The sequence below is a fragment of the Streptomyces asiaticus genome, assembly GCF_018138715.1.
In the GTDB taxonomy this organism is placed as follows: Bacteria; Actinomycetota; Actinomycetes; order Streptomycetales; family Streptomycetaceae; genus Streptomyces; species Streptomyces asiaticus.
The window spans coordinates 9,262,523-9,493,208 of the sequence record NZ_JAGSHX010000006.1; the positions used below are offsets into that span (position 1 = coordinate 9,262,523).

The following is a 230,686-nucleotide window of genomic DNA, read 5'->3' on the forward strand; positions in this document are numbered from 1 at the left end:
GGACTTGTTGGCCCAGCCGCCCGCCTTCAGGGACTGGCTCACGAAGTTGGTGCAGTCCCCGCCGGCCTCGTTGAACTTCCGGTAGGCGGGGTTGTAGTTCTGCCAGTACTTCTCCGCGTACGAGGCCATCGCCGCGTAGTTGTAGCTTCCGGCGGGCTTCGTCTGCGGCTGGGACGGCTTGGAGATGGCGGCGGGCGTGGCCTCGGGCAGGACCGTCGTCCGGGCCGTCGCCACCCGCGCCGTGGCGGGCTCGTTGACCGCCAGCGGGCCGTCGTCGGTCGAGGTGAGGCCGGTCAGCTGCCACTTCCCGTCCGCAGTGGCGGCGAAGCTCAGCCGGTGGTGCGCCTGGAAGCCGGTGGTGGCGGGCTCGTCGCCGCGTATCTTCTTGTAGGTCAGCGTCGTGGTCTCGGTGGCCTGGACCGTGACGTGTCCGGCCTCGACCCGTATCCGGTCCACCGCCACCCGGGTGTCGGCGGAGGTGTACGCCTCGCCCAGGGCCGCGAGCCGCGCCTTGCGGGTGCGCAGCGTGGACAGCGCGGTGTCCTCGGTCCGGGTCTGCCCGGCCGACAGGCGGACGTTCTTCTCGGCGAGCGGGGCCGCGCGCCGCACCGACTGCTTGTTGTTGTCCAGCAGAGCCGCCGTGCGCTGGGTCAGCACCGCGTCGGCCAGCCGTCCGAAGGACTGAGCGGTCGCGGTGTCCACGGTGCCGGCCGCCGCCGGGCTCTCCGCCGCGCTCGCGGCGGAGGCGGGCAGGACCACGGCGGACAGGGCCGCCGTCAGCACGGCCCCCACGGCGGATCTGAAGGTCGTTGACTTCACGTGTATTTATCCCTCCACACCCCCGGCCCGGACGGGCCGGGGTCACCGAATCATCACATGAACTCCGCGTCTGTGGAGCTCATGTGACGATTTCTGTCGTATGGAGGGCGGGCCTGGTCAGGGCCCGGCGCCGTCACCAGGTGACGGGCAGTTCATGCGCTCCGTAGATGACCATGTCGCTGCGCATCCGGACCTGCTCCGGGGGCACGGCGAGCCGCAGCCCCGGGAACCGGCGGAGCAGTCCGCGGTAGCCCGCCACCAGCTCGATCCTGGCCAGATGCTGCCCCAGACACTGATGGATGCCGTAGCCGAAGGCGAGGTGGCTGCTGCGGGGGCGTCCCACGTCGAGCCTGTCCGGGTCGTCCACCAGCGCCGGGTCCCGGTTCGCCGCCGGGACCGAGACGGCCACGGACTGGCCCGCGGTGACGGTGACACCGCCGACGACGACATCCTCCAGCGCGATGCGGACGGGGAAGGCGTTGACGATGCTGAGGTAGCGCAGCAGCTCCTCGACGGCCTGGGGGAGGAGCGACTCGTCGGCCCGCAGCCGCTCCAGCTGCTCGGGGTCGCGCAGCAGGGCGAAGGTGCCGAGGCTGAGCATGTTGGTGGTGGTCTCGTGACCGGCGATCAGCAGCAGCCCCGCGATACCGCCGATCTCCTCGTCGTCGAGCTCGTCGACGGCGGTCAGCAGGGAGATCAGATCGTCCCGCGGATCCTTGCGCTTGGCCTCGACCAGAGTGCGCAGGAAGGTGTCGAGCTCGGTCTTCCCGGCGACGAACTCCGCGTCGGTGCGGTCCTGGCGGAGCAGCCGCGCCGCGACGGACTGGAAGAGCTCCCGCTCCTCGTACGGCACGCCGAGCATCTCGCAGATCACCAGCGAGGGGATGGGCAGGGCGAAGTGCCGCACCAGGTCGGCCGGTTTGCCCGCCGCCTCCAGCGCGTCCAGCTGGTCGGCCACGATGTCCTCGATGCGGGCCTCCAGCTCCCGCATCCGCCTCACCGTGAAGTACCGCGTGAGCTGGCCCCGGTAGTGGCCGTGCTGCGGCGCGTCCATGGCCAGGAACGACCCCGCCCCGCTGCTCCGGTCCCTGCGGACCGACTCGGGGACCGGCCGCATCGCGTCGTCACCCCGCCAGCGCTCGGCGCTGAACCGGGGGTCCCTCAGCACCTCCCGCGCCTCGTGATACCCGGTCACCAGCCAGCCGGTGCTGCCGCCCGCGAACCTCAGCGGGCTGATCGGCGGCCCGGTGAGCAGCGCGCGTGCCGGGTTGATGTAGTCGTCCCGCTCTTTCGGATACGAAGGGAGGTCGTGGAGGTCTCGTAGGTCGTCATGGGTCGTGGGCATCGGAGCGTTCACGATGGCTCTCCTTCGTGATCCTCGAACTGTCCCGGGTCGAACGTCCCGGAGTCGTCGGCCGCGGTCTTCGATAGGGAACGCTACCGATAGGGTTCCCTACTGAACAGGGGGACAGATCGGCTACCGTACGGATCTGGCCAGGTTTCCGAACAGCTGGGGGAGAGGGGCACACCGATGCCGCCGCAGCGGTCAAAGACCGTGGAAGCACTGATCGTCGGGGCGGAGCGGGCGTTTGCCGAACGCGGCTTCCACGGGGCGTCGATCGGCTACATCTGCCAGTGCGCGGGCAGGACCACCGGGGCCTTCTACTCCAACTACGACAGCAAGCTGAAGCTCTTCCTCGATGTCTTCCGGCGGCACAGCGACCGCACCGCCGACTACATCGGGGAGCGGATCGACGAGATGGACACCGAGCGGGATCTGGCCCCCCAGCTCGCCCGGACCTTCGCCGAGATCTTCAACGGCGAGTACCTGGACACCCGCTCGGTCTTCATCCACCTGGAATTCCGGCTGATGGCGCTCCGGGACGGCGATGCCGCCGCCGCGCTGGTGGACCACGAGAAGCGGTTCAGCCGCCGGATCGGCACCATGCTGGACGGGCTGTTCGACCGGGCCGGCCACCGGCCCGCCCTGCGGGGCACCGAACTGGCCGCGCTGCTCGGCGCGATGACGCGCGGCATCAAGCTGGACCGGGGTATCTACGCGGCGGGCGGTGTCGCCGACCCGCTCTCCACCGACCAGGTGGCGATGGCGCTGGAAGGCCTGTTCCGCTCGGTGGCCTGAAGGCCGGCCCCGATCCGTTCGGCGTGGTGCTTCGTCAGACGGCTGAACCTTGATGTGTTCTGAGGCCCCTCAGGACCTTGAGGCCCCTGAGGACCCTGAGGGTCAGCGAGGCCCCTGAGGACCCTGAGGGTCAGCCCGCCCTGCGGAAGCTGTCGATGGGGCCGCCGAAGCCGCCCTCGGGGCCCTTCCAGTTGATCGCCAGGGCGTCGTCGCCCTTCATCCCGACGGTGCCCTGGCCCCGCCCGCCGTCGCTGCCGCCCTTGCACGACAGGGTCAGGGAGGGCTCGTCCTCGCCGCCCTTCTGGCCGGGCTTGAGCGTGCCGGTGCAGTCGAGCTTCGGGCCCTTCGCCGTGACCTTGCCGTCCGCGACGGTGAGGGTCTCCAGGTCGTCGGCGGACTTCGCCGCCACGATGGACTTCCAGGAGCCCGCCGAACGCTCGATGACCGTGCCCCGGGCGGACGGGCCCGAACTCGGCGACTGCTGGGCGGCCTGGGTGGCCTTGGTGGCTCCACCGCTCGGCTTCGATTCCTTCTTCCCGCCGTCGCCGCCTCCGCAGCCGCTGACGACAAGGCCGACGATGACCGAAGTGACCGCCATGTGCACTGCCTTGCGCACGTGAACCCCTTTCCCCGTTACAACTGAGCACGTCAACCTAACAGGCCCCGCCACGGCCCCACGCGGGGCCCTGGCCTGCGTGGACACCCCCAGGCGACAGACCCGCCCCGCGGGACCGGCCTGATGCGTACGGCACCGGCCGAGGCCCCGTGTACCGGTCGATAAAGGTCCGGTGTCGGGGGCGGGTCCGGCGTCGCCGGCGACCCGGAGACGGCCCACGGCCGGAGCGCGGTGCTGCGCCGCCTGGTGCGGGACAACTGGCACTACGCGCTGGGCATCAGCAGTCCGTATTCGCTCGGCGCGACGGCCGAGGCGTACGGGCAGGCCCTGCACGCCCTGGCCGCCGCGCGCCATACGCCCGAGCGGATGGCCGCGTACCTCGGCCGGACACCGCTGGTGCCCCTGCTGCCCCACACGGAGGCGGGCGCCTGGGCCCGCGCCCTGCTGCGGCCACTGGGATCCACCCCGAGAGTCACCCTGGACATCACCCGGCTCGCCGTCACCTTCCCCCGGTCCGCGGTGGCCCGGCTGCTGGACATCAGCCGCAACACCGTCTCCCACCACCTCGGCCGGGTGGACGCCACCCTCGGCCTGGACCTGGGTGACGTACGCACCCGGACCGCCCTCGACCTGGCCTTCTGCCTGACCGGAGGGCAGCCGGACGGCGGCTTCGGCGCCCGGGACGGGCGGCCGGTGCCCACCCTGGACGAGCTGTTCCGCACCGAGCCCGCCCACGCCTGGGCGCGGGAGTTCCTCCCCCGCTCCAGGACACCCGCGGCCGCGATCTGCACACCACCCTGCGCGCCTGGATCGACGCGAACACCGATGCCCAGCGGACCGCCCGCCACCTCGGTCTCAGCCGGAACACCGTCAGGGCCCATCTGCGGGCCGCCGAACACCTGCTCAGCCGGGATCTGCTCACCACCGGCTCCGGGATCCACGACCTGGTGCACGCCCTGCACATCACCGGGCTCCCCCCGGGGGACTGACTGCGCACCCGGCGCCGTACGGTGCTCACAGCTCCGAGGGCTTCTTTCCCGCGGTGGGCGCGGTTCGCGCCCGGGGACGTGCCGGTACACGTCCCCGAGTGACGGCGAGCACCGCGCCCGACAGCAGCACCAGGGCGCCCAGCGCCTGGAGAGCGCCGAAGGACTCGCCCAGGAAGACCATGGAGCACACGGTGTTCACCACCGGGACCATGAACATCATCAAGGACGCGGAAGCCGGGCCCACCGCCCCCACTCCCCGGTAGTACAGGAGATTGGCCACGGCGGCCGGGCCGATCGCGAGGAACACCACGTTCAGCCAGAGGCCGGCCGGCAGCCCGTCCCAGTGCACCTCGCCGAGATCGGGTGCGGCGAGCGCGCCCAGCAGCACCGCCCCCGCACACGTGGCGTACGTCGTGGCGCGCAGCGGGTCGATCCCGGCCAGCACCCGGGGTCCGATGAGCGTGTACGCGGCCCAGCACACCGCGCTGAGCAGATACAGCAGATCGCCTGTGAGCCGGGTGGTGCCGCCGTGTGCGCTGCCGCCCGCGCCGAAGAAGAACACCACCGCTCCGGCGAGCCCGAGGGCGAGCCCCGCCAGCCGCCCCCCGGAGGCCCGCTCACGGCCGGTGACCAGGAGGAAGGCGCTGGTCAGCACCGGGCTGAGGACGGGGATGACGATGCCCGCGTCGAGCGAGGGCGCCAGCGACAGCCCCCAGAAGAAGAAACCGTTGTAGGCGAAGACCCCCAGGACGCCCGCGAGCGCCGCGCGCCGCCCGCCGCCACGCGCGGAACCCGGGGCGGCCGCGGCCGGGGTGGCCGCCGGTTTGCCGAAGACCGCCACCGCCGCCAGCAGGGCGACCGCACCGCCGCCGAAGCGCAGCAGCGCCGCCACGGTGTGCGGCAGCTGGGCCACCACCGACTTGGAGCTGGAGAAGGCGCTGCCCCACAGCAGCATGGTGACCGTGAGCAGGAGGTACGGGCTCTTCCATCCCTTGTCTTCAGGCATGCCCCGACCCTGACCCCCGCCCTGCCCTCCGGTCTTGAACGCTGGTGCGCCGCTCCGGCGCCACCCGCTCCGTATCGCCACCCAGCCACCCAGCCACCCAGCCACCCAGCCACCCTGTCCGTTCCGTGAGGAATACCCCTTCCCGAGATGTGGAACCGGGTAGATGTCACCCGTGGCACTTCGGAAGGTGGTAGGTGGTCCCGTTGAACACCGCTGACCAGGAGACACCCCGCGAACGCAAGGAGTTCCGCCGCTCCGCGCCGCACTTCGCCGACCGGATCACCGCCGACGGCCGGGACGGCTGGCCGGTGGAGGCCGGGCGCTATCGGCTGGTGGTCAGCCGGGCCTGCCCCTGGGCGAGCCGAGCGCTGGTCTCACGGCGGCTGCTCGGCCTGGAGCCGGCCCTCTCGCTGGCCATCACCGACCCCATCCAGGACGAGCGCAGCTGGCGCTTCACCCTGGACCCGGGGGCCCGGGACCCGGTACTGGGTATCGGGTTCCTCAGCGAGGCGTACGACGCCCGCGAGACGGGATATCCGGGCGGGGTGAGCGTGCCCGCGGTGGTGGACGTGCCCAGTGGCCAACTGGTCACCAACGACTACCACCGGATCACTCTGGACCTCGCCACCGAGTGGACCGCCCTCCATCGCGAGGGCGCCCCGGATCTGTACCCCGAGGAGCACCGGGCCGAGATCGACGAGGTGGCGGAGGGGATCTACCGCGATGTGAACAACGGTGTGTACCGGGCGGGCTTCGCCGAGCACCAGCACAGCTACGACGACGCGTACCGGCGGCTCTTCGCCCGCCTCGACGAGCTGTCCGAGCGGCTGGCCACGCGGCGCTATCTGGTCGGCGACACCATCACCGAGGCCGACATCCGGCTGTTCACCACGCTGGTCCGGTTCGACGCCGTGTACCACGGCCACTTCAAGTGCAACCGCAACAAGCTCAGCGAGGACCCGGTGCTGTGGGGGTATGTCCGTGATCTCTTCCAGACGCCGGGTTTCGGGGACACCGTCGACTTCGACCACATCAAGCGCCATTACTACCAGGTGCACACCAACATCAACCCCCGTCGCATCGTTCCGCTCGGCCCCGACCTCTCCGGGTGGCTGACGCCGCATCACCGCGAGGAGCTGGGCGGGCGCCCGTTCGGCGACGGCACCGCACCCGGACCGGTGCCGGACGGCGAGGCGGTGCCGGAGGTGGGCCGGGTGGCTTGAAGTCGCACATGTCGCATTCCCGTGCCGCCCAGCGCCGCATGTCGCTTCGTTCGCCCGGTCTTCAAGTGATCGGCACACCTGTTACACACATTCCATGTGTGCGCCCCGCCCGTGTGTCACCTCGGCTCCGGCCGTGGCGGGCAGGCCCGACATGATGCGCGTCACCTCACACAAGGGGCGCACCGCCCGGTGAGGTCTGTGACCTTTCTGTGAGGGAACAGCGCCGATGAGGTGCGCGCTTGTGCCCGCCGTGTGATCGGAAAGTGGCGGAATGCCCGGTTCCGGACTTGGCTGATTCGCAGCGTGGCGAGCCCCGTGATTACATCCGTTTCCGCGCTAAGGCATCCACGGATCCCCGGTTCCCACCGGAACCCCGTGACCATGCCGCGGGTGCCGATTCCCCTTGGCACCCATGCGCTGCTTGCAAGCTCAACGAGACAGTCACCCAAGGGAGACGCAACAATGAACAACGCGCCCAAGGTCGCGACCCAGGAGATCTCCGACGCCGAGCTGGACAACGTGGCCGGCGGGATCGGCAACCCGGTGGGCGACGTCCTCGGCACCGTCGACTCCGTCACCGCCCCGGTGACCGGCGCCCTCGGCACCGTTACCGGCACGGTTGACGGCGTCACCGGCCTGAACACCACCGGCATCGTCGGTGGGGTCGTCGGCAGCCTCTGAGGCTGACAGACCGCCTTCCCTGTGCCCCGGGCCCGCCTGGTCCGGGGCACTCGGCGGTCCACGGCGCCCTCTTCGATCACTCCCTTCCCGGTTTTCGATCACTCCCTTAGCGGTTGAGGAAACACTCTCGTGCAGTTCCGCCAGCAGGCCCTCTCCAAGGCGCAGTCGGCAGAGGACATCGACCTGCCGGTGCGCTACGCCCGTCCCCAGGGGTGGCTGGCGCTGGCAGTCACGGTGGTGGTCATGGCCGGGGCCGCCGTATGGGCCGTCACGGGCACCGTGTCCAACACCCTCGACGCCACCGGGATCCTCACCCACGGCCAGGGCAGCTATGTGCTACAGAGCCCGATCGCGGGCCAGGTGACCTCCGTCCTGGCGCAGGAGGGCAGCACCCTTCCGGCGGGCGCGCCGCTGCTGAAGGTCCGCACCACTCGTGGCACCACCGTCGTGCGCACCATCGCCGCCGGCCGGCTCACCACCCTCTCCGCCTCGATCGGCTCGGTGCTCAACACCGGCGCGAACGTGGCCTCCGTGGAGCGGGTCCGCCACTCCGACGACCCCCTGGTCGCGACCCTGTTCGTCCCTGCGGACCGGGCGGCCTCGGTGCGGGTGGGCGCCTCGGTCGACCTCAGTGTGCAGTCCGCGCCGACGCAGACCTACGGTGCGCTCCGCGGTGAGGTGCGGGCCGTCGGCCGGACCGCCCAGTCCAGTCAGCAGATCGGCTCCTACCTCGGCAGTGAGCAACTCGGCGAGGAGTTCTCCAAGCACGGCCCGCCGGTCGCCGTCCAGGTACGCCTCGACCGCGAGCGAAGCACCCGCTCCGGCTACCGCTGGTCGTCCCCCGAAGGCCCGCCGTTCGCCCTCGGCTCCATGACCCTGACCGACGGCACCGTCCACCTGGACGCCCAGCACCCCATCGATTGGCTGCTCCCGTGACCGCGACGAATGAGGCCGGACCGCCCCGGCCCGCACCCGCCGGAAGCAGTGGGGCCCGCCGCCCCCAGCCGGCCCGCGGACGGCGCCGCGCCCCGCGTGGGGGGGCCGGGCCGAGGAAGCCCCGCCGCCGTACCGTACGCACCCCCACCGTGCTCCAGATGGAGGCCCTGGAGTGCGGTGCGGCGTCGCTCGCCATGGTGCTCGGACACTACGGGCGCCATGTTCCGCTGGAGGAGCTGCGGATCGCCTGCGGTGTCTCCCGGGACGGCTCGCGCGCCAGCAACCTGCTCAAGGCCGCCCGGAGCTACGGCCTGCGCGCCAAGGGCATGCAGATGGAGCCCGAGGCCCTCGCGGAGGTTCAGGCCCCGGCCATCCTGTTCTGGGAGTTCAATCACTACGTCGTCTTCGACGGCATGGGGCGGCGGTTCGGCAAGCGCGGCGTCCACATCAACGACCCCGACAAGGGGCGCCGCTTCGTCCCCATCGAGGAGTTCGACACCAGCTTCACCGGTGTGGTCCTGGTCTTCGAACCCGAGGACTCCTTCCGCCGGGGCGGACGCCGCCCCGGGGTGCTGGGCGCCCTGCCCGCGCGCATGCGCGGCACCACCGGCACCCTGCTCGCATCGCTGCTGGCCAGCCTGCTGCTGGTGGCGGTGGGCGCCGCGGTCCCGGCGCTCAGCCGCACCTTCATCGACACCTTCCTGATCGCCGGCCAGGACTCGACGCTTCAGCCGCTGTTCGCGTCCATGGCCGTGGCGGTGGTCCTCACCGCCGTGCTGACCGGCGTCCAGCAGGCGAACCTGCTGCGCGGGCGCATCATCTCCTCCACCCTCAGCAGCGCGCGGTTCCTGCGCCATCTGCTGCGGCTGCCCGTCACCTTCTTCGCCCAGCGCAGCCCGGCCGACCTGGTCCAGCGGCTGCGCTCCAACGACACCGTGGCCGAGACGCTCGCCCGCGATCTGGCCGCCGCGGCCGTCGACGGGGTCGTCGTGGTGCTCTACGCCGTGCTGCTGTGGACCTACGACCCCCAACTCACCGGCGTCGGCGTCGGGTTGGCGCTGCTCAACGTGGTGGCGATACGGGTGGTGGTGCGGCTGCGGGCCACCAGGACCCAGAAGCTACGGGCCGACACCGCGCGGCTGACCACCACCTCGTACACCGGTCTCCAGCTCATCGAGACGGTGAAGGCCACCGGTGGCGAGGCGGGCTACTTCCGCCGCTGGGCCGGTCAGCACGCCATCACCCTGGAGGAGCAGCAGCGCCTCGGCGTGCCGAGCTCCGTACTGGCCGTGGTCGCGCCCACCCTGGCCACGCTCAACAGCGCCCTCATCCTCTGGATCGGCGGGCTGCGGGCCGTGGAGGGCCATATCTCCATCGGTCTGCTGGTGGCCTTCCAGGCACTGGTGACCCGCTTCACCGCGCCCATCACCCGGCTCAACGGAGTGGCCGGGCGCATCCAGGACTTCTCCGCCGACGTGGCCCGGCTCAAGGACGTGGAGAACTTCCCGGTGGACTCCCTCTACACCCGCGACGAGCCGCGCGAGGACACTCGTCGGCTGACCGGGCAGGTGACCCTGGAGAGCATCACCTTCGGCTACAACCCGCTGGACGAGCCGCTGCTGCGCGACTTCTCGCTGTCCGTGGGCCCCGGCCGGCAGGTGGCGCTGGTCGGCGCCTCCGGCAGCGGCAAGTCCACCGTCTCCCGGCTCGTCTCCGGCCTCTACACCCCCTGGGAGGGGGTCATCCGCATCGACGGACAGCGCCTGGAGGACATTCCCCGCGGCGCCCTGGCCGCCTCCGTCTCCTTCGTCGACCAGGAGATCTTCCTCTTCGAGGGGACGGTGCGGGACAACGTGGCGCTGTGGGACCCGTCGATCTCGGACGAGGCGGTGGTGGAGGCCCTGCGGGACGCCGCGCTCTACGATGTGATCGCGCGGCGCCCGGAGGGGATCCACTGCCGGGTGGAGCAGGACGGCCGCAACTTCTCCGGCGGCCAGCGGCAGCGGCTGGAGATCGCCCGCGCCCTGGTGCGCCGCCCCAGCGTGCTGGTGCTGGACGAGGTCACCAGCGCCCTGGACGCGCGGACCGAGCAGCTCGTCATGGACAACCTGCGCCGCCGCGGCTGTGCGTGTGTGGTGATCGCCCACCGGCTCAGCACCGTGCGGGACAGCGACGAGATCCTCGTCCTGAACCGCGGCACGGTGGTCGAACGCGGCCGGCACGAGGATCTCGCGGCCGCCGGAGGCCCGTACGCCGAGCTGATGAAGGAGCACTGACATGGCGTCCGTTCACCCGGCCGCGGCGGTGGCCGCGGACGGCGGCGACGCGGTGGTCCAGGCGCTGGGCGCCCTCGGTACGCCCGTCGACTGCGCCGGGCTGCGCAGCCTTCCGCTGGAGGGCCCGCAGGTGCTCTGGCTCGTCGTCGGCGGCGCCCTGGACCTGTTCGCGGTGGACGCCGCCGAAGAGGGGCAGTGGCACTTCCTCGGCCGCCTGGAGACGGGCGCGGCGCTCCCCGGCCCGGTCGAGGGGCCGCGCCACACCCTGCTGGGGAGGCCCTCGCAGGACTGCCAGGTGCGCCGCATCCCGCTGCGCGAGCTGTACCGCCCGGAGGCCCACGACGCGTACGGCACGGGCCGGCCCGGCGATCCGTACGCCACGTACGGCGGTGGCTTCCAGGACACCCCGCCCACCCCGCTGGAGCACGCCGTGGCGCTCGGGGTGAGCCGCAGCCTCGGCGTCCTCTTCCAGGCCCCGCTGGACGGCGGGGCCGCGTCCGAGGCGGAGGCGGACGACGAGGACCTGCTCTGGCTTCCGGTGCCGTCCGGCAGTGTGCGATACGGCGCCGAGTACAGCGCCCAGGCCGCCGGTGACCTGCTGATCGACGGCGCGCTGTGGCAGCGGATGGTCAACCAGCAGTACCGCCTCGGCACCGCCGTGGACCGCTGGATCGAGACCATGGAGCGGGCCCACGCCGACCGTACGGCGGCCGGTATCCGGGCCGGCGAGGCCGTGCGCACCCGCGCCGACCAGGCGCTGATCGCCTCCATCGGAGGGCCCCGCCGGGACCGGCGGCCGTCGGAGGAGAGCACCGACGACGCCGTGCACGCGGTGTGCCGCGCGGTGGCGGAGGCCGCCGGGATCACCCTGCCCGATCCGCAGCGGGGCCGCGCCACCGACGACCGTACGGACCCGGTGGAGCGCATCGCCGCCCACGCCAGGATCCGCACCCGGGCCGTCCGGCTGGAGGGCCAGTGGTGGCGGGAGGACGCCGGACCGCTGGTGGGCTACCGCGCCAAGTCCGGGGCCCCGGTGGCGCTGCTGTGGCGGCGCGGCCGGTACGAGGCGGTCAACCCCGCCTCCGGGCTGCGGATCCGTGTGGGGGGCGGCAACGCGGAGGAGTTCGAGCCGCGGGGCGTGATGTTCTACCGTCCGCTGCCCGACCGGCCGATGACGGTGTGGCGGCTGATGCGCTTCAGCGTGCGCGGCGCCGCCGGGGACTTCCGCAATCTCCTGATCGGCGGGCTGGTGACGGTGGCGCTCGGCGCGCTGGTGCCGCTCGCCACCGGCCAGGTGCTGGGCGGCTTCGTGCCCCGCGCCGAGAAGAGCCCCATCGTCCAGATCTCCCTGGCCCTGATCGTCGCCGGCGTCGTGGCGGCCGCCTTCATGCTGCTTCAGAACCTGACCCTGCTGCGGCTCGAGGGGCGGCTGGAGTCCACCCTCCAGCCCGCGGTGTGGGACCGGCTGCTGCGGCTGCCCACCACCTTCTTCGCCCAGCGCTCCACCGGAGAGCTGGCCAGCGCGGCAATGGGCATCAGCACCATGCGCCGGGTGATGTCCGGGGTCGCCCCGACGGTCCTCCAGGCCGGGACCGTGGGCGTGATGAACCTCGCTCTGCTGCTGTACTACAGCGCCTCGCTGGCGCTCGCGGTGATCGCCGTACTGCTGGTGGTCTCCGGGGTCTTCCTCGGCATGGGGCTGTGGCAGGTGCGCTGGCAGCGACGGCTGGTGGAGAGCGAGAACAAGCTCAACAACCAGGCGTTCCAGACCCTGCGCGGTCTGCCCAAGCTGCGGGTCGCCGCGGCCGAGAACTTCGCCTACGCGGCCTGGGCCCGTGGCTTCGCCCACTCCCGCGATCTGCATCAGCGCACCGGGCGCATCAAGAACCTCACCCAGGTGCTGGACTCCGTCTACCTCCCGCTGGTCTCCCTCGCCGTGTTCATGCTGCTGGCCGGTCCGGCGCGGGGGAGCATGTCGGCGGGCGCCTTCCTGACCTTCAACACCTCGGTGACCATGCTGCTCACCTCCCTCACGCAGCTCACCAACTCCCTGGTCTCCGTGGTCGCCGTCCTGCCCATGTTCGAGCAGGTCAAGCCAATCCTGGACGAGCCGCCGGAGGTGCGCGGCGGCAGCGCCCAGCCGGGGCGGCTCTCCGGTGACCTCCGGGCCAGAAACCTCACCTTCCGCTACGGCGACGACGGGCCGCTGGTGCTCGACGATGTCTCGCTGGAGATCCGGCCGGGCGAGTTCGTGGCCGTCGTCGGCCCGAGCGGCTGCGGCAAGTCGACCCTGCTGCGGTTGCTCATAGGCTTCGAACGGCCGGTGTCCGGCAGTGTGCTCTACGACGGCCAGGACCTCGCCGCCCTCGACCAGGCGGCCGTGCGCCGCCAGTGCGGGGTGGTCCTCCAGAACGCCCAGCCACTCGGCGGCACGATCCTCGACTGCATCCGCGGCGCCGAGCCGTACACCCCCGAGGAGGCCATGGAGGCCGCCGAACTGGCGGGTCTGGCCGAGGACATCCGGCAGATGCCCATGGGGCTCCAGACCATGATCTCCGGCAGCGGCGCCATCTCCGGCGGCCAGCGGCAGCGGCTGATGATCGCTCAGGCCCTCATCCGCCGTCCGCGCATCCTCTTCTTCGACGAGGCCACCAGCGCCCTGGACAACGAGACCCAGCGCATCGTCATCGACAGCACCCGGCGGCTCAACGCCAGCCGGCTGGTGATCGCCCACCGGCTGTCCACCGTCATGGACGCCGACCGGGTGCTGGTCATGGAGGACGGCCGGATCGTGGAGCAGGGGGCCCCGGCCGAGCTGATGGCCATCGCGGGCGGCAAGCTGCATGAGCTGGTGCGGCGCCAGACGCTCTAGGAGCGTCATCCCGGCGGTCAGCCGTGGTGGGCCGCCCAGGCGTCGATCCGGTCCCGCATCCGGCCCGCGAGATCCGGCCCGGCGGCCGAGAAGCGGAGCGAGTCCGCGGCGATGCGGGCGAGGTCGGTGGCGCTCAGGCCGTAGCGGCTGTGTGCCGTGGCGTACTCGTCGAGGATGCCGACGCCGTACAGATACGGCGCGTCGCTGTTCAGCGTCACCGGGACGCCCGCGCGGACCAGGGCGGGCAGGGGATGGGCCGTGGCCGACTCGACGGCCTTCAGCATGACGTTGCCGGTGATCGCGATGTCCAGGCAGATGCGCCGCTCGGCCAGCTCACGGATGAGCCCGGGGTCCTCGACGGCGCGTACGCCGTGGCACACCCGGTCGGGGGAGAGCAGCTCCACGGTGTTGCGCACGCTCGAGGCGGGGCCGCTCTCCCCGGCGTGCGGGACCACCGCGAGGCCTCCCTCGCGCGCGACGCGGAACGCCTCGGCGAAGTCGTCGGCGGGACGGCCCGCCTCGTCTCCGGTCAGGCCCATCGCCACGACGCCGCGTTCGCGGTGGCGGACCGCGAAGGCGGCCGCCTCGGCCGCCTCCACCGGGCTCCGGTCGCGCCCGATCCCCACGATGATGCCGCCGTCGCCGCTTGCCGCGGCCAGGCCGTCCAGCGCGGCCTCCACCAGGGCCTCGGGCGGGCCCAGCCGATCCCGGTAGAGATGTGGGCCCAGATGGAGTTCCGTCCAGACGACACCCGCGTCCGGGGCCGCGTCGAATACCTCCTCGACCACCCGTCGCAGATCCTCGAGCGACCCCACCAGCGCGCGGCAGCTCTCATAGGCATGGTTGAACACCGGCCACGTCGGATACGCGTCGCCCAGCGGCGGCATCGGCAGCCCGTACCGCTCGCTGAACTCCCGCGCGGTGTCCGGGCGTATCGCGGCCTCGGTGTGCAGATGCAGTTCGGCCTTCGGCAGGGTCAGGAAGTCGGCCGCGGCCAGTGGTTTCCGCTCCATCAGGGGGCCTTGGCCTCCCAACGCACGATCAGCCGCTCCGCCGTGCCGACCAGTGCGTAGAAGACGATCGCGATGGCGGAGGCGATGACCATCACGGCGTACAGCTGTGGAGTGTTGAAGTTGTAGGTGGTCTGGATGATGAGATAGCCGAGCCCCTGCTGGGAACCGATCCACTCGGCCACGATCGCCCCGATCACACAGTTGCCCGTGGCGATCTTCAGGGAGGAGAAGAGATACGGCAGCGAGGCGTATATCCGCACCTTGAAAAGGATCTCCCAGGGGGAGGCGGACAGCACCCGCAGCAGCTCCAGCGACTGCTTGTCCACCGCCTGGAGCCCGCGCACCATGTTGACCAGGGTGGGGAAGAACGAGATCAGCGCGCCGATGGCCACCTTCGGGGCATAGCCGTTGCCCATCATGATGACGAGGACGGGCGCGATGGCCACGATGGGGATGGTGCGGATGAACAGCGCGACGGGCATCAACGCCCGCTCCACCGGCCGGTAGTGGACGAAGACGACGGCCAGCAGCACCGCCACCGCGTTGCCCACCGCGAAGCCCAGGGCGGATTCGATGACGGTGGGCCAGGCGTTGTCCATCAGCAGGGCCGAGTCGTCGTTCAGGGAACGCCAGATGTCCGAGGGCATCGGCAGCACATACTGGGGCACCGAGAAGAGGCGGCAGCCGAGCTCCCACAGGGCGAGCAGGACGAGCGCCACGGACACCGGCAGCAGCGCGCGGAGCGGGCGGGCGCGGCCGCGCCCGGAACCTCGCCCGCGTCCGGCGGGCTTCACGTCGGGATCGGCGGCCGCCGATGGCGTCGAGGCGGTGGCGGTCGGCATCAGCGATCCTCCAGCAGGCGGCGCAGGCGGGCGGCGAGCGCGGTGAACTCGGGGGTCTCACGGACGTCGAGGGTGCGTGGATAGGGCAGGTCCACCGGGACCAGCTCACGGACCCGCCCCGGATGAGAGGAGAGCACCAGGATCCGCTGCGACATGAACACGGCTTCGGCGATGCTGTGGGTGACGAAGAGGATGGTGGTCCCGGTCGCCTCCCAGATGCGCAGCAGCTCCTCGTTGAGCCGGTCACGGGTGATCTCGTCCAGGGCGCCGAACGGCTCGTCCATCAGCAGCACCCGCGGCCGGCACACCAGCGCGCGGGCGATCGAGACGCGCTGGCGCATTCCGCCGGACAGCTCATGCGGATAGGCGTTCTCCCGCCCCGCGAGGCCCACCAGCGTCAGCAGTTCCTCGGGGGACGGAGCGTCCGCCGCGTCCGGTACGGCTTTGGTGCCGCCGCCGACCTGGAGCGGCAGCCGGACGTTCTCCAGCGCGGTGCGCCAGGGCAGCAGCGCCGAGTCCTGGAAGACGAACCCCAGCCGACGGGAGGTGCGCGCCTGGTGTGCCGAGGTGCCGAGCACCGCGACCGTGCCCGCTGTGGGGGAGAGCAGATCCGCCACCACGCGCAGCAGAGTGGACTTGCCACATCCGGACGGGCCCAGGAGCGAGACGAATCCGCCGTTCTCGACGGTGAGGCTGATGTCGCGCAGCGCGGTCACCTCCCCGCGTTCGGTGGCGAAGGTGACCGTGATGTTTTCCAGTTCGACGCTGTTCCTGGGCCTGGCCCCGCCCGGCGTCGCCGTCGTGGAGTCCGGGGTGTCCGCGGCGGTCGTTGATCCGGCTGCCATGGCTGTTTTGGCTGTCACGGGAGTTCCTCCCTCGGGGGCGGTCAGCCGAGCTTGGGTCGGGATGCCGCCGTGGCCCGCAGAACGTCGGTCGTCATGACCTTGTCCACGGTCGGCGGCTTGGAGGTGAACTGCTTGAGCCGTGTGTACTGGCTGATCTGCTGCTGCCAGACGTCCCTGCTCATGGCGCCCCATCCGCTCTTGGCGGTGGCCTCAGTGAAGATCAGCTTCAGCAACACCTCGCTGGCCTTGAACTGGGATTCCTTCTTCAGGCTGGGATACTTCTTCACCAGCATCTCGACGGCCTCGTCGAGATGCGCATGGGCGTATTCATAGCCGCGGGCGGTCGCCTCCACGAATCCCTGGAGCATTTTCGGGCGCTTCTCTATCGTCGCGTCAGTGGCGAAGTAGACATTGCCGTAGAGATGGACGCCCGAGTCCCACACCCGCAGTGTCTCGTATTCGTCCAGGATGGAGAACGCCTCGAGGTTGGTGATCCAGCCCGCCATGGCATCGACCTTTCCGCGCTTGAGCGGGGTGAAGTCGGATCCGACCACCTGGACCTTGACCTTGGATTTGTCGATGTTGTTCGCCGCGAGCACCGCGTCCAGGACCACATCGCCGCCCGCCTGTATGCCGACGGTCTTGCCTATGAGGTCCTTCGGCTTTCTGACCGGATTGCCGGGCAGGGAGATGTATGCGAGCGGATGCTGCTGCACGCCCACGGCGAACGCCCGCACGGGCTGCCCTTGGGAGCGCGCCATCATGACGGCGGGGCTGGACGCGTTCTGGCCGAAGGCCGCGGCGCCGCCGGACACCAGGGTCACACCGTTCACATTGGGGCCGCCGGGCTGGAAGGTGAGGTTGACCCCGGCCTCCTTGTACCAGCCCTTCGCGTCGGCGACGACCTCGCCGAGAACGCCGTTGTCACCCGTCCAGGCGATCTGGTACTTGGCGGTGCCGCCGGCGCCGCCCGCCCCGCCGGGCCCACCGCCGCAGGCCGTGACGAAACCGCCCACGGCGAGACCGCCGCCGACGGCGAGGAATCTCCGCCGGGAAACCTTGTCGCTCATGACTACCTCAATTCCGGAGGCGGAAACAGTGAAACGGAACTGCTGCTTCCGATGGCTTCCTTCACTACATCAGCATTTCTTCGAACCAGCAATGGTGGAGCGTTGTCGAATGCCATTGTTTACGGCGGTGAAACTCACCAGCCGAGATAGACAGATTTCGACCAGGTGAAGAACTCCACCGCGGTCGGCCCCTGTTCGCGGAAGGTATTGGTGGAGGAGTCCTTGACCCCGCCGAACGGGACGTTCAAATCGAGCCCGGTCGTGGGACGATTGACCTTGACAACTCCTGCTTGCGCCCTTGCCACGAAATGCTGGGCGGCCGTCAGATCCCGGGTGCAGATACTTGCCGCGAGGCCGTACACCGAATCGTTGACCAGGCTGATGGCCTCGTCCAGGCCCTCGGCCGGGAGCACCGCCACCACCGGGCCGAAGATCTCGTCCCGGGCCGAGGAGTGGCCGGGGCCGACTCCCGCGAGCACCGTCGGTGCCAGGAACAGCCCGTCCGGCGCCACTCCGCCCGTGACGACGGTGGCGCCCTCGGCCCGTGCCCGCTCCACCGCCGCCACATCCGTCTCCAGTTGAGAGGCGCTGACCACGGGGCCCATCGCCGTCCCTGCCACGAGCCCGTCGGCCGGCCGGTAGCGGTCGGCCTGTGCGGCCAGCGCCTCGACGAACGCGTCATGCACCCCCGGGGTGCAGATGATCCGCGAAGAGGCCGTGCACGCCTGCCCGGTGAGACCGAAGCCCCCCGCCGCCGCCAGCGCGGCGGCCTGCTCCACATCGGCGTCGTCCAGCACCACCACGGCGTTCTTACCGCCCATCTCCAGCTGGACCCGGCCGTGACGGCGCTCGACCGTCTCACGGATCCGGTTGCCCACACCGGTGGAACCGGTGAAGGAGACCGCCGCCACCCGCGGGTCGGCGACCAGCGCCTCACCCACCACCGACCCCTTGCCGTGCACCACGTTCAGCACTCCGGGCGGCAGACCCGCCTCCGTCAGCGCCGTCGTGAGATGGCGCACCGACACCGGTGTCAGCTCGGCGGGCTTGATGACCACGCTGTTCCCGCTCACCAGGGCGGGCGCCATCTTCCAGGCCGGGATGGCGATGGGGAAGTTCCACGGGGTGATCAGCCCGGCCACCCCCATCGGTTCCAGCCGGGTGTGCACCGTCGTATCGGGCGTGGCGCTGGGGAACGTCCGCCCGCCCAGCCGCCAGCCCGCGGAGCCGAAGTAGCGCAGGACGTCGATGGCGCGCCGCACCTCGCCGCGCGCCTCGGCCAGGGTCTTGCCCTCCTCCCGGGTCAGATCGCGGGCCGCTGCCTCATGCCGGCCGCGCAGGATCTCCGCCGCGTCCATCAGGACGGTGCCCCGCGCCGGGGCCGGCAGCGCCGCCCAGCCGGGCTGCGCACCCTCGGCGGCGGTGACCGCCTCGGTCACCGCGGCCGCGTCGGAGGCGGGGGTCACGGCCACGAGATCAGTGGGATCCGCGGGGTTGCGGCGCTCGACCGTGGGTTCCCCCGCCGCCGAACCGGCGAGGTGGTTGGCTATCCGCACAGTGCCGGACTCGGTCATCGGTGGGCCTCTCGGTTCATCACGCCGCGGATCACAGACTGCGCACCAGACCGCCGTCGCAGCGCACGGCGGTACCGGTCAGATACGAGGCGGGCGCCCCGCACAGGAATGCGGCCACGGCGCCGAACTCGGCGGTGGTGCCGTACCGTCCGGCCGGGATCGTGGCTCGTGAGGCGGCCGCCACCGCCTCGGTGGTGCGCCCCTCCCGCTCGGCCTTGGCCGCGTCCAACCGGGCGACCCGGTCGGTGGCGATCCGGCCCGGCAGCAGCAGGTTGACGGTCACCCCGTCCGCGGCGGTCTCCGCGGCCAGCGTCTTGAGATACCCGGCCAGCGCCGCCCGGCCCGCGTTGGACAGGGCGAGGCCCGGCAGCGGCGCGGTGACACCGCTGGAACCGATCGCCAGAATCCTGCCCCAGCGGCGTTCGCGCATCGCGGGCAGCGCCGCCGTGACCAGGCGCGCCTGCGCGAGCAGCAGACTCTCCGCCGCCCGGGCCAGATCGGTGTCGTCGACCCCGGCCGCCGGGCCCGGTTTAGGACCGGGGCCGTTGAGGACGAGGATGTCCACGTGCCCGTATGCCGCATACGCCGCGTCCATGAGGGCGCGCGGGCCGTTCGGCGTGGTGAGGTCCGCCTCGACACCGATCGCCTCGGGCAGCCCGGCGGCCACCTTCTCGGCGACTTCCCCGCGCCTGCCGGAGACCACCACCCGTGCCCCCTCATCGGCCAGTGCCTCCGCCACCGCGCGGCCGAGCCCTCCGGTGGACGCGGCGACGACGGCCGTACGTCCCGTCAGCCCCAGATCCATCAGCGCGCCCCTTCCAGCACGCGCTCCGCCGGGGGCAGCGCGGTGAGATGGCGAAGGAGCTGAGGGACGAGGCTCTCGGGGAGCGCACGGGCGGGCGGCCGGACCTCGGCCTCCATGATCAGACCGCGCTGCCGGAGCGCCTCCTTGCGCAGCGCGAGCCCGATCCCGACCTGCGCCTCGAAGTTGACCAGCGGCAGATAGGGCAGATACGCCTCGCGCGCCGCCTCGTACCCACCGGATCGGTAGGCTTCGACGCAGGCGATGAGCCCTTCGGGTGCCGAGAAACCGGTCATCGCCCCGGCGGCCCCCGCGGCCAGTTCGTCCAGCAGACCGAGCCCGCCGAGCCCGCCGAAGACGGGGATGTCGGTCTGTTCCGCCAGGACGCCGATGACGGCGGGCGTCGGTGGCGCCTCCGCCTTCACCCCGACCGCCGACGGCACCCGGCGCACCACGGCCGCCAGGTCCCCGGGGCGGATGGAGACTCCGCTGGCCGCCGGATAGTCCTGGATGACGAGCCCGAGGCCGGTGGCCTCGTGCACGGCGTTGAAATGGGCCGTGACCGTCTGTGGAAGCGGGGAGTTGACCTGGGCCATCAGCCCGGCGACCCGGTCGCCCGCCACCTCGCCGATCAGCTCGGCCTCCTCGACGACCGGCGCTGTGGACAGACCGGTGGCCCCGACCACCAGCGGCAGATCGACGGTGTCGCGGACGACCTCCAGGACGGCACGGCGCTCGGCACGTGAGAGCTGGGCGGCCTCGCCGAAGACGCCGAGCACGGTCAGCCCGGTGACACCGAGCTCCGCATAACGCTCGACCAGGCGGGCCAGGGCCGATTCATCGACATCGAGGGTCGAGCCGGCGAAGGGTGTCGCCACGACGCCCCAGACGCCGGGCGGCAGTGGCCGCGGTGGGATGGACATGAGTTCTCTCCTCGCTGTTCGGCCCGTTCCGGTGGCCGTGGCATTCGATCGGGGGCGGGTTCAGCGGCCGGGCCAGGCGGGCGGACGCTTCTCCTGGAAGGCGCGTACGCCCTCCGCCGCGTCCTCGCTGTCCACCGCGTCCATCAGCGCGGGCAGCCGCAGCGCGTGCGCCTGACGGGCGGTGAGCCCGGCCCCGGCGCGCGCCATCTGTTTGATCGCGCGCAGCGACACCGGCGAGCAGGCGAGCACCTCGGCGAGCCAGCGATCCACCGCCTCGTCGAGCCGCTCCCCGGGCACGACCTCGTTCACCAGGCCCATCCGGTACAGCTCCGCGGCCGGGACTTTGCGGCCGGTGAGCAGCAGCCCCATGGCCTGGGTGTGCGGAATCCGCTCCATGAGCCGGAACACCCCTCCGTCGAGGGGGATGCGCCCGACCCTGGGCTCGGTGAGGCCGAACCGCGCATGTTCGGCGGCGACCACGATGTCGCAGCCCAGCACCATCTCCATGCCACCGCCCAGGGCATAGCCGTTGACCCTCGCGATGACCGGGACATCGAGGGTCTCGCGCAGGCTCAGGGCCCCGAAGCCATCGGGGTCCAGCCCGGCCCAGTACTCCAGACCGCTCTTGGCGGTCGCGCCCGCCGACATGTCGGCCCCGGTGGAGAACGCCCGCTCGCCCGCCCCGGTGACGACGACCGCGCGGATGCCGCGGTCGGCCTCGATCTCGGCCCAGATCTCCTTCAGCCGCTCGGTGGTGGCCCGGTCCACGGCGTTGAGGACCCGGGGGCGGTCGATGACGACCCGCGCCACCCGCCCGTCGTGCTCCCGTACGCAGCGCACCTCGTCGCGCACCGCCTCGTCGCCGCTCATCGCAGCACCCCCGCCTCGCGCAGCGCACGCAGCCGGGCCGCGTCGTAACCGGCCTCGCCCAGCACCTCGTCACCGTGGACCCCGAGCCCTGGAGGCACCCTGCGCACCTCGGCCGGGGTGGCGGACAGATGCACCGGATTGCCCAGGACCCGCACCGAGCCCTCGGTGGGGTGTTCCATCTCGACGATCATGCCGTTGACGATGGTCTGTTCATCGCGGAGCGCCTCCTCCATGGTGCGCACGGGCGCGCAGAGCAGGTCCTGTGCCTCCAGCCGCTTCATCCAGTGGGCGGTGCTCCCGGTGGCGAACCGCTCGGCGAACAGCCGCCGCAGCTCGGGGCGGTGCTGCTGCTGTCCCTCCGCGGTGGCGTACTCCGGGCGGAGCGAAAGGTCCTCGCCGATCTCCAGGGCGGCGCAGATGTCCCGAAGCGGGTTCTGTTTGAACGCTCCGACCATGACCACGGCGCCATCGGTGGTCTGATACGCCCCGGTGAGCGGCATCGCGGCCCAGTTGATCTCCGCGTCCCGGTTCATCCGGGTGGCCGCCTCCTGCATCTGCATATGGAGGATGGAGTCGTACATGGCGATCTCCACCTTCTGCCCCTCCCCGGTGTGTTCCCGGTGGAGCAGCGCCAGGAGGATGCCCTGCACCATGTGCATGCCCGTGGTGTAGTCGCACAGGCTGGTCGGATAGATGCTGACCGGAGTGTCGTCGGAGGCCCTGCGCCACATGACGCCGGTGTACGCCTGCGTCAGGATGTCCTGGCCGCCCTTGTGGGCGTACGGGCCCTTCTCCCCGAATCCGGTCGCGGAGGCCCAGATGACGCGGGGGTTGACGGCACGCAGCGCCTCGTAGCCGAAGCCGATCCGGTCCATGACGCCGGCCCGGAAGTTGGAGGTCACGACGTCGGCGCGGGCGACGAGGTCGAGAACCGCCCGCTTGCCCTCCTCGGTCCTGGTGTCGATGCTGACGCTGCGCTTGTTGCGGTTGATGCTCCAGAAGACGGGGTTGTCGAGGCCCGCCTCGTCGGGAAAGGAGGTGCGGGACAGATCGCCGGTGCCGGGGCGCTCGATCTTGATCACGTCCGCGCCGAAGTCGCCGAGCATCTGGGTGCAGGACGGTCCGGCGTACACCTGGGTGAAGTCGACGACGACCACACCGTCGAGCGGGAGCCGTCGGGTGCTCATGCGGCCGCCTCACTGTTCGTCTCGTCGATCGTGGCGTTCTCCGAGGGGACGTCGCCCGGGTCGGCACCCTGGTCGCGCATCAGCTTCCGGATGTCCCGCGTCGGCACGTCGCGGACGAGGATGCCGCGATCGGCCGCGATGCTCGCGGCGATACCCGTGGCCTGGCCCATCGCCATGCAGGGCGGAATCTCCCGGGACATCCGCTGGGCGTCCGGGGTGGCCGAGTAGTGCCGCCCGGCGACGAGGAGCTGGTCGACGCTCCGCGGAACGAACGACCGATAGGGGTAGTAGTAGTCACGGCCGCGGGCGACGGTGTCGGGAAAGTGGCGGCGCGAGACGATGTCGTCCTTGGTGACGACGTACTCCCCGTCGAGCAGCCGGGTCTGCCGGACGCCCATCTGCTCGGCGACGTCGAGCAGATAGCAGCTCTCGAAGCCGGGGAGGTATTGCCTGGCGTACTCCACCACGGCTCCCATCCGTGCCCTGGCGTCGAACTCCGCCTCGGTCAGGGAGGTCGGGTCGGCGCCGTCGTAGCCGGTCAGATGCGGGCAGTTGCACCACACGACGCCCGGGACGGGGGTCTTGAGCCACCACAGGTCCCAGGCGCCGCCGAGCATGCGCTTGATCTTGCGGTTGACGGCCCGGAACTCAACGGGATTCTCCGTCTCGAAACGCTGCGCCGCGTCGGTGTCCACACCTCCGAGGCGGGAGACGAGGGTGACGATGTACCGGCCTTCGGTGTACGGGGCTCCGGCGCGCGAGGCCACGTCGATGTCCCCGCTGGTGTCGATGACGACATCACCGAGGACGGCCTGTGGGCCCGCCTTGGTCTCGCACACCACGCCCTTGATCGCGCCGTCCTGGATCACCGGCCGGGAGAACCAGCTGTGCAGCCGCAGGTGGACACCGCTCTCGCGCACCAGGTCGTTGGAGACCCGCTTCCAGCCGTCCGGGTCGAAGGCGACGGCGTAGCAGATGGGCTTGGGGCTGGCGTGGGAGTGGAAGTCGAAGGCGCCCCAGCGGCTCCACTTGGCCCATGCCTCGGGCGAGGAGACCCGCTCCTCCGGGGGCGGGTAGACGGCCAGGTCCATGGCGGCCATGCGCTCGACGTACTCATCCACCACACCGCTCACGGTGATCTCATCGGCGTTGCACATGTCGTCGAGCACCAGGACCATACCGCCGGAGGCGAGGCCGCCGAGCGCCGCATAGCGCTCCAGGAGTGTCACCTCGGCACCGGCCCGTGCGGCGGCGACCGCGGCGCTGACCCCCGCCGGGCCTCCGCCCACCACCACGACGTCACTGCGGCGCACGATCGGTGCGTCGATGGCCTCCAGGGTCACGGACCCATTGAGGTCGGCCACGTTGTCTCCTTTCGAATACGGCGTCGCGTCACCGGACGTCCGTGTACCTCGGGGAGGGGAGGACGGCGCACGGCGCCCGGAGGGAACGCCGGACACATGGCCGTACCGCGAGGTGAGCCGGGGAACGCCGCCGCCCTGATGGCCGGGCGGAAAGCGGGAAGAGAGGGGAAGCACGAGTGGCGTGGGCGACGCTGCCCTGACCCGTACCGGATCGGGAGATGGGGTGGAACGGCCCGACGGCCTGGCTCTACCAGGTGGGCGGGGTGATCACCCAGATCGCGGTCGACGGCTCATCGCCGACCGCGACGTACCAGTGCGGAATGCTCGACGAGTAGGTGATGGAGTCGCCCGCCTCGAGCCGGTGCCGGACACCGTCGAGGAAGACGTCCTTCACCCCGGACAGAACGATGCCGAACTCCTCGCCGTTGTGCCGGAAGGGAGTACCGCTGGTGTCATGGCCGGGCTCCGTTTCCACCCAGACCACTTCGAGCGCCCCTTTCAGCGACGGAGTGAGGAGCTGGTAACGGGCACCGTCGAGCTTTTCATTTCCATGCCATTCCAGAGTGCGGCGCTCTTTTGCGCGCACCACGGGACTGGCCGGGGTTTCACCATGGAAAAGCCGACCGATCGGCACATCGAGCCCATGGGCCAATTGGATCAGACTTGCGAAGGAAGGATTTCCCTTTCCTCGCTCCAGCAGACTGATGAGGCCCGTGCTCACATTCGATCGACTGCTCAGCTCCTCCAGGGTGAGTCCGAGATGCTTGCGGAGGGATCGGATCTGTTCGCCCAACGAGGCGATGGACGCATCGGCGTCGGGACGGTTGTCCTTGTCGCCCGCGTTGCTGCTGCTCATGCGTCGCTCCTCGTCCGGCCACCATGGAACGGTGACTTCACCATAATGAAGTTCTTCAACATGTCAAGGGGTGGCGTCCCGGTCCCCGGCGCCGGTCCCCGCCGCCCGGCCCATGACTGACGGCCTGTCGGATTTTTACCGACGGGAAACGCAAAAGAAACTCGCAGAATATTGCGGTGGCCATTTACGGACTCGTACTTTCGGCTTACGGTCTTGCCGCAGCCGTTTATCCCTGTCCCAGCCCGCGACCCGTCGCGGTTTCATGAGGGAAGTTCATAATGGCCAATATCGTGCGCGCTGCCCTGGTCCAGACGAAGTGGACGGGCGACGGCGAATCAATGATCGAACTCCATGAGAAGTATGCCCGTACCGCCGCGGAACAGGGCGCCAAGGTGATCGGCTTCCAGGAGGTGTTCAACGCGCCGTACTTCTGCCAGGTGCAGGAGGCGGAACACTACCGGTGGGCGGAGGCGGTGCCGGACGGGCCGACCGTGCGGCGGATGCGGGCGCTCGCCCGGGAGACCGGGATGGTGATCGTCGTCCCCGTCTTCGAGCTCGAGCAGTCCGGCTTCTACTACAACACCGCCGCCGTGATCGACGCGGACGGCAGCTACCTGGGCAAGTACCGCAAGCACCACATCCCGCAGGTCAAGGGGTTCTGGGAGAAGTACTACTTCAAGCCGGGGAACCTGGGCTGGCCGGTGTTCGACACCGCCGTGGGCAAGGTCGGGGTATACATCTGCTATGACCGCCACTTCCCCGAGGGCTGGCGCGAGCTGGGTCTGGCGGGGGCGCAGCTGGTCTACAACCCCTCGGCCACCTCCCGGGGCCTGTCGGCCTACCTCTGGCAGCTGGAGCAGCCCGCCGCGGCCGTCGCCAACGAGTACTTCATCGCCGCGATCAACCGCGTCGGCACCGAGGAGTACGGCGACAACGACTTCTACGGCACCAGCTACTTCGTCGATCCGCGCGGTCAGTTCGTCGGCGATGTGGCCAGTGACAAGGAGGAAGAGCTGATCGTCCGCGACCTCGACTTCGGCCTGATCGACGAGGTGCGCCAGCAGTGGGCGTTCTACCGCGACCGGCGGCCCGACGCCTACGAGGGGCTGGTGCGGCCGTGACCCGCACGCTGATCCAGGGTGGGCTGGTCATCACCGCCGGCGAAGAGCTGTCCGCCGACGTCCTCGTGGACGGTGAGCGCGTGGCCGCCGTCGCCGCCTCGGGCACCGAGGTCACCGAGAGCTGGGCACGCGGAGCGGACCGGGTCATCGACGCCGCCGGGCTGTATGTCATTCCGGGCGGGGTGGACGCCCACACCCATATGGAGATGCCGTTCGGCGGCACGTTCGCCTCCGACACCTTCGAGACCGGCACCCGGGCGGCGGCCTGGGGCGGCACTACCACCATCGTGGACTTCGCCATCCAGTCCGTCGGCGCCACGCTGCGCGAGGGACTGGACGCGTGGCATGCCAAGGCCGAGGGCCAGTGCGCGATCGACTACGCGTTCCACATGATCCTCGCCGACGTCGACGAGAGATCGCTCAAGGAGATGGACACCCTCGTGGGCGAGGGCGTGACCAGCTTCAAGCTGTTCATGGCCTACCCCGGTGTCTTCTACAGCGACGACGGCAAGATCCTGCGGGCCATGCAACGCGGCGCTGCCAACGGCGGACTGGTCATGATGCACGCCGAGAACGGCATCGCCATCGACGTCCTGGTGGAGCAGGCGCTGGCCGAGGGCAGGACCGACCCCCGCTACCACGGTGAGGTCCGCCGGGAGCTGCTGGAGTCGGAGGCGACCCACCGCGCCATCCAGCTCGCCCGGGTGGCCGGTGCCCCGCTCTACATCGTCCATGTCTCCGCCGAGCAGGCCGTCCAGGAGATCACGGGAGCCCGTGACCTGGGTCTGCCCGTGTTCGCCGAGACGTGTCCGCAGTATCTGTTCCTGTCCACGGACAACCTCGCAGAGCCGGACTTCGAGGGCGCCAAGTACGTCTGCTCCACCCCGCTGCGGCCCGCCGCGCACCAGGCCGCGCTCTGGCGGGGGCTGCGGACCAACGATCTGTCCGTGGTCTCCACCGACCACTGCCCGTTCTGCTTCACCGGGCAGAAGGAGCTGGGCCGGGGCGACTTCTCCAAGATTCCCAATGGCATGCCGGGCGTGGAGCACCGGGTGGACCTGCTCCACCAGGCCGTGGTGGACGGCCATATCTCCCGCCGCCGCTGGATCGAGATCGCCTGCGCCACCCCGGCCAGGATGTTCGGCCTCTACCCGCGCAAGGGCACCATCGCGCCCGGGGCCGACGCCGACATCGTTCTCTATGACCCGGAGGCGCGGCAGACCCTGTCCGCCGAGACCCACCATATGAACGTCGACTACTCGGCGTACGAGGGCAGGCAGATCACCGGACGGGTGCGCACGGTCCTGTCGCGGGGACACGTCGTCGTCGACGGCGACGCGTACCTCGGCCGGACGGGTCACGGCCGGTATCTGCCCCGCGCCACCTGCCAGTACCTCTAGCGCCCAGCACACGGAGCATGCGATGGACTTCGGAATCGTCCTACAGACCGATCCCCCCGCCTCCGCGGTCGTCGACCGGATGCGGCGCGCGGAAGACGCGGGATTCACCTATGGCTGGACGTTCGACTCGGCTGTGCTGTGGCAGGAGCCGTTCGTCATCTACAGCCGCGTCCTCGAACACACCGAGCGGCTGATCGTCGGGCCGATGGTCACCAATCCCGGCACCCGCACCTGGGAGGTGACCGCCTCCACCTTCGCCACCCTCAACGACATGTACGGAAACCGCACCGTCTGCGGGATCGGCCGCGGCGACTCCGCGATGCGGGTGGCCGGCCGCAAGCCCAACACCCTGGCCCGTCTCGGCGAGGCCATGCACAGCATCAAGGAGCTGGCCGAGGGCCGTGAGGCCACGGTGGACGGCAACACCCTGCGTCTGCCCTGGGTGAGAGGTGGCAGCCTGCCGGTGTGGACGGCGGCGTACGGCCCCAAAGCCCTCGCGCTGACCGGCCGTCAGGCCGACGGCTTCATCCTGCAACTCGCCGACCCTTATCTGACGGAGTGGATGGTCAAGGCGGTACGGGATGCCGCCGCCGAGGCCGGACGCGACCCGGACGCGGTCACCATCTGCGTCGCCGCCCCCGCGTATGTGGGCGACGATCTGGCCCACGCGCGGGAGCAGTGCCGCTGGTTCGGTGGCATGGTCGGCAACCATGTCGCCGACCTGGTGACGCGGTACGGTCAGGGTTCCGGTCTGGTGCCGCCCGAACTGACCGAGTACATCAAGGCCCGTGAGGGTTACGACTACGCCCACCACGGCCGGACCGGAAACCCGGACACCGCCTTCGTGCCCGACGAGATCGTCGACCGCTTCTGCCTCCTCGGCCCGGCCGGCGCCCAGATCGAGAAGCTCAAGCAGTTGCGTGACCTGGGCGTGGACCAGTTCGCCCTCTACGCGATGCACGACGGTGTGGAGTCCACGATCGAAGCCTACGAGAAGGAGGTCATCCCCGCCCTGAGCTGACGGCACCGCGGTACTACGGGGCGGCCGGGGCGGCGGCCTCCTCGGCCTCCTCGGCCTTGTCCGGCTGGGCCGCCGGGCCCGGCCTGCCGCGCAGCGGGACCTCCTGGACGCACAGGGCGGCGATGAAGGCCACGGTGCACACGACGGCCGCGGTCAGGAAGATCCGCTGAGTGCCGGTGGCCACCGCGTGGAGGTAGCCGTCCCTGACGGACTCCGGCAGCCGGGCCAGCGCCGCCGGATCGGGCCGGGCCTCGCCCGTCTCCGCCCCGGCGGGCGCGTGGCCCCGCACGGCGCCGGTGAAGAGCGAACCGAAGACCGCCACACCCAGCGAGCCGCCGATGGTGCGGAAGAGGGTGACCGACGCGGAGGCGGCCCCCATGTCACGCATCTCCACACTGTTCTGCGCGATCGTGGTGACCATCTGCATCTGGCAGCCCATGCCCGTACCCACCAGGGCCATGAAACACCCGGTGGCCGCGCGGGAGGTCGTGGTGTCCATGGTGGCCAGCAGGAACAGTCCGACGGCCATGCAGACGGTGCCCACGATGGGGAAGATCTTGTACCGCCCGGTGGCGGACATGACCTTGCCGCCGACCTGAGACATGATCACCACAGGGATCATCAGGGGGAGCAGCAGCAGACCGGAGCGGGAGGCGGAGACGCCCTGGACGGTCTGCTGATACAGCGGCAGATACAGCGAGCAGCCGAACATCACCACCCCGCCCACCAGGATCAGCGAGGACGCCAGGGAGAAGTTGCGGTGTCCGGTGAAGATGCGCAGCGGCATGAGCGGTTCCGCCGCGCGCCGCTGCCGCGCCACGAAGGCCGCCACGCCCACCGCGGCCAGGGCGAACAGACCGAGGATCTGCCATGAGGTCCACGCGTAGGTGGAGCCGGCCCAGGTGGCGGCGAGGGTCAGGGCGCATACGGTCGTCGTCATCACGGTGATGCCCGGCCAGTCGATCCGGGCCTTGGCGCGGGTGGCGGGCAGCCGCAGCATCAGCTGGCACCAGACCAGGGTGAGCACGCCGAGCGGCAGATTGATGAAGAAGGCCCAGCGCCAGCCGAGATGGCCGGTGACGAAGCCGCCGAGCAGCGGGCCGCCGATGGTGCCGATGGCCATGATGGAGGCGGTCATGCCCTGGTAGCGGCCCCGCTCCCGGGGCGGTGCCAGCGAGGCGATCAGGGCGAAGGCACCGGCGCCGATACCGCCCGCGCCCAGGCCCTGGAGCGCCCGGAAGACGATCAGCTGGGTCATCGTATGGGCCGCGCCGGACAGCGCCGAGCCGAGCACGAAGACGACGACGGCGATCAGATACATGTGCTTGCGGCCGTACAGATCGCCGAACTTGCCCCAGACGGGGGTGGAGGCGGCGGTGGCCAGGGTGTAGGCGGTCACCACCCAGGAGATGTGCTCCAGGCCGCCGAGATCGCCGACGATCGTCGGCATCGCGGTGCCGACGATCGTGGAGTCGAGCATCGACAGCAGCATCGCGAGCAGCACACCGAGCAGGGCCAATCGGACGCTTTTCGGGGTGGTCTCCGGCGGGGCGTGACTGCCGGACGGCGGTGCGTCGGATACGGACATGACTGATCACTTCCTTCTCAGCGCGCTCGGCGCGGGGTTCCGAAAGACGGGAGCCGAAAGACGGGAGCCGAAGAGGCGGGGCCCCGCCCCGAACAGAAGAGCACACCGACTAAAAAAGTGCAACGACTCAACTTTTCCATTCGGTCCACCTACGGGTAGGGTGGATCCCGTGAGCGAGACGATGGGGCGCCGTGAGCGCAAGAAGGCCGCCACCCGCCAGGCGCTGGCGGACGCGGCCCTGAGGCTGTTCCTCGACCGTGGCTTCGACCAGGTGAGCGTGCGGGACATCGCGGAGGCCGCCGACGTCTCCACCACCACGGTCTTCAAGCACTTCGCCAGCAAGGAGGCCCTGCTCTTCGACCTGGACTCCGACCGGGAGGCCGCGCTCATAGCCGTCGTGCGCGACCGGCCGGAGGGGATGTCCGTCCCCGGGGCTCTGCGCGAGCACACGCTGCGGATGCATTCCGACAGCGCGGCCGACCCCGAGATGGCGCGGTTCGTCGAGCTGACGGAGAGCACCCCGGCGCTGCGGGAGTACGGCCGCCGCATGTGGATGCGCCACGAAGCCGCTCTCGCGGCCGCCATCGCCGAGGCCACCGGCGCCCCCGAGGACGACCCCGGATGTGCGGCGCTCGCCCACTTCGCGCTGGAGACCGTCGGCTTCGCCCGGGGCCGGGCCGACGCCCGGCAGGCCATCGAGGCCGCCTTCGCCCTCCTCGAACACGGCTGGCCCGCGGCCGGTTAGGCGAGGCCCGCCGCAGCGTCCGACCCCGTTTGCGGACTTGGCGCAAGTTTCGGGCGGATGCCGGGTGCGGGGCCGCGAGGGCGTTAGCGTCTGTCGCTATGCGGTGGGCGGGTGTGATCGACAGCGTGACCAGGACCGTCGGCGGGCCGAAGGGCCGGTGGCCGGCGGCGCCGGCGCGGCATCGGCGGTGGCTGGTGGTGGCCGCCGTCGTGGCGCTCCTCGTCCAGATGGCCGTCGCGATGGTGACCACGGCGGTGGAGCAGACGCCGACCATCGACGAGCCCGTGTACGTCGGCGCGGCGGTGGACTCCCTGCACCATCACCGGGTGCGGTACAACCCCGAGCACCCACCGCTGGGCAAGCTCATCATCGCGACGGGGGTGGCGTTCGCCCGGCCGCACCTCGACGCCGGTTTCACCGGTGACCAGACGGCGCTCGGGCGGCATGTGCTGTACGAGGCGGGCAACGACCCCTGGCGGCTGATGCTGTGCGCACGGCTGCCGATGATCGCGCTGACGCTGCTGTTCGGGCTGGTGGTGTTCGCGTTCGCCCGCGAACTGACCGGCCCGGTGGGCGGGGCGGTGGCGCTCGCCCTGTACGCCTTCTCGCCGGACGTCATCGCGCACGGCTCGCTCGCCACGCTCGACGTACCGGCGGCCGGTTTCCTGCTGACGTCGGTCTGGCTGCTGTGGCGGGCGCGGCGGCGGCCGCGATGGCACCTTCCACTCGCGGGGGTGGCGCTCGGCGCCGCCCTCGCCACGAAGATGAGCATGCTGGCCGCGGTCCCGGTGCTGCTGCTCCTGGCCGTGCTCTCGGTCTGGTACGCCCGCCGTACGCACCACCGCACACCGCGCGACCACATGCGGTCGCTCGGGATCGGCGTGGCGGCGGCGGTGGCCATGGCGCTGATCGCGGTGGCCGTGGTGTGGGCCACCTACCTCCTGGTCGACCCCCGGCTGCGCTGGACGCCCACCGGGCCCGTGCCCACCGTCCAGGGCTTGCGCGGGCTCGCCGTCCACTGGCTGCCGCTCCCGGAGGCGTACCGCGACGGGATGCGCATCCAGTTCGGCTTCGAGCAGGACACCTGGCGTGGCTTTCTGCTCGGCCGCCGCTATCTCGGGTCGCTGTGGTACTACCTGCCCGTCGCGCTGCTGGTGAAGACGCCCTTGGGCATGCTCGCGCTCTGGTCGGCCGGGACGGTCGCGATGCTGCTGGTGCCCCGGCTGCGGCCCGCCGCGCCGTATGTGCTGGTTCCCGCGGCCGTGCTGCTGCTCGCCGCCCTGGACGGGGCCCGCAACCTCGGTGTCCGGTACGCCATCTTCCTGCCGATGTTCCTGGCGGTGGCGGCGGCCGGGCTGATGGCCGTGCGGCGGCGATGGGCGTACGGGGCCACGCTGGCGCTGGTGCTGTTCGTCGCGGTCAGCTCGCTGCGGACGTATCCGTACTACCTGCCGTACTCCAACGAGGCGTTCGGCGGCCCGTCCCGAACCCATCTGCGGCTGCACGACTCGAACGTGGACTGGGGGCAGGACCTGGGGCGGCTGGCCGACCGTCTCCGGGAGCGCTACCGGGGTGAGCGGATCTGGCTCGTCTACAAGGGCAGCGGTGTGCCGTCCGCCTACGGCATCCATGCCTCCGACCCGCGCCGGGCCGCCCCGGACGAGGTGCGCGGGCTGCTGGTGGTCTCGGACTCCTCGATCGCCCAGGCCACCGGACGGCTGGCGGCGCTGATCGACGGCAGCGAGCCGATCGACGAGGTCGGCCACTCGATCACCATCTACCGCCGCTGACCGACCCCCGGCCATGTCATGACATCTCTCACATCGAGTGCCGGAGTAAAGGGGGCGTAGGGGTGCATATCGACTAGGCGGCATAGTGGTTTTTGTCTGCCCTGTCGGACATGGTGGATTCTCCATGGCGTCCACCCCCGGCGCTTCGGGCGCGCCACCCACTCGCCTGGTTGCCGCGACGTGTGATGGCGCGTCGGGCCGCCGTGGCCTCCCCCGGAACCCGCTCAGCATGACTCGCCGCTGAGCGCAAGTTCCGCCCTCACTACGAACTCGTGTCGTACGAACACGTGTGTTGCCCATGTGGCGGACGGCTCCAAGAATGACGGGCCTCAACCGAGTGTGAGGTCCCGAATGAGCAAGCACCGCAGCAGCACGACGCACCGCCGCAAGATAGCCATCGCCACGCTCGCCGTGGCCGCCGTGGGCGTTCCCTCGGCCGCGATGGCGTCGCAGTCCACCGCCCCCGCGCGCTCCCATTCCGCCACCCCCACGGGCTCGCCCTCCGCCACCACCGCGGCCGCCACGGACCAGCAGGAAGTGGTGGATCTCGTCAACAGCGAGCGCAGCAAGGCCGGTTGTGAGCCGCTGACCGTGAACGAGAAGCTGACCAAGGCCGCCCAGGACCACAGCGAGGACATGGCGGCCCACCGCAACATGTCGCACACCGGCTCCGACGGCTCCTCCCCGGGCGACCGGATCGAGCGCGCGGGCTACTCCTGGAGGGCCTACGGCGAGAACGTGGCCTTCGGCTATGACTCGCCCAAGAGCGTCATGGAGGGCTGGATGAACAGCTCCGGCCACAAGGCCAACATCCTGAACTGCGACTTCAAGGAGATCGGCGTCGGCCTGGCGCAGCCCGGCAACTACTGGACGCAGGACTTCGGCACCGCCCGATAGCTCATCCCCCGGCTGTCCGGGGCAACCGGCCCAGTCCCAGCGGGGCGGGTGGCGGAAGGGGGCGGGCCGGTTCGGCCCGCCCCGCCTCGAAGGACCGCAGGAGGTGGGCGACCAGCCGCCGGGACGCGGCCGGTGCCGTTGCCGGGTCGCCGATGACACCTCTGTTGGCCAGGAAGACGAGGCTCAGGTCGGACACGTCGAAGTCCTCGCGCAGCCGCCCCGCGGCCTTGGCACGCCGGACCACCTCGGCGAAGCCCTCTTCGATCCGCAGCCGCTCCCGCTCGAAGCCGACCACATCGGGCAGCGTCGACAGCAGGGCGTCGTTGAACTCCCGGTCCCGCGTCTGTGAAGCACACACCGTCTCGATGGTCCGGCGGAAGGCCCGCCACGCGTCGTCGTCGGCCAGGGCGTCGTCGACGATCGCCGCACAGGTGGTGAACTCGTCCGAGAACACCTCCGTGACCAGCGCCTCCCGGGTGGGGAAACGCCGGTAGAGCGTGGCCACCCCGACCCCGGCATGACGGGCGATGGTGGCCATCGGCACATCGAGCCCACGCGACACGAACAGCGCCCGGGCCGCCTCGAGGACGCGCCGGCGGTTGGACGCCGCGTCGGACCGCAACCCCGGACTTCCGGCGTCCCGAACACCGGTGGCGGGCGCTATCTGAGAGACGTGAGCAGGCATGTTTCTCACCTTACGCCGACCGGGCGGTTTCCCCCTCTGCGCGCATTAGCTTGGCGACAACCCCGATGTGCGAAAGGGACGATGAGGGCGATGAGCGAGATGCGCGCGGCGCGGTTCGACCGGTACGGACCCCCCGAGGTGCTGTACGAGGGCACACTGCCGAAGCCGGTGGCCGGTCCGGGCGAGGTGCTGGTGCGGGTGCACGCCACGAGTGTGAACGGCGGTGAGCTCTCGGGCCGGGCGGGCAAGCTGAAGCTGGTGACCGGGTGGAAGTTCCCCCAGGGCACCGGCGTCGACATCGCCGGGGAGATCGCCGAGGTGGGCTCCTCCGTGCGCCACCTCGCGGTGGGCGACCGGGTGTGGGGCGCGATGCCGCACCTGAGGTTCGGGGCGGCCGCCGAGTACGTGGCCGTCCGGCCCCGTCAGCTCTCCTACGCCCCCGAAAGCCTCGACCTCGTCCGGGCCGCGGCCCTGCCCGGCGTCGGCACCACGGCCATCACGGCGCTGCGCGACAAGATCGGCCTGATGCATGGCGAGCGGCTGCTGGTGCGGGGCGCGGCCGGCGGTGTCGGCAGTGTCGCCGTCCAGCTCGGACACGCGCTCGGCGCCCATGTCACCGCGCTCGCCGGGGCGAAGACGCTCGACCTCGTCCGGGAGCTCGGCGCCGATGAGGCGCATGACTACCGGACCACCGGCCCGGCCGCCCTCGGGCCGTTCGACGCCGTGCTGGACACGGTGGGCACCGAGCTCGGCGCCTATCGCCGGCTGCTGGCGCCCGGTGGGCGGATGGTGGGCATCGCCTTCGACACCGACCGTCCGGTGTCCTCGCTGGGCGCCGTGCTCCTCTCCGCCGTGCACGGCGCCCGGCGGGTGCGGTTCTTCACGGGAAACCCCCTGCACCAGCTCTTCGCGGACCTCGCCGCGTATGTGGAGAACGGGGCGATCCGGCCGGTCGTCGACACCGTCCATCCGCTCTCCGATATCGCACAGGCCCATCGCGCCATGGAGGCCGGCGGTGTCCGCGGAAAGCACGTCATTCAGGTGAAATGAGGCCATAAAACAGAGAAACGCCCCGGCTGCCTTGACGGCCGGGGCGTTTCTCGGCGTATATTGGGGATTTCCTTGTGCCATTGAATTCACGGCATGGGGAAACCTGATGAAGTCATCGTATCCCGGCGGGAGTCGAATTGTCAAACGAGGAATGGGACCGTGAGCAAGAATTCCTTGATCTGCTCAACGGGCGCCTCGCCGAGCTCAGGGCACGAGCCGAGGAGTCGGTGACCGAGGCCCTGTCCTTGGAGGGCACCACCTTCCAGGCGCGGCTGGAGCGCGATGTGCTGGTGGCCGAGCGGTCCGGGCTGCTCGCCGCGTTCGAGGCGGGGGAGCGGGGGCTGTGCTTCGGCCGGCTGCTGTTCCGCGACGGCCACGACTACCACATCGGCCGCATCGGCATCCGCCGCGATGACGCGGACCGCACCCCGTTGGTCATCGACTGGCGGGCGGATGTGGCCCGTCCGTTCTACCTCGCCACCGGGCACACCCCCATGGGGCTGCGCCGCAGGCGTCACATCACCACCGAGGGACCCAAGGTCACCGGGTTGCACGACGAGATCCTGGACCTCTCGGACACCATACGGACCGGGCATGAGGGATCCGACGCGGACGCCGTGCTGCTCGCCGCGCTCGACGCCGCCCGCACCGGCCGGATGCATGACATCGTGCAGACCATCCAGGCCGAACAGGACCAGATCATCCGCGCCCCGCACCACGGCGTCCACGTCGTGGAGGGCGGCCCCGGCACCGGCAAGACCGTCGTGGCGCTGCACCGCGCCGCGTATCTGCTCTACGCGCACCGGGAGTCGCTGGCCCGCCGCGCGGTGCTGATCGTCGGACCCAACCCCGCGTTCCTCGGCTACATCGGCGAGGTGTTGCCCTCGCTCGGTGAGACCGGTGTGCTCCTGGCCACGCTCGGCGAGCTCTTCCCCGGTGTGACGGCCACCGGCACCGACACCCCCGAGGCCGCCGAGGTCAAGGGCCGCGCGGCGATGGCGGACGCGCTGGCCCGCTTCGTACGGGACCGGCAGACGGTGCCCGACCCCGCGATCGTCATCGAGCACGACGACGGCGATCTGGTGCTGGACAAGGACATCGCGTCCGAGGCCGGCCACAAGGCCCGGGAGACCGGGCTGCCGCACAACCTCGCCCGTCCGCACTTCGCCTTCCGCGTCATCGACGCCCTCACCGACCAGCTCGTGGACCGGATCGGCGCGGACCCCTTCGGCGGGCCCAACCTCCTCGGCGCGGACGACGTCGCCCAGCTCGGCAAGGCGATCGCGGTCAACCCCGAGGTGCACGCGGCCATCGCGGAGCTGTGGCCGACCCTCACCCCGCAGCAGCTCGTGGCCGACTTCCTCGGCGACCCCGTCCACCTCTCCGAGGCCGACGCCGCCGCGATCCGCCGCACCGACGGCGAATGGACCCCCGCCGACGTCCCGTTGCTGGACGAGGCGGCCGAACTGCTCGGCCACGACGACGCGGCGGCCCGCGCCGCCGCCGAGGCCGAGCGCCAGGAGCGCATCGAGTACGCACAGGGTGTGCTCGACCTCTCCTACGGCTCCCGCACCCTGGAGTTCGAGGACCGCGAGGACGAGGAGTCGGAGGTGCTGGCCGCCCACGACCTCATCGACGCCGAACGGCTGGCCGACCGCGCCGAGGAGCGCGACCACCGCAGCGCCGCCGAACGCGCCGCCGCCGACCGCACCTGGGCCTTCGGCCACATCATCGTGGACGAGGCCCAGGAGCTGTCCGCGATGGCGTGGCGGCTGCTGATGCGGCGCAGCCCGACCCGTTCGATGACGCTGGTCGGCGACCCCGCGCAGACCGCGGAGCCGGGGGGCTGCGGCTCCTGGTCCTCGATCCTGGAGCCGTACGTCGGCGACCGCTGGGAGCACAGCCGGCTCGGCGTCAACTACCGCACCCCGACCGAGATCATGGACGTCGCGGCGCGGGTGGCCCGTACCGTCGACCCCGCCTTCCAGCCGCCGCGCTCGGTGCGCGCCACCGGGGTGCGGCCGTGGGCGGAGCACACCGGCGATCTGCCCGGCGCGGTGGCCGCGGCCGTGGCGCGGGAGACCCGCACCGAGGGCCGTCTCGCGGTGATCGCCCCGAAGGACCGCCATGACGCGCTGTCAGCCGCCCTCCCGCAGGCGTCCACCGGCCGGTCCCCGGACCTGACCAGCGCGGTGGTGCTGCTCGACCCCCGGCAGGCCAAGGGGTTGGAGTTCGACACCGTGATCGTGGCCGAGCCCGCGGAGTTCGGCACCAGCGACCTCTATGTGGCGCTCACCCGGGCCACCCAGCGGCTGGGCGTGGTGCACACCGGGCCGCTTCCGGAGGGCCTGCGTGACCTGGCCGACAGGGCGGATCCGGCCGACCTGCCCGACGTGGCCGGTCACGAGGCGGCCGACGGCTCCGAGCGGCGCGGCTGACCGCCGTCGGCGGCCGGCCGTGGTGTGCCACGGCCGGCCCGTCGTGGGTCACGAGGAGCAGTTCTCGCTGGATCCGCTGGCGCTCACCCGCAGCGCTCCGCCGGAGGTGCTGGCGCTGTCGGCGAGGCAGTAGCCGGACACGTTCTGGACGACGACGTCCGCGGGGCTGTCACTGCCGCGCTGTGCGGTGAAGTGGTTGAACCGCAGCGCGCTCCCGGAGTTGGCGATGACCGCCGGACGTCCGTCGTTCTTGGCGAACCGCACCGAGCTGTCGTTGAAGGTGATGTGATCCGCGTTGTGCAGATACCAGCCGAAGGCGGGACGGGTGCCGATGCTCTTCGGGTTGTAGTCGCCGGCGTCATTGCTGGGAACACCGGTGGACATGGTGCCGTTGCCGCCGGGCACGGTCAGATTGACGTTGTTGAAGGTCACACCGCTGATGTGGTTGCCACCGGACTCGCCCCACAGCGTCGGGCTGAAGGAGGGGGTGTTCCCGGTCCCGGTGATGTTGTCGTAGGTGATGTCGCTGATGTGGCCGACTCCCGGATTTCCACCACACCGTTTTCTCGTCCCGATCTTCTGCATGATGGGGGAGTGCACATTGGTCATGGTGATGTCGCGGTAGTGCACATCGGAGATGTTGGCACCGTCCATCGAGACCATGCCGAGCCCGGATTTGTCCGCACCGGTGATGGTGATGCCCTGGAAGTTGTAGTCCGAGAAGTCACCGCAGGTCTCGGAGCCGAACATCAGGGCGTTGCAACACTTCGCGGAGAGTTGTGAATCGGTCACCTTCACATGGCCGTTGGACAGTTTGGCGCCCAGGGCGTAGTCGCTCTTGAAGGCGAGCGCGTCGTCGTTGGCGGCGATATCGGCATGGGTGATGGTCACATTGGTGGTGCTGATGATGTTCCAGCCGTCGCGGTCGCTCGCCGTGTCGATGGTGAGATGGTCCGAGGTCACGTTCTTGCAGCCGTTGATGAGGGCCGCGAAGTGGCCACCGCGCCGCAGGGTGATCCCGCCGAGGGTCAGCCCGTCGCAGCGGGTCAGCGAAATGATCTTGTCCGCCTCGCCGGAGTCGGGGTTGCCGGTGATGAGGTTGCCCGCGCCGTCGATGGTGCCCGAACCGGTGAACCCGATGTTGGTGAGCTTGTCGCCGTAGAACATCGCGTTGTGGAAGTGGCTGTGGCCGTAGTCCTGGTAGTCGTCGTTCGGATTGGACTCGGGCTTGTCGTAGGTGTCCGCGCTCGAACCGAGGATGGTGGCCCCGGAGTCCAGCTGGAGGGTCACCTCGCTCTTGAGATGGACGGTGTTCTTGGACTTGTACTGTCCGGACGGGAAGCGGACGATTCCGCCCCCGGCGGCGTTGGCCGCCGTGATGGCCTTGTCGATGGCGGCGGAGTCGTTGGACGAACCGTCGGCCTTCGCGCCGTAGTCCATCACGCTGAACACCGGTGCCGCGGTGGTGGCCGTGTCCCGCGCGGGAGCGGCGGCCGCCTGCGGCACCTGCGATAACCCGAAGACGGCGGCGAGGGCGAGCGCCGCGCCTGCGGCGAGTCTCTTCATCTCTCGTTCTCCTTCTCCTGTGGAGCCGTGGAGATCCGACGTGTTGGAAGGTCTGGACCTGCTTGAGCTGCGAGAATCCCTCTGGTGGGGCGACTTCCGTCTGCGCCGGACCAGAAAGGTAGGACCTCTCTCCTTTCTGTGGAAGGTAACAGGCGGATCCGAGCTGTCAATGGCCTCAGCCGCCACGACCGCCTCCCCGGTCGTCGATCGCCTACGATCCCGCTGTGGCCCCCTTCCGCATCGAGCGCCGCTCCGCACTGCCCGTCGACGAGACCTGGCGACGGCTCACCGACTGGCCGCGCCACGGCGCCCATGTGCCGCTGAGCGGCGTCACCGTCCGCCCGGCGGGGCCGACCCGGGTGGGCACCGTGGTCGTGGTGCGCACGGGCGTCGGTCGCGCCGGATTCGACGACCCCATGGAGGTCGTGCGCTGGGACCCGCCCACCGGGGACACTCCCGGCAGTTGCAGGCTGGAGAAGCGCGGCTCGGTGGTCCTCGGATGGGCCGAGATCGAGGTGCGCCCCCGGGACGGTGGATCCGAGGTGGTGTGGCGCGAGGAGGCGCGACTGCGGGGACTGCCCCGCCTGTTCGACCCGCCGACGGTCTGGTCCGGCCGTCTGTTCTTCGGCCGAGTGGTCGACGCGTTGCTCGAGGCCTGACAGCCGCCCCGCCCCGCCGGTAGTGCGGTGCCGACCGGAACGGATGTTCTGATACTCGGCCATAACCCAGCCGTCGTGGAGTGATTGAGATGCAGTTGAGGTACAGCTTCCGCCTGTACCCGAACGGTCCTCGGCGCTCAGCGCCGGCCAGGGCGTTCGGGTGTGCGCGGGTGGTCTACAACGATGCGCTCCGCGCCCGTGAGACCGCCCGCGCCGCAGGTGAGGCTACGACGCCACCCGCACCTGGGAGGCGGCCGCCCGCCACCTCGCCGGGGACGGCCCCGGCACGCACCCGGGCCGTACGGACGGGACCGTTCGCTCGCTGCTGGCCTTCTTCGACACCCAGCACCTCGCGCCCACCTTCGGCGCCGAACCCTGGCAGCCGCAGGCCCCCGAACTCGCCGCCCGGCTCGACCGGTTCCACACCGCCTGGGAGGCGGGGCACGAGCGAGCGGCCCTGCGGGAGCTGCGCCCGTACGCCCGGCTGCTCGCCGCCGCCCCCGAGCGCATCAGAGCCGGTGTCGCGGACCGGGGCTTCGTGGCGGACAGCGCGCCCTGGCTGGACGCGCCGTCGCTGTGGGGGCGCGCCTTCGAGCGCACCCTGGACGCGCTGGGCGCCCGTCTCGTGCGCATCGCCGACGGAGTCCTCGACACCTTCATCGCCGAGTCGGCCGAAGGCGCCGGGGTCACCAAGACCGCCTGAAACCGTTGAATCGATTGCCTTTGCCACCCTTGTGGGTGGTGACGCTCGGATGATTCTGCACTACGCTCCGTAGCATGGGGGTACCGGGGGAAGGTACGGAACAAGGGACCGCGGTAGTGATCGGCGGAGGTCTCGCCGGGCTGCTGGCCGCATGGGCGCTGCGGGGATATGCCGAGCGCATTGTCATAGTCGAGCGTGACCGCTATCCCGACGGGCCGGCGTTCCGCTCGGGCGTTCCGCAGGCGCGTCACGCGCATCTGCTGCTCGAGGCCGGGCATCGGGCGCTGGAGGAGCTGATGCCCGGCGCGCGCGAGGAGTTGCTGGCCGCCGGCGCGGTGCGGGTGCCGATGTCGGGCGTGCGCTGGCTCAGCGCGGCCGGATGGCTCGCGAAGTACGAGAGTGAGGTCGCGTTCCTCTCATGCACCAGACCGCTGCTCGACCATACGGTGCTGCGCCGGGTGCGCGCCGAGCCCACGGTGCGATGGCTGGAGAACACCGACGTCGTCGGACTCCTCGGCACCCCGGGCGAGCTGACGGGTGTCCAGGTCCGGGCGCGGGGCGACGCCCGCGCCCGGGTGCGCGAGCTGCGCGCGGAGATGGTGGTCGACGCCTCCGGGCGCACCTCCTCGGTCCCCGCCTGGCTGACCCGGCTGGGCTGTCCGCCCACCCCCGAGGAGCGTGTCGACGCGGGGGTGTCGTACGCCAGCCGGATGTACCACCGCCCCGCCGGGGCGGATCCGGGCTTCGACGTGCTCTATCTCCAGACCAAGGCCCCCGACGCGCCCAGGCTCGGCGTGGTGCTGCCCGTGGAGGGCGGCCGGTGGATCGCCAGCGTCGGCAGTATGCGGGGAGCGCAGGCCGAGCCGGGTGCGGCCGGTTTCGACCGGCAGCTGCGTCTGCTGCGGGACCCTAGCCTGCGCGAGCTGCTGGCCGCGGCCGAGCCCGCCGGTGCGGTCCGCGGCTTCTGGCCCGGCCCGGGTGTGCGGCGTCACTACGAGCGCCGGGCGCCGCGAGGGCTGGTCGTCATCGGCGACGCCGTATGCACCTTCAACCCGGTCTACGGCCAGGGCATCACCGTGTCCGCGCTCGGCGCCCGCGCCCTGCGGGCCGCCGCCGAGCGCCACGGCGGCATCGGCCACCGTACGGCGCACACCGCCCGTAAGAGCATCGCGGCCGCCGCGGACACCGCGTGGATGCTGTCCTCCAGCGAGGACGTGCGCTTCCCCACCACCACGGGCGGCCCCGCCGGACTGGGGGTGCGGGCCCAGCACCGCTATCTGGACCGGGTCATCCGGCGCGCCACCGTCGACCCGGAGGTCTGCAAGGTCCTGCACGAGGTGATGTCCATGGTCGCCGCGCCCACCGCGCTGATGCGCCCCGCCGTCCTCGGGGCCGTGCTGCGCGGCGGAGGGAGCGGCCGACCCGCATCCCCCTAGAGATCGTCGCGGATCACGGACGGTACCGGTCGGCCGCCCTAGCATCGGCAGCATCCGGGTGTTGTGAGGCCACCCGCACCCATGCCCCGACGACATGTCAATGGACCAGACGGCCCCATCAGGAGCACAGCGTGCGAGCGACTTTTGCGGATTTCACCATCGATCCGCCTCGATTCGGCAATGGCACGGCCCGGTACATACGGTGCCATCCCGACCGGGACCGTCTCGCGATCGGCGCGGGCGGACGTGTCGAGCTCGACTTCGCGCTGGACGGCGGCGAACTGCCGGAGCAGCTGACGCTCACCCTGATCGCGCGGGTCTCACCGCTGGGGGAGTCCCTGGGATGGGCGCCCATCGACATCACCGTCAACGGACATGCGGTGATCTCGCGGTTCACCGTGCCCGGTGGCGCCCGCCCACGGGAGGCGGCCTTCGCGGTCCCCGGTGAGGCACTGGTGGCGGGCCTGAACACGCTGTGCGTCCGGGGCTGTGCCGAGGCGCGTGGGCTGCTCTGGCTGTACCGGATCAGCGTCGAGCCGTCCCGCATCTGCGCCCGTACGCACCTCATGGCGGAGGAGCGCCCGGCCGAGGCGGCGGTGTGCGCCTACCGCACCGAGTGGCGCGCCCCGGGCTCCGCCGAATGGCGGCCCGCCCCACGGCTGCTGGTCCATCTCGACCGGGGCGAGGGCTCGCTGCCGGTCCGGCTCGCCTGGCGCGCACAGGACGGGCGGGAGGCGTCGATCGGCTTCCAGCCGGCGATGACGGAGTTCTACGGGCACCGCAGGGCCGCCGACGGCACGCTCACCGAGTACCGGGGGGTGCTGGAGGGCCGCTCACCGCTGCGGGACAGCGCGCTCGAAGAGGTGATGCACCGCTTCCGCACGGTGGAGGGCTGCGGGTCCGGGGGCCCGGGCCTCCGCCAGGAGCTGCGGCTGCTGATCGAGGACGGGGGACCGCCCGTCGAGCGGGTCATCTGGGGCGATCCGTCGGGCCACTCGGGCACGGTGTCGCTGCTGGCCGCCGAGCCCGGTCCGGAGGCCGAGGTGACCGACCTGGTCACCAAGGTCCGGGCGCACAGCGAGTTCGCCGAGGCGGGTGAGGTCGCGGAGAACCTGCTGCACGACTCATGGCACAAGTGGCTGGGCCATGGCGACCGCGCCTGGCTGGAGTTCACCCTGCGGCGGTCGGTGGCCGTCGGCCACTACGTCCTGACCTCGGCCGACGACGTGCCGGGACGCGACCCGAAGGACTGGACCCTCAAGGGCTCGAACGACGGGGAGCACTGGGCGGACCTGGACTCCCGCGTCGAGGAGAGCTTCGCGCACCGCCATCAGCCCCGGGGATTCACCTTCGCCGCCACCACCGCCTACCGTCACTACCGCCTGGAGATCACCCGGAACGCGGGGGAGGACCAGATCCAGCTCTCCCAGGTCCGCCTCTTCACCTCGGCCCCGCAGCCGAAGGGCTTCATCGGCCACTACCAGCGGGCGGGCGAGGCACCCACCGGATACCGCGGCACATCGGTGTCGGCCGCCCCGGAGCCGGGGTCCGTGACGGGGCCGCCGCGGACCGTCGAGCAGTGGCGGTCCTATCTGGCGGAGTACAGCGCGACCATCCTGCGGGTGGCCGACGAGGACGAGCTGAGCGAGGTCGACGACGAGCAACGTGCCGCCGGGTGGCTCGGGTTCGAGGGCGCGGACGAGGAGAGCGTCCTGGCCCTGGAGGAGCGGCTCGGCACCCGGCTCCCGCCGAGCTACCGCACCTTCCTGGGCGCCTCCGACGGCTGGCTGAACATCAGCCCGTTCATGTGGCGGATGCGCCCGGCCAAGACCGTCGGCTGGCTGCGCGAGGCCGACCCCGAGACCTGGAGCGTCATCCGGGGCGGCGAGGGCGAGGACTGGGACGACACCGCGTTCATGGACCGGGCGCTGCTGGTCTCGGAGGAGGGCGACGCCCAGCACTGGCTGCTGGACCCCGCCGATGTGTCCGAGGACGGGGAGTGGGCCGCGTACATCTGGGCGAGCTGGTATCCCGCTCTGGGCGACCGGCACGCCTCGTTCGCCGAGCTGGTCGTCGAGGAGCGCAAGGGCTTCGAGGGCCGGGCGGCCCATGAGGCGCGCATGGGGCGTCCCGGGACCGCCGAGGATCTGGTGGCCGAGGGCAGGGCGCAGGCCCTGCGCGGCGAGGTGCGCAAGGCGATGGCCACCTTCGAGCAGGCCGCGGTCAAGGGCTCGGGCGCCGGTGCGTATCTGGGCATCATCCTGGGGGCGTTCCTCGACATCAGCGCCGCCCACCACTGGATACGCACCGGCATCCTCGGGGACCCGCGCGTCCTCGAGGCGATCGGCATGGAGCAGTTACGGGCCGAGGCCGCCCCGCTCTATCTGCGCTGCGCGGCCGAGGAGTGGACCGGCGCCCCCGGCGGCTATCTCTCGGCCCTCGGCGACATCCTGCCGCGGCTCCCCGACGGCGTGGACGGCGTCGTGGGCGCGGGCGGTGTGGCCGCGAGCGGCGCCGCCACCGAGGGCGACGACACCGCCGCCTGGATGGCCAGGGCCGCCGCCTTCGCCCCGCCCGTCCTGCCCGAGTCCCGCACCTTCCAGCAGGCCCTGGACCTGGCCAGGGCGCTGGCCGACCGCGGTGCCACCGATCAGTCCTGGGCCGTGCTCGAGGCCGCCCTGCCGCACTGGCACTGCGACTCCCCGCACCGCATCGCCCCGGTCGTGCTGCTCACCGATCCGGCCTTCCGCGAGGTGGTCACTCCGGCCCGGGCCCGTCGCGTCGTCACCACACCCCGCGGGGAGTTCCGCGAGTAGCGCCCCGGCCCGCACGGCCGCCTACGGCCTGCCGCCTGCCGCCGGAAGGCCGTCCAGGAGGGTGCCGAGCGCGGCCGTGACCAGCGCGCACACCTCGTCCGGATCCGCGTCCGTCAGCGGCTCCTTGCCCACCAGCACCCGCATCATCCCTATGCCGAGCAGCCAGGACAGCGCCAGATCCGCCCGCAGCTCGTGGTTGTCGGCGCTGGACAGGGAGGCCAGCACCCGCGCGTAGTCGTCGCTGATGGCACGCACCGCCGTACCGATCTCGTCGCCGCTGTCGACCGAGCGCAGCAGCGTGGCCAGCGCGCGGCTGCCCGGTTCCCTGCCGCCGTGGCCCAGCAGCCCGCGCAGGGCGGCCTCCAGCAGCTCATCGGGTGGGGTGGTGCGCAGCTGCTCCTCCCCGTTGTGCGCGATCACCTCGCCGAACAGCGCTCTTTTCGAGCCGAAGTAGCGGAACAGCAGCGCCTGGTTGACCCCCGCGCGATCGGCGATGTCCCGGACCGTCGCCCGTTCATAGCCCCGCTCGGCGAACAGCGCCGCCGCGGCCTCCAGCAGCCGCCGACGTGTGTTCCGCGCGTCCCGGCGCTGCCCCTCGGACACGGTCGTCCCCATCACGACACCCCTCTCGTCTGCCTCCGGCGATTTCCCTCCGGCCCGTCAGATCGACGGCGCAAAGGGGCCGTTGACCGTACCAGCCGCCGCCTCCTAGCTTTGTAAGCACGTGCTTACGCAAGGGAGGTCACGATGACCACAGCGGATACGACACCCATCGCCTATCCCTTCAACTCCGCCGAGGGGCTCGCGCTCAGCGAGGCGTACGACCAGGCCAGGAACCGCACCGGATTACTCCGGGTGCGCATGCCCTACGGTGAGCCCGCCTGGCTGGCCACGCGGTACGCCGACGCCCGGCTGGTGCTCGGGGACCGGCGCTTCAGCCGGGCCGCGGCGCTCCACCACGATGTGCCACGGCAGTCCGAGGCCCGGCGCGACAGCGGCATCCTGACCATGGACCCGCCCGACCACACCCGGCTGCGCACCCTCGTGGCCAAGGCGTTCACCGTCCACCAGGTGGAGAAACTCCGCCCGTGGGTAAGGCAGTTGACCCATGACCTGCTCGACGAGCTCGAGGCCGCGGGGCCACCCGTCGATCTCGTGGACCGCTACGCCCTGCCCATTCCGGTCGGGGTCATCTGCGCCCTGCTCGGCGTCCCGGAGGAGGATCGCCCCAAGTTCCGCACCTGGAGCGACGCCGTGCTGTCCACCAGCTCCCTGAGCGCCGAGGAGTTCGACCGGAACCGCGATGAGCTGCGCGCCTATATGGCCGGGCTGATCGAGGAGCATCGCATCCGCCCGCGGGACGACATCATGACGTCGCTGATCGAGGCGAGGGACGCGGGCGACCGGCTGTCCGAGCTCGAGCTCGTCGATCTGTGCGTGGGCATCCTGGTGGCCGGGCACGAGACCACGGCCACCCAGATCCCCAACTTCGTGCTGACGCTCCTGGACCACCCGGACGAACTGCGCCGGTTGCGCGAGGAGCCCGCACTGCTGCACGGCGCCGTCGAGGAGCTGCTGCGCTTCGTCCCGCTGGGCATGGCGGCGTCCTTCCCCCGCTACGCCACCGAGGACGTCGAGGTGGGCGGCACTCTGGTGCGCGCCGGGGAGCCCGTGCTCGTCGCCGTCGGCTCGGCCAACCGCGACGCGCTGCGCTTCGACGAGCCGGGCACCCTGAATGTCGCCCGCCCCGCCACCCAGCACCTGGGCTTCGGCCACGGTGTGCACCACTGCCTGGGCGCGCCCCTGGCCCGGCTGGAGCTCCAGGAGGCGCTCGGCGCGCTGATCACCCGCTTCCCCGGTCTGCGGCTGGCCGGGGATGTGGAGTGGAAGGGCCAGATGCTGGTCCGTGGGCCTCGCGTCATGCCCATCGGGTGGTGAGCCGGATGACCTGGAAGGCGGAGGTCGACGGCGGCCGGTGCATGGCGTCCGGCATGTGCGCCGGTATCGCCCCCGACCTGTTCGCCCTCGACGAGGAGCACGCCCGGCCGCGACGCGAGGAGGTCCCGGAGGAGGAGCGGGTGCTGGACGCGGCGGACTCCTGTCCCGCGCTGGCGATCACCATTCGCGACGGCACCACGACCGTCGGACCGCGTCCCTGAACCCCGTCCGTCCCTGAACCCCGTCCGGAAGACCCCGGGTCAGGACTTCTGCGCGACGCCCGCCCAGAAGGACACCTCTTCGTCGGTCACATCGCCGGTCTCCACATGGGAGTCCCTTTCGGCCAGGTCGGCGCGCCAGCGGTGCGGCACCTCCAGGCCCGGTTCGACCAGCTCCAGACCGGTGAAGAAGCGCTCCACCTCGTCCCTGGTGCGGATTTTCCCCTGGATGCCACCGCTGTGGTAGACCTGCACGGTCTTCTGGGTGGCCTCGGGGTCGAAGTCCGGGGTGATGTGGCTCAGCACCAGGAAGGAGCCGGGGACGAGCGCGTCGACCAGCCGCTGGACGAGGTCGTACGGGCCCCACTCGTCGGGGACGAAGTGCAGGAGCGAGACGAGGCTCAGCGCGACCGGCTGGGAGAGGTCCAGCACCTCGGTGAGGTCGGGCGAGGCGAGGATGGCCTCGGGCTCGGTGACGTCCCCGTGCACATAGGCGGTGCGGCCCTCGGGGTGGCTCTTGAGCAGGGCCTGGGCATGGGCGAGGACGATGGGGTCGTTGTCCACGTAGACGACCCGGGACTCCGGGGCGATGCCCTGGGCGACCTCGTGCAGATTCGGCCGGGTGGGAATGCCGGTGCCGATGTCGAGGAACTGGCGGATGCCCCGATCGGCGGCGAGGAACCGGATCGCGCGGTGCATCCAGGCCCGGTTGGTCCGGGCGGCGATCATGACACCCGGCCACAGGGTGAGCACCTTGGCCGCGGCCTCACGGTCGGCGACGTAGTTGTCCTTGCCGCCCAGGAAGTAGTCGTACATCCGGGCGCTGTGCGGTCGCCCCTGGTTGAGGGGGGAGTTGGGGGGCTCCGGCCCGCTTCCGGTCTGGGATGCCACCCCTTGCGCGGTCACGTGGTGTTCTCCTCCGTATCCGGGCGCGATCCCTCACGCCGCGGCCGACTGTCCCAAGGATGGTAACCGCGTGATCGCATGGGGAAGTTGAGGGGCCCGGTGCGGCCGGCGCCATCACGCGCCGGCCGCGCCGCGTCACCAGGCCCCGGTCAGGAGGCCGCGTTGTCCATGCGTTCGCGCAGGCTGCGCGGCCGCATGTCGGTCCACACCTCGTCGACGTAGGCGGAGCACTCGTCCTTGGTGCCCTCCTTGCCGACGGTGTGCCAGCCCTCGGGCACCTCGAGGTCGGCGGGCCACAGCGAGTACTGGTCCTCGTCGTTGCGCAGCACCTGGTAGCGGGCGTTGTCGTCCATGGTCGTTCTCTCCTGTCGATGATCGGTCGGATCGGAAATGGCCGGTGAGGTGTCGGATGAGGGTCAGTCGGCCGGCCGCCCGGCCTCATGGCGGCGGGACAGCGTGCGCAGGGTCGGGCTGACGGTGGCCAGGACGGCCGCGGCGGCCATCCCCGCCGAGCAGAGCAGGATCGCCCGGTCGCCCGGCAGGGCCTGGGCGAGCGATCCGCCCAGCGCGGGACCCGCCGCGCCCGCGGCACCGCAGGCCAGGACGAGTGTGCTGGTGAGCCTGCCGCGCAGCTCGTCGGGGGTGCGCAGCAGCTGGTCGGTCATGATGGCGGTGTTCGCCGTGGGCGGGAACAGCGCCATCAGCGCGAACAGCACCCCGATGAGATAGCCGCTGTCCATCAGCACGGTGACCGGGGCGAGCACGGCCAGCGCCCAGAACACCGCGATGATGCCGCCGTACGGGCCCAGCCGACGGTGCAGTACGGGCGCCAGCAGCGCGCCCGCCACCCCGCCCACCCCGAGCATGGCGGCCATCACGCCGACCTCCCCGGAGGGCACGCCCCGGGACTCGGCGAGCACGATGACGACGAGGTAGAAGGCGCTGAAGAACAGGTTGAGCACCACCGCGCACACCACCGTGACCCGGATCCGGCGCTCCCGCCACACCCACCGCAGCCCGGCCAGCGCCTCCCGGCCCAGGGGGCCCACCCCAGCGGCGGACCGCTCGCGCCGGGGCAGCCGGACGAAGAGCAGCGCGACGAAGGAGAGCGTATGTGTCACGGCGTCCACCAGGAAGGGCACGAACCGCCCCACGGCGAACAGGAACCCGCCGGTCGCGGTGCCCGCCAGCTGCCCCATCGAGGCCCGTGCCGTGTTCATCGCCACCGCCGTGGGCAGATGCTCGTCCGCCACCAGTGCGGGCAGCGAAGCGCTCTCCGCCGGTTCGAAGAGCGCCGCGCTCGCCCCGGACACCGCCGCCACGACGACCATGTGCCAGACGGTGGCCGCACCGGCCCACACGGCGGCCACCAGACTGATGGCGGAGACCGCCTGGGCCGCCTCACAGCCCAGCATGATGGCCTTGCGGTCGTAGCGGTCCACCAGGACACCCGCCGGGAGCCCGGCCACCATCTGCGCGGCGGCGATGGTGCCCATGACCAGACCGGAGGCGGCACCCGAGCCGGTGAGCGCGAGGACCAGCAGCGGAAACGCGATCAGCGCCGTGTGGAAGCCGAACTCCGAGAGCGCCTGACTGCCCCACAGCAGCCGGTAGTCCCGGTTGCGCGAGAGCGGAACCGGCGGCGACACCGGCGGGGCCGCGGTCATACGGTGCCCCGGCAGTCCCCGGCGATCCGGCGCAGCGCCTCCGCGAAGTCCCCGGCCACCGCCTCCACGGTCGCCCTCTCGTGCACATCGGGGCGGTAGCGCCAGGTGAAGCCGAGCCGGCCGTCCTGCACCGCGCCCACCACCTCCAGCAGATGGGAACCGCCCTCGCGCGGATCGTGGTCCTGGCCGAACGAGCCGTGCTCGGCGTGGACCAGACCGCCCTGGGACTCGGCCGACCGGGCGTCCCACTGGCCCAGGTAGTTGAACACGATCTGCGGCCCGTCGCCGTGCCGGGACAGCCGCTCGCGCAGCCCGGGTGGGCCGAAGGCGCGCAGCGCACCGAAGCCGAAGCCGTTGCCGGGGACGGTCCGCAGCCGCCGCCGCACCGACTTGACCAGCCCCCGCCAGTCGGCCGGCCCGCCGTCGGGGAGGTCCGGCAGCTCGAAGGAGACCGGATACATGGTGGTGAACCAGCCCACCGTACGGGAGAGATCGACACCGTCCAGGACGTCCTCGCGGCCATGGCCCTCGAGCTCCACCGACACCCGCTCCTGGCCCGTCCAGCGGGACAGCGCCAGCGCGAGGGCGGCGAGCAGCACATCGTTGATGCGGGTGCGATAGGCCGTGGGCGCCGAGCGCAGCAGCGCCTCGGTGTCCCGCTCGTCGAGCTCGACCGGCACCGTACCGATCTCGGGCCCGGGCGTGGCCACCTGATGGTCGACCGGCAGCGGCCGGGCGTCGAGGGCCTCGCACCAGTGGTCGGCCTCGTGGTCCAGGCCGCCCTCGGCGACATGCTCCGCGAGCCGCCGCGCCCAGTCGCGGAAGGCGGTGGTCTTGGTGCCGAGGTCCACCGGTTCGCCCCGCACGCCCTGCTGATAGGCGATGTCCAGGTCGTCCAGCAGGATCCGCCAGGACACCCCGTCGATGACCAGGTGGTGCGCGGTCAGGAAGAGGAACGGCCGCCGGGCCTCGCCGAAGCGGAACAGCGCGGCCCGCAGCAGCGGCCCCCGGCCCAGGTCGAAGCCCGCGTGGAGCGCGTCGGCCGCCTTCTCCATCGCCGCGTCCGCCTCCCGGGCCGGCAGACCGGACAGGTCGTGGCGGTCCAGGACGGCGCCGTCGCCATCCGGCTCCGGGACGTGGCCGTGCCACTCGCCGCCGTGCTCGGTGAACCGGGTGCGCAGCGCGTCATGGTGGACCAGGAGCGCGGCCAGCGCCCCCTCCAGCGCCTTCTCGTCCGGCTCCTGGTGCAGCTCCAGCAGCGTGGACTGGTTGAAGTGGCGCGGATTCACGGTGTGGGTGGCGAAGAACCAGCGCTGGATCGGGGTGAGCGGAAGCGCCCCGGTCACCGGCTCCGCACGGCCCTCGTCCCGCTCGGTCGTGGCCACGGTGGCGAGCCCCGCCACCGTCTGATGGGTGAACAGGTCCTTGGTGGTCAGCCGCAGCCCGGCCTGCCGGACGCGGGAGACCACCTGGATGCTGAGGATGGAGTCCCCGCCGAGCTCGAAGAAGTTGTCCTCCACGCCCACCCGTTCCAGGCCGAGCACATCGGCCCAGATGTCCGCGATCCGGCGCTCCATCGGGGTGCGCGGGGCCACATGGCCCGCACCGGAGGTGACGGGCGCCGGGTCCGGGTCGGGCAGAGCCCGGCGGTCCACCTTGCCGTTGGCCGTGAGCGGAAGGGCATCCAGGGTGGCGAACGCCGACGGCACCATATGGGACGGAAGGGTCCGCCCCAGGACGTCGCGCAGCGAGGCGGCGGTCGGCGAGGTGCCCGGCGCCGGGACCACATAGCCCACCAGGCGCTTCCCACCGGAGGGCTGCTCCGGTGTCGGGGCGGTCTCCCGTACGGCGACCACCGCTTCCCGCACCTCAGGGCTGCGCCGCAGCGCGCTCTCCACCTCGCCGAGCTCGATCCGGAAGCCCCGCACCTTGACCTGGTCGTCGGCCCGGCCCAGGAATACGAGCTCACCGTCGCCGGTCCACCGCACCACATCGCCGGTGCGGTACATCCGGCCGCCCGCCGGGCCGAACGGATCGGCCACGAACCGCGCGGCGGTCAGCCCCGGACGGCCGAGGTACCCCCGCGCCAGACCCGTGCCCGCCACATACAGCTCCCCGGCCACGCCCACCGGCACCGGGCGCAGCGCCTCGTCCAGTACGTAGACCCGGGTGTTCGGGATCGGCCGGCCGATCGGCGGCACCCCCGACCCGGCGGTCAGCGGCCCGGACCAGGTGCTCACCACCGTGGCCTCGGTCGGGCCGTAGGAGTTGACCATCCGGCGCCCCGGCGCCCAGCGGTCCACCAGCTCCGCGGAGCAGGCGTCGGCGCCGACGATCAGGGTCCGCAGATCCGGCAGCCCCGTCCGCCGGTCCGCCTCCTCCATGGTGGCCAGCGCGGCCGGGGGGATCAGCGCATGGGTGATCCGCTGCCCGCCGAGCACCTCGGCCAGCCGCTCGCCCAGCAGCGGGCCCTCGTCGCCGATCACCAGCGCCGCGCCACGGGGCAGCGAGACACACAGCTCCAGGACGGAGGCGTCGAAGCTGGGCGAGGAGAACTGGAGCACCCGGTCCCCGGCCCGCACGTCGTAGTGCGCGGCCGCGGCGGCCGAGAAACCGGCCAGCCCGGCATGGGTGACCACGACCGCCTTGGGCACACCGGTGGAGCCGGAGGTGTAGATGACATACGCCGGATGGTCCGGCGTCAGGCCACGGCGGGGCGGTGGCCCGGCGGGGCCCTCCTCGGCCCACACCGAGGCCGCCTCGTCGAGCACCACCGAGGGCGCGGCGTCCCGCAGCATGAACGCCACCCGCTCCTTCGGATAGCCGGGGTCGACCGGCAGGAACGCACCACCCGCCTTCGCCACGGCCAGCTGCGCCACCAGCATCTCCACCGAACGCGGCAGCACCAGCGCCACCAGCCGCTCCGGCCCCACGCCCCGGCCGATCAGCCGGTGTGCCAGCCGGTTCGCGGCCACCTCCAGCTCGGCGAAGGTGAGATCGCCCTTCCCGTACCGCACGGCGGTGGCGTCCGGCGAGACGGCCACCTGCCGTTCGAACAGCTCGCGCAGCGTGGCCGGCTCCACCTCCAGACGGGTGTCGTTCCACTCGACCAGGGTGCGCCGCAGCTCGGCCGGGGTGGTCAGCGGCAGCGCGCCCACCGGCCGCTCCGGATCCTCGGCGATCCCGGCGAGCAGCGTCCGCAGGGCCGTGCCCATCCGCTCCACCGTCGAGGCGTCGAACAGATCGGTGCTGTAGCCGATCAGCCCGCGCAGCAGACCCTCCTCGGCCTCGGCGAACTCGAAGGTGAGGTCGAAGGCGGCGGTCCGGGTGTCGAGTTCCACGTCCGCCAGCTCCAGACCGGGTAGCTCCAGCGCCTGCCCCGGGGCGTTCTGGAGCACCACCATCGCCTGGAACAGCGGTGTCCGGCTGGTGTCACGCACCGGCCGCACCTCGTCCACCACCCGCTCGAACGGCACTGCCTGATGGGCGAAGGCGTCCAGGACGGTGCCGCGCACCTCGGCCAGGAAGTCGCCGAAGCGGGCGTGCGGATCGACGGTGGAGCGCAGCACCAGGGTGTTGACGAAGAAGCCGATCAGCCGCTCCACCTCGGGGCGCTCCCGCCCCGAGGTGACGGTGCCCACCGCGATGTCCCGCCCGCCCGACAGCCGCGCCAGCAGGATCTGGGCCGCCGCCACCAGCGTCATGAACAGGGTGGTGCCCCGCGCCTGCCCGAACTCCTTCAGGCGCGAGCTCACCCCGGCGGGCACCGCGAACTCCACGGCGGCGCCGCTCTTCGTCCGCACCGCCGGGCGGGGCCGGTCGGTGGGCACCTCCAGCGCCGGCACATCGGCCAACTGCCGTGTCCAGTAGGCCAGTTCCTCATCCGCGCGCGGGGCGGTGAGTTCGGTCCGCTGCCAGGCGGCGAAGTCCGCGTAACTCACCGGGAGCGGGGGCAGCGCCGCGGGCTCACCGCTCAGCGCCGCCCGGTACAGCTCCCGCAGATCGCCGGTGAGCACACCGGTGGACCAGCCGTCCGTGATGATGTGGTGCAGCGTCAGGCTCAGCATGTGCTCCTGGGCGCCGAGCCGGATCAGCCCGGTGCGCAGCAGCGGGCCGCGCCGCAGATCGAATGGGCGCGCCCGTTCGTACGCCAGCAGCTCCCGCAGTTCCACCTCCCGCTCGGCGGCGGGGAGATGGGACAGATCGTACGGATCGAGCCGGATCTCCCGGGGGTCGTGCACGATCTGCACCCCGCGGCCGTCCACCGCGTCGAAGGTGGTCCGCAGCGACTCGTGCCGGGCCACCAGCGCGGTCAGCGCCGCGCTGAGCGCGTCCACATCGAGGGCTCCCCGCATCCGCAGCGCCAGCGGGGTGATGTACTCGGCGCTGTCGGGGGCGAAGGAGTCCAGGAACCACAGCCGCTGCTGCGGATAGGACAGCGGCAGCTCGCCGTCCCGGGCCACCGGTGTGATCGGGGCGGGCCGGTCCGTACCGCGGCCCTCCGCGCCGCCGAGCGCCTCGGCCAGGGCGGCGACGGTCGGATGGGTGAACACCAGGCGGGGCGACGGCTCCACCCCGAGCACCTCCCGCAGCCGTGAGGTGAGCCGGATGGAGAGGATCGAGTCGCCGCCGAGCTCGAAGAAGTTGTCCCCGGCGCCGACGCGTTCGACCTCCAGCACCTCGGCCCAGACCGCCGCCACGGCCTGCTCGAACCCCTCGCGCGGCGCCCGGTAGGGCGTGCGGCGGGTGTCCGGGGCGGGTGCGGGCAGCGCCGCGCGGTCCAGCTTCCCGGTGGGGCCGAGCGGCAGCGCGTCCAGCGGGACGACGGCGGACGGCACCATGTAGTCCGGCAGCCGCTCGGCCGCGTACGCCCGCAGCAGGTCGCCCTCCACCGGGGTGTCGCAGGCGGCCACCACATAGGCCACCAGCCGCTTGCCACCGGGACCGTCCGCGCGGGCCACCACCGCGACATCCGCCACCTCGGGATGCCCGGCCAGCACCCCCTCCACCTCGCCCGGCTCGATCCGGAAGCCACGGACCTTGACCTGGTCATCGGCGCGGCCGAGGAACTCCACCGTGCCGTCCGGGCGTCGCCGCGCCAGATCGCCGGTGCGGTACATCCGCTCCCCGGCCGGCCCATACGGATCGGGGAGGAACGCCGCGGCGGTCGGTCCTGGCCGGCCGAGGTAGCCACGCGCCACCCCCTCACCGGCGACGAAGAGCTCGCCGACCACACCCGGCGGCACGATTCGCATCCTGGGGTCCAGGACATGGACCCGCATGTTGTCCAGCGGCCGGCCGATCGGCACCACCTCGGGCACCTCCTCGGCGCGGGACATCGGGAAGTACGTGGCGAAGGTCGTGGTCTCGGTCGGCCCGTAGCCGTCCACCACGGTCAGCCCGGGGCAGCGCTCCAGCACCCGGCGCACCGAGGCCGCGGGCACCACATCGCCGCCGGTCCACACCTCGCGCAGGCCGGTGAAGCAGTCCGGCGCGTCATGCGCCAGCAGCCGGAACAGCCCGGCGGTCAGCCAGAGCCCGGTCACCGCGTGCTCGGCCACCAGGCGGCGCACCGCGGCGGCGTCCAGCTCGCCCGATGTCACCACCACCCGGCCACCGTTCAGCAGCGGCACCCACATCTCGTAGGTGGCGGCGTCGAACGCCACCGGCGAGTGCAGCGGCACCCGCTCATGCCCGCCACCGCCGAAGGCACGGTCCAGGGCGAGCGCCACCACATCGCGATGGCGCACCCCCACGGCCTTCGGCACACCGGTCGACCCGGAGGTGAACATCACATACGCCAGCTGGTCCCGGTGCACCGGCACCGCGGGCGCCGCCGGCTCGCCCTCCCGGGCGGCGGCCACCTCCTCCGGTGTCAGCACGACCGCGGCGCCCGCCTGGTCCAGCAGCGTCCGCCGCCGGTCGCGCGGGGCGCGGGCGTCCACCGGTACGTACACCCCACCGGCCCTGACCACCGCCAGCTGGGCCACGACCAGCTCAACCGACCGGTCCATGAGCAGCGCCACCCGGTCCTCGGGACGCACCCCGGACCGCAGCAGATGCCCCGCCAACCGCCCTGCCCACTCGTCGAGTCGGGCATAGCTGAGCGCGGTGGCGCCGTCGGTGACGGCGACGGCGTCCGGGTCCCGGCGGACCCGCTCGGCGAACAGCTCCGCGAGCGAACCCTCCGGCAGCGGCCGGGCGGTGGCATTCCACTCACCGGCCGCCTTCAGGCGCTCCGCCTCCGTCAGCAGCGGCAGCTCGTCCAGCGACCGCCCGGCGCCGTCCGCGATCCCGGTCAGCAGCGTCTCCAGATGGGCCGCCGCCCGCTCCACCGTGGCCGCGTCGAACAGCGCCGGATCGTAGGCGAGGTCGAAGCCCAGCCGGTCGCCGAGGTAGGCGCGCAGACACAGCGGGAAACTGGTGGAGTCCTCGGCCCGCACCTCCCGCACCCGGATCCCGGCACCGGCCGCCGACGCCTCGTCGAAGGGGTAGTTCTCGAACACCACCATGCTGTCGAAGAGCGCCTCACCGGCCGGGACCGCGCTGAGGGCCTGGATCCGGGGAAGGGCGACGAAGTCGAAGCGGCGGGACTCGCTCTGCTGTTCCTGGAGCTCCCGCAGCCACGCCACGACCTCACGGCCGCCCTCGGCCACCGCCCGGGTGGGGACCGTGTTGATGAACATGCCGACCATCGTCTCCACGCCCGGCAGCCCCTCGGGACGGCCCGAGACGGTGGTACCGAACACCACGTCGCGCACACCGCCGTACCGCGACAGCAGCAGCGCCCACGCGCCCTGCACCACCGTGTTGACCGTCAGCCCGCCGCCGCGCGCGGTCTTCCGCAGCCGGGCGGACACCTCCTCGGTCAGCTCCAGCCGGGTCAGCGCGGTCGAGGTGGTGCGATGCGCCTCCCGCGGCGGCCGGTCGTACGGCAGCGGTGTGCGGGTGCCGAACCCCGCCAGCACCTCGCGCCAATGCCGCTCCGCACGCTCCTGGTCCTGCTCACGCAGCCAGCGCAGGAAGTCCCGGAAGGCCCGGCGGGCGGGCGGCCGGGGTGAGCGCCCGGCCACGAGGGCCGCGTAGGTCTCGCACACCTCGGCGAAGACCTGGCCGGTGCTCCAGCCGTCGAGCATCAGATGGTGCGAGGTCCACACCAGTATGACCTCGTCATCGGGCAGCCAGGCCACCGCGATCCGGCTCAGCGGGGCCGAGGTCAGCTCCATCCCGGCGGCGCGGTCCTCGGCCAGCAGCCGCCGCAGCGCCTCCTCCCGCGCGGACGGCGTCAACTCCCGCCAGTCCAGCCGGACGGTGGGCAGGTCGGCCCGGCGGTGGACGACCTGGACCGGCTCGGCCAGACCCTCCCAGCGGACGGAGCTGCGCAACACCGGCGTACGGTCCACCACCCGCTGCCAGGCGGCCGCGAACGCGTCCGGGTCGGCGATCCCGCCGATCCGGAGGGCGATCTGGTCGAAGTAGGCGCCACCGGTGGCACCGCTGTCCACGAGGCCGTGGAAGAGCATGCCCGCCTGGAGCGGGGTCAGCGGATACACGTCCTCCACCGCGCCGCCGTCACCGGCGATCAGATCCACCTGCCGCCGGCCGAGTCGGGCGAGCGGGAAGTCGGACGGGGTGCGCCCGCCCGCGCCGGGCTCGGCGCAGTGCGCGACGATCTCCTTCAGCGCGGCCAGGCAGTCCTCCGCGACCCGGCGCACGGTGGCCTCGTCGTACATCCGGGCCGGATAGCTCCAGCCCAGCTCAAGACGGCCGTCCTGGACCGCGCCTGTGACCTCCAGCAGACATGGGCGGGTCTCCCCGGGCGCGGCGTCCCGGCCGGTCACGGGGAGGGCCGCGCGGTACAGGCCCGGGGTGCTTTCGCCGGCCGCGGCCACGTCCCACTGGCCGTGGTAGTTGAAGACGATCTGCGGCGACGGACCGCCCCGCAGTTCCCCGGCCGGGGAGCCCTCGGCGGCCAGATGGCGCAGCGCTCCGTGGCCGAGCCCGTGATGCGGAACGGCCCGCAGCTGCTCCTTGACGGACCGTAGGGTCTCGCGCCATCCCGCCCCGGCGTCGACGGCCAGCGCGAGCGGGTACTCGGCGGTGAACCAGCCGACCGTACGGGAGAGATCCAGGTCCTCGAAGAGATCCTCGCGGCCGTGCCCCTCCACGCCGATCAGCACCGTGTCCCCGCCGGTCCAGCGCGCCAGGCTCCGGCCGAGCGCGGCGAGCAGCACGTCGTTGATCCGCGTCCGGTAGACACCGGGGACCTGGCGCAGCAGCGCCTCGGTCTCGGCACGCCCGAGGACCGTGGTCACCGTGGCCGCCGTCTCATGGGTGTTGGGGCCCTCGCGGTCGACGGGGAGCGCGGCGGGCGCGGAGCGCGCCACGCCCGTCCAGTACTCCAGGTCGCCGTCGAGCCCGCCGGAGCGCACATGGTCCGCCAGCCGGGCGGCCCACTGGGTGAAGGCGCTGCTCGCCGGGGGCAGGGTGGGCGCGCCACCGGCGGCGGCGCCGCGGTAGGCGGTCTCCAGATCGCCGAGCAGGACCCGCCAGGAGACGCCGTCCACCACCAGATGGTGGGCGGTGAGCAGCAACTCGGGCGGCTGCCCGGGGTCGAAGGTGAACAGCAGCGCCCGCAGTACGGCCCCCTCGGCGATGTCCAGCCCCGTCTGGGCCGCGACCGTGGCGTTCCGTACGGCTTCGGCGCGTGCCGCGTCGTCCAGACCGGACAGGTCGTGCCGCTCCAGGACACCGCCGGGGGCGGTGGACAGGACCTCCTGCCGCCACTGCCCGTCGACCACCAGGAAGCGGGTGCGCAGCGCGGCGTGGTGTGCCACCAGGGCGTCCACCGCCTGCCGCAGGGCGGCCTCGTCGAGGTCGCCGGTGAGCTCCAGCCGGTGGCTCATGGTGAAGTGGTGCCGGTCGCCGGGCCGCCGCCCGTCCAGGTACCAGTGCTGGATGGGCGTCAGCGGCGCCGGTCCGGCCACCGCCCCGGCCGGTTCGGCGAGCGGCCCCCGCCGGGCCGTCTCGACGCTCAGCGCGAGCTCCGCGATGGTCTGGTGGCGGAAGACATCCTTGGAGGTGAGCGTCAGCCCGGCCTGGCGGGCGCGGGAGACGATCTGGATGCTGAGGATGGAATCGCCGCCCAGGGCGAAGAAGTTGTCCTCCACCCCCACCTCCGGGACGCCCAGCACCTCGGCCCACACGCCCGCCAGGACCCTCTCGGCCGGGGTCCGGGGCGCCACATACGGCGAGCCCTGCTCCGGGCGGTCCGGGGGAGCGGGCAGCGCGCGCCGGTCCACCTTGCCGCTGTCGGTGCGGGGCATCCGGTCCAGTGTCACGAAGGCGGCCGGGACCATGTAGTCGGGCAGGGTGCGCTTGAGCAGGGCGCGCAGCTCCACCGGATCGGGGGCGTCGGCCGAGTCGTCGGAACAGGTCACCAGATAGGCCACCAGCCGCCGGTGGCCGGTGTCCTCGCGGGCCACCACCACCGCCTCCTGGACCGCCGGATGGTCCAGCAGCGCGGCTTCGATCTCGCCGGGCTCGATCCGGAACCCACGGATCTTGAGCTGTTCGTCGGCGCGGCCCAGGAACTCCAGCGTCCCGTCCGCCGTCCAGCGCGCCCGGTCGCCGGTGCGGTACATCCGGCTGCCGGGCGGGCCGTACGGATCGACGACGAAATGCGCCGAGGTGAGCCCGGGTCGGCGCAGATAGCCGCGGGCGACCTGGGCCCCGGCCAGATGGAGCTCACCGGGGACGCCGGGCGGCACCGGCCGCAGCGCGCCGTTCAGGACGTACGCCCGCAGATTGCGGCCGGGGCGTCCGATGAGCGGACGGTCACCGAGACCGGCCAGGTCGCCGTAGACCGCGTCCACGGCGCATTCGGTGGGCCCGTAGAAGTTGTACGCCGCCACGCCCGGCACCGCGCGCAGCTCCCGCCACAGCCCCGCCCCCAGGGCCTCGCCGCCCACCATGACGATCCGGGGGCGGTGCCGGTCCCCGGCGAACAGCCCGGCCGCCATCAGCTCATGGAGATACGACGGGGTGACGTCGAGGAAGTCCAGGCCACGGTCCTCGACCAGGGCCACGAGCGCGGCCGGGTCCAGCCGTACCGCGTCGTCCACCAGGTGCACCTCCTGGCCCGAGGCCAGGAACACCGCGCCCTCCCAGGAGGTGTCGAAGGAGAACGCGGCGGTCAGCGCCGAGCGCAGCGGACGGCCCGCCTCGGCCTGGTGCGGCGCGATGAGCCCGGCCCGGTGGTCGAGGCAGAGGTTGACCAGCTGACGGTGTTCGACGGCGACACCCTTGGGGCGGCCGGTGGATCCCGAGGTGTAGGTGATGTACGCGGTGTGCCCGGGCAGCAGCGGGGTCGTCCGGTCCGCGTCGGTGGGATCGGTGTCCGGCAGTCCGTCGAGGCGCGCGTCGCGCAGGACCTCCGGGGTGAGGACGACCTCGGGCGCCGCGTCCTCCAGCAGGAACCGGGCGCGTTCGGCGGGCAGCCCCGGGTCCACGTACAGCTGCGTACCGCCCGCCTTGAGGACCGCGAGCAGGGCCACCATCAGCTCGGCGGTGCGCGGAAGCCTGACCGCGACCACCCTCTCCGGGCCCACGCCCTGGGCGATCAGATGGTGGGCCAGCCGGTTGGCGGCCGCGTTCAGCCCCGCGAAGTCATAGGTGGCGTCCGAGGCCACCAGCGCGGTGGCGCCCGGGGCACCGGCGGCCTGCTCCTCGAAGAGCCGGGGGAAGGTGGTGTCCGGCACCGCGAACGCGGTGTCGTTCCACTCCTCCAGCACCGTCCGCCGCTCCCCGGCGGTCAGCAGCGGCAGTGCGCCCACCCGGAGCCCGGGGTCCTCCGCCACCGCTTCCAGCAGCAGCCGCAGCTGACGGGCCATCCGCTCCACGGTGGTCGCGTCGAACAGATCGGTGTTGTACTCCACGAAGCCGGTCAGACCGCCGGGGCCCGCCACGAAGTCGAAGCCCAGGTCGAAACCGGCGGTCCGGCCCGGCACCCGTACCGCCTCCACGGTGAGACCGGGCAGGTCGGGCACCTCGGCGCCCAGGTTGTGCAGCGCCACCATGACCTGGAAGAGCGGGGTGCGGCTGGTGTCCCGCTCCGGCTGGAGCGCGTCCACGATCCGCTCGAACGGCACGTCCTGATGGGCGAAGGCGTCCAGCACGGTGCCCCGTACCCGGGTGAGCAGCTCCTCGAACGACTCGTCGGCCGCCACGCCGGTGCGCAGCACCAGAGTGTTCACGAACATCCCGACCAGGTGCTCCAGCTCGGGCCGCTCCCGTCCCGAGGTCACGGTGCCCACCGCGATGTCCTCCTGCCCCGACCAGCGGGCCAGCAGCACCTGGCAGGTGGCGAGGAGCGTCATGAAGAGGGTGGAGTCGCGCCGCCGCCCGGCCGCGCGCAGCCGCTCCACCAGCGCGGCGGGCAGGGTGAACTCCAGCAGCGCCCCATTCTTGGTCTGCACGGCCGGCCGCGGACGGTCGGTCGGCAGCTCCAGCGGCGCCAGATCCGCCAGCCGCGTCCGCCAGTACTCCAGCTGCGGCTCCATCCGCGCCGCGCCGCCGAGCGGATCACGCTGCCACGCCGCGTAGTCGGCGTAGCCCAGCGGCAGCGGGGCGAGCGCGGGCCGCCGCGCCAGGACCGCCGCGCCGTACAGCTCGCTCAGATCCGCGCTGATGACGGCCGTGGACCAGCCGTCCGTGACGATGTGGTGCATCGTCAGGGTGAGCACGTGCTCCTCGTCGTCCAGCCGGATCAGGGACGCCCGCAGCAGCGGCCCGGTGCGCAGATCGAAGGGGGTGGCACCCTCCCGCTCCAGCAGCCGCTCCAGCTCCCGCTCGCGCTCGGCCACGGGACGGGCGGTGAGGTCGTGCACCGGCAGCGCCACCGGGTACGGGTCGTGCACCCGCTGCACCCCGCGGCCGTCCACCTCGGCGAAGGTGGTGCGCAGCGGCTCGTGCCGGGCCACCAGGGCGTCCAGGGCGGTGCGCAGCGCGGCGGTGTCCAGACGGCCGCGCAGCCGCAGCGCGAACGGCGTCACATACTCCGTGCCGCCGCCGTCGAAGGAGTCCAGGAACCACAGCCGCGCCTGCGGATACGACAGCGGCAGCTCCCCGTCCCGTGGTACGGCCGGGATGATGTCGCCCGCCCGGCTCTCCTTCGCCGCCCCGTCGCCCTTCGGCGCGCCCAGCGCGGCGGCGAGTTCGGCCACGGTGGTGTGGGTGAACAGCGCGCGCGGCGTGACCTCGGTGCCGAAGGCCGTCCGCAGCCGGGAGGCCACCCGGATGGCCAGGATCGAATCGCCGCCCAGGGCGAAGAAGTCGTCCGTCGCCCCGGCCTCCTCGACCGGGAGCACCTCGGCCCACACCCGCGCCACCGTGCGCTCGGCCTCGGTGCGCGGGGCGATCCGCTCGGCGCTCGCCGCGAAGCCGTCGAGGCCGGGCGCGGGCAGTGCGCGCCGGTCCAGCTTGCCGTTGGCGGTCAGCGGCAGCGCGGCCAGCGCCACGAACGCCGCCGGGATCATCTGCGCGGGCAGCGAGCGCTGGAGGAACTCCCGGAACTCACCGGCCTGTGGTGGCGCGGCCGAACCGGCGGCCACCACATAGGCCACCAGCCGCCGCACCCCGGGCTGGTCCTCCCGTACGGTCACCACCGCGTCGCCGACCCCCGAATGGGCGGCCAGCGCGGCCTCGATCTCCCCTGGCTCGATCCGGAAACCGCGGATCTTCACCTGGTCGTCGGCGCGGCCCAGGTACTCCAGCTCGCCGTCCGCGCTCCACCGGGCCCGGTCGCCGGTGCGGTACATCCGGCTCCCGGCGGGCCCGTACGGATCGGCCACGAAGCGGGACGCGGTCAGGCCCGGGCGGCGCAGATAGCCCCGGGCGAGCCCGGCCCCCGCCACATACAGTTCGCCGACCGCACCCGGCGGCACCGGCTCCAGCGCCTCGTCCAGCACATACACCCGCAGATCGGGGATGCCGGTGCCGATGGCGCTCGCCGCGACGGACGTTGCCGCGCGGTCGAGCGGGGCGTAGGTGACATGGACGGTGGTCTCGGTGATCCCGTACATGTTGACCAGCACCGGCGCGGTGTCCGGATGCCGCGCGTACCAGCCCGCCAGCCGCCGCGCGTCGAGCGTCTCACCGCCGAACACCACCCGGCGCAGGGCGAGTTGAGCACCCGGGTGCTCCTCGTCGGCGCGTATCAGCCCCTGGAAGGCGGACGGCGTCTGGCTGAGCACCGTCACCCCCTCGTCCGCCAGCAGCCGCAGGAACTCCTCGGGGGAGCGGGAGACGGCGTACGGGACCACCACGAGCCGGCCGCCGTGCAGCAGCGGCCCCCAGATCTCCCAGACCGAGAAGTCGAAGGCGTAGCTGTGGAACAGCGTCCACACATCGCTCGCGTCGTACGAGAACCACTCCCGGGTCCGGGAGAACAGCCGGACCACATTGGAGTGCGGGGTCACCACTCCCTTGGGCAGGCCCGTGGACCCGGAGGTGTAGATGGCGTAGGCGGGGCTCTCCGGCAGCGGCCCGGAACCGGCCGGGAGGGCGGCGGGCCGGCCCTCCAGATCGGCGATCAGGGCCGGGTCGTCCAGGCACAGCCGGGTCACACAGGTGTCCGCGTCGTCGTCCCCGCCCAGCCGTGCCGCGAAGGCCGCGGTGGTCAGCAGGGCCACCGGTTCGGCGTCGGCGAGCATCCGGGCGATCCGGCCGGACGGCTGGTCGGGGTCGAGGGGCAGATAGGCCGCCCCCGTCTTCAGCACCGCCACGATCGCCACGATCATCTCCGGCGAACGGGGCAGCGCCAGCGCCACATACCGCTCCCGCCCGGCCCCCTCGGCCATCAGCCGATGTGCCAACCGGCCCGCCCGCGCGTCGAGTTCGGCGTACGACAGCGAATCCCCGGCGCAGGAGACGGCCGTGGCCCCGGGGGTGCGGGCGGCCTGCTCCTCGAACAGGTCCACCAGCGTCCGCTCCGACGCCTCAGGGGCCGCGCCGCCGCCCCACTCCACCAGGATCCGCCGCCGCTCCTCCGCGGTGGTCCACGGAAGCGCCCGCAGCGGACGGTCGGGGTCGGCCGCGATCGCGGTGAGCAGCAGACACAGCCGGTCGGCGAGCGCGGCCGCGGTCCGGGCGTCGAACAGCCCCGGGTCATAGCCGAGGTCGAAGCCCAGCCGGTCGGAGAGATGGGCCCGCAGACTCAGGCCGAAGTTGGTGGCGTCGATCGAGCGGACCTCGATGATCCGCAGGCCCGCCTCGCGTGCCGAGGAGTCGTCAAAGGGGTAGTTCTCGAAGGCCACCATCGAATCGAAGAGCGAGGTCCCGGCCGGAATCTCGCTCCAGCCCGCCACCTGCGCCAGCGAGACGGACTCATGGCGCCGGGACGCGGACTGCGCCATCTGGAGGTCCCGCAGCCAGTCCCCGGTGTTCCGGGCGGCGTCCACCCGCACCCGGGTCGGCAGGGTGTTGATGAACATCCCCACCATCGACTCGACCCCCGCCAGCTCCGCCGGACGGCCCGAGACGGTGGTGCCGAAGACCACGTCCTCCTCACCGCCGTACCGGGAGAGCAGCAGCGCCCAGGCGCCCTGCACGATCGTGTTGACGGTCAGGCCGCCGCCGCGGGCCGTCCGGCGCAGCTCCTCCGACACCTCGGGGGTGAGCGACACCGCCACGGTCGCCGAGGACCGGGCCCGGTGGGACTCCACGGCCTTGCGGTCGGCGGGGAGCGGGGTCGGGGCGGTGAAGCCCGCGAGCGCGTCCCGCCAGTGGCGCTCGGCCTCCTGTCCGTCCCGCCCGTCCAGCCACTCCAGATAGTCGCGGAACGGGCGGCGGGCGGGGAGCGCCGGAGCGCGGCCCTGGGCGGCCGCGGTGTACCGCTCGCACACCTCGGTGAACACCTGCGCCAGGCTCCAGCCGTCCAGGACCAGATGGTGCGAGGTCCACATCAGCGCCACCCGGGCGTCGGTCAGCCGGGCGATGGCCAGCCGCATCAGCGGCGGCGCGGTCAGATCGACGCCCCGGGCCAGGTCCTCGGCCCGGAACCGCTCCAGCGCGGCCTCGCGCCGCTCCTCCGGCAGCCCGCGCCAGTCCAGCTGGGTCACGGGCACCTCGGCCCGGTGGCGGACGATCTGGAGCGGCCGCTCGACGCCCTCCCAGACGACGCCGGTACGGAGCACCGGTGTGCGGTCCACCGTCTCCTGCCAGGCGCGGGCGAACGCCTCCGGGTCGCCCACCCCGTCCAGGATCAGCGTGGCCTGGTCGAGGTAGACGTCCTCCTCGCCGCCGACCAGCCGGTGGAAGAGCATCCCCTCCTGAAGCGGCGTCAGCGGATAGACGTCCTCGATCTCCCGCCCGTCGCCCGCCAGCCGGTCGACGGCGGCCTGGTCCAGCCGGGCCAGCGGGAAGTCGGAGGGGGTACGGCCGCCCGCGTCCGGTCCGTCGCAGTGCGCCACGATCTCCCGCAGTGCCGTGAGCATCCCGTCCGCGAGCCCCCGCACCGTGGCCGTGTCGTGGACCCGGTCGGAGTACAGCCAGGTCAGCTCCAGCTCACCGTCCGCCACCACGGCGGACACATCGAGCGGATACACCGACGGCTCGTCGGCGGCCAGATCCCGCCCCAGGCTCTCCCCGGTGAGCGTGAAGGCGCCGCCGTCCCCGCCCGATCCCCACTGGCCGTGGTAGTTGAAGCAGATGCCCGGCGGCGGCCCGTCGGCGAGCGCCCGCGCGGGGGAGCCAGGGGCGCTCAGATACGCCAGCGCCTCATGGCTCAGCCCCCGGTGCGGCACCGCGCGCAGCTGCTCCTTCACCGACTTCAGCACCGCGCCCCAGCCGTCCCCGGGCAGCGTCAGCGCCACCGGGTACTGCGTGGTGAACCAGCCCACGGTCCGGGACAGATCGACGGCCGCGTCCAGCTCCTCGCGGCCATGGCCCTCCATGGCCACCAGCACCCGGTCCTCACCCGTCCACCCGGCGAGCACCCGCCCCAGCGCGGCGAGGAGCACATCGTTGATCTGCGTCCGGTACACCCCGGGCACCCGGCGCAGCAGCCCGTCGGTGACCTCGCGGTCCAGCGTCACGCGCACGGTGTGGGTGGACCCGGCGGTGGCCGTACCGGGACGGTCCACCGGAAGGTCCGCGCCACCCGCCCGCCGTACGCCCTCCCAGTACGGGAGATCGGCGTCCAGCTCGCCCTCCCGTACCCGCTCGCCCAGCCGATGGGCCCAGGTGGTGAAGGGGGTGGAGGCGGGCTCCAGGCGCACCGGCTCCCCGGCGGCGGCCTGCCGGTAGGCGCTCTCCAGATCGCCCAGCAGAATGCGCCACGAGACGCTGTCCACGGCCAGGTGGTGCACGGTGAGGAACAGCCGCGGCCGGGCCCCGGCCCCGCGCCGGAGCAGGGCGCCCCGCAGCAACGCCCCCGTGGTCAGGTCGAGTTCGGCGCGGGCGGCCTCGGCCGCCGCCTCGGCCGCGGCCGTCTCCTCCGCGCCACCGAGCCCGGACAGCTCGTGGCGGCGCAGTACCGGCCCGCCCGGCGCGCCGTCCGCGAGCTGCCGCCATCCGCCGTCGTCACCCTGGAAGAACCGGGTACGCAGGGCCGGGTGGTGCGCGACCACGGCGTCCAGCGCGGCCTCCAGCGCGCCCTCGTCCAGGTCGGACGGCAGCTCGAGGACCATCGACATGGTGAAGTGGCGCAGCGGGCCGTGGGTGGCGAAGAACCAGTGCTGGATCGGGGTGAGCGGCGCCGGGCCCTGCGCACCCGGTTCGTCCGGGGCGGCTTCGGGCGCGCTGCGCGGTGCCACGGCGGCGGCCAGCTCGGCGATGGTCTGGTGCAGGAAGACATCCCGTGAGGTGAGCGCGAGTCCGGCCTGGCGGGCCCGGGAGACGATCTGGATGCTGAGGATCGAATCGCCGCCCAGCTCGAAGAAGTTGTCGTTCACCCCCACCGTCCGGGCGCCCAGCACCTCGGCCCAGATCCCCGCCAGCTCCTGCTCCGCCCCGGTGCGCGGCGCGGTGGTGTCCCGCTCCGGCCGGTCCGCCTCCAGCCGTGGCGCGGGCAGCGCCCGGCGGTGCAGCTTGCCGCTGGTGTTGAGCGGCATGGCGTCGAGTGCGACAAAGGCACCGGGGACCATATGGCCGGGCAGGGTCCGCCCGAGGGCCGCGCGCAACTCACCGGGGGCGGGCGGCTCACCACCGGGCGCGGGCACGTAGTAGGCGGCCAGCCGGGCGTGGCCGCGGTCGTCGGTCACGGCGACGACGGCCGCCTCGGCGACGGCCGGCAGATCGAGCAACGCCGCCTCGATCTCGCCCGGTTCGATCCGGTGGCCACGGATCTTCACCTGGTCGTCGGCCCGGCCGAGGTAGTCCAGCTCCCCGTCCGCGGTCCAGCGGGCCAGGTCCCCGGTGCGGTACATCCGGCTCCCGGCGGGCCCGTACGGATCGGCCACGAAGCGGGACGCGGTCAGCCCCGGACGGCCCCGGTACCCCCGGGCCACCTGCTCACCCGCCAGATACAGCTCACCCGCCACCCCCACCGGCACCGGCTGGAGCCGGGAGTCGAGCACATGGGCGCGCAGATTGCCCAGCGGGCGGCCCACCACCGGGCGCCCCGCACCGCCGATCCGGGCCGCGAGCGCGTCGATGGTGCACTCGGTCGGACCGTAGAAGTTGTACGCCGTCGTCCCCGGCGTGTCCGCCAGCCGCCGCCACAGCGACGAACCCATCGCCTCGCCGCCCAGCATCAGCACCCGCGGCCGGTGCCGGGGGTGGTCCAGCAGCCCGGCCGGGAGGAGCTGCCGCAGATACGAGGGGGTGAGGTCGAGGAAGTCGATACGGTGCTCGGCGACGCGCGCCACGAGCGCGGCCGGGTCGAGCCGGGTGGCTTCGTCGATGAGGTGCAGCTCATGGCCGTCGGCCAGCAGCAGCAACCCCTCCAGCGAGGTGTCGAAGGAGAACGACGCGGTCAGCGCCACCCGCAGCGGCCCGCCGCCCGCCTCGGCCACAAAGCCCTCGCGGTGGCCGACCAGCAGATTGACCAGCGACCGGTGCTCCACGGCCACCCCCTTGGGGCGGCCGGTGGAGCCCGAGGTGTACAGGACGTAGGCGGCGCTGTCGGGGTGCAGTGCGGCGGTCCGGTCCGCATCCGTGGGGTTCGCCACCGGCAGCGTGTCGGGGACGGCGCGCAGGGCGGCCTCGTCGAGCACCAGCGCGGGCTCGGCGTCGGACAGGAGGAACGCGACGCGCTCGGCGGGGAGTTCGGGATCGATGGGCAGATAGACCCCGCCCGCCTTGAGCACACCCAGGATCGCCACGATCATGTCGGAGGTCCGGGGCAGCTTCACCCCGACGACGCGCTCCGGGCCGACGCCCTGGGCGATCAGATGGTGCGCCAGCCGGTTGGCGGCCGCGTTCAGCTCCGCGAAGTCGTAGCCGGCGTCGGAGGCCACCAGCGCCGTGGCTTCCGGGGTACGGGCCGCCGCCGCCTCGAACACGGCCGGGAACGTGGCCGGTTCGACCGCGAGCGCCGGGCCGTGCCCGGCGGCCGTCATCCGCCGCCGCTCCCCGTCCGTGAGCAGGCGCAGCTCGCGCACCGGCCGGTCCGGTTCGGCGGCCACCCCGTCCAGCAGCACCAGCAGATGCCCCGCCATCCGCTCGGCGGTCGCCCGATCGAACAGCTCGGTGCTGTACTCCAGCAGCCCCCGCAGCTCCTCCCCGTCCTCGACGAACTCGACGCTGAGGTCGAAGGTGGCCGACCGCCGGGGCACGGCCACGCTCGTCGCGGCCAGACCGGACAGCCGGGGCGCGCTCCTCGGGGCGCTGTGCAGCAGCACCATCACATCGAACAGCGGATTGCGGCCCGCCTCCCGGCGCGCCCCCACGGCCTCCACCAGCCGCTGGTACGGCGCCTCGTCATGGGCGAAGGCGTCCAGCACCGTGGCCCCGGCGTCGGCCAGCAGCTCGCGGTAGGAACGGGCCGTGTCCACCGCGGAGCGCAGCACCACCGTATTGACGAAGAAGCCGACGGCGCGCTCGAGTTCGGTGCGGCCACGGCCGGAGGTGACGGTGCCGATGGCGATGTCGTCCTGCCCCGACCAGCGGGCGAACAGCCCCTGGCAGGCGGCGACCAGCGCCGTGAACAGCGTGGTGCGCTCGTGCGCCGCGAGCGCCCGCAGCCGGTCCGCGGTGGCGCGACCCACCGTGAACTCGTGGATCGCCCCCGCCGAGGTGGGCGCGGCGGGCCGGGGCCGGTCGGTGGGCAGCTCCAGCGGGACGACGCCGTCCAGCCGCCCCTTCCAGTAGTCGAGCTGGCGGTCCAGGGCGGCCCCCGAGAGCCGCTCCCGCTGCCACACGGCGAAGTCCGGGTACTGCACCGGCACCGGGGGCAGCGGGTCCGCGCCGGGCCCGGCGTCGTAGAGCGCGCACAGCTCGTCCTGCAACACCCCCATCGACCAGCCGTCGGTGACGATGTGATGGGCCGTGAGCAGCAGTACGTGCGCGTCCTCCGCCAGGCGGATCAGCAGCGCCCGCAGCGCCGGACCGGTCCGCAGCTCGAACGGCCGGGCGTACTCGGCCAGCAGCAGCCGGTCCAGCGCCTCCGCGTTCCCGTCCTCACCGGTCAGATCGGCCACCGGCAGCGGTACGGGCGCGGCCGGGCGCACCACCTGGACGGGCCGGCCGTCGAGGTCGTCGAACGTGGTCCGCAGCGCCTCATGGCGCTCCACCAGGGCATCAAGCGCCCGGGAGAGCGCCGTCACGTCCAGGGCGCCGGTCAGCCGCAGCGCCAGCGCGCTGTTGTACCCCGCCTCCTCCGGCTGGAGGGTGTGCAGGAACCACAGCCGCTCCTGGGCGAAGGACAGCGGCAGCGGCCGCGCGCGGTCCGCGCGGGGAATGGCGTCGGCGCGCCCGGCCTTGCCCGCGAGGCGGCGGCGCAGCGCCTCCCGCAGCTCCTCGGGCAGGGCGGAGGCGCGATCCTTCCTCGAAGACGTCATGTCGTCCTTCCTCACCGGTCGTCGTGGTCGCTGCCGCCGGAGGCGGCGTCTTCGAGTTCGCGCAGGATGTGCTCCTCGACCAGGTCGGCGAGGGCGGAGACGGTGCGCGCGGTCAGAATGTCCCGCGGGGTCAGATCGACGGCGAACGCCTCCTTGGCGCGGGAGGCGATCAGCAGACTGCGGACCGAGTCACCGCCCAGGGCGAAGAACTCGTCCTCCGCGCCGACCGGCGACACCTCGAGCACCTCCGACCAGATCTCCGCGATGACCTCCTCGGTGGGGGTGCGCGGGGCGATGTGGGCGGCCGGTGCGGCGGTGGTGGTGGCGGGGCCGGGCGCGGGCAGCGCCGCGCGGTCGGTCTTGCCGTTCTCCGTGAGCGGCAGCCGGTCCAGCACGGCGAACGCCGACGGGACCATCGGGCCCGGAAGCGTCCGGCCCAGATAGGTGCGCAGCTCGGTGTCGGCCGGGGCGCCGGCCCCGGGCGCGAGGACCAGATGGGCCACCAGCCGGCGCGCCCCGGGCTCGTCCTCCCGCACCGTCACCACGGCCTCCGCGACGGCGGGGTGGCCGCACAGCGCAGTCTCCACCTCACCGGCCTCGATGCGATGGCCGTGCAGCTTGAGCTGGTGGTCGCCGCGCCCCAGATGGTGCAGGCGGCCTTCCGCGTCGTAGCGGGCGAGGTCACCGGTGCGGTACATCCGGGAGCCGGGCGGCCCGAACGGGTCGGCGACGAAGCGGGCGGCGGTCAGCCCGGCGCGGCCCAGGTAGCCGCGGGCGAGCGACGGACCGCTGACCCACAGCTCGCCGGCGACCCCCACCGGCACCGGGCGCAGCCGCGCGTCGAGCAGACGCACCCGGGTGTTGGGGATGGGCCGCCCGATCGGCGGCGGGGCGCCGTCCGGGTCGAGCGGCTCGGACCAGGTGGCCACCACGGTGGTCTCGGTCGGCCCGTACGCGTTGATCATGCGGTGGTGCGGCGCCCAGCGGGCGGCCAGGTCCGCGCCGCAGGCGTCCCCGCCCACGATCAGCGTGCGCAGGTCGGGCAGCTCCCGCTCGGTGCCCGGGGGCAGCGTCGCGAGGGCGGCGGGCGGGATGAGGGTGTGGGTGATCCGCTGCCGCCGCAGGACGTCCGCGAGATGGCCGCCCAGCAGCGGGCCGGGCTCGGGCACCACCAGCGTGGCCCCGGACGGCAGCGCCATGCACAGCTCCAGGACGGAGGCGTCGAAACCGGGCGAGGAGAACCGCAGCACCCGGTCGTCCGGCCGCACCTGGAAGTGCTCGGCCTCGGCGGCGGCGAACCCGGCGATCCCGCGGTGGGTGACCACCACACCCTTGGGCGTTCCGGTGGACCCGGAGGTGTAGATGACATACGCGGGGTCGTCCGGGTGGACGGCGGTGAGCCGGTCCTCGTCCGTGGGGCGGTGCGACGGGCCGTCCGGCGCCTCGACCTCGGCGGTCCGCTCGATCACCAGATGCGGGGCGGAGTCCTTGAGCATCAGCTCGACGCGCTCGGCGGGGTAGTCGGGGTCGATGGGCAGATAGGCGCCCCCGGCCTTGGCCACCGCGAGCCGGGCGACGACGGACTCCACCGAGCGGGGCAGCACCAGCGCGACGATCCGTCCGGGGCCCACGCCCTGCCCGATGAGGTGATGGGCCAGGCGGTTGGCCCAGCCGTCCAGCTCCGCGTAGGTCAGCCGGAGGCCGGGGGAGTCCACCGCCGTCGCGTCGGGCCTGCGGTCCGCCGCCGACTCGACGAGCTCGGCCCAGGTCGCCCGGGGCACCTGCCGGGCGGTGTCGTTCCAGTCCACCAGGAGGCGGCGGCGCTCGGCGGCCGGGAGGATGTCGATGCCGTCCAGCGGCAGCTCGTCGGGGGCCGCGGCCAGCGCGCCGAGGAGATGGGTGAGCCGGTCGGCCAGCGCCCCGGCGGTGGACTCCTCGAACAGCCGCGGGTCGTAGCCGAGCTCCACGGACAGTTCGGACCCGGGCGAGACCACCACGGTCAGCGCGTAGTTGGTGGACTCCAGGGCGTTCAGATCGCGCACCCGCAGCCCGTGCTCGGCCGCGGCGGAGCTGTTGATGGGGTAGTTCTCGAACACCACCAGGCTCTCGAAGAGGTCAGCCCCGGCGGGCAGTTCGCTCCAGCCCCGCAGCTGCGCCAGCGGCACATGGCCGAAGCCGCGCGCGTCGGCCTGCTCGGCCTGGAGCCCGCGCAGCCAGGCGGCGGTACCGGCGTTGCCGTCCACCGCGCACCGCACCGGGAGGGTGTTGATGAAGATGCCGGTGATGTCGTCCGCGCCGGGCAGCTCCGCCGGCCGCCCGGAGACCGTCGTCCCGAAGCAGACGTCCGACTCACCGCTCAAGCGAGATACGAGCAAGGCCCAAGCGCCCTGCACGATCGTATTCAGCGTGAGCCGGTGCCGCCGTGCGAAGTCCTCGAGGGCGGCGGTGTCCCGCTCACCGAGCCGGTGCGACAGCCAGCGCGAGGACCTGGTGGCGATCTCCGGCGTCGGCCTGCGGTCATAGGGGAGGGGAGTGGGAGAGGTGAATCCTTCGAGGGCCTGCCGCCAGTGCGCCTCGGCACGCGTGCGGTCCTGACGAGCGAGCCAGGCCACATAGTCGGCGAACGGCCTGCGGGCCGGCAGCCTCGGCTGCTCACCCGCGGCCAGAGCGGCATGGGCGGCGAAGACATCGCCGAGCACCTGGAAGACGCTCCAGCCGTCCAGCAGCACATGGTGGAAGGTCCACAGCACCCGCACCTCACCGGGGGAGAGCCGGGCCAGGGTGACGCGGAGCAGCGGGGCCGCGGTGAGATCGATCCCGCGGACGCGGTCCCGGTCCAGCAGCCGCTCCAGCTCGGTCGTGTGCTCGTCCTCCGTAAGGCCGCTCCAGTCGAGCTCCTCGACCGGTACGGCCGCGGTGCGGCGCACGATCATCAGCGGCTCGGGCACCTCGTGCATCACCACCGCGCCGCGCAGCACCGAGGTGCGGTCCACGACATGCTGCCAGGCGGCGGCCAGCACTCCGGAGTCCCCGACCCCGTCCAGGACAAAGGTCGCCTGCTCCACATAGAGCCCTTGGCCGCGCTGGGCCAGGGCATGGAAGACCAGCCCGGACTGGGTCGGGGTCAGCGGATGGATATCGGCCACATCCCGGCCGTCGCCCGCCAACCGGTCGACGGTCTCCTGGTCAAGCCCGGCCAGCGGGAAGTCCGACGGTGTCCGCCCGCCCGCGTCCGGGCGGGTGCACAGCCGGACGATCGCCCGCAGCTCCTCGGCCATCTCCTTGGCGAGCCGGCGCACCGTGGGGCGTTGGTGCAGCGACCGGGAGTAGGACCAGCTGAGCTCGAGCCGTCGGTCCGTCACCCGGCCGATCACATCGAGCAGATGCGGCCGGGGCGCCTCCGGGCTCATATCGCCCTCCAGCCCACCGGTCAGGGCGTGCAGCAGACCACCCGCCGGGGGCTCCCAGTCCTGCTGCCCGAGGTAGTTGAAACTGATCTTCGAGGCGGCGGGGAGCCCGGAGGCGGCCGCGCCGGACAGATGACGCAGCGCGCCGTGGCCCAGGCCGTTCCCGGGGACCGCCCGCAGCCGTTCCTTGACGGCCCTCAGCGTCCGCTCCAGCCCCCAGTCGGCGGGAGCCTCCAGCGCGACGGGGAACATGCTGGTGAACCAGCCGACCGTACGGGACAGATCGACCCCGTCGAAGATCTCCTCCCGGCCGTGCCCCTCCAGGGCGACCGCCACCGTGTCCCGGCCGGTCCAGCGGGCCAGCACCCGCCCCAGGGCGCACAGCAACACATCGTTGACCCGGGTCCGGTACGCGCCCGGCACCTCGTGCAGCAGCAGCCGGGTCTCCTCTGCGTCGAGCCGTACGGTCACCTCCTCCTCCGAGGCCGCGGTGTTGGGGCCCTCGCCGTCCGTGGGGAGGTCGGTGCCGCCGTGGGAGGCCGCCCAGTAATCGCGCTCGGCGTCGAAGCCCCCGGCGGCGGTGTGCTCGGTCAGACGCAGCGCCCAGGTGCGGAACGATGTGGTCTTGGGGCCGGGCTCCGGCGTCCGTCCCGCGACGATCTGCCGGTAGGCGGTGTCCAGGTCCTCCAGCACGATGCGCCAGGAGACGGCGTCCACCACCAGATGGTGGGCGGTCAGCAGCAGTACGGGCCGTATCCCCTCGCCCCGGGTGAAGAGCACGGCGCGCAGCAGCGGCCCCCGGGCCAGGTCGAACCCGGCCCGGATCCGCCCCGCCGTCTCCCGCATCACCGCATCCCGCCGCTCCGGCGCCACGGCGGACAGATCGTGGAGGTCCAGCACCGGCTCCGCGTCCGGCGGGGCGTTGTGCTGGCGCACGGCGCCGTCCTCGGTCCGCTCGAAGCGCAGCCGCAGGGCGTCATGGTGGGTCAGCACCGTGGACAGGGCGGTGCGCAGCGCGCTCTCGTCCACCGGCGCGGTCAGTTCGGCCGAGACCGACTGGGTGAAGTGCCCGGCTGCGGCGCCGAGTTGGTCGAAGAGCCAGTGCTGGATCGGGGTCAGCGGCACCTCGCCGACGACCGGGCCCCGCTCGGCCTCGGCCGCCGTGGCCGGGACCTCCCGCGCGGCCGCCGCCAGGTCCGCCACGGTCTGGTGGACGAAGAGATGGCGCGGGGTCAGCTCGATCCCGGCCCGCCGGGCGGCGGAGACGATCTGGATGCTGAGGATGGAATCGCCGCCGAGGGCGAAGTAGTTGTCCTCCACGCCGATCCGCTCGACGCCCAGGACCTCCGCCCAGATGGCGGCGAGGGCCTTCTCGGTCTCCGTACGCGGCTCCACATGGCCGGTGGCGCGGGCCGCCCAGACGGGCGCGGGCAGCGCACGCCGGTCCAGCTTGCCGCTGGACCCCAGCGGCAGCCGGTCCAGGACGACCACGGCCGAGGGGACCATATGGTCCGGCAGGCTCGTGGTGAGAAAGGCGCGGATCGCGGCGGTGTCCACCGGCGGGGAGCCCGGGACCCGCACCACATAACCGGCCAGCCGCTTGTGACCGCCGGTGTCGACGACCGTAGCGGCCGCCTCGGCGACACCGGGATGGCGCGCCAGCGCCGCCTCGACCTCGCCCAGCTCGATACGGAAACCGCGCACCTTGACCTGGTCGTCGGTTCGGCCCAGGTACTCCAGCTGCCCCCGCTCGTCCCAGCGGACCAGGTCGCCGGTGCGGTACATCCTGCCCCCCGCGGGGCCGTACGGATCGGCCGTGAACCGCTGTGCGGTCAGCCCCGGGCGGCCGAAGTACCCCCGGGCGAGGCCCGGCCCCGCCAGATAGAGCTCTCCCGGCACCCCGACCGGCACCGGCCGCATCCGCGCGTCGAGTGCGTAGGCCCGGGTGGCGGCCACCGGGGCGCCGATGGGCGGGGTGCGGTCCGGATCGGCCGGGTCGCAGGTCCAGGCGGTGGCGTACACGGTCGCCTCGGTGGGCCCGTAGATGTTCGCCACCCGGCAGCCGGGGATGGCCGCCCGGACCTCCTTGACGGTGCGGGCGGCGAGGCCCTCACCCGCCAGCACCACGGTGCCCGCCGTCACCGAGACCGACCCCTTGCCGAGCACCTGCCCGAGCGCCGACGGCACGGCACTGATCAGGCTCGCCGTCCAGGTCCCCGTCCGCTCGGCCAGGGTGAGCAGATCGCGGACGATCTCGATGGCGCCACCGGCCAGCAGCGGGCAGAGGATCTCGAAGACCGACACATCGAAGTTGAGGGAGGTCGAGGCCACCACATGGGAGAGCCCCTGGACGCCGAACTCCTCCCGCGCCCACGCGGCCAGGGCGGCCACGCTCTCATGGGTGACCACGACGCCCTTGGGCGTGCCCGTGGACCCCGAGGTGTGGATGGCGTACGCCGGGTGGGCGGGGAGCAGCGGGCCGCGCCGCTCGGCGTCGCCGATGTCCTGGGCGGGCAGTTGGGCCAGCCGCCCCCGGCACTCCGCGTCGTCCAGCAGGATCCGGCCGCCGCCCGCCCCGGTGGGGATCCGGTCCGCCACCTCCCCGGTGGTCACCACCGTGTCGGGGGCGATGTCGCCGAGCATGAAGGCGATCCGCTCCGCCGGATACGCCGGGTCGACCGGGAGATAGGCCGCCCCGCTCTTGAGCACCGCCAGCACCGCGACCACCAGCTCCGGTGTGCGCGGCAGGGCCAGGGCCACGAAGCGCTCCGGCCCGGCGCCCGCGGCGATCAGCAGCCGGGCCAGCCGGTTGGCGCGCTCGTTCAGCTCCCGGTAGGTCAGCGGTCCGCCGTCGCCCATCACCGCCACCGCGTCCGGCGTACGGGCCGCCCGCGCCTCGAACAGCGCGGGCAGCACCGCGTCCGGCGCGGCGGAGACCGGGCCGCTGAAGCGGTCGAGGATGCCGCGCGTCTCGGCCTCGCCGATCAGCGGCAGTTCATCCAGCCGCCGCTCCGGATCGGTGGCCATCTCCACCAGCAGATTCCGCAGACAGCCGCCCAGCCGCTCGATCGTCGGGGCGTCGAACGCGTCGGGGTCGTAGTCCAGGCAGATCGACAGCCGCTCCTCGGGCGCCACCACCACGCTGAGCGCGAAGTTGGTGGGCTCCACATCGCGCTCCTGCCGGATGCCCAGTCCGTGGGCCGCGATGGCCTCGCTGTCGAACGGGTAGTTCTCGAAGACCACGATGGAGTCGAAGAGGCTCACCCCGCCGGGCACCTCGCTCCAGCTCCCCAGCTGCGCCAGCGACACGAACTCGAAGAGCCGGGACTCCGACTGCGCCGACTGGAGTTCCCGCAGCCAGTCCAGCAGTCCGCTCTCCCCGGTCACCCGGACCCGGGTGGGGATGGTGTTGATGAACACCCCGACCATGGACTCGACGCCCGGCAGCGCGGCCGGCCGCCCCGAGACGGTGGTGCCGAAGCACAGGTCGTCGGCCCCGCTGTACCGGGAGAGCAGCAGCGCCCAGGCGCCCTGCACCACCGTGTTCATGGTCAGCCCGCCCCGCTGCGCGGTCGTCCGGAGCCGGGCGGACTCCTCGGCTCCCAGCGTGACCCGGTGCGAGCCCGAGGAGGCGCTGCGGTGCGCCTCCGACGCGGGCCGGTCGCGCGGCAGTTCGGTGGGCGAGGTGAACCCGGCAAGGGCCGTACGCCAGTACCGCTCGGCCTCCGCCGTGTCCTGTTCGCCGAGCCAGCCCAGGTACTCGCGGAACGGTCGGCGGGCGGGCACCACGGGCGCCCGTTCCGAGGTCAGCGCCGCGTACCGCTCGCAGACCTCGTCGAAGACCTGCGCCGCGCTCCAGCCGTCGAGCAGCGCATGGTGGAAGGTCCAGACGATCCGCACCTCGTCGGCGGACAGCCGGATCAGCGCCAGCCGCATCAGCGGCGCGGTGGCCAGGTCGATCCCCTCGGCCCGGTCCTCGGCGAGCATCCGGTCCAGCTCGGCCTCGCGCCACTCCTCGGGCCGCCGGGTCCAGTCGTGGTGGACGATCCGGAGCGCCGCCCGGTGCGTCACGACCTGGAGCGGCTCCGGGGTGTCCGCCCACACCAGATGGGTGCGCAGGATCGGATTGGCGTCCACCGTCTGCCGCCACGCGGTGGCCAGCGCCCGCGGATCGCTCGCCCCGGTCAGCGTCAGCTGGACCTGGTTGACATACGCGTCCGACGCCGGATCCATCAGCCCGTGGAACAGCATCCCGGCCTGGGTCGGGGTCAGCGGATAGATGTCCTCCACCGCCCGGCCGTCGGCGGCGATCCGGTCCACCGCGGCCTGGTCGAGCCGGGCCAGCGGGAAGTCCGACGGGGTGCGGCCGCCGGCCGAGGGGTCGGCGCAGTGGCCGATGATCTCCTCCAGCGCGCGGAGCATCCCCCGCGCCAGCCCGGCCACCGTCTCCTCGGTGTGCGTCCCCGAGCCGTAGTACCAGGTGATCTCCAGGCACCGGCGCTCCACCCGGCCCACGACGTCCAGCAGATGCGCCCGGGCCGTATCGGGCGCGGCGTCACCGCCAAGACCGTTCCGTACGGTACGGACGAGACCGGTGTCGTCGTCCGCCGCCGACCAGTCGAACTGCCCGAGGTAGTTGAAGCTGATGCCGGGCTCGGCAGCGCCCCGGAGTCCGGAGCCGGGGGAGAGGTGGCGCAGCGCGCCGTAGCCGATGCCGCGTGCGGGCACCGCCCGCAGCTGCTCCTTGACGGACTTCAGCGTCTCGCCCCAGCCGCCGCCCGGGACGTCCAGGGCGACCGGATAGAGGCTGGTGAACCAGCCGACGGTGCGGGACAGGTCCACCCCGTCCAGCAGATGCTCCTCCCGGCCGTGGCCCTCCAGGTCCACGGCGATCCGGCGCCGCCCGGTCCAGTCGCCGAGCACCCGGCCCAGCGCCGCGAGCAGCACGTCGTCCACACGGGTGCGGTAGACCTCGGGGACCTGCCGCAGCAGCGCCTCGGTGCGCTCCCGGTCGAGACGGACGGTGACCGACGCCATGGACGCCACCGTGTTGTCCCCCTCGCCGTCCACGGGCAGCCCCGCGGCGCACTCCGCGGACACGGCCCGCCAGTGGGGGAGTTCGGCGTCGAAACCACCGGCGGCGGTGTGCTCGGTGAGCTTTCGGGACCAGTCCCGTACGGAGGTGGTGCGGGGGCCGAGGTCGGCCCGCCCGCCCGCGAGCAGCTGCTGGTACGCGGTGTTCAGATCCTCCAGCAGCACCCGCCAGGAGACACCGTCCACCACGAGGTGGTGGGCGGTCAGGAAGAGCGTCGGCCGCTGTCCCTCGCCGCGGTGGAACAGCCGCGCGGCCAGCAGCGGACCCCGCGCCAGGTCGAACCCGGCCTGCGCCTCCGCCATCGCCGCGTCCTCGGCGGCGCGGCACAGGTCGGCGTCGAGCCCCGACAGATCGTGCTCCCGCAGGGGCGCCGGTGCCGTCAGGTCCGGCTGCGGGCAGTACTGCCGCGGGTTTCCCTCCGCGCCGGGCTCGAACCGCGTGCGCAGCGCGTCATGGTGGACCAGCAGCGCGTCGAGCGCCGCGCGCAGCGCGCGGAGGTCCGGTTCCCGCTGGAGCTCCACGACCACGGACTGGTTGAAGTGGCCGGGCCGGTCGGTCCGCATCCCGAAGAACCAGTGCTGGATCGGGGTGAGCGGCACCTCACCGGTCACCGGCCCGGTGTCGGCGGCGGGCGTGGCGGTGGGCGTGGTGACGGCGGCGAGCGAGGCGACGGTGGGATGCCGGAAGAGCTCCCGGGGGGTGAAGGCCAGCCCCGCCTGCCGGGCGCGGGAGGCCACCTGGATGCTGAGGATCGAATCCCCGCCCAGATGGAAGAAGTTGTCCTCGGCACCGATCCGCTCCCGGCCCAGCAGGGTGCCCCAGATCTCCGCGAGGGCCCGCTCGGTGTCGGTACGGGGCGCCACATACCCGGCCGTCCCGGCCGCCGCCGGGTCGGGCGCGGGCAGCCGGCGGCGATCCACCTTGCCGTTGCGGGTGAGCGGCAGCGCGTCGAGGGTGACGAACGCGGAAGGCACCATGTAGTCGGGCAGCAGCCCGCCCAGGAAGGACCGCAGCTCCCCGGCACCCGGCAGCTCGGCCCCGCCCACCGGCACGGCGTAGCCGGTCAGCAGCGTGCGGTCGGCCACCCGGGCGAGCGCGACGACCGCCTCCGCCACGGCCTCGTGGCGGGTCAGCGCGGCCTCGATCTCGCCCGGTTCGATGCGGAAGCCCCGGACCTTGAGCTGGTCGTCGGCGCGGCCCACGAAGCGCAGTTCACCGTCGTCGGTCCAGGCCACGATGTCCCCGGTGCGGTACATCCGGGAGCCGGACGGCCCGAACGGGTCGGCGAGGTACCGCTCGGCGGTGGCGCCGGGGCGGCCGTGGTAGCCGCGCGCCACTCCGGCGCCCGCGATGTACAACTCCCCTGGAATGCCCGGCGGTTGCGGCTGGAGGGCGCCATCGAGGACGTACGTCCGGGTGTTGTCCAGCGGGCGTCCGATGGGCAGCGAGCGGGGCAGTTCCTCCCCGGCGCGGAAGGGGCGCCGGGTGGCGAAGGTCGTGGTCTCGGTGGGCCCGTAACCGTCCATCACCGTCAGGTCGGGGCAGGCCGCGAGCACCCGGCGCACCGCGCCCGGGGGCACCGCCTCACCGCCGGTCCACACCTCCCGGGCGCCGCGCAGACACTCCGGCGCCTCCTGCGCGAGCAGCCGGAACAGCCCGGCGGTCAGCCACAGGCAGCTCACCCCGTACTCGGCGATCGCCCGGCGCACGGTGTCCGCGTCCACGTCCCCGGCGGGCGCCAGCACGGCCCGGCCGCCGCGCAGCAGCGGCACCCACAGTTCGTACGTCGAGGCGTCGAACGCCTGGGGCGAGTGCACCAGCACCCGGTCGTGGTCCGCGAAGGCGCGGTCCGCGACGAGGGCGGTCACATCGCGGTGGCGCACCGCGACGCCCTTGGGGCGTCCGGTGGAGCCCGAAGTGAACATCAGATACAGGGCGTTGTCGGGGGAGAGCGCCACGTTCGGCGGCTCCGACGGGCTGCCGTCGTCGCCGGACTCGGACTCGGGCCCGGGCTCGGGCCCGGACTCGGACTCCACGAGCAGGGTCCGCGCGGTGTCCGAGATGTCCGCCGCCATACGCTCCCAGGCGCGGTCGGTCAGCAGTACCTCCGCTCCCGCCTCCGCCACCACGCTCCGCAGCCGGTCCCCGGGGGCGCGGGTGTCCAGCGGTACGTACACCCCGCCCGCCTTGACGACCGCCAGCAGCGCCACCACCAGCTCCACCGACCGGTCCATCAGCACGGCCACCGGGCGCTCCGGGCCGGCGCCCTGGCCGATGAGCCGGTGGGCCAGCCGGTTGGCGCGGGTGTCCAGCTCCCGGTAGCTCACCGGGCCCGCCTCGCCGTCCAGGGCCGTCGCGTCCGGCGCGGACCGCACCCGCTCGGCGAACAGCCCGGCCACCGTGGACTCGGGAAGCGGGACCGCGGTGTCGTTCCATTCCCGGAGCACCTGGTGGCGGCGGGCGGCGGTGAGCATCGGGAGGTGTGCGGGCGCCCGGTCCGGGGTGTCGGCCATGGCCGTCAGCAGCACCGTCAGATGCTCCGCCATCCGCCGGGCGGTGGCCTCGTCGAACAGCGCCGGGTCGTAGCCGAGCCGCAGCGCCAGCTCCTCCCCGGGGTAGACCACCAGGGACAGCGGATAGTTGGTGGTCTCGACGCCGTTCAGCTCGCGCAGGGCGAGGCCGTGCGCGGCGGCGAGGTCCCCGCCGATCGGATAGTTCTCGAACACCACGATGGAGTCGAAGAGGTTCACCCGCTCGGGCAGACCGGTCCAGGACCGCAGCCGGGTGAGCGGTACGAAGTCGAATCGCCGGTCCTCGGTCTGCCCGGACTGCACCGCGCTCAGCCAGGACAGCAGGGTGGACCCGGCCGGCACCGTGAGGCGGGTCGGCACGGTGGTGATGAACAGCCCGTTCATCGTCTCCACACCCGGCAGCTCCGGCGGCCGTCCGGACACCGTGGTCCCGAAGACCACGTCCTCGCGGCCGGACTGGCGGGCCAGCAGCAGCGCCCAGGCGCCCTGCACCACCGTGTTCAGGGTGAGCCCCTCGTCCCGGGCCAGGGCCTGGAGCCGCCGGGTGGTGGCGGCGGGCAGGGTGACGCGGAGGTCCTCGGTGGACTCGGCGTGATGGGTCTCGGTGGGCTCCCGGTCGTACGGCAGCGGGGTGGGCTCGGTGAGATCGCCGAGCCGGGCCCGCCAGTGCTCCTCGGCCAGGGCCCCGTCGCGCTCCCGCAGCCAGGCCACATAGTCGCCGAACGGGCGGCGGCCGGGCAGCCCGGCGGCCATGGCCGCGCCGGACGCCCCGTCACGCGCCCGTGCGTGGCAGTGGAAGACGTCGGAGAGCACCTGGAACAGGCTCCAGCCGTCCAGGATCAGATGGTGGAACGTCCACACCACCTGGACCTCGGTCTCCGACAGCCGGGCCAGCGCCAGCCGCGTCAGCGGGGCGGCGGCCAGGTCCAGGCCGCGCTCCCGGTCCTCGGCGAGGAACCTCCGCAGCTCCTCCCGGCGCTCGTCCGGGCCGGACAGCTGCCGCCAGTCCAGCAGGGCCACCGGGATCCGGACCCCGCGCTCCACCACCTGGACCGGCTCCGGCACCCCCTCCCACACCGCCCGGGCGCGCAGCACCTGGGTGCGGTCGGCGACCTGCTGCCAGGCCGCGGCCAGCGCGGCCGGCTCCGGCACCCCGTCGAGGACGAAGGTGAGCTGCTGGAAGTAGGCCCGCCGATCGTCCTGCGCCAGGGCGTGGAACAGCATGCCCGCCTGGGTGGGGGTGAGCGGGTAGATGTCCTCCACAGCCCCGCCGTTCCCGGCCAGCCGGTCCACGGCGGCCTGGTCGAGGGCGGCGAGCGGGAAGTCGGACGGGGTGCGGCCGCCCGCGCCGGGCGCGCTGCCGTGCCGGGCGATCTCGCACAGCGCCGCGCGGAACTCCCCGGCGAGCCGGGCGACCGTCTCCTCCCGGTGCAGCCGCGCGGAGTAGAACCAGGTGAACTCCAGCTCGTCTCCCTCGACCCGGCCCACCACCTCCAGCGGATGCGGGCGCGGCGAGGCAAGATCGGCGTCCAGGGCCAGCTCCCGGTGCAGACCGCGGAAGAGCCCGTCGCCGCCACCCGGCGCCTCGAACCGGCCGAGGTAGTTGAAGCTGATCCCGGCCGTGGGGCCGTCGGGGAGGCCCGCGCCCTCGAGCAGATGGCGGCGCACCCCGTAGCCCAGACCACGCCGCGGTACGGCCCGCATCTGCTCCTTGACCGACTTGAGGACCTCGCCCCAGCCGCCGTCAGGGAGATCGAGCGCCACCGGGAAGCGGGTGGTGAACCAGCCGACCGTACGGGACAGATCCAGGTCCGCGAAGAGCTCCTCGCGGCCGTGGCCCTCCACGTCCACCGGCACCCGGGCGCGCCCGGTCCAGCGGCGCAGCACCCGGGCCAGCGCGCTCAGCAGCACATCGTTGACCTGTGTGCGGTAGACCTCGGGGAGCGTCTGGAGGAGTGCGGCGGTCTCCTCCGGGCCGAGCCGGACGGTGACCGACCGGGCCGAGGCGTAGGTGTTCTCCGCCTCGCCGGCCCCGTTCAGGTCCGTCGGCAGCGAGGGGTCGCAGGCCCCGGCCAGGCCGGTCCAGTACGCCTCCTCGTCGGCGAACCCGCCCTCCCCGGCATGGGTGTTGAGCCGCAGCGCCCAGCGGCGCAGCGGGGAGGACTTCGCGGGAAGCCCGGCGCCCTCGTCGCGGGCCGCCCGCCGGTAGGCGCTGTAGGCGCTGTCGAGATCCTCCAGGACGACGCGCCAGGACACCCCGTCCACCACCGCGTGATGGATGGTGAGGTGGAGGACCGGGTGCGGCCCGGCCTCCCGGTCGAGCACCGCCCGCATCAGCGGCCCCTCGGCCAGGTCGAAGCGGCCCAGATGCCCGGCGCCGGTGGTCTCGAGCGGTACCCGGACGGCCGCCACGTCCTCGATCCGCTGGTACCAGCCGCCGTCCCGGCGGTGGAAGCGGGAGCGCAGGGCGTCATGGTGGTCCACCAGCGCGTCCAGGGCGTGCCGCAGCGCGTCCTCGTCCACGTCCTCGGGCAGCACCAGCGAGATGGTCTGGTTGAAGTGGCCGGCCCGCTCGGGGTCGGTGGTGAACAGCCAGTGCTGAATGGGGGTCAGCGGCAGCTCCCCGGTGGCCGTCCCGTCTCCCTCGGAGGTGGGCCCGGCCGGGGCCGTGGTGGTGTCCAGATGCAGGGCCAGCGCGGCGATCGTCTGATGGCGGTAGACATCGCGCGAGGTGACGGCGAGACCGGCCTGCCGTGCCTGGGAGACCAGCTGGATGCTGAGGATCGAATCGCCGCCGAGGGAGAAGAAGTTGTCCTCCATCCCCACGCGGTCCACCCGCAGGATCCGGGCCCAGACCGCCGCCAGGGTCCGCTCGGTCGCGGTCCGGGGCGCCACATAGCCCGGTGCCGCGGCCTCGGCCCAGTCCGGCTCGGGGAGCCGGCCGCGGTCCAGCTTGCCGTTGGGGTTGAGCGGCATCCGCTCCAGGACGACGACGGAGGCGGGCACCATGTAGTCGGGCAGCGAGCGCCTCAGGAACCGCCGCAGCCCCGCCGGGTCGGGCTCCGAGCCCGCGGCGGCCACCACATAGGCGATCAGCCGCTGATGGCCGTCCGTCTCCCGGGCGACGGCCGCCGCCTCGGCGATGTCGGGGTGGCGCAGCAGCGCCGTCTCCACCTCGCCCAGCTCGATGCGGAAGCCGCGGATCTTCACCTGGTCATCGGCTCTGCCGACGTACTCCAGCTGGCCCTCGCCGTTCCAGCGGACCAGGTCACCGGTGCGGTACATCCGGCTGCCGGGCGGCCCGAAGGGGTCCGCGAGAAAGCGGTGGGCGGTCAGCCCGGGCCGCCGCAGATAGCCCCGGGCCAGGCCCTGCCCGCCCAGATAGAGCTCACCGGTCACCCCGGGCGGCACCAGCCGCAGCGTCGGGTCCAGTACGTACGCGCGGGCGCCCGCGACCGGGCGGCCGATGGGCGGGGCCTGCGCGGGCGCCGGGCCGTCGCAGAACCAGCCGGTGGCGTACACCGTGGCCTCGGTCGGCCCGTACAGATTGGCGATCCGGCAGGACGGCATGGCCTCCCGGATGTTCCGTACGGTCTGGGCGGGCAGCGCCTCGCCCGCCAGTACGACGGTCCGGGCCCAGTCCGCCGGGCGGTCCTCGCCCAGCAGCCGGGAGAACACCGAGGGCACCCCGCTGAGCAGCCCCGTCGCCCGCGGCCGCCCCTCGGGATCGATGAGGGCGAGCAGGTCGCGCACCACCTCGACGCTGCCGCCGGCCAGCAGGGGGCAGAGGATCTCGAAGACCGACACATCGAAGTTGAGCGAGGTCGAGGCGACCACATCGGTCAGCCGCTCCCGCCCCAGCTCCGCCTCGGCCCAGGCCGCGAGCCCCGCCACACCGCGGTGGGTGACCACCACGCCCTTGGGCCGGCCGGTGGATCCGGAGGTGTAGATGACATAGGCGGGATGGGCCGGGACCAGCGGCCGGAGCCGCTCGGCGTCGGTGATGTCGCCGTCCGCGAGCCCGGCCAGCCGGGCGCGTACCTCCGGGTCGTCCAGCAGCAGCGGCGCGGCGTCCGCGGGCAGGCAGCCGGCCGCCCCGGTGGTGGTGAGGACGGTCGAGGGCGCGGCGTCCGCCAGCATGAACGCGATGCGCTCGGCAGGGTATCCGGGGTCCACCGGCAGATATCCGGCGCCCGCCTTGAGCACCGCCAACAGGACGACGACGAGTTCGGCCGAGCGGGGCAGGGCGAGGGCCACCAGCCGCTCGGGACCGGCCCCCCGGTCGATGAGCAGCCGCGCCAGCCGGTTGGCGCGCCGGTTCACCTCGTCGTAGGAGAGGCTGGTGTCCCCGCAGGTCACGGCGGTGGCGGTGGGCCGCCGCGCCACCTGGGCGGCGAACAGGCCGGGCAGGGTGGCCTCGACCGCGGGCCGCTCCGGTCCGTTCCAGGCGTCGAGCATCGCATGCCACTCGGCGTCGGCCAGCATCCGCAGCTCGATCAGGGTGGCGCCGGGGTCGGCCACCATGGCGGCCAGCAGCCGGTGCAGATGCCCGGCCATCCGCTCGATCGTGGCCGCGTCGAACAGATCGGAGTTGAACTCCACGGTCAGCCCCAGCGAGCCGTCCTCGCGGGGCAGGAACTCCAGCACCAGATCGAACCGCGCGGCCGGGCGCGGCAGGGCGTGCTCGGTGATCCGCACACCCCCCGCCTCCCGGCCGGGCACCATGGCGCTCTGCTGCACGACCAGCGCCTGCACCAGCGGATTGCGGCTGGGGTCGCGGCGCGGCGCCAGCTCCTCGACGACGCGCTCGAACGGCAGCCGGTCATGGCTGAAGGCGTCCAGCACCGTCTCGCGCATCGCGTCCAGGAACCGCTCGACCGTGCTGTCCCCGTCCACATCGGCGCGCAGCACCAGGGTGTTGACGAAGAACCCGGCGACCGACTCCAGCTCCTTGCGGTGGCGCCCGGCGGTCACGGTGCCGAAGGCGATGTCCCGCTGGCCCGAGTAGCGGGAGAACAGCACCGCGACGGCGGCCGCGAGCAGGGTGAACTGCGTCGTGTCCCGCTCCCTGCCGAGCCGCGCCAGCCCCGCCACCAGCTCGGCGGGCAGCTCACGCCGGTGCACCGCGCCCGCCGTGGTGCGCACCGGCGGGCGCGGGCGGTCGGTGGGCAGCTCCAGCGTCTGCATCCCGGCCAGCCGGCCCCGCCAGTACGCCAGATCGGCGTCCTCACCCGCGGTGGCGGGACGGCTCCGCTCCCACACCGCGAAGTCCGGGTACTGGAGGGCGGGTTCGGGGAGCCCGGCATCGGTGCCGGACACCTCGGCGGCGTAGAGCGCGGCCAGTTCGCGCACCAGCAGCCCGACCGACCAGCCGTCGGTGACGATGTGGTGCTGCGCCAGCAGCAGGATGTGCTCCCCGTCGGCGAGCCGGATCAGCAGCGCCCTGGTCAGCGGGCCCTGTCTCAGGTCGTAGGGGCGGTTCAGCTCGGCGGTCAGCGTGGCGTCCAGCTCCTCGGCGCGCCGCCGCGCCGGATGCCCGCCGAGGTCGAGCCGCTCGAGCGGTACGGTGCCGTGCGCGGCCACCTGCTGCACCCCGTGCCCGTCCACGGTGGCGAAGGTGGTGCGCAGGGCGTCATGGCGGGCGGTGAGCCGGTCCAGCGCCCGGCGCAGCGCCGCCGCGTCCAGCGGGCCGTCGAGCCGCAGCCCGGCCCCCGTGTTGTACTCGGTTCCGCCCGAGGTCAGATCGTCCAGGAACCACAGCCGCCGCTGCGCGGAGGACAGCGGCAGCGGACGGTCGCGCGGCGCGGGCGGGATCGGCGCCTCGGGCGCCTCGGCCGCCGCGGCGGGCAGCTTGCCGGCCAGCCGCGCCACCGTCCTGGCGTCGAGCAGATCGCGCAGCGAGAGCTCCACGCCCAGCTCGGCCCGGATCCGGGTCAGCAGCCGCACCCCGAGGATGGAGTCGCCGCCCAGGCCCAGGAAGTCGTCCTCCACGCCCACGGTGTCCACCGGCAGCACCTCGGACCAGATGCGGGCCAGGGCCTCCTCGGCGGGGGTGCGCGGGGCGATGTGGCGCGAGTCGCCGTCCGGCGCGGAGCGCGGGGCGGGCAGCGCCTGCCGGTCGATCTTGCGGTGCTGGGTGAGGGGGAACGCGTCCAGGACGACGTAGGCGGACGGCACCATATGGGCCGGCAGCACCCGGGCCACCGCGGCGCGCACCTCCGCGGCCTTCGGCGGGGTCCCGCCGCTCGGCGGCACCACATAGGCCACCAGCCGCTTCTGCCCGGGCTCGTCCTCCCGCACGGTGACCACGGCGGATCCCACCTGGGGATGGCGGGCCAACGCGGCCTCCACCTCGCCCAGTTCGATGCGGAAGCCGCGTATCTTGACCTGGTGGTCGGCCCGGCCGAGGAATTCCAGTTCGCCGTCGGTGTTCCAGCGGACCAGGTCACCGGTGCGGTACATCCGGGAGCCGGGCGGGCCGAACGGGCAGGCGGTGAACCGCTCGGCGGTCAGCCCCGGCCGGTCGAGATAGCCGCGGGCCAGGCCCGCGCCGCTGATGCACAGCTCTCCCGTGACTCCGACCGGCACCTGCCGCGCCGCCTCGTCCAGCACGAACGTCCGGGTGTTGGGCAGCGGACGGCCGATCGGCGGGGCGCCGGTCCCCGCCGTCAGGGCGTCCGTCCAGGAGGCCACGACCGTGGCCTCGGTCGGGCCGTAGGAGTTCACCATCCGCCGCCCGGGCGCCCACAGGTCCACCAGATCGGCGGGGCAGGCCTCGGCGCCGACGATCAGCGTGCGGAAGTCGGGCAGCCCGTCGTGGAGCTCCTCCGGGGGCACGGTGGCGAGGGCCGCCGGGGGGATCAGGGCGTGGGTCACCCGCCTCTCCCGCAGGACCGCCGCCAGCTCGGCGCCCAGCAGCGGCCCCTCCGGGGGCACCACCAGCGCCGCCCCGGCCAGCAGGGACGAGCACAGCTCCAGCACGGAGGCGTCGAAACTCGGCGAGGAGAACTGCAACACCCGGTCGCCGGGCCGGACCCGGTAGTGGGCCGCCGTAGCGGCCGAGAAGTTCCCCAGACCGGCGTGCGGCACCAGCACGCCCTTGGGCACCCCCGTGGAGCCGGAGGTGTAGATGACATACGCGGGATGCTCGGGGCACAGCGGGCCGAGCAGCTCCCCCCGGCCGGGCGCGTGGTCCGGGCCCGCCCCGGCCCCCAGCTCCCGGATCCGCGCCGGGTCGTCCAGCACGGTCACCGGCCGGGCGTCGGCCAGCATCATGGCCCGGCGCTCCTCGGGGTGCGCGGGGTCGATCGGGAGGTACGCGCCGCCCGCCTTCGCCACCGCCAGCTCGGCCACCACCAGTTCGGCCGAGCGGGGCAGCACCAGCGCCACCACGCGCTCCGGTCCCACACCCTGCCCGATGAGATGGTGGGCCAGCCGGTTCGCCCAGCGCTCGACCTCTCCGAAGGACCACTCGCGCCCGTCCGCCACCAGGGCCGGCGCCGTGGGGGTGCGCTCCGCCCAGACGGCGAAGAGCTCGCCGAGCGGCGCGCGGGAGACGGCGCGGTCCGTGGCGTTCCACGCCTCCGGAGGGAGGGTCGGGACGGGGTGGGTCGCGGACACCGATGAGGTCTCGTAGTGGTCCGTCATGGTGGGTTGTGGCCCTTCAGAGCGGTTGAACGGGCGGATATGGGGGGCGGCTCGGGCCGGCCGGCGCCGAGCCGGTGCGCCCGCGCCCGGCCGGGGGAGATGTGGGGAGAACGGCCGTGTGCGGGGCGGTGGGACCTCAGACCAGGGCGCTCTTACGGGCCATCCGGCCCGAGAGCTGGATCCGGTCCACGGCGCCGGTCCGCGGATCGCGGACGAAGCGTCCGCCGGGGAGCCGGCGTCCGGATGAGGGGTCCACCAGATCGCAGGTGAGGTCCTCGTGGCAGACCAGCGGCGCGGGGAGGTCGCCGTCCACGGACAGGGCGAGACCGCCGCCGTCGCCGATGGTCACCTGGTACTCGATGTCGCCGTTGAGGTAGATCCCGGTGCACTGCGAGGTCGCGGCCATGGGGGTGGCCCGGCGCCGTGGGGTGGGTGTGGGGGGCACCCGGACGCCGGTGATCTCGCCGAGGACATCGGTCAGTTCGTGCCACAGCTCGGTGCCGGTGCCCGCGTTGGCGGTGAAGCCGACCACCGTGCCCGTGGCGGGATCGGCCCGCAGGAAGCAGGAGGTGCCCTGGGCGTTGCCGTCGTGCCCGAACCACAGGGTGTCGCCGTGCCGGAAGAGCCCCCAGCCCAGGCCCCAGCCGTCGGCCAGCACACCGGGGTCGGCGCCGGGCACCGGGCGGCGCATCTCCTCCGCGAGCCCGCGGGGCAGCGATCCCGCGGCGCCGTCGCCGAGATGGGCCCGGCCCAGCGCCACCAGATCGAGGGCACTGGCTCTCAGCGCGCCGGCCGCGGCCTCGGCGGGGGCGAGGTTCTGCCGCACCGGACGCGTTCTGCCGGTGGCCTTGTTGGCCGAGTGGCCGCGCGCCGTGGGCCGGTGCGGGGCTCCGGCCGTGCCGATGAAGGACGGCACGGTGCCCAGCGGATCGAGCAGCACGGACCGCATGGCCTCCTGCCAGCTCATCCCGGTGACCGTCTCGATCAGCCGGCCGGCGGCCACGAAGCCCGCGTTGGAGTAGGAGAAGTCCGTCCCCGGGGGCATCACCAGGGTGCGGTCGGTGCAGTGGTCCAGCAGATAGCGCGCGGCGGTCAGCGAGGCCACCTGGTCGGAGTCGGGCCCGGACGGAAGCCCCGCGGTGTGGCTGAGCACCTGGCGCACCGTGCACGGCGGACCGGCCCGCCGCAGCTCCGGCACATGGTCGCCGAGCCGGTCGTCCAGCTCCACATCGCCGTCCGCCACCAGGAGCATCACCACGGTCGCGGTGTACGCCTTGGTGATGGAGCCGATGGGCACGGCCGCGTCGGCGGTGCACGGCTCGCCGGTGTCCACGTCCAGGACACCGGTCTCCACGGCGAGGGTCATTCCGCCGTAGTGCACGGCGAGTTGGGCTCCTGGCACCTGATGGGCGCGGGCCAGGGCGGTCAGTCGGTCCTCGAGGACGCGGCGTATCTTCGACCGCTCCTCGGCGGACGGGGCCGGGGTCGTACGTGACACGGTGCACTCCTTGCCGGGGGACGGGACGGGCGACGGGGGCCGGGTCATGGCAGCTGGCTCGTGGCCGTGACGTCCCGGGGCACGATCCTGAAGCCCTGCCAGTGGGTGGGCATGGGGTCCTGGTCCTCGTCCCTGGGCACATGGTGGAAGTCGACACTGACCCAGGCCACCGGGTCGGTGAGCTTCTCGTCGCCGGTGTACTTGTCGACCGAGGTGGCGCAGTCCGGAGCGGTGTTGCCGTAGGCCAGCCGCTCGCACTCCCGGTACTGCGTGAAGTACATGTCGTGGTGGGTGAACTCCTCGGTCTCGCGCGGCCCCCGGTACTGATCGCTCTGGTGGTTGTCGATCTCCCAGGACTTGGCGTGGCCGTCGGAGTTCTCGGTGGCGGGGTTCACCACCCGCCAGAAGCGGGTGGGCGCGAGATCCGCCGCGGTCTCACGGGAGAACACCGTGCGCTTGGTGGTGCGCGCGGCCGTGCCGCTGCCCAGGTAGTCGTACTGCTCCACGCGATTCTTCGACTGTCCGTCGACGTCGAAGTCCAGCCGCCAGAAGATGTTGTGCGAGTGGTTCTCGCTGAACCGGGTGGAACCCACCCCGGTCGGCCAGCCGCTGCTCGCGTCGGAGAACTGGAACGGCGAGAGGCTTCCGGTGGCGCCGGACCGGGGGGTGATGGAGCCGTCGTCCGAGAAGCGCCACTCGGTGATGTAGTCGTACCAGCCGATCTCGGAGACCGAGAAGACGACCAGGTCGGTGCCGTGCAGTATGCCCTTCTCCACCGCGCTCTTGTAGGCGAACGGCCGCGGCTGCTCCTCGACGCACAGCACCGGGGTGTCACGGAAGTCGCGCAGCCGTCCGTCGGGGCAGTCCTTGGCGCTGAGCCGGGTGAGCGTGCCCTGCTCCAGATCGCCGAAGCCGATCGCCGAGACATCGTAGAAGCGCGGCTGACCGCTGTCGTAAGGCACATGCACCTCGGCCAGCGAGGCGCTCTTGAGGACCCGGGTGGGGGTGCCACGGTTCGGGGTGTAGATCACATCGCTCAGCACCGCGCCGGTGTTGCGGTCGATGTCCCAGCACATCTGCCACCGGGCACCGTTCTTCAGGGTCGTGCCGATGCGATCCGCGGCGGGGCAGGACGGGGCCGCCGCGGCCCCCGCGCGTGCGGCGGAGGCCGGGCCCGGCACCCACAGGGCCAGCAATCCCACCACGGCGATCAGCATCCGGGCACGCCGAAACAGACTGGACACGGACAAGACTCCCCTCACAGACCGATGACGGCGGCGCGCCTGGCCGACAGATCGATGACGATCCGGCTGGTGTCGATCCACTTGCCACCCGGAATGCGCACGAACAGCTGCACACACCGGTGCTCACCGCACCGGGACACCTTCCGGGCGCCGTCCACCCCCTCGGCCCGTGAACCGAGGAACGACATGCTCTGGAGGCGCAGTTGGGCGGGCGAGGTCAGCCGCTTCCCGGTCTGTGAGGCATAGGACGCGCGCATCCCCGGGCCGAGCCGGCGGTCGGCGAGGATGACCTTCACCGCCTCGCGGGCCTCGGCCAGGGTGGGAGGCGGCTGGACGCCGTGCCGGCGGATGGAGTCGAGGACCTTCTTGGAGCGCAGATCGACCACCCTGGTGATGAGGGTGTCCGAGGCGTAGTCGTAGAGCTGGACCTCGGCCCGGCTGTCGGTGGCGGAGGACGCCGACTTGGCCCGGAGCGGACGGCGGGTGTCCAGCGGCTCGGCGCCGGGGCCGCCCGCGGCGTTCCGCTCCCCGTCGCCCTTCTCCGCCGCCTTCTGACGGTCCTTCGCGGTCCCGGGCCCGGTGGCGGCGTCGATGGCGATACGGGACGCCTCGCGCGATTCCTCCGATGTCAGCCGGCCGGAGTGTGAGGCGACGGCGGCCGCGGGCTCCGAGGCGTCGGACGCGGGCGATCCGGCCGTCCGGAGGGCGGCGATCCCGCCGCCCGCCAGCACCGCCGTCAGACCCAGCGCCGCGGATACGCGCCATCTCCGGTGATGGCGCCGCCTGGTATCGGCCGCACTCTTGTCCGTCGCGTTGTCTGTCATCACCCAGCCGTTTCCGTTGTCGGTCAAATGAGCCCGGTGGGGGCTCACGGTGACAGCACTCGGCCGGATACCGGATTGTCGCTGGTGCGTTCCCCGTCGTGCAGACGGGATTCAAGCCGCTGACTACGGCTCGCGCGGACTCCCCCCGGACTCTTCGCTGTCCACTGTTAGCTCACGCTTTCACCACTCCGGGCGGCGTAACAGTCGCATTTGTCATCAAGCGGCTGTGAGAAACGCATGTCCCAGAGGCGGTCGAGCGGCCGCAAAGCGATGACGGGGAAGGCTCTGGGGAAGGCTCTCTGCCATCATGCTCACATGAGCCATTCGATCACCATTCGATGTGACATCTGTGGCGCCACTCATTCCTCCTCAGCGGCCGACAGTGTCGGTGCGCTGCGCGAAGTCATCGTCCAAATGAGCTGGTCGAGGGCGCGATGGGATGGCCGGGTGATCGATATGTGCGGTGGCTGCAGCGCCCGGGAAATGACGCCGAGCGCGCCCGGACGGCGCTGCGGTTCCTGTGAGGGAGGCGAACTCTTCGACGTCCTCGGACACGACAGAATCGGACATCGTTTGGCCAATGCATTACTCAGGGCCGGTATCGATAATCTCGAACTACTCTCCGGTTTCTCCGCGCGTCAGCTTCGTGATCTGGACGGTATCGGTGCCGTGAGCGCACGTCACGCACTCAATCGTCTGCACTCCGCACCGAACGAAAGGCGATCGTGAGCGAATATTCCACTGGAACATCTGCACGGCCCGCTCTCTACGGCAGTCCGCGGCACCGGGTGCTGTGGGTGGTGGGCGTGGTGTTTTCGGCCGGGCTGCTGGCGCCGCCGTTATTCCTCGGCGCCGCCCGAAAGGGGATCGTGCCGCGTACCGTACCCGCCGGATACGCGGTGGCCATCTATCCGCTCGCGCTCGGACGGCAGTGGCTGCCGGACCCGGGGGACTGGATCTCATGGGCACTCGCGGCCCTGGTGCTCACCGCGGCCGTCCATGCCGCGCTCCTGGACACCGGCCGCGCGCCCGCCGGTTGACCCTCGGGCGCGGAGCTCAGCCCTGCGCGGTGGGACGGACCACGATCTCGCCGACGTCGACACCGGCCGGCTGCTCGATGGCGAACGCGATGGCGCGGGCGATGGCGGCCGGGGAGATCGCTATCTTGTCCATGCCGGCCTGGATCCCGCTCCTCGTGTCCGGGTCGGTGATGGAACCCGCGAGCTCCGTCCGGATGAACCCCGGCGAGACGGTGGTCACCCGCAGCGTCTCGCCGGCCTCCTGGCGCAGCCCTTCGGAGATGGCGCGTACGGCGTTCTTGGTGCCGGCGTAGACCGACATCGTCGGGACGATGGTCAGCCCGGCGGTGGAGAGGGTGTGCACGAAATGCCCGGAGCCCTGCTCCCGGAAGACGGGCAGGGCCTCGGCGATGCCGTACAGCACCCCCTTGATGTTGACGTCGATCATCGCCTCCCAGTCCTCGACGCGCAGATCGTCGAGGGCGGAGATCGGGCTGATCCCGGCGTTGCTGACGAGGACGTCCAGCTTTCCGTACCGTTCGCGTGCCGTCGCGACCAGCCGGGACAGATCCGCGCGCCGCTTCACATCCGTGACGACGGCGACGGCCTCGCCGCCCGCCCCGGCGATCCGGGCCGCCAGTGCCTCGATGCGGTCCGACCGCCGCGCCGCGAGGACGACCTTGGCGCCACGCTCGGCCAGCAGCAGCGCGGTCGCCTCGCCGATACCGCTGCTCGCACCCGTAATGGCGACGACCTTGCCTTCGATACCCGATGTCATGGGGGCTCCTTCCAGGAAAACTGCCGGAGGGCAGGGGGGAACGGGGAGCGGCGATGGCCTACAGTAAGAAGTGGAGGCGCCGCCACTTCACCCCACATTAAGTGGGGGCGCCTCCACTTAGCAACCGGGGAATGAGGAGAGCCGCCGATGGTCAGGGATCCAGGGCGCCCGCTGCGGGCCGACGCACAGCGCAACCGGGAGAAGATCCTCTCCGCCGCGGTGCGGGTGTTCGCCGAGGAAGGGCTGGACGCCCATCTCGAGCGCATCGCCAAGGAGGCGGGCGTGGGCACCGGCACCCTCTACCGGAACTTCCCGACCCGCGAGCTGCTGATCGAGGCCGCCTACCGCAATGAGCTGGCCCGGCTCTGCGACGCCGCCCCCGAACTGCTGGCGGCCCTGCCCCCGCGCGAGGCCCTGCGGGCGTGGCTGGCCCGCTTCATGGACTACGCCAACGCCAAGCTGGGCATGGCGGACGCGCTGCGGGGCGTGGTCGCGTCGGGGGTCAATCCGTACGCCCAGAGCCACGAGATGATCCAGGACGCGCTGTCACGGCTGATGGACGCCGCCGTCACGGCCGGGGTGATCCGGTCGGACATCAGCGCCACCGACATGTTCGCCGCGCTCACCGGCATCGCCCTCGCCTCGGGGAAGCCCGAGCAGCGGGAGCAGGCCGACCGCCTCCTCGACCTCACCCTGGACGGACTGAGCGCCGGATCCGGCGCTCAGTAAAGATTTCTGAGTTTTCAGTTCAGACTCTTGTGCCATCCGTTCAGCGCTCTTAGCGTGTGCGGCCATGGAGAACGAACACGCCACGGACCGGGCCGCGGGAACCGCCGACGAGTCCGTGGGCGACCGGCTGCGCGCGCTGCGCAAGGCGCGCCGGCTGACGCTGCGGACCGTCGCCGAGGCCGCCGGGATCAGTGAGGGCTATCTCAGCCAGATAGAGCGCGGGCAGGCCAATCCCAGCATCGCCACCCTCCAGCAGGTCGCCGCCGCGCTCGGCCTGAAGGTGGCCGATCTGTTCGGCGACGACTTCACCAGCGGCCCGAGCGTGCTGCGCGCCGAGGAGGCGCCCCGGCTCGCCCTCGGGGTGCTCGGCGGGCGCAAGTTCCGGCTGACCCCGGGGCCGCAGCACCATCTCGAAGTGTTCCTGGGGGAGTTCGACGCCCATGGCTCCACGGGAGAGACCCTCTACAGCCACGGCGACTCGGAGGAGTTCCTGTACGTCCTCGAGGGCACGGTCGGGCTCCAGCTCGGCGAGCGCTCCTTCACCCTCGGGGCCGGTGACAGCATCCGCTACTCCTCGGCCGTACCGCATCGGCTGAGCGAGACGGCCGGGGCGGCCGCCCGGGTGCTGTGGGTGATCAGCCCACCCAGCTACTGACCCCCTGCCACTTCGATCCGCGACGAAACCGGGGCCATCCCAGGCCGCCCGACCAGCGGCCGTTCGACCACGATTGGCTGAGTGCCGCAGTGCTGAACGGAAATGTGTCCTTCTGGTACCGCCAGACCGGCTTCCCCGAACGGCGTCCGCCGCTCGACGGCGACCTCGACACCGATGTGTGCGTCGTGGGCGGGGGCTTCACCGGGCTGTGGACCGCGTACTACCTCAAACAGGCCGCCCCCGATCTCGACATCACCGTCGTGGAGCGGGAGTTCGCCGGATTCGGCGCCTCGGGGCGGAACGCCGGCTGGCTCAGCTGCAAGATCGCCGGATCGGCCGGGACCTATGCGAGGAAGCGCGGGCGCGAGGCCGTGATCGCCCTCCAGCGGGAGATGATCCACACCGTGGACGAGGTGATCTCGGTGGCCCGTACCGAGGGCATCGACGCCGACATCGTCAAGAGCGGCTATCTCACCGTCGCCCACGGCGCCGCCCAACTGCCCCGGCTGCGCGCCGCGTACGACCAGCTGCGCCACTGGGGCGGGCAGGACCTGGAGTGGCTGAGCGCACCCCGGCTCGCCGAGCGGCTGCGCCTGGACGGGGCGCTGGCCGGCTACCACAATCCGCACTGCGCCCGGGTCCACCCGGCCAAGCTGGTGCGCGGCCTGGCCGCAGCGGTGGAGGCGCGGGGCGTGCGGATCCTGGAGTCCACCCCGGTCACCGCCATCGCCCCCGGCCGGGTCAGCACCCCGTTCGGCACCATCCGCGCGGGCCGGATCGTCCGCGCCACCGAGGGGTTCACCAGCGGTATCGAGGGCGAGCGGCGCACCTGGCTGCCGATGAACTCCTCGATGATCGTCACCGAGCCGCTCCCCGACGAACTGTGGAAGCGGCTCGGCTGGGAGGGGCAGGAACTCCTCAGCGACGCCACCCACGCGTACACCTACGGACAGCGCACCGCGGACGGCCGGATCGCCATCGGCGGCCGCGGAGTGCCCTACAAGTTCGGCTCCCGCACCGACCGGGCGGGGCAGACCAGCGCGGACACCGTGCGTGCCCTGCGGCGGATCCTCACCGGCCTCTTCCCGGACACCGCCGAGGCCGCCATCGACCACACCTGGTCGGGGGTGCTGGCCGTGCCCCGCGACTGGTGCGCCTCGATCGACTACGACCCGGCCACCGGCGTCGGCTTCGCGGGTGGCTACGTCGGCCACGGCGTGGCCGCCACCAACCTCGCCGGGCGCACCCTGAGCGATCTGCTGCTCGGCCACTCCACCGAGCTGACCGCGCTGCCCTGGGTGGGCCACCGCACCCGGCGCTGGGAGCCCGAACCGTTCCGGTGGCTCGGGGTGCACGGCATGTACGCCGCGTACCGAGCCGCCGACCGCTCGGAGGCCTCCGGCCGCACCACCACATCGCCCATCGCCCGTTTCGCCGACCGCATATCTGGACGCTGACCATGAGCAAGCCCACCGCCACCGCCGCGGCCACGGACCGAGCCCCGGCCACCGACCGCGAGCGGACCGCCCGCAAGGCCGGTTTCGCCTCGTTCATCGGCACCACCGTCGAGTGGTACGACTTCTACATCTACTCCACCGCGTCCGCGCTCGTCCTCGGGAAGGTCTTCTTCGGCGGCGGCGGTGACACCACCGGCGCGCTGGAGGCGTTCGGCAGCCTGTGGCTCGGCTTCCTCGCCCGGCCGGTCGGCGGCATCGTCTTCGGCCACCTCGGCGACCGGATCGGCCGGAAGAAGACCCTGGTCACCACGTTGCTGATGATGGGCATCGCCACCACCCTGATCGGGCTGCTCCCCGGCTACGACGAGGTGGGCGTCGCCGCGCCGATCGCGCTGGTGCTGCTGCGCATGGTGCAGGGCATCGCGGTGGGCGGCGAATGGGGTGGCGCCGTCCTCATCGCCAGCGAACACGCGCCCAAGGAGAAGGCGCTGTCCTTCGGCGCCTTCGCCCAGCAGGGGTCCCCGGCCGGGTCGATCCTGGCCACCGGGATGTTCGCGCTGCTCACCCAGTTGCCGGACGACGACTTCGACGCCTGGGGCTGGCGTGTGCCGTTCCTCTTCTCCGCCGTGATGGTGGTCATCGGGCTGGTGGTGCGCCTCAAGGTCGAGGAGTCCCCGGAGTTCGTCCGGCTGCGCGACGAGAAGCGGGTGGCGAAGGTGCCCCTGCGGGAGCTGATCACCGGTCACCCCGGATCCCTCGCGCTCGGTGTGCTCGCCAGCTCCATCGGCATCGCCGCCACGTACTTCATCACCACCTTCGTCCTGTCCTGGTCCACCGACAGCCTCGGCATGGAGCGCTCCACCATGCTGAACGTGCTGCTCGTCTACAGCGTCCTTCAGTTCATCACCCAGCCCTTCGGGGTGGTGCTGGCCGCCCGTTTCGGCCCGCGCCGCACCGTGGCGGCCCTGCTGGGCCTCAACTTCCTGCTGGTGCCGGTGATGTACGCCTGTGTCTCGACGACCCAGCCGGTCGTCGTGGGGCTCGGCATCTCGCTGCTGGGCATCACCGGCGCGATGAACTACGCGATCCTGGCCGGACTGCTCGCCGCCGCCTTCCCGATCTCGGTGCGCTACACCGGTATCTCCCTCTCCTACCAGCTGTGCTCGGCGCTCATCGGCGGTACGGCACCCCTGGTCGGCGAGTGGCTGCTGCACTCGACCGGGGGATCGATCGTGCCGGTCGTGATCTACCAGATGGTGCTGGTGGCCGTGTCCCTGGTCTGCTCCCTGGCGCTGCTGGGCCGCTCGCGGACGGCGTAGCCGCGGCCGGGCGTTGGCCGAACGGTCAAAGCCACGGGCGGGTCTTTGGCCGATGCGTGCACCTCTCCGTCCGCTCCCTTCCGCATCATCAGGGGCCGTACAGCGCGGCGGCGCGGACAAGGGAGGCAATGTGAACGGTGTGCGAACACAACCGCACGGCCGGCGGGCCCCGGGCCGGGCCACCGGCCCGGTCGGCAGACTGACCCGCCGCCGGGAGGTGGCGGAGCTGGTCACCGAGGCCGGTGGCGGTCCGCTCCGCCGCACCCTGGGGCTGACCCAGCTCACCCTGCTCAGCGTCGGCGCCACGCTCGGCACCGGGATCTTCGTGGTGCTCGGCGAGGCGGTGCCCCAGGCGGGCCCGGCGGTGGTGCTCTCCTTCGTCCTCGCCGGGGTCACCGCGCTGTTCTCCGCCCTGTCCTACGCCGAGCTCGCGGGCATGATCCCGGGCGCCGGGTCCTCGTACAGCTACACCTACGCCACCTTGGGCGAGCTGGTGGCCTGGGTGTGCGGCTGGTGTCTGATCCTCGAGTACGGGGTCTCCGTGGCGGCGGTCGCGGTCGGCTGGGGCCAGTACGTCAACGAACTGCTCCAGCTGACCATCGGCCGGACCCTGCCCGACGCGCTCGCCGCCCCACCCGGCGACGGTGGGGTGCTGAACGTCCCCGCCGCCGCCATCGTCGTCCTCGCCATGGTGGTGCTGCTGCGCGGCGCCCGGGAGAGCGCCGTGGTCAACACCGTGATGGTGGCGGTGAAGCTGGCCGCGCTCGTCATCTTCTGCGCGGTGGCCTTCACCGCCTTCCACGCCGGGAACTTCCGGCCGCTCTTCCCGCTCGGCACGGCCGGGATGACCGCGGGCGCCTCCTCGCTCTTCTTCTCCTACATCGGCTTCGACGCCGCCTCCACGGCGGGGGAGGAGGCCAAGCACCCGCAGCGCGATCTGCCGCGCGCCATCGTCCTCTCGCTCGGCCTGGTCACCGCCCTGTACTGCGCGGTGGCGCTGGCGGCGGTCGGCGCGATGCCCTGGCAGCGGTTCGCGGGCACCGAGGCCACGCTCAGCCAGGTCCTCGTGCGCTCCGTCGGCGGTGGCGAGCTGTGGCCGGTCCTGCTGTCCATCGGCGCCGTCGTCGCCACCACCAGCGTGGTCCTCACCGTGCAGTACGGGCAGATCCGCATCCTGTTCTCGATGTCCCGCGACGGGCTGGTCCCGGGGCTGTTCTCCAGGGTCCACCGGCGCACCGGGGTGCCGCGCGCGGGCACCGTCATCGTCTCCGCCTTCGTCGCCCTCCTCGCCGCGCTCATCCCGCTCGGCGACCTCGCCGACGCCACCAGCATCGGCACCCTCTTCGCCTTCGCCCTGGTCAACCTGGCCGTGCTGATCCTGCGCCGGCGCACGCCGGACGCGCCACGCAGCTTCCGGGTGCCGCTCGCACCCGTGACACCCCTGCTGGGCGTGGCCTGCTGCGGGTATGTGATGTACGGGCTGGGGGCCGACACCTGGATCGCCTTCGGCGCCTGGATGGCGGTCGGACTCGCGGTCTACGGGCTCTACGGCATCCGGCACTCCACCCTCAACCGCCCCGCCCCCGAACCGGAGACCACCCCATGACCCCGCTCGATCCCACCGCCGATGTGCTCGCGCTCACCCGCGCCCTGGTCGACATCCCCTCGGAAAGCGGCCATGAGGCCCCGCTCGCCGACGCCGTCGAGGGCGCGCTGCGCGCCCTGCCGTGGCTGACCGTCGAGCGGATCGGCCACTCCGTCGTGGCCCGCAGCCAGCTGGGCCGCGACCGGAGGGTGGTCATCGCCGGGCACCTGGACACCGTCCCGGCCGCGGACAACCTCCCCTCCCGGCTGGACGGGGGACTGCTCTACGGCCTCGGGGCCTGCGACATGAAGGGCGGTGTCGCGGTCGCCCTCCGGCTCGCGGCGGCACTCCCCGCGCCCGCGCACGACATCACCTATGTGTTCTACGAATGCGAGGAAGTGGCCGGCGACCGCAATGGCCTGGCCAGGATCGCCGCGGAACGCCCCGAGCTGGTCCGGGCCGATCTGGCGATCCTCATGGAACCCTCGGACGCCGGTGTCGAGGCGGGCTGCCAGGGTGTGCTGATGGCGGACATCGCCGTACGCGGCGAGCGGGCGCACACCGCCCGCGCCTGGAAGGGGGTCAATGCCGCCCACCGCGCCGCGGCCGTTCTGCGGCGCCTGGACGAGCACACCGCCGGGCGGATCACCATCGACGGGCTGGAGTACCGCGAGGGGCTGAGCGCCGTGGCGGTGCGCGCGGGCGTGGCCGGCAATGTGGTGCCCGATCTGTGCGTCATCACGGTCAACCTGCGGTTTGCGCCCAGCCGTTCACCGCGGGAGGCCGAGGCGTACGTGCGCGACCTCTTCCCCGAGTACGAGGTCGAGATCACCGAGAACATCCCGGGCGCCCTGCCCGGCCTGGACCAGGAAGCGGCCGCCTCGCTCGTGGCGTACCTCGGCGTGGCGCCCCGACCCAAACTGGGCTGGACCGATGTCGCCCGCTTCGCCGCGCTCGGCACACCGGCGCTCAACTACGGCCCCGGCGACCCGTCACTGGCCCACACCGCGGGCGAGTACGTGCCGGTGGAGCAGTTGCGGCAGTGCGAGGCGCGGCTCATGGGCTGGCTCGGCTGAATCCGCAGGACAGCCCTGAGCAGGTCGGCGGAGGTCGGCTGCGGTTCGAGAGGCGCCCCGAAGGGGCGCGGGCTGTGCCGATGTGCGGCTCCGCCGCGCGGGCGCGACCAGCCACGATGGCGCTGCGGACGATCGACGGCAGTTCGGGGCACGTCCAGCAGAGCGCTTAGGCGCACGCGCTCCGCAGCCCGGCGAGCGTGCGCAGCTGGAGCCAGAGCACCAGCCGCTCGTCCGGGTCGTCCAGGTCGATGCCCAGCTGCGTCCGCGCCTGCCGCAGCCGGTAGCGGCAGGTGTTGGGGTGGACGGCCAGCAGCCGCGCCGCCCGCGCCATATCGCATCCGGCGTCCAGCCAGCACACCAGCGTCCGGGCGTAGTCCGTGCCGTGCCCGGCGTCGTACGCCACGATGTCCCGCCAGGCCCCGGCCGCCAACTCCCGCCGCTCGCCGAGGAGTTCGGTGAGCCGGAGCAGTACGGCGCGGGCCCGGACCTCCGCCATGGCGGCCACCGTCTCGTCCGGCCCGAGCACCCGCAGCACCAGATCGGCGTCCTCCCGCGAGCCGCGGACCTCCGCCACCTCCGGCACCACATCGCCGAGACCCGCCCGCACCGGCACCCTCAGCGCCTGCCCCGCGCGGCGCACGATGTCCTCGGCCAGCCGCCGCTGCCGCTCCCCGGCCCGCCCGTCGGCGACCGGCAGCAGCGCGTACACCACCCCGTCGACCAGCACACAGGCGTGCCGCCCGTACCGGGCCTCGCACTGTAGCCGGACGAGGTCCAGCAGCCGCAGCGCGGCCTGCTCCCCGTCCGGCGCGCCCGCCGCGCCCTCCAGCGCGAAGGCGGCCACCCGCACCGGTGTGCCGGGGGCGAGCCCCAGGCGCTCGGCGGCGGTGGCGGGCTCGGCGGTGCCGTCCAGGAGGCGGCGCAGCAGATCGCCGGTCATATGGCGGGACAGCTCCTGTGCCGCCCGCGCCCGCAGCAGGAGCAGGGCGGCCGTGGAGGCGCCCTGGGCCAGTGCCTCCTCGGCGTCCGGTGCGAGGGTCCCGTCGTCGACGACCCACAGCGAGCCGAGGGTCTCGCCGCCCGCCCGTACGGCGACGGCCAGCCGCGGCAGTTCCTCGGCGCTGAGGGCGGGCAGGCGCACCGGCCCCTGGGAGGCGAACAGCACCCGGTACTGCTCGGTGTTCTCCGGGCTGCCCGGCACCTGACGGCCCAGGATGCCCTGGCGCCGGGGCTCGTCCACGGGCTGACCGGGGATGGTGGAGTGGGCGAGGATGCGCTGGCGCGGATCCTCGATCACGGTGGCGCCGCCCACGGCCGTGGCCACGGCGCCCGCGAGCGAGAACAGATCGCCGAGCGCGGCGCCGCCCGCGGGGGAGGGCCGGGCCCCGACCGCACCGGCCAGCAGCAGATGGACATGGTGCCAGGCGGCGTCCTCGTCCACGGTGAGCAGGGCCAGCCCCCGCTCCCGCGCCCGGGCGACGGCTTCCGCGAGCCCCGGCCCGGGCCCCTGCCCGGACGAGGGCCCCTGCCCGGATGCGGCCCCCTCCTCGCCGCGTACGACGAGACCCGCCATCCGCGCGGCCGCCGCCTCGTCCACCAGCGCCCCGGCCGCGTCCGCCCGCACCCCGACCGCCAGCAGCAGGGCGCCGGGCGCCCGGTCCGGGAACGGGGCGTGGGCGTCGTACAGCAGCACCTCGGTGACGGGCGCGGTGAGCCCGGACGGGGCGGTGAGCAGCCGCAGCGCGGGCTCGCCCAGGGTGTCCAGAAGCTCCCCGAGGGTGCGGGTGTCCATGGGCGGTACCGGGCCTTCCAGGGGGCTGACGCGCGAGGCGATTGGCTGATCGCAACAGGACACTAGGTCGCGCTTGTGCGTCCGGACAAGCCGCGCGCATGCGCGCCCCGGGAGACTCGGGCCCATGACATCAGTGACGATGGACGCCGAGGCGCTGGCCACCGCCGCAGCCCGCGCCGCCGGGGTCGCCGTCCGCACCGTCCACGACGTGGCCGGTGTCCAGGCGGTGGCCGACTTCTTCGCCGAGGTGTGGCGGCTGCCGCGCAGCAACCCGCCCTATCCGGCCGAGGTGCTGCACAGCATCGTCCACGCGGGCGGCGCGGTACACGCCGCGTACACCACTGTGCCTGGCGGCGAGCGGCTCTCCGGTGCCGCGGTCGCGGTCTTCGGCCCGCCGGCCGACCGGGAGGTGTACTCGCTCGTGGCCGCCGCCACCGCCTCCGACCGGGGCGTCGGCCACGCCGTCAAGCAGGCCCAGCGCGGCTGGGCGCTGGAGCGCGGGGCCCACACCATGCGCTGGACCTTCGACCCGCTGGTCGCCCGTAACGCCCGCTTCAACCTGGTCAAACTGGGTGCCGTCGGCGCCGAGTACCTGGTCGACCTCTACGGGCCCATGAACGACGGGGTGAACGACGGCGACGAGAGCGACCGGCTCACCGCCCGCTGGGACCTCCTCGCGGGGCCCGCCCCCGCCCCCGCCGATGACACCGGCGACCGGGCGGCCGCCCCGGTCCTCCGCCACGCCCTCGACGGCGGCCCGCTCGCCGCCCGCGACGGAGACCGGCTGTGGTGCAGGGTGCCCGGGGACGTCGTCGCGCTGCGCACCGCCGACCCGGCACTGGCGCTGCGCTGGCGGCACGCCGTGCGCGAGGTCTTCACCGAGGCGTACGCCGAGGGCTTCCGGGCCACCGCGATGTCCCGCGACGGCTGGTACCGGCTCACCCGGAACCCCACCCCGACCACCCCCGGAGAGGACCCGCGGCCATGAGGCTCGAACGCGCCGAACTGCTCCATGTCGCCCTTCCGCTGATCACTCCCTTCCGCACCTCCTTCGGGACGATGACCAGCAAGGACACCTTTCTGCTGCATATCGTCACGGACCGGGCCGAGGGCTGGTCGGAGTTCGCCGCCGACCCGGAGCCGCTGTACTGCGCGGAGTTCATCGCCGGTGCCGAGATCGTGATCCGCGACTTCCTGCTGCCGAGGGTGGCCGCCCTCCCCACGCCCACGACCGCGGCCCTCGCCCCCGCCATGGCCGCCGTCAAGGGCCATGAGCTGGCCAAGGCGGCGCTTGAGACCGCGCTGCTCGACGCCGAACTCCGCGCCCACGGCATGCCGCTCGCCACCTTCCTCGGCTCGGTCCACGAGCGGGTGCCCGCCGGGGTGTCCGTCGGCATCAAGGACTCCCTCCCCGAGCTGATCGACGACGTGGAGCGGTATCTCGCCGAGGGCTATGTGCGCATCAAGCTGAAGATCGAGCCGGGCTGGGACGTGGCGCCGGTACGCGCCGTACGGGAACGGTTCGGCGAGGCGCTGCCGCTTCAGGTCGACGCCAACACCGCGTACACCCTCGCCGACGCCGAACACCTCAGGAGACTCGACGAGTTCGGGCTGCTGCTCATCGAGGAGCCACTGGAGGAGAACAACCTCCACGCCCACGCCCGGCTCCAGCGGCGGCTGACCACCCCGGTCTGTCTGGACGAGTCCATCCACAACGCGCGCGACGCCGCGTCCGCCATCGCGCTGGACGCCTGCCGGGTCATCAACATCAAACCGGCCCGGGTCGGCGGCTATCCGGAGGCCCGCCGCATCCACGACCTCGCCGCCGCCCACGGCGTCCCGGTGTGGTGCGGGGGGATGCTGGAGACCGGTATCGGCCGCGCTCCCAACCTGGCCCTCGCCGCCCTGCCCGGCTGCACCCTGCCCGGGGACACCTCGGCCTCCGGCCGGTACTTCGCCGAGGACATCACCGAGCCGTTCGTCCTCCAGGACGGCCACCTCCCGGTGCCCACCGCACCCGGTATCGGCATCGACCCGCTCCCGGACGCCCTCGCCCGCTTCACCACGGCACGGCGGCAGCTGTACCCGCGCTGAACCCCACGCCCGCCACCGGCCGGTCAGGTCCGTCCGGTGAGCACCACCGTGCAGCCGCGCAGCTCATAGCTGTCGATCCCGTCCTTGAAGCCGACCCTGGGCGGGGCGGCCATACGGATGCCGGGCAGGGCGAACAGCCGGCTGAGGAAGACATCCGTCTCCAGGAGCGCGATGGTGGCCCCGGGGCATTTGTGCGCACCGTCCCCGAAGGACAGCCCCGGCGCCCCCGCGCCCGCGGCCATCGGGCGGCCCGGACACAGCCGCTCCGGCCCCTCGCCCACCGTACGGGCGTCGAGATTGGCGCGGTGCAGCAGGATGTCGACCAGCTCCCCGGCCGGGACGGTCACCTCGGCGCCCTGGTCCTGGCCGCCGCCGGGCAGCCGGAGCGGTGCGGTGGTACGGCGGCGGAGCCGGCCGATGACCGGTTCGAGCCGGAGGATCTCCTGGAGGATCGCGATCCGGCCGGGCTCGTCGGCGGCCCGGTACCGCGCCAGCAGGGCGGCGTCGCCGAACAGATGCCACGCGGCCATATTGACGAACTCCCGGGTGGTGACCATGCCCGCGGCGGCGAAGGTGAGGCATTCCCCCAGGATCTCGCCGGACGAACACCCCTCGTCCAGCAGATGGGAGATCAGGTCGTCGCGCCGCCGTCGCCGCCGGGCCCGTACGGCAGGGCGGACATCGCCCCAGTAGACCCGCAGCCAGTTGGAGTTCTGCCGCACCAGCCAGCGGATCCCGTGGAGGCTGGTCAGCCCGGGTGTGCCGAACTTCTCGGGGAAGAAGCGCTCCAGCCGCCCCTGGATCCCGGGCCGGCTCTCCGTCAGACCGATCACGGCACCGGCCATCTCGATGGCCAGACGGAAGCTCAAGTCGGCGAGGTGGCCGCGGCCGGTCTCCCGGACGGTGTCGAGCTGTGCCTCCGCCACCCCGACCATGACCTCGCGGTAGTGCTCGTCGACCCGGCGCGGGGTGAAGAACCGGGCGGTCTGCCGCCGGTCCTCGCGGTGCTCCGGACCGTCCCGGTAGAGCACCGGCCGCCGGAACCGGGACGGCAGCTTCTCCACCGTCTCGACGCCGAGCCCGGCCTGCACGGTGGCGGTGGCGCGCAGTACGGCGCGGGCCTCCTCGTAGCCGGACACCTGCCAGATCCCGTCGGGCCCCCGCCGCACCGGGCAGCCGCCTCCGTCCGGCCCCCGGTCGACCCTGCGCTCCCCGTAGTGGTCCATGGGCGGCACCTCCCGGCCCAGGGTAGGAGCAGCGCGGCCACCTTACGAGGCCCTGACCGCGCTTTCCCCGGTCTACGCTCGTTTTCATGGACAGCGAGAACCCTCTGGGGCGCTTTCTGCGCGCCCGCCGTGAACGGGTGCGGCCCGAGGACGTGGACATCCTGCCCGCCGGCCGGCGCCGGGTGGCGGGGCTGCGCCGAGAGGAGGTGGCGCTGCTGGCCGGGGTCAGCACCGACTACTACATACGGCTGGAGCAGGGCCGGGAGCGGCATCCCTCGGCGCAGGTGGTCGAGGCGCTGGCCCGGGCGCTGGTGCTGGAGGAGGACGCGGCCGCCCATCTGCACCGGCTGGCCCTCCCGGCCCCCCGCCGGCGCCGCCCGGCCGCGCGGCGGGAGCGGGTGAGCCCGTCCCTGCTGCGGATGATGGAGGGCTGGCCGCGGACCCCGGCCGTGGTCCTGGGGCGCTGTCTGACCGTACTGGCCCACAACGCCCTGGGCGGGGCCCTGTTCGACGGGCACACCCACAGCCGGGATCTGATGCGGCTGGTCTTCCTCGACCCGGACGCGCGGGAGTTCTACCCGGACTGGGACCGGGTGGCGGTCAACACCGTCGCCGGGCTCCGCGCGGCGGCCGGAATCGACGCCGAGGACCCCGAACTGATCGCCGTCGTCGGTGAGTTGTCGCTGAAGAGCGAGACGTTCCGGCGGCTGTGGGCCCGCCATGACATCCGCCAGAAGACCCATGAGACCAAGCGCTTCCGGCACCGCCTGGTCGGTGAGCTGACGCTGGAGTACGAGGCACTGACCGTGAACAGCGCCCCCGGTCAGCAGCTCGTCGTCTACCAGGCCGAGCCGGGCAGCCCGTCCGAGCAGGCACTGGCCCTGCTGGGCAGCCTCACCGCCGACGTGGTGGAGGCGCCCCACGACCCCATGAGCACCACGACGAAGGACACATCCGCATGACCGTCAATGACTCGCCCGTCTGGTTCATCACCGGCTGTTCCACCGGTCTGGGCCGGGCCCTGGCCACCGCCGTCCTCGGCCACGGCCACCGCGCGGTGGTCACCGCCCGCGACCCCCGGCAGGTGGCCGACATCGTCGCCGGGCACGGGGACCGCGCGCTGGCCCTGGCGCTCGACGTCACCGACAAGGACCGGGTGGCGGAGGCGGTGAAGGAGGCGGAAACCGCCTTCGGCCGCATCGACGTACTCGTCAACAACGCCGGTTACGGCTATCTCGCCGCGCTCGAGGAGGGCGAGGACGAGGAGGTCCGGGCCCTGTTCGACACCAACGTCTTCGGCCTGGTGGACGTCACCCGCGCGGTGCTGCCGGGCATGCGCGCCCGCCACGCCGGCCACATCGTGAACATCTCCTCCCTCGGCGGCCTGGCCGCCTTCGGCGCCACCGGCTACTACCACGCCACCAAGTTCGCCGTGGAGGGCCTGTCCGAGTCGCTCGCCGCCGAGGTGGCGCCGCTGGGCATCAAGGTGACGATCGTCGAGCCCGCCGCCTTCCGCACCAACTGGTCCGGCCCCTCCATGCGCCAGTCCGCCACCACCATCGACGACTACGCCGGGACCGCGGGCGCACGGCGCGCCGGCACCCTCGCCACGTACGGCCACCAGCCCGGCGACCCGGTCCGCGCGAGCGAGGCCATCATCGGCGCGGTGGAGGCGGCGGAACCCCCGCTGCGGCTGCTGCTGGGCAAGGCCGCGTACGACATCGCCCAGGCCCGGCTGGACTCCCTCAGGGCCACCTTCGACACCTGGCGCGAGGTGACCCTCGGAGCCGACTACCCCGCGACGGCGACGTCCTAGGGGCGCCCGGCGGACGGTGACGCCTGCGGCGGGCTGTTTCCCCTCCCCGCCCCTTCCCCCAACCGGGGCTCCGCCCCAGCCCCCGGGCTGGGGGTCTGTCCCAGGCCCTGTGAGACTGAGCGCTTCACCTGGCCCGTGAGCGCTGTGGTCGGCCCGTCTGAGCGGTGCTGTTGGCCTGCTGCTGTTCTGCTAGGCCGTGGATCTGGAGTCGATTTCCTGGGCGAGGTGCGCTGCGTAATCGGTGAGGGCCTGGCGGAGATCGACGTAGTGCTTCAGGTGCTTGGAGTGCGCGAGGTGGTCCCAGAACTGGTTTCGCTGGTTCGACCAGCCGACAGGTCTCGGGCGGCTGACGTCCGCGTCCAGGGGACGAGGGGCGAGTAGGACGTCACCCTGGGTGATTGTCGTCCAGACGAAGACGGAGGCCGTCTGGCATTTGAGTCGTCCCAGGTCGGGGGCGCCTCGGCGGGGCATCTGTGCGGTGAGCTCCTCCCAGGTCGAGGCTGGGATCCACCAGTCGCGGAGTGTTTCGCGGCGATGCTGGTAGTCGATCCGCTCGTTGGCCGCGCCGAGGTGGTGCACCAGGTGGTCGACGGCGGCGGTGAAGCGTGGCGTGCTGCGGATGACTGCGCTGCCAGCGAGGGTGTCGTCTGCTGTCGTGACCTGGATGGCCCGTGGTCGAATGCCCAGCCACTGCGCGGCTTCCCACAGGCTGCAGTCGGCTGACAGCTGCACCAGTCTGGCCGCGGCGGAGCGGCGGAGGAATCGGAGGCTGATCTGCGGTGCGGTCAGCTTCCGGGAACTCGTCAGTGATCCACTGGTCACGGAGCGAGGCCGGAATGTGGTGCGGGCCGTAGTACGTGGCGCCAGTGCTGGTCAGCATCATGGTTCGCCGGACAGCACGCTGCCGCGGAAGCCGGGTCGAGCGTCGTGCCGCCTGGAGAAGGGGGTCGGCGGCGGCGCGCAGCCGGGACGAGAGGGTCGTGCGGCGTTTGTGGTAGGCACGGGTCCAGTTCGTCGAGCCAGTCTCGCTGCCGAAGGCCGCGTGCAGGAGGTCGGCGAGGCGGTCTTGTAGATCGCCGGACCTCAGGAGCCTGTCGGCTGCGTCCAGGAAGGCCGCGCTGGCCGGTGCGTCTGGGGGCAGACGGTCCACGGTGTCGTAGCGGGCTTTGGCGTAGCGGGGTGTGGGCGACGCCCACCAGCACGACTTGAGGAATGCCGCGGCGGTGTCGTGCAGCTCGGTGCGCATGAGGCCTTTGGACTGGGGCCAGCAGAAGTAGAGGAGGGGGACGATCATCCTCAGGTCGGACAGTGACTGCCGCGCGTGGCGCGGATCGGCTGAGCGGATCAGCTCTTCGAGTCGGGCATGGAGGTCGATGAGCGCGGAGGCGGGCGTGGGATGCAAGCCCTCCGCGTGGTCCAGGCGTTGGCTGCATAGCGCATCGCTGTGAGAGATCTTGAGGCGGCATTGCGTCGGCGGAAGAGAGATGCGGCGGGCGGCCGGAAGGCGGGGGCGGCCAGATGGCCGCAGGCGGGACAGGTGTGGTGAAGGAACCGTTGGTGCTGCGGGCAGGCGAACAGCACGGGCAGGTGCCATTGCAGCTTCCATGCGCCGCCGTACCGGTTCTGGATTTCGGTGCCGTCCCCGGCGAGGCATGTCGGGCAGTAGCGGGCCTCGGGAACAGTGATCCAGGGGTCCGTGCGAAGGCGCTGATGAGGCGAGGTCAGGGAGGCTGCGATGGGTGGGCAGTTCTCTCGCATCGGGGCCAGGGTCATGGCCATGACCTCGTGCTCGGTCAGTCGGGCCAGGTGGGCGAGGCCTTGGGCGTGTGTGCGGGGCAGGTCGAGGAGCAGGCCAGGGCTGAGCGTGCCGGATGTCTGCCAGCCGGCCATGCGGGCGAGGTCCATGGGGGTGTGATCGATTCGGTAGCTGAGCCGCAGCAGGTAGCCGTGGAGGGCTTCGTCCGGGAGAGGGGTGAGGCTGCGGGGCAGGGCGCGCATATGCATCACCGGCTGGCGGCGGCTGCGGGGCGCGGCGGGTGGCGTCCTGGTTCGGGTGTTCAGGGGTGCCGGCGATGAACCGTCGGTTACCGGCCAGCAGCAGCTCGAAGGCGTCGCGGGGCGTCGGGGTGTGGATCTCGGTCATGGCCGCAGCCTACGAGCAGGATCGTTCGTTGGCAGTGCGTGGATGCTCACAACGGTGATGCGCAGCCCTTTGCGGCCTCGCTGGAGGTGTACTGGCTCCCGCCCAGGTCGGCCAGTCACACCGATGCCGGCGTGCATGGACGCGCGACCAGGCGGCTGGCGTCGTGGAACGGACGGGCGGTGATAGTCGCCATCGCGGTGGCCACCGTACCCGCCGCGCCCCCCCCGTCGGCGGGCCGTCTCGGTCATGTCCAGGGACACCCGCATTGCCGTCGCCGCTATCCGTCGGACACCACAAACGCCTCGTGGAGCGTGTCATCTCCGGACTGCCGCGGTGTCCAGCGTCAGGGTTTGCTGGCGGTGGGTGAGCATTTGGTAGCCGACCAGGATCACCAGTACAGCAAGCAGAACGGCGGAGGTGATGGTGGTTCCCACCCCGAGTCCACCCTGGGCTACGGGCTTCTCCACCGTGTTCTCCGCGACCGCCCCGAGCGGGCGGGTGAGTACGTAGGCCGTCCAGAACAGCACGGTGCCCGAGATCGGCGTCAGATAGTGGGCGGCGAGGATCAGCAGCATCGCTGTGGACAGCACCAGAGCGCTGCCCCGGAAGCCCAGGCCGACGCTGTGGGATAGGAAATCGCCGCTGGAGGTTCCCAGCGTGTTGGACAGCAGTGTCGCGGTCCAGTACCAGATCTCACCTTTGGTGGTGTCGATCCGTTCCACGTCCATGGTCAGCCCGGTCGCCCGCCAGCCGATCAGTACGATCACCAGGAGGCTGGTCAGCACGGCCGCGCCGCCGGTGTAGCCCAGCCCGACGGTGCGGTTCATGAAGTCTGACGTTGCCGTACCGACGATGCTGGTCATCAGGATCACCGACCAGAACACCGCTGGTCTAAACCGGTCGGCCCTCAGCTGCATAATCAGCGTGAGCGCGAATGCCGTGAAGAAAATGATCACGGCGGCGGCGTAGCCGAGCTTCATCGGAGTGATCGCCACGTAGTTCGATACCGACTCACCGAGCGTGGTTGCCACGATCTTGATCGCCCAGAACAATGCGCCCACCCTGGGCAACTTGCTCACGGGAATCCTGTTCATCGGCTTCTCCCATCCCTGCCTCCACGAGGCGATCAGGGACAGTTTCGGGACATCGTGGGTCGATCCCTCGAAGCAAGCGATCTTGTGCTGGCTGTGTCGCCCGTGGCCCGGGCGGGTGCTGCCAGCGGCGAACTGATGATCGACGGCGTTTAGGGGAGTTGGCGTGGCCGTCAGGGCCGTCGCCGGACTTTCCGGCGCTCTCCAGCGCTCGTGTTCGCAGGCGTTCTGGACGCCCTGCTGGATGTTGTCGCGGTCCGCGCGGGTCTTGTCCTCCCGGTCGTCGGAGTGCGTGGGAGATGGAAGCGGCGGGTATGCCGACCGGGGCCGTCATGTGGGTACCAGCCGCTGGATGCGGCTGCTCTTGCCGGGCACGTCCCATCCTGTCACGACGCGGCTGAGAGGAGGCTGAGGAGCGCTCCGGTCCTCAGCCTCCTCTCAGCTCGCCGCTCGTACGGTGTGGCGTAGAGTGGCAAGAGAGGCGATCACGCGGGTTCTGGTCATCGAAGACGAACGCGGGCTCGCCGCGGCGCTTGCTCACGGCCTCGCCGAGGAGGGCTTCGCCACCGATGTCGCCTACGACGGCGTGGACGGGCTCTGGCGTGTCGTCAACGAGCCATACGACGTCATCGTGCTGGACATCATGCTGCCGGGGCTATCCGGGTACGAGATCCTCAAGCGGCTGCGGGCGGCCAGCGTATGGACCCCGGTGCTGATGCTCACCGCCATGGACGGCGAGTACGACGAAGCGGACGCCCTCGACATCGGGGCCGACGACTACCTCAGCAAACCGTTCTCCTACGTGGTGCTCGTCGCACACCTGCGGGCGCTACTGCGCCGCGGGGCACCGGCCAGGCCCGCAGTGCTCGCTGCCGACGACCTCACCCTGGACCCCGCCTCTCGCCGGTGCCGCCGCGCGGGACGGGAACTCGCGCTGACTGCACGGGAGTTCACGTTGCTGGAATTCCTGATCCGCCACCGCGACGAGGTGGTCAGCAAGACAGCACCGCACAGAAGGGCCAACTACACCGCTCACGGGCCAGGTGAAGCGCTCAGTCTCACCCTGGACCGGGGGTCTGCCTCAGGCCCTGGAGTCGCGGCTCTGTCCCAGGCCCTGGACTGGGGGCTTGGCCTCAGGTCCCGGACCAAGGCTCTGTCCCAGACCCCGAAACCGGGGCTCCGCCCCAGCCCCCGGACTCGGGGCTCCGCCCCTTCCCGTGGCATCGGTATGCGGCTCCGCCGCGTGGTGGGGCTTCGCCCCGTGACCCCGGGTTCCAGGGGCGGAGCCCCTGCCACGCGGCGGAGCCGCACATGCATGCTGCGGAAGGGGCGGGGAGGGGAAAGCATCGGTATGCGGCTCCGCCGGATGCCCCGCCGCCCCACCGGGCCCTCAGCGCCTCCGCACCCGGCGGCCCCACCGGCGCAGCAGTCCCCGCCGGGCCCGGGGCGCTCGCGGTCCGGAGGTCCGACCGCCCGCCGCGCCCGCCAAAGTGTGGCTCGGCGTCCACTGCCCGTCGGGGGAGAGGACCGGCGCCTTGCGCTCAGCCTGCGCCACGATCTCGTGGTGGGAGTCGTACGCGGTCACCCGGAACGCCTCGTCGTGGGAGGCCAGAGCCGCCCGCAAGGCCGCCCCGGTGGCGCCACGGCGCCGGGCGAGGGACGCCACCCAGCCGAGGAAGCCCATGAGCGCGGCGAGCACACCGGCGACGATCAGATACGGCAGTGAATCACCCATGGGCCGAGGCTACGTGCGGCCGTACGTCGTCGAGGAGGCCCAGTTCCAGACGGCTCAGCCGCGCGGGGTCGGCGATCACCTCGTACGCGGCGATCCTCCCGTCCTCGACGGTGACCGTCAGGGCGAGGAGCAGCCGGCCGCGCGGCGCCACGACGACCCCCACGGACCCGTTCACCAGCGCGGGCTCCGCGAACCGCGCCCTCGGCGCGAAACCGCGGGTCTCCTCCGCCACCGCCCGCGCACCGCGGGCCACCGTGGGCACCCCCTCGGGCAGGGCGGCGCGGTCGGCGCGCCGGACGACATCCGGGTCCAGCACCGCGAGCAGCGCCGCCATGTCCCCGCCGCGGGCGGCGGCGAGGAAGGCGTCGACGGTGCGCCGCTGCCGGTCCAGCTCGGCGCGGGGCACCGTCGCGATGCCCCGCACCTTCTGGCGGGCGCGGCTGGCCAGCTTCTTCGCGGCGACCGGTGAGCGCTCCACGATGGGCGCGATCCGGTCGAACGGCACCGCGAACACATCGTGCAGCACAAAGGCGATCCGCTCGGCCGGACCCAGCGTGTCCAGCACCACGAGCAGCGCCCTGCCGACCGAGTCGGCCAGCACCGTCTCGTCCTCCGGACCGCCGCCGCCACCGTCCCCGGTCTCCCGGGCCATCTCGGGCAGCTCCTGGCCGACCGGCTCCTCCCGGCGCGCGGTGCGGGAGCGCAGCATGTCCAGGCAGATCCGGGAGACGACCGTACGCAGCCAGCCGGTCAGGTTCCCGACCGCCTCGGCGTCCGCACGGCTGAGCCGCAGCCATGTCTCCTGCACGGCGTCGTCCGCCTCGCTGAGCGAGCCGAGCATCCGATAGGCGACCGCCCGCAGCCCGCCGCGGTGGGCCTCGAAGCGCTCCGCCAGCCCGTCCTGCGGGTGCCGACGCTGTCCGTTCCCCGGTTTCCGCCCGTCCGCGTTCCGCCCGTTCCCCGCGTTCCCTGGTTTCCGCCCGTCCGCGTTCCCCGCGTTCCCTGGTTTCCGCCCGTCCGCGTTCCCCGCGTCCCCCGGTTTCCGCCCGTCCATCGGTCACCTTTCCTCGCCGCGCTCCGTCACTTCCTCAGACGTAACCACGACGTATCCCACGCGGCAGAGGTGACGAGGAGAGACACCATGACCACCACCTGTTCGACCGTTCTGGACCAGCCGCTGCTGCGCCCCGTGGAGCTGGGGGACCTCCAGCTGCCCAACCGGGTGGTGATGGCGCCCATGACCCGGGCCCGGGCCATTGGCGCGGGGCTGGTCCCGAACGGAATGCACACGGACTACTACGGCCAGCGGGCCGGGGCCGGGCTGATCGTCACCGAGGGGACCTGGGTGAGCGAGCGGGCCATCGGTTTCCCGAACGTCCCCGGTGTCTGGAGCGAGGAGCAGATCAGCGGGTGGCGGCGGGTCACCGATGTCGTCCACGCCCTCGGCGGCCGGATCGTGCTTCAGCTGTGGCATACCGGCGCCACCTCGCACCCCGACCACCTCGGGGGCGCCCTTCCGGCCGGTCCGTCGGCGGTCGACCCCCGGGAGCGGACCCACACCCCCAACGGTCCCAAGGCCACGGTCACCCCACGGGAGATGACGATCACGGACATCCGGGACACGGTCGCGGAGTACCGCGCGGCCGCGGTGAACGCCCGGCGCGCCGGTTTCGACGGCGTCGAGGTGCACGCCCTGGGCTCGTTCCTGATCCCGCAGTTCCTCAATCCACGGCTGAACCTCCGCCGCGACGCCTACGGCGGCGACCCGGCCGGGCGGCGGCGACTGCTGATGGAGATCGTGGACGCGGCTGCCGCGGCCTGGGACGGCCGCCGGGTGGGCGTGCGCCTGTCGCCGTACTGGACCGCGGAGCGGTTCACCGCCGACGAGCGGACGCTCGCCGACTACGACGCGCTGGTGGCGGAGCTGCGCGACCACCCCGTGGCCTATCTGCATCTGCGCGGACCGGCCCCCGCCGCGCCGGGCGCCGCCCCGGACCACGATGCCTTCGCCCGCTACCGGCGCTTCTTCGGCGGCCCGCTGATCGCCAACCACGGCTTCGACCGGGAGACCGGCAACGCGGTGATCGGGGCCGGGCTCGCGGACGCCGTCTCCTACGCCACCCACTTCGTGGCCAACCCCGACCTCGTGGCCCGGTTCGCCCTGGACCGCGAGCTGGCGGCGGGTGACCCGGGCACGTACTACACCGGCGGGGCGGGCGGCTATGTCGACTATCCGGCGAGCCGCTGGAGCGACGGCGTCAGGCGTTGAGGGCACCCGCGCCGAGCAGCCCGAACAGCGCCAGCCCGATCACGATCCGGTAGATCACGAAGGCGTTGAACGAATGCTTGGCGACGAACTTCAGCAGCCAGGCGATGGAGGCGTAGGCCACCGCGAAGGACACCACCGTGCCCACCGCGAGCGGCATCGTGCCCACGCCACCGCCCATGGCGTCCTTGAGCTCGTAGAGCCCCGCGCCGGTCAGCGACGGAATGCCCAGGAAGAACGAGAGCCGGGTGGCGGCCACCCGGTCCAGGTCGAGCATGAGGCCGGTGGACATGGTGGCGCCGGAGCGGGAGAAGCCGGGGAAGAGCAGCGCGAGGATCTGCGAGGAGCCGACCAGCATCGCGTCCTTGACGCTGGTGTCGTCCTCCCCGCGCTTGTGGCGGCCCATCCGGTCGGCCAGCCACATCAGCCCGCTGCCCACGATCAGCGAGGCGGCCACCACCCACAGGGAGGCGAGCGGGCCCTCGATCAGCGGCTTGGCCGCCAGGCCCACCACCACGATGGGGATCGTGGCGTAGATGACCCACCAGGCGAACTTGTAGTCGTGGTGATGCCGCTCCTCGCGGTTGACCAGCCCGCGCGCCCACGCGGTGGCGAAGCGGCGGATGTCGCGGAAGAAGTACAGCAGGACGGCGGCGATGGCGCCGACCTGGATCACCGCGGTGAAGGCCACGACGGACTTGTCGTCCACCGGGATGTCCATCAGCCCCTCAGTGATCTTGAGGTGGCCGGTGGACGAGACCGGGAGGAATTCCGTGACTCCCTCCACGACGCCGAGAACGACGGCCTGTCCGATGTTGATCGCGCTCACGTGGTCCGTCCCGCCGGTCTCGTTCCGTGATCGGTTGTCCACGGGACGGTAGACGATGAGTGGGGACGGTGGCCAATCAGCGAACGGCCCGCCGAGATCGGGCATCGCCGCGGCCCGTGCCCGTACGGAGCAGGGGCACGGGCCGCCGCGGGAGGGTCAGGCGGCCGGGCCGGAGCCGCTGAGCAGGCTCCGCACGCCGGTGGCCGAGAGGGTGACCGCCTCCGGGGCGCCCGCGTCGATGGTCAGCGACAGCTCCTCGGAGGGCCATCCCTGGGCCAGCGCGCCCAGCGGCACCAGGTGGTACCGCTCGATCTGGGGCAGGGCCTGGTGCATCCGGGCCGGAGTGGTGAAGACCGGTACCAGCTGCGCGCCGTCCTCCTGCTGGAACACGGGCAGGGTCACGGCCTGCGGGTCCGTCTCCTCTCCGGTCTCGGCGGAGGGGAGGAGGACCTCACTGTTGGCAAGGGTGTTCAGCGCCGACTCGTCCGCCCGGTCGGCCGCCAGCTCGCCTAGGGCCTGCTGGGTGGCGGAGACGTTTTCATCGGAAGGGCTGGTCATGATTCCGTCCATGGATCGGGTTTTGGGTCTTCATGGGTTTCTGGGTCCCAGAGCGGCTCGAGTGAACAGCCGCGGCTGGCTCGAATACCCCGCCTCAGGGAACTCACACATCCCGTTCCGCCTCGATTCCCGCGCAGGCCGTGGAGGAATATGCCCCGGGCTATGACCTGGCCCAGCCCAGCGACCTCTCGACCGCCCGCCGCCAGCTCTCGTACTCCGCCTCCCGCCGCGCCGGGTCCATCGTGGGCATCCACTGGGCCGCGCGGTGCCAGTTGCGGCGCAACCCCTCCAGATCCGGCCAGTAGCCGGAGGCGAGCCCGGCGGCGTAGGCGGCGCCGAGGGAGACGGTCTCGGAGACCATGGGGCGCACCACGGGCATGTCCAGGACGTCGGCCAGGAACTGCATCAGCAGATTGTTCGAGGTCATCCCGCCGTCCACCTTCAGCTGGCGCAGCGGCCGGGGCGAGTCGGCGTTGACGGCGTCGACCACCTCCCGGGTCTGCCATCCGGTGGCCTCCAGGACGGCCCGGGCCAGATGCCCCTTGGTGATGTACGAGGTGAGCCCGACGATCACCCCGCGCGCGTCGCTGCGCCAGTGCGGGGCGAAAAGACCGGAGAAGGCGGGGACGATGTAGCAGCCGCCGTTGTCCTCGACGCCGCGGGCGAGGGTCTCGATCTCCGGGGCGCTGTGGATCAGCCCCAGACGGTCGCGGAACCACTGCACCAGCGAGCCGGTGACGGCGATCGGGCCCTCCAGGGCGTAGACCGGCGGCTCACCGCCGACCTTGTAGCCCACCGTGGTCAGCAGTCCGTGCCGGGACCGTACGAGCTCGGTGCCGGTGTTGACCAGGAGGAAGCTGCCGGTGCCGTAGGTGCACTTCGCCTCGCCGGGGGCGAAGCACGTCTGCCCGAACAGCGCCGCCTGCTGATCGCCGAGGGCCGCGCAGATCGGGACGTCCGGCAGCAGGGCGCGGGCCATGCCGTAGCACTCGGCGGAGGCGCGGATCTCCGGCAGCATCGCCCGGGGCACATCGAAATAGGCCAGCAGTTCATCATCCCAGGCCAGGCTGCGGATGTTCATCAGCATGGTGCGGCTGGCGTTGGTGGCGTCGGTCAGATGCAGTCCGCCGTCGGGCCCTCCGGTGAGGTTCCAGATCAGCCAGCTCTCCATCGTGCCGAACAGCACTTCGCCGCGCTCCGCGCGCTCGTGCAAGCCGTCGACATGGTCGAACAGCCAGCGCAGCCGGGGCGCGGAGAAGTAGGTCGTGGGCGAAAGACCGCAGCGTTCCAGGAAGAAGTCGTCACCGGTGGTGCGCCGCAGCTCCTCGACATAGCCGCTGGTACGGGTGTCCTGCCAGGTGATGGCGTGGCCCACCGGAACGCCGGTGCGGCGGTCCCAGACCACCGTGGTCTCGCGCTGATTGGCGATGCCGATCGCCGCGATCTGCTCGGGCCGGATCCCCGCGCCCTCCAGGGCCCGGGGGACGACGACACGGCGCAGATGGGACCAGATCTCGGTGGGGTCGTGCTCGGCCCAGCCGGGCCTGGCGAAGTACTGCTGATGTTCTCGCTGGCCGACCGAGACCAGCCGTCCCTGGTGGTCGAAGAGGATGCACCGGGTGGACATGGTGCCCTGGTCGATGGACATCACATAGCGTTCAACCATGGCCTGGCCTGCCTTCGGGCGGGTTGGAGCAGGGCATGGGGCATCACCAGCGGGTCGCGCCGAGATCGCGGGAGATCGCCCGGGCGGCGTCGCGCGTCAGCCCGACCAGCGAGCCATGCGGCCGTCCCTTGCTGTCGCAGAGGCGGTCCACGGCGCCGGAGATGCCGACGGCGCCCACCACCAGGCCGCCCTGTCCGCGGATCGGCGCCGCGACGTCCGCCTCGCCCATCATCATTTCCTGTGCCGCGAACGCCCACCCGGTGTCGCGGATCTCGGCCAGCGCCCGGCTCAGCTGCTGGGGGGAGCCGAGCGTGTGCCGGGTGTAGCTCTCCAGTGCGGTTTCCATGAGCGGCTCCAGGGGAGTCGCCCCGTACGCCAGCAGGATCTTGCCCAGCGAGCTGGCGTGCAGGGGCAGCAGCGAGCCCACGTCCAGGGTCTGGAAGGTGTCATCGGGCCGGAAGACGTGGTGGACGATGAGGACCTTGCCCTCCAGGGGCACTCCGAGGCGGACCGCCTCACCGCTGCGCGCGGCCAGGGCGTCGGTCCAGTTGATGGAGCGGGACCGCAGCTCGTTGATGTCGAGATAGCTGGTCCCCAGGTGCAGCAGCGCCGCGCCGAGCTGGTACTTCCCCGTCGCCTTGTCCTGTTCGACGAAGTCGACGCTCTGCAAGGTGCGCAGGATGCCGTGCGCGGTGCCTTTCGCGAGGCCGAGCGAGGCCGCCACCTCGCCCAGACTGAGCCGACCGGACCCCTGGGCGAGCAGCCGCAGAATCGCCGCCGCCCGCTCGATGGACTGCACCGGGCCGGCCATGTCGCGATCGTAGCTCTTCGGCCAGTGGCACAGCCTGTCGGCGAGGACGCCAAACGTTCGGCAATGCCGACCCGTATTCGTTGACCCCGACGGTTGGTGCCCATAGCGTCCGTATCGGGACAAGAAGACCAGTATGCCGAAAGGTGACCCGAAGGGTGCCCGGCAGAGAGACAAACCCGTCTTGGAGAGGAGGGGACGTGGCGGAACAACTGAGCCTGCCGACGCCCGGCGTCGCCGGGCCCGGTATCACCAGGCACAGCGTGACCGGGCAGGCCGCGGGGACCGTCGATCTCACCGACGTCCGTCTCATCGGCTCCCAGGCGCCGGACCCGGACTCCCTGACGGCGTCGGGCGCCGCCCGCGGCGAAATCCCGGGCCGGCCGCCGACGGCGATGCGCGATGAGGCACAGGACCGGCCCTCGGCGGACGAGGCCGGCGACCATGTGCTGCCCGTCCCGCACATCTGCGAGGCCGTCGCCACCGTACGGCGGCGGGCGCACGCGCTGCTGTCCGAATGGGAGCTGCCCGCCGACCGGCTCGACGAGGCGCTCATGGTGATCTCGGAGCTGGTCACCAACGCGATCCTGCACGCCCTGCCCCCGGCCGTGCTGCGGCTGAGCTGGACCGAGTGCGAGGGCGGGGCCGGCCTGCGCATCGAGGTCACCGACGGGGGCCCGATCCCCGCCGATCAGCGGGCGGACGAGGACATCGAGCCCGATGAGCACGGCCGCGGGCTCGGCATCGTCACCGCGCTGTCCTCGCGCCACGGCAGCCAAACCTGCCATGAGGGCATCACCTGGTGGGCGGACCTGCCGGCCGCCTAACCGACGGCCCGGTCCCAGGTGACCGGGAGCCGGTGGACTCCGTAGACCAGCATGTCGTGGCGGAGCGGCACCTCGTCGGGCGGCACCGCCAGACGGAGCGTGGGGAAGCGCCGCAGCAGGGCGGGGTAGGCCGTTCGCATCTCCATCCGCGCCAGATGCTGGCCCAGGCACTGGTGAACGCCGTGGCCGAAGGCGATCTGATCGCCCGGCTCGCGGGCGATGTCCAGGGTGTCCGGGGCGGCGAACCGCGCGGCGTCCCGGTTGGCCGAGGCCAGCGCCCCGACCACCGTCTCCCCGGCCCGTACCCGCGCCCCGGCGATCTCGAGGTCCTCCCGGGCCACCCGTACGATCCCGAACTGGACGATGGTCAGATACCGCAGCAGCTCCTCGACCGCGTGGTCGATCATCTCGGGCCGCTCGCGCACCCCGCGTGACTGCTCGGGGTGGCGCAGCAGCGCGTAGGTGCCCAGAGCCAGCATGTTCGCCGTCGTCTCATGGCCCGCGACGAGCAGCAGCAGCCCCACACCGGTCAGCTCCTCGTCGGTCAGCCCGGCCGCCGTGGCGCTGCCGGGGCCGCCGGGCGCGCCGTGCTCGCCGCCCACGAGACGCGAGAGCAGCGCCTCGTCCGGCCGCTGCCGCTTGGCGTCGATCAGCCCCCGCATGTACTCCCACAGCGCGTCCCGGGCCGCGTAGACCTCCTCCTCACTCCGGCCGAGCCGGAGCAGAACGGTGGCCCACCGCTGGAAGTCGGCCCGGTCCTCGTACGCCACCCCCAGCAGCTCGCAGATCACCAGCGACGGGATCGGCTGGGCGAAGGCGGTCACCAGGTCGGCCGGGGGACCGGCGCGCTCCATCGCGGCCAGGTGGTCCTCGACGATCTCCTCGATCCGCGGTCGCAGCCCCCGCAGCCCCCGGGCGGTGAACCACTTGCTCAGCAGCCGCCGGTAGCGGGTGTGCTCGGGCGGATCCATGCCGATGAACGAGCCCACCATCCGACGGTCGTCCGGGCGGACCGGGAACGCGTGCACCGGTGAGGAGGTGCGGCGGCGGTCCGAGCTGAAGCGGTCGTCCGCCAGCAGCCGCGTCACGTCCTCGTGGCGGGTGAGCAGCCAGCCCACCTTGCCGTCCGGGAAGGCCAGCCGACTGGCCCCGCCGTCCTCCCGCAGCTCCGCGTAGGCACCGGGCGGATCGAAGGGGCATTCGCGATGTCTGGGCAGCGGCGCCGGAGCCGACGCGCGTGATGTGACGGACACGGAACCGCTCCCTTCGAAGGCGACGAAGGCGAACCGAGTCCTTCCTTATGAGCGTAGCTCCGCAACGTGGGCCGGGCGACGCGAGCCTTACGGCAACGGGCCCCACCGCGGGCCACCGGAGGTTCTGGGAGTCACGCCGGTCGGGCTCCTCGGTCGGGGAGAAGGGCGGCCGCGTGGCGGAGCAGTGCGTTCAGGGCCGGGTTGTCGTTGTTCTTGCGCCACACGAGGTTGAGTTCCACCGGCTCCGGAGTGGTCAGGTCCACCGATTTGAAGACGATGTGCGGGTAGCGCGGCCGGGCGGCGGTCTCCGGGACCAGGGCCACTCCCCAGCCGCCGTTCACCAGCGCCAGGATGGTGTGGACCTGGCTCAGGTACTGGGCGAAAACCGGGGTGGCGTGGGCGGCGCGGAAGATGCTGATGAGGAGCTCGTTGAAGTAGCGCGCCTCGATGGGCGAGTACATCAGCAGCTCCTGCCCGTCGAAGTCGGCCACCTTCAGCGGCCCTTCGCCCGCCGCCAGTGGGTGTCCGGTCGGCAGGGCGGCCAGCAGCCGCTCCCGGGCCGCGGGCCGGGAGCGCAGATCGGGGCCGGTCACCGAGGGCCGCACCAGGCCCAGGTCCAGGCTCTGCTCGGTGACGGCCTCCAGCTGGTCACGGGTGACCATCTCGCGCAGGGTGATCTCCGCGCCCGGCATGGCCGCACGGGCGATCTCCAGCAGTGTGCCGAGCACGGAGTGGGCGCTGGCCGCCGTGAAGCCGATGGCGATGCTCCCCGCCTCGCCCGTGGCCACCTGCTGGGCGGCGAGCACGGCGTGCTCGGACTGGCGCAGGATGCGGCGGGCCTCGGTGAGGAAGGCGCGTCCCGCGGGGGTGAGCCGCACCGAGCGGTTGGTGCGCTCCAGCAACTGGACCCGCAACTCGGTCTCCAGCAGCTGGATCTGGCGGCTCAGCGGCGGCTGGGTCATCTTCAGCCGCTCCGCGGCCCGGGTGAAATGCAGCTCCTCGGCGACCGTCACAAAGCTGGTGAGTTGCATGAGCGTGAACAACGATGCTCTCCCAGTATCAACGCATGCCAATTTTAAGTTAGACGTAGATCGTCTGGCGACCTTAGCTTGCAAAGGAGCTCGTCGGCCGCCCGGGGGCGGTTCCGATGACATCCACTCGCCCCGCATACGGGCCCCACACACAGGGACAACACGTGGTGACCACATCGCATACGGCAACGCACGCCGCGCAGCAGGCAGGTGAGGCAACCCTCGACCGGGTCTCCTGGATCCGAGTGTCCTCGGTCGTCCTTCCCCTGGCCACTCCCATCAGCGACGCCAAGGTGCTCACCGGGCGCCAGAAGGCGATGACGGAAGTGGCCTTCCTCTTCGTCGAACTCGCCACCGAGGAGGGGCACGAGGGCATCGGCTTCAGCTACTCCAAGCGCGCGGGAGGGCCCGGCCAGTTCGCCCACGCCCAGGAGATCGCGCCCACCCTCCTCGGCGAGGACCCCAGCGACATCGCCAAGATCTGGACGAAACTGGTGTGGGCCGGCGCCTCCGTGGGCCGCAGCGGGCTGTCCACCCAGGCGATCGCGGCCTTCGACATCGCCCTGTGGGACCTCAAGGCCAAGCGGGCCGGGCTGCCGCTGGCCAAGTTGCTGGGCGCCCACCGCGACACCGTCCGCTGCTACAACACCTCCGGTGGCTTTCTGCACACGCCGACCGAGCAGCTGCTGGAGAACGCGACGGCCTCCCTGGCCAGCGGAATCGGCGGTATCAAGATCAAGGTGGGCCAGCCGGACGGCAAGGAGGACCTGCGCCGGCTGACCGCCGTACGGGAGCACCTGGGCGACGACGTACCGCTCATGGTGGACGCCAATCAGCAGTGGGACCGGCCCACCGCGCAGCGCATGGGGCGCGCCTTCGAGGAGTTCGGCCTGGTCTGGATCGAGGAGCCGCTGGACGCCTATGACGCGGCCGGCCACGCGGCCCTCGCCGCCTCGCTGGACACCTCCGTGGCCACCGGGGAGATGCTGGCCAGCGTGGCCGAACACTGGGAGCTGATACGCCACAACGCGGCGGACATCATTCAGCCCGACGCACCGCGCATCGGCGGCATCACCCAGTTCCTCAAGTTGGCCACCCTCGCCGAGCAGCACCATCTGCAACTCGCCCCGCACTTCGCGATGGAGATCCACCTCCATCTCGCGGCCGCCTATCCGCAGGAGCCGTGGGTGGAGCACTTCGACTGGCTGGAGCCGCTGTTCAACGAGCGGCTGGAGATCCGCGACGGCCGGATGCGGGTGTCCGCACGGCCCGGTCTCGGCATCACCCTCAGCGAGCAGGCCCGCGCCTGGACGGGCGCCAAGGCGGAGTTCGGCGCCCGATAAGAACCGTTTCGCACCGACGCCGGTCACGGATCCATGGCCATACCCATTGACCGGTGGTGTTCACCCCTCTAGCCTCCATCTTCATATATAGACGGAGTGCATGTACGTGGACTCCTTGGCCCGTCTGGCGGCCGTTCGAGTCTCCGGCTCAACCGGCCGCAGTTCAAAGGGGAACTGAAGACATGCCTCTAGTCGTCGTCGGAATCAGCGTGGCGATCCTGCTGTTCCTCATGACCAAGCTGAAGCTCAACGGCTTCATCGCCCTGCTCCTCGTGGCCGTCGGCGTCGCGCTGGTGCAGGGGGTCGAGATGGAGAAGATCCCCGATGTCCTCGGAGAGGGCGTCGGGGGTCAGATCGGCGACACCATGCTCGTCGTCGGTCTGGGCGCCATGGTCGGCCGGGTCATGGGCGACTGCGGCGCGGCCCAGCGCATAGCCAACACCCTCATCGACACCTTCGGGCTGCGCTGGGTCCAGGTGGCGATGGTGGTCACCGCCATGCTCATCGGCGTGACCATGTTCTACGAGGTGGCCTTCGTCATCATCGTGCCGGTGGCGTTCACCATCGTCCGGGTCACCCGCAAGAACCTGCTGTGGGTCGGGCTTCCGATGTCCATCGCCCTGTCCACCATGCACAGCTTCCTGCCGCCCCACCCCGGGCCCACCGCGGTGGCCTCGACCTTCCACGCCTCCGTCGGCCTGACCCTCTTCTACGGGCTGTTCATCGCCGTTCCGGCCGGTGCGCTGATCGCCCTGGTGTGGCCGCGCCTTCCGTTCGTCCGCCGGATGGACCCCGAGATCCCCAAGGGCCTGGTCAGCGAGCGCACCTTCACCGAGGAGGAGATGCCGGGCCTGGGCTGGTCGCTGTCGGTGGCCCTGGTCCCGGTGGTGCTGATCGCGGGTGCCGCGGTGACCGACATGGCCGTCTCCGGCGACAGCCCGGTCCTGCACTTCATCACCTTCATCGGATCGGCGCCGATCGCCCTGCTGCTGACCCTGCTGCTGGCGGTGTGGGCGTTCGGCCCGCGGATCGGCCGGAGCCTGTCCGAGGTCAGCGCCTCCTGCAACTCCGCCGCCCAGGCGATGGCGATGATCCTGCTGGTCATCGGGGCCGGTGGCGCGTTCAAGAATGTCCTGGTCGAGGGCGGGATATCCGACTACATCAAGGACCTCACCGACGACTGGTCCATCTCGCCGATCGTCCTCGCCTGGCTCATCGCCGTCGTCCTGCGGGTGGCGCTCGGATCCGCCACGGTCGCCGTGGTCACCGCCGCCGGTGTGGTGCAGCCGCTCCTGGAGAACAGCGGAGTCCACCCCGAGCTGATGGTCCTCGCCGTCTCCTGCGGATCGATCGCCTTCAGCCATGTGAACGACCCCGGCTTCTGGATGTTCAAGGAGTACTTCAACCTCTCCGTCATCGACGCCATCAAGGCGCGTACCACCTACACCACCGTGCTCGCGGTCCTCGGCCTCGGCGGCGTGCTGGCCGTCGAGGCCGCCCTCGAAGCACTCAATGTCTGACACTCAAGGTCCGACACTCGAAGTCCGACACTCACGGTCTGACCGCCCCCGACCCAAGGACGCCACGATGAGCCAGCCGACCGTCACCTCGTTCTCCGTCTATCCGGTCGCCGGCCGGGACAGCATGGAGCTGAACCTCTCCGGCGCCCACGGCCCCTACTTCACCCGGAACGTGGTGGTCCTCGAGGACTCCGAGGGCCGTACCGGACTGGGCGAGGTGCCCGGCGGTGAGAAGATCACCCAGACCCTGCGGGACGCCGAATCCCTCGTCGTCGGGGCGCGGGTGGGCGACTACAAGCGGGTGCTGCGCGAGATCGGGCAGCGGTTCGGCGACCGCGACGCCGGGGGCCGGGGCACCCAGACCTTCGATCTGCGCACCACCGTGCACGCCGTCACCGCCGTCGAATCGGCCCTGCTGGACCTCCTCGGGCAGCATCTGGAGGTGCCCGTCGCGGCGCTCCTGGGCGACGGGCAGCAGCGCGACTCGGTACGGGTCCTGGGCTATCTGTTCTACGTCGGCGACCCCGACCGGACCGACCTGGAGTACGTCCGCGAGCCCGACGCCGACGCCGAGTGGTACCGCATCCGCCGCGAGGAGGCGCTCACCCCCGAGGCGATCGTCCGTCAGGCCGAGGCCACCTACGATCTCTACGGCTTTGCGGACTTCAAGCTCAAGGGCGGGGTTCTGGAGGGAAACGATGAGGTCAAGGCGGTACGGGCGCTCAAGGAGCGGTTCCCCGAGGCCCGTATCACCCTCGACCCCAACGGCGCCTGGTCGCTGCGTGAGGCGATCGAACTGTGCCGGCCGCTGCTCGGCACGCTCGCCTACGCCGAGGACCCGTGCGGCGCCGAGGACGGCTACTCCGGCCGGGAGATCCTGGCCGAGTTCCGGCGCGCCACCGGACTGCCCACGGCCACCAACATGATCGCCACGGACTGGCGGCAGATGACCCACGCACTGGCGTTGCAGTCCGTCTCCATCCCGCTGGCCGACCCCCACTTCTGGACCATGCAGGGGTCGGTACGGGTGGCCCAGCTCTGCCATGAGATGGGCCTGACCTGGGGCTGCCACTCCAACAACCACTTCGACATCTCCCTGGCGATGGTGGCCCACTGCGGAGCCGCCGCCCCGGGCGCGTACAACGCCCTGGACACCCACTGGATCTGGCAGGAGGGGCTGGAGCGGCTCACCGTCGAACCGCCGCGGATCGCCGGCGGTGAGATCGCCATCCCGGACGCCCCCGGGCTGGGCATCCGGCTCGACCGCGACCGGCTCCTCGCCGCCCACGCCCTCTACCAGGAGAAGGCGCTGGGGGCGCGGGACGACGCGGTCGGCATGCGCTATCTCATTCCGGGCTGGACCTTCGACAACAAGCGGCCCTGCCTGGTGCGTTAGCGTGCCGCCGTCCGGTGGGCCGGACCGGCCCACCGGATGCGTGGCGCATGGATCGGGGCCGTACGGCTCAGACCTCCAGGTCGGCCTCGATCTTGCGCAGCTGATGGCGTGCCATCGCCAGATTGGCCCGCTTCTTGTCCAGCGCCAGATAGAGGAAGAGGCCCTGGCTGTCCCGGCCCCTCAGCAGCCGGATCAGGTGGTACTGGCTGCCGAGGGTGATGAGGATGTCCTCGATGCCGTCCTGGAGACCGAGCTGCTCCATGGTCCGCACCTTGGCGCGCACCACATCGGTGTTGCCCGCCGCGGCCACCGTCAGGTCGAGATCCTTTCCTCCGCCCACGGTGCCGAGGGCCATCCCACTGGAGTAGTCGACCAGCGCGGCGCCGAGGGCGCCCTCTATGGACGTCATCGCCTCTTTGAGCGCGGTCTGGGTGTTCGCCATGATCGTGGCTGTTCCTTTCGGTGTCAGTGATGTCCGGTCGGTTCTCGGCGCGCGGTGTGCGCGCCGGGCGGGGGAGGTCGTGGGATCAGGGCTGCTCGGCCCTGCTGAGGGCGACGCCCACCAGATCGGCGAGACGGGCGCCCGAGCGCCGGGCCTCCATGTGGAGGCGGCCGACGTTGGTACGGTCACCGGCCAGTACGGTCAGCACGGCCGTGGAACCCGCGGCGTAGGTGGCCACATAGCCGTTCTCACCGCGGACCAGCAGCTCACGGAAGGCGCCCCGCCCGGTGGCACCCGCCAGCGACTGCGCCACCCCGAGGGCCGCGGCGGTCAGCGCCGCCACGCCCTCGGGCTCGACGGTGGCCGTGTCGTGCGCCAGCACCACGCCGTCGCTGGTGGCGGCGAGCGCGCCGGTCACATGGGTCACCCGGGCCCGCAGCCGGCGCAGCTCCTCCAGCACTTCGGGCTCGGCGGCCAGCAGCCACTTACGCTCCGTGCGCTGCCGCAGGGTGAGCCTCATGACGCCGCGCACGGGGCGGGCGGGTCGATCGGGGGAATCACAGGCTTGCCTCCAAGGCATCGCGGAGCCGACGCAGCAGGTCGATATCGGGATCGGTGAAGACCACCGCGCCGGGACCGCGGTCCGGGGCGGGCGGAGCGGAAGCGGCGGAAGCGGCGGGCGGTCCGGGGCGGCCCGGATGTTCCGGACGTGTGGGGCGTGGGGTGGCGACATGGCCCGCGGCCGCCAGCCGCCGTATGTCGATCAGCGTGTGAAAGGCGGGACGGCCCAGCTCGCGGGCGATACGGGCCGGGGTGCGGACCCCGTCGGCCAGCGCCAGCACCGCGCGCTGACGGGGGGTGACGGCCGGGGCGCGGCCATCGGGGCGGCGCAGCACCACCGGCGCCGTGTCCACGTGCGGATACGGCCACAAGGCGTCCAGCAGCTTGCCGCGGCGCCGGGTCTCGCGCTCGACGGCAGCCGCGCCCACCGGGCGCACCGGCCCGAGCCAGTGGACCGCGCCCCGCTGGAAGCCGCGCGGCCCGCTGCCGTGCCCCAGCGCGAAGTACGCCGCGTCGAACAGCGCGCCCAGATGGCAGATCTCCAGCTCCGCGTCCGACAGCCGGCCGCTGTCGACGAGGAACCGCCCGACCCCACCGGCCCGGCCGGTCCGCCCCACCGCCTCCCGCCAGCTGTCGGCGGTCAGCCGCCCACCGGTGGTGAGCAGCACCTCGATCCCGGGGGCCACCGGGCTCTCGGCATGCACCACCTGGCCGTCCCGGAGATAGACCGTGCCCGCGTCGCACAACAGGGCGCCGCTGGCCCGCTCGTCGGCGAGCCCGGCGAGACTGGGGGCGTGCCCGGCTCGGGCCACGGTCCGGTGCGGCAGCCTCATATCAGCGCCAGCCGCCCGCACATGTCGCGCAGCCGGATCCGGGCGAGCGCCAGATTGCCCTCCCGGCGGTCGAGCCACAGATAGAAGAAGACGCCGCTGTCAAAGGCCGTGTCGACGAAGCGCAGCAGGTGGTAGCAGGTGCGGGTGGTGACGATGACGTCCTCGACGGCGGGCTCCCCGTCCACCTCGTCCGGGTCGGCGCCGCTCTTGTCGCCCCCGGGGCCCAGCGCGGCGAACGCCCGCTGCTCGGCGGCCATCCGGGCCAGCTCCGCCGTCTCCGCCGCGGTGGCCTCGGGGTCCTCGTCGCGCACCTCGCCGACCATGCCGAGCGCGAGTCCGCTGGTCCACTCGATCACGGCGGCTCCGCGCGCGCCGTTCACGGTCATCGCTTCCAGTAAGCACTCGTCGATTCCGGGCATGCGGCCTCCCCTCCCTGCGTCACCCATGGCGGGCGCCCACCGGTGGCGCTTCGCCAGTGACGGTGAGGTTACGCAGGGTTCAGCTGTTGGGGGTCAAATCCAGTAATGCTCGGAAATGGCGGGCGGCGCGTAGTAGGGTCCGCCGCCCCATGGGCCCCGGAGGTCCCGGCAGTCCCCGCCCGGGGCCGTGCCGGGCCGGTCATCGGCGCTCTGAACGATTCCTAGCGGGTGCGGGGCCCACCGGGCCACAGGGGGGCGGGCGCATATTCCACCGTCCTATTGCAGGCATGGTGGATGGGTCAGTAGACGGTCGTGCGATGGTCGAGTACGCATACGCGTGGAGCCGGGGCGCGGCACGGTGCCCGCCGGGGGTGGTCATGAGGCTCTCCGGGGGTGGTCATAAGGCTCTTCCGGAGCCGTTTCGCACCCCCGCGGCGCACAGAGTGGCGTGATTTGACGGTACCGATGTGGCGGAAACCGCCCGCGTTTCACCCGGCTTGTCTGCGCACTCCTGACGGTGCGTTACGGAACGGTGGGCGCGGAGGGGGAGGAGGTGGCGCCCGGAGTGGCCGGGGAGGCCGAGGCGCCCGGCGCGTCGTCGACCGGGGCGGGCGGGGACGCCGTGGGCGGTTCGCCCTTGCCCTCGAGCGAGGCCGGCTTCTTCAGGACGACCATGGGCTCACCGGGCTTGGGCATCACCGGCTTGGTGAAGTTCGGACCCTGGGTCGGGGTCGAGGTGATCTGGGCGGGAAGCCGCTCGTAGTCGACCATCCCGGTGTTCTCCATCTGCGTGATGTGGTCCAGCACCGTGTTGTTGGCCTGGGTGGCGAGCTGACGCACCAGGGTGTTCTTGCTGGTCGCCCGGATCTTGGCGATGGAGCTGAAGATCTGGCCGTGGGTGATGCGCAGGATCTGGGCCATCTGGCTGTCGAAGTTCTTGCCCGTGGCGGCCGTGAGGGTGTCCAGGAACCCCTGCTGCTGCGGTGTGGGCTTGTTGGGCAGGGTGATGCCGAGTTTGGGGGCGATGTCGCGCGAGGCTTCGTCCAGTTGCGCATGCCCCACGATCAGATGTTCACCGGCCGTCTTCACCGCCGCCGTGGTGCCCTTCTTGAGGGCCAGCTGACCGACGGGGTACTCCCACAGCCCGGCGAGCCGGACCTTGACCACGAAGTCCCGGTCGGCGCCGGTGAGCGGTCCGTACTGGGTCGAGCTCGTCTTCGCCAGGTTCGTCTGGTTCGTCTGCTGCACACCCGTCAGGACGGGCGACATGATCACACCGAGGGTGACCACCACGGAACCTATGAGGAGGGAGGTACCTGTGACGAAGTACCGGGATCGCATAGAGCCTCCTGGCGGGGACGCCGGTCGTTGTGCGGAGCAGTGTGTCCGCCCGTGCTTGCACCGGCGAATACGGATCACGAAGGGCCTCTGCTCAATGGCCTGGCGGCTGTTTATATATCTTTGGACCGTTACTTACCGTCGCATATGGCCTATCTCACAGCCGCCTCCCGAGCGCTCCTGGTTGAGGACGTCCACCAGCCGCTGGAGGGCCGGGTTGGGGCTGTCCGGGCTCCAGCAGGCGTGGAGGGTGACGGAGTGGGCGTCGGCCGGGGCCAGTTCGCGGTAGCGGACACCGTGGACCCCCATGGTCATGATCGAGCGGGGGATCAAGGCGCAGCCCAGGCCGGCGCGGACCAGGGCGAGCATGGTGGGGACCTGGGAGGTCAACTGGCTGACGGCGTAGCGGTCCACGCCGATCATCGCGGCGCAGATGTCGTGCAGATAGCGCGAGCCCTCGGGGCTGTACCCGATGTAGTCGTCGGCCACGTCGGTCAGGGCGACGGGGGCGCCGTCGTCGTGGGCCAGCGGATGGCCGGAGGGGACCGCGAGGACGAGGTCCTCGGAGTGGACCAGGAGCGAGGCGTACCCCTCGGGGATGGGCGGCCGCACCAGACCCAGGTCGATGCGCAGCTCGGAGAGGGCGGCGAACTGATCGGGGCTGACCAGTTCGGTCAACTCGACGGTGACATCGGGGAGATGCCGCTTCACCAGGTCCAGCACGTCGGCCAGGATGGCGTACGCGCCGATCGCGGTGAAGGCCAGCCGCAGGGTGCCGGTGCGGCCCTCGGCGGCGCGGCGGGTGGCGGTCGGCGCGGCGTCCAGCAGCGCCAGTACCCGGTGGCAGTGGTCGAGGAAGACCCGGCCCGCCGCGGTGATCCGGGCGCCTCGTCCGGTGCGCTCGAACAGGACGACGTCCAGGGCGCGTTCCAGCGCCTGGATCTGACGGGTCAGCGGGGGCTGGGTCATATTGAGGCGGGCGGCGGCGCGGCCGAAGTGCCGCTCCTCCGCCACCGCCACGAAGCCGCGGAGCTGTTGCAGGGAGAGGTTCATGCCCTCACGGTATGGGGCGATGCGAAAGTGGGCTTGGACGGGCATGGCGGCGCACCCCTACGGTCATGACGACCGCCACAGGGCAGATCCGCGCCGATCCCGTCCGAGGAGCCAGGTTGTCCAGACTCGCCGTCGCCATGACCCCCCAGCGTGCCGCCGATGTGATCAGCCCCGAGGCCCGGCGGCTGATGGAGAAACGTTACGAGGTGAGCTGGGCCGATGAGCCGCTGACCGCGGATGTGGTCGCCCGGCTCGCCGCCGGCAGCGATGTGCTGCTGACCAGCTGGGGCACACCCCGTCTTGACCGGGCGATCTGGGCCGGTGGCGGTGGCCCCCGGGTGGTGGCGCACGCCGCGGGGACGGTGAAGAAGCTCATCGACCGCGAGGTGCTCGACCAGGGTGTCGCGGTCTTCTCGGCCGCCCGGCGGATCGCCTGGTCGGTGGGGGAGTACTGCCTGGCGGCGATGCTCACCCTGGCCCGCAGGCTGCCGCTGTTCGACACCGCGATCCGCGCCGGTGGCTGGAAGCAGAGCGGCTTCCGGGGCGGTGAACTCACCGGCCGCCGGGTGGGCGTTCTCGGCGCGAGCTCCACGGCCCGCGCCCTGATCACCCTGCTCAGGCCGTTCCGCTGCGATGTGGTGGTGTACGACCCGTATCTGGACCAGGAGGCGGCCGCCGCGCTGGGGGTGCGGACCGCCACGCTGGAGGAGGCGCTCGGCTGCCCGTTCGTCTCCGTCCATGTGCCCGACCTCCCCGACACCCGTGGCCTGGTGAGCGCCCGGCTCATCGAGCGGATCCCCGATCACGCCGTGGTCGTCAACTCCGCCCGGGGACCGGCCGTCGACCAGGCCGCGCTGCTCGAACACGTCCTGGCGGGGCGGCTGTTCGCCGCGCTGGACGTCTTCGACCCCGAGCCGCCGCGGCTCGGCGAGTCCGTGCTGAGCTGCCCCAATCTGCTGCTCACCCCGCATATCGCCGGGGACACCGTGGACGGGCATCTGGCGCTGGCCGGATATGTGCTGGCGGATGTGGCCGACTGGCTGGACAAGGGCGTCCGCGGTCCGAGCTTCGTGGACCCCGCCTCCTGGCCCATCGCCGCCTGACCGGCCCCCGGCGCTCCGCATCCGGCCGTGTCCGTCATCGACCTCATGTCAGGAGTCACTTCACCATGTCGCGTATCACGGCGGTCGAGGTCTTCCCCGTGGCCGTGCCGTTCGCCCGGCGGTTCGTGCTGGGCAGCGGCGCCGTCGGCACCCCCGACCAGGCGGGGTCGGTCGTCTTCGTCAAGCTGACCACCGAGGACGGGGTGGTCGGCTGGGGCGAACAGCGCGCCCTGCCCAGCTGGAGCTATGAGACCGCCGAGACGATCGCCGTCGTCATCAAGCGCCATCTGGCCCCCATCCTGCTCGAACTCACCCCGTTCGACGTGGAGTTGTTCCACACCCGGGCGAGCCGTCGGCTGAGCCCCGCGGTGTCCAACGGCTTTCCGTTCGCCCGCGCCGCGGTGGACATCGCCCTGCACGACGCGGCCGGCAAACTGGCCGGGCTGCCGGTCCACGCCCTGCTGGGCGGCAAGCTCCGGGACACGGTGCCGCTGTGCTCGGCCATCGGGGTGGGCGACCCCGCCGCCGTCCGCGAGCACGCCCACCAGTCCTCGGACTACACCGCCTACAAGGTGAAGATCGGCGGCGATCCCGTGGCGGACACCGCGGCCATCACCGCCGTCGCGGAGGTCGCCGCGGGCAAACCCCTCTGGCTGGACGCCAATCAGTCCTACCGGCCGACCGCCCTCATCCGCCTGTTGGACGCGGTGCGCGAGGTGCCGCACCTGACGTGCGTGGAGCAGCCCGTGCCGGGCACCGACACCCTCGCCCTGCGCCGGGTCCGGGACCTGATCGGCCTGCCGGTGGCCATCGACGAGGGGAGCTTCACCGCCCAGGACCTGGCCCGCACACTCCGCCTCGACGCCGCCGATCTGGTGGTCGTGAAGATCTGCAAATCCGGCGGGCTGCGCAACGCCCTGAAGACCGCCCAGGTCGCGCTGGCGGGCGGCCTTGAGGTGCTGGCCAGCGGGCTGACCGACTGCGGTATCGGCTTCGCGGCCGCGCTGCACCTGTTCAGCCAGCTGGAACTGGCCCTGCCCGCCGAACTGAACGGACCGGAGCTGCTGGCCGACCTCTACGTGGAGAACCTGGACATCGTCGCGGCCACCGCCACCGTCCCCTCCGGTCCCGGCCTCGGCGTCGAGGTCGACGAGGAACGCATCCGCGCCGAAGCCATGGACCTGGCCTGGTCCTGAACGTCTGCGCACCCAGACCCAGCAGCGAGGAGACGACGATGTCTTCCAGCTTTCCCCGGCGTGCCCTGCTCAAGGGGGCGGCCCTCGGCGGGCTCGCCACCACGGGAGCCCTCAGCGGCTGCTCCTCCGGCCCGCCACCCGGCACGGCCACCTGGTCCATGTGGTCCAGCAGCCCGGAGGAGAACCGGGTCTGGGCCGACTTCGGACGCTATGTCGAGCGGCGCATGCACATCAGATCGGCCTCGACCCTCACCCCCTCCGACGGCTATCCCACCAAGCTCGACCTCCAGCTCGTCAGCGGAACGGCCGGTATGGTCACCGCCCTGAACGGCTGGCTGATCCCCACCTACGCCTCACGCGGCGCACACCGGCCGCTGGACGATCTCATCGCCGCGGACCCCGACTTCGACCTCGACGACTTCTACCCCGCCATCCGGTCCATCTCCTCGTTCGCCGACCACACCTACGCCATCGGCTTCGACGTGGCACCGACCGTGCTCTACTACAACAGGACGCTGCTGGAGCGGAACGGCGTCGATCCGCCGTCCCCGACCGAGCCCATGAGCTGGGACACCTTCCGCGATCTGGCCATCGAGCTGAGCAAGCCGAAGGACCAGTACGGCTTCACCTGCGCCCCGACCATCGACGACCTGGTGTCCTGGATCTACTGCGCCGGCGGCGATGTCCTCGACGGAGACCGTGACACCAGCCCCCTGGACGCCCCGGAGGCACTTCAGGCGATCCACTACGTGGTCGACCTGTTCGTCAAGGACCGGGTCACCCCGCCGATCGACAATCTCGTCGCCCAGAACGCCTCCGGCGCCTCCCTGGCCAACTTCCTCCAGGGCAATGTGGCATTCATGCAGAACGGGCCGTGGCAGGTGCTCAACGTCCGCAAGGCCCCCTTCACATGGGACATCGTGCCCTTCCCCGCGGGACCGGCCGGATCCACACCGCGGGTCTCGGGCTCCGGCTTCGCCATCCCCTCGGGCGTCAAGGACGACGACCTCGACCTGGCGTGGCGGCTGCTGAAGACCCTCACCAGCACGGGCGCGCTGAACATCTACGCACGGGCCGGGCGCAACAACCCCGCGCGGGTCTCCGCCGCGAGCGCCTTCGAACCGCCGCCCGCCAATCTCGGCATCGTCCAGCGGATCCTGAAGGGCGAGGTCGCCGGCGGCCATCCCTTCAACGTCACCACCAACTGGAACCGCGTCCGGCTGCTGCTGGGCCAGGACCTGCCCCGGGCCTTCCTCGGCCAGGTGAGCGCCCGCGAAGCGATCGACGGTGTGATGCCACGGCTGAACGCCCTGATGCGCCAGCACCGGGACGCCGTCCGCCAGGCCACCTGAGGAGGATCACGATGGCTGTCGAAACCCCCGCCGCGGCGACCGCCGCCCCACGGCGCCCCCCGCGTGGCCCGCTGCGCCGCCCCCGGTTCTGGCGGCACGGCTCGGAGACGGTGGCCGCCTGGCTGTTCCTGCTGCCGAGCCTGGCCGGATTCCTGGTCTTCACCGCCGGGCCGGTGGTCGCGGCCGGGGTGATCTCGCTGCTGGACTGGAACCTGTTCAGCCCGCCCCACTTCATCGGGCTCGACAACTTCGCCCGGCTCGGCCCGGACACCACCTTCTGGTCGGCGCTCGGCAACACCGCGTACTTCACCTTCGTCAGTGTGCCGCTGACGCTGCTGGTCAGCCTGGGCCTGGCGCTGCTGCTCAACCAGGGGCTGCGGCGCATGGCGGTGTTCCGGTCGCTGCTCCTGCTGCCCTACGCGACGATCACCGTGGCGGTGGCCTTCGTCTGGGTCTGGCTCTACATCCCGCACGACGGGCTGATCAACGCGGTGCTCGGCGCCTTCGGGATCGACGGCCCGGCCTGGCTGGTCTCGGACGACTGGGCCATGCCCGCCCTCATCCTGATGAGCGTCTGGAAGAGCTTCGGCTTCGGCATGGTGATCTTTCTCGCCGGGTTGCAGGTCATTCCACAGCAGCTCTACGAGGCGGCCAGAGTGGACGGCGCCTCGCCCTGGCGGACCTTCCGCGCGGTGACGCTGCCCCTGCTGTCGCCCTCGGTGTTCTTCACCGTGGTCACCTCGATCATCGGCTCCTTCCAGGTCTTCGACCAGGCGCTGGTGATGACGGACGGCGGGCCGGGATCCAGCACCACCACGCTCGTGATGTACATCTACCGGACCGGATTCCAGAACTACGAGCAGGGCTACGCGGCCGCGCAATCGATGGTGCTGTTCGCCTTCATCGTCGTCATCACCGCGGCGCAGTTCCTGCTCCAGCGGAGGCTGGTGCACTATGACCTCTGACGTGCCCGCGCTCGCGGCCCTCCGCCGCTCGCCCGTGGCGGCCCGCCGGCTGCTGGTGTTCACCTGTTTCCTGGTCACCGCGGTCACCCTCACCCCCATCGTGATGATGGTGCTGGTGGCCTTCCAGTCCGACACCGAGTCGATGGCGGCACGGCCGTCGTTCTGGCCCGGCAGCTGGCATCCGGAGAACATCGGCCGCGCCTTCGACCTCGTCCCGCTGGGCCGCTATCTGCTGAACACCGTCTTCTTCGCCGGGGGTACGGCGCTGCTGGAGACGGTCACCGCGGCGCTGGCCGCGTACGCCTTCGCCCGGCTGCGCTTCCGGGGCCGGAGCGTGCTGTTCGGCGTCTATCTGACCACCTTGATGATCCCCTCACAGGTCACGCTGATCCCGCAGTTCATCCTGGTGGCGAAGTTGCACGGGGTGGACACCTGGCCGGGGATGATCCTGCCGCACGCCTTCACCGCGCTCGGGGTGTTCCTGCTCCGCCAGTTCTTCCTGGGCGTGCCACGCGACTACGAGGAGGCCGCCCGGCTCGACGGGGCGAACCGCTGGCAGACGTTCATCCGGGTGATCGTCCCGCTCGCCGTCCCGGCCATCGCCACCCTGGCGGTGTTCAAGTTCATCAGCCAGTGGAACAACCTGCTCTGGCCGCTGGTGATCTCCAACAGCGACTCCACCAGGACCGCGGCCGTCGGCCTCCAGGTGTTCCAGTCCACCAACGGCACCCAGTGGAACCTGCTGCTGATGGCGGCCGCCATCACCACCGTGCCACTCATCGTGCTCTTCTTCCTCACCCAGCGCTGGTTCGTCAAAGGCATCACCATGAGCGGACTCGGAGGCCGCTGACACCATGACATTTCTCTGGTCCGTGTTCACCAAACCGTGGTCCACGCTGCCGGGCGACGCCCTGGGCCGGCTGGTGTCCGGCCTCGGCTTCACCGGCGCCGAGATCCCGGTCCGGGACACCGCGTACGTCACCCCCGGCGAAGCCGGACGGCTGCTGCCGGAGTTCACCGCGCGGCTGCGGGCCGAGGGCGTCGAGGTGATCAGCGTCGCGAGCGATCTCCGCGAACCCGTCTTCGCGGCCTGCCGGGAGGCGGGCGTGCCGATGATCCGGGTCATGGCCGAGCTGGGCCCGGACGGCTACGCCGCCTCGGTCCGGCGGGCACGGCAACGGCTGGAGGACGCGGCGCCCCTCGCCGAGGGATATGGCGTCCAGATCGGGGTGCAGCCGCACCACGGGCGCTATGTGTCCTCCGCGCTGGGGGTGCTGGACCTCCTCGACGGCCTGCCGGTCGGGCACTTCCGGGTCGTCTGGGACGCCGCCCATGACGCGCTGGCGGGCGACGATCCGCGGATCACCCTGCCGCTGGTCGCCGAGCGGCTCGGCATCGTCAACCTCAAGAACGCCATCCATGTGCGCACCGAACCGGCCGGTGAGGCCGTCGGCGGGCACTGGAAGCCCTGGTTCGTGCCCGGCTCCGAGGGGCTGGCGGACTGGTCGGCGGCGCTCGGCCAACTGGCGGAGCTCGGCTTCACGGGCCCGGTGTGTCTGTCCGGGCAGTACTCCGACCCCGGCGTCCCGGTCGAGAAGCGCCTGGTGGCGGATCTGGCCGCGGCACGGGGCGCGGCGGGCGCCGCTTGACAGACGTATCCCGGGGGGAGCGGGAGAACCCCGCGCCCCCGCTCCTCCCGGCTCCTCCTCCCAGAGGCTCCTACGGCAGACCGCCCGGCTCCGGGCCCCGGTAACCCGGGCGGGACGAGGCGTCGATGCCCACCTCGTAGCGGATACCGGGATGGAGGGTGTTGCCGTCGACCGCCGTCCCCGCCCCTCGGGCCGATCACGGTGGTGTTCCGCACGGTGACGCGGTGGCCGGTCAGCTCGATCCCGGGCGCCTCCGGCCGGACGGACCGGAACCCGTCCACGATCACATCGTCGGCCTCGATGGTGATGCCGTCCCCGGCGTCCCCGCCCCCGGCGTAGGTGATCGGGTGCTCCCGGCTCCCGCCCTTGGTGACGACCAGCCGCTGCCGGGACAGATCGCCGTCGAAGCAGACGGTGTCCCCCGGCTTCGCCCGGCGCGCCGCCTCGCGCGGGGTGGCGGCGCGCAGGGTGCAGCGCTCGGTCCCGTTCCCGGTGGTGAGCGGCGCCGCCGGTGCGGCGCCGCCGCGCTCCTGGGACCATGACGGACGCGCCAGGGCGGCCAGGAGGGCGAGGACCGAGACGGCGAGAAAGCCGAGGACGAGTCTCCAAGTGATCCGCATGGCGGGAACCGTAGAGCGGGATCCCGGGGCCCGGTCCCGCCGTCAGCCGTGCGTCGCCGGCCTCCGGTTCACCCCACCGTCACCGTACGCCCCTAGGTTCACTCCGACACATGGAACCGGCTGGGTGCTCACCGGCGCGTTCTGCGGACGGCGCGCCAACGGCGGGGCGAACAACCGCAAGACCTACTACCGCCTCTACTTCAGCGCCTCGTTCGACCGCGCCTTCTCCACCGTGGGCACCTGGGAGAACGACCGGCTCTCACCCGGCGCCACCACCGCCGACGGCGGTGAGGGCTATCTCACCGGCGCCGACCGCGCCGGACGCGGCTCCGGCGGATACGTCGGCTTCGACACCGCGCGGGACAACGACGTCCGGATGCGGCTCGGCATCTCGTACGTCTCCCTCGCGGGCGCGGAGGCCAATCTGCGCGCCGAGATAGCGCCCCGGGCGAGCGTTGCCGACGTGGCCGCCGCGGGACGGGCCGCCTGGGACCGCCGGCTGCGCGCCATCCGGATCAGCGGCGGCAGTGAGCCGCGCCGCACCGCGTTCTACACCGCCCTCTACCACTCGCTCCAGCAGCCCAACCTGATCAGCGACACCGACGGCCGCTACCCGGGCATGGACGGCACACCGCACCGCGTCGAGCGCGGCCAGACGGCGCAGTACAGCAACTTCTCCGGCTGGGACCCCGCGCCCAGGTGCAGCTGCTCGCCCTGCTCCAGCCCAGGGTCGCCGGGGACTTCGCCCAGTCGCTGCTCAACTTCGCCCGGCAGAACGGCGGGGTGTGGGACCGCTGGGTGCACATCAGCGGCGCCACCCATGTGATGACCGGCGACCCCTCCGCCGCCACGCTCGCCACCTTCTACGCCATGGGGGTGCGGAACTTCGACGCCAAGGGCGCCTTCGACTCCCTCTACCGCCAGGCCACCGTCCCCCACCCCGACGGGCTCTCCGACAAGGGCTGCCCGGGGCAGTGCGAGGGCCAGCGCCCGGGCCTCGCCCAGTACCTGGAATCCCGGTACGCCGCACAGGACGCCTGCCACTGCTGGGGCGGCGCCGCGGAGACCCTGGAGGACTCCGTCGCCGATGACGCGCTCGCCCGCTGGGCCCGGCTGCTCGGCCGCACGAAGGAGGCCGACGAACTCGGCGCGCGCGGCGGCTACTGGCGCAATGTGTTCCACCCCCAGGCCACCGGCGCGGGGGGCTACATCCAGGCCAGGAACCGCGACGGCTCCTGGGTGACCCCCTTCGACCCGGCGTCCGACCGGGGCTTCGCCCAGGGCAGCGCGGCCACGTACACCTGGATGGTGCCGCAGGACGTCCAGGGGCTCGCCGAGGCCATGGGCGGCCGCGACAAGGCGGCGGCCCGGCTGGACGGCTTCTTCCACAAGCCCGACGGCTCCTGGTCGGTCCGCGGTGGCGACCCGCTCCGCTACGACCCCACCAACGAACCCGGCATCCACGCCCCCTGGCTCTACAACGCCCTCGGGCAGCCCTGGAAGACCCAGGAGACGGTGCGCCAGATCGTCACCACCGTCTACAGCACCGGGCAGAAGGGGCTGCCCGGCAACGACGACCTGGGCACCATGTCCGCGTGGTACGTGTTCGCGGTGCTCGGCCTCTATCCGCAGGCCCCGGGGCGCGCCGAGGCGCTGCTCACCGGTCCGCTCTTCCCTCACGCGGAGATCGCCCCGGCGGGGCAGCGGCGCGCCCTGACCATCGACGCCCCGGACGCGTCCGACACCCGCCCCTATGTGCACGCGGTGCGGGTGGACGGCCGGCCGCACGACACCTCATGGCTCGACGGCTCCGTGGTGCGCCAGGGCGGTTCGCTCTCCTTCGACCTGGCCGACCGGCCCGACACCGGCTGGGCCACCGACCCGGGGCGGCTGCCCCGCTGACGCGCCAGGCCCCACTGACGCGCCAGGCCCCGCTGACGCGCTAGGCCGTCGCGTCGGCGAACGTGTCGGCGCGGATATGGGCCATGGGCCGGCCCGCCACCCGGTACCTGCCGTTGGGCACCCGGTCGGACCGGGACACGTGCACGGTGAGCGGGCCGGCCCACTCATAGCCCTTGTCCTCCGCGTGGCGCATCAGCTGATCCGTCAGCTCCTGCCCCACATGACAGCCACGCCGGGTGAGCTCCTCGTGGACCGCCTCGGCGAGCTCGACGTCATAGACGTTGGGCACGACCACCCTGGTCGGTCCGCACACCACGGTGTGGCTGTCGCATTCACGTTTCAGCGCGCCGAGGAGTTCGACGGGCTCGCTGCGGACCACCTTGGCGAGCAGCGATGCCTCCCAGCGCTCTATCGCCCGTTCCCATCGGTTCAGCGTCTGCATGCCCTTCCGCGTTCCCGAAATGGATCACCTCATGCCCTTATCGGCGCAGCTCACCGTCATCGGCGCCGTTCACCGTCGCTACGGGTCCGCCGGAGCGTGAAGGTGTCCACGGGCTCGATACGGCCGTAGAGCCCGGTGACCGCGTAGTAGGTCACCGACATGGTGGTGGGACCGCCCGGCCTGGTGCCGGGGTCCACGGTGAACGCGGCGAAGCCGTACGGGTTCACCCGGTCGCGCACCGCCGACCACGGTGCCGCCTCCGTCACATAGACCGGGGTCTTCCGGCCGTTCGCACCGGCGTCGCCGACCCCGGTGATGACATTGCACCGCGGGGTGTCGAACAGGACGTCCATCGACGGGATCGAGGTGCCACCGCCACCGATGACCATGTGCACCGTTCCCTCGCCGGTGTCCACCAGATCGGTACGGGTGGCGGCGGGGGTCGGCGTCATCGTGTCGTTGGGCTCCCGGCCGCGGATCGGGTGGGAGCGCTCGTAGTGGTGTTCATGGCCGCAGACGACCAGGTCGACGCCGTACGTGTCGAAGAGCGGCAGCCACTCCTGCCGGATGCCGAGGTCGGCGCCGTTGCCCGGGTGGTCGGCCGTGGAGACGACCACCTGGTGCATGACGACCACGATCCAGTCGATGTCCCGGTCGGCCCGGGCCCGGGTGAGCTCGGCCTCCAGCCAGCGGCGCTGGGCACCGCCGGAGTAGCCCCGCACATAGGTGTTTCCGGCGTCCTGAAGGGCCACGTCGTCATTGGCCAGGCTCACGACGCGCACCGAGCCGACGGTGAAGGCGTACCACAGCCCCTGGGTCTCGTCGTCGCCGCCGTTGCCGGGGAGTGAGAAGTACGCCTGGTAGGCGGCGAACCCGATCGGCCCGTTGCCCAGCTCGTTCTCGTGGTTGCCGGCCGCGGGCATCCACGGCCGGAACCGCGAGGACCGGCTGGTCATGTCGAACCAGTCCGCCCAGGTGCGCAGCCGGTCCTCGGAAAGGTTGGCGTAGCAGAGATCGCCGTTGATGAGGTGGAACAGGGGCGCGACCCGCTCGACGGCGGTGGTCACGTCGTTGGCGTACGGCGAGCCGAGGTTGTCGTTGAGATAGGTGAGCTTCTCGGTGATCTTCGGCGGCTTGGGCCCGTTCAGCTTGCCCACCGTGGGCGTGCCCTGGTCGCCGAAGCTGGTGAAGGTGAACGGCGCCCGGCCGCCCGGCCCGGTGCGGAACGACCCCGCCTCCGGCGTCGCCCCGTCGTGGACGGCGGCGTAGACGTAGTCGGTGCCGGGGCGCAGCCGGCTCAGCCGGGCGTGGTGGACATACATGCTCTGCTGGGACTTGGCGTCCCGGTAGAAGGTGGTCCGCGCGGTGACCTCGGTGCCCATGCCATGGGCCGGGGTGCCGAGCATGACCCGCGGCCGTTTCACCGGCACCGGTGTCTGCCAGGACACCACGACCTCCCGGGCGGCGTCGGCCCCGAACTGTAGATGCAGCCCGCTCACCGGCGGCATCCCGGACCCCTCCGGCCGGGTCCACAGCACCGGCGAGGCCGCCACCGCCTCCTGCTGGCACAGATACGTGCCCGCACCGGCCGCCGCGGCACCCGCCACGCCCAGCAGCCCCCGGCGGCTCACCCGGGACGTGGTCGATGTGGTGGCCGCCGTCGCCGGTCTGGTGGCCGACGCTGCCGATGTGGTGGCCGTGTTCTTCGGTGTCGTCGTCATGGGGCGAAGCTCCCACGCACCCGTTGTCGCCGGACACCGTGGCGCCGTGAACACCACGGCACGGCGGGCTACCGGCGGGCGACCGGACGGCGAACCCCGACAACCATCTCGGTGCACGGTGGCGGATGTGCGTTGCCAGGGGCGGTGGCGGCGCCGCACGCTGGTGTCCGTGAGCGATCGGGACGAGGAGCTGCGCGGGCTGGACGCGGTGCTGCAGGAGCTGCGCCACGCCCGCTACGGGCTGTACGGACCGCTGGTGCGGGAGCGCTTCCTGGGCGGGCTGCCCGCAGGTGTCACCTCGACCGGCTACCGGGTGCTGCGCTTCGTCGAGGCCAGCACCCCGCCGCCGCCCACCGTGTCCGACATCGCCGCCCTGCTGCTGTCCGACCGGGCCCGCGCCGTGCGCGTCGTGGACCGGCTGGCGGCGGCGGGACTGGTGACCCGGGTGCGGGACACCGTGGACCGGCGGATACGGCGGGTGGCGCTGACCGACACCGGGCGCCGCCATGTCGCCGTGGCGGCCGCCCGGCGGACCCGGCTGCTGGGCGAGGCCATCGCGGACTGGCCGGACGAGGACCTCGCCCGGCTGACGGACTACCTGGAGCGGCTCAACGCCTCAGTGGCCCGTCATCTGCCGGTGTCCGGCGCGCCCGAGGTGTCCGGCGATCGGTGACGCGGGGCCGGGGCGCCACCGGCCCCGCGTCACCGCCGCGGGTGCGCCGCGCCGCGAGTGGGGCCGTCGGCTACGCCTTGGACGCCCGGAAGTTCCGGAACAGCAGATAGGTGTCGAGGATGTCCGACGAGGCGCTCTCGACCGAGCGGTAGATGCCCCACTTGGGCCGCTGGTAGTCGTCCTGGTCGGGCATCTTCACATTGGACATGCTGCCCTGGACCGCTACCGGGGCGCCGGACCCGGTGCCGTTGCGCACCACGCAGGCCGCCTTGCCGTTCGAGCCGATGGTGAACGTCCACTCGATGGTGATCCACTTGTTGCGCAGCGGCGCGAGGCTGGTCGAGGCGATGTCCGGTGAGCCGGAGTTGGCGTACGCACGGGCCCGCAGCGTCTCCGTGCTGCCGCTGCGGCCCAGGTCCAGGGTGATGTACGGGCCGCCGTTGTCCACCGGGGTCTTGGTCTGGAAGATGTGGGTGAACTTGCTGGTGCCGTGCAGCGAGGTGGGCATGAACATCTCGTAGCTGAGGCTCCAGGTCTCACCGTCGCGCATCTTCACGGTGGAGCCGCCCTGCACCATGCCCTTGGACTCGGTGCGCTGGCGGTCGCCGCCCCCGGTGGTGTCCCGGTCGTCCTTCCAGATGTTGAAGCGGTAGTGGTCACCGCCCTCGACGATCACGTACTTTCGGTCGGGGTGGTCTCCGCCACGGTCGGCCTCGATGCCCTCGAACGCCTTGAGCCCGTCGCTGGACGGGTCAGGATGCCAGAGCAACTGCGCGGCCGCGGCGCGCGAGGCGGCGGAGGCCGGGGTGGCGCCCGAGGTCAGCTGTCCGAGGGCGATCGGTGTTCCGACGGCTGCCGCGGCCATCGAACCGAGGACCCGGCGGCGGCTCAGCGGGTGGGGAGGGGGGAGTTCTGCCATGGTCGTTGACTTCCTTCCTGATCCGGTAAAGGAGCGGCGTGCTCATGGCGCACCACGCAGATTGGACCGGACCAAAACGACCGTCAAGGCGCGCGGACGGTTCTTTACCCGAGAATTGGTTCAGGTAGCTGAACAGAATCCGCCGCATGCTGGGGCATATGGCGGCATCTCCGTCCCTCATCGTGAGCGTTTGTTCGTTCTTGTGAACTCGTAGACAGTGTCTACGGGTATCTGGTAGACAGTGTCTATGACTGAGGGTGGGCAGGACACAGGTCTCCGGTCCCGGTTGGTGGACGCCGGGGTGGAGCTGGTGGACGAGGAGGGGGCCGGGGCCCTCTCGCTGCGGGAGATCGCCCGTCGGGCGGGGGTGTCGCACGGGGCGCCGCGGCGGTACTTCCCGACGCATCTGTCCCTGCTGTCCGCCATCGCGCGCCGCGGCTTCGAGAGCCTGGCCGCCCAGGCCGGTGAGGCCGTCACCGCCCATGAGGGCGAGCCACGTGAGCAGTTGACGGCGCTGGCACGGAGCTGGCTCGACTTCGCGCTGACCAACCGCGGCATGTTCGAGCTGATGTTCCGTCATGATCTGCTGGAGAGCGGCCACTTGGGTCTGCGGGAGACGAGCCTGCCGCTCTTCGCCACCCTCGTCGACCTGGTGGCCGGGGCGCGGCCGGACTCCGGCGCGGAGCCACGGATCGTCGCGGGCGCGCTGTGGGCGAATCTGCACGGCATCGCCCAACTGTGGGGCTGGGGCAGCCTTCAGCTCGCGGTGGGAGGAGACGACCCCGAGCCGCTGCTGCGGGCCGCGCTCGACGCCCACCTCGGCCCGGAGGTCCGATGAGCTCCCTGCGCGCACGGCGCCTCACCCTCGTCGCGAGCGTCACCGGAGCCGTGATCGTCGCCCTGGACGGCACCGTGCTGACCGTCGCCCAGCCCCGGCTGCAACGGGACCTCCATGCCGCGTTCGCCCAGGTCCAGTGGACCAGTACCGGATATCTGATCGCCGTGGCGAGTCTGCTGGTGTTCGCGGGCCGCCTCGGCGACCGCTACGGCCATCGGCGCGTCTTCGCCATCGGGATGCTGGGCTTCGGCGCCGCCTCGGCGGGCAACGGGCTCGCGGGCGGCATCGGCTGGGTGATCGGACTGCGGGTCGTCCAGGGGGTTTTCGGGGCGCTGCTGCAACCCGCCACCCTCGGGATGCTGCGGGCCGCGTACCCGCCCGACCGGCTCGGCAGGCCCGTCGCGGTGCGGACCGGCGCCATCGGGCTGGCGGCCGTGGCCGGTCCGCTGGCCGGCGGGGCGCTGACCACCCAGCTGGGGTGGCAGGCGGTGTTCTTCGTCAATGTCGTGCCCGCCCTCGCCATGGGTCTGGCGGCCCTCGCCGTCCGGGGCCGGGCCGTGTCCCGCGAGAACGCCGGGCCGCGGCTCGATCTGCCCGGTGCCGCTCTGCTCGCGGTGGCGCTGGCCGGGCTGGTGCACATGCTCGTCGGCATCGCCGAAACCGGCTGGACGGTGGCGACCACGCTCGCGGCCGGGTGCGCCGTGGTGGCCGGAGGCGTCTTCGTACGGCATGAGCGCCGGACGCGGGATCCGCTGGTGCCGCCGGGCGTGCTGCGGTCGGGCGCCGCGGGCCCGGCGCTCGGTGTGCTGGTGGCCGCGTCGGCCGCACTGTTCGGGGCGCTGTTCCTCGGCACGTACTACCTCCAGGGCGTGCTCGCGCTGGATCCGCTGGCCGGCGGGGCGCGGGCGCTGCCGCTCGCGGTGATGATGGTGCTGGGCGCGCCGGTGGCGGCGATGCTGACGTCTCGTCAGGGCCCCCGCCGTACGGCGGTGGCGGGGATGGTCCTGGTGGTGGCCGGTGTGCTGCTGATGTCCCGTCTCGGCCGGGGCTCGGGCGCCGAGGCGATCGGCGGGTGCTTCCTCCTGCTGGGCGCGGGTTTCGCCACCGTGATGGTCACCGCGACCACCGTCGTCGTGCGGGACGCGTCCGTGGACACCGCCGGGGTGGCGGGCGGGCTCCAGCAGACCGCCATGAACATCGGGTCCGCGCTGGGGGTCGCCGCCGCGACCACGCTGATGAGCGTGGCCGGGCGGGGCGACGTCACCAGCCGGCCGCCCGGCGACGGGCCGCACTGGGCGGCCGATGTCTTCCTCCCGGCGATGGGACCGGCGCTGACGGTCCTCGCGGCCGTGGCCGCGGCCGGTGCGCTACTGGCCATCAGGCTGCCCGGCCGATCGGCGCCGCGGCGGCCCGAGGATCAGCCGGTGGAAGAGCTCCCGGACGGACCCCCGAGGTCCGAGATCGCGTCGAGCGCGTGACCCCACATCGCCCGCGGTGTGCACCGGGTCGTGCGGCTACCGGTCCATACGGCCATCCGCCGCCCGGTCCGCGGTGGACACCTTTTCCGCGGGCGTACGAACCTGCGGGCGTACGAACCTGCGGGCGTACGAAACCGCCGCCACCGGCCACCCCTGACCCGAGGGCCGGGGGACCGGTGGCGGCGGCGCGTGGCAGGTGGTTTCGGCTCAGCTGAGGGCGACCAGCAGATCGCCGCCCTCCACCTGCTGAATCGCGTTGATGGCGATGCGCGACACGGTCCCGCTCTTCGGGGCCGCGATGGTGGCCTCCATCTTCATCGCCTCGATCGTGCCGATGCTGGTACCGGCCTCCACCTGGTCGCCCTCGGCCACCGCCAGGGTCACCACACCCGCGAAGGGCGCCGCCACATGGCCGGGGTTGCTCCGGTCGGCCTTCTCGGTGGCCGGCACATCGGAGGCCACCGAGGTGTCCCGCACCTGGACCGGGCGCAACTGGCCGTTCAGCGAGGCCATCACCGTGCGCATACCGCGCTCGTCGGCGTCGCCGATGGCCTCCAGCTCGATCAGCAGCCGGACACCGGGCTCGAGGTCCACCGTGTACTCGTGCCGTGGGCGCAGTCCGTAGAAGAAGTCCTTGCTGTCCAGCACGCTGGTGTCGCCATGGGCCTGCCGGTGCGCCTCGAACTCCTTGGTCGGGCCGGGGAACAGCAGCCGGTTCAGCGTGGCCCGCGGATCCTTCTGCAGCTGCTCCCGGTCCTCCGCGGACAGCTCCGCGGCCACCGGCTTGGCGGCGGCACGGCCCTCCAGCGCCTTCCCGCGGAACGGCTCGGGCCAGCCGCCGGGCGGATTGCCCAGCTCGCCGCGGAGGAACCCGATGACCGAGTCCGGGATGTCGTACCGGCCCGGCTCCGCCTCGAAGTCCTCCGGCGACACCCCCGCCCCCACCAGGTGCAGCGCGAGATCGCCGACCACCTTCGACGACGGGGTGACCTTCACCAGATGGCCCAGGATCCGGTCCGCGGCGGTGTACATCGCCTCGATGTCCTCGAAGCGGTCGCCGAGCCCGAGCGCGATGGCCTGGGTGCGCAGATTGGACAGCTGACCACCGGGGATCTCATGGTGGTACACCCGTCCGGTCGGCGAGGCGAGACCCGCCTCGAACGGTGCGTAGATCTTGCGCACGGCCTCCCAGTACGGCTCCAGGCCGCCGATCGCCTCGAGGTCGAGCCCGGTCGGCCGGTCGGAGTGGTCGGTGGCTGCCACGATCGCCGACAGCGACGGCTGGGAGGTGGTGCCCGCCATGGAGGCCACCGCGCCGTCCACCGCGTCCGCACCGGCCTGCACCGCCGCGAGATAGGTGGCGAGCTGACCGCCCGCGGTGTCATGGGTGTGGATGTGCACCGGCAGGTCGAACTCCCGGCGCAGCGCGGAGACCAGCTTCGCCGCGGCCGGGGCGCGCAGCAGCCCCGCCATGTCCTTGATGGCCAGCACATGCGCGCCCGCGTCCACGATCTGCTCGGCGAGCCGCAGATAGTAGTCGAGGGTGTAGAGCCGCTCCGAGGGATCGGACAGGTCGGAGGTGTAGCAGAGCGCCACCTCGGCGATGGCCGAGCCGGTCTCCCGTACCGCGTCGATCGCGGGCCGCATCTGTCCGATGTCGTTCAGCGCGTCGAAGATCCGGAAGATGTCGATCCCGGTGGCCGTGGCCTCCCGCACGAAGGAGGTGGTCACCTCGGTCGGGTACGGCGTGTAGCCCACGGTGTTGCGGCCGCGCAGCAGCATCTGGAGACAGATGTTGGGCACCGCCTCGCGCAGCTTGGCCAGCCGCTCCCAGGGGTCCTCGGCGAGGAAGCGCAGCGCCACGTCGTAGGTGGCCCCGCCCCAGCACTCCAGCGACAGCAGCTCCGGCACGGTCCGCGCCACCACCGGGGCCACGGCCAGCAGGTCCTTGCTGCGGACCCGGGTGGCCAGCAGCGACTGGTGCGCGTCCCGGAAGGTGGTGTCGGTGACACCGATGGTGGGCGACTCGCGCAGCCAGCGGGCGAAGCCCTCCGGGCCCAGCTCGGTGAGCCGCTGCTTGGAGCCGGCGGGCGGCTCGGTGTCCGGCACCGGGGGCAGCTTGGTGGTCGCGTCGATCAGATGGGGCCGCTCACCGTGCGGCTTGTTCACCGTGATGTCGGCGAGATAGGTGAGCAGCTTGGTGCCGCGGTCGGCGGAGTGACGCGCCGTCAGCAGATGCGGCCGCTGCTCGATGAACGACGTGGTGACCTGCCCGGCCCGGAAGTCCGGATCGTCCAGCACCGCCTGGAGGAAGGGGATGTTGGTGGACACCCCGCGGATGCGGAACTCGGCCACCGCGCGCCGGGCGCGGCCGACCGCGGTGGCGAAGTCCCGACCCCGGCAGGTCAGCTTGACCAGCATCGAGTCGAAGTGGGCGCTGATCTCCGCGCCGGAGTGGGTGGTGCCACCGTCCAGCCGGATGCCCGAGCCGCCCGGGGAGCGGTACGCGCTGATCATCCCGGTGTCCGGGCGGAAGCCGTTGGCCGGGTCCTCGGTGGTGATCCGGCACTGGAGCGCCGCACCTCGCACATAGACGGTGTCCTGGGCGAGGCCGAGGTCGGACAGCGTCTGACCGGCGGCGATCCGCAGCTGCGACTGGACGAGGTCCACATCGGTGATCTCCTCGGTCACCGTGTGTTCGACCTGGATCCGCGGATTCATCTCGATGAACACATGGCGGCCGTCGCGGTCGAGCAGGAACTCCACCGTACCGGCGTTGCGATAGCCGATCTCCCGGGCGAACTTCACCGCGTCCTCGCAGATCCGGGCCCGCAGCTCCGGATCGAGGTTGGGCGCGGGGGCCAGCTCGATCACCTTCTGGTGGCGCCGCTGCACCGAACAGTCGCGCTCGAACAGATGGATGACATCGCCCTGCCCGTCGGCGAGGATCTGCACTTCGATATGGCGGGGCTCCACCACCGCCTTCTCCAGGAAGACCGTGGCATCGCCGAAGGCGGACTCGGCCTCCCGCGCCGCCGCCTCGATGGACTCGCGGAGCGTCTCCCGGCTCTCGACCCGGCGCATCCCGCGCCCGCCACCACCGGCGACGGCCTTGACGAACACCGGGAAACCGAGCTCGTCCGCGGCCCGGACCAGCTCGTCCACATCGGTCGACGGCTCGGAGGAGCCCAGCACCGGCACTCCGGCCGCACGGGCCGCGGCCACCGCGCGCGCCTTGTTCCCGGTGAGCTCCAGGATCTGCGCGCTGGGCCCCACGAACGTGATCCCCGCCTCCTCGCACGCGCGCGCGAGATCGGGGTTCTCGGACAGGAAGCCGTATCCGGGGTACACCGCGTCCGCGCCCGCCTGGCGCGCCGCGTTGACGATCTCCTCGACGGAGAGGTAGGCCCGCACCGGATGGCCCGGCTCGCCGATCTCGTACGCCTCATCGGCCTTCAGCCGGTGCAGTGAGTTGCGGTCCTCGTGCGGGAACACGGCGACGGTTCTCGCGCCCAGCTCATAGCCGGCGCGGAAGGCGCGAATGGCGATCTCACCACGATTGGCGACCAGCACCTTGCGGAACATGCCCGATCCCTTCTACCTGCCCGGTACCAACACACACGCTTGTCGGCGAACCCTACTGCCGCCTGCCACGCGGCACGCCCGGGGTGTGATCGAGTTCTCGCGGATGACGGGCGACATGGCATCCGGTCCTCTCATCCATGGTCGCCGGGGATACACAGAGTGGCCCTGCGACCGCGCCGGGTGGTGCTGTACCCGGCCCCGGAACGGAGGGGCTGGTCGAGCGCGACCGCTCACCACTCGGCGAGCGAGCCGTCCGCATGGCGCCACACCGGATTCCGCCAGGCGTGCCCCCGGCGGTCGGCGGCGCGCACCGCGGCCTCGTCCACCTCGATCCCGAGCCCCGGGCGGTCGGTGCGCGAGAGCTGTCCGGCGGTGAACCGGAAGGGCTCCGGATCGGCCACGTAATCCAGGAGTTCGGCGCCCTGGTTGTAGTGGATGCCGATGCTCTGCTCCTGGATGAGGAAGTTCGGGGTGGTGAAGGCGATCTGGAGACTGGCGGCGAGCGCCACCGGCCCGAGCGGGCAGTGCGGGGCGAGCTGGGCGCCGTGGGGCTCGGCGAGGGCGGCGATGCGCCGCAGCTCGGAGATGCCGCCCGCATGTGAGATATCGGGCTGGAGGATGGCCACCCCGGCCCGCAGCGGGGCGATGAACTCGCGCCGCGAGTACAGGCGCTCACCGAGCGCGATGGGGATGGGGGAGGCGTTCACCAGGTCCGGGACGATGTCCATGTGCTCGGAGAGCACCGGCTCCTCGACGAACAGCGGCGCCGCCTCGGCGAGCAGCGGCAGCAGCCGGCGGGCGTTGGCGGGGGAGACCCGGCCGTGGAAATCGAGGCCGAAGTCGCGGTCGTCGCCGAGGACCTCACGGGCGGTCTCGGCGCGGCGCACCGCGGCCCGTATCTCCGCCCGGGTGGCGACCGGGGTCATCCGGCCGCAGCCGTTCATCTTGACGGCGGTGAACCCCGCCTCGATCTGCGCGGTGAGCGCGTCGCGGATCTCCTCGGGCTCATCGCCGCCGATCCACGCGTAGGCGCGGATCCGCTCCCGCACCGGACCGCCGAGCAGCTGGTACACCGGTACGCCGTAGTGCTTGCCCTTGATGTCCCACAGCGCCTGGTCGAGCCCGGCGACGGCGCTGGAGAGGACCGGTCCGCCACGGTAGAAGCCACCCTTGGTCATCACCTGCCAGTGGTCCTCGATCCGCATCGGGTCCTGGCCGATCAGATACTCCGTGAGCACCTCGACCGCGGCGCGGACCGGCTCGGCCCGCCCCTCGACCACCGGCTCGCCCCAGCCGACCACCCCCTCGTCGGTCTCCACCCGGACGAACATCCAGCGCGGCGGGGCCAGGAATGTCTCGATACGAGAGATCTTCACGGGTGGTGTCCTTCCCTGGGAGGGGCGCGGCTGCGCGATTAAACGATAAATAACGAGAACTTCGCCTGCCGTCGGGGCCGGAAAAGACCTTGCGCCACGCCATGGCGAGTTCCGGCGATTCCGCCCATCATGCCGCCATGACAGCAAACCTGACGCGTCGTCATATTCTTGGTCTGGCCGCCCTGCAGAGCGCGGCGGCCCTCGGACTCACCCGTATCGGCCTCACCCCGGCGGCCGCCGCCGAAAGCGCCGACCACTTCCCCGCCGTCGTCATCGGCTCCGGCTACGGCGGGGCCGTGGCCGCGCTCCGGCTCGGCGAGGCGGGCGTAAGAACGCTCGTCCTGGAGATGGGGCGGTTATGGGACGCCCCGGGCCCCGACGGCCGGGTCTACTGTTCGATGACCGCCCCCGACCAGCGCTCCATGTGGTTCAAGAGAAGGACCGAGGCACCCCTGTCCACCTTCCTCTGGCTGGACGTCATCAACAAGGACATCACCCCCTACCCCGGCGTCCTGGACCGCGTCAGCTACCCCGGCATGTCCGTCTACGTGGGCCGCGGGGTCGGCGGCGGCTCGCTGGTCAACGGTGGTATCGCGGTCACCCCGCCGCGCTCGTACTTCCAGCAGATGCTGCCGCAGGTGGCCGCGGACCCCATGTACGACACCTACTTCCCACTGGCCAACCGCATGCTCGGCGCCACCACCGTGCCCTCCGCGTGGTTCGAGTCCACGGAGTGGTACACCTACGCCCGGGTCGCCCGCGCCCAGGCCGCCAAGGCGGGCCTGAAGACCGTCTTCGTGCCCAACGTCTACGACTTCGACTACATGCGGCGCGAGGCCGACGGAACGGCGACCAAGTCCGCGCTCGCCCAGGAGGTCATCTACGGCAACAACTTCGGCAAGCGCAGCCTCGACAAGACCTATATCGCCGCCGCGCTCGGCACCGGCCAGGTCACCCTCCAGACGCTGAGCCGCGTCCGCGCCCTGCGGCGGGCACCGGACGGCACCTATGTCCTCACCGTGGACCGCGTCGACACCACCGGCACCGTCGTGGCCACCGACGAGATCACCTGCCGCTCGCTCTTCCTCGGGGCGGGCAGCCTCGGCACCACCGAACTCCTGCTGCGCGCCCGGGAGACCGGCGCCCTCCCCGAGCTGAGCGCGGAGGTCGGCCGGGGCTGGGGCGGCAACGGCAATGTCATGCTCGGCCGCGCCAATCACGTGTGGAACCCGACCGGCGCCCATCAGTCCACCATCCCGGTGATGGCGATCGACGACTGGTCCAACGCCACCAATCCGGTCTTCGCCGAGATCGCCCCGCTGCCGGCCGGTCTGGAGACCTGGGTCAGCCTCTACCTCGCCATCACCCGGAACCCCGAGCGCGCCACCTTCACCTACGACGCGGCGAAGGACACCGCCGTACTCAACTGGACCCGCGCGCAGAGCGCGCCCTCCGTGGCCGCGGCCAAGGCGCTCTTCGACCGCGTCAACTCCGCCAATGTCACGATCTACCGCTACGACCTCTTCGGCGACACCCGGGCCTTCGCCGACGACTTCTGCTACCACCCGCTGGGCGGCTGCGTCCTGGGCCGGGCCACCGACGCCTACGGCCGGGTGACCGGCTACGACGGGCTCTATGTGACCGACGGCTCGCTCATCCCGGGCTCCATCGGCGTCAATCCGTTCGTCACCATCACCGCCCTGGCCGAGCGCACCATGGCCCGGGTCCTGACCGAGGACCCGGTCGGTGGCCGGTGACCCCGCCGGGGGCGTGCCCGCCCCGTCAGCCCAGGGCCCGGTCGAGGTTGAACGCGGCGCTGATGAGCGCGAGATGGGTGAACGCCTGCGGGAAGTTGCCGATCTGCTCACCGGTGCGGCCGATCTCCTCGGCGTACAGCCCGACATGGTTGGCGTAGGTGAGCATCTTCTCGAAGGCCAGCCGCGCCTCGTCCACCCGGCCGGCCCGGGACAGCGCCTCGACGTACCAGAACGAGCAGATCGAGAAGGTGCCTTCCTCACCGCGCAGCCCGTCCGGGCTCACCGTGGGGTCGTAGCGGTACACCAGCGAATCGGCCACCAGCTCCTCGCCCAGCGCGTCCAGGGTGGACAGCCACTTGGGGTCGGTGGGGGAGATGAACTTCGACAGCGGCATCATCAGCAGCGAGGCGTCGAGCACCTCCTCGCCCTCGCGCTGCACGAAGGCGCGCCGCTGCGGCGACCAGCCGCAGCGCATGATCCGGCGGTAGATGTCATCGCGCGCCGTCGACCAGCGGGCCATGTCCGCGGGCAGTCCGCGGTGGCGGGCGATGCGCATCGCCCGCTCGATCGCGACCCAGCACATCAGCTGCGAGTACAGGAAGCGCTGTGGACCGGCGCGGGTCTCCCAGACGCTCATATCGGGCCGGTCCCAGTTGTCGCACACCCAGCCGACCAGTGTGCACACGGCGTCCCAGTGGTCGCTGGAGAGCGGCTGCCCCCACTTGTCGTAGAGGTAGAGGGAGTCCACCAGCGCCCCGTAGATGTCCAGCTGGAGCTGGTGGACCGCCGCGTTGCCGACCCGGACCGGGGACGAGCCCAGATGCCCCTCCAGATGGGGGAGCGTCTGCTCGGGGATCTCGCTGCGGCCGTCGATGCCGTACATGATCTGCAACGGGCCGCCGGGGCCGTCCCCCAGGCTGATGCCCTCGGACAGGAAGCGCACGAACGCCTCGGCCTCCTGGGTGAAGCCCAGCCTCAGGAGTGCGTAGATGCAGAACGCGGCATCGCGGACCCAGACGTATCGGTAGTCCCAGTTGCGCTCGCCGCCGATCTGCTCGGGGAGGCTGGTCGTCGGGGCCGCCACGATGGCGCCGGTCGGCGCGTAGGTGAGCAGCTTGAGGGTGAGCGCCGAGCGGTGCACCATCTCCCGCCACCGCCCGCGGTAACGGGACTGCGCGAGCCAGCGGCGCCAGTAGCGCACGGTGGCGTCGAACAGCTCCTCCGCCTCCGCCTGCGGGCAGTGCCGCGGCTGCACCGTACCGCCGATCCGGTCCAGCGCGAACACCGCGGCCTCGCCCTCGACCAGCTTGAACGTGGACACCGCGTCGGGCCCGTCGACCTCCACGGTGACGCCGGAGGTCAGCGCGAGCGACAGCTCCGGGGACTCGAAGATCGTGAGCCTCTTGTCGGTGCGCACCGTGTGCGACTGCCGGCCGTAGTCGAACCGGGGTGCCAGCCGTGCGGTGAAGGGCAGCGAGCCGCGGACGCACAGCACCCGGCGGATCAGCCGGTGCCGGTCCGCCTCGCGCGAGTCGTCCACGATCGGCATGAAGTCCTGGACCTCGGCGACCCCGTCGTCCGCGAAGAAGCGGGTGATGAGGATGTTGGTGTCCGGGAAGTAGAACTGCTTCGTCCGCGCGGGCACCTCGGGGGTGAGCCGGAAGGAGCCGCCGCGGTCGGCGTCGAGGATCGACGCGAACACACTGGGGGCGTCGAACCGGACCGGACAGTACCAGTCGATGGTGCCGCGCGTGTCCACGAGCGCGGCGGTGCGCAGATCGCCGATCAGACCGTGCTCGGCGATCGGCACATAGCGGGACGCGTCCGTCGGGTGGCGGATGCTCTCGGCGACGGTCATCGGAACCTCCCGCGCGGGCCGGAACCCATGGGCGGCGCGGACTCTCACTTCACCATACGACCGACGGACCGGCCCGGCGCAGCGCCCGGCCCACCGGGGCGCCCCCGGCGCCCGCGGGCGCTGCCTCGGTGTCACCTGCCGTCACCGTGTGTGGTCGGCGCGAGCCCGGCGTCCGGCGGGGTCCCGGCCCTCAGCGCGGGGCAGCGCCGGGCGCCGCCAGCCAGGACGCGACCGCCGCCGCGATGGGCTGACCGGTCTCGAGCTCGACAAAGCCGAATTGACCGCCCTGGTTGCACTCCAGGAACCACCACACGCCCTCGGCGTCCTCGGCGAAGTCGAAGGCCCCGTAGGCAAGACCGGTGAGCGTCATGTACTCATGCACGGAGCGCACGATTCTGGTGGGCACGCCCACCGGTTCCCAGCGGTGTCCATGACAGCCATAGCGCCCATCCACCTGGCCGGAGGCGGCGGTCTTGCGCGCGGCGAATAACTGGCTGCCGACGCAGATCAGCCGGATGTCCGCCGCTTTGGGAATGTAGCGCTGAAGAAGGGTCGCCCCGGCCGCGACATCGGAGAAATCCGTGTCCGGTCCGATACGGGTGGTAGGCAGCGCGACCGGCGGATCGACGGACGGCGGACCGGAGGCGGATTTCACCACGATGTCCGAATACTGGACGGCGAAATCGCGCGCCGCGCGCGGATAGGTGGTGACAAGAGTCGAGGGCACGGCGAAACCGCTGTGCTGGGCGACCCGCAACTGGAAGGGTTTGTGGCGGGCCGGTTCGGCGGCCGCGGGATGGTTCATCCAGCGTGCCGTGGTGGAGTAGAGCATCCCGTACAGGGCCTGTCCGCACTCGGCCGTCAGCCACTCCGAGGGATTCGCCGCGTGCGCCGCCGGCCGACCCGGCCTGCGCACCCAGATGGACCGCACACCGTGGATGCTGACGAGGCGTCCCTCGGTCGACAGAAATCCCGTGAAGTCTCCACGGTCGAATTCGACCGACAGGGCGGCCTGATCCGGAAGGTCGGCCGGATCGAAACGCACCAGAGGGACGCCTTGTTCGCGCAGCTCCGCCACCACCAAGTCGGCAGTGACATCCTGGCGACAGGTCAGGATGAGTACCGTCATCGACGTGTGTGCAGGTCAGTCGTCGAAGTGCGTCTTGGAGCCGGCTGTGGACGTGGTCGTGCCGGTCGCCAGCAGCACCGCTCGGTCGGCGATGGCCGGACGGCCGTCGGAGAGGACATTCAACTGCAGGGCGGCGTTATAGGCGTAGGGAACACTGACCGACGACCGCTCGGCGGGGATTGCGTGCTTCAGTACGAAGGGCTGCATGAGTGACCTCTTGGTGCTCCATGTATTCGTCTATCCACCACGCAACAGTACGTACTAAAAGTCTACGGCACTCACTAGCAACGATTTTGTCCTGTGTAGGGCGATATGAAGTGTGTCACAGGCTTCGAAGGCAACATATGCCTCAGGAATTGCGTCTTCGAATAGTCGGCCTGTGCCGGGGGAGCACCGGATCCGCCTCGGTGTTCCGAGGCGGACCACCGGGCTTGACCGCCCGTCGGGTCAGGACGTCCGTCCGCCCTCGCGGTGGGTGACGCGGATCTTCGACTGGCCGTGCGGCAGCTCCTCCCAGTCCGCCATGAACCGCGCGGCCAGGCCGTGTTTCTCGGCCAGTGCGATGAGCGTCTCGGTGCGGTAGTAGAAGTCTTCCCGCAGCACCTGGTGTTCCACACCCTCGGTGCGGTCGAAGGTGAAGTCGAACCAGCCGCCCGGCGCCATGACGCGGCCGACATGGGCCAGGCACTCCTCGATGACCGGCAGGGGCGAGTGCGAGAACACGCTGTGCGCGTGCACCACGTCGAAGTGGGCGTCGGGCAGGAACCGCAGCGTCAGATCCCGCACCGGGGTGAGAGTGGGCAGACGGCCCTGGAGGTTCTGGCGCACCAGCGTGTCCTGCGCGGCCGCCAGGATGTCGGGCGAGATGTCGATGCCGTAGTAGTGGCCCGGCTCCAGATGGCTGATGAACCGCCAGCCCGCCCGCAGATTGCCACAGCCGATCTCCAGCATCCGGTGCTCCGGGCGCAGCCCGTGGCCGAGGAGGTAGTCGAACTGCATCGCGCCCAGCGCCAGCCACCGCTCATGGCTGCGGCTGCCGACCGCCGCCTCCGGGCTGGTACGGGTGTCCGACCGCATCACCGCGCGGTAGTACGCGACGTGGTCCGGGTAGCGGTAGCGCAGCCAGGCGTCCCGGGTGGCGCGGACCAGATGGCGCGGTACGCGCTGCGGATGGCGCAGTGCGTAGGAGACCCGGTGGCCGAGGGCGGAGCGGTTGGCGCTGAGGTTCTTGGCGGGCATGGGGACTCTCTCGTGCTGGTGGTGGGGACGCGGTGGCCTGGCGGTCCATGTGTTCCCGCGTCGTCGTGGTCGGTACCAGCCTCGGCGCCGTGGTGGCGGCGGGGATCGGCGGAGCGGCCCCGGTCAGGAGGCGGTCCGGATGATCGCCGTATCAACCGATCGGATGATGCGGCGTCCGGTCCGGCGCGTTAGGACTGGCTGAGGGAGTGAACCGAAGAGCAGGGGAGGGGCCGGGGTGCGGTCGGCGGTCAGGGTGGTCGGGCGGTCCGGGTGGGCCCGGTGGCCGGGGGTGTGGTCGGCGTGGTCCGGGCGGTCCGGGTCCGACGGGCCGGACGATCCGGACGAGCGGTGGCTGACGGCGGTCCTGCACATCGCGTTCTTCCTGCTGCTGGGGTCCTCGCTGATCCGCTATCTGATCCGGGACACCGGCAGCGCGCCCAACGGCTGGGTCATCGCCCTCTTCGTGGCCTTCGGCGCGCTCTATCTGCCCGGGCGGTGGCCGGCGCCCGCGCCGAGCCCCGGCGGCCGGCCCTCCGGCCGCTATCTGCTCTGGCTGACCGCGGTACTGGCCGCATGGGTCGCGCTGCTGGTCCTCGCGCCGAGCGCCGCCTGGTGTGCCATGCCGCTGTTCTTCACCGGTCTGCACACCCTGCCCACCCGGTACGCGGTGCCCCTGGCCGCCGTGCTCACCGCGCTGGTCGTCGCGTCCAAGCTGCGGTTCATGCACGACGGCTTCGACCCCAACGCGCTGATCGCGCCGCCCGCCATCGCCGCTGTGGCCGCCGCCGTCCTCATCCATCTGCGGCGCCAGTCGGCGCGGCAGCGGGTGCTGATCGACGACCTGGTCCGCACCCGCCGCGATCTGGCCGCGACCGAGCGGCGGGCGGGGATCCTGGCCGAGCGCCAGCGGCTGTCGTCGGAGATCCACGACACCCTCGCCCAGGGCCTGTCGAGCCAGCGGATGCTGCTCCAGGCCGCCGACCGCACCTGGGAGACGGACCCGGAGGCGGCCCGGGGACATATGCGGAACGCGGCGGAGATCGCGTCCCGCAGCCTCGCCGAGGCCCGCCGGTTCGTCCAGGACCTGGCCCCGGCCGACCTCGCCGAGCGCTCCCTGGCCCAGGCGCTCGGCGCGCTCGCCGAGCGGGAGAGCGGTGCCGGCCCGACGGTGGACTTCCGGCTCGACGGGCCCCTCGGCCCGCTGCCCGAGCGGGTGGAGGCGGCGCTGCTGCGCATCGCCCAGGGCGCGCTGGCCAATGTGCGGGAGCACGCCGGGGCGAGCCGGGCCGCGCTCACCCTGACCTGCCTGGGCGACCAGATCTGTCTGGACATCGCCGATGACGGCCGAGGCTTCGACACCGACACCGACACCGACACCGACGCCGTCCCGGCCCCCGGCTCGGACCGGTCGCGCGGCCACGGACTCCCGGCCATGCGGGCCCGCGTACGGCAGCTGGGCGGCACGCTCACCGTCGAGTCCGCACCGGGCGAGGGGACCGTCGTCTCGGCCGCGATCCCCGTCGAACCCCTTCCCGCCCTCGTCCCCGACCGTCCCGTGGAGACCACGCCATGAGCCAGACCGTGCCCTCGTCCCCGTCGTCCCCCTCGTCCCCGTCGTCCGCGGCCGCCATCCGGCTGCTGCTCTGCGACGACCACGCCGTGGTGCGGGCCGGGCTGCGGGCGCTGCTGGCCAGTACCGACGGCATCGAGGTGGTCGGCGAGGCAGGCAGTGGCGAGGAGGCCCTCGCCATGGCCACCCGGCTCCGGCCCGATGTGGTGCTGATGGATCTACAGCTCGGAGAGGGCATGGACGGGGTGACCGCCACCCGCCGGCTGGTCTCCGGCGATCCGCCCGCGCCGCGTGTCCTGGTGCTCACCATGTTCGACACCGACGCCGACATCACCCGTGCCATCGAGGCCGGGGCCACCGGCTATCTACTCAAGGCCGAGCGGCCGGAGGAGCTGTTCGCGGCGATCCGCGACGCCGCCTCCGGCCGTACCGCGCTGTCGGCCCCGGTCGCCGACCGGGTGCTGGCCCGGATGCGCAGCCCGCGCCCCGGGCTGTCCGAGCGGGAGCGCGACATCCTCCGGCAGCTGGCCCGCGGCCTGGGCAACCGGGACATCGCCCGGGCCCTGTTCATCAGCGAGGCCACGGTCAAGACCCATCTGGGACGGATCTACGGGAAATTGGGGGTCGAGACCCGGGCCGGGGCGGTGGCGGTGGCCACCGAGCGGCGATTGCTGCCTTGACGGCTGACGGCTGACGGCTGACGGCTGACCTGGCGGCTGGCGGCTGGGAGCGTCAGATCGCCGGCCGGCCCGGCAGCGGCGCCCGGTCCTGGTCAGGCAGCACGAGCGTCCGCGTGGGCAGCGGGATCTCGATGCCCTCGGCGCGGAACCGGCGGTGCAGCTCCTTCATGAACTCATGCTTGATGAGGTACTGGTCGCTGAACTCCAGGGCCCGCAGAAACACCGAGAAGTCGATGCCGGACTCTCCGAAGGTGTGGAAGCGCACACTCGTCTCGTGGTCGACGACCCCGCCCTCGACCCCGGCCATCACCTTCCCGGCGACCTCGATGGTCACCCGCTCGACATGGTCCAGATCGCTTCCGTAGCCGACCCTCGCCTGGACCATGACCGACATCTGCTGCTCGGGCTGGTGGAAGTTGGTCATGATGGTGTTGCCCAGCTTGGCGTTCGGGATGATGACGAGGTTGTCCGACAGCTGCCGCACCGCCGTGTTGCGCCAGTTGATGTCGACGACATACCCCTCCTCCCCGCTGCTGAGCCGGATGTAGTGGCCGGGCTGCACCGTCTTGGAGGCCAGGATGTGCACCCCCGCGAAGAGGTTGGCCAGCGTGTCCTGGAGGGCCAGGGCGACCGCCAGACCACCCACGCCCAGGGCGGTGAGCAGCGGAGCGATCGAGACGCCCAGCGTCTCCAGCAGGATCAGCACACCCATCGCCAGGACGGCGATCCGTGTGATGTTGACGAAGATGCTGGCCGTTCCCGCCACCCCGGAGCGGGACAGCGCCAGCGAGCGCACCAGGTCGGCCACCACCCGGGCCGCCGTGACCGTGGTGACCAGGATCAGCACGGCCACCAGCGTCTGATTGACGTCATGGCCGACCGTGCGGTTCAGCGGCAGCGCGGCGGCCGCGGCGGCGACACCGGCGGCCATCGAGGCCCATGGGGCCAGGGTGCGCAGCGTGTCGACGATGATGTCGTCACCGCTCCACCGGGTGGACCGGGCCCGCTCACCCAGCCAGCGCAGCGCCACGCGCAACAGCACACCACCGGCCGCGCCGCAGACCAGCGCCGCTCCGACGACGATGACATCGTGCAAGGTGAGAGCCCGGTTCATCGGCCACCGTCCGCTATCCCGGAAAGCGCGTCAGAAGCGGCCGTGCGGCATGCCGTCGGCGGTGCGGCCTCCGGTCTGGAGTTCTGTGGAATCACCTTGTCACCTGTTCGTGCCTGGGTTCTACGGGCGGTACCGGGCGCACATGTGTACGGCTCCGGCGTAAGGTGCCATCCTGCCGCATGCGATGAGGGCCGCATGACGGGATGCGCCGCTACCGCACGTAACCCGCCAGGCAGGGGGCGGCGCGCCACCGCATGTGACAGACAGGTGTTTTGTGGTGGAATCGGGTCGTATGGATAGCCGCCGTAGTGACCTGGACGACGGGGAGAGGGGATGGCCGTTCCTCGCGGCCGCCTACGCCTTCGTGGTCACGATGTGCGGTACGACGCTGCCCACTCCGCTCTACTCGCTCTACCAGCGGGAGTTCGGCTTCTCCTCGTTCATGGTCACGGTGATCTTCGCCGTGTACGCGGCGGGGGTCATCGTCGCGCTGCTGCTGCTCGGAAGTGTGTCCGACTTCATCGGCCGACGGCCCGTCATGCTGGCCGCGCTGGCGCTGTCGGGGCTGAGCGCGGTGTGCTTCCTCCTCGCGCAGGGACTGCCGACGCTGTTCGTGGGCCGCATCCTGTCGGGTCTCTCCGCGGGCCTGGCCACCGGCACCGCCACCGTGACGGTGATCGAGCTCGCGCCGGAGTGCCGGCGCCGTGGCGCCACCCTCCTCGCGACCGGGGCCAACCTGGGCGGGCTCGGGCTCGGCCCGTTGCTGGCGGGCGTGCTGGCACAGTACGCCCCGGCGCCGCTGAAGCTGGTGTTCGTGGTGGATCTGGTGCTGGTGGCGGTTGGCGCCGCCGTGGTGCTCGCCCTTCCGGAGACCGTACGGAAGCGGAGCCGTCCGCCGCTGAGGCCGCAGCGGCTGCGGGTGCCCAAGGAGATGCGCTCGACGTTCGCGGCCGCGGCCATGGCGGGGTTCGCGGGCTTTGCCACGCTGGGCCTGTTCACCTCGGTGTCGCCCACGTTCCTGCGCGAGGTGGAGGGGGAGAGCAATCTCGCGGTCGCCGGTGCCGTGGCGTTCTCGGTCTTCGCCGCCTCGATCGCCGGCCAGGCGCTGGGAGAGCGGCTGGGTCCGGGACGTTCGCTGCCCGGGGGATGCGCGGTGCTGGTGGCCGGTATGGCGGCCATCGCCGTCTCGCTCGCGATCGCGTCACTGGAACTGCTGGTACTGGGCGCCGTCGTCGCGGGGACGGGGCAGGGGCTGTCGTTCCACGCGGCCGTACGGGTGGTGACGGAGCGCAGCCCGGCCGACCACCGCGCCGAGGTCACCTCCGCCCTGTTCGTGCTGATGTATCTGGCGCTCTCGATTCCGGTGATCGGCGTGGGCGCGCTGACGGTCGCGGTCGGGCTGCGGTCCGCCGGGCTGATCTTCACGGGCTGCGTGGCCCTGCTGGCCGTGGCCACCCTGCTGCGGCTGCGGGCGCTCTCCGCGGAGGCGCCCGGCCGCTGAGCGGCGGCGGCCGCCGGGGGCGGGCCGCTGGGTGAGCCCCGCGCTACAGCTCCAGGACCGTCCGCACCGGCAGATGGTCGCTGGGGAACTGGCCGTCCCGCGAGTACGTGTCGATGACGGCGTGGCGGGTGCGCACACCGGGTGAGGTCAGGATCCAGTCGATCCGGTCGCCGTCCGGGACCAGCGGGCCAAAGCCGTGGAACGTCCCGTACAGCGGGCCGCGCCGCTCGGCGGTGTCCCAGGCGTCCACCAGCGTGCCGCCGTTCAGCATGGCGTCGTAGACCGGGTTGCCGTGGGCCGCCACATTGAAGTCGCCGGTCACGATGCGGGGGAGCGCGGAGTCCAGACCGCCGAGCCGCTCGGTGATCAGCGCGGCGGAGTGCTCACGGGCGTTCTGGCTGCGGTGGTCCAGATGGGTGTTGAGGGCGTAGAACTCCTTGCCGGTGTGCCGGTCGTGGAAGCGCACCCAGGTGACCATCCGGACCACGGCCCCGCCCCAGGTGTTGGAGCCGATGACGTTCGGGGTGTCGGACAGCCAGAAGTGGTCGTACTCCAGGGGTTCGAGCCGCCCGGTGTCGTAGAAGACGGCCATGAACTCGTCGCGGCTGCCCCCCATCCGCCCGGTGCCGATCCACGAGTAGGGCTGCCCGAGGTCGTGGGCGATGTCGCGCAGCTGGCCGTACAGCCCCTCCTGGGTGCCGAGCAGATGGGGCCGGGCCCGGCGCAGCAGCTCCCGCATGACGGGACGGCGCTGCCCCCAGGAGTTGGGCTCGGCGTCGCCGGCATAGCGCAGATTGAACGTCATGACGGCCAGCCGGGGACCGTCGGCGGGGGTGATCGGGGTGACGGGGGCGGCCGCGGCCACGTTCTGCGGCTGGGAGGCGAGCGGAAGCGCGACGGCCGCCGCGGCCGCGGCGCGCATACCGTGACGGCGACTGAACACAGGTGCGGGCATGGCTCCTCCAAGGTCTTGAAGGTGCGGTGACGGCCTCAAGTGTCGGACCCCGCGGTGTGGGGGGTGTGTCCTGCGGTGGCCGTCCGGTGGAACGTACGGTCACGCCGAGCCGACCTCAAGAGCGCCTGCGGAGACCACCGGTGACGAGGGACCCCATGAGTGACGGAAGTGGCCGCGGGTGCGCGGGGGTGACGATGGGTAGGGAGGCCGGTAGTCGTCGGAGACGGAAGGGGCACCTGGGGTGACCGTACGGCCGCTGACCTTCGTCGTGGGAACCGGACGCTGCGGTTCGACCGCTCTGTCGCGCATCCTGCGGCTGCATCCGGATCTGCTCAGCGTGAGCGAGCTGATCGCCTCGCTGGAGCCGGACGCGCTGCCCGAGGCGCCGCTGACCGGGGCGGAGTTCTGGCGGATCCTCGCCACTCCGCGGTCGTTCGCCAACCGTGTCATCCGCGACGGCATCCCGCTGCCCGAGTACCGGTATCCGCATGTCAAGGGGCGGTTCTCGGTGGCGGGCGGTGGCATTCCGGCGGTGTGCATGATGACGCTGCCCCATCTCACCGACGACCCCGACGCGCTGTTCGACGCGCTGGAGCCGGAGCTGTCCCGGCGGCCCGCGGCGCCGGTGGCCGACCACTACCGGGCGCTGTTCGACCTGCTGGGGGAGCGGTTCGGCCGGCGGGCCGTCGTGGAGCGGTCCGGCTATTCGCTGCGGTCGGTGCCCCGGCTGAGGGAGGTCTTCCCCGAGGCCCGGTTCGTCCACCTCCACCGGGACGGCGCCGACTGCGCGCTCTCCATGAGCCGCCACCCCGGATTCCGGCTGATCCAGTTGATGACGGAGCGCGCCACGAGCACCGAGGACCTCCCGGCCGGTCTCGCGGCGTTGCTCAGCGACGACGAGGCCGATCTGCGGCCGCTGTACGAACGGTCCGTGCCCGTGGCCGAGTTCGGCGAGCTGTGGTCGAGCACGATCGTCGAGGGGCTGGGGCATCTGTCACGGCTCCCCGCCGCGATCCGGATGTCCCTGTCGTACGAGGGCCTTCTCGACGCGCCCGGGCGCGAGCTCACCCGGCTGGCCCATCACCTCGGGGTGGACCCCCTCCCGGAGTGGCTGGCGGCCGGACGCGCCTTGCTCGACGGCGACCGCCGGGGCACGGCCGCCGCCACGCTGCCGCCCGCCGAACTGGCCGCACTCCGCGAGAGCTGCGCCCCCGGCGCCCGGGCCTTGAGCCTGGCCGATGGTGGCTGAGCGGGGCCCACAGCCTCCACCACGGCGGGTGAGCGGGGCCCACGGCCTGGCGGGCGGCGGGTGAGCGGGGCCCACGGCCTGGCGGGCGGCGGGTGAGCGGGGCCCACGGCCTGGCGGGCGGCGGGTGAGCCCGGCCCACGGCCCGGCCCACGGCTCGGCCCACGGCTCGGCCCACGGCTCGGCCCACGGCTCGGCCCACGGCTCGGCCCACGGCTCGGCCCACGGCTCGGCCCACGGCGGCTGAGAGGCCCCGGCGCCGGATGCGATCGGCCGGGCGTCAGGCCGTCGCCGCTGCCACCGCGTCCCCCGACTGTTCGACCGCCACCGCTCGCAGCGCCTCCAGCAGCGCGGCCACCGCGGGCACCCTGGCCGCCTCCGGCCGCAGCAGCGCGCAGACATGGCGCCGGGGCCAGTCGTCCAGCGGGCGCGGCTCGACCCGCGGATCGGGCCGGGGCAGCAGCCCGAGGCCGTCCATCAGGGCGATGCCCACCCCGTCGCCCACCAGGCCGAGGGTCGTCGCCTGGTCATCGGTCGTGGTCACCACCCGGGGCTCGAACCCCGCCTCCGCGCAGCGGCGCAGCAGCCGCTCGCGGTCCCGCTCCAGGATCCACCGCTCCCGCGCCAGATCGGGGAGGCGGACGCTGCGCCGCCCGGCGAGCGCATGGCCCCGCGGCAGCAGCACATGGCGGCGGTCGACCAGCAGCGGGACCCGGCGCAGCGAGGTCTCCGCGGGCTCCGCCGCCTCTCCCGGCTCATCGTCGGCGACGATCGCCAGATCGGTCTCGCCCGAGGCCAGCAGCCGGTACGCGTCATGGGAGGCGGTCTGGCCCAGCTCCACCTCCACCTCGATACGGGAGGCGCCCAGCCGGGCCAGCGCCGCGGGCAGCACGGCGACGCAGACGCTCTGCACCGAGGACATCCGCACCCGGCCACGGGTGCGCGCGGCGAGCGCCTCGAACTCGTTCTCCACGTCCCGCAGCCCGGCCAGCACTCCCCGGGCGCGCTCGGCGAGTCTGTGGCCCGCGGGCGTGAGCCGCACCCCCCGTCCCGCCTTGACCGTCAGCGGCATGCCCACGGCACGTTCCAGCGCGCGCATGTGATAGCTGATGGCCGGCTGGGTGTAACCGAGGTGGTCCGCCGCGGCGCTGTACGAGCCGGAGCGACAGACCTCTGCGAGCACGGTGAGCTGGCGAAGTTCGATCACTACAGGAAGATAAAAATCGTTTATCAATTTCCGAAAGACTTTAATTGGACGCGTGATCGATAGGCCGTCAAAATCATGGTGACGGATTTCGCCCGTACTCGCCCATTGAAGTGACCGATCGGACACGGCCCCACCCGCACTGGCCGACCGTACGGTCACACCCCGCCCACGACGGTTTCCTTCCCACCGATCCGGCCGGACCGGCATGGGGAACCGGGCGCGGTGACATTCCTCCCTCCGCCCGAATCCCCCGCTGGAATGGATGGATGGTGCCCGATGCATGATGGCTGGAATCGCATGACTCCGGTGGTCGCGGAGAACAATCCGTTCCATCAGATGTCGCTCAACGAAACCGTTCACCCTCCGCTTCCGGAAGTGGTGGACGCCGTCCTGCGCACCGCGCGGACCGCCCACCGTACCCTGGATGCCCTCGGCAGCGGGCTCTGTCAGGCCCTCGCCGCACATCTGGGGGTGGCGCCGGAGCGGGTGCTCGCCGGACCGGGCTCCGGCGCGCTGCTCCAGCAGCTCTTCTCCACCCTCACCGGACCGGACACCGACACGGTGCACGCCTGGCCCTCCTGGGAGGCGTACCCGATGATGGCGGCCAACGCCGGATCCACCACCGTCCGGGTGCCGCTCACCGGATACGACCATGACCTGAAGGCGATGGCGGACGCCGTCACCGACCGCACCCGCATGGTCCTGCTGTGCACCCCCAACAACCCCACCGGCACCGCCCTGGAGCACGACCAGATCCTTCGCTTCCTGGACCGGCTCCCCGCACACGTCACCGTCGTCATCGACGAGGCGTACCGGGACTTCGCCGACCCCGGCGCCATCGCCGACGGCATCGCCCTGCACCGCGCCGATGAACGGGTCTGTGTGGTGCGGACGTTCTCCAAGTCGTACGGGCTGCTCAGCCTGCGGGTCGGCTATCTCGTGGCGCATGAGCCCGTACTCGCCCCGCTCCGCACGATCCTGCCCTTCTACCGGGTGAGCGCCGTGGCGCAGGAGGCCGCCCTGGCCGCGCTCGGCGCCCATGAGCGGGTGCTCCGGCAGTGCGCCGAGACCGCCGAGGAGCGCGACCGGCTGCACCGGATCCTGCTCGACCAGGGCTGGGAGGCGCCCGCGAGCCAGGGCAACTTCCTGTGGCTGCCCATGACGTCCGGTGTGGAGCGCTTCACCCAGTTCTGCGCGGACCACGGCGTGGTGGTGTGCGGCAAACCGGGCGAGGGGATACGGGTGACCGTCGCCGAGCCCGAGGCCAACCAGGCGTTCGCGGAGCTCGCCGGGAAGTACCGGGAGGCGTCCCGGTGACCCCGCCCGACGCCGCGGTCACCGAGGTGGCCGACCCGCTGGCCGAGGCCGCCTCCACCATGGAGCTCCTGCTGCGCGAGCTCGACCGGCGCTGGCCGCGGGGGGCCGAACGCCTCCACCAGATGTCCCGGTACGCCGTGCTCCCGGCCGGGAAGCTGCTGCGGCCGCTGCTGCTCATGGAGTCGGCCGAGGCGGTGGGCGGCGGCGGACCCGCCGTCGTCCCGGCCGCGCTGAGCGTGGAGTACCTCCATGTGGGATCCCTCGTCCACGACGACGTCATCGACGGCGACACCATGCGGCGGGGCCGCCCGTCCGTCGTGGCGCGCTACGGAACCACCGACGCCATCGTCACCGGGGACGCCCTGATGCTGGGCATGTTCGGCGTGCTCACCGACGGCGCCGAGGACTCCGGACCGCTCACCGAGGACATCGGCGGGCTGCCGCCGGACCGGGTCCTCGGGGCGGTGCGGGTCTTCGCCCGGGCGGGCGTCGACCTGTGCCGCGGCCAGGCGATGGAGGGCGAACTCCGCGGCGACCTCGGCTGCGGGCTCGACCGGTATCTCACCATGAGCGCGCTGAAGACCGGGGCGCTGTTCCGGGCCGCCTGCCGGGGCGGGGCGATCCTGGGCGGCGGATCCCCCGCCCAGCAGCAGGCGCTCACCTCCTACGCCGAACATCTGGGGCTGGCCTTCCAGATGCACGACGACCTGCTGCCGTACACCAGCGACAGCCGCACCACCGGCAAGTCCGCGCTCAGCGACATCGCGGCCGCCCGGCCCACCTTCCCCGTCCTGCTCTGCCACGCCATGGCCGGCGCCCCGGCCCGCGCCCGGCTGGAGGCGGCGCTCGGCGGCGCCCTGCCCGCGGCCGACGCGCTGCGGACGGTGCACGAGCTGCTGGAGACCACCGGCGCGCTCACCGCCGCGCGGGACCGGGCCACGGCCCAGGCCGACCGGGCCACATCCTGTCTGGAGCAGCTGCCCCGCTCCCGGGCCACCGCCGTACTCGCGGCGGTGGCCGATCTGTCGGTCAGCCGGGACCGGTGACGCCGTGGCGGCCCCGCGCACCGCACTCCTGGCCCATCTGCAGACCTGGCGCCCGTACACCCTCTGGTATCCCGGGCTGGTCGGACTCGCCGGAGCCACCCTCGCCGGAGCGCACCCGACTACGGGCCAGCTCATGGTGGCCTGGGCCGCGCCGACCCTCGGCTGGGTCGCCGGCCACTACCTCGGCGACTACTACGACCGTGACCTCGACGCGCTCAGCAAGCCCCAACGGCCCATACCCTCAGGGCGGTTGAGCCCACGCACCGCCGTGGCCGCGGGCATCGGCTGCATCGTGGCCGTCGCCGCGCTGGCCCTGTGGGCGAACTGGCGCGCCGTGGCCGTGGCCGCCGCCGCCATGGCGGGCATCGTGGCGTACAGCCGGGTCCTCAAGGGGCGGGGCCTGCCGGGCAATCTCATCCGCGGCGTGCTGACCGCGCTCACCGTGCTCTTCGGCGCGATGGCCGTCCAGCCGTGGCCACCCTGGCGGGCGCTGCCCTTCGCCCTGGTGTTCCTGGCCCATGACACCGCGTCCAACCTCGTCGGCACCCTCCGCGACGTCGACGGCGACCGCGAGGGCGGCTACGCCACCGTGCCGGTGCGCCGGGGCCTCCGGCGCGCCACCCACACCGCGGCCGCGCTGTACCTGGCCGCCGTGGCCGTGGCCTGCGCCGCCACCGGGCTGGTGCCCAGGGACACGGCCGGGTATCTCGTACTGCTGTCGGCGGCGGCGCTGTGCGGCGCGGGCGCCTTCGGGCTGCTGCTGCGGTCACCGGGGCACCTCGCCCCCGCGCTGGCGCTGCGCGCCCACGCCGTCCTCGTCGCCGAACGCCTGGTGCTGGCCGCGGCGGTGGTGGCCGCGGGCGCCGGAGCGGCACCGGCCCTGGCACTGCTGACGCCGCTCCTCGCGGTCAGCGTCATCACCCAGAGCCGGATGCGGTCCCGCCACGAGTTCCCCGCGCCACCCCTGACCGACGGCGGGCCCACCCTCCCCGAACCCCGCCCCTGAGACGGCGCGCCACCAGCAGAAGGGTCCGATCGCATGCCCGCATCCGCCTTGACCGAGAGCGTCGGCACGGCCGTCACCACGGGTGCCGAGGCGCTCCTCGCCCACCGCCGCGACGACGGCGCCTTCGTCTTCGGCGCACACCACGCCTCCCCGCTGAACACCGCCGGAGCCCTCACCGCACTGCACTTCGCCGACCCCGAGGGCTCGGCGGAGACCATCGAGCGCGGTGTCACCTGGCTGTGCGAGACCCAGCGGGACGACGGCGGCTGGGCCATGCCCTCGGTGCCCACCGAACCCCTCACCACCGCGCTCGCCGCCGCGGCGCTCCACCTGCTCGCGCCCCGCCGGGCGGCGTCGGCCGTACGCGCGGCACGGGCCCGGTTCGAGGAGCTCGGCGGCTCCGCGGCCGTCCCGGAACCCGCGATGACCGCCCTCATCCGCCAGTTCCACACCTTCGCCGGACTGCCCCACGAGGGCGCCCAGCGTCGGCTCCCCCTGGAGCTGCTGCTCTTCCCCGGCCTCAGCCGCCGCCTGCTGAGCCTGCGGCTGCCGATCTACGCGAGCCAGGCGCTCGCCCAGTCCGCCCACCGCCGCCGCGGCCCGGCCGGCCGGGCCCTGGACCGGCTGGCCCGGCCGAGGGCGCTGGCCATCGTCCGTGACGCGTACGAACGCGAGGGCGCCACCGGCGGGTTCAGCACCGACCCCTGGCTCACCGGACTCATCTGCCTGGGCCTCGCCCGCTCCGGCCAGGCGCCCGACCTGGTGAGCGCCGCTGCCCGCTGGCTCCGCTCGGCGGCGAACCCCGACGGCTCCTGGGATCTGATGCCCCTCGATGTGACCTGGACGAACTTCGCCGCCGCCGCGCTGATCGAGGCCGGTCACGCCGATGACCCCCAGCTGATCGGCACCCGCGAGATGCTCCACCGCCACCAGCAGCCCGAGCCGTTCGACGCGCTCGGCTGCCCGGCCGGCTACTGGGGGTTCTCCAGCCCGCGCAGCTGGCCGATGGCCCTGGAGACGGCCGAGGCCGGCGCCATCCTGCTGCGGCTGCCCGGCGGCGCGGACGACCGCCATGTGCGCGCCGGGCTGGCCTGGCTGACCGCCACCCAGGACGCGGCCGGGTCCTGGAGCCTCGCCGTACGGAACAGCAAACCCGGTGGCTTCGGGCCGTGCCCCCAGATGACCGCCAAGGTCGTGGGTGCCCTGCTCGACTCCGGGGCCGAGGCCGACGACCCGCGCGTGGTCAGGGCGGTGCGCTGGCTGGTCGGCCGGCAGCGCCCCGACGGCTCCTACGAGGCCATGTGGTATCGCGGCGGCACCCCCGGGACCGCCGCGGCGCTGGAGGCGCTGAGCCGGGCGGGCCGTACCGAGGAACACCACCGGGCGGCGGCCCGGGCCAGGGACTGGCTGCTGCGCACCCGGCACCCCGACGGTTCGTGGAGCACGGGGGACCGCTCCGGACCGGGCGCCACCCGGCGGGGCACCGTCGAGGAGACCGCCTGGGCGCTGCGCGGGCTGCTCGCCGCCGGGCTGAGCCCCACCGACCCGGCCCCGGCGGCGGCGGCCCGCTGGCTCGTCGACGCCCAGCGGGCGGACGGCGGCTGGACCCCGGCCCCGGTCAACGAGTACATCCGCGGCTGTGCGCGCTACGCCGACGACGGCATCGCGGCGGGCCTGGCGGTGCGGGCCCTCGCCCACTACCGCTCGGCGGAGGCCGCGGAGGTTGTGGAAGCCACGCACGAATGCGGCTGTCGCCGCGAAACCGGTATGCGCGAGACCGGCACTGGCGCATTCGGCTTGCGCGAGACCGGCGCGCGCGAGACCGGCCCGCGCGAGACCGGCAGTGGCGAGACCGGCCCGCGTGCAACCGGCCCGCGCGAGACCGGCGTTGACGAATCCGGCACCTGTGAGACCGGCCCGCGCGAGACCAGCGTTGACGAATCCGGCACCTGTGAGACCGGCACCTGTGAGACCGGACCGCGTGAGACGGGCACGCGTGAAACGGGCATGCGCGAAACCGGCACTGGCGAAGGAGGCAGGCGATGAGCCCCGATGTGCTGGTGTGCGGGGCGGGCGTCGGCGGTCTCGCGGCGGCCCGCGCGCTCGGCGGCCTCGGACTGGACGTCCTGGTGGTCGACAAGCAGCCGAGCGTCCGTCCGATCGCCAAGGGCGAGGTGCTCCAGCCGGGCGCGCTGCGCCTGCTGCGCTCCTGGGGCGTGGAGAAGCGGCTCGACGCCCAGGGCGCGGTCCGGCTCGGACGGCTGGTCGTCCGTGATCCGCGCGGCACCGCGCTGATGTCCCTCGACTACGGCCAACTGCCCGCCCCCGACCAGTGGTTGCTGGCCCATGACCACACCGCCATTCTCGCCGCCCTGGCCGGGAGCCTCGGGCCGGGCGTGGAACTGCGCCGGGGTGTCCGCGCGGAGGCGCCGCTGCGCGACGACTCCGGGCGGATCACCGGACTGCGGCTGGCCGAGGGCGGCAGGGTCCACGAGGAGCGGGCCCCGCTCGTGGTCGCCGCCGACGGCATCTCCTCACGGCTGCGGTCCTGGGCGGGCATCGAGGCCCGACGGGTCGACTACCCGCACCGGCTGGTCTCCTTCGACATCGGCGACGCCGACGCGGCGGCGCGGGCCGACGACTTCTCGGCGTATGTCACCGACCGGGGGCTGCGGCTGCTCTATCCGCTGCCGGGTGGCCGGCTGCGGCTCTATCTCCAGGCCGGGCCCGATGAGCTGCGCGGTGTCACGGCACGCGGGGGACTGGCCGACTGGGCGGCCAGGGCGCTGTCCCAGGTGCCCGCCCTGGAGCCGCTGACCGCGCCCCTGCTCGCCCATCTCGGCACCCGCCAGACGCTGCCCGTCGGACGGCTGCTGTCGCCCCGGCTGGCCGGCCAGGGCCTCGCGCTGGTCGGCGAGGCCGCGTACGCCGTCCATCCGATGGCCGCGCAGGGCATGAACACCGCCATCACCAGCGCCGGTGCCCTCGCCGAGCGGCTTGCGGGCCATCTGGAGCGCACCGGCGAGATGTCGGCCGCGGCGGTGGACGGCGCGCTGCGCGACTACCACGACCGGCAGCTGCCCCTGCTCGCCCAGGCGGCCACGACCAGCGGCAACGCGGCGCGGATGGTCACCGATCTGTCGTGGCGCGGCCGGGTCCTGGGCCGCCGGGCCGTCCGGCACACCGGCGCCAACCCCCGGTTGCTGCACACCGTCACCCACAACATGTCGGGCCTCGGCCCGCGCCCGCTGACCCTGCTGGACCGGCTTCAGCAGCTCGGTCTCCTCCCCGATCCGCGCGCCCACCGAGTGCCGGCCGCTCCGGCCGGCCGACCGCAACCCATGTGAGGACGGTTTCCCATGCCCACTCCCGAACCGGTCGTGACCCCCGTCTCCGGAGCGCTCGGCGCGGAGATCCGCGGTGTCGATCTGACCGAGCTCACCGACGAACTCTTCGAGCGGATTCATGAGTTGCTGCTCAAGCACCTCGTGGTCTTCTTCCCGGACCAGGAACACCTCACCCCGGAGGCGCATATCGCCCTGGGACGGCGGCTCGGGGAGCTGGAGGTCCATCCGTTCCTGCCGAAGGCCGAGGGCCATCCCGAGATCGTCGTGCTGGACGCGGACCAGGGCGCCAAGGCCGACGAGTGGCATATCGACGTGACCTTCCAGCCCAATCCGCCGGTCGCCTCGATCCTCCATCTCCAGGTGTGCCCCGCCTCCGGTGGCGACACCATGTGGAGCAACCAGTACCTGGTCTACGAGGCGCTCTCCGAGCCGATGCGCGAACTCCTCGACGGGCTCACCGCCGTTCACGTCCTCAACACCCCGCAGACCGGTGAGCACTCCGCCGAACACCCGGTGGTGCGGATCCACCCCGAGACCGGCAGGCGCTCGCTGTACGTGACGCGCATGTGGACCTCGCACATCCCGCAGCTCAGCCGCCCGGAGAGCGACGCCCTGTTGCAGTACCTCTTCGAGCACTCCGAGTCGCCCCGGTTCAACTGCCGCTACCACTGGCAGCCCGGCGCCGTCGCGATGTGGGACAACCGCGCCACCCAGCACCTGGCCGTCAACGACTACACCGGGCCGCGCAGGGGGCAGCGGGTGACCGTCCTCGGCGACCAGCCCACCGGCGACACCCCGCGCTGGAAGGAGTACCGGCCCGCGCCCGACGAGCGCTACTACCCGCGCCATGTCACGGCCCGGTACGGCTACCGGTGACGGCCCACCACAACCGTCGAGCCGGTCAGCGGCTCGGGCGTCGCCGTCGTACGGTGGCGGCGACACCCGCGCCGAGCACCAGCACGGACGCGCCACCGGCGAGCAGCACCGGAGTGGTGTTGCCGTCACCCTCGTCGGCGGCGGAGGAGGAGGCCCGGGCGGGCGTGGCGGCGGCACGGGACGGCTCCGTGGGCTCCGTGGCGGACTGAGCCGGCGGGGCGGCGGCCTCGGACGACGGGGCCGCGCCCGACGAGCCCTTCGCCGGGGCCCTCAACACCACATCGGAGCAGGAGTAGTAGGTGTCCGGGGTGCTGGTGTTCCGCCAGATCGTGTAGAGCAGCTGACGGCCGCTCCGGTCGGCGGGCAGCGTGGCCTTGATGTGGTAGGCGTCGTCCACCAGTGCGGGGTCCTTGGCCGTGGCGAACGGCTTCGCCTCCAGATCGGACCACGTCAGCGGCCGCGTCGGGTCGTAGCCCCCCTTGGTCAGATACAGCTCGAAGGTCCCCGTGTGCGGGATGGTCGACCGGTAGGTGAGCGTGAGATCCGCCCCGGCCGACAGCCGCGTCGAAGGCCAGTCGGCGCGCGGCAGGTCCAGACCCCGGTACGCCTCCAGGCCCCCGCTGCACAGCTTTCCGTCCGGGATCCGCTCCCGGTCCTTGCCCGCCACCCCCGCGATCCGCAGGTTGTCCCAGTCCGCGGCTTCCGGGCCATTGGCGGCCCGGGCCGCCCGGCACGCCGCCGACCGCGCCGCGCCCCCGCCGTCGGGGGAGCAGGCGAACGTCCGGCTCACCGGGTCCGTCGGCGCCCCGTGCGCCTGCGCGGGCGGAGCGGCCAGCGCCGTGAACAGACAGGGAAGGGCCCCGAGAAGGGCGCCCACGGCGGCGGTGCGGTACGAGATCATCCGGTGCGGCCCTCCGGGGTCGGTGCGGTGGCGGGCGGCTCGCCCGTCCCGAGGAGTACGGGAAGCCCGGTCCGTGCGTTCAACGGGCCGCCGTAAGCCGCGTCATGATGGCGTACAACCATCCGCCATCTCCGCATGTCTCCCTAGGCAGACGCAAACAGCGCCTACGCCCATGAAGAATCATTAAGGGGGACAAATGAATCTTTCTCGCCGTATGGCCGCCACCGCGGTCCTCGCCACCGCCATCGCGGGCACCGTGGCCCTGACGCCGCAGGCGTCCGCCGCCGCCACGGCCTCGTACAACGGTGTGTGCGGCAGCGGGTACAAGGTGGTGAACTCGGCGCCCATCGGCTCCAAGGGCACCGTCTTCCTCACCTACAACTCCGCCAAGGGCAAGAACTGCGTGGTCACCGTCCGGAACGCCACGGGCAAGCCGGTTCCCATGTTCGCCTACCTGTACGTTCAGGGCGCCGACGAGTCGGCCGAGGACGGCGGCGCGTACACCTCGTACGCGGGCCCGGTCTACGGCGACGGGCGCGGCAAGTGTGTGGACTGGGCCGGGGGCATCGACAACCAGTCCACCTGGACCTACGGATCGAACTGCGGATCCCTGAAGGCCTACCGCGTGACCAAGGGCTGGTAAGCCCGGAGCCACACGGTCGGCAGAGCCGACGGGGGATCACACGGGGGAGCGGCGGCCACCTCATCGAGGTGGCCGCCGCCATCGTCGTGCGGCCGCTCGGGGTTTCGGCGCCGGAACGGATCTGCGCGCTACACCTGGCGCTCGGTGAAGGCCACCGCGTGGGTGTCCAGCACGATGTGGAGCTCCGCGAGGCGGTAGGCGGCGCCGTCGGAGCGGACCACGCAGCGGACCACACCGCCGGCGATCGGGGTCACCTGACCGTCGGTGATGTTGGTGGCGTACATGTAGGACACCACCGAGATGTCATCGCCGTCGACCCGCTCGATGTGGATGTTCGAGGCGTTGTGGCGCAGCGGATAGCCGGCCGCCTCGCGGTGCTGCCGCTGCCAGGCGATCACCTGCTCGCGGCCCCGGTTGTCGGAGGCGATGAACTCCTCGTACGGGGAGCTGCCGGTGTCCGAGCGGGAGGTGATGTGGACGTCCTCGGTCAGCAGCTCGGGCCAGACGTCGAACTGCCCCTCGTCGAAGGCGAACCACCAGCGGTGGATCAGCTCATGGACCGCCAGACGATCGAGCATGCGGAACTCTCCCCCCGAAGATTCAAGTGATCGACAGCATATCCCGCGACCGCCAGTACGGTGGCCCCATGTCCGCAGTCGACGACCATCCCCAGCGCTCCCTCGAGGCGGGCTGATGACGCCCTCGCACCCCGCGCTGCGGCAGGCCGAGGAGATCTACCGCCGGGTGGCGTTCGACACCTTCGCCCAGGATCTGAAGATGGGGCTCAACCTGGGGTTCTGCCGCACCTTCGCGGTACCGGAGATCGCCCGGGTGCTCACCGCCACCGGCCGGATGACCCGGCACACCCGGGCCCGCGCCAAGGCGACCGGCGAGCTGATGTACGGGATGTTCCGCCACGGGCTGGACGGCGAGGAGGGCGAGCGGACCGTCGCCGCGCTGAAGCGTCTGCACGCCCCCTGGGACATCAGCGATGACGCCTACCGCTATGTGCTGGCCTGTTTCGACCTCGCCCCGATGCGCTGGTGCGCCGCCTACGCCTGGCGGGCACCCACCGACACTGAACGGGACGCGTCCCACACCCTCTATCTCGCCCTCGCCGAGCGCATGGGCATTCCGGACGTCCCGCCGGACCGGCGGGAGTTCGAGGTGTGGATGGAGGACTTCGAGCGGGCCCACTTCACCTTCACCCCCGAGGCCCATGCCCTGTGGGGAGCCACTCGGGACCTGCTCGCCGGGCGCGTACCGGGTGTGCTCGGCCCGCTCGCGGGCAGCGCCGCCGACAGCCTTCTGGACGACGGGCTGCGCCGGGCGCTCGGGGTTCGGCGGCCCCCGGCGCCGGTCCGCGCCGCGACCCACTCCGCGCTGCGGCTTCGGGCCGTCGTCGGGCGGGCGCGCGGAAGAATTCACGGAAGGCACCGACCCACCGGTATGCCAATGGTGCAATAGCCATGCAGGCTCTGGTATCAAACCTGGCCGTGGCCTCACGCTGCCGCGTTGAGCTGCGCATTGCCCGTCACAGGTGGAGGAACGTCCATGCACCCAGTCACCGGCTCCCGCGCTTCCGTCCCCGCCATGGGTCGCGCCCCCCGCCTGTCCGCCGACCGGGTCCGGACGCCGCCCCGGATGCCCGCCGCCCGTCCGCCGATCCGGTCGCGGGCCGACGCCGAGACCGTGGCGCTGCTGCACCGCACCGCCCGGGTGCTCATCGAGGAGGTGCCACGGCTGACGGACCGTATCGTCGCGCTGATGAAGGAGCGGGAGCCCGCCTACCGTTCCGCCGCCGTGGACCCGCACGAGGTGTGGCGGGAGGTCCACGACTCGCTCAGCCACAATGTGCGCTCGCTGGTGCACCCCAAGGAGACGCGCGAATCGGCCCGGTCCTGCGCCTGGCGGATCGGCACCGACCGCGCCGCCCAGGGCTTTCCGCTGGACGCGCTGCTGCACGCGTACCGCATCGGCTGCACCGTCGTCTGGGAGCACCTCCTGGAGACCGCATCGAAGGAGGACCCGCTCGGCGCCCAGTCGCTGGTCCATGTCGCCGCCGATGTGTGGAACTTCGTCGACGAGCACTGCACCCTCGTCGCCACGGCGTACCAGGAGGTCGAGCGGCAGCTCTCCTGGCACCGGGAGAACCGCTACCGGATCATCGTCGCGGCCCTGCTCGACGGCACCGCGCGGGTGAGCGACTTCCCCGAGGCGGAGCAGGTCCTCGGCCTGCCCGAGCAGGGGCGTTACGCGGTCGTGGCGCTGGAGGACGCCGACGCACCGTGCCGGACGCCGCACTCCGTCAAGGTGGGCGACGGACTCCGTACGGTCTGGCACACGGCGGAGGGCACCGCCCACGCCATCGTGCTGCTCGGCGACGGCGACGGCGGCAGCGGCAGCGGCGCGGAGCGGCTGGTCCGCGGGCTGGAGGTGCCGCCCGGCGCACGGGCCGGGGTCAGCCCCGCCGTGACCGGCCTCGCCGCGATCAACACGGCGCGCAGACTCGCCGATACGGCGTTGCGTACCCGCCCGGCCGCCGGGACCGCGGCGCTGCTGGAGGAGCGCTATCCGGAGGCGCTGGTGGTGTCCTCCCCGGACCTCGGCACCGCGCTCGCCGACCGGATGCTCGGACCGGTCCTGGCGTTGGAGTCCGCCGACCGGGAGATGCTGCTGACGACGCTGGCCGCCTGGCTGGAGGCCGGGGGATCGGCGCGCCGCGCGGGCGGGCTGCTGTTCTGCCACCGCAACACGGTGCTCAACCGGCTCCGCCGTTACGAGCAGTTGACCGGGCGTTCGCTGGACCACCCGCGCGAGGTCATGGAGTTGTCGCTCGCGCTGTCCGCGCACCGGCTGCTGACGCCCTGAGAACCACCCGTCTGCCTGAGCCGATGTGGGCGTGCACAACGGCTCCGCGCCGACCATGTGCGGCCGTCACACGGTCCGCGGGTTGGGCTGTACGCGACCTTTCTGACCTGCTGTCGTGGCGTTTCCGTCCCGGTGACCCGGGACGGAACCCGCACAAGGAGCCGCGACATGTCCGACCACGACCGCCCCTGGGGTCCGTTCCCGTCCGTCCCGTCCGTCCCGTCCCGCACCGCGCCCCGCACCGCGACCTTCCCGCCCCGCTCCGCGGCGCCGCCCCCGCCGACACGGCGCTCACCGTGGCAGCGGCCGTGGCCCTGGTCGGCGCGGGCGGCCTGTACCGCGCTCACCTGTCATGTGGCCGCCGTGGTGGTCAACTGCGCCGCCGAAGGCGTCGTCAACCTCGGCGCGGGGGGCGGGTTCACCGTGGGCGCCATGCTGATCGGCCTGGACGCGGCGGTGCTGCTCACCGTCCTGGCCCGGGCCCACCGCCGGGCCGGCACCGCGGGGGAGGGGGAGCGGTGAGCTTTCTCGACCCCAGAACGCTCGCGTTCGTGCTCTTCGCGGGCTTCATGGCCGTCTCGTTCCTGCTGTGCATCCTCGCGGCCACCGGCAACGACGACCCCACCGAGTTCTACCTGGGCACCGGCGCGCTCAGCCCGATGCAGAACGGCCTGGCCATCGCGGGCGACTACATCTCCGCCGCCACCGTGCTCAGCACCACTGGCACCATCGCCCTGGCCGGGTTCGACGGTGTGCTCATCGCCACCTCGACCGTGCTCTCCATCCTGATGTTCATGCTGGTCCTCTCCGGACCGCTGTGCGGACGGGGGCGGTTCACCCTCGGCGACGTCCTCTCCGAGCGGCTGAGCGAACGCCCCGCCCGCATCGGCACCGCCGTCGTGGTGCTGGTGGTCGTCATGCCGCTGCTGCTGGTCCAGCTCAACGGCGCGGGCGCCATGCTGGCCCTGCTGCTCGGCATCCCGGGAAGCGGCGCGGTCACCGGCTGTACCATCTTCATCGGCTCGCTCATGGTCTGCTACGCCGCCCTCGGCGGGATGAAAGGCACCGGATTCGTCCAGATCCTCAAGACGGTGCTGCTGCTCGCCGCGTTCGTCCTGCTCGCCTGTCTGGTGCTGAAGCGCTTCTCCTGGAACCCGGCCACCCTCTTCGACGCCGCGGCCGACGCCAGCGGCTACGGCGACGGCTTCTGGCAGTCCGGCCGCCAGTACGGGGACTCCCTCAGCGGCCGCATGGACGTCATCAGCGTGCAGCTCACCCTCGCCCTCGGCGCGGCCTGCATGCCCCACCTCACCATGCGGCTCCATCCGATCCGCGGCATGCGGGCCGCCCGCGCCGCCACCACCTGGGCGGTGGGCGCGGTCACCACCATCCTCGGGCTGATCGTGATCGTGGGCGCCGGAGCCACCGCCGTCGTCGGCGCGCGCGTCCTGCGCGCCTCCGACCCCACCGGCAGCGACTCGCTGCTGCTGCTGACCCTCGCCCTGGACCCGTCGGCGCAGGAGGCCGACCAGAGCCTGCTCTTCTCCGTCGTGGCCTGCGCGGTCGTCGCCACCACTCTCGCGGCGGTCGCCGGACTCACCCTGGCCGCCGCGGCCTCCCTCGCCCATGACGTCCTGGCCAAGGTCGTCTTCAAGGGCGGGCTCTCGGCGAACCGGGAGCTGGCCGCGGCCCGTACGGCCATCGTGGTCGTCGGCGTCGTGGCCGTCGTCCTCGCCATCGTCACCCAGCACTGGAACCGGCAGGTCCTGATCTCCTTCACCTTCGCGGCCGCCGCCTCGGCCCTGCTGCCCGTCGTGCTCTACGGCACCCTGTGGCGCGGCTTCACGGTGAACGGACTGCGCTGGGCGCTGTACGGGGGGCTTCTGCTCACCGCCGTGGCCATGGCCTTCTCCCCGGCGATCTCCGGCAACCCGCTCTCGGTCTTCCCCGAGCGCGACTTCCACTGGTTCCCGCTCCGCAATCCGGGTCTGATCACCATTCCCGCCGGGTTTCTGCTCGGCTGGCTCGGCTCCCGGTTCGGAGGCCACGGACGGCGGGCCCGGCATGTCCAGGACCCGGCGCGGGGGGACTCGTCCTACGCGGTGCACACCGGCTGACGCGTGCGTCCCCGCACGGAGTTCGGGCTACGGGGTTCGGGCTACGGAACTCGGGCTACGGCGTTCGGGATCCGGCCCCGGCCTTGGCGCGCCGGTGGGCGGCCACCCGCTCGCGGGTCGCGCACCGGCGTGAGCAGTAGCGGCGCTCCGGTCCGCTGCCCACCGTGAGGAAGACATCGCCGCAGCTCGGGGAGGAGCACAGACCGCCGGGCGGGCGTTGACCCTCCCAGAGCAGCACGGTCAGCGCCATGCACGACGAGGCGAGCAACCACTCGCCCCACGGCGCCTCGTCGTCGCTGTCCAGGTGGGGATGCCAGGGCGAGCGGCCGTCGTGCGAGCTGAGCCGGAGCGGGCCCGTGCCCTCCCGCAGCAGCCGGTTCAGCACCCCGGCGGCCTCGTCGACATGGCCCGCGGCGAACACCTCGCGCAGCCGCAGTGCGGCGGTGCGCATCCCCGCGACATCGTCGGCGGTGAGCTCGAGCGGGCCGGACTCACCGTGATCGAGCAGCAGCCCGGCGATCGCGGCGGGGTCCGGGGCCGGCTCCGCGGTAAGGGCGTTGACGAGGGCGGCGGTGCGCCGGGCGGTGGCCCGTACCGAGTGCCGGGTGGACCAGTCGTCGTTCGAGGGCGGTGACATGACGTCAATGTAACGCACCTGGTGAGGTTTTGCGTTAGGTGCGTAACGTGCTCCGCATGGCGGGGCGTTACGCGTTGGGGTGCTATCTGGGCGGGGCGGCCGCCGCCCGCGCGGGGGACGAGATGTCCGGCCCCGCGCTGCTGCTGGCCGGGCCGGTGCTCACCGGTTCGCCCTCCTCGGGCCCGGCGCTGCTGGCGGGCATCATGGCCGCGGCGGCGGTCGGCGGACCCCTCTTCGGGGTGCTGCTCGACCGCTCGGCCCGGCCGGGCCGGCTCCTGGCCGTGGCACTCGCCCTCTACGCGGCGGGGCTGGCCGCGATCGTCATGGGCCTGGGACGGGTGCCGTTCGCCCTCACGGTTCTCCTCGCGGTGGGCGCGGGTCTGCTGGGACCGGCCCTGTCCGGCGGATGGACCTCCCAACTGCCCCGGGTGGCACCGCCGCCGGGCCTCCCTCGCGCCACCGCGCTCGACGCGATGACGTTCAGCCTCGCCGCGCTGGTGGGGCCCGCACTCGCCGGGGCCGTCGCGGGGGCGGCCGGAGCACCGGCCGCCGTGGTGGTGTCCATCGCGCTGATCGGCCTCGCGCTGCCCGCCGCCTGGGCGCTCCCCGCGCCCGCTCGGTCCGCGCCGGTCGAGCCGCCGGCCACGTCGGTCGTCGCCGATCTCACCGCCGGGCTGCGCTTCATCGCCCACCACCGGCCCCTGGCCCGGGCCACCGCCACCTCCGTCGTCTCCTGCGTCGGCCAGGGCGCGCTGCTCACCTGCTGGCCGCCGCTCGGCGCGGCCGTGCTCGGCGGCGCCGACCACGGCGCCCTGCTGCTGTCCGCCACCGCCGCGTCGGCCCTCGTGGCCAACGCGGTCCTCTCCCGCCGCCCCCGCCCGCCGGGCCCGGACACCGTGCTCCTCGGCGGCGCCCTGCTGCTCGTCCTCGCGCCCCTGCTCGCGGCCACCGGCCACCCGGCCGCGCTGATCGCCGCCGTGCTGCTCACCGGCGCCGCCGAGGGCCCCCAGCTCACGGCCCTGTTCGCGATCCGCCACCGGGAGGCGCCCGAGCGGCTGCGCGGCCAGGTCTTCACCACCGGCGCCAGTCTGAAGATCACCGGCTTCGCCCTGGGCGCGGCCCTCGCCGGTCCGCTCGCCACCTGGTCACTGCCCGGCGCCCTGGTGGCCGCCGGGGGGTGCGAGGCGCTCGCGGTTCTCGTCTTCGTATGCTTGCCGGACACTGCGGAGGCTGCCGCTCCGCTTCCGCCCCCGGGGGCTGTGTGACAGAGCCATGTCAGCCATGATGACCTGCATGGAAGATCTGAAAGACCTGCTCCCCGTCGAGGCCGTCCGGCTCGACGTACGGGCGGCCGACTGGCGTGAGGCGATAGGTGCCGCCGGCCGTCTGATGGTGGACACGGGAGCCACCACCGACGAGTACACCCGCGAGATGGTCGCCAACGTCGAGGAGAACGGGCCGTACATCGTCATCGCGCCGGGTGTGGCCTTCGCCCACTCCCGGCCGTCCCCGGCGGTGCTGTCCACCGGGATGTCCTGGGTCCGGCTCGCCGGGCCCGTGGAATTCGGGCATGAGTCCAACGACCCCGTCACCCTCGTCGTCGCCCTGGCCGCCCAGGACTCCGCGGCGCACACCTCCGCGATGGCGAGCCTGGCACGGCTCCTTGGCGACCCCGACACGGCGGCCGCCCTCGCTGCCGCGCCCACCCCGGAGGCGCTGCACGCCGTACTGGCCGGGGAGCGGCCGGAGGACGGCTCCGGGCCGGAGCCGTCCGAGCCGTCCGCCGCCCCCGAGCCCCGGGCGGGTTCGCTGCACAAGATCCTCACCGTCTGCGGCAACGGCGTCGGCACCAGCCTGTTCCTCAAGAACACCCTGGAGCAGGTGCTGGACCGCTGGGGCTGGTCGAGGTTCGTCACCGTGGAGGCCACCGACACCATCTCCGCGAAGGGCAAGGCATCCGAGGCCGTGGCCCTGCTGACCTCCCGTGAGATCGCCAGGACCCTGGGCGATGTGGGACGGCCGGTGAAGGTCGTCCAGGACTTCACCAGCACCGCCGAGGTGGACGCGGTGCTCCGGGACACGTACGACGTCTGAACGACGGGGACTGAGGAAGCACCATGGGCTGGTTTGTCACCCTTGCCACGTTTCTCGTCAATGAGATTCTGAGCGAGCCCGCGTATCTGATCGGCATCATCACCGCCGTCGGACTCATCGCGATGAAGAAGAGCACCGGGCAGATCATCGGCGGCGCCATCAAGGCGACCCTCGGCTTTCTGCTGATCGGCGCGGGAGCGGGGCTGGTCACCGACTCCCTCGCCCCGCTGGGCACCATGATCCAGGGCGTCACCGGCGCCCACGGCGTCATCCCCACCAACGAGGCCATCGTCGGCATCGCCCAGGACCAGTTCGGTTCACGGGTCGCCTGGCTGATGATCCTGGGCTTCGTGGTCAGCCTGCTGCTGGCCCGGTTCACCCCGCTCCGCTATGTCTTTCTGACCGGGCACCACATGCTCTTCATGGCCACGCTGCTGACCGTGGTCCTGGCCAACGGCGGCCGCTCGACCATCGTCGTGGTGGCCGTCGGCGGTGTGCTGCTGGGCATCATGCTGGTCGCGATGCCCGCCTTCGCCCACCCCTGGACCAAGCGCGTCACCGGCAGCGACACCGTGGCCATCGGCCACTTCGGCACGGCCGGGTACATCGTGGCGGGCGCGGCCGGAAAGGTGGTCGGCAAGCGCAGCCGCTCCACCGAGGAGATGAAGCTCCCCGAGGGGCTGCGCTTCCTGCGCGACTCGATGGTGGCCACCGCCCTGTCGATGCTGCTGATCTACCTGGTCATGGCGGTCCTCCTGCTCATCAAGGAGGGGCAGAAGGCCGCCTTCAAGGCGTTCGCCACGGGCACCGGTGGCGCCGTGGCCACCGGTACCGGCAACTACCTGATGCAGTCCGTGATGCAGGGGCTCCAGTTCGGCATCGCGGTCGCGGTGATCCTCTTCGGCGTCCGTACGATCCTCGGCGAGCTGGTCCCCGCCTTCCAGGGGATCGCGCGGAAGGTCGTCCCCGGCGCCCTGCCCGCGCTCGACGCGCCCATCGTCTTCCCGTATGCGCAGAACGCGGTGCTGATCGGGTTCATCTCCAGCTTCACCGGCGGGCTGATCGGCCTGGCCCTGCTCACCTGGATCTTCAACCCGGCCTTCGGCCTCGCCCTGGTGCTGCCCGGTCTGGTGCCGCACTTCTTCACCGGCGGCGCGGCCGGGGTCTACGGCAACGCGACCGGCGGTCGGCGCGGCGCGGTCGTGGGGGCGTTCCTCAACGGGCTGCTCATCACCTTCCTCCCCGCCCTGCTGCTCAAGGTGCTCGGCGCGTTCGGCGACCAGAACACCACCTTCGGCGACGCCGACTTCGGCTGGTTCGGCGCGCTCATCGGCAACGCGGGCAAGGCCGGTGGCGCCGCCGGGCTCGTGGTCATCGTGCTGCTCGGCCTCGCGGTCCTCGGGGCGGCGATCCTGGTGCAGAAGCGGGTGGTCGACACCGGCTGGGACCCGGGCGCGGCGCGTGACGCCCTGATGCCGCGCGAGAGCGTGGTGGCGCCCGCCGAGACGGGCGCCACCACGGCCGCCTACGCCAAGATCCCGCCGCCCGCGGGCGCTCCCGCACCCCCGCCCGCGCCCTGACGCGCCGTGCCGCCCTGGTGGTCCCGCCGACGGGACGGGACCACCAGGGCGGGGGGCTCACGTCCGCTTGACGTAGTCGCGCAGGTGGACGGCGGTGAGCGAGCCACCGGTGTCCACGAGGTCGGCGGGGGTCCCGGTGAACACCACCTGACCGCCGTCGTGGCCCGCCCCCGGGCCCATGTCGACGATCCAGTCCGCATGGGCCATCACGGCCTGGTGGTGCTCGATGACGACGACCGTGTTGCCCGTGTCGACAAGCCGGTCGAGCAGGGCGAGCAACTGGTCCACATCGGCGAGGTGCAGTCCGGTGGTCGGCTCGTCCAGGACGTACGTCGTGCCGCTCCGCGCCATGTTGATGGCCAGCTTCAGCCGCTGGCGCTCACCCCCGGAGAGCGTGGTGAGCGGCTGGCCCAGGGCCAGATAGCCCAGCCCCACCGCGGCCAGCCGGTCCAGGATCACCCGGGCCTGCCCGGTGGTGAAGAACGCCAGCGCCTCGGCCACCGACATGCCCAGGACATCGCTGATGTTCCGCCCGCGCAGCCGGTACGTCAGCACCTCGGGCCGGAACCGCCTCCCCTCGCAGTCCTCGCACACCGAGGCCACCTCGGCCATCATGGCGAGGTCGGTGTAGATCAGCCCGATGCCCTTGCACCGCGGGCAGGCGCCCTCCGAATTGGCGCTGAACAGCCCCGGTTTGACCCGGTTGGCCTTGGCGAACGCCGTCCGGATCGGATCGAGGAGCCCCGTATAGGTGGCCGGGTTGCTGCGGCGGGAGCCACGGATCGCCGACTGGTCCGCGACGATCACCTCCTCCCGCCCGGACAGCGACCCATGGATCAGGGAGCTCTTGCCCGATCCGGCGACACCGGTGACGACGGTGAGCACACCGAGCGGGATGTCCACGCTCACATCCCGCAGATTGTGCAGCCGGGCGCCCCGGACCGGCAGTTGCCCGGTGGCCTGCCGCACCTTCTCCCGCAGCCGCACCCGGTGGTCCAGATAGCGCCCGGTCAGGGTGTCGGAGGCGCGCAGGCCCGCCAGGTCGCCCTGGTAGCAGATCCGCCCGCCCGCCACCCCGGCGCCGGGCCCCAGGTCCACCACATGGTCGGCGATCCGGATGGTCTCCGGTTTGTGCTCCACGACCAGCACGGTGTTGCCCTTGTCCCGCAGTTGGAGCAGCAGCCGGTTCATGCGCTCGATGTCATGCGGATGCAGGCCCACCGTGGGCTCGTCGAAGACATAGGTGACATCGGTCAGGCTGGAGCCCAGATGCCGGACCATCCGCACCCGCTGGGCCTCGCCGCCGGACAGGGTGCCGGACTCCCGGTCCAGGCTCAGATACCCCAGGCCGATCTCGACCAGGGAGTCGAGGAGCGCGCGCAGGCTCTCCAGCACCGGCCCGACGGAATCGTCCCGGATCCCGCGTACGAACTCCGCCAGATCGCTGATCTGGAGGGCCGAGCAGTCCGCGATCGAGCGGCCGTCGATCCGGCAGGACCGGACGGCCTCGCACAGCCGGGCGCCCTCACACTCGGGGCACTCGGCCAGGGTCATGGCCCGGTCGGCGAAGGCGCGCATGCGCGCCTGCATCGTCTCCCGGTCCTTCGCCAGGTACTGCCGGCGGACCTTGGTCACCAGCCCCTCGTAGGTGAGGTTGTTCTTCCCCACCTTGATCTTGGTGGCCGGTTTGTGGAGGAAGTCCTCCCACTGGTCCGGGGTGTAGTCCCGGAGCCTGGTATCGGGGTCGAAAAGGCCGGAGGCCGCCATAACCTGCCAGTGCCAGCTGTCCACCTCGAATCCGGGGACGGTGATCGCCCCCTCCTTCAACGACTTCTCCCTGTCGACGAGTTGGCCGATGTCGATGTCGGTGACCCGGCCGAGCCCCTCGCACCCCGGACACATGCCCTCGGCGGTGTTGAAGCTGAAGGCGAGGGGAGGGCCGACGTACGGGCTGCCGATCCGGCTGAACAGGATCCGCAGCAGGGTGTGGGCATCGGTGGCGGTGCCCACGGTGGAACGGGAGTTGGCGCCCATCGGCTCCTGGTCCACGATGATCGCCGCACTCAGATTCCGCAGCGAGTCGACGTCCGGCCGGCCGGGCGTCGGCATGAAGTTCTGGACGAACGCCGTATAGGTCTCATTGATGAGCCGCCTCGACTCCGCGGCGATGGTGTCGAAGACGAGCGAGGACTTACCGGATCCGGAGACACCGGTGAAGACCGTGAGCCGCTGCTTGGGAATGTTCACACTCACGCCCTGGAGGTTGTTTTCCCTGGCGCCACGGACCTTGATTTCGCTGACATCCATGCCTTCAAGTGTTTCATTGAAGTGCATGTTGAGACTTTTATCGGCTTTCCGCCCAACCCCGCCGGAGGCACCGCGATATCGTGGGCGTCAACCCTCAACTCGCCCGTGAATCCTCGATGCGAAAGTGACGAACCGTGAGCCGTACGGACGCCGCGCTGCGCCCCGTCGACCTGGCCCGTATGGCGGGTGTCTCCACCCAGCAGATCCGCAACTACGTCGACGCGGGCATCCTGCCCCCGGCCGCCCGCACCCCCGCCGGATACCGCAGACTCGACGACCGGCACCGCAGAGCCCTGGTGACCTACCGGGCCCTGATGCCGGGATACGGCGCCGAGACCGCCCGCGAGGTCATGCGGGCGGTCCACGACGAGGACGTCGCCCTGGCGCTCACCCTGGTCAACGCCGGTCATGCGGCGCTCCATGACCAGCGGCTCTCCCTCGAGGCGGCGGGGAAGGCGCTCGAAGTGGTCGCCGAGCAGACTCCGGACGCGTCGGCGCCGTCACGCTCCGGGCCGCTGCGCATCGGCGAGGTGGCCGCCCGTCTGGGGCTGCGCACCTCGGCCCTGCGGGTGTGGGAGTCCGCCGGTCTGCTGCGCCCTCGGCGCGACCGGAGCACCGGCTACCGCGTCTACGGGCCGTCCGACGTCCGGGACGCCCGGATGATCGACCTGCTGCGCCAGGTCCGCTATCCGCTGCCCCAGATCCGGCCCGTCCTCGACGGTCTGCGCCGCACGGGGAGCAGCGAGGCCCTGCGCACGGTCATCGCCCGACGTCAGGAGGGGCTCGCCCAGCGGGCCACGGCGATGCTCGAGGGCTCCTGCCGGCTGCACCACTACCTCACGGAAAACGGATCGGCCGAGGACCGATGAGTTCCCGGCGGGGGAGCGGTCTGTAGGGGTGAACGCTCCCCAACGCAGGAGGTACTGATGGCCAGCGACGGATTCACCACGTGCCTGTGGTTCGACGGCCGAGCCGAAGAGGCGGCGCAGCACTACATCTCGATCTTCAAGAACTCCAGGCTCGGACGGATCACCCACTACACCGGGGTCGAGCCCGGTGGCCCCGCGGGGAGCGTGCTGACCGTCGAGTTCGAGGCCAACGGGCAGAAGTTCGTGGGGCTCAACGGCGGGCCGCAGTTCACCTTCAGCGAGGCCATCTCCTTCCAGGTCCACTGCGCGGACCAGGACGAGGTGGACTACTACTGGAGCAAGCTCTCCGAGGGCGGCGAGGAGGGCCCCTGCGGCTGGGTGAAGGACAAGTTCGGGGTGTCCTGGCAGATCGTCCCCACCGTCCTGATCGACATGATCGCCGACGCGGACCCGGGGAAGGCCAAGCGGGCCACCGAGGCGATGATGAAGATGGGCAAGCTCGACATCGCCGCGCTTCAGGCGGCGTACGACGGCGCGTAGCCGATCGTACGGGGCTTCCCCCTCCCCGCCCCTTCCCGCAGCACCGATATGCGGCTCCGCCGCGTGGCAGGGGCTTCGCCCCTGGACCCCGGGGCCCGGGGCGGAGCCCCGCCTTCCAGCCTCTCCAGGGGGCACCTCCCAGCGGTAGCTGGGGGAGTTTGAGGAGCGGGGTCTGGGGCGGAGCCCCAGTTGAGGGAAGGGGCGGGTAGGAGAGCAGCCCGCCGCAGGCGTACGCGTACCGCCGGACACCGCTCAGCGGCCGTGGGTGAGATCCGCGGGGTCGGTGTTGGCGCCGCAGAGGAGCACGGCGACCTTCTCCCCGGGCCGCGGCCGGTACGCGCCTGAGGTCAGGGCCGACAGCGCCGCGGCCGCCGCGTGCTCGACCGCGATCCTGCGGTCGTCCCACAGCGCCTGCCGCGCGGAGACGATCGCCTCGTCGTACACCAGGACCGACCGCACCCCGTCCTTGCGGGCCCACTCCAGCGCGGCCGAGGACACATGGCGGGCCCCGAGCGAGTCCGCCGCCACCGAGTCCACCGGGACGTCGACCACCGCACCGGCCTCCAGCGCGGCGTTCAGGGCCCGGCAGCCGTACGGCTCCACCGCGACGACTCGCACTCCGCGCTCCAGGGCGGACACCGCGACCCCGGTGAACAGCCCGCCGCCCCCGACCGCCACCACCACGGTGTCCAGATCGGGCCGGGCCTGGAGGATCTCCTCCATCACGGTGCCCGCCCCGGCGGCGATCAGCGGATGGTCGTACGCGTGCGACAGCAGGGCACCGGTCTCGGCGGCGTGCTTCTGGGCGGCGTCCCGCGCGTCGGCGTACTCGGTGCCGATCTGATGGACCGCGGCGCCGAGCCGGCGCAGCCGGTCCACCTTCACCACCGGCGCGGTCTCGGGCACGAACACGGTGGCGGGCACGGAGTGCTGGGCAGCCGCCCAGGCGCACGCCAGCCCGGCGTTTCCGCCCGAGGCGATGACGGCACCCGCGTCCGGCAGGGTGCCCGCCTCCCGGTGGGCCCTGATGAAGTTGAACGCGCCCCGCGCCTTGAAGGTGCCGGTGTACTGGAGGAACTCCAGGGCCAGCCATCCCTCGGCCGCACCCCACGCCCCTTGCTCCACCGGTGCGAGCGCCACGGGCCGGATATGTCCCGCGACCCGCTGGGCCGCGGCAGTTACGTCCTCAATGGAAACAGTCACTGAAACAGTGTAACAACCACTGGTACGCTCGGGGTGTGCGAAACAAGGACCGAGCCGACCAGCCCACCCTGGAGGCCATCGCCGAGGCCGCCCTGACCGTCGTCGACGACGAGGGGCCCGAGGCGCTGAGCTTCCGCAGGGTGGCGCAGCTGCTGGGGGTCTCCCATGCCACGGTCTTCCGCCGCTGCGGTGACTTCGACGGTCTGGTGATCGCGTGCGCGGACCGGCTGGCCGCGCGGATGCCGCTGGTGGGGCAGGACCAGGACTGGGCCACCGCCACCGAGGCCCGCTTCGCCGCGTTCTACGAGGTGTTGATCGAGCACCCCGGTCTTGTGGCGCTGCGGTCGGGCCGCGCCTGGTGGGGGCCGCATCTGCTGAGCCGCCTCGTGGAGCCGCAGCTGGCGCACAGCATCGCCGCCGGAATGGCCCCCGAGGTGGCGATCCGGGTCTACCGGCGGCTGTATCTGCTCACCCTCGGCGCCGTGGCCTTCGTCGACCACCGCGACGCGAAGCGGGTGCGCACGGCCGCGCGTACCGCGCTCGCCGCGCTGGACCCCGAGGACTTCCCGGCCCTCACCGGAAACCTGAACGTGGTCGTGGACGCGCTGACCGACCACGAGGTCTACCACGGCGCGCTGCGGCAGCTGATCGACGCCTCCGCGGCGGCCTGTCCCGGACGGTGACCGACGCGAAGCGGGGCGGGCCCGAGTGGGACCGCCCCGCCGCACGCCAAGGCGTGGCTACAGCGTCTGCTGCACCCGCTCCGCCACCAGCTTGATGAAGCGCGACGGATCGCTCAGCTCACCGCCCTCGGCGAGCAGCGCCATGCTGTAGAGCAGCTCGGCCGTCTCCCCGAGACCGCTGTCGTCCTTGCGCTCGGCGTGGGCCTTGCGCAACCCGCTGACCAGCGGATGGGTGGGGTTCAGCTCCAGGATGCGCTTGATCTGGGGCAGGTTCTGGCCCATCGAACGGTAGATGTTCTCCAGGGCCGGAGTGACATCGAAGGTGTCCCCGACGATGCAGGCCGGGGAGGTGGTCAGCCGCGAGGACAGCCGCACCTCCTTGACCTGCTCGCTCAGCGTCGACGTCATCCAGGAGAGCAGCTCGGCGAAGTCCTTTTGCCGCTGCTCCCGCTCGGCCTCCGCCTCCTCGTCCTTCTCGTCCTTCGAGTCGAGGTCGACCTGCCCCTTGGCGATGGAACGGAGCTGCTTGCCGTCGAACTCCGGCACGGCGTCGACCCACAGCTCGTCGATGGGGTCGGTGAGGAGGAGCACCTCGAAGCCCTTGTCCCGGAACGCCTCCATATGGGGCGAGCTCTCCACGATCGACCGGGACTCGCCGGTCATGTAGTAGATGTGCTCCTGCCCGTCCTTCATGCGCTCGGCATAACCGCGCAGCGTGGTCGGCTGCTCGGCGTCCTGGGTCGAGGCGAACGAACACACCTCGAGGATCGCCTCGCGGTTCTCCAGATCGCTGAGGAGACCCTCCTTGAGAACGCGGCCGAATTCCTTCCAGAAGGTCGCGTAGCGCTCCGCGTCGGAGGACATGATGTCCTTCACCGTCGAGAGCACCTTCTTCACCAGGCGGCGCCGCATCAGCTGAATCTGGCGGTCCTGCTGAAGGGTTTCCCGCGAGACGTTCAGCGAGAGGTCCGCGGCGTCCACCACGCCCTTGACGAAGCGGAGGTATTCCGGCATCAGCGCTTCGCAGTCGTCCATGATGAAGACGCGCTTCACGTAGAGCTGCACACCCCGCTTGCGGTCCTGCATATACAGGTCCTGCGGTGCCCGGGCCGGAATGAACAGCAGCGACTGGTATTCGAAGGTGCCCTCCGCCTGCATGCGGATGGTCTCGAGCGGATCGACCCAGTCATGGCTGATGTGCTTGTAGAACTCGTGGTATTCCTCGTCGGTGACCTCGTCCTTGGGACGGGCCCACAGCGCCTTCATCGAGTTGACGGTCTCGAGCTCGGGCGCCTTCTCGTCGCCCTCCTCCGCCTGCTCCGCCTCGTCCGTGCCGGCCGGGGCCTGGGCAGGGGCCATCCTGATCGGCCAGGTGATGAAGTCCGAGTGCTGCTTGACGATTTCCCGGATCTTCCAGGGCGAGGCGTAGTCGTAGAGGTGGTCCTCGGTGTCCTCCGCCTTGAGCTTCAGCGTCACGGAGGTGCCCTGGGGGGCGTCGTCGACCGGCTCGATCGTGTAGGTGCCCTCGCCGCTGGAGACCCAGCGGGTGCCCTGGCTCTCCCCGGCGTGCCGGGTCTCCATGGTCACCTCGTCGGCCACCATGAAGCTGGAGTAGAAGCCCACTCCGAACTGCCCGATGAGATCCGCGGAAGCGGCCGCGTCCTTCGACTCCCGCAGCTCCTTGAGGAATTTCGCGGTGCCGGAGTTCGCGATCGTGCCGATGAGCTCCACGACCCCCTGATGCGACATGCCGATGCCGTTGTCGCGGACGGTCAGCGTGCGCGACTCCTGGTCGATCTCGATGGCGATGTGGAGATCAGAGGTGTCCGCCTGAAGGCTCTCGTCGCGGAGCGATTCAAGGCGCAGTCTGTCCAGCGCGTCGGAAGCGTTGGAGATGAGCTCGCGCAGAAAGACGTCCTTGTTCGAGTAGATCGAATGGATCATCAACTGCAGAAGCTGTCGTGCCTCGACCTGAAACTCGAAAGTCTCGACCCCTGTAGTCAACTGTTTCCCCTCATGAGATAAGTGTCGACGCCATCAAGCACAGTGCGTCATCGGCAGCTTATCGAAGGTGAGGGGTGTCGAGCGGCCTTCCGGGCAGATGACGGAGGGCCGCTCACGGAGCCGGATGCGGCGGCCCCGGGAGGCGGGGCCGGAGTGCGTCAGCCGCCGCCGCGCACCTTGCTCCAGTCCAGGGCCTCGGCAGCCTCGCGCTGGATTTCCTCGGCCGCCTCCCGGGCCTCCGCGGGGACGTCGCCGTGCTCCGCCACGAGGCTGTCGTAGATGGGCACGAAGTCTGAGGTGTCTGTCGTGTTCATGTGGCGCACTTCCTTGGGTACGGATCCCGGGTCGGCTCCCGGCTACCCGATCCATCAAACAGGCATGCTTTGACGTCGATCACACGGGGGCTCCCGGTGATCCACAGGCGCCCGGCGCGCCGGAACGCGCCGGGACCCGCGGGTCAGTGCGCTGTGGCCGCCGCCTCCAGCACGAAGACCGGGATCTGGCGGTCGGTCTTCGTCTGGTAGTCGGCGTAGTCCGGGTACGCCTCGACGGCGCGCTCCCACCACCGGGCCTTCTCCTCGCCGGTGACCTCGCGCGCGATCATGTCCTGCCGCAGCGGGCCGTCCTGAAGTTCGACCCGCGGGTCGGCCACGATGTTGTGGTACCAGACCGGATGCTTGGGGGAGCCGCCCAGCGAGGCGACGACGGCATAGGTGCCGTTGTGCTCCACTCGCATCAGCGGGGTCTTGCGGATCTTCCCGCTCTTCACACCCAGCGTCGTCAGGACGACCACGGGCATGCCCCGCATGGTCGTGCCCTCGGTGCCACCGGAGCTCTCGATCAACTCGACCTGATCGCGTACGAACTTCTCCGGGCTCGGCTCGTACTCACCCTGCAACGGCATGATGTCCGTCCCCTAGTCTCGTGTGCGAAAACTCGCCTTGCGTCTCCCCGTGCCGATGGTCAACACGGGGAGTGCACGAGATCATCCCGATGGCTCCGGCCGTCGGGGCGGCGACGCGAGGGGATCGGTCGCGGGCTGAGGGTCCGTCCGTCACGCCGCCAGGCGGCGCCGGTCGGGGGAGGGAGTGCGGGCGGAGGTGGGGGTTTCCTGGTCACCGTTCCGCTCCGCCGCGCGCCTCGACTCGTCGGAGTGACGTCCCTGAGGGGAGAAGGTCAGGTCCGGTACGTCGACGACCGGCGGCAGATCGGGAGTGAGCATTGGCTGCTCATTTCTGTTCATGGTCAGCGGGTACCCAGGTGCCGAGGACTCACCCTGCGATACCGGTCACAGTCGGACATGGCGGTCAGATCGCCGGTTCGCGCCCGCGTGAGGGCGGTCCGCCGAACGGCCGGTGTGCACCCCCGTGACACACCGGCCGCCGCGCGGCGGCCGGTGTGGCCGGTTCAGCCCACGCGTTCGATGCGCGCGTTGCGGATCAGGAATTTGCCCGGCTCGCGGACCTGCTCGAAGGCGGCGTTGTTGAGCAGTGCGCAGCTGCCCGAGGTCGAGGTGACCGAGACGGTTGTCGACTTGTCGTTGTCGAGATTGGTCACCTTGAGCTTGGTGCCGACCGGGAACTCATTGCTGGAGGCGGCCGGGGCCCCGCCCTCGCCGGACAGGGTGACGGTCGACCCCGCGCAGACGACCTCGCCCGAGGCGCCGGCGTCACCGGTGCCGGAGTCCGAGGCCCCCGCCGACGCGGAAGCCGATGCGGAGGCGCCGCCCCCGGCCGGGGCCGCCGCCTCGTCCTGGCCCGCGGCCCCCTCCGCCTGGCCCGCGGCCTCGTCGACGGCGCACCCCGACGCCTGCTGCTTCCGCTTGATCTCCTCGATGACGGCCTGCCGGTTGGCTATCCGCGCCTGTGACTGCGCATCCGGATTGGCCTGCTGATCAGCGATGAACTTCTGATTGTTGGCCAGCGCCTGCTCCAGTCCGGCGCAGGCCGTCGAGGACTGTGCCGAGCCCTCGGTGCTGGCGTTGCTGGTGGCGGCCAGTACCCCGGCGCCGGTGCCTGCCAGCGCCAGCGAACCAATCAGCAGGCCGAGCTTCTTCTTGCCGCTGAGTGTCCTTTTGCGTGTCATGTCGACTCCTTTTCGAGCTGTCCGCCATGCCATACGGGCGGATGCGGGAGTCGTCTCAGGGCCGGACAGAAATTTTTCGGGGAAATGTGGTTGAGAATTGAACGGTGACGGGTTCTCCGGGTCCGACCTTAAAAGGGCCTTAAGGCTTCATGAAGCCTTAAGGCCCTTTCCTGGGGTAAGCCGATTTCGTCAGTCCAGACGCTGGTGCAGGAAGCCCAGCGTGCTCTGCCAGGCAGATGCCGCGGATTCCGCGTGATAGGACGGGCGCTCGTCATTGAAGAAGGCATGACCCGCGGGGTGGAGCCGGAAATCCGGCTCCACCCCGGACTCCTCCCGCATGACCCGCCGCAGCCGCTCCAGACCGTCCAGCGGAATGGTGTTGTCGTTCTCCCCGAAGTGGCCCAGGACGTCCGCCCGCAGCCCCGAGAAGTCCGGCAGCTCGCCCTGGATGACGCCGTAGAAGGGCACCGCCGCGCTGACCCGGGGATCGGCGGCGGCCAGATACAGCACAAAGCCGCCGCCCATGCAGAAGCCGACCGCCCCCACGGTGTCGGAGGTGACCTCGGGCCGGCCGAGGAGGTGGTCCACCGCCCCGGAGAGCAGTTCGACCCCGCGCCCCACCGGCAGTTCCTGCATCATCCGGTACGCCTCGTCGGCGTTGTGGGCGACGCTGCCCCCGTACAGATCGGGTGCCAGCGCGACGAAGCCCTCGCGGGCCAGCCGGTCGGTGACATCGGCGATGTGGTGGTCCAGGCCCCACCACTCCTGAATGACGATCAGTCCGGGGCCCCGCCCGGACGGCGGCAGCGCGAGGTAGCCGTGCGCGGTGGCTCCAGCGCTGGGGAAGGTGACGTTTTGGCGGGCGGGGGAGCCGGCCGGCTTCGGGGCCTCGGGCATGGCGCATCGCTCCTGTCGTACCGGTCGTCGCTGGCCCCACCCATCGTAGGGACGGCCCGTGCCACCAGGGCGCGGCGCGCGCTGCCGCCGCATGTACTCCTAGAGGATTCCGCTCGTGGCGCGGCGGTGGGTGGAGCGGCGGTCGTCGATCTCGGCCCAGCGGTCGCCGTAGATGTTCTCGGTGATGCCCGGGTCCCGTACGAAGTCATGCGGGAAGCCCAGTGGCACCGCGCTGACCTCGTCCAGCCGTGCCACCGCGGCGGCGTCGAGCCGGACGTCGACCGATCCGAGGGCGTCGGTGAGCTGGGACTCCCGGGTGACACCGACGATCGGGATCACGGTGCCGGGGCGGCCGCGCAGCCAGGAAAGCGCCACCTGGGCCGGGGTCCAGCCGCCCTGTTCGGCGATCTCCAGCACCGCGGTGATGGTGGCCTCCTCGTTGTGTTCCGTGCGGTCGTCCCAGGTGGCATGGGTGGTCAGCCGTCCCGGCTCACCGCGGCGGTACTTGCCGGTGAGCTTGCCACCCGCGAGCGGGCCCCACGCCAGCACGGCCAGGTCGAAGGCGCGGGCCTGGGGGAGGAGTTCGCGCTCGGGGGTGCGCTCCAGCAGGTTGTAGCGCAGCTGTGAGCCCGCGAAGCAGGTCCAGCCGCGCAGCTCGGCGAGCGTGCCGGCCTGGGCGATCTCCCAGGCCGGCCAGTCGGACACCCCGATGTACAGCACCTTTCCGGCCCGCACCAGATCGTCGAGCGCCCGCATCACCTCCTCGACGGGGGTGAAGTTGTCCCGGGCGTGCACCCACAGCACATCGAGGCGGTCGGTGCGCAGCCGCTCCAGGCTGTCCTCCACCGAACGCACCAGGTTCTTGCGGTGGTTGCCCGCCGCGTTCACATCGCCCTTGCGGGTCGCGCAGGTGTACTTGCTGGCCAGGACGAAGCCCTCCCGGCGGCCCTCGAGCAGCTCGCCGAGGATGGCTTCCGAACTGCCGCCGGTGTAGTTGTTGGCGGTGTCGATGAAGTTGCCGCCCGCGTCAGCGTAGAGGTCCAGCAGCCGCCGGCTGGTCTCCTTGGCGGCCCCCCAGCCCCAGTCCTCGCCGAAGGTCATGGCACCCAGGCTCAGCTCGCTCACCCGAAGGCCGGTCCTGCCGAACAGTGTGCAGCGCACGGTGGTCCCCTTGCGTCGGTCGTGTGGTGACGTGGCCCGACGCTAGGAGTTGAAGAGCACTCCAGGGCAACTCGCCGGGCGGTGGCGGCGATCACGCCACCGCCCGGCGAGGCGGGTCACGACACGGCCGAGGCGCGGATGTCGTGTCCGTCCGCGGTCAGACAGCGGCCCGTGGTGAGGTCGTAACGCCAGCCGTGCAGGGTGCAGGTGAGCACCTCGCCCTCGATCTGCCCGAAGCGGCCGAGGTCGGCGCGCAGATGGGGGCAGCGCCGCTGCACCTGCCAGCCGTCCAGCACGATGTCCTGGCCGTCGTCCTGGCAGGAGTCGTAGTAGTTCTCCACGTACTCGATGCGCTCCATCGACAGGCACTTGAAGAACACATACAGGAACTCGTTGTACGGCCCGATCCGGCTGGCGGTGAACCGCATCGACAGCAGCAGGCTGTTGGACCAGTCCACCTCGCGCCGCTCGATGTTGGTGGCCACCAGATCGGCCGAGGTGGACAGCGTGTAACGGCAGCGCTCACCGTCCCAGAGGCGGACCTCCCGCGCCGGGAAGTCGATCACGATCGACACCTCGCCCACATCCAGCCGCGCCGGGCCGCCGACCCCCGCACAGATCCGGTCCGCCCTGGTCAGCAGCGGTTCCCACCACTGCTTCAGCTCGGTCAGCAGCCGCTCGCGGGGCAGCGCGGGGGACCGTGAGGCGCGCTCGGCGGCGAGCGCGGCCCGCTGCCGGCCGGCGAACTCCCGCAAGTACGCGGGCTTCTCGCCGAAGATGTGCTCGATCTCCGTCTCGGTGTAGCGGTGGGTGAGCTTGCACGCGGTGTCCTCCGGCTCCGCCACCGTTCCCGGCAGCAGCAGATGCGCCGCCACCCGCGGGCGTGCCCGGCCCAGCTGACGCAGGAACTCCAGCTGGTCCACGAAGATGCTCTCCCCGTCCTGGCCGGTGCCGTTGTGCTCGAAGAGCTCGTCGTCGAGGAAGCACGGCGGACCCGCGTTGGGGAACACATGCTTGGCCTCCACCGCGTCGATGTAGCGCAGCGCCCGGTCGAACTGCCCCTGCCGCTTGCGCGCGGCGAACTCCTTCTTGGCGGAGAGTGGCAGCTGGTACACCATCGGGTACCAGATCGCCCCGGAGAACTGGACGAAGTACGCGTCCACCTCGCCGAACTCCCGGATCGCCGCGATGTCCAGCGGATGGGCGTCGTTCTGGTTGAGCAGCACGGTCCGGCCGTCGTCCAGCGAGAGCGCGGAGTCGCCGATCGGGCCGTCCCCGGGGCCGGTCAGCGCGGTGATCATGATGCGCAGACCGTCGCGCTCGACCGGTGTACCGGAGGGGGCGCGGAGGAATTTGGTGAAACCCAGCGCGCTCAGCTCGCGTTCCAGCTCATCGGTGGCGAAGGCGGGAAGCAGCACGGTGATGTCCTTGCGCACGGTCCGGCGCAGATTCTCCGCGTCGAAGTGGTCGCGGTGCAGATGGGAGACATACAGATAGTCCGCCGCGCGCCCGTAGTGCGCCCAGTCCAGATCGGTGTTGTCCGGGAACGGAAACCATGAGCCGAAGAAGGCGGGGTTGACCCATGGATCACAGAGCACCGACCCCGCCGCGGTCTCGATGAACAGCCCAGCATGCCCAAGTCCGGTCACGCGCATACCACAGCACCCCAACCCGGTCGGTGATGTCCGATATCTCCACCGTCTCGGGGTTCATGGCCGTGTGCATCCGCGGCTGGGCTTGCCGGGTGGCGCGATCCGCCACCCGGGTCATATCGGTGTCCTCGTCATGAGACGGTGGGCGCGAGGGTCGTCCGCCACTCGGCGCGGAGCCCGGAAGGCGCCCTCCACATGGGCGGAGGGCGCGGATGAGGAGGGGGCTGGGTGGTGCGGATCACGTTGGTCGCGCCCGCCGTCAACGCGGCGCTGCGGCAGGTGCGGTTCGACGACGCCCCGCCGGACGCGGCCGGGTCGCGCCGGGCCGCGGCGGCGGCCGCGGCGCTGCCCCACCACGACATGGCGTTCACCGCGCCCTCCGAGCGCTGCCGCGGTACCGCCGCGGCCCTGGGGCTCGACGCCGCCGTGACGCCGGAGCTGCGCGATCTCGATATGGGCCGCTGGCGGGGCCGTTCGCTGGACGAGGTGGGGCAGGAGGCGCCGGAGGAGGTGGCCGGATGGCTGTCCGATCCGGCCGCGGCGCCACACGGCGGCGAAACGCTGCTGGAGCTGGTGGAGCGGATCGGGGCCTGGCTGGACGCGCGGCGGGAGGAACCGGCACCGGCGACACCGCCCGCCCCGGCCCGTACGGCGCGGCTGCTCGCCGTCGTGGAACCGGCCGTGGTCCGGGCCGCGCTCGTGCACGCCCTCGGCCTTCCCGCGCCCACTTTCTGGCGGCTGGACGTCGCCCCGCTCACCGCGACGGAGCTCAGTGGCCGCGCGGGCCGGTGGAATCTGCGCTGCGGACACCCGCTGGCGGGGAGCGCGCAGTAACGAGAGGAGCGCGCCGTAGCGAGGAGAGCCGCAACGAGGGGAGTGCGCCGTAACGAAATGATCTCTCCGATGACGCGTCACCGCCGGATGCGCTGTCGTGTCCTGATGGCATCCCCCACCACCGGGCTCCGTCCCGCCACTGCCACCCTCTGTGCCGCCGCGCTGGCGCTGCTCACCGCGTGCGGCGGTGGCGGTGGTGGCGGCGACGGTGAGACCAAGGGTGGCGACGGGGCCGGGAAGAGCACGGCCGCACCCGTCGTCACCCCCACCGCGACCGCTCCCGTCCCCCGGGGCAAGGGCAGCGCACTGGCGGACGACCTCAACGGCGACGGCCGCCCCGAGCTCAGAATCCCGCTCGCCTCCGACGACGAGGGCCTCGGCGGCCTGAGCCATATCGCCTATGTGTACGGGTCGGCGAAGGGCCCCGACCCCGCCGTGCGCACCGTGCTCGGCCGGGACGACCTCGGCCTGCCCACCGGTGCCGGGTGGCAGGGCACCGTGGGCGAGATGGACTCCGCGACCACCGCCGACCTCGACGGCGACGGCTACGCCGATGTGATCGTCACCGCCACCAAGGAGCGCGCCCCGGCCAGTAGCGAGCGCGTGCGCATCACCACCCAGACGCTGCCCTACATCGCCTGGGGCGGCCCCGGCGGGCCACGCCGGGGCACCCCCGCCACTCCGGTGCCGCTGGCCGACGCCGACGACGGCCTCGAGAACGCGCGGCCCCTGGCGACGGGCGACTTCAACGGGGACGGACATCACGATCTGGCCGCCGTACGCCAGAGCGGCAAGGACTTCCATGTGCTGTACGGCCCGTTCGGCCGCGACGGCGAGGCGGCCCGCACCGAGACGTACGCCAACCCCCTCGGCTCCAGCGGCCAGATCGCGGAGCTGTACGCCGACGCCATCGACGGCGACCGCCCCACCGATCTGGTGGTGCACGAGCAGGGCGACGACGACCAGACGAGGTCCGCGCTGCTCACGGCGGGTCCGGACGGCCTCGCCACCACCGGTCGCACCCTCCGCAGGGGCAACGCGATCGCCTTCGGCGACTTCGACGGCGACGGGAAGCGGGATGTGGCGGTCGCCGACACCGGCAGCCGCAATGACGAACCGGGCTATGAGACCGAACCCGCGGACGTCGGCCAGTCGGTGAGCGTGTACACCAAACGCACGGCCGGTTCGACCCCCGAGCCGATCAGGATCCCCGCCCTGGGCGGCGATGTGCTCGCCGCCGCCGACACCGACGGGGACGGCACCGACGAACTGGCGGTCTCGCTGCGCACCGGTGGCACCGAACTGCTGACGATCCGCCCGGACGCCCCGGGAGAGATCGCCCACCGCCGCACCCTCGACCGCACCGTCCCGTCCCGCGTGGACGGCCGCGAGGTGCCCAAGAAGCGGCGCGCCGTCAGGCTCCACGGCGCCGGGGACTTCGACCACGACGGCAAGGACGAGGTCGTGCTGGCCTGGGGCCCGGACCCGCTCTTCGCGCTCTACGGGGAGAAGCCGCAACGGTACTGGGTGACCGACGGCACCGACGACCAGGTGGTGTTCACCAGCGCGCCTTATGGCAAGGACGCCTCATGAGGCCCGGTGCGCCACCGCACGCGTGTCCGCGCGCACGACCTCTTCGCCCGGCCCGGCCGACGCCTTACTGTGGGCGTCAGCCGGCTGGGGAGGGGGAGGCGGATGACGACCGGGGGAACCTCCGGTGAGGATGAGCGGGGGAGTGGTCCGGAATCGCCCCACAGGACCGTGATCAGCGGCCGGTACGAGCTGGGCGAGCGCATGGGCCGGGGTGGCCTGAGCACGGCGTGGGACGCCCGTGATGTGGTGTCCGGCCGCCCGGTCACCGTCAAGGAGCTGCACCCGGTCGAGGACCCGGATCCGGAGGCGTTCCGGCGGTGGGTCGAACGGCTGCGCCGTGAGGTGCGGGTCCTCGCCACGACCGGGCATGAGCACCTGCCCGCCATCTACGACCTGGCCCAGCGGGGCCGCCGGGTCTGGATCGTCATGGAGCGCCTCGACCGGCGTTCGCTGGCGGACCGGCTGCGGGAGTGGTACGGGCGGCCGGACGTGCCCGAGATCGCCCGGATCGGCCTGGGGGTGCTGAGCGGATTACGCGAGCTGTACGCGATGGGCATGGCCCACGGGGACGTCAAACCGCTGAACGTCCTCTTCCGCCCGGGCGGCGGCCCGGTGCTGGTGGACCATCTCGGCCTGGCCTTCCAACGAGAGGGCACCATGGTCGGGACACCCCGCTACATGGCACCGGAACGCTTCACGTCCCCGTCCTCCCCGGTGGCCGGAGAAGCGATGCTCAAGGCCGACCTGTGGTCCCTGGGCGTGACCCTGTACGAGGCCGTCGAGGGCCACGCGCCGTTCGAGGGCACGACGGTGTACGAGGTGATGAGCGCGGTGCTCAACGATCCGCCGCCGCCCATGACATACGCGGGTCCGCTACGGCCGCTGATCGAGGGTCTGCTGGTCAAGGACCCCGAAGGACGGCTCACTGCCGGGCAGGCCGAGGCGCTGCTGCGCGGCGTGGCCCGGATTGAGCCCATGTCCGCCCCCAGGGCCGAGACAGTGGCCCTCCCGGCCCCCGCGGGGGCCACGGCGCGGTCGGCCCCCCGGGCGAGCGGCGCGGGCACCGGAATCCTCGCCCCTGTCGCGACCGTGCTGGGGGTCCTGCTCGTCATGGCGGGGGCGGTGGCCCTGCCCTCACTCGCCCCGGACTCCTGGGACGACATTCCGGGGTGGCTGGGGCCCGGGTGTCTCGGCCTGCTGTGGCTGGGGCTTGCGGCGCGCGGCTTCGCGTCGGCCAGACAGCGGGACCGGCGGGCGCGCTGGCTCGACGCCCTGCGCCCGGACGCGGCGGAGGCGGCTGCCCGCCCCGCCGGGCCCTGGCAGGCGCTGCGCGAGGGATATCTGGCGTCCCTGGCGATCCCCCAGCCCCCGGCCCGGCGGGCGCGACGTCCGGTGGAGCGAGAGATGGAGCGGGACATGGCCGACTTCCTCACCGCGCTCGGTCCGCCTCCACCGGGGGCGGGCCCGGACCCCGCACCCCGCCCGGACCGCCCGGGGGAGGCCCCGTGACCGAGAACACGAGCGAGAACCCCACGCCGGGCAGCCCGTCGGAGACGGCGGTGCCCTGGGGCGACCGACTGCCGGTGGAGCAGGCCAAGGAGTGGGAGGCGGTCAGGCCCGGCACGGTGGAGTGGATGCTCACCGAGCTCCAGCGCGAGCGCGAGCACCGCCGCCGCATGGACTGGGTCCACACGGGGCTCCAGGCGTTCGGCTCGCTGCTGGGCGCGGGCACGGTCGTGGCGTACATCTGGGTGGCCACGTACTTCCTCGCCCATGACGCCGCCACCCAGGGCGCGGCCATCCTCGGCGGCGGCACGGCCGCCCTGGTCGGGGGGTTCCTCGGCAAGCGCTACGGCGACCGGCGCTGATCCGGGGAGCCGCGGTCCGCCCCACCGGGATCCGCCGCTCCGTCCGGGGAGTGAGCAGGACGCCGCTTCCTTACGTATGAGGGGGTGGGCCTTCGCCGTCCGAGGCCCCCGGCTGGATCGACGTAAGGAGACAGGGTGGTGAAGCACATGCGGCGCGGCGTGCGCCGGGTCGTGCGGTTCGCGGCTGTCGGGGCACTGGTCTGTGGCGGGGTGATGGTCTCTCAGGCCGGGCCGGGCGGATCGGCCCATGGGACGACCGGGAGCGACGGTCCGAGAGCCCTGAGCGCGGACCGGACGGGCGATGTGGGCGGACGCCTGGTGTCCGCGCTCGGCGCCTCCCGTACGGCGGGCAACTGGATCGGGGCCGACGGCCGCCCGGTGGTCGCGGTGACGGACGACACGGCGGCGGACGAGGTCAGCCGGGCCGGGGCCACCGCCAAACGGGTGCGCTACAGCATGGCGGACCTGGACTCCGCGACCGAGAAGCTGCGCTCGGCGCCCCGGGTGGCGGGCACCGCCTGGATGGTGGACCCCAAGTCCAACCAGGTGGTCCTGGTCGGCGACAGCACCGTCTCCACCGCCCGCTGGTCGAAGATGAAGGACCTCGCCGCGGAGGTGGGCGGCACGGTGCGCGCCCAGCGGACGGAGGGCTCCTTCACCACCAGAACCGCCGGTGCCTCGCCCATGTTCACCAACGGCAGCCGCTGCTCGGCCGGTTTCAACGTCACCAACGGCCAGACCGGTTTCATCCTGACGGCTGGACACTGCGGCCCCAACGGCACCCCCTGGTTCACCGACGGCACCGGCTCCACCCGCATCGGCACCACGGTCCAGAGCAGCTTCCCCGGCAATGACTTCTCGCTGATCCGCTACGACAACGCCGCACTCGACCAGAACAGCGTGGTCAACGTCGGTGGCGGCCAGACGGTGCGGGTCACCGGTGTGGCCGATCCGGTCGTGGGCCAGGAGGTGTTCCGCAGCGGCAGCACCACCGGGCTGCGCTCGGGCAAGGTGACCGGGCTCAACGCCACGGTCAACTACCCCGAGGGCACGGTCACCGGGCTGGTCCAGACCACCGTGTGCGCCGAGCCCGGCGACAGCGGGGGGCCGCTCTTCGCCCAGGGCGTGGCGCTCGGCGTCACCTCCGGCGGCAGCGGCGACTGCGACCGGGGCGGGGTGACCTTCTTCCAGCCCGTGACCAAGGCGCTGACCGCGCTCGGGGTGTCCATCCCGGGAGCCAAGGCCCAGAGCCCCAACCCGGCCATCGCCTCCGGCGCCGCCGGGAGTTCGGGGGGCGACGGCGTCTCGACGCTCGACGACGTCGTGGCGTACGCCCAGAACTTCGGGCCCGGTCTGGTGGTCATCGTGGTGGGGTTCGTGGGGCTGCTGTCCACGCTGACCATCCGGCCGCGGCGGCGCCGCTACCGCGGCTACTCCACCGGCTGGGGGTGAGAGCCTGTGTCATATCCCCGGCCGGGCGTGCGACGCCTGGCACGCTCCCCCAGCTACCGCTGGGAGGTGCCCCCTGACGCCGCACGCTGATCCGGCCGGGGATATGACACAGGCTCTAAGCCGCCCCGGTGGCCTCCCGGGGCGGTGGCAGCGGGCAGACCGCGATGCCCCGCTCGAGGAGGCTGCCCATGACGAGGAGGCCGCCGAGCGCACATACGCTCGTGGCCATCCGGTACGGGGTCCGGCGCCGCACCAGATGGCGGACCACCCGGCCGTCGGGGCCGATCGCCAGGGCGCGCACCGTGCGCCGCGGCCCGGGGCGGAGCCGGGTGGCGACGGGCACCGTCGCCCTTCTGAGCGCGGCGGGCGCGCGGTGCAGCAGATCGAGGGCGGGCTCCCGCGGCGCGGCTATGGCCACCCAGATGACACCGTCGGGGCCACGGGTGAGATTGTCCGGGAAGCCCGGCAGATCACGGAGGAGAAGGTCCCGTGTTCCCGCCCGGCGGCCGGTCAGCCACAGCCGGCTGATCCGGTAGGCGCCGCTCTCGACCACGGCCACATACGACTCGTCGGCGGCGAGGGCGACCCCGTTGGCGAACCGCAGCCCGTCCAGCACCACCTCGGGCCGGCCGCCCGGCCGCAGCCGGAGCAGCTGCCCGGTGGCGGTGTTCTCCAGGATGTCGCCGAGCCAGTCCTCCAGGCCGTGGCGGCGGCTGGACACGGTGAAGTACACCGTGCCGTCCTCCGCCGTGGCGACATTGCTACAGAACCGCAGCGGCCTGCCGTCCATCTCGTCGGCCACCACCCGTACGGACCCGTCGTCCGGCCCGACCCGCAGCAGCCCGCGCCGCGCGTCGCACACCAGCAGCCCGCCGTCGGGGCAGGGGACGAGCCCCAGCGGCCGGCCACCGGTGTGCGCGAGCACCTCGGAGCGTACGAGTTCGTGGTCCGGCGACAGCGTCAGCCGCCGGACGGCCCCGTCCGCGGTCCCGGTGAGGATCCGGCCCTCCGCGTCGACGGCGACGTGTTCCGGCCCGTGCGCCTCCGGCGCCAGGACCCGTGGACACGGCAGCGGTTCGGCCGGTACGCGGGACGGTGTCCCCGTACCGGCTCGCTCGCGCGGCACGGGCTCACACCGCCTTACGGGCCTTGGCGGCCCTGAGGCACCGCCGCATCTCCTCGGCGTAGGGCAGCACCACACAGGCGCCGATGCCGAGCCCGATCGCCGCCAGATAGCGCGCGGGCAGCGGATTGTCCTTGGGCAGCAGCTTCCAGTCCTCGGGCCGGTCCCCGCCGCGCAGCGCCGCGCGGACCTGGTCCCAGTGCAGACAGCAGGTGAACGCCATCGCCGACAGCGGCAGGACCTCCAGGAAGCTGTGGATGTGCTGCTCCACCGGGCGCACCTCGCGCTCCCCGGTGGCCAGGGTCACATCCCACAGCGCGGTGGCGCCGTGGGCGACGGCCGCTCCGCCCATCACCGACAGCACCAGCGGATTGACCCGGGCCAGCAGCCCCATCGCGACGGGGACACCGGCCTCCGTCATCATCAGGGCGTGGATCGCCGACTCCTTCGTGCCCGACGTGTCCTCGATCCTGGTCCGGCGATGCATGAGCCAGTCCGCCACCGCCGGGACGAACCACAGCGGCATCACCCCGTACATCAGGAACCGCCGGTTGGCGTCCTCGACGTCCACGGCGCCGCGCGGCACCTCCAGATCGCGTGGCCGCCGCCACCGCCGCCAGGCACGGGTCACCGGGCTACGGGAAAGAGTCATCTCGCCTCCAGCACGACGTCGGAGAAGTCGGGTGCCCTCTTCGTATCGCGGACAAACGACCGCGGGAGGCTTCCACCCGTCCGGCGTGGCGCGGCTCGGCGTATGACCCGGCGGCTCACCCGCCCGCCCCCTCAGCCGTCACCGGCCTCGAGGGCGACGATGCGCTGGGCGCCGTTCCCCGCGCCCGGATGACGGCTGGTGAGGTCCAGCCGCAGCCGTGCGGTGCGGACCGGGTCGAAGGTGATGACGGTCGGGGTGTCGGAGTCGGTGGCCCAGGTGATGGACGCCCCGCGCACCGGGACGTACGCGTGGCCGTTCCACGCGGACACCTCGATCGAGGCGGGCAGGGTGTGCTCGGCGTCCACGGTGAAGGACACCTCGACACGGCGCAGCCGCCGCCTCCCGCTCCAGGTCACCGAGACCCAGTCGGCCTTCCGGGCGCCGTCGAAGGCGGGAAGCAGCGCCGTCGCGGGCTTGTGGAAGGCGTTGGACCAGCCGGTGGCCGGATCGCCGTCCAGCATGGCCGAGGGCAGGGTCGTCGGCGCGCCCGAATAGCTCGCGTCGGCCAGTGGGTGATGAGGAGCGCCGGGGCCGGGATCGGGGGTGACCGGCGTGGGACGGGTGACCGGCTCCGCTGTCCCGCCGGTGGCGCGGACGGTGGCGGTGGCGGTGCGCAGCCCCGCCGAGCGGGCGGTGAGGGTCAGCGGCCCGGCCTCGGTGCCGGCGCGGACGATGGCCAGGGCCTTGCCGTGGAAGGCGGTACGGGTGCTCGCCTGGTAGCGCTCGGCGCTCTCCTGGCGGCCGTTGTCGACCCCGGCCAGGGAGCCTCCGGTGACCTTGAAGGCGATCAGATGATCGGCGTCCGGTACCACCACACCGTGGGCGTCGACGACTTCGGCGGTCACGAAGCACAGCGAGCGGCCGTCGGCGTCGACGGTCTCGCGGTCAGGGGTGAGCCGTACGGCGTGCGGACGTCCCGCCGTGCGCAGCACATCGGTGGCCACCACCCGGCCACCGCGCCGGGCCACGGCCTTCAACTCGCCCGGTGCGAACGGCACCTTCCAGGTGAGGTGGAGCTTTCCGGCGCTGCCGCCCGGGCTGGTGTAGCTGCCGGGGTAGGGGCCGGAGGCGACGGTCTTGTCGTCGCCGGTCGGCTCGGTGGTCTCCAGGTAGGTACGGCCGTCCGTGGTCTTCTTGGTGTCGAACTCACGGACGCCCAGCGACCGGCCGCCCAGGAACAGCTCCACCGTGGCGACGTTGGAGTAGGCCCACACCTCCACGGTCTCGCCCGGCCGGTGGCCGGTCCAGTCCATGGGGACCAGATGGACCATCGGTTCGCTCGTCCACTGGCTCTTGAAGAGGTGGTACATGTCCTTGGGGAAGCCCGCGGTGTCCACGGCGCCGAAGAACGACGCCTTCACCGGGAACACGTCGTACGGTGTGGGCTCGCCGATGTAGTCGATGCCCGACCACAGGAACTGCCCGGCGAAGAACCTCCGGTCCCGGTCCTTCTTCAGCCCGTACTCGCCGCTCATCGTCCAGGAGGCGAGGTTGTTGTCGTAAGCGGAGGTCTGGCGCCTGCCGGGGGTGTGGTTCTCGCCCGTGTTGAGGTGTTCGGGCTCCTGATAGGCGCCGCGGGTGGAGGTTTCCGAGGACGACTCGGACTCGAAGAGGAACAGATGCGGATAGCGGGCGTGCAGGGCGTCCACCGAGGCGGCGGTGTTGTAGTTGAGGCCCAGCCCGTCCAGCTTGGCGAGCATCAGATCGGCGGGGGAGCCCTCGGCGGGCAGCGCGCGGTACTTGTCCGAGCCGATCACCACCGGCCTGGTGTCATCCGCCGCGCGCACGGCGTCGATGAGCCGCTGGGCCATCCCCAGACCCGGGGCGCTGGTGGAGTCGGGGATCTCATTGCCGATGGACCACATGACGACGGCGGGGGAGTTGCGGGCGGCGCGCACCATCTCGGTGATGTCCGCGTCGCAGTACTCGTCGAAGAAGCGCCCGTAGTCATAGGTGTTCTTGCCGGTGCGCCAGCAGTCGAACGCCTCCACCAGCATCACGATGCCGAGCCGCTCGCAGACCTCGATCAGCTCCGGCGCGGGCGGATTGTGCGAGGTGCGCAGGGCGTTGACGCCCATGCTCTTCATGATGGTCAGCTGGCGCAGCACGGCGTCGGCGTTGACGGCGGCGCCGAGCGCGCCCAGGTCGTGGTGGAGATCGACGCCCTGGAGCTTGGCGTACCGGCCGTTCAGGGAGAATCCGTGGTCGGGGTCGAAGGTGGCGTGGCGGAGCCCGAAGGGGGTGCGGTACCGGTCGACGGTGTCCTGGCCGACTCGCAGTTCGGTCTCCAGGACATAGCGCTCAGGAGTGTCGAACGACCACAGCCGCGGCCGGTCGATCCGCAGCTCCTGGGTGGCGGTACGGGTGTCACCCGCCCCGACGGTGAGGGTGGAGTGTGCCTGGACCACCATGTGCCCATCGGGGTCCTTGACCGTGGACACCACGGTCACCGGCTTCCGGCCGTCCGACTCGTTGACCACCAGCGTCCGCGCCCGCACGGTGGCATGCCCGGCGCGCAGGGTGCTGGCCAGGCCGGGGGTGGTGATGTACGTGCCCCACCGGGCGACGTGGACCGGGTCGGTGACCACGAGCCGGGCGTGGCGGTAGATGCCGCTGCCGGAGTACCAGCGGCTGCTGGGAAGCCGGTTGCGCACCTTGACGGCGAGGACGTTGGGCGTGGCGCCGTCGGTGTGGGCCACCTCGGTGAGGTCGAGGGCGAAGCCGGTGTATCCGTAGGGGTGCTCGCCCAGGAGCCGTCCGTTGCAGTACACGGACGAGTCCATGTACACGCCGTCGAATTCGACGGAGATCCGCTTGCCCTCGAGAGCGCGCGGCAGGGTGAAGCTGGTGCGGTACCAGCCGAGACCGCCGGGCAGGAAGCCGGTGCCACCGCTGGTGCCGTGGTCGGTGGTGGGGGTGAGCTCGATGCTCCAGTCGTGCGGGACCGCGACCTCGCGCCAGGCCGAGTCGTCGTACGCCGGGTCGGGGGCGTGTCCGTACGCGCCGGTCGGGTCGGTGATGCCGCCGGGGTTGACGAGGGCGAAGCGCCAGCCGTCCGTGAGCGGGATGGTCCGGCCCCCCATGGCGCGGGACGCGGTGGCGGACTGGGCGGGAGCGGCCGTGACAAGTGCCCCGGCCATCGGGGCGGCGGTGCCTGCGATCAGTAACGATCTGCGAGTGACCGCCATCGCGATCCCCTTCTCTTCGATTGTGTGGTGTGCAAGGGCTTGTGTGGCGCGGGGCCGTTGACCGACCACAACAGCCCTTTGCGCAACAGATTCTGACAGTTTCAAACAGGGAACTGTCAAGGGTCCCGCAGGGGGCAGGGGCCAGTCTGGTGGTGGGGCTGAGGGCTCAGCGTCCCAGCGCGCTGCTGTCGAGGTGGCGGAGCAGATCCGCGGGATCGCGGTAGATCTCGTCCGCGCCGGCATCCAACAGCAGCTCCGGGGGAATGCCACCGGACTGGAGCGCGATACAGCGCACCCCGGCCTTCACACACGCCACGACGTCCCACACGGTGTCACCGACGAAGACCGCGTCCCGGGCCGGCACCCCGGCCTGCTCCAGGGCCTGCTCGACCGGATCCGGCGCGGGCTTGCCCTCCTCGACGTCGTCCGAGCTGAGCACGGTCGCGATGGCCTCGTCGGCGCCGATCGTGGCGCGCATCGCGGCCAGTTCGTCCTGCGAGGCGGAGCTGGCCAGCACCAGGTACCAGCCGCGGTCGGCAAGGGTGCGCAGCAGGTCCGGGGCGCCGTCGAGGGCGGGCAGCCGGGCGAAGTACTCCGCGTAGAGGGTCTTGTGGGCGGTGCTGATCCGCTTGTCCCCCGACCGGTCCCGGTCCTCCGGCAGCAGACGGTCCATGAGCTTGTCGGAGCTCATGCCGATGGTGTGGTGGATCTCCCGCATGCCCACCTTGTGCCCCGCCTGCCGCATCGCTTCCCACCAGGTGACGGTGTGCAGATAGTTGGTGTCCACGAGCGTGCCGTCCACATCGAACAGCGCGGCCCGACGGCCATGGGCGTCCTGCTCCGAGGTGCGTTCGCTGCTCATCGTGTCTGCCCTCCCGGGAGAGTCGTACGAACGACGAGGTGGCCCCCACCCGCGGCGGGGGCCACCTCGTCGGAAAGGGGTCTGGCCGGCACTCAGTAGTCGTAGTGGTGGTGCCGGTGATGGTCGGGCTCTTCGACCACCGGGGGTGCCACCGCGCCCGGCTCGACGACACGCCGGCGCTTGTAGACACTCACATACGCGCATGTGCCGATGATGCCGACTGCCATCAGAATCAGGCCGACCAGGTGGACGTTGAAGCCGTTGGCGTTCCAGTCGGTGGCGAAGGTGAGAATCCCTCCCACCGCGATCATCAAAATGCAACCGCCGAGGCCCATCAGTTCTGCCTCCGTACATGAGTTCGCTGTTGTGGGCTGGTCGTCACCGAGTACCCAGGCCCGGCGGGGCCAATCTCACGCCCCGCCCTTCTCGCGCTCCACGGCCGCCACCGTCTCCTCCAGCGCCTGGCGGTCCGCACGCGCGTTCGCCCGGTCCTGGGCCGAGGCGTCGGTGACATCGAGGAAGATCTGATCGGCGTGCGGCCAGAACTCCGCCATCGCCGTCTTGACGCGCACCAGAACCTCCTCGACCTCCTCGCTGTCGAGTCCGGGGACGAGGTCGACCCGGGCCGCCACCAGCGTCGAGTCATTGCCCAGACGCATCGTCAGCAGTGTGGTCACGGTGTCGATCTCCGGCTGCGCCTCGAGGAACCGGCGGAGCTCCTGGCGCTGGACCGGGTCGATCGCCTCACCGATGAGCCGCCCGCGCGACTCCCTGGCCAGCCGGTAGGCCACATAGACCAGCAGCGCCCCGATCAGGAAGGAGGCCGTGGCCTCGTAGACCACCTGGCCGGTGACCATGTGCAGCCACATGCCGAGCAGGGCGAACACCACGCCGAGACAGGCGGTGGAGTCCTCGGCCAGAACGGTGCGCAGCGTGGGATCGTCACCCCTGCGCAGCTCGGTCGCCATCCCGCGGCCCGCTTCCCGGGCGTGCTGGCGCACCTGGACCAGCGCCCGGACCAGCGACGAGCCCTCGGCGATGAGCGCCACGCCCAGGACCCCGAGGCCCACCAGATAGCCGCTGTGGTCCTCGGAGCTGCCCGCGCTCAGCGCCTCGGCACCCTGGAAGAAGGAGAAGCAGCCGCCCATGACGAAGATGCCGACAGCGGCCAGCAGCGCCCAGAAGTAGCGCTCCTTGCCGTAGCCGAACGGGTGCTGCTCGTCGGGGGCCCGCCTGCTGCGTTTGAGTGAGGCGAGCAGGAACACCTCATTGAGGCTGTCCGCGATGGAGTGAGCGGCCTCCGAGAGCAGCGCGGGGGAGCCGGCGAAGATCCCGCCGACGGCCTTGGCCAGCGCGATCACCAGATTGGCGCCGAGGGCGACGAAGACGGTGACGGCGGTCCGGGCGTCCTGGCCCTGCCGCGCGCCGGACCCGTCCGGCCCGTGGTCGCTGTCCGGTCCGTGGTCTCTGTCCTGCGCGTCCTGCGCGTCCGGTGCGCGCGAGGTCTCCGGCGGGTCCGGCGTATGCGGCGCACGCGGCGTACGCGGTGTCCCGTGCCGGTCGGAGGAGTGTGTGGTGGAACGGCTCATCGGCGGGAAACTCCGTAGGCGGGAAGTCCGTGCCGTCCTGATGGCCCTCTCCGCCGGGGCGGCCGGACGGCCTGTCCCCTTCGCGTGTGTCCCGATATCGGGACCTCAATCGTGACACGCCCGCCCGAGGGAGCGCGCCCCGCCGGACCCATCCGGTCCACGGGGCGCGCTCGGATGGGTCAGCCTGCCGGGGTGTTCGGGGACGCGGGCACCTTCGGCAGGGCGCTGAAGATGTCGAGCCCCATGGCGGCGGCGATCAGCAGACCGATCACGCCCAGCGCCACCGCTCCCCAGGCCACCGCGGTCACCCAGGGCGCCCCGGCCGTGACGGGCCGCCGCTGCCGCAGCAGCACCACGGCGGCGATCACCACGGCGACCAGCGCGAACAGCCCGTTGACGAGGGCTGTGGTGTGCCACGGAGTGCCGTACACCGCGGAGATCTGATCGGCGGCCGACCCGGACTGGGCCTTGATCTGGCCGGTCAGCTGCTTGCGCTCCTGGAGCATGGTGCCGAGCCAGGTGCCGGAGAGCGAGGCGAGTCCGAGGCCCGCGGCGACGACCGAGGCGGCGCCGGGGACGACGCCCGGTGTGGTGGCCGGGGGAGGGGCCACGATGTCGTCGTCGAGGCCTGATGCGTCCAGCGAGTCCGGGGTTTCCTTCGGGTCCGGGGTTTCCTGCTGGTCCGAAACAGCGTTCGGGACACCCTCCGCCGTGGCTTCCTCGGCTTCTGCGGGCTGCGCTGCGGTGTCGGTCGGTTGGTCGGTCTTGGTGGTGTCCATGTGCCGCAACCGTACGGACCGAAGATGAAAACTCACTGAGAAAGCGATGTCCTTCGGCCGGCGGCACCGGCCGGGTGGTGGCCGGCCGCGCCGCATACGCTGACCGAAGGGTCTCACCGATGGCCGGGGACCCCTCTCGCCGTACGACGGGAGCACCCCGTGGTCTCCTCCACCTCTGGCGGCGCCGCCTCCGACGGCGGGGCACGGCACCGGCTGCGCGCATGGCTGCTGGAGGGCCTGACCGACATCGCCAAGCGCCAGCCCGGGCCGCACGCCGAGCCGGAGGGCGCACACCAGGGCCAGCGGTGGTGGCGGGTGATGTGCCTGACCGGTCTGGACTACTTCTCCACCCTCGGCTACCAGCCCGGTATCGCCGCCCTGGCGGCCGGGCTGCTCTCCCCGCTGGCCACCGTGGTGCTGGTGGTGGTGACCCTGGCGGGCGCGCTGCCGGTGTACCGCAGAGTGGCCGAGGAGAGCCCGCACGGCCAGGGCTCGATCGCGATGCTGGAGCGGCTGCTGACCTTCTGGAAGGGCAAGCTGTTCGTCCTCACCCTGCTGGGCTTCGCGGCCACCGACTTCCTCATCACCATCACCCTCTCCGCCGCCGACGCCACCGCCCACCTGGTGGAGAACCCGCATTTCACCGCGGTCCTGCACGGCCATGAGGTGGCCATCACCCTGATCCTGGTGGGAATGCTCGGGGCGGTGTTCCTCAAGGGGTTCACCGAGGCCATGGGGATCGCGGTGGCGCTGGTCGCCGTCTATCTGCTGCTCAACGCCGTCGTGGTGGCGGTCGGGCTGTGGCATGTGTGCACCGCGCCCCATGTGATCCCCGACTGGTCCCAGGCGCTGGTCGCCGAGCGCGGCAGCCCCCTGATGATGGTCGGCGTGGCGCTGGTGATCTTCCCGAAGCTGGCCCTCGGCCTGTCCGGGTTCGAGACGGGCGTGGCCGTCATGCCGCATATCGAGGGCAAGCCGGGCGACACCGAGGAGCGCCCCGCCGGACGCATCCAGGGCGCCCGGAAGCTGCTGACCACCGCCGCGGTGATCATGAGCGTCTTCCTCATCACCTCCAGCTTCATCACGACCCTGCTGATCCCGCAGCGGGCCTTCGAACCGGGTGGCCAGGCCAATGGGCGCGCCCTGGCCTATCTCGCCCATGAGTACCTGGGCTCGGCGTTCGGCAGCGTCTACGACGCCTCCACCATCGCCATCCTCTGGTTCGCCGGCGCCTCGGCCATGGCCGGACTGCTCAATCTGATGCCCCGCTATCTGCCGCGCTACGGCATGGCACCCCACTGGGCGCGCGCGGTCCGCCCCATGGTGCTGGTGTTCACCGCCATCGCGTTCCTGGTGACCTGGCTCTTCAAGGCGGATGTGGACGCCCAGGGCGGCGCCTACGCCACCGGGGTGCTCGTGCTCATCACCTCGGCCGCCATCGCCGTCACCATCGCCGCCCGGCGCGCCCGGCAGCGCGGCTGGACCATCGGCTTCGGGGTGATCTCGCTGATCTTCCTGTACACCACCGCGGTCAACGTCATCGAGCGGCCCGACGGCGTCAAGATCGGCGCCTGTTTCATCGCGGGCATCATGGCCGTATCGCTGCTGTCCCGGGTGGCCAGGGCCTTTGAGCTACGGGTCACCAGCGTGACGTTCGACGCCCTGGCCGAGCGGTTCGTCCGTGACACCGCCCACCGCAGGATCCGCTTCATCGCCAACAAACCGGAAAGCCGTGACCTGGTCGAATACCGGGAGAAGCAGCACCAGATCCGGGCGGACAACGACATCCCGCCGGAGGACGACATCATCTTCGTCGAGGTCACGGTGGCCGACCCGTCCGAGTTCGAGAGCGAGCTGCGGGTGTGCGGCGAGGTGGTGCACGGCCGCTACCGCGTGCTGACCCTCCAGAGCGCCACCATCCCCAACGCGCTGGCGGCGCTGCTGCTGCGGGTGCGGGACATGACCGGGCAGCGCCCGCACATCTACTTCGAGTGGACGGAGGGCCATCCGCTGGCCCACTTCCTGCGCTTCTTCCTCTTCGGCCAGGGGGAGGTCGCCCCCGTCACCCGTGAGGTGCTCCGCGAGGCCGAGCCCGACCGCGGCCGCCGCCCCCACGTTCACGTCGGCTGAACGGGTCCCGCGGGAGTGAACGGGTCCCGCGGAGTGAACGGGTCCCGCGGAGTGAACGGGTCCCGCCGAGCCGGGGGCGGCCGCCACATCGGGGCGCCGTCGGGTCTGTCAGGGCGCCACCGGCTCCGGGTCCGGGTCCACGGCGGGCAGGCTGTCCATGAACGAGCTCACCGAGAACACCGCACGCCCCGGCCCCGGCGGGCCGTATCCGGGCGGCGAGGACAGCCCGAAGTCCTCGAGCGTCGCCCGATAGGTCTCCAGCAGCCGGATGTGGTACTCCAGCGGGGCGCCCTGCGGATTCTCCTTGCCCAGCGGTGTCGTCGGCTCCGGGCACCAGGTGGTGAACCGGGGCACGACCCCGTGCGACATGAAGAAGCGCAGCCCCTCGGCGGTGGAGTCGATCGCCTCGGCCACGGACGCGAAGCCGAGCGGCTGGGCCATCTCCACGCCCGCCACGAAGTTGGGGATCACATTCCGGGCGCCGAACACCTCGGCCGAGTCCAGGATCCGGCGGTGCCACTCGTCCCGGCCGATGTAGCGCTCCTTGCCCGGGCAGTACAGCTCGAACAGCCGCCGGTCCCACACCTCGAAGTTGGGGTGGTAGATCCGCACCCCGTAGTCGTGGAACCGCTGGACATCCTCCTTGGGCAGCGCCTGCGCCACCACCTTGCCGATCCAGCGGCCCGGGAAGCGCTCCTCGATGGCCTTCGCGTACTGGCCGTAGAAGTCGGCCTCGTCGCGGCCGCCCACATGCGAGGTGATGGCGCCGCCGGTGAGGGTGTACGCCTGCGAGGTGCGGGTGGTGTCATGGCGGTCGATGATCTCCAGCGCCTCCAGCACCTCCTCGACCGGCTTCACCCCGGTGTACGGGCGGCCCGCCGCCTTGTGCTGACGCCAGTTGTGGTTGATGTCGCAGTACTGGCACTCCTCCTTGGCACCGAAGTACTGGCACACCCGGAAGACCGTCAGATAGACCAGATAGCCCCACTGGATGGTCGGCGCGACCTCCATCACCGACTTGCCGTTCGACAGGGTGTGGCGGTAGTAGTCCGGCATCGGGGGCAGCCCCACATCGGCGATGCGCGCACCGTCCAGATACAGCCCCAGCGCACCGTCCTCCCCGGCCCGGACCACATACGGCGACGCGGGGTTGACGCGGACGGACACCACGGTGCGGCGCAGATCGTACGGCCCGCCGGTGAGCACGATCTCCTCGGGCGGCCGGTTGAGGGCCGCGGCGCCCAGTTCCGGCAGGGTGCGGTGGTCGAACGAGAAGATGAAGTACGACTTCGGCTTGACGTCGCCGTCCTCGTTGCCGCTGAGCGCGGACTCGTCGAAGGCCATGCCGCCGCGCAGCAGGTCCTCCTTGAGCACGGCCTCCCGGGGCACCTGGGGGAAACGCCCCATCAGCCCCTCGATCAGCGCGGTTCGTCGCTCGCTCGCCATCTGCTGCACCATCCCCCTGGCTCCGTACGGATGCGGTGTGGTTCCCGCGTGGGTCTTGTGCCGCTGAACACCATAGATCAGGACGGATGTTCGACTCCAGGGCGCCCGCTCCGGGCCCGCCCCGTGTCGGCCCCGGGCACGCCCCGTGTCCCTCCGATGGGCGCTTCGGAGCCGGCCGATCTACGGTGGAAGGGCCATGGCTGTCAACCGGCTCGGCATGGTCGTCCACCAGGCCCGCCCCACCGCCGTCGCGGCGGCCCGCACCGCCCGCGCATGGGCCGCCGCGCATGGCATCTCCTGCTTCGAGCTGGACGTCTGGCGTGGCGACCAGCCCCGGCGCAGCGCCCAGGAGGAGTCAGCGGCCGCCGGCCACCCCGATCTGATCGTCACGTTCGGCGGCGACGGCACCTTTCTGCGCGGCGCCCGGCTCGCCGCCAGGAACGGGGCCGCGGCGCTGGGGGTGAACGTGGGGCGGGTCGGATTCCTCACCGAGATCAGCGTCGACCAGGTGGAGGACGCGCTCAACGCCGTTCACGAGGGCCGGGCCACGATCGAGGAGCGCATGCTGCTCACCCTGCGGGCGTCCCGGCCGCTGGAGATGCCCGAGGGCATGGAGGCGCTGCTGCGCTACGGGCGGGGCCCCGTACCGCCCCCGCCCAAGGTCCGCCCCGGCCGCGCCCCCGAGGAGGTCGGCTGGGGCATTCCGCTGGATGTCAACGCCGTCAACGACGTGGTCTTCGAAAAGCTCGCCCGCGACCGCCAGGCCGGTCTCGGCGTGTATGTGTCCGCGCAGCTGCTCGCCTCGTACTCGGCCGACGCGATCATCGTGGCCACCCCGACCGGCTCCACCGCCTACAGCTTCGCCGCCGGCGGGCCGGTGGTCTCCCCGTACCTGGACGCGGTGGTCTTCACCCCGGTCGCCCCGCACATCGCCTTCGACCGCACCGTGGTGGCCGCGGTGGACGAACCCGTCGCCGTACGGGTGCTGCCGACCTCGGGGCAGGTGGCGGTCAGCCTCGACGGGCAGCTGCGCGGGGTGCTGAACCCGGGCGACTGGGTGGCGGCCTACCGGGCACCGGTCCGGCTGCGGCTGGTACGGCTCGCGCCGACGCAGTTCTACCACCGGCTGCGGGACCGCTTCCGGCTGGCCGACTCGCCCGCCGCCGACGCGGCCCCGCCGTTCTACCGCCCCAGCTCCCCGATCCCGCCGGACCTGGCACATCTGCGGCTGCCCCCGGTGCCCGACGACCCACCGGAGCCGGGGCCCGACGGCCCGCGCTGAACGGGGCCGGACGGCCGGCGCCGAAGATGCGGGGAGCACGCCCGGATGCCAGGCTGACCGGTGTGACAGCCCACGCGTTTCACAGCGACTTCGCGCTGCGTGTCAACGGTGCCGACCGCCCCCTCACCCTCGACCACCGGGTGACCCTGCTGGACGCCCTCCGCGAACACCTGGCGCTGACCGGGGCCAAGAAGGGGTGCGACCACGGGCAGTGCGGGGCCTGCACCGTCCTGATCGACGGGGAGCGCGTCAACAGCTGCCTGGTGTTCGCCGTGGCCGCCCAGGGCCGGGACATCACCACCATCGAGGGCGTGGCCGGGCTCGCCACCCCCGGGGAACTCCACCCGCTTCAGCGGGCGTTCCTGGACCACGACGGCTTCCAGTGCGGCTACTGCACACCCGGCCAGATCTGCTCCGCCATCGGAGCGCTCACCGAGGCCGCGCGCGGCTGGCCCAGCCATGTCACCGAGGACATGGCGGCCGGGGCCGGCGCGCCGGGTGAGCTGGACGCCGACGAGATCCGGGAGCGGATGAGCGGCAACCTGTGCCGCTGCGGGGCGTACCCCGGCATCGTGGCCGCCATCCGCGAGGTCGCCGGGGCCGACGGCGGCGGGGCGCCGGCCCGCGCCGGCGCGGCGGGAGGGGCGCGATGAAGCCCTTCGGCTACGAGCGCGCCACCGACCCGCAGGCCGCCGCCACGCTCGTGGCCGACTCCACCGAGGCGGTGTACCTGGCCGGGGGCACCAACCTGGTGGACCTGATGAAGCTCGGGGTGACCGAGCCCGCCCTGCTCGTCGACATCACCCGGCTCCCGTACGACACCGTCGAGCACCGCCCGGACGGCGGTGTGCTCATCGGCGCGCTGGTCCCGGGCAGCCGCCTCGCCGGTGACCCCGGCATCCGCGAGCGGTTCCCGGCGCTGGCCGAAGCGCTGCTGTCGGGGGCCTCCGGGCAGCTGAGGACCGTGGCCACCACCGGTGGCAATCTGCTCCAGCGCACCCGCTGCGTGTATTTCCAGGACGTGACCAAACCCTGCAACAAGCGGCGGCCGGAGACCGGCTGTTCGGCCGTCCAGGGACTCCACCGCGACCTGGCCGTGCTCGGCACCTCCGACTTCTGCGTGGCGGGCCACCCCTCGGACATGGCGGTGGCGATGGCCGCGCTCGACGCGGTCGTCCATCTGCGGCGGGTGAACGGCAGCCCGCGTGCGGTGCCGCTGAACGACTTCTATCTGCTGCCCGGCGACACCCCGCACCGCGAGACGGTGCTCCAGCCCGGCGACCTGATCACCGGTGTCGAGCTGCCACCGCCGCCCGAGGGCGCCGCCATGTCCTACCGCAAGGTCCGCGACCGCTGGTCCTACGCCTTCGCCCTGGTGTCGGTGGCCGCCGTCGCGGCGACCGAGGCCGACGGCACACTGCGGGAGATCCGGCTGGGGCTCGGCGGAGTCGGCACCCGCCCCTGGCGGGCCCGGGAGGCCGAGCGGCTGCTGACCGGGCGGCAGCCGACCGAGGAGCGGCTGCGGGAGGCGGCCCGGGCCGAGTTCGCCCCGGCGCGCCCGCTGCCGCAGAACGCGTTCAAGATCGACCTCGCCGTGGACGTGATCACCGCGGCCGTGCGCGACCTCGTGGGAGGGCGGCGGCGATGACCATGCTCCAGCGGACCGTGGGCGCGGAGGTGACCCGTGTCGAAGGGCGCGAAAAGGTCACCGGTGCCGCGCTCTACGCGTACGAGTACCCGGTGCCGGACGCCCTGTACGGGTGGGCGGTGCAGTCCACCGTTCCGCGCGGCACGGTGCGCGCCGTCGACACCGTCGCGGCGCTGTCCCTGCCGGGCGTGGTCGCCGTGCTCGACAGCCGCAATGTGGCCCGGCTGCGCCCGACCGACACCCCCGAACTCGCCGTTCTCCAGTCCCCCGAGGTGGCCTACCGCGGGCAGATCGTGGCGGCCGTGGTGGCGGACACCTTCGAGACGGCCCGTCAGGCGGCGGCCACCGTACGGGTCGAGTACGACGTGGACGACCACGACGCCGAACTGCTGGACGGCGATCCGCGCATCTTCGTCCCCGAGACGGTCAACGGCGGCTACCCGGGGCACACGGAGACCGGTGATGTGGAGGCCGCCCTCGCCGCGGCGCCGGTCGTCCTCGACGCCACGTACACCACACCCCCCGAGCACACGGCCGCGATGGAACCGCATGCCACCATCGCCGTCTGGGACGGGGACACGCTCACCCTCTACAACGGGGACCAGGGCCCCTGGATGACGGCCGCCAGGGTGGCCGAGCTGTTCGGCCTGCCCGAGGGCGCCGTCCGGATCGTCGCCGACCACACCGGCGGCGGCTTCGGCTCCAAGGCGATTCCCCGGCCGCCCACGGTGCTCGCCGCGCTGGCCGCCCGCGCCGTGGGCCGCCCGGTCAAGGTGGCGGCCACCCGGCAGCAGATGTTCACCATGGTCTCGTACCGCACGCCCACCCTCCAGCGCATCCGGCTCGGCGCCGAACGGGACGGCAGGCTCACCGCCATCTGGCACGACGCGCTCCAGCAGAGCTCCACGCTCACCCCGTACTGCGAGCAGACGGTCACCTGCACCCGCGTCATGTACGCCGCGCGCCACCGCCGGACCACCCACCGCCTGGCGCAGCTGGACGTGCCGACGCCCTCCTGGATGCGCGCCCCCGGCGAGGCGCCCGGGATGTTCGCGCTGGAGAGCGCGATGGACGAGCTGGCCGTGGCGCTGGGCATGGACCCCATCGAGCTGCGGGTGGCCAACGAGCCGTCCGTGGACCCCGGGACCGGTCATCCCTTCAGCAGCCGCAATCTGGTGGCCTGTCTGCGGGAGGGCGCGGCGCGCTTCGGCTGGGCGGGCCGCGACCCCGCGCCGGGGCTTCGCCGGGAGGGACACTGGCTGCTCGGCACCGGAGTGGCGGCGTGCAACTACCCCGCCCTCACCTGGCCCTCCACCGCGACCGCCCGCGCCGAGCCCGGCGGGGGCTTCACCGTACGGATCGCCGCGGCCGACATCGGCACCGGCGCCCGCACCGCGCTGACCCAGGTGGCGGCGGACGAACTCGGTGTGGGGATGGACCGGGTCACCCTCGACATCGGCCGCAGCGCCTACGGCCAGGCGCCGTGGGCGGGCGGCTCGATGGGCCTCAGCTCCTGGGGCTGGGCGGTGTCCAAGGCGTGCCGGGCGCTGACCAAGCGGCTGGACGAGGTCTCCGGCGCGATCCCGCCCGGCGGTCTTGAGGAGCGGGCGGACACCGCCGAGGACGTCGAGGCGCGCCGGGCGTTCTCGCGCCACGCCTACGGCGCCCAGTTCGCGGAGGTGCGGGTGGACGCCGTCACCGGCCAGGTGCGGGTGGACCGGCTGCTGGGGATGTTCGCCGCCGGACGCGTCATCAACCCCCGGACGGCGGGGTCGCAGCTGCGCGGCGGTATGTGCATGGGGCTGTCGATGGCGTTGCACGAAAACCTGGAGACGGACCCGCGGTTCGGCGACTTCGCCAACCACGACCTCGCCACCTATCACATCGCGGCCAACGCGGATGTGCGCGATGTCCAGGCGCACTGGCTCGAGGAGAACGACGACGAGCTCAACCCGATGGGCAGCAAGGGCGTCGGGGAGCTGGGCATCGTCGGCACGGCGGCGGCGATCGCCAACGCGGTGTACCACGCCACGGGGGTGCGGGTCCGCGATCTGCCGATCACGGTGGAGCGGGTGCGCGCGGGGCTGTCCGCCGGGTTCTCCGCGGGGCCGTCCGTCCGCTGAGCGGCCGCCCGGCCCGTCGCGGCTCCCGGCTCCGTCACGGCCTCCGGCCCGTCGGGGCTCCCGGGGTGTCCCGCGGTGACGGCGCGGGACACCCGGTCGCGTGGGATCAGCCGTTGTCGGCGGCCCCACCGGCGCCGTCCGCGCCCGCACCGTCCCCGGCGGCCCCGGAGCCGTCAGCGGCGCCGCCGTCCGCCGCGCCACCGTCGTCCGCCGCGCCGCCGCCGGCCGCACCGCCGTCCCCGATCTTCGCGCCGACCGCCTCCAGCGCGGTCGTCACCGGCTGGAAGAAGGTCTCACCGCCGGAGGTGCAGTCACCGCTGCCGCCGGAGGTCAGGCCAATGGCCTGGCCGTCCGCGCTGAACAGCGGGCCGCCGCTGTCGCCGGGCTCCGCGCAGACATCGGTCTGGATGAGCCCGCTGACCGTGCCCTCGGGGTAGTTGACCGTCGCGTCGAGACCGGTGACCGAGCCGTCGTTGAGCCCGGTGGTGCTGCCCATGCGCTGCACCTGCTGGCCCACCGTGGCCTCGCCCGCCCCGACGATGTCCACGGTCTGGTCGCCGGTGTTCACCGTGCTGGGCGCCTCGGTGTTGGCGTCGTCGTACGTGACCAGCGCGAAGTCCCCGTCACCGGGGAAGGTGGCGTCCTGCACGGTGCCGATCGCCGCGCCGTTCTGCGAGTCCGACCACTGCTCGGCGGCGACGCCGCAGTGACCCGCGGTGAGGAATGCCGGGGCGCCGCTGTCCGTGGTGACGTTGAAGCCGAGCGAGCAGCGCGCGCCGCCGCCGAAGATGGCGTCGCCGCCCGCGACGAAGGGCTTGAACTCGCCCGTGGACTTCTTCAGGGTGGCCATGCCGTCGCCCAGCGACTTCACGGTGGACTCGAGCGTGTCCCACTTCGCCCCGGTGACCGTGGAGTCCGCGGTGACCCGCAGCTCATTGGTCTTGGGGTCCACCGACCAGGAGGTGCCCGGGATGGTCGCCTTGGTCTTGAGCGTCTTCGCGGCGGTCTGGAGCGCCTTGGTGCTGTTGTCGACCTTTCTGGCCACCGCCCCGGCGCTCTTGACCTGGACGTTCACATTGCTGTTGTCGCCCACGACATTGACGATGACCTGCTGCTTGTCCTTGTCGTAATAGGCCCCGCCGAACGCCTCGCCCAGCTGCGACGCGAGCTCCGCGGCAATGTCCGCAGCCGACGCGGCGTCCACCTTCTTGGGCTGGGCCGCCTCGGCCTTGTCGTCCTCTGAGGCGTTGGCGTTGGGCAGGATGATCGCGGCCGCCGCCACCGCGGCGACCCCGGCCCCCGCGAACACGATCTTTCGCTTGGGTACCCGTTTATGGCTCAACTCATGACCTCCTGTTGGGGGGTTACGGAATCCCGCTCATCCGCGACGAGCACGACCCGGCAGTGGATACGGGCGGCGCACGAGTTGTGTTCAGAGTGATTTAGGAGATCTTTACGGGGCCGTCTCCAGCAGCCGGTCTCCGGCGGCCCCTGTGCTGTGACCGGCCCGGCGATCAGCTCACGCCACTCGGGCGCCCGATGGCAGGCGGCCGTGAGCCCCCGGCCCACCGGGGCGGGTGCGGGCGCGGCGCGGCAGGCGTCGGTGACGAACGGGCAGCGGTGGGCGAAGACACACCCCTCCCGAGCCGTCCGGACGGGCGGTTCGGCCGCCGGGCGCAGTGCCGCCGCGCCCGGCCCGCCCTCGGCCCGTACGCTCGGCGCGGAGGCGATGAGCAGCGCGGTGTACGGATGCAGGGGCCGGCCGAACACCTCCCGTACGGGCCCCTGTTCCACCAACCGGCCGCGGTAGAGCACCGCCACCCGGTCGGCGATGCCCGCCAGTGAGCTGAGGTCGTGCGAGATGACCACGACGGCCATCCCGCGCTCGGTGCTCAGCCGGTCGAACAGCCGCAGCACCCGGTTGCGGTTGGAGGCGTCCAGGGCGCTCACCGGCTCATCGGCGATCAGCAGCCGGGGCCGGGTGACGATCGCCCGCGCGAGCAGCACCCGCTGGCGCCGACCGCCCGAGATCGCGCCCGGCAGCCGATCGCCGAGGCGCGCCGCGTCCAGGCCCACCGTCTCCAGCGCCTCGTCCACGCGGGCGGCGATGTCCGTGTCGCCGAGGTCCCCCGCCACGGCGAGCGGCTCGGCCACGGCCCGCCGGACCGTCAGCTCCGGGTCCAGCGCCCGCAGCGGATCCTGGAAGGCGTAACTCAGCTGCCCGAAACGGCGGAACGCGCGCAGCGCGCGCCCCCGCAGCCCGGAGATCTCACGCCCGTCGAAGACCACCCGCCCCGAGCGTGGAGCGAGGAGGCCCACGGCCGTACGCGCCAGTGTGGTCCTGCCCGAGCCGGTCTCCCCGATGACCCCGACGATCTCCCCCTCGCCCACGGACAGCTCCACACCGTCGAGCACCGGCCGCGCGCCCCGCCGGCCGAAGGCCACGGTCAGCCCGGAGGGCTCCAGCAGCCCGCTCATACCGCCACCTCCCGGGTGCCGTGCGCACCGGCCCGCGACAGATCGAGCTCCTCACCGCGGACACACCGCACCCGCCGCCCATCCGCCGTCTCCCGCAGTGGCACCGGGCCGCTGAGGCATTCGGGCGCGGCGAACGCGCAGCGGTCGGCGAACCGGCAGCCCGGCAGCCGCGCGCCCACCTCGGGCGGCGCGCCGGGGATCACCTCCAGCTCGCGCCGCTCCCAGTCGCCGACCGTGGTCACGCGCAACAGCGCCTCGGTGTACGGATGCAGGGGATCGTTCAGCACCCGTTCGGCCGGGCCGTCCTCGACCAGCTCCCCGGCGTAGGCCACCAGGACGCGGTCGCACACCTCGGCGATCACCGCCAGGTCATGGCTGACCAGCAGCAGCGCCAGGTCGTGCTCGGCGCGCATCCGGGCCAGCAGCTCCAGGACCTCGGCCTGGACCACCACATCCAGCGCGGTGGTCGCCTCGTCGGCCACCAGCAGATCCGGTGCGCAGGCCACCTCGAACCGCTGCACCACGGGGAGCGAGGGGATGGCGGACACGGAGGACGTACGGGCGAGGGCACGCCGCACGGTGTACAGGAACACGTTCGGCATCGTGCGCACCGCCACCGCGGTGGCCGCCCGCAGCACCTTCGGATAGCGCGGCGACTCCAGCGGGGGTGCGGCGCACCGCGGCCACCGCCGCGTCCAGTTCGGGCGTGGTACGGCGGGAGGGGTTCATCAGCCCCTCCGCGCCGAAGAGCACCTGCATCGCCTGCACCGGTGACTCCCGCCCGGCGAACTGGTCGATGTACAGGGCCCGGGAGTGCTGGACGTACACCACCTGCGACGCCCGCGCCTCGGGGATGACCTCGTTCCGGGCCCGGATCCCGACCCGGTTCAGCTGCGCCTGCAACGGCTCGGGCGCGCCCTGCGGCTGGGCGGTGGTGATGGTCACCCGGACGCCGTCGTGATACCCGGCCTCGCGGAGCAGCGCGCGCGCCCGCCCCGGGTCGTGCCAGTACACCGCGCCGAGCGCCGGGTCGAAGCCCGGGTAGCCGGGCGGGAAGGGCTGGTGGTCCACCTCGCCATGGCCGAACTGCTCGCTGTCCGCAGGGCTTGGCGGTCCACGGCGTACTTCGAAGCGCTCGACGGCGATGTGCCCGGCGTTCCAGTAGCCGGGGTCGCGACGCAGGCTCGCCATGGAGTTCTGGGTGTACGACACCAGCCGCAACGGGCCGTGGCCGACCGGCCTGGTGGCCAGCCGCGCCTCGTCCTTCCCGAACGCGGTGGGGCTGACCATCATGCCGGTCTTCCCGGCCGGCAGCGCGGGCAACTGGTGGTCGGCCTCGGTGAGTTCGAGGACCACGGTGCGCGGGTCGGGCGCCCGTACCGTGTCGATGGTGGTCAGCTGGGAGGCGATCAGGGACTCGGGGTGGTCCTTGCCGCGTTCGAGGCTCTTCCTGACGGCCTCGGCGTTCACCGGTGTGCCGTCGCAGAACCGCAGCCCCCGGCGGAGGGCGAAGGTGAGCCGCCGGCCGTCCTTTCGTGGTGTCAACTGTCCCCGGACGGCCGTGATGTACGGCCGCACACGGCCGCACACATCAGCGAGGGCACGCGGATGGGCAGCGGTCATGAAGGCCGGAGGCGGTGGGGTCCGGGGAGGAAACGAGGAAGATCAGGGGATACGAGCGGCACGAGGCGCTCGGGACGCGGCAGATCGTCGCGGATCGCGGGTCGCGGGGCCTGGAACGGGAAGCGGGCGATCAGCGACAGATGGCGCTGGCGGTGCGCCGGAAGTCCACGTATCGGCACGGGTGCAGCCACAGCGGCCCGCCCGCCGTATCGCCCCGTACGGCCGCGGGCGGGGGAGTGGTTCCGCCCGTCAGCAGGGACAGATCGGGCCCGGTCAGGCTGCGGTACGCCGCCAGGGCCTCCTCGGGGCCGACCGGGGCCGCCTCCCAGAGCTGACGGGGAGCCACCGTGCGCAGCGCCGCCAGGTACTCGGGCACGCTCCGCCACCCCGGCGCGGCCACGCGCCCGCCGGGGCCGGAGAACACCAGCGTGGGCAGCGCGTAGCGCACCCCGTCGTCGGTTTCCTTCACGCCAATGCCATGCGGCCCCGGGGCGCGAAAGGCATGCGCCTCCGGGATGGGGTCACGGGCCTCGGCGTGGTCCCGCCGGACGGCCGCCACCACCTCCGGATCGTCCATCTCCGCGCCCAGCCGCCCCCTGTCGACACCGTCGAGGCCGGCCAGGGCGTCGAGCACGCGCTGCGCCGTATCGGCCGGGGTACCCAGCACGAACGTGGTCTCGCGCAGCCGCCGCAGCACCCGCTCCGCGGCCCTCCCGTCCTGCCGCTCGGCCGCCTTCGCGGCGAGCGAGGCCGGCCGGCTGGTGGCCGCCACCCAGCGCAGCCGGTGGGCGTGGGGCGCCCGCGTATGGCGGGCGATATCGGCGATGTAGCGGCCGTACCAGGTGGTCTCGGCGGCCGGATCGGGCGCCGGGTCGTCGTCCTCGTCGAAGAGGATGCCGAACACCCGGCGCCAGCGGGCCCGCCCCCGCGGTGAGCGCCCGCAGCAGGCGGAACGCGGGCTCGGAGCCCCACGCCCACGGGCAGGCCGGATCGGTGTACTCCACGATCTCGACGGCCCCGTCGCCGTCCGGCTCGGCGCTCCGGGGCCGGTCCGGGCGTACGGACGTCATGCGGCCAGCCGCTCACGCACCAGATCGCTCAGCGCGGTGGAGGTCAGCACCTGGCGCACATGGTCCTCCATCCCGCGCCACACCCCGGGCAGCCCGGCCGCCGGGCCGCGGTAGCCCAGGTCGTCCAGCCGCTCGCCGCGCAGCGTCAGGAACGCCCCGTCCACCGCGACCACGATGTCCGCGAGCGTGGTCTCGGCGGGGTCGCGGGCGAGCCAGTAGCCACCCTCACAGCCGCGCTGGCTGCGCACCAGACCGGCCTGGCGCAGATCGCGGAAGACCGCCTTGAGGAACCGGAAGGGGATGTCCTGGGAGGTCGCTATCGCCTCACATGTGAGCGGCCTGCCGGTGTCCGCGGCCAGCTCCGCCAGCGCCCGGACCGCGTAGTCCGCCTTCGCCGAGATCTGCATACGGCCATTATGCAGTGTGGATTTCACGGTGTTGTGCCTGGTGAGGGAAAGGACACCTGTTGACATCCATTACCGGTGCTTTCTACGGTCGGTGGCATGACGACGCCCGGCGGCGACCCCGCGCAGCAGCACGACGCGTTCCATCCGCATCTGAACGCCACCGCCCCCGACAGTCCCTTGCGGTCGCGTCTGCACCACATCCGCACCGAGGACGTCGACCCCGGCACCGCCCAGACCGAGGGCATGCGGCGGTTCGCCGCGATCAGCGGCCAGTCGGTGGGGTCCGAGCGGCTCTGGATGGGCCAGACCCATGTGGCGCCGGACACCGCCTCCGCCAACCACCACCACGGCGAGTCCGAGACGGCCATCTTCGTGGTGCGGGGCCACCCCGAGTTCGTCTTCGCCGAGGAGCGGGACGGACACGTCGAGGAGATCCGGCTGCGCACCCGGCCGGGTGACTACATCTTCGTACCGCCCTATGTGCCGCACCGGGAGGAGAACCCGGACCCCGACGACGAGGCGGTGGTGGTCATCGCCCGCAGCACCCAGGAGGCCATCGTGGTGAACCTGCCGGAGCTGTATGTGCTGGAGCGCGGGGAGTAACCGGCCGCGCACACGGATGGCCGCATCGGACCGGCCTGCCGTGCATCCGCCCGGCGCTCCTGGGTAGTCGCCTCTGCTGTGCCCACTCCATCGACGCATCGACGAAAGGAGCGGCATCGTGAGCGACGACCGGCGACCGGAGGAACGCGAGGAGCGGGGCGGGATCCCCAGGGACCTCCCCGACCAGCAGGCGCAGGACGGGCCCGACCACCTGGATGTGGCGGGCGACGGGCATGAGCCGGACGATGTGGACGACATCCCCGAGACGGACGAGTCCGGCACCGGACGGCGGGGGAAGCCGCAGACCGGGAGCGTGCACCCCGAGCAGCCCGTCCCGGACGAGCCCTCGGGGTGAACGCCCCGGCGGCGACGGGGGCGGGTCAGGTACCGGCGGGGCGGGCGCGGACATGGATGCGCTCGCCCTGCGCCCCGAACAGGGAGAGGAACTCCACCGGCTGGTCCCCGGCGTTGGCGAAGCCATGGGGGGTGCGGGTGTCGAATTCGGCGGCCTCGCCGGCCGCGAGCACCAGGTCGTGCTCGCCCAGCGTCAGTCGTAGCCGCCCGGAGAGCACATAGAGCCACTCATAGCCCTCGTGCACCCGCTGCTCCAGCGGCTCGTCGCTCCTGCCCTGCGGCCGGGGCGGCATGATCTGCTTGTACGCGTGCAGCCCGCCCAGATAGCGGGTCAGCGGAACGAACGTCTGGCCGTGCCGGGTGAACGGCCGTGGATGGACCCGCGGATCCCCGGTGGCCGGCGCCCCCACCAGCTCGTCCAGCTGCACTCCGTACGCCTTGGCCAGCGGCAGCAGCAGCTCCAGGGTCGGCTTGCGCTGCCCCGACTCCAGCCGCGACAGGGTGCTCAGCGAGATGCCCGTCGTCTCGCTGAGCTGGGCGAGGGTGGTGCCACGGGTGCGCCGCAGCGCCCGCAGCCGGGGTCCTACGGCGGTCAGCACCTCGGTGAGGTCTTCGTCAGCCATACCTTCATTTGCCACCCCGGCAAAGAAGTTTGTCAAGTGGCCACGGCCGGACGCACTCTCTTGACCCAACGAAGGGAGCACATCCGATATGACCACCAGGCCCGACATCCCGCCCGGCACCACGCCCGGGGAGTTCTGGGACACCTTCTACAGCGCCGAGGACCACGTCTGGAGCGGCAGGCCCAACGCCGCCCTGGTGCGCGAGGTCACCGGGCTGACCCCCGGCCGCGCACTGGATCTGGGCTGCGGCGAGGGCGCCGACGCCATCTGGCTCGCCCGGCAGGGCTGGCGGGTCACCGCCGTCGACGTCTCCCAGGTGGCCCTGGACCGCGGCGCCGGACACGCGGCGTCGGAAGGTGTCGGCGACCGCATCGAATGGCAGCCGCACGACCTGTCCGTGTCCTTCCCGGCCGGCACCTTCGACCTGGTCTCCACCTACTTCCTGCACTCCTGGCTCGAGCTGCCCCGGGAGCGGATCCTGCGCAGCGCCGCGGGCGCCGTCGCACCGGGCGGGGTGCTCCTGATCACCGGACACGCAGGATTCCCGTCCTGGGTGGCGGACCCCGATCCGGACTTCCACTTCCCGACCCCCGAGGAGGTGCTCGCCGGGCTCGACCTCGCGGAGGGGGAGTGGGAGGTCCTCGTCAGCGAGGTGCACGAGGAGAAGATGACCGACCCCGAGGGAAAGCCGGCCACCCGCGTCGACAACACCGTGAAGGTCCGCCGCCGCTGACGGCGATTCCCGGCCGCTGACGGGGATTCCCCACCGCCGACGAGGAAGCGCCTCGCCGCCCTCAGGAAGTGGCTGACGAACCGGTGCGCCGGAACGCCCAGTCCATGCGTGGCTCCACCAGAGCGCGCAGGACCCGTCGCACCGGTTCCGTGCACAATACGGTGATCATGAGCACCGCGGCCGCCGTGACGGTGAGCTCCCCGAGCGGGGTGTGCAGCCACGGATGGTCGTACCAGTCCCAGAAGCGGGACGACTTGATGATGAAGCCGTGCAGCAGATAGCCGTACAGCGTCCCGGAGCCGAGCGTGGTGAACCAGGTCCTGCGCCCCGGCACCCAGGCCAGGAAGCAGGCCGTCAGCACCAGCGCCAGACCGAAGAGGACGGGTGTGGTGAGCAGACCGGCCCAGGACGGTACGCCGTCCAGCTTGGCGACGCTCTTGCGGTGGTAGAACCACTCCGCGTCCATCCAGGGCGCCACCGCGTACGCCGTGCACAGGGCGAAGGCCGCCACCGGAAGGGCGACCAGCCGGGCCCGCCGGGTCCGCAGCCGGGTGAAGTGGTCCGGGCGCAGGGTGAGCCCGACCACGAAGAACGGGAGGAACGCCAGCACCCGCTGGAGACCGAGATCCCCGCCCGCCTCCGGGGAGATCGAGGCCAGCGCGGCCACCGCCAGCGCGACCGGCACCGGATGGCGCAGCGCGAGCCACAGCGGAGTGGTGACCCGCCAGATGAACAGCGCGGCCAGGAACCACATCACATACCAGGGGTCGAGCAGGCTGATGGGATAGCCCGGATCGTCCTGCGCCCAGCGGTAGAAGAGCGTGTACGCCACCTCGAAGACCAGGTACGGCACCACGACGCCCGTGAGCAGCCGCTTCACCCGCCCCGGCGCCATGTCGAAACTCCGCGAGAAGTAGCCCGATATGAGGGCGAACGCGGGCATGTGGAACGCGTACACCGTCAGGTAGATCGCGGTGGCCGCCCGGCTGCCGTAGGTGAGCGGCTCCCATGCGTGGCCGCACGCCACCAGCACGATGGTGAGGTACTTCGCGTTGTCGAAGTACGGGTCGCGCGTCCGGCCTCCGGACGCGCCGCCATCGCGCGGCCGTGGCAAGGCCGGTGGTGTGGTCACACGGGCGGCGGTCTCCTGCTGCACAGATTCTCCCGGACACCTTTGATCGAGCCGACAGTCGAATCCTGGTCGTCTGCCCCGCTCTGCTCCTCTCATGCGGCCAGGACCCGGATCCCAGTACGTGCGGCCCGGCCGCGGCGTTCACCGGCGGGCGGCACGTTCCGGGGAACCCCCGATGGCCTCGGCCTTTCTCCTCAGGACACGGGGAGCCGGCTGAGCGAGGTGAGCTCGGCGTGTGCGGAAGCGAACAGCAGGGCCACGGCCAGGGCGCCCGGGTCGGGGACGCCGCGCGAGTGGTCGCCGGTGTAGCTGGCGCGTCCGCGGCGGGCGCGCAGATCGGTGGTGGAGCGGGCGCCCCGGTGGGCCGCCACCGCGGCCACATGGAGCGCGTGCGCGGGGTCGGCGGTGGGTTCGCAGGAGGCGAGGGCCCGTGCGGCGGGGACGAGGGCGTCCACCATGGTCTTGTCGCCCACCTCGGCCTCGCCGACCCGCTGGATCGCGGCCGCGCCCGCGGCGGTTCCGAGGGCCAGCGCCGCGGTCCCGGGCGGGTCGGCGGCCATCCCCAGCGCGTCGGCGAGCTCCTGGAAGAGCAGCCCGAACAGGGGACCGCTGGTGCCGCCCACGTCGTCGAGGAAGACCCGTGCGGCGGCGTCCAGCGGTGCGTCCGGGCCCCTCCGATCCCGTTCGCCGTTCCCCGCGCCCGCCGCCAGGGCGTCCAGCGCGCGGCGGACACCGTCCAGCCCGGTGACCAGATTGGCGCCGAAGTCCCCGTCGCCCGCCTTCTGGTCGAGCGCGGTGAGCTCGGGCTCCACGGAGCGTACGGTGGCGGCGAACCGTGTCATCCAGTCCATGACGGCGGTGTGGGTGAGGCCCTTGGGGCCGGGCTGGTCGGGCATGGGCGGGGCAACTCCTCGGGGCGGTGGCGGGGTCACGCGGGCAGGCGGATCACAGGGGCCAGGCGGGGGTGCGGGCGGGGGCGTCCCACAGCCGCAGCGCCTCCGCGTCGGTGGCGAACAGGGTCAGTGAGAAGCCCCGCATGTCCAGGGCGCTCACGAAGGTGCCGGTCAGGGACCGGTCGAGGCCGACACCGCGGTCGTCGAGGGCCTTGGCGACCGCGTGGCGGATGCCGTACAGCTCCAGCGAGGTGATCGAGCCCAGCCCGTTGACCAGGGCGAGCACCCGTGCCCCGGCGCTGTCCGGCAGCGCGGCCAGCAGCTGGTCGGTCATGGTCTCGACCAGCTTGCCGAGCGGTGCGTGCGGGGTGGTCCCCTCGGCCCGCTCCCCGTGGATGCCGACCCCGAACTCCAGGACGTTGTCGGGCAGGGTGAAGGCCGGTGTCCCGGACTGGGGCGTGGTGTGGGCGGCCGCGGCGACGGCGAGGCTGCGGGCCCGCCGGGTCACATCGGTGCCGAGCGCGACCAGGTCCTCCAGACCGCGCCCCTCGTCGGCGGCGGCGCCGAGGATCTTCTCGACGATCAGGGTGGCGCCGGTGCCGCGGCGGCCGACCGCGATGTCGTCCGAGTCGGTGGCGAGGTCGTCGTCGATGAGGACCCGGGCGCAGCGGATGCCCTCGTGGGCGAGGCGCTCGGCGGCGATGCCGAAGTTGATGCGGTCTCCGGTGTAGTTCTTGACGATGTGCAGCACCCCGTCGGCCCGGGCGACGGCCCGGCTGGCCTCGAAGATCTGCCGGTTGTGGGGCGAGGCGAAGATCCGGCCGGGGCAGGCGGCGTCCAGCATCCCCGTCCCGAGGAAACCGGAGTGCAGCGGTTCATGGCCGGACCCGCCGCCCGAGACCAGCCCGACGCGGCGGGCGGGCGCGATGTGGCGGGTGTGGAAGTACCCGTGGTCGGGGTTGTAGGCGACGAGGTCGGCATGGGCGGCGGCGAAGCCCGCGAGCGCGTCGGGAACGAGAGACTCGGGCGAGTCGCGGAAGTACTGGGGCATGATCTCGGCTCCCTGGGCGAGTGGGGCGGACGGGTGGGCTCGGCGGTCGAGCGCCGTCTCGGCGGTACGAGGGCTCAGGCACAGATAGTCGCCGCGACCCGGCGGCAGGGTGCTCAGGCTGGACAGCAGCGGGACTCCAACGGCCTACTGGCATACGCCGGTCGGGTACTGACGAGGGGTGGCCGGGGAGACCGGAGAGGGCTCGGCTCGTGTCCCGACGGGGCGCTCGTGTCCCGACGGGACGGTGGAGAGGGAATCGTGTGCCGAGGGGGAGGGACGGGGTAGGGATCGGCGGACATCGGCACCACCCACAAGGAGCCACCCATGTCCCTCGATGACTTCGAGCGCCACCCCCTGCTGTTCGGCCCCAGCCCGGTCCACCCCCTGGACCGGTTGAGCGAGCGTCTCGGCGGGGCGCGCGTCTGGGCCAAGCGCGAGGACTGCAACAGCGGACTGGCCTTCGGCGGCAACAAGACCCGCAAGCTGGAGTACCTCGTCCCCGACGCGCTCCGGAAGGGCGCGGACACCCTGGTGAGCATCGGCGGTGTGCAGTCCAATCACACCCGGCAGGTCGCCGCGGTGGCGGCGAAGCTGGGGCTGAGGGCCGTTCTGGTGCAGGAGAGCTGGGTGGACTGGCCCGACTCCGTCAACGACAAGGTGGGCAACATCCTGCTCTCCCGGATCATGGGCGCGCGGGTGAAGCTGGTCGACGCGGGATTCGGCATCG

173 protein-coding genes and 5 pseudogenes (2 of these 178 cut by a window edge) are annotated in these 230,686 nt (G+C 72.1%); 87 read left to right on the forward strand and 91 right to left on the reverse strand.

Features of this window, described 5'->3' with window-relative positions:
- A protein-coding gene (locus KHP12_RS46670; RefSeq protein WP_086886384.1) for an amidase domain-containing protein crosses the window boundary here: on the reverse strand, positions 1 to 819 show its 5' portion. It extends 324 nt beyond the left edge of the window; only the first 819 of its 1,143 coding nucleotides appear in the window; it begins with the start codon at positions 817 to 819; its stop codon lies off the left edge, out of view.
- A gap of 133 nt (positions 820 to 952) precedes the next feature.
- Complete coding sequence (locus KHP12_RS46675; protein WP_211834635.1) at positions 953 to 2,176, reverse strand: cytochrome P450; 1,224 nt, start codon at positions 2,174 to 2,176, stop codon at positions 953 to 955.
- 174 nt (positions 2,177 to 2,350) lie between these two features.
- Between KHP12_RS46675 and KHP12_RS46680 the strand changes: the two genes are divergently transcribed.
- Complete coding sequence (locus KHP12_RS46680; RefSeq protein ID WP_086886382.1) at positions 2,351 to 2,959, forward strand: TetR/AcrR family transcriptional regulator; 609 nt, start codon at positions 2,351 to 2,353, stop codon at positions 2,957 to 2,959.
- A gap of 130 nt (positions 2,960 to 3,089) precedes the next feature.
- Here KHP12_RS46680 and KHP12_RS46685 read toward each other — a convergent pair whose 3' ends face one another.
- On the reverse strand, positions 3,090 to 3,575 hold the full coding sequence (locus KHP12_RS46685) for a hypothetical protein (RefSeq protein WP_143678509.1): 486 nt from the start codon (positions 3,573 to 3,575) through the stop codon (positions 3,090 to 3,092).
- A gap of 366 nt (positions 3,576 to 3,941) precedes the next feature.
- Between KHP12_RS46685 and KHP12_RS46690 the strand changes: the two are divergent.
- Positions 3,942 to 4,154, forward strand: a pseudogene (locus tag KHP12_RS46690) (helix-turn-helix domain-containing protein); the annotation flags it as partial.
- Positions 4,155 to 4,384: 230 nt separating this feature from the next.
- Positions 4,385 to 4,564 (forward strand): helix-turn-helix domain-containing protein, encoded by a 180-nt coding sequence (locus tag KHP12_RS52000; protein ID WP_244203493.1) that lies wholly within the window; start codon positions 4,385 to 4,387, stop codon positions 4,562 to 4,564.
- 25 nt (positions 4,565 to 4,589) lie between these two features.
- Here KHP12_RS52000 and KHP12_RS46700 read toward each other — a convergent pair whose 3' ends face one another.
- Positions 4,590 to 5,570, reverse strand: a complete 981-nt coding sequence (locus KHP12_RS46700; protein WP_086886380.1) for a DMT family transporter — start codon at positions 5,568 to 5,570, stop codon at positions 4,590 to 4,592.
- 203 nt (positions 5,571 to 5,773) lie between these two features.
- Here KHP12_RS46700 and KHP12_RS46705 point away from each other — a divergent pair, with 203 nt between their 5' ends.
- From KHP12_RS46705 to KHP12_RS46725, 5 genes are all read left to right on the forward strand, one after another.
- Positions 5,774 to 6,793 (forward strand): glutathione S-transferase family protein, encoded by a 1,020-nt coding sequence (locus KHP12_RS46705; protein ID WP_210608940.1) that lies wholly within the window; start codon positions 5,774 to 5,776, stop codon positions 6,791 to 6,793.
- 462 nt (positions 6,794 to 7,255) lie between these two features.
- Positions 7,256 to 7,474, forward strand: coding sequence for a type A2 lantipeptide (locus KHP12_RS46710; RefSeq protein WP_086879959.1), 219 nt, complete (start codon positions 7,256 to 7,258; stop codon positions 7,472 to 7,474).
- A gap of 129 nt (positions 7,475 to 7,603) precedes the next feature.
- Complete coding sequence (locus KHP12_RS46715; protein ID WP_086879958.1) at positions 7,604 to 8,410, forward strand: HlyD family efflux transporter periplasmic adaptor subunit; 807 nt, start codon at positions 7,604 to 7,606, stop codon at positions 8,408 to 8,410.
- Positions 8,407 to 10,686 carry an NHLP family bacteriocin export ABC transporter peptidase/permease/ATPase subunit gene (locus KHP12_RS46720; protein WP_372455282.1) on the forward strand — a complete coding sequence of 760 codons (2,280 nt, stop codon included), beginning with the start codon at positions 8,407 to 8,409 and terminating at the stop codon, positions 10,684 to 10,686. Before KHP12_RS46715 ends, KHP12_RS46720 begins: the two co-directional genes overlap by 4 nt.
- Position 10,687: 1 nt before the next feature.
- Positions 10,688 to 13,558, forward strand: a complete 2,871-nt coding sequence (locus tag KHP12_RS46725; protein WP_086879956.1) for an NHLP bacteriocin export ABC transporter permease/ATPase subunit — start codon at positions 10,688 to 10,690, stop codon at positions 13,556 to 13,558.
- A 17-nt stretch (positions 13,559 to 13,575) separates the two neighbouring features.
- On the opposite strand, the gene add is transcribed toward KHP12_RS46725, so the two are convergent.
- The 11 genes from add to KHP12_RS46780 all read right to left on the reverse strand — a co-directional run bounded on the left by add (position 13,576) and on the right by KHP12_RS46780 (position 24,904).
- The gene (gene add / locus KHP12_RS46730; RefSeq protein WP_086879955.1) at positions 13,576 to 14,571 is read right to left on the reverse strand and encodes an adenosine deaminase; all 996 of its coding nucleotides are present in this window, start codon (positions 14,569 to 14,571) and stop codon (positions 13,576 to 13,578) included.
- Positions 14,571 to 15,413, reverse strand: a complete 843-nt coding sequence (locus KHP12_RS46735) for an ABC transporter permease (protein WP_086879954.1) — start codon at positions 15,411 to 15,413, stop codon at positions 14,571 to 14,573. Before KHP12_RS46735 ends, add begins: the two co-directional genes overlap by 1 nt.
- Complete coding sequence (locus tag KHP12_RS46740; protein ID WP_244202534.1) at positions 15,413 to 16,276, reverse strand: ABC transporter ATP-binding protein; 864 nt, start codon at positions 16,274 to 16,276, stop codon at positions 15,413 to 15,415. The genes KHP12_RS46735 and KHP12_RS46740 overlap by 1 nt, the downstream gene beginning before the upstream one ends.
- A gap of 23 nt (positions 16,277 to 16,299) precedes the next feature.
- The gene (locus tag KHP12_RS46745; RefSeq protein ID WP_086879952.1) at positions 16,300 to 17,328 is read right to left on the reverse strand and encodes an ABC transporter substrate-binding protein; all 1,029 of its coding nucleotides are present in this window, start codon (positions 17,326 to 17,328) and stop codon (positions 16,300 to 16,302) included.
- 134 nt (positions 17,329 to 17,462) lie between these two features.
- Positions 17,463 to 18,902, reverse strand: a complete 1,440-nt coding sequence (locus KHP12_RS46750) for an aldehyde dehydrogenase family protein (RefSeq protein ID WP_086879951.1) — start codon at positions 18,900 to 18,902, stop codon at positions 17,463 to 17,465.
- 31 nt (positions 18,903 to 18,933) lie between these two features.
- Complete coding sequence (locus tag KHP12_RS46755; RefSeq protein ID WP_086879950.1) at positions 18,934 to 19,707, reverse strand: SDR family oxidoreductase; 774 nt, start codon at positions 19,705 to 19,707, stop codon at positions 18,934 to 18,936.
- Positions 19,707 to 20,627 (reverse strand): dihydrodipicolinate synthase family protein, encoded by a 921-nt coding sequence (locus KHP12_RS46760; RefSeq protein ID WP_086879949.1) that lies wholly within the window; start codon positions 20,625 to 20,627, stop codon positions 19,707 to 19,709. Before KHP12_RS46760 ends, KHP12_RS46755 begins: the two co-directional genes overlap by 1 nt.
- Positions 20,628 to 20,687: 60 nt before the next feature.
- Positions 20,688 to 21,497 (reverse strand): enoyl-CoA hydratase-related protein, encoded by an 810-nt coding sequence (locus KHP12_RS46765; RefSeq protein ID WP_086879948.1) that lies wholly within the window; start codon positions 21,495 to 21,497, stop codon positions 20,688 to 20,690.
- Positions 21,494 to 22,684, reverse strand: a complete 1,191-nt coding sequence (locus tag KHP12_RS46770) for a CaiB/BaiF CoA transferase family protein (RefSeq protein ID WP_086879947.1) — start codon at positions 22,682 to 22,684, stop codon at positions 21,494 to 21,496. Before KHP12_RS46770 ends, KHP12_RS46765 begins: the two co-directional genes overlap by 4 nt.
- Complete coding sequence (locus tag KHP12_RS46775) at positions 22,681 to 24,048, reverse strand: FAD-dependent oxidoreductase (RefSeq protein WP_276328610.1); 1,368 nt, start codon at positions 24,046 to 24,048, stop codon at positions 22,681 to 22,683. Before KHP12_RS46775 ends, KHP12_RS46770 begins: the two co-directional genes overlap by 4 nt.
- Positions 24,049 to 24,295: 247 nt before the next feature.
- Positions 24,296 to 24,904, reverse strand: coding sequence for a helix-turn-helix domain-containing protein (locus KHP12_RS46780; RefSeq protein ID WP_086879946.1), 609 nt, complete (start codon positions 24,902 to 24,904; stop codon positions 24,296 to 24,298).
- 278 nt (positions 24,905 to 25,182) lie between these two features.
- Here KHP12_RS46780 and KHP12_RS46785 point away from each other — a divergent pair, with 278 nt between their 5' ends.
- The 3 genes from KHP12_RS46785 to KHP12_RS46795 are packed head-to-tail and all read left to right on the forward strand — an operon-like array spanning position 25,183 to position 28,446.
- On the forward strand, positions 25,183 to 26,025 hold the full coding sequence (locus tag KHP12_RS46785) for a nitrilase-related carbon-nitrogen hydrolase (RefSeq protein ID WP_086879945.1): 843 nt from the start codon (positions 25,183 to 25,185) through the stop codon (positions 26,023 to 26,025).
- A complete protein-coding gene (gene hydA / locus KHP12_RS46790) occupies positions 26,022 to 27,425 on the forward strand; it encodes a dihydropyrimidinase (RefSeq protein ID WP_086879944.1) in 1,404 nt (467 codons plus the stop codon). The genes KHP12_RS46785 and hydA overlap by 4 nt, the downstream gene beginning before the upstream one ends.
- Before the next feature lie 22 nt (positions 27,426 to 27,447).
- Positions 27,448 to 28,446 carry a TIGR03842 family LLM class F420-dependent oxidoreductase gene (locus KHP12_RS46795; protein WP_086879943.1) on the forward strand — a complete coding sequence of 333 codons (999 nt, stop codon included), beginning with the start codon at positions 27,448 to 27,450 and terminating at the stop codon, positions 28,444 to 28,446.
- A 13-nt stretch (positions 28,447 to 28,459) separates the two neighbouring features.
- Here the strand turns inward: KHP12_RS46795 and KHP12_RS46800 are convergent, their stop codons facing one another.
- Positions 28,460 to 30,034 (reverse strand): MDR family MFS transporter, encoded by a 1,575-nt coding sequence (locus KHP12_RS46800; protein WP_086879942.1) that lies wholly within the window; start codon positions 30,032 to 30,034, stop codon positions 28,460 to 28,462.
- Positions 30,035 to 30,215: 181 nt separating this feature from the next.
- Between KHP12_RS46800 and KHP12_RS46805 the strand changes: the two genes are divergently transcribed.
- The 3 genes from KHP12_RS46805 (at position 30,216) to KHP12_RS46815 (ending at position 33,466) form a co-directional block, all read left to right on the forward strand.
- On the forward strand, positions 30,216 to 30,779 hold the full coding sequence (locus KHP12_RS46805; protein WP_086879941.1) for a TetR/AcrR family transcriptional regulator: 564 nt from the start codon (positions 30,216 to 30,218) through the stop codon (positions 30,777 to 30,779).
- Between the two features lie 98 nt (positions 30,780 to 30,877).
- Entirely contained in the window at positions 30,878 to 32,569 is a 1,692-nt protein-coding gene (locus KHP12_RS46810; protein ID WP_086879940.1) for a phospholipid carrier-dependent glycosyltransferase, read from the forward strand.
- A 351-nt stretch (positions 32,570 to 32,920) separates the two neighbouring features.
- Positions 32,921 to 33,466 carry a CAP domain-containing protein gene (locus tag KHP12_RS46815; RefSeq protein ID WP_086879939.1) on the forward strand — a complete coding sequence of 182 codons (546 nt, stop codon included), beginning with the start codon at positions 32,921 to 32,923 and terminating at the stop codon, positions 33,464 to 33,466.
- Between the two features lies 1 nt (position 33,467).
- Here KHP12_RS46815 and KHP12_RS46820 read toward each other — a convergent pair whose 3' ends face one another.
- Complete coding sequence (locus tag KHP12_RS46820) at positions 33,468 to 34,151, reverse strand: TetR/AcrR family transcriptional regulator (RefSeq protein WP_086879938.1); 684 nt, start codon at positions 34,149 to 34,151, stop codon at positions 33,468 to 33,470.
- A 90-nt stretch (positions 34,152 to 34,241) separates the two neighbouring features.
- Between KHP12_RS46820 and KHP12_RS46825 the strand changes: the two genes are divergently transcribed.
- Entirely contained in the window at positions 34,242 to 35,201 is a 960-nt protein-coding gene (locus KHP12_RS46825; protein ID WP_086879937.1) for an NAD(P)-dependent alcohol dehydrogenase, read from the forward strand.
- A 137-nt stretch (positions 35,202 to 35,338) separates the two neighbouring features.
- Positions 35,339 to 37,639: a HelD family protein gene (locus tag KHP12_RS46830; protein WP_086879936.1), complete on the forward strand. Its 2,301-nt coding sequence runs from the start codon at positions 35,339 to 35,341 to the stop codon at positions 37,637 to 37,639.
- A gap of 48 nt (positions 37,640 to 37,687) precedes the next feature.
- Here the strand turns inward: KHP12_RS46830 and KHP12_RS46835 are convergent, their stop codons facing one another.
- Entirely contained in the window at positions 37,688 to 39,205 is a 1,518-nt protein-coding gene (locus KHP12_RS46835; protein ID WP_107471666.1) for a glycoside hydrolase family 28 protein, read from the reverse strand.
- Positions 39,206 to 39,429: 224 nt separating this feature from the next.
- On the opposite strand from KHP12_RS46835, the gene KHP12_RS46840 reads away from it, so the two are divergent.
- From KHP12_RS46840 to KHP12_RS52640, 5 genes and pseudogenes are all read left to right on the forward strand, one after another.
- Complete coding sequence (locus tag KHP12_RS46840; RefSeq protein WP_086879935.1) at positions 39,430 to 39,864, forward strand: SRPBCC family protein; 435 nt, start codon at positions 39,430 to 39,432, stop codon at positions 39,862 to 39,864.
- 89 nt (positions 39,865 to 39,953) lie between these two features.
- Positions 39,954 to 40,085, forward strand: a pseudogene (locus KHP12_RS46845) (helix-turn-helix domain-containing protein); the annotation flags it as partial.
- Positions 40,086 to 40,402: 317 nt separating this feature from the next.
- On the forward strand, positions 40,403 to 40,567 hold the full coding sequence (locus tag KHP12_RS52005; protein ID WP_246649351.1) for a hypothetical protein: 165 nt from the start codon (positions 40,403 to 40,405) through the stop codon (positions 40,565 to 40,567).
- A gap of 116 nt (positions 40,568 to 40,683) precedes the next feature.
- Positions 40,684 to 42,003, forward strand: coding sequence for an NAD(P)/FAD-dependent oxidoreductase (locus KHP12_RS46855; RefSeq protein ID WP_308289537.1), 1,320 nt, complete (start codon positions 40,684 to 40,686; stop codon positions 42,001 to 42,003).
- Between the two features lie 131 nt (positions 42,004 to 42,134).
- Positions 42,135 to 44,819 carry an SMI1/KNR4 family protein gene (locus KHP12_RS52640; RefSeq protein ID WP_086879933.1) on the forward strand — a complete coding sequence of 895 codons (2,685 nt, stop codon included), beginning with the start codon at positions 42,135 to 42,137 and terminating at the stop codon, positions 44,817 to 44,819.
- Between the two features lie 21 nt (positions 44,820 to 44,840).
- Here KHP12_RS52640 and KHP12_RS46865 read toward each other — a convergent pair whose 3' ends face one another.
- The gene (locus tag KHP12_RS46865) at positions 44,841 to 45,434 is read right to left on the reverse strand and encodes a TetR/AcrR family transcriptional regulator (RefSeq protein ID WP_086879932.1); all 594 of its coding nucleotides are present in this window, start codon (positions 45,432 to 45,434) and stop codon (positions 44,841 to 44,843) included.
- A gap of 132 nt (positions 45,435 to 45,566) precedes the next feature.
- Here KHP12_RS46865 and KHP12_RS46870 point away from each other — a divergent pair, with 132 nt between their 5' ends.
- Both KHP12_RS46870 and KHP12_RS46875 read left to right on the forward strand, forming a co-directional pair.
- Entirely contained in the window at positions 45,567 to 46,757 is a 1,191-nt protein-coding gene (locus KHP12_RS46870) for a cytochrome P450 (protein WP_211834637.1), read from the forward strand.
- Positions 46,758 to 46,762: 5 nt separating this feature from the next.
- The gene (locus KHP12_RS46875; RefSeq protein ID WP_037953950.1) at positions 46,763 to 46,978 is read left to right on the forward strand and encodes a ferredoxin; all 216 of its coding nucleotides are present in this window, start codon (positions 46,763 to 46,765) and stop codon (positions 46,976 to 46,978) included.
- 39 nt (positions 46,979 to 47,017) lie between these two features.
- Here KHP12_RS46875 and KHP12_RS46880 read toward each other — a convergent pair whose 3' ends face one another.
- The 8 genes from KHP12_RS46880 to KHP12_RS46915 form a co-directional block, all read right to left on the reverse strand.
- Entirely contained in the window at positions 47,018 to 47,881 is an 864-nt protein-coding gene (locus KHP12_RS46880) for an SAM-dependent methyltransferase (protein WP_211834638.1), read from the reverse strand.
- 149 nt (positions 47,882 to 48,030) lie between these two features.
- A complete protein-coding gene (locus tag KHP12_RS46885) occupies positions 48,031 to 48,234 on the reverse strand; it encodes an MbtH family protein (RefSeq protein ID WP_037953954.1) in 204 nt (67 codons plus the stop codon).
- 63 nt (positions 48,235 to 48,297) lie between these two features.
- The gene (locus tag KHP12_RS46890; RefSeq protein WP_211834639.1) at positions 48,298 to 49,548 is read right to left on the reverse strand and encodes an MFS transporter; all 1,251 of its coding nucleotides are present in this window, start codon (positions 49,546 to 49,548) and stop codon (positions 48,298 to 48,300) included.
- The gene (locus KHP12_RS46895) at positions 49,545 to 69,548 is read right to left on the reverse strand and encodes a non-ribosomal peptide synthase/polyketide synthase (RefSeq protein ID WP_211834640.1); all 20,004 of its coding nucleotides are present in this window, start codon (positions 69,546 to 69,548) and stop codon (positions 49,545 to 49,547) included. The genes KHP12_RS46890 and KHP12_RS46895 overlap by 4 nt, the downstream gene beginning before the upstream one ends.
- Positions 69,549 to 69,559: 11 nt before the next feature.
- The gene (locus tag KHP12_RS46900; protein ID WP_211834641.1) at positions 69,560 to 88,228 is read right to left on the reverse strand and encodes a non-ribosomal peptide synthetase; all 18,669 of its coding nucleotides are present in this window, start codon (positions 88,226 to 88,228) and stop codon (positions 69,560 to 69,562) included.
- A gap of 136 nt (positions 88,229 to 88,364) precedes the next feature.
- A complete protein-coding gene (locus KHP12_RS46905) occupies positions 88,365 to 89,726 on the reverse strand; it encodes a serine hydrolase domain-containing protein (protein ID WP_211834642.1) in 1,362 nt (453 codons plus the stop codon).
- A gap of 44 nt (positions 89,727 to 89,770) precedes the next feature.
- Entirely contained in the window at positions 89,771 to 90,970 is a 1,200-nt protein-coding gene (locus KHP12_RS46910; RefSeq protein WP_211834643.1) for a copper amine oxidase, read from the reverse strand.
- A gap of 14 nt (positions 90,971 to 90,984) precedes the next feature.
- Positions 90,985 to 91,794 (reverse strand): hypothetical protein, encoded by an 810-nt coding sequence (locus KHP12_RS46915; RefSeq protein WP_211834644.1) that lies wholly within the window; start codon positions 91,792 to 91,794, stop codon positions 90,985 to 90,987.
- Between the two features lie 315 nt (positions 91,795 to 92,109).
- Between KHP12_RS46915 and KHP12_RS46920 the strand changes: the two genes are divergently transcribed.
- Together KHP12_RS46920 and KHP12_RS46925 are read left to right on the forward strand one after the other, a co-directional pair.
- Positions 92,110 to 92,523 (forward strand): helix-hairpin-helix domain-containing protein, encoded by a 414-nt coding sequence (locus tag KHP12_RS46920; RefSeq protein WP_210608934.1) that lies wholly within the window; start codon positions 92,110 to 92,112, stop codon positions 92,521 to 92,523.
- The gene (locus KHP12_RS46925; protein WP_210608931.1) at positions 92,520 to 92,834 is read left to right on the forward strand and encodes a hypothetical protein; all 315 of its coding nucleotides are present in this window, start codon (positions 92,520 to 92,522) and stop codon (positions 92,832 to 92,834) included. Before KHP12_RS46920 ends, KHP12_RS46925 begins: the two co-directional genes overlap by 4 nt.
- Before the next feature lie 16 nt (positions 92,835 to 92,850).
- Here KHP12_RS46925 and KHP12_RS46930 read toward each other — a convergent pair whose 3' ends face one another.
- Entirely contained in the window at positions 92,851 to 93,591 is a 741-nt protein-coding gene (locus tag KHP12_RS46930; RefSeq protein ID WP_211834645.1) for an SDR family oxidoreductase, read from the reverse strand.
- 147 nt (positions 93,592 to 93,738) lie between these two features.
- Between KHP12_RS46930 and KHP12_RS46935 the strand changes: the two genes are divergently transcribed.
- The 6 genes from KHP12_RS46935 (at position 93,739) to dapE (ending at position 100,412) form a co-directional block, all read left to right on the forward strand.
- Positions 93,739 to 94,320 carry a TetR/AcrR family transcriptional regulator gene (locus KHP12_RS46935; protein WP_086882175.1) on the forward strand — a complete coding sequence of 194 codons (582 nt, stop codon included), beginning with the start codon at positions 93,739 to 93,741 and terminating at the stop codon, positions 94,318 to 94,320.
- A gap of 64 nt (positions 94,321 to 94,384) precedes the next feature.
- Entirely contained in the window at positions 94,385 to 94,975 is a 591-nt protein-coding gene (locus tag KHP12_RS46940) for a helix-turn-helix domain-containing protein (RefSeq protein ID WP_182472636.1), read from the forward strand.
- Positions 94,976 to 95,064: 89 nt separating this feature from the next.
- Positions 95,065 to 96,432, forward strand: a complete 1,368-nt coding sequence (locus KHP12_RS46945) for an NAD(P)/FAD-dependent oxidoreductase (RefSeq protein WP_308017037.1) — start codon at positions 95,065 to 95,067, stop codon at positions 96,430 to 96,432.
- Between the two features lie 2 nt (positions 96,433 to 96,434).
- A complete protein-coding gene (locus KHP12_RS46950; protein ID WP_086882177.1) occupies positions 96,435 to 97,751 on the forward strand; it encodes an MFS transporter in 1,317 nt (438 codons plus the stop codon).
- Between the two features lie 139 nt (positions 97,752 to 97,890).
- Positions 97,891 to 99,357: an amino acid permease gene (locus KHP12_RS46955; protein WP_372455333.1), complete on the forward strand. Its 1,467-nt coding sequence runs from the start codon at positions 97,891 to 97,893 to the stop codon at positions 99,355 to 99,357.
- Positions 99,354 to 100,412 (forward strand): succinyl-diaminopimelate desuccinylase, encoded by a 1,059-nt coding sequence (dapE, locus tag KHP12_RS46960; RefSeq protein WP_211834647.1) that lies wholly within the window; start codon positions 99,354 to 99,356, stop codon positions 100,410 to 100,412. Before KHP12_RS46955 ends, dapE begins: the two co-directional genes overlap by 4 nt.
- 166 nt (positions 100,413 to 100,578) lie before the next feature.
- Here dapE and KHP12_RS46965 read toward each other — a convergent pair whose 3' ends face one another.
- Positions 100,579 to 102,204: a PucR family transcriptional regulator gene (locus tag KHP12_RS46965; protein ID WP_211834648.1), complete on the reverse strand. Its 1,626-nt coding sequence runs from the start codon at positions 102,202 to 102,204 to the stop codon at positions 100,579 to 100,581.
- 124 nt (positions 102,205 to 102,328) lie between these two features.
- On the opposite strand from KHP12_RS46965, the gene KHP12_RS46970 reads away from it, so the two are divergent.
- Both KHP12_RS46970 and menC read left to right on the forward strand, forming a co-directional pair.
- Positions 102,329 to 103,192, forward strand: coding sequence for a chorismate synthase (locus tag KHP12_RS46970; protein ID WP_244202451.1), 864 nt, complete (start codon positions 102,329 to 102,331; stop codon positions 103,190 to 103,192).
- Positions 103,189 to 104,298 carry an o-succinylbenzoate synthase gene (menC, locus tag KHP12_RS46975; protein ID WP_086884647.1) on the forward strand — a complete coding sequence of 370 codons (1,110 nt, stop codon included), beginning with the start codon at positions 103,189 to 103,191 and terminating at the stop codon, positions 104,296 to 104,298. Before KHP12_RS46970 ends, menC begins: the two co-directional genes overlap by 4 nt.
- Before the next feature lie 23 nt (positions 104,299 to 104,321).
- On the opposite strand, the gene KHP12_RS46980 is transcribed toward menC, so the two are convergent.
- Positions 104,322 to 105,524 carry a cytochrome P450 gene (locus tag KHP12_RS46980; protein ID WP_211834649.1) on the reverse strand — a complete coding sequence of 401 codons (1,203 nt, stop codon included), beginning with the start codon at positions 105,522 to 105,524 and terminating at the stop codon, positions 104,322 to 104,324.
- 86 nt (positions 105,525 to 105,610) lie between these two features.
- Here KHP12_RS46980 and KHP12_RS46985 point away from each other — a divergent pair, with 86 nt between their 5' ends.
- Positions 105,611 to 106,486: a helix-turn-helix transcriptional regulator gene (locus tag KHP12_RS46985; protein WP_211834650.1), complete on the forward strand. Its 876-nt coding sequence runs from the start codon at positions 105,611 to 105,613 to the stop codon at positions 106,484 to 106,486.
- Positions 106,483 to 107,340 carry an oxidoreductase gene (locus KHP12_RS46990; RefSeq protein ID WP_086884649.1) on the forward strand — a complete coding sequence of 286 codons (858 nt, stop codon included), beginning with the start codon at positions 106,483 to 106,485 and terminating at the stop codon, positions 107,338 to 107,340. The genes KHP12_RS46985 and KHP12_RS46990 overlap by 4 nt, the downstream gene beginning before the upstream one ends.
- Positions 107,341 to 107,529: 189 nt before the next feature.
- Here KHP12_RS46990 and KHP12_RS46995 read toward each other — a convergent pair whose 3' ends face one another.
- The 4 genes and pseudogenes from KHP12_RS46995 to KHP12_RS47005 all read right to left on the reverse strand — a co-directional run bounded on the left by KHP12_RS46995 (position 107,530) and on the right by KHP12_RS47005 (position 110,577).
- On the reverse strand, positions 107,530 to 108,162 hold the full coding sequence (locus KHP12_RS46995; protein WP_211834651.1) for a hypothetical protein: 633 nt from the start codon (positions 108,160 to 108,162) through the stop codon (positions 107,530 to 107,532).
- Positions 108,163 to 108,684: 522 nt separating this feature from the next.
- The gene (locus tag KHP12_RS47000) at positions 108,685 to 109,338 is read right to left on the reverse strand and encodes a TniQ family protein (protein ID WP_167442692.1); all 654 of its coding nucleotides are present in this window, start codon (positions 109,336 to 109,338) and stop codon (positions 108,685 to 108,687) included.
- A 16-nt stretch (positions 109,339 to 109,354) separates the two neighbouring features.
- A pseudogene (locus KHP12_RS52015) lies at positions 109,355 to 109,483 on the reverse strand (carbonic anhydrase); the annotation flags it as partial.
- A 314-nt stretch (positions 109,484 to 109,797) separates the two neighbouring features.
- The gene (locus KHP12_RS47005; RefSeq protein WP_211834652.1) at positions 109,798 to 110,577 is read right to left on the reverse strand and encodes a COG4705 family protein; all 780 of its coding nucleotides are present in this window, start codon (positions 110,575 to 110,577) and stop codon (positions 109,798 to 109,800) included.
- Positions 110,578 to 111,058: 481 nt separating this feature from the next.
- On the opposite strand from KHP12_RS47005, the pseudogene KHP12_RS47010 reads away from it, so the two are divergent.
- A pseudogene (locus KHP12_RS47010) lies at positions 111,059 to 111,577 on the forward strand (response regulator transcription factor); the annotation flags it as partial.
- A 387-nt stretch (positions 111,578 to 111,964) separates the two neighbouring features.
- Here the strand turns inward: KHP12_RS47010 and KHP12_RS47015 are convergent.
- Together KHP12_RS47015 and KHP12_RS47020 are read right to left on the reverse strand one after the other, a co-directional pair.
- Positions 111,965 to 112,309, reverse strand: a complete 345-nt coding sequence (locus KHP12_RS47015) for a hypothetical protein (RefSeq protein ID WP_208653027.1) — start codon at positions 112,307 to 112,309, stop codon at positions 111,965 to 111,967.
- Positions 112,302 to 113,363 (reverse strand): sigma-70 family RNA polymerase sigma factor, encoded by a 1,062-nt coding sequence (locus KHP12_RS47020; RefSeq protein ID WP_211834653.1) that lies wholly within the window; start codon positions 113,361 to 113,363, stop codon positions 112,302 to 112,304. Before KHP12_RS47020 ends, KHP12_RS47015 begins: the two co-directional genes overlap by 8 nt.
- A gap of 87 nt (positions 113,364 to 113,450) precedes the next feature.
- On the opposite strand from KHP12_RS47020, the gene KHP12_RS47025 reads away from it, so the two are divergent.
- The gene (locus KHP12_RS47025) at positions 113,451 to 114,578 is read left to right on the forward strand and encodes an alkene reductase (protein WP_211834654.1); all 1,128 of its coding nucleotides are present in this window, start codon (positions 113,451 to 113,453) and stop codon (positions 114,576 to 114,578) included.
- On the opposite strand, the gene KHP12_RS47030 is transcribed toward KHP12_RS47025, so the two are convergent.
- The 4 genes from KHP12_RS47030 to KHP12_RS47045 all read right to left on the reverse strand — a co-directional run bounded on the left by KHP12_RS47030 (position 114,568) and on the right by KHP12_RS47045 (position 118,439).
- Positions 114,568 to 115,404 carry an undecaprenyl-diphosphate phosphatase gene (locus KHP12_RS47030; RefSeq protein WP_211834655.1) on the reverse strand — a complete coding sequence of 279 codons (837 nt, stop codon included), beginning with the start codon at positions 115,402 to 115,404 and terminating at the stop codon, positions 114,568 to 114,570. The genes KHP12_RS47025 and KHP12_RS47030 overlap by 11 nt on opposite strands.
- Positions 115,405 to 115,560: 156 nt before the next feature.
- Entirely contained in the window at positions 115,561 to 115,962 is a 402-nt protein-coding gene (locus KHP12_RS47035; protein ID WP_037964666.1) for an SseB family protein, read from the reverse strand.
- A 160-nt stretch (positions 115,963 to 116,122) separates the two neighbouring features.
- On the reverse strand, positions 116,123 to 117,628 hold the full coding sequence (gene glpK, locus KHP12_RS47040; RefSeq protein ID WP_086882254.1) for a glycerol kinase GlpK: 1,506 nt from the start codon (positions 117,626 to 117,628) through the stop codon (positions 116,123 to 116,125).
- 43 nt (positions 117,629 to 117,671) lie between these two features.
- On the reverse strand, positions 117,672 to 118,439 hold the full coding sequence (locus KHP12_RS47045; RefSeq protein WP_086882253.1) for an IclR family transcriptional regulator: 768 nt from the start codon (positions 118,437 to 118,439) through the stop codon (positions 117,672 to 117,674).
- Positions 118,440 to 118,636: 197 nt separating this feature from the next.
- On the opposite strand from KHP12_RS47045, the gene KHP12_RS47050 reads away from it, so the two are divergent.
- Positions 118,637 to 119,263 carry an ATP-binding protein gene (locus tag KHP12_RS47050; protein WP_308289538.1) on the forward strand — a complete coding sequence of 209 codons (627 nt, stop codon included), beginning with the start codon at positions 118,637 to 118,639 and terminating at the stop codon, positions 119,261 to 119,263.
- Here KHP12_RS47050 and KHP12_RS47055 read toward each other — a convergent pair.
- Both KHP12_RS47055 and KHP12_RS47060 read right to left on the reverse strand, forming a co-directional pair.
- Positions 119,260 to 120,516 carry a cytochrome P450 gene (locus KHP12_RS47055; RefSeq protein ID WP_086882252.1) on the reverse strand — a complete coding sequence of 419 codons (1,257 nt, stop codon included), beginning with the start codon at positions 120,514 to 120,516 and terminating at the stop codon, positions 119,260 to 119,262. The genes KHP12_RS47050 and KHP12_RS47055 overlap by 4 nt on opposite strands.
- A gap of 131 nt (positions 120,517 to 120,647) precedes the next feature.
- On the reverse strand, positions 120,648 to 121,559 hold the full coding sequence (locus KHP12_RS47060; RefSeq protein WP_086882251.1) for a LysR substrate-binding domain-containing protein: 912 nt from the start codon (positions 121,557 to 121,559) through the stop codon (positions 120,648 to 120,650).
- Between the two features lie 152 nt (positions 121,560 to 121,711).
- Here KHP12_RS47060 and KHP12_RS47065 point away from each other — a divergent pair, with 152 nt between their 5' ends.
- The 3 genes from KHP12_RS47065 (at position 121,712) to KHP12_RS47075 (ending at position 125,806) form a co-directional block, all read left to right on the forward strand.
- A complete protein-coding gene (locus KHP12_RS47065) occupies positions 121,712 to 122,890 on the forward strand; it encodes an L-talarate/galactarate dehydratase (protein ID WP_086882250.1) in 1,179 nt (392 codons plus the stop codon).
- A gap of 182 nt (positions 122,891 to 123,072) precedes the next feature.
- A complete protein-coding gene (locus tag KHP12_RS47070) occupies positions 123,073 to 124,410 on the forward strand; it encodes a gluconate:H+ symporter (RefSeq protein WP_037964641.1) in 1,338 nt (445 codons plus the stop codon).
- A gap of 67 nt (positions 124,411 to 124,477) precedes the next feature.
- A complete protein-coding gene (locus KHP12_RS47075; RefSeq protein ID WP_211834656.1) occupies positions 124,478 to 125,806 on the forward strand; it encodes an enolase C-terminal domain-like protein in 1,329 nt (442 codons plus the stop codon).
- A gap of 67 nt (positions 125,807 to 125,873) precedes the next feature.
- Here KHP12_RS47075 and KHP12_RS47080 read toward each other — a convergent pair whose 3' ends face one another.
- The 6 genes from KHP12_RS47080 to KHP12_RS47105 form a co-directional block, all read right to left on the reverse strand.
- Positions 125,874 to 126,248 carry a hypothetical protein gene (locus tag KHP12_RS47080; protein ID WP_086882248.1) on the reverse strand — a complete coding sequence of 125 codons (375 nt, stop codon included), beginning with the start codon at positions 126,246 to 126,248 and terminating at the stop codon, positions 125,874 to 125,876.
- A gap of 85 nt (positions 126,249 to 126,333) precedes the next feature.
- Positions 126,334 to 126,768: a roadblock/LC7 domain-containing protein gene (locus tag KHP12_RS47085; protein ID WP_037964663.1), complete on the reverse strand. Its 435-nt coding sequence runs from the start codon at positions 126,766 to 126,768 to the stop codon at positions 126,334 to 126,336.
- A gap of 37 nt (positions 126,769 to 126,805) precedes the next feature.
- Positions 126,806 to 127,642 carry a hypothetical protein gene (locus tag KHP12_RS47090; RefSeq protein ID WP_086882247.1) on the reverse strand — a complete coding sequence of 279 codons (837 nt, stop codon included), beginning with the start codon at positions 127,640 to 127,642 and terminating at the stop codon, positions 126,806 to 126,808.
- Positions 127,639 to 128,061 (reverse strand): hypothetical protein, encoded by a 423-nt coding sequence (locus KHP12_RS47095; RefSeq protein WP_086882246.1) that lies wholly within the window; start codon positions 128,059 to 128,061, stop codon positions 127,639 to 127,641. Before KHP12_RS47095 ends, KHP12_RS47090 begins: the two co-directional genes overlap by 4 nt.
- A gap of 522 nt (positions 128,062 to 128,583) precedes the next feature.
- A complete protein-coding gene (locus KHP12_RS47100; RefSeq protein WP_086882245.1) occupies positions 128,584 to 129,402 on the reverse strand; it encodes a DUF4142 domain-containing protein in 819 nt (272 codons plus the stop codon).
- Between the two features lie 132 nt (positions 129,403 to 129,534).
- Positions 129,535 to 130,452, reverse strand: a complete 918-nt coding sequence (locus KHP12_RS47105; RefSeq protein WP_244202856.1) for a LysR substrate-binding domain-containing protein — start codon at positions 130,450 to 130,452, stop codon at positions 129,535 to 129,537.
- A gap of 116 nt (positions 130,453 to 130,568) precedes the next feature.
- On the opposite strand from KHP12_RS47105, the gene KHP12_RS47110 reads away from it, so the two are divergent.
- From KHP12_RS47110 to KHP12_RS47140, 7 genes and pseudogenes are all read left to right on the forward strand, one after another.
- Positions 130,569 to 131,555, forward strand: coding sequence for a hydroxyacid dehydrogenase (locus tag KHP12_RS47110; protein WP_086882243.1), 987 nt, complete (start codon positions 130,569 to 130,571; stop codon positions 131,553 to 131,555).
- 65 nt (positions 131,556 to 131,620) lie between these two features.
- Entirely contained in the window at positions 131,621 to 132,751 is a 1,131-nt protein-coding gene (locus tag KHP12_RS47115) for a mandelate racemase/muconate lactonizing enzyme family protein (protein WP_086882242.1), read from the forward strand.
- Between the two features lie 38 nt (positions 132,752 to 132,789).
- Entirely contained in the window at positions 132,790 to 134,103 is a 1,314-nt protein-coding gene (locus KHP12_RS47120; protein WP_211834657.1) for an ABC transporter substrate-binding protein, read from the forward strand.
- An 11-nt stretch (positions 134,104 to 134,114) separates the two neighbouring features.
- Positions 134,115 to 135,068, forward strand: coding sequence for a carbohydrate ABC transporter permease (locus tag KHP12_RS47125; protein WP_086882240.1), 954 nt, complete (start codon positions 134,115 to 134,117; stop codon positions 135,066 to 135,068).
- The gene (locus tag KHP12_RS47130; protein ID WP_086882239.1) at positions 135,058 to 135,918 is read left to right on the forward strand and encodes a carbohydrate ABC transporter permease; all 861 of its coding nucleotides are present in this window, start codon (positions 135,058 to 135,060) and stop codon (positions 135,916 to 135,918) included. The genes KHP12_RS47125 and KHP12_RS47130 overlap by 11 nt, the downstream gene beginning before the upstream one ends.
- Positions 135,919 to 135,922: 4 nt before the next feature.
- Entirely contained in the window at positions 135,923 to 136,717 is a 795-nt protein-coding gene (locus KHP12_RS47135; protein ID WP_211834658.1) for a sugar phosphate isomerase/epimerase family protein, read from the forward strand.
- 735 nt (positions 136,718 to 137,452) lie between these two features.
- Positions 137,453 to 139,239: pseudogene (locus KHP12_RS47140) on the forward strand (GH92 family glycosyl hydrolase); the annotation flags it as partial.
- 40 nt (positions 139,240 to 139,279) lie between these two features.
- Here KHP12_RS47140 and KHP12_RS47145 read toward each other — a convergent pair.
- Together KHP12_RS47145 and KHP12_RS47150 are read right to left on the reverse strand one after the other, a co-directional pair.
- Positions 139,280 to 139,681 (reverse strand): DUF3662 domain-containing protein, encoded by a 402-nt coding sequence (locus KHP12_RS47145; protein WP_086882237.1) that lies wholly within the window; start codon positions 139,679 to 139,681, stop codon positions 139,280 to 139,282.
- A 56-nt stretch (positions 139,682 to 139,737) separates the two neighbouring features.
- Entirely contained in the window at positions 139,738 to 141,402 is a 1,665-nt protein-coding gene (locus KHP12_RS47150) for a purple acid phosphatase family protein (protein ID WP_244202855.1), read from the reverse strand.
- 169 nt (positions 141,403 to 141,571) lie between these two features.
- Here KHP12_RS47150 and KHP12_RS47155 point away from each other — a divergent pair, with 169 nt between their 5' ends.
- The gene (locus KHP12_RS47155; protein WP_211834659.1) at positions 141,572 to 142,075 is read left to right on the forward strand and encodes a MarR family winged helix-turn-helix transcriptional regulator; all 504 of its coding nucleotides are present in this window, start codon (positions 141,572 to 141,574) and stop codon (positions 142,073 to 142,075) included.
- Positions 142,076 to 142,145: 70 nt separating this feature from the next.
- Here the strand turns inward: KHP12_RS47155 and KHP12_RS47160 are convergent, their stop codons facing one another.
- Complete coding sequence (locus tag KHP12_RS47160; RefSeq protein WP_086882234.1) at positions 142,146 to 142,994, reverse strand: hypothetical protein; 849 nt, start codon at positions 142,992 to 142,994, stop codon at positions 142,146 to 142,148.
- 247 nt (positions 142,995 to 143,241) lie between these two features.
- Between KHP12_RS47160 and KHP12_RS47165 the strand changes: the two genes are divergently transcribed.
- Together KHP12_RS47165 and KHP12_RS47170 are read left to right on the forward strand one after the other, a co-directional pair.
- The gene (locus tag KHP12_RS47165; RefSeq protein ID WP_086882233.1) at positions 143,242 to 143,832 is read left to right on the forward strand and encodes a TetR/AcrR family transcriptional regulator; all 591 of its coding nucleotides are present in this window, start codon (positions 143,242 to 143,244) and stop codon (positions 143,830 to 143,832) included.
- Positions 143,829 to 145,310, forward strand: coding sequence for an MFS transporter (locus KHP12_RS47170; protein WP_211834660.1), 1,482 nt, complete (start codon positions 143,829 to 143,831; stop codon positions 145,308 to 145,310). The genes KHP12_RS47165 and KHP12_RS47170 overlap by 4 nt, the downstream gene beginning before the upstream one ends.
- Before the next feature lie 207 nt (positions 145,311 to 145,517).
- Here the strand turns inward: KHP12_RS47170 and KHP12_RS47175 are convergent, their stop codons facing one another.
- On the reverse strand, positions 145,518 to 148,895 hold the full coding sequence (locus KHP12_RS47175; protein WP_086882231.1) for a pyruvate carboxylase: 3,378 nt from the start codon (positions 148,893 to 148,895) through the stop codon (positions 145,518 to 145,520).
- 230 nt (positions 148,896 to 149,125) lie between these two features.
- Positions 149,126 to 150,271 (reverse strand): galactonate dehydratase, encoded by a 1,146-nt coding sequence (gene dgoD, locus KHP12_RS47180; RefSeq protein ID WP_164423442.1) that lies wholly within the window; start codon positions 150,269 to 150,271, stop codon positions 149,126 to 149,128.
- Positions 150,272 to 150,408: 137 nt separating this feature from the next.
- Between dgoD and KHP12_RS47185 the strand changes: the two genes are divergently transcribed.
- Positions 150,409 to 152,028, forward strand: a complete 1,620-nt coding sequence (locus tag KHP12_RS47185) for a GMC oxidoreductase (RefSeq protein WP_086882257.1) — start codon at positions 150,409 to 150,411, stop codon at positions 152,026 to 152,028.
- A gap of 25 nt (positions 152,029 to 152,053) precedes the next feature.
- Here the strand turns inward: KHP12_RS47185 and KHP12_RS47190 are convergent, their stop codons facing one another.
- From KHP12_RS47190 to KHP12_RS47205, 4 genes are all read right to left on the reverse strand, one after another.
- Positions 152,054 to 153,886 carry a glycoside hydrolase family 15 protein gene (locus KHP12_RS47190; RefSeq protein ID WP_086882229.1) on the reverse strand — a complete coding sequence of 611 codons (1,833 nt, stop codon included), beginning with the start codon at positions 153,884 to 153,886 and terminating at the stop codon, positions 152,054 to 152,056.
- A 190-nt stretch (positions 153,887 to 154,076) separates the two neighbouring features.
- Complete coding sequence (gene tgmB / locus KHP12_RS47195) at positions 154,077 to 155,015, reverse strand: ATP-grasp ribosomal peptide maturase (RefSeq protein ID WP_086882228.1); 939 nt, start codon at positions 155,013 to 155,015, stop codon at positions 154,077 to 154,079.
- Positions 155,016 to 155,030: 15 nt separating this feature from the next.
- Positions 155,031 to 155,222, reverse strand: coding sequence for a putative ATP-grasp-modified RiPP (gene tgmA / locus KHP12_RS47200; protein WP_037962403.1), 192 nt, complete (start codon positions 155,220 to 155,222; stop codon positions 155,031 to 155,033).
- Between the two features lie 240 nt (positions 155,223 to 155,462).
- Positions 155,463 to 156,254 carry a class I SAM-dependent methyltransferase gene (locus KHP12_RS47205; protein ID WP_086882227.1) on the reverse strand — a complete coding sequence of 264 codons (792 nt, stop codon included), beginning with the start codon at positions 156,252 to 156,254 and terminating at the stop codon, positions 155,463 to 155,465.
- Positions 156,255 to 156,543: 289 nt separating this feature from the next.
- On the opposite strand from KHP12_RS47205, the gene KHP12_RS47210 reads away from it, so the two are divergent.
- Both KHP12_RS47210 and KHP12_RS47215 read left to right on the forward strand, forming a co-directional pair.
- Positions 156,544 to 157,827 carry a sensor histidine kinase gene (locus tag KHP12_RS47210; RefSeq protein ID WP_211835006.1) on the forward strand — a complete coding sequence of 428 codons (1,284 nt, stop codon included), beginning with the start codon at positions 156,544 to 156,546 and terminating at the stop codon, positions 157,825 to 157,827.
- Positions 157,824 to 158,504: a response regulator gene (locus tag KHP12_RS47215; RefSeq protein WP_211834661.1), complete on the forward strand. Its 681-nt coding sequence runs from the start codon at positions 157,824 to 157,826 to the stop codon at positions 158,502 to 158,504. The genes KHP12_RS47210 and KHP12_RS47215 overlap by 4 nt, the downstream gene beginning before the upstream one ends.
- Before the next feature lie 52 nt (positions 158,505 to 158,556).
- On the opposite strand, the gene KHP12_RS47220 is transcribed toward KHP12_RS47215, so the two are convergent.
- On the reverse strand, positions 158,557 to 159,618 hold the full coding sequence (locus KHP12_RS47220; protein WP_086885080.1) for a mechanosensitive ion channel family protein: 1,062 nt from the start codon (positions 159,616 to 159,618) through the stop codon (positions 158,557 to 158,559).
- Between the two features lie 292 nt (positions 159,619 to 159,910).
- Between KHP12_RS47220 and KHP12_RS47225 the strand changes: the two genes are divergently transcribed.
- A complete protein-coding gene (locus tag KHP12_RS47225; protein WP_086885079.1) occupies positions 159,911 to 161,119 on the forward strand; it encodes an MFS transporter in 1,209 nt (402 codons plus the stop codon).
- A gap of 43 nt (positions 161,120 to 161,162) precedes the next feature.
- On the opposite strand, the gene KHP12_RS47230 is transcribed toward KHP12_RS47225, so the two are convergent.
- Positions 161,163 to 162,074, reverse strand: coding sequence for an endonuclease/exonuclease/phosphatase family protein (locus tag KHP12_RS47230; RefSeq protein WP_210608923.1), 912 nt, complete (start codon positions 162,072 to 162,074; stop codon positions 161,163 to 161,165).
- Between the two features lie 241 nt (positions 162,075 to 162,315).
- On the opposite strand from KHP12_RS47230, the gene KHP12_RS47235 reads away from it, so the two are divergent.
- Positions 162,316 to 163,323: a sulfotransferase gene (locus tag KHP12_RS47235; RefSeq protein ID WP_086885077.1), complete on the forward strand. Its 1,008-nt coding sequence runs from the start codon at positions 162,316 to 162,318 to the stop codon at positions 163,321 to 163,323.
- A 277-nt stretch (positions 163,324 to 163,600) separates the two neighbouring features.
- On the opposite strand, the gene KHP12_RS47245 is transcribed toward KHP12_RS47235, so the two are convergent.
- On the reverse strand, positions 163,601 to 164,527 hold the full coding sequence (locus KHP12_RS47245; protein WP_167442719.1) for a LysR family transcriptional regulator: 927 nt from the start codon (positions 164,525 to 164,527) through the stop codon (positions 163,601 to 163,603).
- Positions 164,528 to 164,863: 336 nt separating this feature from the next.
- On the opposite strand from KHP12_RS47245, the gene KHP12_RS47250 reads away from it, so the two are divergent.
- Genes KHP12_RS47250 through KHP12_RS47275 form a run of 6 tightly spaced genes read left to right on the forward strand, consistent with a single transcriptional unit; the run spans position 164,864 to position 172,119 of the window.
- Positions 164,864 to 165,844: an aminotransferase class I/II-fold pyridoxal phosphate-dependent enzyme gene (locus KHP12_RS47250; protein ID WP_037962451.1), complete on the forward strand. Its 981-nt coding sequence runs from the start codon at positions 164,864 to 164,866 to the stop codon at positions 165,842 to 165,844.
- On the forward strand, positions 165,841 to 166,890 hold the full coding sequence (locus KHP12_RS47255; protein WP_086885075.1) for a polyprenyl synthetase family protein: 1,050 nt from the start codon (positions 165,841 to 165,843) through the stop codon (positions 166,888 to 166,890). Before KHP12_RS47250 ends, KHP12_RS47255 begins: the two co-directional genes overlap by 4 nt.
- Before the next feature lie 4 nt (positions 166,891 to 166,894).
- On the forward strand, positions 166,895 to 167,896 hold the full coding sequence (locus tag KHP12_RS47260; RefSeq protein ID WP_210608921.1) for a UbiA family prenyltransferase: 1,002 nt from the start codon (positions 166,895 to 166,897) through the stop codon (positions 167,894 to 167,896).
- A gap of 33 nt (positions 167,897 to 167,929) precedes the next feature.
- A complete protein-coding gene (locus KHP12_RS47265) occupies positions 167,930 to 169,942 on the forward strand; it encodes a prenyltransferase/squalene oxidase repeat-containing protein (protein ID WP_246648916.1) in 2,013 nt (670 codons plus the stop codon).
- Complete coding sequence (locus KHP12_RS47270) at positions 169,939 to 171,243, forward strand: FAD-dependent oxidoreductase (RefSeq protein WP_086882530.1); 1,305 nt, start codon at positions 169,939 to 169,941, stop codon at positions 171,241 to 171,243. The genes KHP12_RS47265 and KHP12_RS47270 overlap by 4 nt, the downstream gene beginning before the upstream one ends.
- Before the next feature lie 12 nt (positions 171,244 to 171,255).
- A complete protein-coding gene (locus KHP12_RS47275) occupies positions 171,256 to 172,119 on the forward strand; it encodes a TauD/TfdA dioxygenase family protein (protein ID WP_037962419.1) in 864 nt (287 codons plus the stop codon).
- A gap of 25 nt (positions 172,120 to 172,144) precedes the next feature.
- Here the strand turns inward: KHP12_RS47275 and KHP12_RS47280 are convergent, their stop codons facing one another.
- Positions 172,145 to 173,020: a lytic polysaccharide monooxygenase auxiliary activity family 9 protein gene (locus KHP12_RS47280; protein WP_086882529.1), complete on the reverse strand. Its 876-nt coding sequence runs from the start codon at positions 173,018 to 173,020 to the stop codon at positions 172,145 to 172,147.
- A 214-nt stretch (positions 173,021 to 173,234) separates the two neighbouring features.
- Between KHP12_RS47280 and KHP12_RS47285 the strand changes: the two genes are divergently transcribed.
- Positions 173,235 to 173,663 (forward strand): spore-associated protein A, encoded by a 429-nt coding sequence (locus KHP12_RS47285; protein WP_078559628.1) that lies wholly within the window; start codon positions 173,235 to 173,237, stop codon positions 173,661 to 173,663.
- A gap of 128 nt (positions 173,664 to 173,791) precedes the next feature.
- Here KHP12_RS47285 and KHP12_RS47290 read toward each other — a convergent pair whose 3' ends face one another.
- The gene (locus tag KHP12_RS47290; protein ID WP_086882528.1) at positions 173,792 to 174,241 is read right to left on the reverse strand and encodes a nuclear transport factor 2 family protein; all 450 of its coding nucleotides are present in this window, start codon (positions 174,239 to 174,241) and stop codon (positions 173,792 to 173,794) included.
- Between the two features lie 115 nt (positions 174,242 to 174,356).
- Between KHP12_RS47290 and KHP12_RS47295 the strand changes: the two genes are divergently transcribed.
- The 4 genes from KHP12_RS47295 to KHP12_RS47310 all read left to right on the forward strand — a co-directional run bounded on the left by KHP12_RS47295 (position 174,357) and on the right by KHP12_RS47310 (position 178,651).
- Positions 174,357 to 175,130, forward strand: coding sequence for an oxygenase MpaB family protein (locus tag KHP12_RS47295; RefSeq protein WP_167442550.1), 774 nt, complete (start codon positions 174,357 to 174,359; stop codon positions 175,128 to 175,130).
- Between the two features lie 87 nt (positions 175,131 to 175,217).
- Entirely contained in the window at positions 175,218 to 176,534 is a 1,317-nt protein-coding gene (locus tag KHP12_RS47300; RefSeq protein ID WP_211834662.1) for a PucR family transcriptional regulator, read from the forward strand.
- A 168-nt stretch (positions 176,535 to 176,702) separates the two neighbouring features.
- A complete protein-coding gene (locus tag KHP12_RS47305; protein WP_086882526.1) occupies positions 176,703 to 177,056 on the forward strand; it encodes a hypothetical protein in 354 nt (117 codons plus the stop codon).
- Positions 177,053 to 178,651, forward strand: a complete 1,599-nt coding sequence (locus tag KHP12_RS47310; RefSeq protein ID WP_086882525.1) for a sodium/solute symporter — start codon at positions 177,053 to 177,055, stop codon at positions 178,649 to 178,651. Before KHP12_RS47305 ends, KHP12_RS47310 begins: the two co-directional genes overlap by 4 nt.
- Positions 178,652 to 178,706: 55 nt before the next feature.
- On the opposite strand, the gene KHP12_RS47315 is transcribed toward KHP12_RS47310, so the two are convergent.
- Entirely contained in the window at positions 178,707 to 179,288 is a 582-nt protein-coding gene (locus tag KHP12_RS47315; RefSeq protein ID WP_086882524.1) for a CGNR zinc finger domain-containing protein, read from the reverse strand.
- Between the two features lie 56 nt (positions 179,289 to 179,344).
- Here KHP12_RS47315 and KHP12_RS47320 point away from each other — a divergent pair, with 56 nt between their 5' ends.
- From KHP12_RS47320 to ulaA, 3 genes are read left to right on the forward strand one after another with little or no spacing between them, the layout of a single operon-like run.
- A complete protein-coding gene (locus KHP12_RS47320; protein WP_245010017.1) occupies positions 179,345 to 180,553 on the forward strand; it encodes an MFS transporter in 1,209 nt (402 codons plus the stop codon).
- Between the two features lie 28 nt (positions 180,554 to 180,581).
- On the forward strand, positions 180,582 to 181,382 hold the full coding sequence (locus KHP12_RS47325; protein WP_086881150.1) for a PTS sugar transporter subunit IIAB: 801 nt from the start codon (positions 180,582 to 180,584) through the stop codon (positions 181,380 to 181,382).
- A gap of 23 nt (positions 181,383 to 181,405) precedes the next feature.
- Complete coding sequence (gene ulaA, locus KHP12_RS47330) at positions 181,406 to 182,962, forward strand: PTS ascorbate transporter subunit IIC (protein ID WP_086881151.1); 1,557 nt, start codon at positions 181,406 to 181,408, stop codon at positions 182,960 to 182,962.
- A gap of 57 nt (positions 182,963 to 183,019) precedes the next feature.
- Here the strand turns inward: ulaA and KHP12_RS47335 are convergent, their stop codons facing one another.
- Entirely contained in the window at positions 183,020 to 185,269 is a 2,250-nt protein-coding gene (locus KHP12_RS47335; protein WP_210608919.1) for an ATP-binding cassette domain-containing protein, read from the reverse strand.
- 134 nt (positions 185,270 to 185,403) lie between these two features.
- Here KHP12_RS47335 and KHP12_RS47340 point away from each other — a divergent pair, with 134 nt between their 5' ends.
- Together KHP12_RS47340 and KHP12_RS47345 are read left to right on the forward strand one after the other, a co-directional pair.
- The gene (locus KHP12_RS47340; protein ID WP_086886576.1) at positions 185,404 to 186,138 is read left to right on the forward strand and encodes a MerR family transcriptional regulator; all 735 of its coding nucleotides are present in this window, start codon (positions 185,404 to 185,406) and stop codon (positions 186,136 to 186,138) included.
- 57 nt (positions 186,139 to 186,195) lie between these two features.
- Positions 186,196 to 186,678: a VOC family protein gene (locus tag KHP12_RS47345; RefSeq protein WP_086886577.1), complete on the forward strand. Its 483-nt coding sequence runs from the start codon at positions 186,196 to 186,198 to the stop codon at positions 186,676 to 186,678.
- Positions 186,679 to 186,930: 252 nt separating this feature from the next.
- On the opposite strand, the gene KHP12_RS47350 is transcribed toward KHP12_RS47345, so the two are convergent.
- Positions 186,931 to 187,881, reverse strand: coding sequence for a serine/threonine dehydratase (locus KHP12_RS47350; RefSeq protein WP_211834663.1), 951 nt, complete (start codon positions 187,879 to 187,881; stop codon positions 186,931 to 186,933).
- Positions 187,882 to 187,916: 35 nt separating this feature from the next.
- Between KHP12_RS47350 and KHP12_RS47355 the strand changes: the two genes are divergently transcribed.
- The gene (locus tag KHP12_RS47355) at positions 187,917 to 188,564 is read left to right on the forward strand and encodes a TetR/AcrR family transcriptional regulator (protein WP_086883354.1); all 648 of its coding nucleotides are present in this window, start codon (positions 187,917 to 187,919) and stop codon (positions 188,562 to 188,564) included.
- Between the two features lie 57 nt (positions 188,565 to 188,621).
- On the opposite strand, the gene htpG is transcribed toward KHP12_RS47355, so the two are convergent.
- The 8 genes from htpG to KHP12_RS47395 all read right to left on the reverse strand — a co-directional run bounded on the left by htpG (position 188,622) and on the right by KHP12_RS47395 (position 196,366).
- On the reverse strand, positions 188,622 to 190,508 hold the full coding sequence (gene htpG, locus KHP12_RS47360; RefSeq protein ID WP_244203015.1) for a molecular chaperone HtpG: 1,887 nt from the start codon (positions 190,506 to 190,508) through the stop codon (positions 188,622 to 188,624).
- Between the two features lie 218 nt (positions 190,509 to 190,726).
- On the reverse strand, positions 190,727 to 190,882 hold the full coding sequence (locus KHP12_RS47365) for a hypothetical protein (protein ID WP_166482928.1): 156 nt from the start codon (positions 190,880 to 190,882) through the stop codon (positions 190,727 to 190,729).
- Positions 190,883 to 191,025: 143 nt separating this feature from the next.
- Complete coding sequence (locus KHP12_RS47370; protein ID WP_086883352.1) at positions 191,026 to 191,472, reverse strand: nitroreductase family deazaflavin-dependent oxidoreductase; 447 nt, start codon at positions 191,470 to 191,472, stop codon at positions 191,026 to 191,028.
- A 150-nt stretch (positions 191,473 to 191,622) separates the two neighbouring features.
- Positions 191,623 to 191,790, reverse strand: coding sequence for a hypothetical protein (locus KHP12_RS47375; RefSeq protein WP_167442602.1), 168 nt, complete (start codon positions 191,788 to 191,790; stop codon positions 191,623 to 191,625).
- A gap of 185 nt (positions 191,791 to 191,975) precedes the next feature.
- Positions 191,976 to 192,653, reverse strand: coding sequence for an SCO2207 family protein (locus KHP12_RS47380; RefSeq protein ID WP_086883351.1), 678 nt, complete (start codon positions 192,651 to 192,653; stop codon positions 191,976 to 191,978).
- Between the two features lie 189 nt (positions 192,654 to 192,842).
- Positions 192,843 to 193,550, reverse strand: a complete 708-nt coding sequence (locus KHP12_RS47385; RefSeq protein WP_086883350.1) for a dienelactone hydrolase family protein — start codon at positions 193,548 to 193,550, stop codon at positions 192,843 to 192,845.
- Positions 193,551 to 193,649: 99 nt separating this feature from the next.
- Positions 193,650 to 194,711 (reverse strand): aldo/keto reductase, encoded by a 1,062-nt coding sequence (locus tag KHP12_RS47390; protein ID WP_086883349.1) that lies wholly within the window; start codon positions 194,709 to 194,711, stop codon positions 193,650 to 193,652.
- 116 nt (positions 194,712 to 194,827) lie between these two features.
- Positions 194,828 to 196,366: a Rieske 2Fe-2S domain-containing protein gene (locus KHP12_RS47395; RefSeq protein WP_086883348.1), complete on the reverse strand. Its 1,539-nt coding sequence runs from the start codon at positions 196,364 to 196,366 to the stop codon at positions 194,828 to 194,830.
- Between the two features lie 225 nt (positions 196,367 to 196,591).
- Between KHP12_RS47395 and KHP12_RS47400 the strand changes: the two genes are divergently transcribed.
- From KHP12_RS47400 to KHP12_RS47420, 5 genes are all read left to right on the forward strand, one after another.
- On the forward strand, positions 196,592 to 197,197 hold the full coding sequence (locus KHP12_RS47400; RefSeq protein WP_037965661.1) for a histidine phosphatase family protein: 606 nt from the start codon (positions 196,592 to 196,594) through the stop codon (positions 197,195 to 197,197).
- A 105-nt stretch (positions 197,198 to 197,302) separates the two neighbouring features.
- On the forward strand, positions 197,303 to 198,790 hold the full coding sequence (locus tag KHP12_RS47405) for an FG-GAP-like repeat-containing protein (protein WP_246648921.1): 1,488 nt from the start codon (positions 197,303 to 197,305) through the stop codon (positions 198,788 to 198,790).
- A gap of 102 nt (positions 198,791 to 198,892) precedes the next feature.
- Complete coding sequence (locus KHP12_RS52645; protein ID WP_211834665.1) at positions 198,893 to 200,299, forward strand: serine/threonine-protein kinase; 1,407 nt, start codon at positions 198,893 to 198,895, stop codon at positions 200,297 to 200,299.
- Positions 200,296 to 200,658 (forward strand): hypothetical protein, encoded by a 363-nt coding sequence (locus tag KHP12_RS47415; RefSeq protein ID WP_086883345.1) that lies wholly within the window; start codon positions 200,296 to 200,298, stop codon positions 200,656 to 200,658. Before KHP12_RS52645 ends, KHP12_RS47415 begins: the two co-directional genes overlap by 4 nt.
- 138 nt (positions 200,659 to 200,796) lie before the next feature.
- Complete coding sequence (locus tag KHP12_RS47420) at positions 200,797 to 202,110, forward strand: S1 family peptidase (RefSeq protein WP_086883356.1); 1,314 nt, start codon at positions 200,797 to 200,799, stop codon at positions 202,108 to 202,110.
- 115 nt (positions 202,111 to 202,225) lie between these two features.
- Here the strand turns inward: KHP12_RS47420 and KHP12_RS47425 are convergent, their stop codons facing one another.
- The 7 genes from KHP12_RS47425 to KHP12_RS47455 all read right to left on the reverse strand — a co-directional run bounded on the left by KHP12_RS47425 (position 202,226) and on the right by KHP12_RS47455 (position 210,363).
- Entirely contained in the window at positions 202,226 to 203,236 is a 1,011-nt protein-coding gene (locus tag KHP12_RS47425) for an SMP-30/gluconolactonase/LRE family protein (RefSeq protein ID WP_208652821.1), read from the reverse strand.
- Between the two features lie 4 nt (positions 203,237 to 203,240).
- Positions 203,241 to 203,885, reverse strand: coding sequence for a diguanylate cyclase (locus tag KHP12_RS47430; protein WP_208652820.1), 645 nt, complete (start codon positions 203,883 to 203,885; stop codon positions 203,241 to 203,243).
- Between the two features lie 131 nt (positions 203,886 to 204,016).
- Positions 204,017 to 207,133, reverse strand: a complete 3,117-nt coding sequence (locus KHP12_RS47435; protein ID WP_086879457.1) for a glycoside hydrolase family 2 TIM barrel-domain containing protein — start codon at positions 207,131 to 207,133, stop codon at positions 204,017 to 204,019.
- A gap of 166 nt (positions 207,134 to 207,299) precedes the next feature.
- On the reverse strand, positions 207,300 to 207,995 hold the full coding sequence (locus KHP12_RS47440) for an HAD family hydrolase (RefSeq protein ID WP_086879456.1): 696 nt from the start codon (positions 207,993 to 207,995) through the stop codon (positions 207,300 to 207,302).
- Positions 207,996 to 208,087: 92 nt separating this feature from the next.
- Positions 208,088 to 208,330, reverse strand: a complete 243-nt coding sequence (locus KHP12_RS47445; protein WP_037959348.1) for a hypothetical protein — start codon at positions 208,328 to 208,330, stop codon at positions 208,088 to 208,090.
- A 75-nt stretch (positions 208,331 to 208,405) separates the two neighbouring features.
- Complete coding sequence (locus KHP12_RS47450) at positions 208,406 to 209,584, reverse strand: cation diffusion facilitator family transporter (RefSeq protein WP_211834666.1); 1,179 nt, start codon at positions 209,582 to 209,584, stop codon at positions 208,406 to 208,408.
- A 179-nt stretch (positions 209,585 to 209,763) separates the two neighbouring features.
- Positions 209,764 to 210,363, reverse strand: a complete 600-nt coding sequence (locus tag KHP12_RS47455; RefSeq protein WP_086879454.1) for a hypothetical protein — start codon at positions 210,361 to 210,363, stop codon at positions 209,764 to 209,766.
- Between the two features lie 159 nt (positions 210,364 to 210,522).
- On the opposite strand from KHP12_RS47455, the gene KHP12_RS47460 reads away from it, so the two are divergent.
- Positions 210,523 to 212,493 carry an APC family permease gene (locus KHP12_RS47460; protein ID WP_086879453.1) on the forward strand — a complete coding sequence of 657 codons (1,971 nt, stop codon included), beginning with the start codon at positions 210,523 to 210,525 and terminating at the stop codon, positions 212,491 to 212,493.
- Between the two features lie 108 nt (positions 212,494 to 212,601).
- Here KHP12_RS47460 and KHP12_RS47465 read toward each other — a convergent pair whose 3' ends face one another.
- Positions 212,602 to 213,939: a radical SAM protein gene (locus KHP12_RS47465; protein WP_086879461.1), complete on the reverse strand. Its 1,338-nt coding sequence runs from the start codon at positions 213,937 to 213,939 to the stop codon at positions 212,602 to 212,604.
- Between the two features lie 196 nt (positions 213,940 to 214,135).
- Here KHP12_RS47465 and KHP12_RS47470 point away from each other — a divergent pair, with 196 nt between their 5' ends.
- From KHP12_RS47470 to KHP12_RS47485, 4 genes are read left to right on the forward strand one after another with little or no spacing between them, the layout of a single operon-like run.
- Complete coding sequence (locus KHP12_RS47470; protein WP_086879452.1) at positions 214,136 to 215,221, forward strand: NAD(+)/NADH kinase; 1,086 nt, start codon at positions 214,136 to 214,138, stop codon at positions 215,219 to 215,221.
- A 26-nt stretch (positions 215,222 to 215,247) separates the two neighbouring features.
- Positions 215,248 to 215,874 carry a 2Fe-2S iron-sulfur cluster-binding protein gene (locus tag KHP12_RS47475; RefSeq protein ID WP_107471652.1) on the forward strand — a complete coding sequence of 209 codons (627 nt, stop codon included), beginning with the start codon at positions 215,248 to 215,250 and terminating at the stop codon, positions 215,872 to 215,874.
- Positions 215,871 to 216,869, forward strand: a complete 999-nt coding sequence (locus KHP12_RS47480) for an FAD binding domain-containing protein (protein ID WP_211834667.1) — start codon at positions 215,871 to 215,873, stop codon at positions 216,867 to 216,869. The genes KHP12_RS47475 and KHP12_RS47480 overlap by 4 nt, the downstream gene beginning before the upstream one ends.
- Positions 216,866 to 218,992 (forward strand): xanthine dehydrogenase family protein molybdopterin-binding subunit, encoded by a 2,127-nt coding sequence (locus KHP12_RS47485; protein WP_086879450.1) that lies wholly within the window; start codon positions 216,866 to 216,868, stop codon positions 218,990 to 218,992. Before KHP12_RS47480 ends, KHP12_RS47485 begins: the two co-directional genes overlap by 4 nt.
- Positions 218,993 to 219,098: 106 nt before the next feature.
- Here the strand turns inward: KHP12_RS47485 and KHP12_RS47490 are convergent, their stop codons facing one another.
- From KHP12_RS47490 to KHP12_RS47515, 6 genes are all read right to left on the reverse strand, one after another.
- Positions 219,099 to 220,334, reverse strand: a complete 1,236-nt coding sequence (locus KHP12_RS47490; protein WP_211834668.1) for a S1 family peptidase — start codon at positions 220,332 to 220,334, stop codon at positions 219,099 to 219,101.
- Positions 220,331 to 221,470 carry an ABC transporter ATP-binding protein gene (locus tag KHP12_RS47495; RefSeq protein WP_246648926.1) on the reverse strand — a complete coding sequence of 380 codons (1,140 nt, stop codon included), beginning with the start codon at positions 221,468 to 221,470 and terminating at the stop codon, positions 220,331 to 220,333. The genes KHP12_RS47490 and KHP12_RS47495 overlap by 4 nt, the downstream gene beginning before the upstream one ends.
- Positions 221,467 to 221,952: an oligopeptide/dipeptide ABC transporter ATP-binding protein gene (locus tag KHP12_RS47500; RefSeq protein WP_244202481.1), complete on the reverse strand. Its 486-nt coding sequence runs from the start codon at positions 221,950 to 221,952 to the stop codon at positions 221,467 to 221,469. The genes KHP12_RS47495 and KHP12_RS47500 overlap by 4 nt, the downstream gene beginning before the upstream one ends.
- On the reverse strand, positions 221,840 to 223,015 hold the full coding sequence (locus KHP12_RS47505; protein WP_246648930.1) for an ABC transporter substrate-binding protein: 1,176 nt from the start codon (positions 223,013 to 223,015) through the stop codon (positions 221,840 to 221,842). The genes KHP12_RS47500 and KHP12_RS47505 overlap by 113 nt, the downstream gene beginning before the upstream one ends.
- Before the next feature lie 208 nt (positions 223,016 to 223,223).
- Positions 223,224 to 223,997 carry a DsbA family oxidoreductase gene (locus KHP12_RS47510; RefSeq protein WP_308017040.1) on the reverse strand — a complete coding sequence of 258 codons (774 nt, stop codon included), beginning with the start codon at positions 223,995 to 223,997 and terminating at the stop codon, positions 223,224 to 223,226.
- A 162-nt stretch (positions 223,998 to 224,159) separates the two neighbouring features.
- Positions 224,160 to 224,570 carry an RrF2 family transcriptional regulator gene (locus tag KHP12_RS47515; protein ID WP_211834669.1) on the reverse strand — a complete coding sequence of 137 codons (411 nt, stop codon included), beginning with the start codon at positions 224,568 to 224,570 and terminating at the stop codon, positions 224,160 to 224,162.
- Between the two features lie 96 nt (positions 224,571 to 224,666).
- On the opposite strand from KHP12_RS47515, the gene KHP12_RS47520 reads away from it, so the two are divergent.
- Entirely contained in the window at positions 224,667 to 225,173 is a 507-nt protein-coding gene (locus tag KHP12_RS47520) for a cupin domain-containing protein (protein ID WP_037959305.1), read from the forward strand.
- 118 nt (positions 225,174 to 225,291) lie between these two features.
- Complete coding sequence (locus KHP12_RS47525; protein ID WP_037959301.1) at positions 225,292 to 225,528, forward strand: hypothetical protein; 237 nt, start codon at positions 225,292 to 225,294, stop codon at positions 225,526 to 225,528.
- A 25-nt stretch (positions 225,529 to 225,553) separates the two neighbouring features.
- On the opposite strand, the gene KHP12_RS47530 is transcribed toward KHP12_RS47525, so the two are convergent.
- The gene (locus KHP12_RS47530; protein ID WP_086879448.1) at positions 225,554 to 226,150 is read right to left on the reverse strand and encodes a helix-turn-helix domain-containing protein; all 597 of its coding nucleotides are present in this window, start codon (positions 226,148 to 226,150) and stop codon (positions 225,554 to 225,556) included.
- 88 nt (positions 226,151 to 226,238) lie between these two features.
- On the opposite strand from KHP12_RS47530, the gene KHP12_RS47535 reads away from it, so the two are divergent.
- Entirely contained in the window at positions 226,239 to 226,883 is a 645-nt protein-coding gene (locus tag KHP12_RS47535) for a class I SAM-dependent methyltransferase (protein ID WP_086879447.1), read from the forward strand.
- A 61-nt stretch (positions 226,884 to 226,944) separates the two neighbouring features.
- On the opposite strand, the gene KHP12_RS47540 is transcribed toward KHP12_RS47535, so the two are convergent.
- The 3 genes from KHP12_RS47540 to KHP12_RS47550 all read right to left on the reverse strand — a co-directional run bounded on the left by KHP12_RS47540 (position 226,945) and on the right by KHP12_RS47550 (position 229,959).
- Positions 226,945 to 228,039 (reverse strand): acyltransferase family protein, encoded by a 1,095-nt coding sequence (locus KHP12_RS47540; RefSeq protein WP_107471651.1) that lies wholly within the window; start codon positions 228,037 to 228,039, stop codon positions 226,945 to 226,947.
- 170 nt (positions 228,040 to 228,209) lie between these two features.
- Entirely contained in the window at positions 228,210 to 228,911 is a 702-nt protein-coding gene (locus KHP12_RS47545; protein ID WP_210608917.1) for a DAK2 domain-containing protein, read from the reverse strand.
- A 49-nt stretch (positions 228,912 to 228,960) separates the two neighbouring features.
- Positions 228,961 to 229,959, reverse strand: a complete 999-nt coding sequence (locus tag KHP12_RS47550; protein WP_037959290.1) for a dihydroxyacetone kinase subunit DhaK — start codon at positions 229,957 to 229,959, stop codon at positions 228,961 to 228,963.
- Positions 229,960 to 230,283: 324 nt separating this feature from the next.
- On the opposite strand from KHP12_RS47550, the gene KHP12_RS47555 reads away from it, so the two are divergent.
- Positions 230,284 to 230,686, forward strand: the 5' portion of a protein-coding gene (locus tag KHP12_RS47555; protein ID WP_086885570.1) for a 1-aminocyclopropane-1-carboxylate deaminase. The gene runs 605 nt beyond the window's last position; only the first 403 of its 1,008 coding nucleotides appear in the window; it begins with the start codon at positions 230,284 to 230,286; its stop codon lies beyond the right edge, outside the window.

What these genes read in the sequence shown, in the direction of transcription:
- KHP12_RS47035 (WP_037964666.1), bottom strand. Translation starts at nt 115,962, where the DNA reads ATGACCAGCCCTTCCGATGAAAACGTCTCCGCCACCCAGCAGGCCCTA.
- KHP12_RS47015 (WP_208653027.1), bottom strand. Translation starts at nt 112,309, where the DNA reads ATGGGTGATTCACTGCCGTATCTGATCGTCGCCGGTGTGCTCGCCGCG.
- KHP12_RS47130 (WP_086882239.1), top strand. Translation starts at nt 135,058, where the DNA reads ATGACCTCTGACGTGCCCGCGCTCGCGGCCCTCCGCCGCTCGCCCGTG.
- KHP12_RS47300 (WP_211834662.1), top strand. Translation starts at nt 175,218, where the DNA reads ATGCACCCAGTCACCGGCTCCCGCGCTTCCGTCCCCGCCATGGGTCGC.
- KHP12_RS47250 (WP_037962451.1), top strand. Translation starts at nt 164,864, where the DNA reads ATGTCGCTCAACGAAACCGTTCACCCTCCGCTTCCGGAAGTGGTGGAC.
- KHP12_RS47315 (WP_086882524.1), bottom strand. Translation starts at nt 179,288, where the DNA reads ATGTCACCGCCCTCGAACGACGACTGGTCCACCCGGCACTCGGTACGG.
- KHP12_RS47005 (WP_211834652.1), bottom strand. Translation starts at nt 110,577, where the DNA reads ATGAACAGGATTCCCGTGAGCAAGTTGCCCAGGGTGGGCGCATTGTTC.
- KHP12_RS47120 (WP_211834657.1), top strand. Translation starts at nt 132,790, where the DNA reads ATGTCTTCCAGCTTTCCCCGGCGTGCCCTGCTCAAGGGGGCGGCCCTC.
- KHP12_RS46815 (WP_086879939.1), top strand. Translation starts at nt 32,921, where the DNA reads ATGAGCAAGCACCGCAGCAGCACGACGCACCGCCGCAAGATAGCCATC.
- KHP12_RS47045 (WP_086882253.1), bottom strand. Translation starts at nt 118,439, where the DNA reads ATGGCCGGCCCGGTGCAGTCCATCGAGCGGGCGGCGGCGATTCTGCGG.
- KHP12_RS47075 (WP_211834656.1), top strand. Translation starts at nt 124,478, where the DNA reads ATGAGCCAGCCGACCGTCACCTCGTTCTCCGTCTATCCGGTCGCCGGC.
- glpK (WP_086882254.1), bottom strand. Translation starts at nt 117,628, where the DNA reads ATGGTTGAACGCTATGTGATGTCCATCGACCAGGGCACCATGTCCACC.
- KHP12_RS47475 (WP_107471652.1), top strand. Translation starts at nt 215,248, where the DNA reads ATGCGGGGAGCACGCCCGGATGCCAGGCTGACCGGTGTGACAGCCCAC.
- KHP12_RS46940 (WP_182472636.1), top strand. Translation starts at nt 94,385, where the DNA reads ATGGAGAACGAACACGCCACGGACCGGGCCGCGGGAACCGCCGACGAG.
- KHP12_RS46770 (WP_086879947.1), bottom strand. Translation starts at nt 22,684, where the DNA reads ATGAGCACCCGACGGCTCCCGCTCGACGGTGTGGTCGTCGTCGACTTC.
- KHP12_RS46735 (WP_086879954.1), bottom strand. Translation starts at nt 15,413, where the DNA reads ATGCCGACCGCCACCGCCTCGACGCCATCGGCGGCCGCCGATCCCGAC.
- KHP12_RS47520 (WP_037959305.1), top strand. Translation starts at nt 224,667, where the DNA reads ATGACGACGCCCGGCGGCGACCCCGCGCAGCAGCACGACGCGTTCCAT.
- KHP12_RS46920 (WP_210608934.1), top strand. Translation starts at nt 92,110, where the DNA reads ATGAGCCATTCGATCACCATTCGATGTGACATCTGTGGCGCCACTCAT.
- KHP12_RS46780 (WP_086879946.1), bottom strand. Translation starts at nt 24,904, where the DNA reads ATGAGCAGCAGCAACGCGGGCGACAAGGACAACCGTCCCGACGCCGAT.
- KHP12_RS47515 (WP_211834669.1), bottom strand. Translation starts at nt 224,570, where the DNA reads ATGCAGATCTCGGCGAAGGCGGACTACGCGGTCCGGGCGCTGGCGGAG.
- KHP12_RS46810 (WP_086879940.1), top strand. Translation starts at nt 30,878, where the DNA reads ATGCGGTGGGCGGGTGTGATCGACAGCGTGACCAGGACCGTCGGCGGG.
- dapE (WP_211834647.1), top strand. Translation starts at nt 99,354, where the DNA reads ATGACCCCGCTCGATCCCACCGCCGATGTGCTCGCGCTCACCCGCGCC.
- KHP12_RS47205 (WP_086882227.1), bottom strand. Translation starts at nt 156,254, where the DNA reads ATGCCCGCCAAGAACCTCAGCGCCAACCGCTCCGCCCTCGGCCACCGG.
- KHP12_RS47275 (WP_037962419.1), top strand. Translation starts at nt 171,256, where the DNA reads ATGCCCACTCCCGAACCGGTCGTGACCCCCGTCTCCGGAGCGCTCGGC.
- KHP12_RS46835 (WP_107471666.1), bottom strand. Translation starts at nt 39,205, where the DNA reads ATGAAGAGACTCGCCGCAGGCGCGGCGCTCGCCCTCGCCGCCGTCTTC.
- KHP12_RS47430 (WP_208652820.1), bottom strand. Translation starts at nt 203,885, where the DNA reads ATGACTCTTTCCCGTAGCCCGGTGACCCGTGCCTGGCGGCGGTGGCGG.
- KHP12_RS47465 (WP_086879461.1), bottom strand. Translation starts at nt 213,939, where the DNA reads ATGGCGAGCGAGCGACGAACCGCGCTGATCGAGGGGCTGATGGGGCGT.
- KHP12_RS46890 (WP_211834639.1), bottom strand. Translation starts at nt 49,548, where the DNA reads ATGACCGCGGCCCCGCCGGTGTCGCCGCCGGTTCCGCTCTCGCGCAAC.
- KHP12_RS47105 (WP_244202856.1), bottom strand. Translation starts at nt 130,452, where the DNA reads ATGAACCTCTCCCTGCAACAGCTCCGCGGCTTCGTGGCGGTGGCGGAG.
- KHP12_RS47150 (WP_244202855.1), bottom strand. Translation starts at nt 141,402, where the DNA reads ATGACGACGACACCGAAGAACACGGCCACCACATCGGCAGCGTCGGCC.
- KHP12_RS47335 (WP_210608919.1), bottom strand. Translation starts at nt 185,269, where the DNA reads ATGGATGTCAGCGAAATCAAGGTCCGTGGCGCCAGGGAAAACAACCTC.
- KHP12_RS46710 (WP_086879959.1), top strand. Translation starts at nt 7,256, where the DNA reads ATGAACAACGCGCCCAAGGTCGCGACCCAGGAGATCTCCGACGCCGAG.
- KHP12_RS46745 (WP_086879952.1), bottom strand. Translation starts at nt 17,328, where the DNA reads ATGAGCGACAAGGTTTCCCGGCGGAGATTCCTCGCCGTCGGCGGCGGT.
- KHP12_RS47020 (WP_211834653.1), bottom strand. Translation starts at nt 113,363, where the DNA reads ATGGACGGGCGGAAACCGGGGGACGCGGGGAACGCGGACGGGCGGAAA.
- KHP12_RS47095 (WP_086882246.1), bottom strand. Translation starts at nt 128,061, where the DNA reads ATGCCCGGAATCGACGAGTGCTTACTGGAAGCGATGACCGTGAACGGC.
- KHP12_RS47450 (WP_211834666.1), bottom strand. Translation starts at nt 209,584, where the DNA reads ATGAGCCGTTCCACCACACACTCCTCCGACCGGCACGGGACACCGCGT.
- KHP12_RS46935 (WP_086882175.1), top strand. Translation starts at nt 93,739, where the DNA reads ATGGTCAGGGATCCAGGGCGCCCGCTGCGGGCCGACGCACAGCGCAAC.
- KHP12_RS46980 (WP_211834649.1), bottom strand. Translation starts at nt 105,524, where the DNA reads ATGGACCACTACGGGGAGCGCAGGGTCGACCGGGGGCCGGACGGAGGC.
- KHP12_RS47405 (WP_246648921.1), top strand. Translation starts at nt 197,303, where the DNA reads ATGGCATCCCCCACCACCGGGCTCCGTCCCGCCACTGCCACCCTCTGT.
- KHP12_RS46755 (WP_086879950.1), bottom strand. Translation starts at nt 19,707, where the DNA reads ATGGATCTGGGGCTGACGGGACGTACGGCCGTCGTCGCCGCGTCCACC.
- KHP12_RS47080 (WP_086882248.1), bottom strand. Translation starts at nt 126,248, where the DNA reads ATGGCGAACACCCAGACCGCGCTCAAAGAGGCGATGACGTCCATAGAG.
- KHP12_RS47225 (WP_086885079.1), top strand. Translation starts at nt 159,911, where the DNA reads ATGGATAGCCGCCGTAGTGACCTGGACGACGGGGAGAGGGGATGGCCG.
- tgmA (WP_037962403.1), bottom strand. Translation starts at nt 155,222, where the DNA reads ATGCAGCCCTTCGTACTGAAGCACGCAATCCCCGCCGAGCGGTCGTCG.
- KHP12_RS47280 (WP_086882529.1), bottom strand. Translation starts at nt 173,020, where the DNA reads ATGATCTCGTACCGCACCGCCGCCGTGGGCGCCCTTCTCGGGGCCCTT.
- KHP12_RS47190 (WP_086882229.1), bottom strand. Translation starts at nt 153,886, where the DNA reads ATGACCGTCGCCGAGAGCATCCGCCACCCGACGGACGCGTCCCGCTAT.
- KHP12_RS47230 (WP_210608923.1), bottom strand. Translation starts at nt 162,074, where the DNA reads ATGCCCGCACCTGTGTTCAGTCGCCGTCACGGTATGCGCGCCGCGGCC.
- KHP12_RS46700 (WP_086886380.1), bottom strand. Translation starts at nt 5,570, where the DNA reads ATGCCTGAAGACAAGGGATGGAAGAGCCCGTACCTCCTGCTCACGGTC.
- KHP12_RS46900 (WP_211834641.1), bottom strand. Translation starts at nt 88,228, where the DNA reads ATGACGGACCACTACGAGACCTCATCGGTGTCCGCGACCCACCCCGTC.
- KHP12_RS47440 (WP_086879456.1), bottom strand. Translation starts at nt 207,995, where the DNA reads ATGAGCAGCGAACGCACCTCGGAGCAGGACGCCCATGGCCGTCGGGCC.
- KHP12_RS47495 (WP_246648926.1), bottom strand. Translation starts at nt 221,470, where the DNA reads ATGAGCGGGCTGCTGGAGCCCTCCGGGCTGACCGTGGCCTTCGGCCGG.
- KHP12_RS47100 (WP_086882245.1), bottom strand. Translation starts at nt 129,402, where the DNA reads ATGCGATCCCGGTACTTCGTCACAGGTACCTCCCTCCTCATAGGTTCC.
- KHP12_RS46725 (WP_086879956.1), top strand. Translation starts at nt 10,688, where the DNA reads ATGGCGTCCGTTCACCCGGCCGCGGCGGTGGCCGCGGACGGCGGCGAC.
- KHP12_RS47535 (WP_086879447.1), top strand. Translation starts at nt 226,239, where the DNA reads ATGACCACCAGGCCCGACATCCCGCCCGGCACCACGCCCGGGGAGTTC.
- KHP12_RS47395 (WP_086883348.1), bottom strand. Translation starts at nt 196,366, where the DNA reads ATGCGCGTGACCGGACTTGGGCATGCTGGGCTGTTCATCGAGACCGCG.
- KHP12_RS47365 (WP_166482928.1), bottom strand. Translation starts at nt 190,882, where the DNA reads ATGAACACGACAGACACCTCAGACTTCGTGCCCATCTACGACAGCCTC.
- KHP12_RS47085 (WP_037964663.1), bottom strand. Translation starts at nt 126,768, where the DNA reads ATGAGGCTCACCCTGCGGCAGCGCACGGAGCGTAAGTGGCTGCTGGCC.
- KHP12_RS47270 (WP_086882530.1), top strand. Translation starts at nt 169,939, where the DNA reads ATGAGCCCCGATGTGCTGGTGTGCGGGGCGGGCGTCGGCGGTCTCGCG.
- KHP12_RS47070 (WP_037964641.1), top strand. Translation starts at nt 123,073, where the DNA reads ATGCCTCTAGTCGTCGTCGGAATCAGCGTGGCGATCCTGCTGTTCCTC.
- KHP12_RS46795 (WP_086879943.1), top strand. Translation starts at nt 27,448, where the DNA reads ATGGACTTCGGAATCGTCCTACAGACCGATCCCCCCGCCTCCGCGGTC.
- KHP12_RS46805 (WP_086879941.1), top strand. Translation starts at nt 30,216, where the DNA reads ATGGGGCGCCGTGAGCGCAAGAAGGCCGCCACCCGCCAGGCGCTGGCG.
- KHP12_RS47305 (WP_086882526.1), top strand. Translation starts at nt 176,703, where the DNA reads ATGTCCGACCACGACCGCCCCTGGGGTCCGTTCCCGTCCGTCCCGTCC.
- KHP12_RS47135 (WP_211834658.1), top strand. Translation starts at nt 135,923, where the DNA reads ATGACATTTCTCTGGTCCGTGTTCACCAAACCGTGGTCCACGCTGCCG.
- KHP12_RS47325 (WP_086881150.1), top strand. Translation starts at nt 180,582, where the DNA reads ATGGAAGATCTGAAAGACCTGCTCCCCGTCGAGGCCGTCCGGCTCGAC.
- KHP12_RS46820 (WP_086879938.1), bottom strand. Translation starts at nt 34,151, where the DNA reads ATGCCTGCTCACGTCTCTCAGATAGCGCCCGCCACCGGTGTTCGGGAC.
- KHP12_RS47480 (WP_211834667.1), top strand. Translation starts at nt 215,871, where the DNA reads ATGAAGCCCTTCGGCTACGAGCGCGCCACCGACCCGCAGGCCGCCGCC.
- ulaA (WP_086881151.1), top strand. Translation starts at nt 181,406, where the DNA reads ATGGGCTGGTTTGTCACCCTTGCCACGTTTCTCGTCAATGAGATTCTG.
- KHP12_RS46765 (WP_086879948.1), bottom strand. Translation starts at nt 21,497, where the DNA reads ATGAGCGGCGACGAGGCGGTGCGCGACGAGGTGCGCTGCGTACGGGAG.
- KHP12_RS47375 (WP_167442602.1), bottom strand. Translation starts at nt 191,790, where the DNA reads ATGCTCACTCCCGATCTGCCGCCGGTCGTCGACGTACCGGACCTGACC.
- KHP12_RS46950 (WP_086882177.1), top strand. Translation starts at nt 96,435, where the DNA reads ATGAGCAAGCCCACCGCCACCGCCGCGGCCACGGACCGAGCCCCGGCC.
- menC (WP_086884647.1), top strand. Translation starts at nt 103,189, where the DNA reads ATGAGGCTCGAACGCGCCGAACTGCTCCATGTCGCCCTTCCGCTGATC.
- KHP12_RS47265 (WP_246648916.1), top strand. Translation starts at nt 167,930, where the DNA reads ATGCCCGCATCCGCCTTGACCGAGAGCGTCGGCACGGCCGTCACCACG.
- KHP12_RS47165 (WP_086882233.1), top strand. Translation starts at nt 143,242, where the DNA reads ATGACTGAGGGTGGGCAGGACACAGGTCTCCGGTCCCGGTTGGTGGAC.
- KHP12_RS47380 (WP_086883351.1), bottom strand. Translation starts at nt 192,653, where the DNA reads ATGACACGCAAAAGGACACTCAGCGGCAAGAAGAAGCTCGGCCTGCTG.
- KHP12_RS46680 (WP_086886382.1), top strand. Translation starts at nt 2,351, where the DNA reads ATGCCGCCGCAGCGGTCAAAGACCGTGGAAGCACTGATCGTCGGGGCG.
- KHP12_RS47175 (WP_086882231.1), bottom strand. Translation starts at nt 148,895, where the DNA reads ATGTTCCGCAAGGTGCTGGTCGCCAATCGTGGTGAGATCGCCATTCGC.
- KHP12_RS47215 (WP_211834661.1), top strand. Translation starts at nt 157,824, where the DNA reads ATGAGCCAGACCGTGCCCTCGTCCCCGTCGTCCCCCTCGTCCCCGTCG.
- KHP12_RS46915 (WP_211834644.1), bottom strand. Translation starts at nt 91,794, where the DNA reads ATGACAGACAACGCGACGGACAAGAGTGCGGCCGATACCAGGCGGCGC.
- KHP12_RS47290 (WP_086882528.1), bottom strand. Translation starts at nt 174,241, where the DNA reads ATGCTCGATCGTCTGGCGGTCCATGAGCTGATCCACCGCTGGTGGTTC.
- KHP12_RS47345 (WP_086886577.1), top strand. Translation starts at nt 186,196, where the DNA reads ATGGCCAGCGACGGATTCACCACGTGCCTGTGGTTCGACGGCCGAGCC.
- KHP12_RS47125 (WP_086882240.1), top strand. Translation starts at nt 134,115, where the DNA reads ATGGCTGTCGAAACCCCCGCCGCGGCGACCGCCGCCCCACGGCGCCCC.
- KHP12_RS47550 (WP_037959290.1), bottom strand. Translation starts at nt 229,959, where the DNA reads ATGCCCCAGTACTTCCGCGACTCGCCCGAGTCTCTCGTTCCCGACGCG.
- KHP12_RS46825 (WP_086879937.1), top strand. Translation starts at nt 34,242, where the DNA reads ATGAGCGAGATGCGCGCGGCGCGGTTCGACCGGTACGGACCCCCCGAG.
- KHP12_RS46990 (WP_086884649.1), top strand. Translation starts at nt 106,483, where the DNA reads ATGACCGTCAATGACTCGCCCGTCTGGTTCATCACCGGCTGTTCCACC.
- KHP12_RS46760 (WP_086879949.1), bottom strand. Translation starts at nt 20,627, where the DNA reads ATGTCCATCCCACCGCGGCCACTGCCGCCCGGCGTCTGGGGCGTCGTG.
- KHP12_RS46970 (WP_244202451.1), top strand. Translation starts at nt 102,329, where the DNA reads ATGACATCAGTGACGATGGACGCCGAGGCGCTGGCCACCGCCGCAGCC.
- KHP12_RS46800 (WP_086879942.1), bottom strand. Translation starts at nt 30,034, where the DNA reads ATGTCCGTATCCGACGCACCGCCGTCCGGCAGTCACGCCCCGCCGGAG.
- KHP12_RS47435 (WP_086879457.1), bottom strand. Translation starts at nt 207,133, where the DNA reads ATGGCGGTCACTCGCAGATCGTTACTGATCGCAGGCACCGCCGCCCCG.
- KHP12_RS46870 (WP_211834637.1), top strand. Translation starts at nt 45,567, where the DNA reads ATGACCACAGCGGATACGACACCCATCGCCTATCCCTTCAACTCCGCC.
- KHP12_RS47530 (WP_086879448.1), bottom strand. Translation starts at nt 226,150, where the DNA reads ATGGCTGACGAAGACCTCACCGAGGTGCTGACCGCCGTAGGACCCCGG.
- KHP12_RS47545 (WP_210608917.1), bottom strand. Translation starts at nt 228,911, where the DNA reads ATGCCCGACCAGCCCGGCCCCAAGGGCCTCACCCACACCGCCGTCATG.
- tgmB (WP_086882228.1), bottom strand. Translation starts at nt 155,015, where the DNA reads ATGACGGTACTCATCCTGACCTGTCGCCAGGATGTCACTGCCGACTTG.
- KHP12_RS47445 (WP_037959348.1), bottom strand. Translation starts at nt 208,330, where the DNA reads ATGGGCCTCGGCGGTTGCATTTTGATGATCGCGGTGGGAGGGATTCTC.
- KHP12_RS47170 (WP_211834660.1), top strand. Translation starts at nt 143,829, where the DNA reads ATGAGCTCCCTGCGCGCACGGCGCCTCACCCTCGTCGCGAGCGTCACC.
- KHP12_RS47370 (WP_086883352.1), bottom strand. Translation starts at nt 191,472, where the DNA reads ATGCCGTTGCAGGGTGAGTACGAGCCGAGCCCGGAGAAGTTCGTACGC.
- KHP12_RS47090 (WP_086882247.1), bottom strand. Translation starts at nt 127,642, where the DNA reads ATGAGGCTGCCGCACCGGACCGTGGCCCGAGCCGGGCACGCCCCCAGT.
- KHP12_RS47185 (WP_086882257.1), top strand. Translation starts at nt 150,409, where the DNA reads ATGACAGCAAACCTGACGCGTCGTCATATTCTTGGTCTGGCCGCCCTG.
- KHP12_RS46865 (WP_086879932.1), bottom strand. Translation starts at nt 45,434, where the DNA reads ATGGGGACGACCGTGTCCGAGGGGCAGCGCCGGGACGCGCGGAACACA.
- KHP12_RS46895 (WP_211834640.1), bottom strand. Translation starts at nt 69,548, where the DNA reads ATGACGTCTTCGAGGAAGGATCGCGCCTCCGCCCTGCCCGAGGAGCTG.
- KHP12_RS46930 (WP_211834645.1), bottom strand. Translation starts at nt 93,591, where the DNA reads ATGACATCGGGTATCGAAGGCAAGGTCGTCGCCATTACGGGTGCGAGC.
- htpG (WP_244203015.1), bottom strand. Translation starts at nt 190,508, where the DNA reads ATGATCCATTCGATCTACTCGAACAAGGACGTCTTTCTGCGCGAGCTC.
- KHP12_RS47320 (WP_245010017.1), top strand. Translation starts at nt 179,345, where the DNA reads ATGGCGGGGCGTTACGCGTTGGGGTGCTATCTGGGCGGGGCGGCCGCC.
- KHP12_RS47485 (WP_086879450.1), top strand. Translation starts at nt 216,866, where the DNA reads ATGACCATGCTCCAGCGGACCGTGGGCGCGGAGGTGACCCGTGTCGAA.
- KHP12_RS47025 (WP_211834654.1), top strand. Translation starts at nt 113,451, where the DNA reads ATGACCACCACCTGTTCGACCGTTCTGGACCAGCCGCTGCTGCGCCCC.
- KHP12_RS46965 (WP_211834648.1), bottom strand. Translation starts at nt 102,204, where the DNA reads ATGGACACCCGCACCCTCGGGGAGCTTCTGGACACCCTGGGCGAGCCC.
- KHP12_RS47295 (WP_167442550.1), top strand. Translation starts at nt 174,357, where the DNA reads ATGACGCCCTCGCACCCCGCGCTGCGGCAGGCCGAGGAGATCTACCGC.
- KHP12_RS47000 (WP_167442692.1), bottom strand. Translation starts at nt 109,338, where the DNA reads ATGCGCGCCCTGCCCCGCAGCCTCACCCCTCTCCCGGACGAAGCCCTC.
- KHP12_RS47470 (WP_086879452.1), top strand. Translation starts at nt 214,136, where the DNA reads ATGGCTGTCAACCGGCTCGGCATGGTCGTCCACCAGGCCCGCCCCACC.
- KHP12_RS46785 (WP_086879945.1), top strand. Translation starts at nt 25,183, where the DNA reads ATGGCCAATATCGTGCGCGCTGCCCTGGTCCAGACGAAGTGGACGGGC.
- KHP12_RS47160 (WP_086882234.1), bottom strand. Translation starts at nt 142,994, where the DNA reads ATGGCAGAACTCCCCCCTCCCCACCCGCTGAGCCGCCGCCGGGTCCTC.
- KHP12_RS46875 (WP_037953950.1), top strand. Translation starts at nt 46,763, where the DNA reads ATGACCTGGAAGGCGGAGGTCGACGGCGGCCGGTGCATGGCGTCCGGC.
- KHP12_RS46885 (WP_037953954.1), bottom strand. Translation starts at nt 48,234, where the DNA reads ATGGACGACAACGCCCGCTACCAGGTGCTGCGCAACGACGAGGACCAG.
- KHP12_RS52645 (WP_211834665.1), top strand. Translation starts at nt 198,893, where the DNA reads ATGACGACCGGGGGAACCTCCGGTGAGGATGAGCGGGGGAGTGGTCCG.
- add (WP_086879955.1), bottom strand. Translation starts at nt 14,571, where the DNA reads ATGGAGCGGAAACCACTGGCCGCGGCCGACTTCCTGACCCTGCCGAAG.
- KHP12_RS47385 (WP_086883350.1), bottom strand. Translation starts at nt 193,550, where the DNA reads ATGCCCGAGGCCCCGAAGCCGGCCGGCTCCCCCGCCCGCCAAAACGTC.
- KHP12_RS47220 (WP_086885080.1), bottom strand. Translation starts at nt 159,618, where the DNA reads ATGAACCGGGCTCTCACCTTGCACGATGTCATCGTCGTCGGAGCGGCG.
- KHP12_RS47285 (WP_078559628.1), top strand. Translation starts at nt 173,235, where the DNA reads ATGGCCGCCACCGCGGTCCTCGCCACCGCCATCGCGGGCACCGTGGCC.
- KHP12_RS46750 (WP_086879951.1), bottom strand. Translation starts at nt 18,902, where the DNA reads ATGACCGAGTCCGGCACTGTGCGGATAGCCAACCACCTCGCCGGTTCG.
- KHP12_RS46985 (WP_211834650.1), top strand. Translation starts at nt 105,611, where the DNA reads ATGGACAGCGAGAACCCTCTGGGGCGCTTTCTGCGCGCCCGCCGTGAA.
- KHP12_RS47115 (WP_086882242.1), top strand. Translation starts at nt 131,621, where the DNA reads ATGTCGCGTATCACGGCGGTCGAGGTCTTCCCCGTGGCCGTGCCGTTC.
- KHP12_RS47145 (WP_086882237.1), bottom strand. Translation starts at nt 139,681, where the DNA reads ATGCAGACGCTGAACCGATGGGAACGGGCGATAGAGCGCTGGGAGGCA.
- KHP12_RS47455 (WP_086879454.1), bottom strand. Translation starts at nt 210,363, where the DNA reads ATGGACACCACCAAGACCGACCAACCGACCGACACCGCAGCGCAGCCC.